General features: G+C 70.8%; 215 protein-coding genes, 5 tRNA genes, 1 other RNA gene and 4 pseudogenes. 122 read left to right on the forward strand and 103 right to left on the reverse strand.

Annotation, left to right across the window (positions count from 1 at the left end):
- Positions 1-197 precede the first annotated feature (197 nt).
- The 9 genes from ahcY to OHA72_RS14625 all read left to right on the forward strand — a co-directional run bounded on the left by ahcY (position 198) and on the right by OHA72_RS14625 (position 11,463).
- Positions 198-1,688, forward strand: coding sequence for an adenosylhomocysteinase (gene ahcY, locus OHA72_RS14585; RefSeq protein ID WP_327008356.1), 1,491 nt, complete (start codon positions 198-200; stop codon positions 1,686-1,688).
- A gap of 150 nt (positions 1,689-1,838) precedes the next feature.
- Positions 1,839-2,681: an iron uptake transporter permease EfeU gene (gene efeU / locus OHA72_RS14590; protein WP_327008357.1), complete on the forward strand. Its 843-nt coding sequence runs from the start codon at positions 1,839-1,841 to the stop codon at positions 2,679-2,681.
- A gap of 32 nt (positions 2,682-2,713) precedes the next feature.
- The gene (gene efeO, locus OHA72_RS14595; protein WP_327008358.1) at positions 2,714-3,853 is read left to right on the forward strand and encodes an iron uptake system protein EfeO; all 1,140 of its coding nucleotides are present in this window, start codon (positions 2,714-2,716) and stop codon (positions 3,851-3,853) included.
- A gap of 174 nt (positions 3,854-4,027) precedes the next feature.
- Positions 4,028-5,287: an iron uptake transporter deferrochelatase/peroxidase subunit gene (efeB, locus tag OHA72_RS14600; protein WP_327008359.1), complete on the forward strand. Its 1,260-nt coding sequence runs from the start codon at positions 4,028-4,030 to the stop codon at positions 5,285-5,287.
- A 285-nt stretch (positions 5,288-5,572) separates the two neighbouring features.
- Positions 5,573-7,330, forward strand: a complete 1,758-nt coding sequence (locus OHA72_RS14605) for an ABC transporter family substrate-binding protein (protein WP_327008360.1) — start codon at positions 5,573-5,575, stop codon at positions 7,328-7,330.
- An 81-nt stretch (positions 7,331-7,411) separates the two neighbouring features.
- On the forward strand, positions 7,412-8,398 hold the full coding sequence (locus tag OHA72_RS14610) for an ABC transporter permease (RefSeq protein WP_327008361.1): 987 nt from the start codon (positions 7,412-7,414) through the stop codon (positions 8,396-8,398).
- Entirely contained in the window at positions 8,391-9,302 is a 912-nt protein-coding gene (locus OHA72_RS14615) for an ABC transporter permease (protein ID WP_327008362.1), read from the forward strand. The genes OHA72_RS14610 and OHA72_RS14615 overlap by 8 nt, the downstream gene beginning before the upstream one ends.
- Positions 9,299-10,420: an ABC transporter ATP-binding protein gene (locus tag OHA72_RS14620; protein ID WP_327008363.1), complete on the forward strand. Its 1,122-nt coding sequence runs from the start codon at positions 9,299-9,301 to the stop codon at positions 10,418-10,420. Before OHA72_RS14615 ends, OHA72_RS14620 begins: the two co-directional genes overlap by 4 nt.
- The gene (locus OHA72_RS14625) at positions 10,417-11,463 is read left to right on the forward strand and encodes an ABC transporter ATP-binding protein (protein WP_327008364.1); all 1,047 of its coding nucleotides are present in this window, start codon (positions 10,417-10,419) and stop codon (positions 11,461-11,463) included. Before OHA72_RS14620 ends, OHA72_RS14625 begins: the two co-directional genes overlap by 4 nt.
- 154 nt (positions 11,464-11,617) lie before the next feature.
- Here OHA72_RS14625 and OHA72_RS14630 read toward each other — a convergent pair whose 3' ends face one another.
- Positions 11,618-12,556 carry an RDD family protein gene (locus OHA72_RS14630; RefSeq protein WP_327008365.1) on the reverse strand — a complete coding sequence of 313 codons (939 nt, stop codon included), beginning with the start codon at positions 12,554-12,556 and terminating at the stop codon, positions 11,618-11,620.
- Between the two features lie 60 nt (positions 12,557-12,616).
- Here OHA72_RS14630 and OHA72_RS14635 point away from each other — a divergent pair, with 60 nt between their 5' ends.
- The gene (locus OHA72_RS14635; RefSeq protein WP_327008366.1) at positions 12,617-13,612 is read left to right on the forward strand and encodes a stage II sporulation protein M; all 996 of its coding nucleotides are present in this window, start codon (positions 12,617-12,619) and stop codon (positions 13,610-13,612) included.
- A 66-nt stretch (positions 13,613-13,678) separates the two neighbouring features.
- Here OHA72_RS14635 and OHA72_RS14640 read toward each other — a convergent pair whose 3' ends face one another.
- From OHA72_RS14640 to OHA72_RS14660, 5 genes are all read right to left on the reverse strand, one after another.
- Entirely contained in the window at positions 13,679-14,878 is a 1,200-nt protein-coding gene (locus OHA72_RS14640) for a DUF58 domain-containing protein (RefSeq protein ID WP_327008367.1), read from the reverse strand.
- 186 nt (positions 14,879-15,064) lie between these two features.
- On the reverse strand, positions 15,065-16,048 hold the full coding sequence (locus tag OHA72_RS14645; protein WP_327011564.1) for an AAA family ATPase: 984 nt from the start codon (positions 16,046-16,048) through the stop codon (positions 15,065-15,067).
- A 17-nt stretch (positions 16,049-16,065) separates the two neighbouring features.
- Complete coding sequence (locus OHA72_RS14650; protein WP_327008368.1) at positions 16,066-17,436, reverse strand: DUF4350 domain-containing protein; 1,371 nt, start codon at positions 17,434-17,436, stop codon at positions 16,066-16,068.
- On the reverse strand, positions 17,433-17,987 hold the full coding sequence (locus OHA72_RS14655) for a DUF4129 domain-containing protein (RefSeq protein WP_327008369.1): 555 nt from the start codon (positions 17,985-17,987) through the stop codon (positions 17,433-17,435). The genes OHA72_RS14650 and OHA72_RS14655 overlap by 4 nt, the downstream gene beginning before the upstream one ends.
- Entirely contained in the window at positions 17,984-18,835 is an 852-nt protein-coding gene (locus OHA72_RS14660) for a hypothetical protein (protein WP_327008370.1), read from the reverse strand. The genes OHA72_RS14655 and OHA72_RS14660 overlap by 4 nt, the downstream gene beginning before the upstream one ends.
- Before the next feature lie 119 nt (positions 18,836-18,954).
- Here OHA72_RS14660 and mtrA point away from each other — a divergent pair, with 119 nt between their 5' ends.
- The 6 genes and pseudogenes from mtrA to OHA72_RS64665 form a co-directional block, all read left to right on the forward strand.
- Positions 18,955-19,644: an MtrAB system response regulator MtrA gene (gene mtrA / locus OHA72_RS14665; RefSeq protein WP_033364613.1), complete on the forward strand. Its 690-nt coding sequence runs from the start codon at positions 18,955-18,957 to the stop codon at positions 19,642-19,644.
- A gap of 20 nt (positions 19,645-19,664) precedes the next feature.
- Positions 19,665-21,344, forward strand: coding sequence for an MtrAB system histidine kinase MtrB (gene mtrB / locus OHA72_RS14670; RefSeq protein WP_442788582.1), 1,680 nt, complete (start codon positions 19,665-19,667; stop codon positions 21,342-21,344).
- A gap of 85 nt (positions 21,345-21,429) precedes the next feature.
- A complete protein-coding gene (locus OHA72_RS14675; RefSeq protein ID WP_327008371.1) occupies positions 21,430-23,319 on the forward strand; it encodes an LpqB family beta-propeller domain-containing protein in 1,890 nt (629 codons plus the stop codon).
- 8 nt (positions 23,320-23,327) lie between these two features.
- Entirely contained in the window at positions 23,328-23,999 is a 672-nt protein-coding gene (locus tag OHA72_RS14680) for a ComF family protein (RefSeq protein ID WP_327008372.1), read from the forward strand.
- Between the two features lie 322 nt (positions 24,000-24,321).
- Positions 24,322-24,676 (forward strand): annotated as a pseudogene (gene hpf / locus OHA72_RS64660) (ribosome hibernation-promoting factor, HPF/YfiA family); the annotation flags it as partial.
- A gap of 77 nt (positions 24,677-24,753) precedes the next feature.
- Positions 24,754-24,951, forward strand: a pseudogene (locus tag OHA72_RS64665) (sigma 54 modulation/S30EA ribosomal C-terminal domain-containing protein); the annotation flags it as partial.
- A 45-nt stretch (positions 24,952-24,996) separates the two neighbouring features.
- Here the strand turns inward: OHA72_RS64665 and OHA72_RS14690 are convergent.
- From OHA72_RS14690 to OHA72_RS14700, 3 genes are read right to left on the reverse strand one after another with little or no spacing between them, the layout of a single operon-like run.
- Positions 24,997-26,079, reverse strand: coding sequence for a glycerophosphodiester phosphodiesterase (locus OHA72_RS14690; protein ID WP_327008374.1), 1,083 nt, complete (start codon positions 26,077-26,079; stop codon positions 24,997-24,999).
- Between the two features lie 40 nt (positions 26,080-26,119).
- On the reverse strand, positions 26,120-27,172 hold the full coding sequence (locus OHA72_RS14695) for a GNAT family N-acetyltransferase (protein WP_327008375.1): 1,053 nt from the start codon (positions 27,170-27,172) through the stop codon (positions 26,120-26,122).
- Positions 27,169-28,317, reverse strand: coding sequence for a GNAT family N-acetyltransferase (locus tag OHA72_RS14700; RefSeq protein ID WP_327008376.1), 1,149 nt, complete (start codon positions 28,315-28,317; stop codon positions 27,169-27,171). Before OHA72_RS14700 ends, OHA72_RS14695 begins: the two co-directional genes overlap by 4 nt.
- Positions 28,318-28,489: 172 nt before the next feature.
- Here OHA72_RS14700 and secA point away from each other — a divergent pair, with 172 nt between their 5' ends.
- A complete protein-coding gene (gene secA, locus OHA72_RS14705) occupies positions 28,490-31,393 on the forward strand; it encodes a preprotein translocase subunit SecA (protein WP_327008377.1) in 2,904 nt (967 codons plus the stop codon).
- Positions 31,394-31,874: 481 nt separating this feature from the next.
- A complete protein-coding gene (locus OHA72_RS14710) occupies positions 31,875-32,048 on the forward strand; it encodes a hypothetical protein (protein ID WP_327008378.1) in 174 nt (57 codons plus the stop codon).
- A gap of 479 nt (positions 32,049-32,527) precedes the next feature.
- Here OHA72_RS14710 and OHA72_RS14715 read toward each other — a convergent pair whose 3' ends face one another.
- Together OHA72_RS14715 and OHA72_RS14720 are read right to left on the reverse strand one after the other, a co-directional pair.
- Positions 32,528-33,151 carry an Rv3235 family protein gene (locus OHA72_RS14715; RefSeq protein ID WP_327008379.1) on the reverse strand — a complete coding sequence of 208 codons (624 nt, stop codon included), beginning with the start codon at positions 33,149-33,151 and terminating at the stop codon, positions 32,528-32,530.
- Between the two features lie 146 nt (positions 33,152-33,297).
- Entirely contained in the window at positions 33,298-33,537 is a 240-nt protein-coding gene (locus OHA72_RS14720; protein ID WP_327008380.1) for a helix-turn-helix domain-containing protein, read from the reverse strand.
- A 122-nt stretch (positions 33,538-33,659) separates the two neighbouring features.
- Between OHA72_RS14720 and OHA72_RS14725 the strand changes: the two genes are divergently transcribed.
- On the forward strand, positions 33,660-34,166 hold the full coding sequence (locus OHA72_RS14725; protein ID WP_327008381.1) for a DUF6912 family protein: 507 nt from the start codon (positions 33,660-33,662) through the stop codon (positions 34,164-34,166).
- On the opposite strand, the gene OHA72_RS14730 is transcribed toward OHA72_RS14725, so the two are convergent.
- A complete protein-coding gene (locus OHA72_RS14730; RefSeq protein WP_327008382.1) occupies positions 34,163-35,014 on the reverse strand; it encodes a hypothetical protein in 852 nt (283 codons plus the stop codon). The two genes, OHA72_RS14725 and OHA72_RS14730, sit on opposite strands and share 4 nt — an antisense overlap.
- A gap of 107 nt (positions 35,015-35,121) precedes the next feature.
- On the opposite strand from OHA72_RS14730, the gene pruA reads away from it, so the two are divergent.
- A complete protein-coding gene (pruA, locus tag OHA72_RS14735) occupies positions 35,122-36,741 on the forward strand; it encodes an L-glutamate gamma-semialdehyde dehydrogenase (RefSeq protein WP_327008383.1) in 1,620 nt (539 codons plus the stop codon).
- 11 nt (positions 36,742-36,752) lie between these two features.
- Here the strand turns inward: pruA and OHA72_RS14740 are convergent, their stop codons facing one another.
- Positions 36,753-38,354: a WYL domain-containing protein gene (locus OHA72_RS14740; RefSeq protein WP_327008384.1), complete on the reverse strand. Its 1,602-nt coding sequence runs from the start codon at positions 38,352-38,354 to the stop codon at positions 36,753-36,755.
- A 26-nt stretch (positions 38,355-38,380) separates the two neighbouring features.
- Between OHA72_RS14740 and OHA72_RS14745 the strand changes: the two genes are divergently transcribed.
- The 11 genes from OHA72_RS14745 (at position 38,381) to ssrA (ending at position 49,614) form a co-directional block, all read left to right on the forward strand.
- Positions 38,381-39,202, forward strand: a complete 822-nt coding sequence (locus tag OHA72_RS14745) for a tryptophan 2,3-dioxygenase (protein WP_327008385.1) — start codon at positions 38,381-38,383, stop codon at positions 39,200-39,202.
- Between the two features lie 96 nt (positions 39,203-39,298).
- On the forward strand, positions 39,299-41,782 hold the full coding sequence (locus OHA72_RS14750) for a serine/threonine-protein kinase (RefSeq protein WP_327008386.1): 2,484 nt from the start codon (positions 39,299-39,301) through the stop codon (positions 41,780-41,782).
- Positions 41,783-42,123: 341 nt separating this feature from the next.
- The gene (locus tag OHA72_RS14755; protein WP_327008387.1) at positions 42,124-42,639 is read left to right on the forward strand and encodes a PadR family transcriptional regulator; all 516 of its coding nucleotides are present in this window, start codon (positions 42,124-42,126) and stop codon (positions 42,637-42,639) included.
- A gap of 67 nt (positions 42,640-42,706) precedes the next feature.
- Positions 42,707-43,822: a peptide chain release factor 2 gene (gene prfB, locus OHA72_RS14760; protein WP_327008388.1), complete on the forward strand. Its 1,116-nt coding sequence runs from the start codon at positions 42,707-42,709 to the stop codon at positions 43,820-43,822.
- Between the two features lie 225 nt (positions 43,823-44,047).
- Positions 44,048-44,728, forward strand: coding sequence for a cell division ATP-binding protein FtsE (ftsE, locus tag OHA72_RS14765; protein WP_033367409.1), 681 nt, complete (start codon positions 44,048-44,050; stop codon positions 44,726-44,728).
- Positions 44,729-44,799: 71 nt separating this feature from the next.
- Positions 44,800-45,675, forward strand: a complete 876-nt coding sequence (ftsX, locus tag OHA72_RS14770; RefSeq protein ID WP_327008389.1) for a permease-like cell division protein FtsX — start codon at positions 44,800-44,802, stop codon at positions 45,673-45,675.
- 149 nt (positions 45,676-45,824) lie between these two features.
- Positions 45,825-47,120, forward strand: coding sequence for a peptidoglycan DD-metalloendopeptidase family protein (locus tag OHA72_RS14775; RefSeq protein WP_327008390.1), 1,296 nt, complete (start codon positions 45,825-45,827; stop codon positions 47,118-47,120).
- Positions 47,121-47,186: 66 nt separating this feature from the next.
- On the forward strand, positions 47,187-47,666 hold the full coding sequence (gene smpB / locus OHA72_RS14780) for an SsrA-binding protein SmpB (RefSeq protein WP_327008391.1): 480 nt from the start codon (positions 47,187-47,189) through the stop codon (positions 47,664-47,666).
- Between the two features lie 69 nt (positions 47,667-47,735).
- Positions 47,736-48,920, forward strand: coding sequence for an SRPBCC family protein (locus OHA72_RS14785; RefSeq protein WP_327008392.1), 1,185 nt, complete (start codon positions 47,736-47,738; stop codon positions 48,918-48,920).
- A complete protein-coding gene (locus OHA72_RS14790) occupies positions 48,917-49,177 on the forward strand; it encodes a cellulose binding domain-containing protein (protein ID WP_327008393.1) in 261 nt (86 codons plus the stop codon). The genes OHA72_RS14785 and OHA72_RS14790 overlap by 4 nt, the downstream gene beginning before the upstream one ends.
- 66 nt (positions 49,178-49,243) lie before the next feature.
- Positions 49,244-49,614: a transfer-messenger RNA gene (ssrA, locus tag OHA72_RS14795) on the forward strand.
- A 289-nt stretch (positions 49,615-49,903) separates the two neighbouring features.
- On the opposite strand, the gene OHA72_RS14800 is transcribed toward ssrA, so the two are convergent.
- Entirely contained in the window at positions 49,904-52,027 is a 2,124-nt protein-coding gene (locus OHA72_RS14800; RefSeq protein ID WP_327008394.1) for a carboxypeptidase regulatory-like domain-containing protein, read from the reverse strand.
- 902 nt (positions 52,028-52,929) lie between these two features.
- On the opposite strand from OHA72_RS14800, the gene OHA72_RS14805 reads away from it, so the two are divergent.
- Positions 52,930-53,253, forward strand: coding sequence for a hypothetical protein (locus tag OHA72_RS14805; protein ID WP_327008395.1), 324 nt, complete (start codon positions 52,930-52,932; stop codon positions 53,251-53,253).
- An 8-nt stretch (positions 53,254-53,261) separates the two neighbouring features.
- Positions 53,262-53,837, forward strand: coding sequence for a Uma2 family endonuclease (locus OHA72_RS14810; protein ID WP_327008396.1), 576 nt, complete (start codon positions 53,262-53,264; stop codon positions 53,835-53,837).
- 155 nt (positions 53,838-53,992) lie between these two features.
- On the opposite strand, the gene OHA72_RS14815 is transcribed toward OHA72_RS14810, so the two are convergent.
- The 3 genes from OHA72_RS14815 to OHA72_RS14825 form a co-directional block, all read right to left on the reverse strand.
- A complete protein-coding gene (locus OHA72_RS14815; RefSeq protein ID WP_327008397.1) occupies positions 53,993-54,865 on the reverse strand; it encodes a hypothetical protein in 873 nt (290 codons plus the stop codon).
- A gap of 145 nt (positions 54,866-55,010) precedes the next feature.
- Positions 55,011-55,376: an SgcJ/EcaC family oxidoreductase gene (locus tag OHA72_RS14820; protein WP_327008398.1), complete on the reverse strand. Its 366-nt coding sequence runs from the start codon at positions 55,374-55,376 to the stop codon at positions 55,011-55,013.
- 28 nt (positions 55,377-55,404) lie between these two features.
- Positions 55,405-56,112 (reverse strand): SDR family NAD(P)-dependent oxidoreductase, encoded by a 708-nt coding sequence (locus tag OHA72_RS14825; protein ID WP_327008399.1) that lies wholly within the window; start codon positions 56,110-56,112, stop codon positions 55,405-55,407.
- 172 nt (positions 56,113-56,284) lie between these two features.
- Between OHA72_RS14825 and OHA72_RS14830 the strand changes: the two genes are divergently transcribed.
- The gene (locus tag OHA72_RS14830) at positions 56,285-57,271 is read left to right on the forward strand and encodes an ArsR/SmtB family transcription factor (protein ID WP_327008400.1); all 987 of its coding nucleotides are present in this window, start codon (positions 56,285-56,287) and stop codon (positions 57,269-57,271) included.
- 78 nt (positions 57,272-57,349) lie between these two features.
- Entirely contained in the window at positions 57,350-57,865 is a 516-nt protein-coding gene (locus OHA72_RS14835; RefSeq protein WP_327008401.1) for a hypothetical protein, read from the forward strand.
- Here OHA72_RS14835 and OHA72_RS14840 read toward each other — a convergent pair.
- A complete protein-coding gene (locus tag OHA72_RS14840) occupies positions 57,862-58,620 on the reverse strand; it encodes an alpha/beta fold hydrolase (RefSeq protein WP_327008402.1) in 759 nt (252 codons plus the stop codon). The genes OHA72_RS14835 and OHA72_RS14840 overlap by 4 nt on opposite strands.
- Positions 58,621-58,730: 110 nt before the next feature.
- Here OHA72_RS14840 and OHA72_RS14845 point away from each other — a divergent pair, with 110 nt between their 5' ends.
- Together OHA72_RS14845 and OHA72_RS14850 are read left to right on the forward strand one after the other, a co-directional pair.
- Entirely contained in the window at positions 58,731-59,330 is a 600-nt protein-coding gene (locus tag OHA72_RS14845) for a calcium-binding protein (protein WP_327008403.1), read from the forward strand.
- Between the two features lie 20 nt (positions 59,331-59,350).
- Positions 59,351-60,148: a DUF1963 domain-containing protein gene (locus OHA72_RS14850; protein WP_327008404.1), complete on the forward strand. Its 798-nt coding sequence runs from the start codon at positions 59,351-59,353 to the stop codon at positions 60,146-60,148.
- A gap of 14 nt (positions 60,149-60,162) precedes the next feature.
- On the opposite strand, the gene OHA72_RS14855 is transcribed toward OHA72_RS14850, so the two are convergent.
- Complete coding sequence (locus OHA72_RS14855; protein WP_327008405.1) at positions 60,163-60,816, reverse strand: TetR/AcrR family transcriptional regulator; 654 nt, start codon at positions 60,814-60,816, stop codon at positions 60,163-60,165.
- 76 nt (positions 60,817-60,892) lie between these two features.
- On the opposite strand from OHA72_RS14855, the gene OHA72_RS14860 reads away from it, so the two are divergent.
- The 10 genes from OHA72_RS14860 to OHA72_RS14905 all read left to right on the forward strand — a co-directional run bounded on the left by OHA72_RS14860 (position 60,893) and on the right by OHA72_RS14905 (position 69,798).
- On the forward strand, positions 60,893-61,429 hold the full coding sequence (locus OHA72_RS14860; RefSeq protein ID WP_327008406.1) for an anthrone oxygenase family protein: 537 nt from the start codon (positions 60,893-60,895) through the stop codon (positions 61,427-61,429).
- A complete protein-coding gene (locus OHA72_RS14865; RefSeq protein ID WP_327008407.1) occupies positions 61,426-62,172 on the forward strand; it encodes a phosphodiesterase in 747 nt (248 codons plus the stop codon). Before OHA72_RS14860 ends, OHA72_RS14865 begins: the two co-directional genes overlap by 4 nt.
- Positions 62,173-62,221: 49 nt before the next feature.
- Complete coding sequence (locus OHA72_RS14870; protein ID WP_327008408.1) at positions 62,222-62,827, forward strand: pentapeptide repeat-containing protein; 606 nt, start codon at positions 62,222-62,224, stop codon at positions 62,825-62,827.
- Between the two features lie 97 nt (positions 62,828-62,924).
- Positions 62,925-63,440, forward strand: coding sequence for a DUF4240 domain-containing protein (locus OHA72_RS14875; protein WP_327008409.1), 516 nt, complete (start codon positions 62,925-62,927; stop codon positions 63,438-63,440).
- A gap of 325 nt (positions 63,441-63,765) precedes the next feature.
- Entirely contained in the window at positions 63,766-64,284 is a 519-nt protein-coding gene (locus tag OHA72_RS14880) for a SigE family RNA polymerase sigma factor (RefSeq protein WP_327008410.1), read from the forward strand.
- 8 nt (positions 64,285-64,292) lie between these two features.
- Positions 64,293-65,501: a hypothetical protein gene (locus OHA72_RS14885; protein ID WP_327008411.1), complete on the forward strand. Its 1,209-nt coding sequence runs from the start codon at positions 64,293-64,295 to the stop codon at positions 65,499-65,501.
- Positions 65,502-65,535: 34 nt separating this feature from the next.
- A complete protein-coding gene (locus OHA72_RS14890; RefSeq protein WP_327008412.1) occupies positions 65,536-66,534 on the forward strand; it encodes an aldo/keto reductase in 999 nt (332 codons plus the stop codon).
- A gap of 50 nt (positions 66,535-66,584) precedes the next feature.
- Positions 66,585-67,070 carry an RNA polymerase sigma factor gene (locus OHA72_RS14895; RefSeq protein WP_327008413.1) on the forward strand — a complete coding sequence of 162 codons (486 nt, stop codon included), beginning with the start codon at positions 66,585-66,587 and terminating at the stop codon, positions 67,068-67,070.
- The gene (locus tag OHA72_RS14900) at positions 67,060-68,448 is read left to right on the forward strand and encodes a TolB family protein (RefSeq protein WP_327008414.1); all 1,389 of its coding nucleotides are present in this window, start codon (positions 67,060-67,062) and stop codon (positions 68,446-68,448) included. Before OHA72_RS14895 ends, OHA72_RS14900 begins: the two co-directional genes overlap by 11 nt.
- A gap of 168 nt (positions 68,449-68,616) precedes the next feature.
- A complete protein-coding gene (locus OHA72_RS14905) occupies positions 68,617-69,798 on the forward strand; it encodes a restriction endonuclease subunit S (RefSeq protein WP_327008415.1) in 1,182 nt (393 codons plus the stop codon).
- A 90-nt stretch (positions 69,799-69,888) separates the two neighbouring features.
- On the opposite strand, the gene OHA72_RS14910 is transcribed toward OHA72_RS14905, so the two are convergent.
- Both OHA72_RS14910 and OHA72_RS14915 read right to left on the reverse strand, forming a co-directional pair.
- On the reverse strand, positions 69,889-70,224 hold the full coding sequence (locus OHA72_RS14910) for a PASTA domain-containing protein (protein ID WP_327008416.1): 336 nt from the start codon (positions 70,222-70,224) through the stop codon (positions 69,889-69,891).
- A gap of 141 nt (positions 70,225-70,365) precedes the next feature.
- Entirely contained in the window at positions 70,366-71,871 is a 1,506-nt protein-coding gene (locus tag OHA72_RS14915; RefSeq protein ID WP_327008417.1) for an MFS transporter, read from the reverse strand.
- Between the two features lie 107 nt (positions 71,872-71,978).
- Between OHA72_RS14915 and OHA72_RS14920 the strand changes: the two genes are divergently transcribed.
- The 4 genes from OHA72_RS14920 to OHA72_RS14935 all read left to right on the forward strand — a co-directional run bounded on the left by OHA72_RS14920 (position 71,979) and on the right by OHA72_RS14935 (position 74,679).
- Positions 71,979-72,428, forward strand: coding sequence for a MarR family winged helix-turn-helix transcriptional regulator (locus OHA72_RS14920; RefSeq protein WP_327008418.1), 450 nt, complete (start codon positions 71,979-71,981; stop codon positions 72,426-72,428).
- Between the two features lie 70 nt (positions 72,429-72,498).
- Entirely contained in the window at positions 72,499-72,924 is a 426-nt protein-coding gene (locus tag OHA72_RS14925) for a hypothetical protein (protein WP_327008419.1), read from the forward strand.
- Between the two features lie 62 nt (positions 72,925-72,986).
- The gene (locus tag OHA72_RS14930; protein ID WP_327008420.1) at positions 72,987-73,670 is read left to right on the forward strand and encodes a response regulator transcription factor; all 684 of its coding nucleotides are present in this window, start codon (positions 72,987-72,989) and stop codon (positions 73,668-73,670) included.
- Positions 73,663-74,679: a sensor histidine kinase gene (locus OHA72_RS14935; protein ID WP_327008421.1), complete on the forward strand. Its 1,017-nt coding sequence runs from the start codon at positions 73,663-73,665 to the stop codon at positions 74,677-74,679. Before OHA72_RS14930 ends, OHA72_RS14935 begins: the two co-directional genes overlap by 8 nt.
- On the opposite strand, the gene OHA72_RS14940 is transcribed toward OHA72_RS14935, so the two are convergent.
- Positions 74,676-75,461: an S-methyl-5'-thioadenosine phosphorylase gene (locus tag OHA72_RS14940; RefSeq protein ID WP_327008422.1), complete on the reverse strand. Its 786-nt coding sequence runs from the start codon at positions 75,459-75,461 to the stop codon at positions 74,676-74,678. The genes OHA72_RS14935 and OHA72_RS14940 overlap by 4 nt on opposite strands.
- Positions 75,462-75,813: 352 nt before the next feature.
- Between OHA72_RS14940 and OHA72_RS14945 the strand changes: the two genes are divergently transcribed.
- Positions 75,814-76,368: a YqgE/AlgH family protein gene (locus tag OHA72_RS14945; protein WP_033367449.1), complete on the forward strand. Its 555-nt coding sequence runs from the start codon at positions 75,814-75,816 to the stop codon at positions 76,366-76,368.
- A gap of 72 nt (positions 76,369-76,440) precedes the next feature.
- A tRNA-Ala gene (locus OHA72_RS14950) sits at positions 76,441-76,513 on the forward strand.
- Positions 76,514-76,747: 234 nt separating this feature from the next.
- Here the strand turns inward: OHA72_RS14950 and OHA72_RS14955 are convergent.
- The 3 genes from OHA72_RS14955 to OHA72_RS14965 form a co-directional block, all read right to left on the reverse strand.
- Positions 76,748-77,038 (reverse strand): ribbon-helix-helix protein, CopG family, encoded by a 291-nt coding sequence (locus tag OHA72_RS14955; protein WP_327008423.1) that lies wholly within the window; start codon positions 77,036-77,038, stop codon positions 76,748-76,750.
- On the reverse strand, positions 77,038-77,313 hold the full coding sequence (locus tag OHA72_RS14960) for a hypothetical protein (protein ID WP_327008424.1): 276 nt from the start codon (positions 77,311-77,313) through the stop codon (positions 77,038-77,040). The genes OHA72_RS14955 and OHA72_RS14960 overlap by 1 nt, the downstream gene beginning before the upstream one ends.
- Before the next feature lie 879 nt (positions 77,314-78,192).
- The gene (locus tag OHA72_RS14965) at positions 78,193-78,669 is read right to left on the reverse strand and encodes a hypothetical protein (RefSeq protein ID WP_327008425.1); all 477 of its coding nucleotides are present in this window, start codon (positions 78,667-78,669) and stop codon (positions 78,193-78,195) included.
- A 165-nt stretch (positions 78,670-78,834) separates the two neighbouring features.
- Between OHA72_RS14965 and OHA72_RS14970 the strand changes: the two genes are divergently transcribed.
- The gene (locus OHA72_RS14970) at positions 78,835-79,260 is read left to right on the forward strand and encodes a hypothetical protein (protein WP_327008426.1); all 426 of its coding nucleotides are present in this window, start codon (positions 78,835-78,837) and stop codon (positions 79,258-79,260) included.
- Between the two features lie 122 nt (positions 79,261-79,382).
- Here the strand turns inward: OHA72_RS14970 and OHA72_RS14975 are convergent, their stop codons facing one another.
- A complete protein-coding gene (locus tag OHA72_RS14975) occupies positions 79,383-79,796 on the reverse strand; it encodes a polysaccharide biosynthesis C-terminal domain-containing protein (protein ID WP_327008427.1) in 414 nt (137 codons plus the stop codon).
- Positions 79,797-80,146: 350 nt separating this feature from the next.
- Here OHA72_RS14975 and OHA72_RS14980 point away from each other — a divergent pair, with 350 nt between their 5' ends.
- Positions 80,147-80,662: a hypothetical protein gene (locus tag OHA72_RS14980; protein ID WP_327008428.1), complete on the forward strand. Its 516-nt coding sequence runs from the start codon at positions 80,147-80,149 to the stop codon at positions 80,660-80,662.
- A 203-nt stretch (positions 80,663-80,865) separates the two neighbouring features.
- Here the strand turns inward: OHA72_RS14980 and OHA72_RS14985 are convergent, their stop codons facing one another.
- A complete protein-coding gene (locus tag OHA72_RS14985; RefSeq protein WP_327008429.1) occupies positions 80,866-81,450 on the reverse strand; it encodes a ferredoxin in 585 nt (194 codons plus the stop codon).
- Positions 81,451-81,629: 179 nt separating this feature from the next.
- On the opposite strand from OHA72_RS14985, the gene OHA72_RS14990 reads away from it, so the two are divergent.
- Entirely contained in the window at positions 81,630-82,001 is a 372-nt protein-coding gene (locus tag OHA72_RS14990; protein WP_327008430.1) for a hypothetical protein, read from the forward strand.
- Positions 82,002-82,149: 148 nt separating this feature from the next.
- Here OHA72_RS14990 and OHA72_RS14995 read toward each other — a convergent pair.
- Positions 82,150-82,503, reverse strand: a pseudogene (locus OHA72_RS14995) (IS6 family transposase); the annotation flags it as partial.
- Between the two features lie 211 nt (positions 82,504-82,714).
- Positions 82,715-83,215 (reverse strand): hypothetical protein, encoded by a 501-nt coding sequence (locus tag OHA72_RS15000; protein ID WP_327008431.1) that lies wholly within the window; start codon positions 83,213-83,215, stop codon positions 82,715-82,717.
- A 457-nt stretch (positions 83,216-83,672) separates the two neighbouring features.
- On the opposite strand from OHA72_RS15000, the gene OHA72_RS15005 reads away from it, so the two are divergent.
- Complete coding sequence (locus OHA72_RS15005; protein ID WP_327008432.1) at positions 83,673-84,440, forward strand: hypothetical protein; 768 nt, start codon at positions 83,673-83,675, stop codon at positions 84,438-84,440.
- Between the two features lie 370 nt (positions 84,441-84,810).
- Positions 84,811-85,407 (forward strand): hypothetical protein, encoded by a 597-nt coding sequence (locus tag OHA72_RS15010; RefSeq protein ID WP_327008433.1) that lies wholly within the window; start codon positions 84,811-84,813, stop codon positions 85,405-85,407.
- A 131-nt stretch (positions 85,408-85,538) separates the two neighbouring features.
- Here the strand turns inward: OHA72_RS15010 and OHA72_RS15015 are convergent, their stop codons facing one another.
- Positions 85,539-86,072, reverse strand: coding sequence for a GNAT family N-acetyltransferase (locus tag OHA72_RS15015; RefSeq protein ID WP_327008434.1), 534 nt, complete (start codon positions 86,070-86,072; stop codon positions 85,539-85,541).
- Positions 86,073-86,504: 432 nt separating this feature from the next.
- Positions 86,505-86,720 (reverse strand): hypothetical protein, encoded by a 216-nt coding sequence (locus OHA72_RS15020; RefSeq protein WP_327008435.1) that lies wholly within the window; start codon positions 86,718-86,720, stop codon positions 86,505-86,507.
- 799 nt (positions 86,721-87,519) lie between these two features.
- Here OHA72_RS15020 and OHA72_RS15025 point away from each other — a divergent pair.
- A complete protein-coding gene (locus OHA72_RS15025; RefSeq protein WP_327008436.1) occupies positions 87,520-89,352 on the forward strand; it encodes an ankyrin repeat domain-containing protein in 1,833 nt (610 codons plus the stop codon).
- A 177-nt stretch (positions 89,353-89,529) separates the two neighbouring features.
- Here OHA72_RS15025 and OHA72_RS15030 read toward each other — a convergent pair whose 3' ends face one another.
- A complete protein-coding gene (locus tag OHA72_RS15030; RefSeq protein ID WP_327008437.1) occupies positions 89,530-89,889 on the reverse strand; it encodes a hypothetical protein in 360 nt (119 codons plus the stop codon).
- Positions 89,890-90,154: 265 nt separating this feature from the next.
- The gene (locus OHA72_RS15035) at positions 90,155-90,985 is read right to left on the reverse strand and encodes a hypothetical protein (RefSeq protein WP_327008438.1); all 831 of its coding nucleotides are present in this window, start codon (positions 90,983-90,985) and stop codon (positions 90,155-90,157) included.
- A 155-nt stretch (positions 90,986-91,140) separates the two neighbouring features.
- Here OHA72_RS15035 and OHA72_RS15040 point away from each other — a divergent pair, with 155 nt between their 5' ends.
- Complete coding sequence (locus OHA72_RS15040; RefSeq protein ID WP_327008439.1) at positions 91,141-91,878, forward strand: hypothetical protein; 738 nt, start codon at positions 91,141-91,143, stop codon at positions 91,876-91,878.
- 112 nt (positions 91,879-91,990) lie between these two features.
- Here OHA72_RS15040 and OHA72_RS15045 read toward each other — a convergent pair whose 3' ends face one another.
- From OHA72_RS15045 to OHA72_RS15055, 3 genes are all read right to left on the reverse strand, one after another.
- Positions 91,991-92,293, reverse strand: coding sequence for a hypothetical protein (locus OHA72_RS15045; RefSeq protein ID WP_327008440.1), 303 nt, complete (start codon positions 92,291-92,293; stop codon positions 91,991-91,993).
- A gap of 935 nt (positions 92,294-93,228) precedes the next feature.
- The gene (locus OHA72_RS15050) at positions 93,229-94,419 is read right to left on the reverse strand and encodes an IS701 family transposase (protein WP_442788719.1); all 1,191 of its coding nucleotides are present in this window, start codon (positions 94,417-94,419) and stop codon (positions 93,229-93,231) included.
- Positions 94,420-94,685: 266 nt separating this feature from the next.
- Positions 94,686-95,855, reverse strand: a complete 1,170-nt coding sequence (locus OHA72_RS15055) for a chymotrypsin family serine protease (RefSeq protein WP_327008441.1) — start codon at positions 95,853-95,855, stop codon at positions 94,686-94,688.
- 301 nt (positions 95,856-96,156) lie between these two features.
- Here OHA72_RS15055 and OHA72_RS15060 point away from each other — a divergent pair, with 301 nt between their 5' ends.
- Positions 96,157-96,492: a hypothetical protein gene (locus tag OHA72_RS15060; protein WP_327008442.1), complete on the forward strand. Its 336-nt coding sequence runs from the start codon at positions 96,157-96,159 to the stop codon at positions 96,490-96,492.
- Between the two features lie 37 nt (positions 96,493-96,529).
- Complete coding sequence (locus tag OHA72_RS15065; RefSeq protein ID WP_327008443.1) at positions 96,530-98,797, forward strand: tetratricopeptide repeat protein; 2,268 nt, start codon at positions 96,530-96,532, stop codon at positions 98,795-98,797.
- Positions 98,798-99,744: 947 nt separating this feature from the next.
- Here OHA72_RS15065 and OHA72_RS15070 read toward each other — a convergent pair.
- Positions 99,745-100,407: a DUF998 domain-containing protein gene (locus OHA72_RS15070; protein WP_327008444.1), complete on the reverse strand. Its 663-nt coding sequence runs from the start codon at positions 100,405-100,407 to the stop codon at positions 99,745-99,747.
- 127 nt (positions 100,408-100,534) lie between these two features.
- On the opposite strand from OHA72_RS15070, the gene OHA72_RS15075 reads away from it, so the two are divergent.
- Positions 100,535-103,885 carry an AfsR/SARP family transcriptional regulator gene (locus OHA72_RS15075; protein ID WP_327008445.1) on the forward strand — a complete coding sequence of 1,117 codons (3,351 nt, stop codon included), beginning with the start codon at positions 100,535-100,537 and terminating at the stop codon, positions 103,883-103,885.
- Positions 103,886-103,933: 48 nt separating this feature from the next.
- Here OHA72_RS15075 and OHA72_RS15080 read toward each other — a convergent pair whose 3' ends face one another.
- Positions 103,934-105,184, reverse strand: coding sequence for an ATP-binding protein (locus tag OHA72_RS15080; protein ID WP_327008446.1), 1,251 nt, complete (start codon positions 105,182-105,184; stop codon positions 103,934-103,936).
- A gap of 110 nt (positions 105,185-105,294) precedes the next feature.
- Positions 105,295-105,582, reverse strand: a complete 288-nt coding sequence (locus tag OHA72_RS15085) for a hypothetical protein (protein ID WP_327008447.1) — start codon at positions 105,580-105,582, stop codon at positions 105,295-105,297.
- Between the two features lie 138 nt (positions 105,583-105,720).
- Between OHA72_RS15085 and OHA72_RS15090 the strand changes: the two genes are divergently transcribed.
- The 4 genes from OHA72_RS15090 (at position 105,721) to OHA72_RS15105 (ending at position 108,397) form a co-directional block, all read left to right on the forward strand.
- Positions 105,721-106,068 carry a hypothetical protein gene (locus tag OHA72_RS15090; RefSeq protein ID WP_327008448.1) on the forward strand — a complete coding sequence of 116 codons (348 nt, stop codon included), beginning with the start codon at positions 105,721-105,723 and terminating at the stop codon, positions 106,066-106,068.
- A gap of 48 nt (positions 106,069-106,116) precedes the next feature.
- Positions 106,117-106,875: a hypothetical protein gene (locus OHA72_RS15095; RefSeq protein ID WP_327008449.1), complete on the forward strand. Its 759-nt coding sequence runs from the start codon at positions 106,117-106,119 to the stop codon at positions 106,873-106,875.
- 72 nt (positions 106,876-106,947) lie between these two features.
- The gene (locus OHA72_RS15100; RefSeq protein WP_327008450.1) at positions 106,948-107,730 is read left to right on the forward strand and encodes a hypothetical protein; all 783 of its coding nucleotides are present in this window, start codon (positions 106,948-106,950) and stop codon (positions 107,728-107,730) included.
- A 70-nt stretch (positions 107,731-107,800) separates the two neighbouring features.
- Positions 107,801-108,397 (forward strand): thymidine kinase, encoded by a 597-nt coding sequence (locus OHA72_RS15105; protein ID WP_327008451.1) that lies wholly within the window; start codon positions 107,801-107,803, stop codon positions 108,395-108,397.
- Here OHA72_RS15105 and OHA72_RS15110 read toward each other — a convergent pair.
- On the reverse strand, positions 108,394-110,622 hold the full coding sequence (locus OHA72_RS15110) for a putative bifunctional diguanylate cyclase/phosphodiesterase (RefSeq protein WP_327008452.1): 2,229 nt from the start codon (positions 110,620-110,622) through the stop codon (positions 108,394-108,396). The genes OHA72_RS15105 and OHA72_RS15110 overlap by 4 nt on opposite strands.
- Before the next feature lie 101 nt (positions 110,623-110,723).
- Here OHA72_RS15110 and OHA72_RS15115 point away from each other — a divergent pair, with 101 nt between their 5' ends.
- On the forward strand, positions 110,724-111,686 hold the full coding sequence (locus tag OHA72_RS15115; RefSeq protein WP_327008453.1) for a glycoside hydrolase family protein: 963 nt from the start codon (positions 110,724-110,726) through the stop codon (positions 111,684-111,686).
- A gap of 13 nt (positions 111,687-111,699) precedes the next feature.
- Complete coding sequence (locus OHA72_RS15120; protein ID WP_327008454.1) at positions 111,700-112,233, forward strand: hypothetical protein; 534 nt, start codon at positions 111,700-111,702, stop codon at positions 112,231-112,233.
- 23 nt (positions 112,234-112,256) lie between these two features.
- On the opposite strand, the gene OHA72_RS15125 is transcribed toward OHA72_RS15120, so the two are convergent.
- From OHA72_RS15125 to OHA72_RS15165, 9 genes are all read right to left on the reverse strand, one after another.
- The gene (locus OHA72_RS15125; protein WP_327008455.1) at positions 112,257-112,910 is read right to left on the reverse strand and encodes an MOSC domain-containing protein; all 654 of its coding nucleotides are present in this window, start codon (positions 112,908-112,910) and stop codon (positions 112,257-112,259) included.
- Between the two features lie 3 nt (positions 112,911-112,913).
- Entirely contained in the window at positions 112,914-113,786 is an 873-nt protein-coding gene (locus OHA72_RS15130) for a dioxygenase family protein (protein ID WP_327008456.1), read from the reverse strand.
- A gap of 50 nt (positions 113,787-113,836) precedes the next feature.
- Positions 113,837-114,058 carry a hypothetical protein gene (locus OHA72_RS15135; protein WP_327008457.1) on the reverse strand — a complete coding sequence of 74 codons (222 nt, stop codon included), beginning with the start codon at positions 114,056-114,058 and terminating at the stop codon, positions 113,837-113,839.
- A gap of 55 nt (positions 114,059-114,113) precedes the next feature.
- Entirely contained in the window at positions 114,114-114,776 is a 663-nt protein-coding gene (locus OHA72_RS15140) for a phosphotransferase (RefSeq protein ID WP_327008458.1), read from the reverse strand.
- Between the two features lie 23 nt (positions 114,777-114,799).
- Complete coding sequence (locus tag OHA72_RS15145) at positions 114,800-115,411, reverse strand: response regulator transcription factor (RefSeq protein WP_327008459.1); 612 nt, start codon at positions 115,409-115,411, stop codon at positions 114,800-114,802.
- On the reverse strand, positions 115,383-116,750 hold the full coding sequence (locus OHA72_RS15150) for a cation:dicarboxylate symporter family transporter (RefSeq protein ID WP_327008460.1): 1,368 nt from the start codon (positions 116,748-116,750) through the stop codon (positions 115,383-115,385). Before OHA72_RS15150 ends, OHA72_RS15145 begins: the two co-directional genes overlap by 29 nt.
- Before the next feature lie 767 nt (positions 116,751-117,517).
- Positions 117,518-118,327 (reverse strand): M20/M25/M40 family metallo-hydrolase, encoded by an 810-nt coding sequence (locus OHA72_RS15155; protein ID WP_327008461.1) that lies wholly within the window; start codon positions 118,325-118,327, stop codon positions 117,518-117,520.
- A gap of 231 nt (positions 118,328-118,558) precedes the next feature.
- Positions 118,559-119,083 (reverse strand): hypothetical protein, encoded by a 525-nt coding sequence (locus OHA72_RS15160; RefSeq protein WP_327008462.1) that lies wholly within the window; start codon positions 119,081-119,083, stop codon positions 118,559-118,561.
- Between the two features lie 113 nt (positions 119,084-119,196).
- A complete protein-coding gene (locus tag OHA72_RS15165; protein WP_327008463.1) occupies positions 119,197-119,760 on the reverse strand; it encodes a hypothetical protein in 564 nt (187 codons plus the stop codon).
- A gap of 112 nt (positions 119,761-119,872) precedes the next feature.
- Here OHA72_RS15165 and OHA72_RS15170 point away from each other — a divergent pair, with 112 nt between their 5' ends.
- Positions 119,873-120,256, forward strand: a complete 384-nt coding sequence (locus OHA72_RS15170; RefSeq protein ID WP_442788720.1) for an ankyrin repeat domain-containing protein — start codon at positions 119,873-119,875, stop codon at positions 120,254-120,256.
- The gene (locus OHA72_RS15175; RefSeq protein ID WP_327008465.1) at positions 120,253-120,459 is read left to right on the forward strand and encodes an RNA-binding S4 domain-containing protein; all 207 of its coding nucleotides are present in this window, start codon (positions 120,253-120,255) and stop codon (positions 120,457-120,459) included. The genes OHA72_RS15170 and OHA72_RS15175 overlap by 4 nt, the downstream gene beginning before the upstream one ends.
- Before the next feature lie 2 nt (positions 120,460-120,461).
- Here the strand turns inward: OHA72_RS15175 and OHA72_RS15180 are convergent, their stop codons facing one another.
- From OHA72_RS15180 to OHA72_RS15195, 4 genes are all read right to left on the reverse strand, one after another.
- On the reverse strand, positions 120,462-121,424 hold the full coding sequence (locus OHA72_RS15180) for an acetylxylan esterase (protein WP_327008466.1): 963 nt from the start codon (positions 121,422-121,424) through the stop codon (positions 120,462-120,464).
- Positions 121,425-121,598: 174 nt separating this feature from the next.
- A complete protein-coding gene (locus OHA72_RS15185; RefSeq protein ID WP_327008467.1) occupies positions 121,599-122,339 on the reverse strand; it encodes a carbohydrate-binding protein in 741 nt (246 codons plus the stop codon).
- A 29-nt stretch (positions 122,340-122,368) separates the two neighbouring features.
- Positions 122,369-122,956, reverse strand: a complete 588-nt coding sequence (locus OHA72_RS15190; RefSeq protein WP_327008468.1) for a transcriptional regulator — start codon at positions 122,954-122,956, stop codon at positions 122,369-122,371.
- A gap of 37 nt (positions 122,957-122,993) precedes the next feature.
- The gene (locus OHA72_RS15195; RefSeq protein ID WP_327008469.1) at positions 122,994-123,998 is read right to left on the reverse strand and encodes a LacI family DNA-binding transcriptional regulator; all 1,005 of its coding nucleotides are present in this window, start codon (positions 123,996-123,998) and stop codon (positions 122,994-122,996) included.
- Positions 123,999-124,278: 280 nt separating this feature from the next.
- On the opposite strand from OHA72_RS15195, the gene OHA72_RS15200 reads away from it, so the two are divergent.
- Together OHA72_RS15200 and ctaD are read left to right on the forward strand one after the other, a co-directional pair.
- Positions 124,279-124,596, forward strand: coding sequence for a hypothetical protein (locus OHA72_RS15200; RefSeq protein WP_327008470.1), 318 nt, complete (start codon positions 124,279-124,281; stop codon positions 124,594-124,596).
- Positions 124,597-124,735: 139 nt separating this feature from the next.
- Positions 124,736-126,472: an aa3-type cytochrome oxidase subunit I gene (ctaD, locus tag OHA72_RS15205; RefSeq protein WP_327008471.1), complete on the forward strand. Its 1,737-nt coding sequence runs from the start codon at positions 124,736-124,738 to the stop codon at positions 126,470-126,472.
- Positions 126,473-128,767: 2,295 nt separating this feature from the next.
- Here ctaD and OHA72_RS15210 read toward each other — a convergent pair.
- From OHA72_RS15210 to OHA72_RS15225, 4 genes are all read right to left on the reverse strand, one after another.
- Positions 128,768-129,145, reverse strand: a complete 378-nt coding sequence (locus OHA72_RS15210) for an STAS domain-containing protein (protein ID WP_327008472.1) — start codon at positions 129,143-129,145, stop codon at positions 128,768-128,770.
- A 213-nt stretch (positions 129,146-129,358) separates the two neighbouring features.
- A complete protein-coding gene (locus OHA72_RS15215; protein WP_327008473.1) occupies positions 129,359-129,931 on the reverse strand; it encodes an isochorismatase family protein in 573 nt (190 codons plus the stop codon).
- The gene (locus OHA72_RS15220) at positions 129,928-131,172 is read right to left on the reverse strand and encodes a nicotinate phosphoribosyltransferase (protein WP_327011566.1); all 1,245 of its coding nucleotides are present in this window, start codon (positions 131,170-131,172) and stop codon (positions 129,928-129,930) included. Before OHA72_RS15220 ends, OHA72_RS15215 begins: the two co-directional genes overlap by 4 nt.
- Before the next feature lie 59 nt (positions 131,173-131,231).
- Entirely contained in the window at positions 131,232-133,856 is a 2,625-nt protein-coding gene (locus OHA72_RS15225; RefSeq protein ID WP_327008474.1) for a LuxR C-terminal-related transcriptional regulator, read from the reverse strand.
- Between the two features lie 159 nt (positions 133,857-134,015).
- Between OHA72_RS15225 and OHA72_RS15230 the strand changes: the two genes are divergently transcribed.
- The 6 genes from OHA72_RS15230 to OHA72_RS15255 all read left to right on the forward strand — a co-directional run bounded on the left by OHA72_RS15230 (position 134,016) and on the right by OHA72_RS15255 (position 138,283).
- A complete protein-coding gene (locus tag OHA72_RS15230; RefSeq protein ID WP_327008475.1) occupies positions 134,016-135,509 on the forward strand; it encodes a dynamin family protein in 1,494 nt (497 codons plus the stop codon).
- A 15-nt stretch (positions 135,510-135,524) separates the two neighbouring features.
- Positions 135,525-135,821: an ATP-dependent Clp protease adapter ClpS gene (clpS, locus tag OHA72_RS15235; protein ID WP_327008476.1), complete on the forward strand. Its 297-nt coding sequence runs from the start codon at positions 135,525-135,527 to the stop codon at positions 135,819-135,821.
- A gap of 94 nt (positions 135,822-135,915) precedes the next feature.
- The gene (locus OHA72_RS15240; protein WP_327011567.1) at positions 135,916-136,410 is read left to right on the forward strand and encodes a DUF2017 domain-containing protein; all 495 of its coding nucleotides are present in this window, start codon (positions 135,916-135,918) and stop codon (positions 136,408-136,410) included.
- A 47-nt stretch (positions 136,411-136,457) separates the two neighbouring features.
- Positions 136,458-136,949: a M67 family metallopeptidase gene (locus tag OHA72_RS15245; protein WP_327008477.1), complete on the forward strand. Its 492-nt coding sequence runs from the start codon at positions 136,458-136,460 to the stop codon at positions 136,947-136,949.
- 66 nt (positions 136,950-137,015) lie between these two features.
- Positions 137,016-137,327 (forward strand): MoaD family protein, encoded by a 312-nt coding sequence (locus OHA72_RS15250; protein WP_327008478.1) that lies wholly within the window; start codon positions 137,016-137,018, stop codon positions 137,325-137,327.
- Between the two features lie 5 nt (positions 137,328-137,332).
- On the forward strand, positions 137,333-138,283 hold the full coding sequence (locus tag OHA72_RS15255; protein ID WP_327008479.1) for a PLP-dependent cysteine synthase family protein: 951 nt from the start codon (positions 137,333-137,335) through the stop codon (positions 138,281-138,283).
- 1 nt (position 138,284) lies between these two features.
- On the opposite strand, the gene OHA72_RS15260 is transcribed toward OHA72_RS15255, so the two are convergent.
- Entirely contained in the window at positions 138,285-138,635 is a 351-nt protein-coding gene (locus OHA72_RS15260) for a hypothetical protein (protein ID WP_327008480.1), read from the reverse strand.
- Positions 138,636-138,978: 343 nt separating this feature from the next.
- On the opposite strand from OHA72_RS15260, the gene OHA72_RS15265 reads away from it, so the two are divergent.
- From OHA72_RS15265 to rdgB, 6 genes are all read left to right on the forward strand, one after another.
- The gene (locus OHA72_RS15265; protein ID WP_327008481.1) at positions 138,979-139,731 is read left to right on the forward strand and encodes an MBL fold metallo-hydrolase; all 753 of its coding nucleotides are present in this window, start codon (positions 138,979-138,981) and stop codon (positions 139,729-139,731) included.
- 66 nt (positions 139,732-139,797) lie between these two features.
- Complete coding sequence (locus OHA72_RS15270) at positions 139,798-140,946, forward strand: glycosyltransferase family 4 protein (RefSeq protein ID WP_327008482.1); 1,149 nt, start codon at positions 139,798-139,800, stop codon at positions 140,944-140,946.
- Positions 140,943-142,094 (forward strand): glycosyltransferase, encoded by a 1,152-nt coding sequence (locus OHA72_RS15275; protein ID WP_327008483.1) that lies wholly within the window; start codon positions 140,943-140,945, stop codon positions 142,092-142,094. The genes OHA72_RS15270 and OHA72_RS15275 overlap by 4 nt, the downstream gene beginning before the upstream one ends.
- Entirely contained in the window at positions 142,091-142,888 is a 798-nt protein-coding gene (locus OHA72_RS15280) for an SGNH/GDSL hydrolase family protein (RefSeq protein WP_327008484.1), read from the forward strand. The genes OHA72_RS15275 and OHA72_RS15280 overlap by 4 nt, the downstream gene beginning before the upstream one ends.
- 30 nt (positions 142,889-142,918) lie before the next feature.
- Positions 142,919-143,647, forward strand: coding sequence for a ribonuclease PH (gene rph / locus OHA72_RS15285; protein ID WP_327008485.1), 729 nt, complete (start codon positions 142,919-142,921; stop codon positions 143,645-143,647).
- Positions 143,644-144,240 carry an RdgB/HAM1 family non-canonical purine NTP pyrophosphatase gene (gene rdgB, locus OHA72_RS15290; protein ID WP_327008486.1) on the forward strand — a complete coding sequence of 199 codons (597 nt, stop codon included), beginning with the start codon at positions 143,644-143,646 and terminating at the stop codon, positions 144,238-144,240. The genes rph and rdgB overlap by 4 nt, the downstream gene beginning before the upstream one ends.
- Positions 144,241-144,346: 106 nt before the next feature.
- Here rdgB and hutH read toward each other — a convergent pair whose 3' ends face one another.
- The 6 genes and pseudogenes from hutH to OHA72_RS15320 form a co-directional block, all read right to left on the reverse strand.
- Complete coding sequence (gene hutH / locus OHA72_RS15295; RefSeq protein ID WP_327008487.1) at positions 144,347-145,867, reverse strand: histidine ammonia-lyase; 1,521 nt, start codon at positions 145,865-145,867, stop codon at positions 144,347-144,349.
- Positions 145,864-147,024, reverse strand: a complete 1,161-nt coding sequence (gene hutI / locus OHA72_RS15300) for an imidazolonepropionase (RefSeq protein WP_442788583.1) — start codon at positions 147,022-147,024, stop codon at positions 145,864-145,866. The genes hutH and hutI overlap by 4 nt, the downstream gene beginning before the upstream one ends.
- Positions 147,025-147,995: 971 nt before the next feature.
- Positions 147,996-149,309, reverse strand: a pseudogene (locus OHA72_RS15305) (formimidoylglutamate deiminase); the annotation flags it as partial.
- Entirely contained in the window at positions 149,306-150,511 is a 1,206-nt protein-coding gene (locus tag OHA72_RS15310) for an allantoate amidohydrolase (RefSeq protein ID WP_327011568.1), read from the reverse strand. The gene OHA72_RS15310 and the pseudogene OHA72_RS15305, both read right to left, overlap by 4 nt.
- 364 nt (positions 150,512-150,875) lie before the next feature.
- The gene (gene hutU / locus OHA72_RS15315; RefSeq protein ID WP_327008489.1) at positions 150,876-152,525 is read right to left on the reverse strand and encodes a urocanate hydratase; all 1,650 of its coding nucleotides are present in this window, start codon (positions 152,523-152,525) and stop codon (positions 150,876-150,878) included.
- 13 nt (positions 152,526-152,538) lie between these two features.
- Positions 152,539-153,387 (reverse strand): MurR/RpiR family transcriptional regulator, encoded by an 849-nt coding sequence (locus OHA72_RS15320; RefSeq protein WP_327011569.1) that lies wholly within the window; start codon positions 153,385-153,387, stop codon positions 152,539-152,541.
- Positions 153,388-153,495: 108 nt separating this feature from the next.
- Between OHA72_RS15320 and OHA72_RS15325 the strand changes: the two genes are divergently transcribed.
- The 3 genes from OHA72_RS15325 to OHA72_RS15335 are packed head-to-tail and all read left to right on the forward strand — an operon-like array spanning position 153,496 to position 155,568.
- Positions 153,496-154,311, forward strand: a complete 816-nt coding sequence (locus tag OHA72_RS15325) for an MOSC domain-containing protein (protein WP_327008490.1) — start codon at positions 153,496-153,498, stop codon at positions 154,309-154,311.
- A gap of 38 nt (positions 154,312-154,349) precedes the next feature.
- The gene (locus OHA72_RS15330) at positions 154,350-155,066 is read left to right on the forward strand and encodes an HAD family hydrolase (RefSeq protein WP_327008491.1); all 717 of its coding nucleotides are present in this window, start codon (positions 154,350-154,352) and stop codon (positions 155,064-155,066) included.
- 10 nt (positions 155,067-155,076) lie between these two features.
- Positions 155,077-155,568 (forward strand): hypothetical protein, encoded by a 492-nt coding sequence (locus OHA72_RS15335; protein ID WP_327008492.1) that lies wholly within the window; start codon positions 155,077-155,079, stop codon positions 155,566-155,568.
- A gap of 399 nt (positions 155,569-155,967) precedes the next feature.
- Here OHA72_RS15335 and OHA72_RS15340 read toward each other — a convergent pair whose 3' ends face one another.
- The 6 genes from OHA72_RS15340 to bcp all read right to left on the reverse strand — a co-directional run bounded on the left by OHA72_RS15340 (position 155,968) and on the right by bcp (position 160,885).
- A complete protein-coding gene (locus tag OHA72_RS15340; protein WP_327008493.1) occupies positions 155,968-156,699 on the reverse strand; it encodes a DUF7873 family protein in 732 nt (243 codons plus the stop codon).
- Between the two features lie 102 nt (positions 156,700-156,801).
- A tRNA-Leu gene (locus tag OHA72_RS15345) sits at positions 156,802-156,874 on the reverse strand.
- Between the two features lie 25 nt (positions 156,875-156,899).
- Positions 156,900-157,742, reverse strand: a complete 843-nt coding sequence (locus OHA72_RS15350) for a transglutaminase family protein (protein ID WP_327008494.1) — start codon at positions 157,740-157,742, stop codon at positions 156,900-156,902.
- A gap of 85 nt (positions 157,743-157,827) precedes the next feature.
- Positions 157,828-158,775, reverse strand: coding sequence for an alpha-E domain-containing protein (locus OHA72_RS15355; RefSeq protein WP_327008495.1), 948 nt, complete (start codon positions 158,773-158,775; stop codon positions 157,828-157,830).
- Positions 158,776-158,783: 8 nt separating this feature from the next.
- Complete coding sequence (locus OHA72_RS15360; RefSeq protein WP_327008496.1) at positions 158,784-160,346, reverse strand: circularly permuted type 2 ATP-grasp protein; 1,563 nt, start codon at positions 160,344-160,346, stop codon at positions 158,784-158,786.
- 65 nt (positions 160,347-160,411) lie between these two features.
- Positions 160,412-160,885: a thioredoxin-dependent thiol peroxidase gene (gene bcp / locus OHA72_RS15365; protein WP_327008497.1), complete on the reverse strand. Its 474-nt coding sequence runs from the start codon at positions 160,883-160,885 to the stop codon at positions 160,412-160,414.
- A 122-nt stretch (positions 160,886-161,007) separates the two neighbouring features.
- Between bcp and OHA72_RS15370 the strand changes: the two genes are divergently transcribed.
- The gene (locus OHA72_RS15370; RefSeq protein ID WP_442788584.1) at positions 161,008-162,741 is read left to right on the forward strand and encodes a copper resistance CopC/CopD family protein; all 1,734 of its coding nucleotides are present in this window, start codon (positions 161,008-161,010) and stop codon (positions 162,739-162,741) included.
- Positions 162,742-163,498: 757 nt separating this feature from the next.
- A complete protein-coding gene (locus OHA72_RS15375; protein WP_327008499.1) occupies positions 163,499-165,253 on the forward strand; it encodes a hypothetical protein in 1,755 nt (584 codons plus the stop codon).
- Here OHA72_RS15375 and OHA72_RS15380 read toward each other — a convergent pair.
- On the reverse strand, positions 165,245-165,862 hold the full coding sequence (locus OHA72_RS15380; RefSeq protein ID WP_327008500.1) for a copper resistance CopC family protein: 618 nt from the start codon (positions 165,860-165,862) through the stop codon (positions 165,245-165,247). The genes OHA72_RS15375 and OHA72_RS15380 overlap by 9 nt on opposite strands.
- A 51-nt stretch (positions 165,863-165,913) precedes the next feature.
- On the opposite strand from OHA72_RS15380, the gene orn reads away from it, so the two are divergent.
- On the forward strand, positions 165,914-166,552 hold the full coding sequence (gene orn, locus OHA72_RS15385; RefSeq protein WP_327008501.1) for an oligoribonuclease: 639 nt from the start codon (positions 165,914-165,916) through the stop codon (positions 166,550-166,552).
- Between the two features lie 53 nt (positions 166,553-166,605).
- A tRNA-His gene (locus tag OHA72_RS15390) sits at positions 166,606-166,681 on the forward strand.
- A 62-nt stretch (positions 166,682-166,743) separates the two neighbouring features.
- Here the strand turns inward: OHA72_RS15390 and OHA72_RS15395 are convergent.
- The 5 genes from OHA72_RS15395 to OHA72_RS15415 form a co-directional block, all read right to left on the reverse strand.
- Positions 166,744-167,691: a hypothetical protein gene (locus OHA72_RS15395; RefSeq protein WP_327008502.1), complete on the reverse strand. Its 948-nt coding sequence runs from the start codon at positions 167,689-167,691 to the stop codon at positions 166,744-166,746.
- A gap of 168 nt (positions 167,692-167,859) precedes the next feature.
- Positions 167,860-169,113, reverse strand: a complete 1,254-nt coding sequence (locus tag OHA72_RS15400) for a delta-60 repeat domain-containing protein (protein ID WP_327008503.1) — start codon at positions 169,111-169,113, stop codon at positions 167,860-167,862.
- Positions 169,114-169,189: 76 nt separating this feature from the next.
- Positions 169,190-169,609, reverse strand: coding sequence for a globin (locus OHA72_RS15405; RefSeq protein ID WP_327008504.1), 420 nt, complete (start codon positions 169,607-169,609; stop codon positions 169,190-169,192).
- Positions 169,606-171,108 (reverse strand): MFS transporter, encoded by a 1,503-nt coding sequence (locus tag OHA72_RS15410; protein WP_327008505.1) that lies wholly within the window; start codon positions 171,106-171,108, stop codon positions 169,606-169,608. Before OHA72_RS15410 ends, OHA72_RS15405 begins: the two co-directional genes overlap by 4 nt.
- A gap of 245 nt (positions 171,109-171,353) precedes the next feature.
- On the reverse strand, positions 171,354-172,379 hold the full coding sequence (locus OHA72_RS15415; protein WP_442788721.1) for a mechanosensitive ion channel family protein: 1,026 nt from the start codon (positions 172,377-172,379) through the stop codon (positions 171,354-171,356).
- A gap of 213 nt (positions 172,380-172,592) precedes the next feature.
- Between OHA72_RS15415 and OHA72_RS15420 the strand changes: the two genes are divergently transcribed.
- Positions 172,593-173,132 (forward strand): HNH endonuclease, encoded by a 540-nt coding sequence (locus OHA72_RS15420; RefSeq protein ID WP_327008507.1) that lies wholly within the window; start codon positions 172,593-172,595, stop codon positions 173,130-173,132.
- 23 nt (positions 173,133-173,155) lie between these two features.
- Here OHA72_RS15420 and kynU read toward each other — a convergent pair whose 3' ends face one another.
- Positions 173,156-174,406 carry a kynureninase gene (gene kynU / locus OHA72_RS15425; RefSeq protein ID WP_327008508.1) on the reverse strand — a complete coding sequence of 417 codons (1,251 nt, stop codon included), beginning with the start codon at positions 174,404-174,406 and terminating at the stop codon, positions 173,156-173,158.
- 116 nt (positions 174,407-174,522) lie between these two features.
- Between kynU and ctaJ the strand changes: the two genes are divergently transcribed.
- A complete protein-coding gene (ctaJ, locus tag OHA72_RS15430; RefSeq protein ID WP_327008509.1) occupies positions 174,523-174,825 on the forward strand; it encodes an aa3-type cytochrome oxidase subunit CtaJ in 303 nt (100 codons plus the stop codon).
- Entirely contained in the window at positions 174,812-175,216 is a 405-nt protein-coding gene (locus OHA72_RS15435) for a DUF5130 family protein (protein ID WP_327008510.1), read from the forward strand. The genes ctaJ and OHA72_RS15435 overlap by 14 nt, the downstream gene beginning before the upstream one ends.
- A 175-nt stretch (positions 175,217-175,391) precedes the next feature.
- Here the strand turns inward: OHA72_RS15435 and pepN are convergent, their stop codons facing one another.
- Positions 175,392-177,983, reverse strand: coding sequence for an aminopeptidase N (gene pepN, locus OHA72_RS15440; RefSeq protein WP_327008511.1), 2,592 nt, complete (start codon positions 177,981-177,983; stop codon positions 175,392-175,394).
- A 160-nt stretch (positions 177,984-178,143) separates the two neighbouring features.
- Here pepN and OHA72_RS15445 point away from each other — a divergent pair, with 160 nt between their 5' ends.
- From OHA72_RS15445 to OHA72_RS15455, 3 genes are read left to right on the forward strand one after another with little or no spacing between them, the layout of a single operon-like run.
- The gene (locus tag OHA72_RS15445) at positions 178,144-178,773 is read left to right on the forward strand and encodes a mycothiol-dependent nitroreductase Rv2466c family protein (RefSeq protein ID WP_327008512.1); all 630 of its coding nucleotides are present in this window, start codon (positions 178,144-178,146) and stop codon (positions 178,771-178,773) included.
- 25 nt (positions 178,774-178,798) lie between these two features.
- On the forward strand, positions 178,799-179,155 hold the full coding sequence (locus OHA72_RS15450) for a hypothetical protein (protein ID WP_327008513.1): 357 nt from the start codon (positions 178,799-178,801) through the stop codon (positions 179,153-179,155).
- A gap of 13 nt (positions 179,156-179,168) precedes the next feature.
- Positions 179,169-179,486 (forward strand): DUF3817 domain-containing protein, encoded by a 318-nt coding sequence (locus OHA72_RS15455; protein ID WP_327011570.1) that lies wholly within the window; start codon positions 179,169-179,171, stop codon positions 179,484-179,486.
- On the opposite strand, the gene OHA72_RS15460 is transcribed toward OHA72_RS15455, so the two are convergent.
- Positions 179,454-180,386, reverse strand: coding sequence for a cation diffusion facilitator family transporter (locus OHA72_RS15460; protein WP_327008514.1), 933 nt, complete (start codon positions 180,384-180,386; stop codon positions 179,454-179,456). The two genes, OHA72_RS15455 and OHA72_RS15460, sit on opposite strands and share 33 nt — an antisense overlap.
- 120 nt (positions 180,387-180,506) lie before the next feature.
- Here OHA72_RS15460 and OHA72_RS15465 point away from each other — a divergent pair, with 120 nt between their 5' ends.
- The 5 genes from OHA72_RS15465 (at position 180,507) to OHA72_RS15485 (ending at position 183,191) form a co-directional block, all read left to right on the forward strand.
- The gene (locus tag OHA72_RS15465; RefSeq protein ID WP_327008515.1) at positions 180,507-180,932 is read left to right on the forward strand and encodes an ATP-binding protein; all 426 of its coding nucleotides are present in this window, start codon (positions 180,507-180,509) and stop codon (positions 180,930-180,932) included.
- Positions 180,933-181,077: 145 nt separating this feature from the next.
- Positions 181,078-181,275 carry a hypothetical protein gene (locus OHA72_RS15470; protein WP_327008516.1) on the forward strand — a complete coding sequence of 66 codons (198 nt, stop codon included), beginning with the start codon at positions 181,078-181,080 and terminating at the stop codon, positions 181,273-181,275.
- 17 nt (positions 181,276-181,292) lie between these two features.
- The gene (locus tag OHA72_RS15475; RefSeq protein WP_327008517.1) at positions 181,293-182,459 is read left to right on the forward strand and encodes a DUF1015 family protein; all 1,167 of its coding nucleotides are present in this window, start codon (positions 181,293-181,295) and stop codon (positions 182,457-182,459) included.
- A gap of 56 nt (positions 182,460-182,515) precedes the next feature.
- Entirely contained in the window at positions 182,516-182,704 is a 189-nt protein-coding gene (locus tag OHA72_RS15480; protein WP_327008518.1) for a hypothetical protein, read from the forward strand.
- Positions 182,705-182,717: 13 nt separating this feature from the next.
- Complete coding sequence (locus OHA72_RS15485) at positions 182,718-183,191, forward strand: ribose-5-phosphate isomerase (RefSeq protein WP_327008519.1); 474 nt, start codon at positions 182,718-182,720, stop codon at positions 183,189-183,191.
- Positions 183,192-183,199: 8 nt separating this feature from the next.
- Here the strand turns inward: OHA72_RS15485 and OHA72_RS64670 are convergent, their stop codons facing one another.
- Both OHA72_RS64670 and OHA72_RS15495 read right to left on the reverse strand, forming a co-directional pair.
- Positions 183,200-183,547: a hypothetical protein gene (locus OHA72_RS64670; RefSeq protein ID WP_442788722.1), complete on the reverse strand. Its 348-nt coding sequence runs from the start codon at positions 183,545-183,547 to the stop codon at positions 183,200-183,202.
- Between the two features lie 1,101 nt (positions 183,548-184,648).
- A complete protein-coding gene (locus tag OHA72_RS15495; protein ID WP_327008520.1) occupies positions 184,649-185,875 on the reverse strand; it encodes a GNAT family N-acetyltransferase in 1,227 nt (408 codons plus the stop codon).
- A 105-nt stretch (positions 185,876-185,980) separates the two neighbouring features.
- Between OHA72_RS15495 and OHA72_RS15500 the strand changes: the two genes are divergently transcribed.
- Both OHA72_RS15500 and OHA72_RS15505 read left to right on the forward strand, forming a co-directional pair.
- On the forward strand, positions 185,981-187,660 hold the full coding sequence (locus OHA72_RS15500) for a serine/threonine protein kinase (RefSeq protein WP_327008521.1): 1,680 nt from the start codon (positions 185,981-185,983) through the stop codon (positions 187,658-187,660).
- Positions 187,657-188,373: a tyrosine-protein phosphatase gene (locus OHA72_RS15505; RefSeq protein WP_327008522.1), complete on the forward strand. Its 717-nt coding sequence runs from the start codon at positions 187,657-187,659 to the stop codon at positions 188,371-188,373. Before OHA72_RS15500 ends, OHA72_RS15505 begins: the two co-directional genes overlap by 4 nt.
- A 290-nt stretch (positions 188,374-188,663) precedes the next feature.
- Here OHA72_RS15505 and OHA72_RS15510 read toward each other — a convergent pair whose 3' ends face one another.
- The 6 genes from OHA72_RS15510 to OHA72_RS15535 form a co-directional block, all read right to left on the reverse strand.
- On the reverse strand, positions 188,664-188,825 hold the full coding sequence (locus OHA72_RS15510) for an excalibur calcium-binding domain-containing protein (RefSeq protein WP_327008523.1): 162 nt from the start codon (positions 188,823-188,825) through the stop codon (positions 188,664-188,666).
- A 306-nt stretch (positions 188,826-189,131) separates the two neighbouring features.
- Positions 189,132-189,290 (reverse strand): hypothetical protein, encoded by a 159-nt coding sequence (locus tag OHA72_RS15515; protein ID WP_327008524.1) that lies wholly within the window; start codon positions 189,288-189,290, stop codon positions 189,132-189,134.
- Positions 189,291-189,360: 70 nt separating this feature from the next.
- The gene (locus tag OHA72_RS15520; protein ID WP_327008525.1) at positions 189,361-190,563 is read right to left on the reverse strand and encodes an RNA polymerase sigma factor; all 1,203 of its coding nucleotides are present in this window, start codon (positions 190,561-190,563) and stop codon (positions 189,361-189,363) included.
- Positions 190,547-190,948 carry a YciI family protein gene (locus OHA72_RS15525; protein WP_327011571.1) on the reverse strand — a complete coding sequence of 134 codons (402 nt, stop codon included), beginning with the start codon at positions 190,946-190,948 and terminating at the stop codon, positions 190,547-190,549. The genes OHA72_RS15520 and OHA72_RS15525 overlap by 17 nt, the downstream gene beginning before the upstream one ends.
- A 5-nt stretch (positions 190,949-190,953) precedes the next feature.
- Entirely contained in the window at positions 190,954-191,727 is a 774-nt protein-coding gene (locus tag OHA72_RS15530; protein ID WP_327008526.1) for an alpha/beta fold hydrolase, read from the reverse strand.
- On the reverse strand, positions 191,728-192,375 hold the full coding sequence (locus OHA72_RS15535; RefSeq protein WP_327008527.1) for a DUF2625 family protein: 648 nt from the start codon (positions 192,373-192,375) through the stop codon (positions 191,728-191,730).
- Between the two features lie 118 nt (positions 192,376-192,493).
- On the opposite strand from OHA72_RS15535, the gene OHA72_RS15540 reads away from it, so the two are divergent.
- Positions 192,494-193,306: an SDR family oxidoreductase gene (locus OHA72_RS15540; RefSeq protein ID WP_327008528.1), complete on the forward strand. Its 813-nt coding sequence runs from the start codon at positions 192,494-192,496 to the stop codon at positions 193,304-193,306.
- 74 nt (positions 193,307-193,380) lie between these two features.
- On the opposite strand, the gene OHA72_RS15545 is transcribed toward OHA72_RS15540, so the two are convergent.
- Both OHA72_RS15545 and OHA72_RS15550 read right to left on the reverse strand, forming a co-directional pair.
- The gene (locus tag OHA72_RS15545) at positions 193,381-194,145 is read right to left on the reverse strand and encodes an SDR family NAD(P)-dependent oxidoreductase (RefSeq protein WP_327008529.1); all 765 of its coding nucleotides are present in this window, start codon (positions 194,143-194,145) and stop codon (positions 193,381-193,383) included.
- A gap of 21 nt (positions 194,146-194,166) precedes the next feature.
- Positions 194,167-194,727 (reverse strand): NADPH-dependent FMN reductase, encoded by a 561-nt coding sequence (locus OHA72_RS15550; RefSeq protein WP_327008530.1) that lies wholly within the window; start codon positions 194,725-194,727, stop codon positions 194,167-194,169.
- Positions 194,728-194,824: 97 nt separating this feature from the next.
- Here OHA72_RS15550 and OHA72_RS15555 point away from each other — a divergent pair, with 97 nt between their 5' ends.
- Positions 194,825-195,283, forward strand: a complete 459-nt coding sequence (locus OHA72_RS15555; RefSeq protein WP_327008531.1) for a MarR family winged helix-turn-helix transcriptional regulator — start codon at positions 194,825-194,827, stop codon at positions 195,281-195,283.
- A gap of 256 nt (positions 195,284-195,539) precedes the next feature.
- Here OHA72_RS15555 and OHA72_RS15560 read toward each other — a convergent pair whose 3' ends face one another.
- Positions 195,540-196,289: an SDR family NAD(P)-dependent oxidoreductase gene (locus tag OHA72_RS15560; RefSeq protein WP_327008532.1), complete on the reverse strand. Its 750-nt coding sequence runs from the start codon at positions 196,287-196,289 to the stop codon at positions 195,540-195,542.
- Between the two features lie 91 nt (positions 196,290-196,380).
- On the opposite strand from OHA72_RS15560, the gene OHA72_RS15565 reads away from it, so the two are divergent.
- The 5 genes from OHA72_RS15565 (at position 196,381) to OHA72_RS15585 (ending at position 201,134) form a co-directional block, all read left to right on the forward strand.
- Positions 196,381-196,977, forward strand: a complete 597-nt coding sequence (locus OHA72_RS15565) for a TetR/AcrR family transcriptional regulator (RefSeq protein WP_327008533.1) — start codon at positions 196,381-196,383, stop codon at positions 196,975-196,977.
- Positions 196,978-197,369: 392 nt separating this feature from the next.
- Positions 197,370-197,711, forward strand: a complete 342-nt coding sequence (locus OHA72_RS15570) for a hypothetical protein (RefSeq protein WP_327008534.1) — start codon at positions 197,370-197,372, stop codon at positions 197,709-197,711.
- Positions 197,708-198,058: a hypothetical protein gene (locus OHA72_RS15575; RefSeq protein WP_327008535.1), complete on the forward strand. Its 351-nt coding sequence runs from the start codon at positions 197,708-197,710 to the stop codon at positions 198,056-198,058. The genes OHA72_RS15570 and OHA72_RS15575 overlap by 4 nt, the downstream gene beginning before the upstream one ends.
- On the forward strand, positions 198,055-199,164 hold the full coding sequence (locus OHA72_RS15580; RefSeq protein WP_327008536.1) for a hypothetical protein: 1,110 nt from the start codon (positions 198,055-198,057) through the stop codon (positions 199,162-199,164). The genes OHA72_RS15575 and OHA72_RS15580 overlap by 4 nt, the downstream gene beginning before the upstream one ends.
- Positions 199,161-201,134, forward strand: coding sequence for a cell division protein FtsK (locus OHA72_RS15585; RefSeq protein WP_327008537.1), 1,974 nt, complete (start codon positions 199,161-199,163; stop codon positions 201,132-201,134). Before OHA72_RS15580 ends, OHA72_RS15585 begins: the two co-directional genes overlap by 4 nt.
- 745 nt (positions 201,135-201,879) lie before the next feature.
- Here the strand turns inward: OHA72_RS15585 and OHA72_RS15590 are convergent.
- Both OHA72_RS15590 and OHA72_RS15595 read right to left on the reverse strand, forming a co-directional pair.
- Positions 201,880-202,461 carry a hypothetical protein gene (locus OHA72_RS15590; protein WP_327008538.1) on the reverse strand — a complete coding sequence of 194 codons (582 nt, stop codon included), beginning with the start codon at positions 202,459-202,461 and terminating at the stop codon, positions 201,880-201,882.
- The gene (locus OHA72_RS15595) at positions 202,458-202,781 is read right to left on the reverse strand and encodes a PadR family transcriptional regulator (protein WP_327008539.1); all 324 of its coding nucleotides are present in this window, start codon (positions 202,779-202,781) and stop codon (positions 202,458-202,460) included. Before OHA72_RS15595 ends, OHA72_RS15590 begins: the two co-directional genes overlap by 4 nt.
- 129 nt (positions 202,782-202,910) lie before the next feature.
- Between OHA72_RS15595 and OHA72_RS15600 the strand changes: the two genes are divergently transcribed.
- Positions 202,911-203,087: a hypothetical protein gene (locus OHA72_RS15600; RefSeq protein ID WP_327008540.1), complete on the forward strand. Its 177-nt coding sequence runs from the start codon at positions 202,911-202,913 to the stop codon at positions 203,085-203,087.
- 29 nt (positions 203,088-203,116) lie between these two features.
- On the opposite strand, the gene OHA72_RS15605 is transcribed toward OHA72_RS15600, so the two are convergent.
- From OHA72_RS15605 to OHA72_RS15645, 9 genes are all read right to left on the reverse strand, one after another.
- Positions 203,117-203,341, reverse strand: a complete 225-nt coding sequence (locus tag OHA72_RS15605; protein WP_327008541.1) for a hypothetical protein — start codon at positions 203,339-203,341, stop codon at positions 203,117-203,119.
- Positions 203,342-203,439: 98 nt separating this feature from the next.
- Entirely contained in the window at positions 203,440-203,688 is a 249-nt protein-coding gene (locus OHA72_RS15610; protein WP_327008542.1) for a hypothetical protein, read from the reverse strand.
- A 142-nt stretch (positions 203,689-203,830) separates the two neighbouring features.
- Entirely contained in the window at positions 203,831-205,747 is a 1,917-nt protein-coding gene (locus OHA72_RS15615; RefSeq protein ID WP_327008543.1) for a phage tail tape measure protein, read from the reverse strand.
- Positions 205,748-205,757: 10 nt separating this feature from the next.
- Positions 205,758-206,060, reverse strand: a complete 303-nt coding sequence (locus OHA72_RS15620; RefSeq protein WP_327008544.1) for a hypothetical protein — start codon at positions 206,058-206,060, stop codon at positions 205,758-205,760.
- A 9-nt stretch (positions 206,061-206,069) separates the two neighbouring features.
- Positions 206,070-206,741, reverse strand: coding sequence for a hypothetical protein (locus tag OHA72_RS15625; protein ID WP_327008545.1), 672 nt, complete (start codon positions 206,739-206,741; stop codon positions 206,070-206,072).
- A complete protein-coding gene (locus tag OHA72_RS15630; RefSeq protein WP_327008546.1) occupies positions 206,738-207,196 on the reverse strand; it encodes a hypothetical protein in 459 nt (152 codons plus the stop codon). The genes OHA72_RS15625 and OHA72_RS15630 overlap by 4 nt, the downstream gene beginning before the upstream one ends.
- A gap of 197 nt (positions 207,197-207,393) precedes the next feature.
- Complete coding sequence (locus OHA72_RS15635) at positions 207,394-207,690, reverse strand: hypothetical protein (RefSeq protein WP_327008547.1); 297 nt, start codon at positions 207,688-207,690, stop codon at positions 207,394-207,396.
- A 123-nt stretch (positions 207,691-207,813) separates the two neighbouring features.
- Positions 207,814-208,662 (reverse strand): hypothetical protein, encoded by an 849-nt coding sequence (locus OHA72_RS15640; RefSeq protein ID WP_327008548.1) that lies wholly within the window; start codon positions 208,660-208,662, stop codon positions 207,814-207,816.
- A gap of 52 nt (positions 208,663-208,714) precedes the next feature.
- Positions 208,715-208,939: a helix-turn-helix domain-containing protein gene (locus tag OHA72_RS15645; RefSeq protein ID WP_327008549.1), complete on the reverse strand. Its 225-nt coding sequence runs from the start codon at positions 208,937-208,939 to the stop codon at positions 208,715-208,717.
- A 141-nt stretch (positions 208,940-209,080) separates the two neighbouring features.
- Between OHA72_RS15645 and OHA72_RS15650 the strand changes: the two genes are divergently transcribed.
- Together OHA72_RS15650 and OHA72_RS15655 are read left to right on the forward strand one after the other, a co-directional pair.
- The gene (locus OHA72_RS15650) at positions 209,081-209,782 is read left to right on the forward strand and encodes a helix-turn-helix domain-containing protein (protein ID WP_327008550.1); all 702 of its coding nucleotides are present in this window, start codon (positions 209,081-209,083) and stop codon (positions 209,780-209,782) included.
- Positions 209,783-209,795: 13 nt separating this feature from the next.
- Positions 209,796-210,989 carry a tyrosine-type recombinase/integrase gene (locus tag OHA72_RS15655; protein ID WP_327008551.1) on the forward strand — a complete coding sequence of 398 codons (1,194 nt, stop codon included), beginning with the start codon at positions 209,796-209,798 and terminating at the stop codon, positions 210,987-210,989.
- A 90-nt stretch (positions 210,990-211,079) separates the two neighbouring features.
- Here the strand turns inward: OHA72_RS15655 and OHA72_RS15660 are convergent.
- Positions 211,080-211,150, reverse strand: a tRNA-Gly gene (locus OHA72_RS15660).
- Positions 211,151-211,292: 142 nt separating this feature from the next.
- Here OHA72_RS15660 and OHA72_RS15665 point away from each other — a divergent pair.
- The 7 genes from OHA72_RS15665 to OHA72_RS15695 all read left to right on the forward strand — a co-directional run bounded on the left by OHA72_RS15665 (position 211,293) and on the right by OHA72_RS15695 (position 217,634).
- Positions 211,293-211,366 (forward strand) — tRNA-Pro (locus OHA72_RS15665).
- A 74-nt stretch (positions 211,367-211,440) separates the two neighbouring features.
- On the forward strand, positions 211,441-212,811 hold the full coding sequence (gene tig / locus OHA72_RS15670) for a trigger factor (RefSeq protein ID WP_327008552.1): 1,371 nt from the start codon (positions 211,441-211,443) through the stop codon (positions 212,809-212,811).
- A 139-nt stretch (positions 212,812-212,950) separates the two neighbouring features.
- Positions 212,951-213,601, forward strand: a complete 651-nt coding sequence (locus tag OHA72_RS15675; protein WP_327008553.1) for an ATP-dependent Clp protease proteolytic subunit — start codon at positions 212,951-212,953, stop codon at positions 213,599-213,601.
- 11 nt (positions 213,602-213,612) lie between these two features.
- Positions 213,613-214,272, forward strand: a complete 660-nt coding sequence (locus tag OHA72_RS15680; protein WP_327008554.1) for an ATP-dependent Clp protease proteolytic subunit — start codon at positions 213,613-213,615, stop codon at positions 214,270-214,272.
- Between the two features lie 225 nt (positions 214,273-214,497).
- Positions 214,498-215,796 carry an ATP-dependent Clp protease ATP-binding subunit ClpX gene (gene clpX / locus OHA72_RS15685; protein WP_327008555.1) on the forward strand — a complete coding sequence of 433 codons (1,299 nt, stop codon included), beginning with the start codon at positions 214,498-214,500 and terminating at the stop codon, positions 215,794-215,796.
- Positions 215,797-215,989: 193 nt separating this feature from the next.
- Entirely contained in the window at positions 215,990-216,823 is an 834-nt protein-coding gene (locus tag OHA72_RS15690; protein ID WP_327008556.1) for an EamA family transporter, read from the forward strand.
- Positions 216,824-216,839: 16 nt separating this feature from the next.
- Positions 216,840-217,634, forward strand: coding sequence for a carbon-nitrogen hydrolase family protein (locus OHA72_RS15695; RefSeq protein ID WP_327008557.1), 795 nt, complete (start codon positions 216,840-216,842; stop codon positions 217,632-217,634).
- Positions 217,635-217,676: 42 nt separating this feature from the next.
- Here the strand turns inward: OHA72_RS15695 and OHA72_RS15700 are convergent, their stop codons facing one another.
- Positions 217,677-217,889 carry a hypothetical protein gene (locus OHA72_RS15700; RefSeq protein WP_327008558.1) on the reverse strand — a complete coding sequence of 71 codons (213 nt, stop codon included), beginning with the start codon at positions 217,887-217,889 and terminating at the stop codon, positions 217,677-217,679.
- Between the last annotated feature and the right edge of the window lie 579 nt (positions 217,890-218,468).

Here is a 218,468-nt window from a genome sequence, read left to right on the forward strand (position 1 = left end):
CAAACCGGGGGGAAGTGCGGGGCGGTGAGAGCAATCTCACCGCCCCGTGCGCTGTCCAAAGGGCGGTGAGCGTCCCTTGAGCGCTGCCGCGTACCGTGAGAGGTCGCGCCGCTTTGGGCCCCAGGCCGCGTCTGGTTGATCAGCGCGGCCCCGTGGGAGGCCCAGATCCAGATCCGGCCCACAGACCAGGAGACTGCATGACCAGCACGCTGCCGCCGCGGACCGACCAGGCAAACCGCCCGAAGACCGTCGCCGAGGGCGACTTCAAGGTGGCCGATCTTTCCCTGGCGGCCTTCGGGCGCAAAGAGATCCAGCTCGCCGAGCACGAGATGCCCGGTCTGATGGCGATCCGCCGTGAGTTCGCCGCGTCGCAGCCCCTGCGGGGCGCGCGGATCACCGGCTCCTTGCACATGACGATCCAGACCGCGGTGCTGATCGAGACCCTGGCCGCGCTCGGCGCGCAGGTGCGCTGGGCCAGCTGCAACATCTTCTCCACCCAGGACCACGCCGCCGCCGCCATCGCGGTCGGCCCGGAGGGCACCCCGGAGCAGCCGTCCGGCATCCCGGTCTACGCCTGGAAGGGCGAGACCCTGGAGGAGTACTGGTGGTGCACCGAGCAGGTCCTGCTGTGGCCGGACGGCGAGGCGCCCAACATGATCCTCGACGACGGCGGCGACGCCACGCTGCTCGTGCACAAGGGTGCCGAGTTCGAGGGCATCGGCGCGGTCCCCGCGGTGGACACCGCCGACTCGGAGGAGTATGCGGTCATCCTCCAGCTGCTGCACACCTCGCTCGCCGAGGACAAGGGCCGCTGGAGCAAGGTCGCCGCCGGCATCAAGGGCGTCACCGAGGAGACCACCACCGGCGTGCACCGCCTGTACGAGATGCACCAGCAGGGCAAGCTGCTCTTCCCGGCGATCAACGTCAACGACTCGGTCACCAAGTCGAAGTTCGACAACAAGTACGGCTGCCGCCACTCGCTCATCGACGGCATCAACCGGGCGACGGACGTGCTGATCGGCGGCAAGGTCGCGGTCGTGTTCGGCTACGGCGACGTGGGCAAGGGCTGCGCGGAGTCGCTGCGCGGCCAGGGCGCCCGGGTCATCGTGACCGAGGTCGACCCGATCTGCGCGCTGCAGGCCGCGATGGACGGCTACCAGGTCGCCACCATCGAGGACGTCGTGGCCACCGCCGACATCTTCATCACCGCGACCGGCTGCCTCGACGTCCTCACCGCCGACCACATGGCGCAGATGAAGCACCAGGCGATCGTCGGAAACATCGGCCACTTCGACAACGAGATCGACATGGCCGGCCTGGCCAAGCGCACCGACGTCAAGCGGATCAACATCAAGCCGCAGGTCGACGAGTGGAAGTTCGACGACGGCCACTCGATCATCGTGCTGTCGGAGGGCCGCCTGCTCAACCTGGGCAACGCGACCGGTCACCCGAGCTTCGTGATGTCCAACAGCTTCACCAACCAGGTCATCGCGCAGATCGAGCTGTTCACCAAGCTCGAGCAGTACCCGGTCGGCGTCTACACCCTGCCGAAGCACCTCGACGAGAAGGTCGCCCGGCTGCACCTGGACGCGCTCGGCGTCAAGCTCACCGAGCTGACCAAGAAGCAGGCCGAATACCTCGGCATCCCGGTTGAGGGTCCCTACAAGTCGGACCACTACCGCTACTGATCCCGCATCACACATAGGGCCCGGCCGCCTCGGCGACCGGGCCCTATGTCGTGTGGGGGACGTGCCCCTTCTACAACTTGTAGAACACCTGCACCGGCCGGTAAGGTAACGCTGACCTAAGTAAGGTTCGGCTAACCTGCGGAGCGACCGATGACCGCCATCTACCTGATCGGCCTCCGCGAGGGGCTCGAGATCACGCTGGTGGTCTCGATCCTGGTCGCGTTCCTGGTCAAGAGCGACCGATCGCACCTGCTGAAGTACGTCTGGGCCGGTGTCGCCCTCGCCGTCCTGCTGTCCGTCGGCTTCGCCGCGCTGCTGGAGGCGGGCGCCGCGTCGCTGACCTTCGAGCAGCAGGAGCTGTTCGAGGCCTGCGCCTCCTTCGCCGCCGTCGCCTTCGTCACCTGGATGATCTTCTGGATGCGCCGGATGGCCCGCCGGATGGCCGCCGAGCTGCGTGGCCGGCTCGAAGAGGCGATCCAGGTCGGTGCCTGGGCGATCGCCGGCATGGCGTTCCTCGCGGTGATCCGCGAGGGCCTGGAGACGTCGATCCTGTTCTACGCCGCGGCGCAGGGCACGAAGGACTCCGCCGAGCCACTGATCGGCATCAGCCTCGGGCTGCTCACCGCGGTCGTGCTCGGCTGGCTGCTCTACGCCAGCGCGGTCCGCATCAACCTGACCCGCTTCTTCACCTGGACCGGCGCGCTGCTCGTGCTCGTCGCCGCCGGGATCTTCAAGTACGGGGTGCACGACCTGCAGGAGAGCGGTGTCCTGCCGGGCATCAACACGCATGCGTACGACATCACCGGGGCGCTGCCGCCGGACGCGTGGTACGCCGAGCTGCTCCGCGGCATGTTCAACATCACGCCGCAGCCGACGGTGCTGGAGACGGTCGCCTGGCTCGGCTACGGCATCCCGGTCCTGGTCCTGTTCCTGCTGCCCCTGCTGAAGAAGACCCCGGCGCCGGCGTCCGAGCCGGTCAGCACCTCCGTATAAGCCTGAGCACCTCCCCCTTCCGTAGGAGAACCATGCGTAAATCAGCCTTGATCGCGGTGAGCGCGGGCACCGCAGCCGCGCTGACCCTCGCCGGCTGCGGCGGCGACAGCAAGGACGACGCCAAGCCCGCGGCCGGCAACGGCAAGATCGCCGTCACCGCGACCGACACCGAGTGCAAGGTCGAGAAGACCGAGGTCACCTCGGGCCCGGTGACGTTCGCGATCAGCAACAAGGGCGCCAAGGTCACCGAGTTCTACGTCTACGCGAGCGGCGACCGGATCATGGGCGAGGTCGAGAACGTGGCGCCGGGGCTGAGCCGCGAGCTCATCGTCGAGCTGCCCGCCGGCACGTACGAGACGGCCTGCAAGCCGGGCATGATCGGCAAGGGCATCCGGGGCGGGTTCAAGGCCACCGGCGACGCCAAGCCGCTCACCGACGACGCGAAGCTGGCCCAGGCGACGCAGGACTACCAGCGCTACGTGAAGAGCCAGACCGGCGCGCTGATCGACAAGACCACGGAGTTCGTCAACGCGGTCAAGGCCGGCGACATCGAGAAGGCCAAGACGCTCTTCCCGATCGCCCGCACCTACTGGGAGCGCATCGAGCCGGTCGCGGAGAGCTTCGGCGACCTCGACCCGGCCATCGACGCCCGCGAGGCGGACCTGGAGGCGGGCCAGGAATGGACCGGCTTCCACAAGATCGAGAAGGACCTCTGGGTCACCAAGGACGTCAGCAAGTCCGGCCCGACCGCCGACAAGCTGCTCGCCGACGTCAAGACGATCGTCGACAAGTCCAACAGCGTCCAGCTGTCGCCGCTGAACCTGGCCAACGGCGCCAAGGAGCTGCTCGACGAGGTCGCCACCGGCAAGATCACCGGTGAGGAGGACACCTTCTCGCACACCGACCTGTGGGACTTCGCGGCCAACCTCGAAGGCTCCCGCGCCGCGATCGCCGCGCTCCGCCCGGTGATCGAGGAGAAGGACGCCGCGCTGGCCAAGACGCTCGAGGACAAGTTCGCCGCGGCGCAGGCCGAGCTCGACAAGCACCGCAACGGCGACGGCTGGAAGTTCCACAACGAGCTGTCCGAGGCCGACCTCAAGGCGCTCGCCGACTCGATCAACGCGCTCGCCGAGCCGATCAGCAAGGTCGCCCCGCTGGTCGCGTCCAAGTAGCCCGGCACCGGTCCCCGCCTCCCGGCCGGGACCGGCTCGCCCCCAGGCACGGCTGACCACCCGGCACAGCTCGACCCGGCAGAGCTCGACACCCGGCACGGCTCGCCGCACGGACCGGCACCCGGCACGGACCGGGCCTCGCGGTCCGGCTCGCACGAACGGAGAGGACGAACGATGGATCGACGCAGGATGCTCGGGCTCGCCGGTGCCGGCGCCATCGGTGCCGCCGCCGCGGGCGTGGCCGGCGCGACACTGATCGACGGCGCCACGCACCCGGCGCAGGCCGCCGACGCGGGCGCGGCGATCCCGTTCTACGGCGAGCACCAGGCCGGCATCGTCACCCCCGCCCAGGACCGCCTGCACTTCGTCGCCTTCGACGTCATCACCGACAAGAAGGCGGAGCTCGTCGAGCTGCTGGAGAAGTGGACCATGGCGGCGGCGCGGATGACGGCCGGCCGCGACGCGGGCAGCATCGGCGCGGTCAACGGCGCCCAGGAGGCCGCCCCCGACGACACGGGTGAGGCGATCGGCCTGCCACCGTCGGGCCTGACGCTCACGATCGGGTTCGGCCCGACGCTGTTCCGTACCGCGGAGGGCAAGGACCGCTTCGGCATCGCGGACCGGCGCCCGGCCGCCCTGGCGGACCTGCCGCGCTTCGCGAAGGACACGCTCAAGCCGGAGATCTCCGGCGGCGACATCTGCATCCAGGCGTGCGCGCACGACCCGCAGGTGGCCGTGCACGCGGTGCGCAACCTGGCCCGCATCGGTTTCGGTGTGGTCAGCGTGCGCTGGACACAGCTGGGCTTCGGGCGTACCTCGTCGACCTCCCGCGGGCAGGTGACAGCCCGGAACCTGTTCGGTTTCAAGGACGGCACCGCGAACCTCAAGGCCGAGGACACCCAGCTGCTCGAGGAGCAGCTGTGGGTGCAGCCGGGTGACGGCGCGGAGTGGATGACGGGTGGCTCCTACGTCGTCACCCGCAAGATCCGGATGCTCATCGAGACGTGGGACCGCACCTCGCTCGGCGAGCAGGAGGCCATCATCGGCCGGGACAAGGGTGAGGGCGCGCCGCACGGCGGCAAGGGCGAGTTCGACCTGCCGAAGTTCGCCGCGACGGGCGCCGACGGCGAGCCGCTCATCGCGGCGGACGCGCACGTGCGACTCTCACATCCGGACGCGAACGACGGCGCCCGGCTGCTGCGCCGCGGCTACAACTTCGTCGACGGCTCCGACGGGCTCGGCCGCCTCGACGCGGGACTGTTCTTCATCGCGTACCAGCGTGATCCGCGGCGCCAGTTCGTGCCGATGCAGACCAGGCTCGCGCGGCAGGACTCGCTCAACGAGTACATCCGCCATGTGTCAAGTGGTTTGTTCGCCTGCCCTCCGGGCATCCGTGCCGCCGACGACTACTGGGGTCGGGCGCTCTTCGCGTAGATTCGACACATTTGAAGGCGTGTTTCTCGGGTATTTCGGGCGCAAGTCAGCAAGATCTAATTTCACCATCTGTAACTTGAAGACTTCGGAACGTCCGTTTCGTTGCGCAAATGGTCAGGCAACAGTCCGCATAACGGGACAGTTACGAATCTCTACATCCTCTATGCAGGTAGCCCCTCGCGTCGTTTCCTTTAGGCACCACAACGCAGCCCGGTTGGCCCACGGTCGTGCCCGCGACCGCGGACTCCATCGTGGCCAGGGCTGTCGTTCCTGACTGGAGGAGACATGCGCACGAGATCGAAGGGGCTCACCGGCCTCATCGCGGTCGCGGCGGCTTCGCTGCTCACGTTGACCGCCTGCGGTGGCGGGAGTGACAGCAACAAGGAGACGCCGACGTCGAACGCCGGTTTCGCCGACTGTGAGAAGAGCCCGAACACCTGCAACAGCGGCAACACCAAGCCGGGCGGTGAATACATCTTCGGCCTCGAGCAGAGCTTCACCAGCTGGAACATCAACACCGAAGAGGGCAACACGCTCGTCGCCTCGCAGGCGCTGTCTGGTGTCCTCCCGCAGGTCTTCAGGTCGGATCCGAGCGGCACGCTCCAGCTCAACACCGACCTCATGGTCTCGGCCGAGCTCACCAACCAGAACCCGCAGACCGTGGTCTACAAGATCAAGTCTGACGCGGTCTGGAGCGACGGCACGGCCATCAGCGCCGACGACTTCATCCTCGGCTGGAAGTGGAACTCGGGCAAGAAGGAGCACTGCTCGGAGTGCACGCCGGCCAGCACGTCCGGCTGGGACATCATCAAGAGCGTCGTCGGCTCCGACAACGGCAAGACCGTGACGGTCACCTTCGAGGACGGCAAGACCTACGCCGACTGGAAGGGCAACTACTCCACCGACGGTCTGTACCCGTCGCACCTCGCGACCAAGCAGGGCTTCGACCTGAACAAGCCGGAGGGCGTCAACAGCGCCTCCAACTGGTTCAGCGAGACCGTGCCGACCTGGTCCGGTGGCCCGCTGCTGATCGACACGTTCAACAAGGACCAGTCGCTGGTGCTGAAGAAGAACGACAAGTGGTACGGCAAGGTCAAGCCGTCGCTGGACAAGGTCGTCTTCAAGTTCATCATCGACCAGGGCAGCGTCATCCCGGCCCTGAAGAACAAGGAAATCACCGGCATGTCGCCGCAGCCGAACGCGGCGCTGGTGAACGGCGCGGCTGAGACCCCCGGCGTGATCTACCGCATCGGCCACGGGTACCAGTGGGAGCACATCGACCTGAACCTGAAGAACAAGTACCTGGCCGACGTCGCGCTGCGCCAGGCGATCTTCACCGCCATCAACGTCAAGTCGGTCATCGACAAGACCTACGGCGTGTTCGACAAGGCCGCGAAGCCGCTCGGCAGCCACAACTTCTTCCCCGGCGACCCGAACTACAAGGACGTCGTGAGCCCGACGGGCCAGGGCTCCGGTGACGTCGAGAAGGCCAAGAAGATCCTGACCGACGCCGGCTACAAGATCGAGGGCGGCAAGCTCATCACGAAGACCGGCGAGGCCGTGCCGTCGCTGCGCTTCCGTCACACCAAGGGCAACCAGCTGCGGGCCACCACCGCCGAGCTGGTCCAGTCGGCGCTGAAGAACATCGGTCTGGACATCAAGATCGAGGTCACCGAGACGCTGGGCAAGACGCTCTCGACCGCCGACTACGACATGATCATCTTCGCGTGGGTCGGCAGCCCGCTCTACCAGGGTGCGGCCGAGCAGAACTGGGTCACCGGCAACGGCGGCAACTACGGCAGCTACTCCAACCCCGAGGTCGACAAGCTGACCAACGACGGCGCCCGTTCGCTGGACGTCAAGAAGGCCGCCGACCTGATCAACCAGGGTGACGAGATCCTGTCGAAGGAGGCCTACGTCCTCCCCATCGCGCAGAAGCCCACGTTGACGTTCACGTACTCGGACTACGTCAACATCCGGGACAACGCGACGCAGTGGAGCCCGACGTACAACATCCAGGAGTGGGGCCAGAAAGCGGCCTGACGCACCGGATCAACGGGGGACCCCGGACGCCACCTGGGCGTCCGGGGTCTTCCCGCACCTGCCAATAAGCGGAGGAAACTCATGATCGCCTATGCGGTGCGCCGGCTCCTGATCGGAATCCCGGTGCTCATCGCCGCCTCGATATTCGTGTTCGTCATCGCCTCGCTGTCGGGCAACCCCATCGACGACATGGAAGCGCGGAACCCACCGGTCCCGCTCGAGACCAGACAGCTCGAGGCCCACCGGCTCGGGCTCGACCAGCCTCTCGCCCAGCGGTACGTCACCTGGCTGGGCAACCTCGTCCTGCACGGCGACTTCGGGCAGTCCACCGAGAAGTCGCTCAACATCGGCGATCAGATCGGCGACCGTCTGTGGGTCACGCTGCGGCTGGTCTTCGTGGCCATGCTGCTGGCCGTCATTCTCGCGGTGATATCCGGCGTGCTGAGCGCCGTCAAGCAGTACAGCAAAGTCGACTACAGCTTTACCTTCATCGGGTTCCTCGCCCTGTCGATCCCGTCGTTCTGGCTCGCGCTGCTGCTCAAGGAGGCGGGCGTCGCATACAACCAGAGCACCGGATCGCAGGTCTTCTATACGCTCGGTGACCAGGACTACAACCACGACACCTTCGACACGTGGGGCAAGATCACCGACATCGCGGGGCACATGGTGCTGCCCACCATCTCGCTGACGCTGATCACCTACGCGGCCTGGAGCCGGTACCAGCGCAGCGCGATGCTGGAGGTCCTCAACAGTGACTACGTGCGGCTGGCCCGGTCCAAGGGGCTGCGCAGCCGCCAGGTCATGATCCGCCACGCCCTGCGGACCGCCCTCATCCCGCTGGCCACGATCACGGCCGTCGACATCGGCGGGATCTTCGGCGGCGCGGTGATCACCGAGACCGTCTTCAACTGGTCCGGCATGGGCGTCTACCTGCTGGAGTCCGTCAACCGGCGGGACGTCAACTCGCTGCTGGCCTGGCTGCTCGTCTCCGGCATCGTCGTGATCGTCTTCAACATCGTCGCCGACCTCCTCTATGCAGTGCTGGACCCGAGGATCCGTTATGAGTAGCTCGCTGGTCACCAAGGCTCCCGAGGCCACCCCCGTACTCACCACGCGCCAGCGCAGCCAGCTCGAACTGGTGCTCCGCCGCTTCCTGCGGCACCGGCTCGCCGTCGGCAGCCTCGTGCTGTTCCTGCTCATCATCCTGTTCGCGTTCGTCGGCCCGATGCTGTGGAAGTACGACTACGCCTACATCGACGGCCCCAGCTTCTCCCCGCCGTCGGCGCAGTACCCGCTCGGCACCGACCAGGCCGGCCACGACCTGCTCGGCCAGAGCATGCGCGGCACCCAGCAGTCGCTGAAGATCTCGCTGATGGTCGCGCTGATCGCCACCACCTTCGGCGCGCTGTGGGGCGCCGTCGCCGGCTTCTACCGCGGCTGGGCCGACGGCCTGCTCATGCGCATCGCCGACGTGGTGCTCACGCTGCCGAGCATCGCCATCGCGGTGACCCTGTCGGTGAACCTCCAGGGCGGCGCCAGCTGGTGGGGCCTCGCCCTCGTGCTGTCGTTCCTGGCCTGGGCCGGCATCTCCCGGGTGGTCCGCGGTGTCGTGCTGTCCCTGCGCGAGCAGGAGTTCGTCGAGGCGGCCAAGGCGATGGGCGCGAGCGACCTGCGCATCATCGTGCGGCACCTGCTGCCCAACGCGCTCGGCACGATCATCGTCGCGGCCACCGTGACGATCGCGACCACGATCCTCGCCGAGACCGCGCTGTCCTTCATCGGCTTCGGCGTGCAGCGCCCCGACACCTCCCTGGGCCTGCTCATCAACGACGCCAAGCTCTCCGTGCAGGACCAGCCGTGGCTGTTCTACTTCCCGGGCCTGTTCATCATCCTCATCGCGCTGACGGTCAACTTCATCGGTGACGGCCTTCGCGACGCGTTCGACCCCCGACAGACACTGGTGCGCCGATGACCTCCATCGAACTCAACACCCGCCCGACCGCGACGGACACCGTCCTGGAGGTCGACAACCTCAGCGTCTCGTTCCCCACCGAGGACGGCCTGGTCAAGGCCGTCCGGGGCGTGTCCTACAGCCTGCGGCGCGGCGAGACGCTCGGCATCGTCGGCGAGTCGGGCTCCGGCAAGTCGGTCACCTCGCTCGCGCTCATGGGCCTGCTGCCCCGCTCGGCGAAGATCACCGGCTCGGCCCGCTTCCGCGGCGAGGAGCTGCTGGGCAAGAACGACCGCGAGATGAGCAAGATCCGCGGCAAGAACCTGGCGATGATCTTCCAGGACCCGCTGACCTCGCTGAACCCGGTGTACTCCATCGGCAAGCAGATCGCCGAGGCCGTCCTGGTCCACCACGACGTCAGCAAGCGCGCCGCGTGGGAGCGGGCGGTCGACCTGCTCAAGGTCGTCGGCATCCCGTTCCCGGAGCAGCGGGTCAACAACTACCCGCACGAGATGTCCGGCGGCATGCGCCAGCGGGTCGTCATCGCCATCGCGATGGCCAACAACCCCGAGGTCATGATCGCCGACGAGCCGACCACCGCGCTCGACGTCACCGTCCAGGCGCAGGTCCTGGAGGCCCTCGAGGCGGCCCGCACGGAGATCGGCGCGGCGCTGGTGCTCATCACCCACGACCTCGGCGTCATCGCCGGTCACGCCGACCGGGTCTGCGTCATGTACGCCGGCAAACTGGTCGAGTCGGGCACCGTCGATGACATCTTCTACCGGCCGCGGATGCCCTACGCCCTCGGCCTGCTCGGCAGCCTGCCCCGCGTCGACGAGGGCCGCGACGCCCGGCTCACCCCGATCGTCGGGACCCCGCCGTCGCTGCTCAACCTGCCGCCCGGCTGCCCGTTCCGCCCCCGCTGCCCGCTCGCCCAGGACGTCTGCGACGAGGTCGAGCCCGACCTGGTCCCGGTCGAGGCCGGCGGCCAGCACACCGCGGCCTGCCACTTCAGCAACCAGCTCGTCGACACCCAGGCCACCGACGTCTTCGCGGTGACCTCCATCGACGTGGACACCGAAGAGGTCGCGGTGGCCGACACGGAACTGGCCGCCGACACGCCCGAGGACGCCTCATGACGATCGACATCTCGAAACCCGCCGCGACCGGGACGGTCATCTCCGCCCGCAACCTGGTCAAGCACTTCCCGGTCCGCTCCCGCGGCGTCCTGCGCCGCCGGATCGGCGAGGTCCACGCTGTCTGCGACGTCTCCTTCGACATCGGCGCCCACGAAACCCTCGGCCTCGTCGGCGAATCGGGCTGCGGCAAGTCCACCACGGCCCGCCTGCTGCTCAACCTGATCCGCCCGACCAGCGGTGAGATCCACTACGCGGACAAGGACCTCACCAAACTGTCCCGCTCGCAGATGCGGCCGCTGCGCCGCGACCTGCAGATCGTGTTCCAGGACCCGTTCGCGTCGCTCGACCCGCGCATGACGGTCTTCGAGATCATCGCCGAGCCCCTGCGGATCCACGGCCTGTTCGCCGGCCGCGGCGGCGGCGCGTCGAAGGTCCGTGACCTGATGTCCACGGTCGGCCTCAACGCCGAGCACGGCAACCGTTACCCGCACGAGTTCTCCGGCGGCCAGCGCCAGCGCATCGGCATCGCCCGGGCGCTCGCGCTGCGCCCGAAGGTCCTCGTCCTCGACGAGCCGGTCTCCGCGCTCGACGTCTCCATCCAGGCCGGCGTCATCAACCTCCTGGAGGACCTGCAGCGAGAGCTCGGCCTGTCCTACCTGTTCGTCTCGCACGACCTGTCCGTGGTACGCCACATCGCACACCGCGTCGCGGTCATGTACCTGGGCCGCATCGTCGAGACGGCAACCGTCGAGGACCTGTTCACCAAGGCCTCGCACCCGTACACGCAGGCGCTGATCTCGGCGATCCCACTGCCCGACCCCCGCAAGGAACGCGTCCGGCAACGCGTCCTGCTCACCGGCGACGTGCCGAGCCCGGTCGACCCACCGAGCGGCTGCCGCTTCCGTACCCGCTGCCCGAAGTTCGCGAACCAGCTCAGCGACCCCGAACGCGAGCTGTGCAAGAACGAGCTGCCCGCCCTGACCGACCGCGGCCAGGGCCACCGCAGCGCCTGCCACTACGCCGAGGCCGTCAAGCTCGTCTAGACGTGCCTGACCCGGCCCCGGTCCTGCGCGAACAGGCCGGGGCCGCGGCACGTCCACACCCGGACGCTGCCCCTGCCGTCTGCGCCTGCCCGCCCGCGCCCGACTCCCTGCTCAGCGCCCCGGGTGGGCAGGTCGCGGTGGGGCGGGGTGGTGGTTAGAACGGGACCGCGGGGCGGAGAGGGTTGGTGGGGTCGTGGCGTGGGGGTTGTTGTTCGAACGGGCCGACGAGGTGGGGGCCGGCGGCGGCGTGGAGGCCGGGCCAGACGCTGGCGGAGGCGGCGCGGGCCTTGACGAGTTGGACGGTTGCGCGGCGGTTGCGTTCGGCGATGACGGCGGCGAGGTACGCCCAGCCCGGTGCCTCCGGTGGTGGGGGCGGGGTGGTGCACAGTGCGACCTCTCGGGCCAGGGCGCGGCCCAGGGCGGTGCGCGACGGCTCGGTGATCTCGCGGTTGCGGGCCAGGAAGTGGCGGACGGCCAGGGCCAGGCTGTCGTCGAGGCCGGTCAGGTCCAGGCGTCTGGCCCAGGATCGCAGCGGGGGTGGCATCGCCGGCACCCAGCCCCAGCTGGCCGGGGTGCGCTCGTGGATGACGATGGTGCCGGCGGCCCAGTCGCCGAGGCGTTTGCCGCTGCGGCCGATCAGCATGGTGCCGAGGCTGGCGACCCAGGTGACCACAGGTAGCAGCAGGCCGGGCCACTCCAGGGTCATGCCGACCAGGGCGCGGGTGAACGCGTGCCGGAAGCGCACGGGGCCGCCGTCGTCGCGGACCACGCGCAGGCCCATGGCGGCCTTGCCGGGGGTGCGGCCGCGCAGGACGGTCTCGAAGAAGGCCGGATAGCCGAGCACGGTGATCACCAGGATGACGGTGAAGACCGCCTGGCCGAGGCCGTCGTCGAAGAGGCCGGCGGAGTCGGCGACGAGGCGGAACATCGTGGCCAGCATGACCAGGACGATGAAGAGCACGACCTGCCCGAACGCGTCGATGATGAGGGCCAGGGCCCGGGAGCCGAGCCTGGCGACGCGCACGTCGAGCTCGACGGCCTCGCCGCTGACCAGGCGGTCTCCTGGGCTCTCCGGGGCCGTGGCGATGCTCATGGGCAACAGTGTCCTACAAGGGTGCACCCGGCGGGTGCCGGCGCCGTCTACGCTGCCGTCGTGGACCTGGACGCATACGTGGCGGAGCACGCCGCCGAGTGGCGGCGGCTCGATCAGCTTTCCCGGCGCCGGCGGGTGACGGCCGCCGAGGCCGACGAGCTGGTCGCGCTCTACCAGCGGGCCGCCACGCACCTGTCCGTCGTGCGCAGCCGCTCGCCCGACCCGGCGCTGGTCGCCCGCCTGTCCCGGCTGGTCCTCGCGGCCCGTAACGCGATCACGGGCGCGCCGGCGTTCTCGTGGCGGCGGGTGGGGCACTTCTTCACTGCCGGGTTCCCGCTCGCCGTCTACCGGGCCTGGCCGTGGTGGTCGGCGGTGTCGACGTCGTTCAGCCTGATCGCGTTCGGCATCATGGGGTACGTGGCGGCGCACCCCGAGGTGGCCGACATGTTCATGGACGACGCGACGATCACCAGGATGATCCAGAGCGACTTCGTCGGCTACTACAGCCAGTACGCGTCGCAGAACCAGACGCTGCGGGTGTGGACCAACAACGCGGTGCTGACCGCGGAGTGCCTCGCCGGTGGCGTGCTCATCCTGCCGGTCGTGATCGTGTTGTTCTACAACGCGTTCAACGTCGGGCTGACCGGCGGCGTGATGATCGCCTATGGGCGCGGTGATGTCTTCTTCGGCATGATCATCCCGCATGGCCTGCTGGAGCTCACCGCGGTCTTCGTCGGCGCCGGTGTCGGGCTGCGCATCGGCTGGGCGTGGATCGCACCGGGCCCGCTGCGCACCCGCGGCCGGGCGCTCGTGGAGGCGGCCCGGGAGGGCATGCTGGTCGCGCTCGGCCTCGTCGTGGTGCTGCTGATCAGTGGCGTCCTGGAGGGCTTCCTGACGCCGTCGTCGCTGCCGATGCTGGTCAAGGACGTGATCGGCGCCGTGGTGTGGCTGGCGTTCCTGGCGTACGTGGTGATCCTCGGCCGCGCCGCAGAGGTGGAAGGCGTGTCGACGGAGCTGCCGGAGGAGCTGACCGAGGCGCCGGTGCCGACGGCCTGACCGAAACGGCGGCCGGAGCGAAACCGGCGGCCGGAGCGGAAGCCGGCGGCCGGACCGAAGAATCCGCTACAGCCGGCCGGTGGCCTTCAGGGCGAGGTAGTGGTCGGTGACCCGGGACGCGAAGACGTCGGCCGGGGCGTCGACCACCTCCACGCCGTGACGGCGCAGGGCGGCGCTGACCCGTTCCCGCTCGGCGAGCGTGCGTTGCGCCGCGGCGGCCGCGTACACCTCGTCCGGGCCCGCGTCCGGCTGGACCTGCGCCATGCGGCTCAGGGCAGGGTCGTGCACCGCCGCGACAATGACCTTGTGCTTGGCGGCCAGCTGCGGCAGGACCGGCAGGAGCCCGTCGCCGAGCGCGCCCGGCTCCAGCGCGGTGAACAGCACCACCAGGGCGCGTTTGCGCTCGCGGCGCAGGATCTCGCCGGCGACCAGGCCGAAGTCCGTCTCGACCAGGGCCGGCTGCAGCGGGGCCATCGCGGTGACCAGCCGCCACAGCACGGTGCTCTTGTCGACGTTGGTCACCGACGCGCGGACCGTGGTGTCGACGGCGAGCAGGTCGACCCGGTCGTCCGCCCGGGCGGCGACGGAGGCGAGCAGCAGCGCGGCGTCCATGGCCGCGTCCAGCCGCGGCTCGTCGCCGATCCGCGCCGCCGACGTGCGACCCGTGTCCAGGACGCAGACGAGCCGCCGGTCACGCTCCGGCCGCCAGGTGCGCACGACCACGTCGGAGCGGCGGGCGCTGCCGCGCCAGTCGATGGAGCGGACGTCGTCGCCGATCACGTATTCGCGCAGCGTGTCAAACTCGGTGCCCTGACCGCGCCCCCGGGTCACCACCGAACCGTCCAGGATGCGCAGCCGGGCGACCTTCTCCGGCAGGATCCGCCGGGACGCGAACGCCGGGAAGACCCGCAGGCGCCACGGCGGTGTCATGGCGTCCGCGGCGCGGCGGGTGGTCTGCCGGTACGCGAGGCGGAACGGTCCGTAGGAGCGCAGCGTGACCCGGATCGCCGGGCGGTCGCCGCGGCGGGTCGGGGTCAGCGTCGTGGTCAGCCGGACCGCCTGGCCGGGCTCGATGCGTACCTCCTGCTCCGCCGGGAACGCACCGGCCGAGGGCACCCACGCGTCGCGGACCCGCCCGGCGAACACCCGGTCCGAGCCGTTGCGCACGACCAGCTCGACGCTGCCGGTGTCGCCGAGCCACAGGGACTGGTGGCCGGAGCGGGTCAGGGTCAGCGACCGCGGCGAGGCGGCGGCGAGGGCGTCCACGGCGCACCCGATCCCGACGGCGACGAGCAGGATCGCCGCGCCGAGCCACAGCCAGGCGCCGGGGACGCCGTCGCCCGCGGCGACGCCGACCAGCGCGAGCAGGACCGCGCCGGCGGCGACGCCGCCGCGGGCCGCCAGGTGATCACGCGGGCGCTCCGGTGTCCCGGGAGCCCGCCGGGCGGCGGGTCATCGCGGGGTCGGGACGGTGGCCAGGACGGAGTCGAGCACCGCGTCGGCGGTGACGCCCTCCAGCTCCGCCTCGGCCCGCAGCCGCACCCGGTGCCGCAGCGTCGGCCGGGCGAGGGCCTTCACGTCGTCCGGGGTGACGTAGTCGCGGCCGGTCAGCCACGCCCAGGCCTTCGCGGCGGCGAGCAGCGCCGTCGCGCCACGCGGTGAGGCGCCGAGCTCCAGCGACGGCGACACCCGGGTCGCGCGGCAGAGGTCGACGACGTACGCGAGGACGCCGTCGGCGACCGCGACCCGCTGCACCGCGGCCCGGCCGGCGGCGAGGTCGGCGGCGGTCGCGACCGGGCGCACCCCGGCGTGGTCCAGCCGGCGCGGGTCGAAGCCCCTGTGGTGGGCGCGGAGCACGCCGAGCTCCTCGTCGCGGGTCGGCAGCGGCACGGTCAGCTTCAGCAGGAACCGGTCCAGCTGCGCCTCGGGCAGCGGGTAGGTGCCCTCGTACTCGATCGGGTTCTGCGTCGCGGCGACCAGGAACGGATCGGGCAGCGGCCGGGCCCGGCCCTCGACGGAGACCTGGCGCTCCTCCATGACCTCCAGCAGCGACGCCTGGGTCTTCGGCGGGGTCCGGTTGATCTCGTCGGCGAGCAGCAGGTTGGTGAAGACCGGCCCCTCGCGGAACTGGAACTCGGCCGTGCGGGCGTCGAAGATCAGCGAGCCGGTGACGTCGCCGGGCATCAGGTCCGGGGTGAACTGGACCCGCTTCGTGTCCAGGTCCAGCGCCGCGGCGATGGTGCGCACGAGCAGCGTCTTCGCCACGCCGGGCACGCCCTCCAGCAGGACGTGCCCGCGGGCGAGCAGGGCGATCACCATGCCGGACACCACGGCGTCCTGGCCGACGACGACCTTGCCGACCTCGGCGCGCAGCCGGCCGAGGGCCGCGCGGGCGTGCTGCGGGTCCCCGACCGGCTCGGGCGCCGGCTGGGCCAGCGGGATAGCGGTGTCGGTCACCGTCGGGCTCCTTCTGCTGCGTCGGGTTGTTCGGTGGTGACGGCCTCGGACAGAGCCTGCGACAGGGCTTCCAGCTGGACGGCCGCGATGACCAGCGAGTCGTCGTCCTCGGGCGGCGCGCCGAAGAGCGTGTCCCTGACCGTGTACGGGGGCCAGCCGCTCGACCCGGCGACCGTGGCCACGATCGTCTCCCGGTCGGTGCCCGGCTCCAGCCGCAGCAGCCGCGCCATCCGGCTCAGCGCGGCGGAGCGCAGCGTCGCCAGGGACTCCTCCCGGGCTCTGGCCCGCCGGTAGAGCCGGCCGCGGCCGGTGACCGTCTCGCCGGCGCGGACCACGACGGGCAGCGGCTCCACCACCGGCCCGCCCATCCGGCGCGCCCTGGCCAGCGCGTACAGCAGGAAGGCGACGACGAGCAGGACGGCGACGACATAGGTCCAGACGGGGAACGCGTGCCACAGCGGGTTCGGCGGGTCGGCGTCCCCGGCCTCGGCGCTCCCGCCGCTCTGCGGCTGCGGCGAGGACTGGCCGCGGCCGCTGCCCGTGGCGGGCGTGGTGGGGCGGGCCGTCTCGCGGGTGGGTGTCCCGGTCGGCGTGCCGGCGGTGGCCGACGCCTGGACCGTCGGACCGCCGTAGGGATCCTCCTCGGGCTTCGGCGGCGCCTCGCGGTGGTGCAGGTCGACCCAGACGAGCCGCGGCCTGGCGGTCAGCAGGCCCACGGCGAGCGCCGCGTTGCCGAACTCGCCGATCCGGTCGTTGCGGAACGGATCCGCCGAGCCGACGACCGCCATCGTGGTCCAGCCCCGGCTGAACACGACCAGCGAGTCGTCGTAGCAGCGGGCGAGCTGCTGCTCGACGCGCGTGTCGATCACGCCGTACCGGGTGCGGCGCACCCCTGCCCGGCCGGCGTCGGCCGCGGCGCGGTAGTCGCAGCCCGGCGCGCTCACCCTGCTGACGAGGGCCCGGTCGGTGCCGGCGATCGGCAGCTGGCCGCGCAGCAGGGTCTCCCGGCTCGGCTCAACGGCCACGACGTGGGTCGAGCCGGGCAGCAGCGCCAGGCGCCGCAGGTATTCGGGGTGCACGAACTGCGGGGTGGTGAGCAGGATCGTGACGTCGCCGCGGTGCTCGGCGCGGAAGGCGTCGGCGGTGCTGCCGACCCGGGTGATCGTGACGCCCGCGGCCCGGACGCGGTCGGCGAGGGTGCCCGCGCCGATGGCCGCGCTGCTCACCGGCGACAGGTAGGCGGGGTCGTCCTCGTCGGGCTGCTCCCACTGGTACAGCACCAGGCCCGTCAGCAGGACCAGCAGGACCGCGACGGGTGGGACCGCCAGCCGCAGCCAGCGCCGTGAACGGGGGGTCTTCGTCTTCATGCGTCGACCTCCGCCGCGTACTGCCGCATCAGGGTGTCGTGCTCGGCGGTGGCGGGAAGCTGGCCGTACCAGATGTCGGAGAAGATCCCGGTCGCGCCGCGCAACGGCGGCTCGACCCCCGGCGCCACGCCGGCCGCGGCGTGCGCCACCTCGGTGACGGTCATGCCGGGCAGGACCTCGACGGCGCGCCGCTCGACCAGGCCCCGCACGATCGCGCGGAGCCGCTCGCGGACGGCCTCGGCGTAGCGGCCCTCCGCGGCGAGCCGGTCGGCCAGGGTCAGGAACACCTCGGCCGGCAGGTCGGGCAGCTCGTCGCCGGTGAGCGCCGCGAGCTCCTCGTCGGTGAGCTCGACCGGCTCCACCTTGCCCGGCTTCTCCTTCTTCGCGGTTTTGCGGCGGCGCAGCCGGGGGAAGCGGGTCGGGACCCAGCGCGGATAGAAGTAGTGCAGCACGCCGCCGAGGATCGACAGCAGCAGCAGGCTGAACACCAGCAGCGGCAGCCCGATCACGTCGGACAGCACCTGCAGGAATCCTGCCCAGCCGCGGGTCATCGCCGCACCCCGCCGAGGACCGCGGCCTGGGCCAGGTCGACGGGCCGGCCGAGCCGGCGGGACCGGCCGACGGCGACGTCCAGGCCCTCCACGCGCATCCGGCTCTCCAGGTAGAGCACCGCGTCGAGGCAGGCGAGCGCGGCGTAGACGACCGTGTTGGCGAGGATCCACACCGCCACGGTCGTGACCTGGCTCACCAGGGCGTCGCGCGGCAGCACGGTCTCCAGCAGCGCGCCGGTGCCCCAGCCGATGGCCACCCGGATCGCCGCCCAGCCGCCGTAGCTGCCGAGCCGGATCGCCACCCCGCGCAGCCCGACCGGGGCCAGGTTGAACGAGCGGGCGAGGGCCGCGCCGGGGCCGACCCGGTCGACCACGAGGGCGGGGGCGGCCAGGCCGATCGCGCCGAAGAAGTAGAACCAGGGCAATGCCACGATGGCGCTCGGCAGCAGGATCAGGCCGACGAACAGCGCCAGGAAGATCAGCGCCGGCGCCCGGCGCCCCCACTGGCGCAGCAGGTCACGGGCCGGCACGGGCGTGCCGAGCAGCGCCGGCCCGGCGGCCGCGCCGGTCAGCCCGCCCAGCAGCGCCAGGACGACGCCCTCCGCGGTCAGCCCGCAGCAGAAGACCAGCCACCACACGCCGCCGTCGTCGGTCGTGAACAGGTCCATCGTGCCGTCGACGCCGGCAGCGGAGCGCAACGGGTACAGGGCCGCCTGCTCGCACACGGCCAGCACGAACGCGACGATCAGGAGCAATCGGGCATTGGTGCGCAGCAGTTGCACCGCCGCGTCGAGCAGCTCACCGAATGTGAGCGGACGCAGAGGGATCACGGGGCTGGACTGCTCCACGCGGACACCGTAGTCGGCAGGCGCGAACAGGGCTGCCCGCCCTACCGGAAAGCCGGAAACTCACCAAGATCGGGCATCGGGTTCCCAACTTCGGGCGCCGAGGTGAAATATTGGACCGCATGAGAGCCCGAGTCCTGGTGGTCGACGACGATCCCGCCCTTGCCGAGATGCTCGGCATCGTCCTGCGCAGCGAAGGCTTCCTCCCCTCCTTCGTCGCGGACGGCGAGCGTGCACTCGGCGCGTTCCGGGACAGCCGGCCCGACATCGTCCTGCTCGACCTGATGCTGCCGGGCATGAGCGGCATCGACGTGTGCCGGTCCATCCGCGCCGAGTCCGGCGTGCCGATCGTGATGCTCACCGCCAAGAGCGACACGGTCGACGTGGTGCTCGGACTCGAGTCCGGTGCCGACGACTACGTGATGAAGCCGTTCAAGCCCAAGGAGCTGGTCGCGCGCATGCGGGCCCGGCTGCGCCGCGGTGAGGACGTCGCGCCCGAGCTGCTGACCATCGGCCCGCCCGGCAATCAGATCACCATCGACGTGCCGGCGCACACCGTCATGCGCGACGGCGAGGAGGTCAAGCTGACCCCGCTCGAGTTCGACCTGCTGGTGGCCCTGGCCCGCAAGCCGCGTCAGGTGTTCACCCGTGAGGTGCTGCTCGAGCAGGTCTGGGGCTACCGGCACGCCGCCGACACCCGCCTGGTCAACGTGCACGTCCAGCGGCTGCGCGCCAAGATAGAGCCGGACCCGGAGAAGCCGGAGATCATCCTCACCGTTCGCGGCGTCGGCTACAAGGCCGGCACCGGCTGAGTCCCGGACAGATCCCGCCCGTGGTGCGCATCGACCCGATCATCGTGCAGGTCCGCCGCTTCAGCCGCCTCCGGCCGCAGCGGCTGATCCCGCACACCGCCGGCCGGCGGCTGCGGCGCTTCTACGCCTACGCCCGCAGGCAGTGGCGCCGGTCGCTGCAGTTCCGCGTCGTGGGCATCACACTGCTGCTCTCGGCGATCCTGGTGTCCGCGTTCGGCTACACGGTCGCGTCGCTGATCAGCCAGGGCGTGCTGACCACCCAGGTCAACACGTCCAGGGAGCGGATCCAGCGCGGCGCCGGAGAGGCCGCGCGCCAGCTGGAGGGCTACACCCAGGCCGACGACCCGGGGCTGCCCGGCAAGATGCGGGTCGTGGCGACGGACCTGTCCAGCTCGATGGACGTGCCCGACTCCGAGGTGATCCTGCTGCGGCACAACTCGTCGCTCGCGGCGGCCTCGCCGGACACCGGCGCGGCGGCGGTGATGCAGCAGCCGTCGATGCGCAAGCTCCGCGAGTCGATCGTCGGCAGCAGCCGCCCCGGCATCTACCAGCAGATCGAGACCCTCGACGTCGGTCAGGGGCCGACCCGCTTCCTGGTCCTGGGCACCCCGATCCTCACCGGCGGCGAGCCGCTGGAGCTGTATTACCTGCTGCCCTTGAAGGCCGAGAACGACCTGGTCGAGTTCGTCGCCCTGGTGGTGACCGCGACCGGCGTCGCGCTGGTGGCGCTGCTCGCGCTGATCGCGGCGACCATGACCCGGCTGGTGGTCAAGCCGGTGCGGGTCGCGGCCCGCACCGCGCAGCGCCTCTCCGCCGGCCTGCTGGACCAGCGCATGCAGGTCAAGGGCGAGGACGACCTGGCCCGGCTGGCCGCGGCGTTCAACCAGATGGCGGCCAACCTCCAGCGGCAGATCGTCCGGCTGGAGGAGATGTCGCGCCTGCAACGCCGCTTCACCTCCGACGTGTCGCACGAGCTGCGCACCCCGCTGACGACCGTGCGGATGGCGGCGGACCTGCTGTTCGCCTCCCGTGAGGACTTCGACCCGGCCGCCGCGCGCAGCGCCGAGCTGCTGCAGGCCGAGCTGGACCGGTTCGAGGACCTGCTCACCGACCTGCTGGAGATCAGCCGCTTCGACGCCGGGTTCGCGGCCCTGGACGCCGAGCCGACCGACCTCGCTCCGGTCGTGCGCCGGGTCGCCGAGCGGCTCGAGTCGCTCTCCGAGCGCTGCGGCGTGCCGCTGAGCGTGCAGACTCCGCCGGACGGGGCGATCGCCGAGGTCGACCCGCGGCGCGTCGAGCGGGTGCTGCGCAACCTGCTCGGCAACGCCATCGAGCACGGCGAGGGCAAGCCGGTGGTGATGACCCTCGCCATCGACGAGGCCGCCGTGGCGGTGACGGTGCGCGACCACGGGGTCGGGCTGAAGACCGGCGAGGAGAAGCTCGTGTTCAACCGTTTCTGGCGGGCCGACCCGTCCAGGGCCCGCCAGACCGGCGGCACCGGCCTGGGCCTGTCGATCAGCCTGGAGGACGCCCGGCTGCACGGCGGCTGGCTGGAGGCGTGGGGCGCGCCCGGCAAGGGCGCCCAGTTCCGCCTGACCCTGCCGGTGCGCTCCGGCGACCGCCTGGTGTCCTCGCCGCTGCGCCTGGTGCCCGACGACGCCCGCGCCGACGAGGCCGCGCTGATCGGGGAGACGCCGTGACCGGCCCGCAGCGGAGCGAGGAGCCGGTCATCATCAGCACAGCCTTCAAGTCAGGCCGACGCCGGAGCGCAGCGGAGGTGGCGGCATGACCCGGCTCCGCCGCCTCACCGCGGCGCTGGTCGTGTCCGCACTGCTGCTCGCGGGCTGCGGGCTGCCCGATCGCACCGATCCGAAGTACGTCGGCCCGGCGGCGGACCCCAAGCCGGCCCAGGACCGCGCCCAGGACCCGCCGCGCCCCGACGGCGCCAGCAGCCTGCTCGACCTGGTGTCGCGCTACCTGATGACGTCCGTCGGCGGCAACGTCACCAGCACCGATGACCCCAACGCGGTCTCCGAGACCCAGACCCGCATGAAGACGTTCATGACCGAGCAGGCCGCCGCGCAGTGGTCGCCCCGGCCGCAGATGCCGCTGATCGTGGTCCGGGTGGCGCTCGCGAAGGCCGACGACGTGGGCACCGACAAGAGCCGGGTCACGGCGAACTTCGTCGCGATCGGCCAGCTCGACCGGGTCGGCCACCTCGGGCCGGCGCTGCTGGACAAGCCGGCCTGGTCGGAGGACTTCGAGGGCGAGGAGATCGGCGGGCAGCTCCGGCTGACCAAGGTGCCCTCCTACATGCTGCTGAGCGTGGCCGGGCTCAAGGAGTGGTATCAGCCGCAGCCCATCTACTTCTGGGAGTCGGGCGTCGACGCGCCGAAGCTGGTGCCCGACCTGCGCTACATGCCACGGGTGCTGCCGGCCTCGAAACGGGTCAGCGAGGTCATGCTGTGGCTCACGACCGGCCCGTCGTCGTGGCTGGGCCAGGTCGTGGACCGGGTGTCGCCGGACATCGAGACGAAGGACGACCCGACCGTGGGGCCCGACAAGAGGGTCACGGTCAACCTCAGCTCGAAGGCGGCCGGCAAGAGCCCGGAGGACCTGCGCAAGCTGTCCAGACAGATCCGCTGGTCGCTCGACGGGCATCCGGCCGTCGAGCTGTCGTTCGAGAACGCCAAGGACACCACGAATGCCTCCGACGGCTACGAGGACGACAACGCCGCCGTCGGCGAGGTCGACCAGGAGAAGTTCGTGGTTGACGGCAACGTGGCGGAGGTCCGGCCGGTGGACATGCCCGCCGGTGGCCCGCCCGAGCTGTTCGCCCCCGGCCCGTTCAACACCGGGGTCGTCTCGGCCACGATCAACCGCGCGCACACGAAGGCGGCGCTGGTCCGCAAGGTCGCCAACAGCACCGGCAGGCAGCTGTACGTCAGCGTCCCCGGCTCCGCGGCCGACCCGAAGTACGTCGTCGTGAGCGACATCCCCGCCTCCGCCACGCTGAGCCGGCCGGCGTGGATCAACCGTCCGGCGCAGCGCTTCCTGATCGCCGACGGCACCCGGCTCTGGGCGGTCACCCCACCGGCGAGAGCGGGCGAGGCGGCCAAGGCCGAGGTCGTGCCCGGGATCAACGAGCTGGCGATCACCAACGTCTCGGCGTTCTCGGTGGCGCCCGACGGCCGGCGGATCGCGCTCATCGTCGGCAACAAGGCCTGGATCGCGGTGCTGCGGATCGAGAACGGCAGGCTGAGCCTCGGCGAGCAGCACCTGGTGGCCACCTCCCTCGGCGACAACCAGGCGATCGGGTGGATCACCGAGACCACGCTCGCGATCGGCGGCCGGGCCAACCCGGCCAACGGCCTGTTCTCCGAGGGGAGCTACTCGCTGATCTCGACGAGCATCGACGGCACCGGCGAGATGCCGCTGCCGCTGCTCAAGCCGACCGCCACCGGCGCCTACACCGTCAGCCAGCTCTCGGTGCGGACCAACGACCCGACCGACTCGCTGCAGCAGGTGCTGGTCCTGTTCGAGGCGAACCAGGTGGCTCGGGTCGTGTTCGCCGACGACACGCCCGACATCAAGCTGACCAACGACAACCCGAAACCCGGTGCGTCGGCCACCCAGGCGCCGAAGCCGCCGCTGTCACCGTTCTACGCGGACTGAGCGGCGCCGTGCTCCTCACCGACCTGCTCGACCTGGTGCTGCCCGCCACCTGCGCGGGCTGCGACGAGCCGGCGACCGGGCCGCTGTGCGGGCCGTGCCGGGCGGCGCTCGCCGCCGTCCGCCCGGGCCGGACGCGGCCGGTGCCTGCGCCGCCGGGGCTCCCGCCGGTCTTCGCCCTGGCCGCCTACGCCGGTTCGCTGCGTCGGATGCTCATCCAGTACAAGGAGCGCAACCGGCACGAACTGACCCCTGTCCTCGGCGGGTTGCTCGCGAAGGTCGTCGCCGCCGCCACGCCGGACCTCCGCGGGTCGCTGACCCTGGTCCCGGTGCCGGCGACGACCGCGGCGGCCCGGCGGCGCTACGGCGACCACATCGACCGGATCGCGCAGCACGCGGCCGGGGCGCTGCGGCGGCGCGGCGTGCAGGCCGGCGTGGCGGGGCTGCTGCGGGCGCTGCCGAAGCGGGAGGACTCGGCGGAGCTGTCCGCGGCCGAGCGGGCGCGTGCGGCCGGGCAGGCGTTCGCGGTACGGGGGCGACGCGTCCCCGTGGGCACCGTGGTCCTCGTCGACGACATCATCACCACCGGCTCGACCCTCGCGGCGTCCACCGCCCGCCTCGCCGCCGCCGGCGTCCGCGTCGACCGCGTCGCCGTTCTGGCCGCTACGCAGCGTCAAGCGTAGAACACGGCCTTCGTGCTGGTTTGAGCGGAACGTTACTTCGTGCGCCACTCGGGGTAATCCGCGAGGAGGGTTTCGGAAGTTGTGGGGAGAGTTCTTGTGAACCGGGGGTGACTAGTGGCTGTCCTCGGTTTAACGTCGAGAGACGACCTGCACCGGCGTTCGCGAAGCGCCGGTTCGGAAGGGAGGACTCTGCCTCATCCGTTTCGGTCGCGTGCCGCGTGGGCTCAGCCTCTGGGGAGGCGCGATCCGGCCGAGCAGTCCGGACAACAACCCGAACCCAAACCCGTTGTTTCTTGTGATAGACCCGTGGGGGAGGCCAGGAGTGGACATCGTCGTCAAGGGCCGCAACGTCGAGGTGCCCGACCATTACCGGCAGCACGTCGCAGACAAGTTGCAGAAGGTCGAGCGATACGACCACAAGCTCATCCGCGTCGACGTCGAGTTGTTTCACGAGCGCAATCCGCGCCAATCCGACCACTGTCAGCGTGTGGAGATCACGTGTGTCTCCCGGGGACCGGTGATCCGGGCCGAGGCCTGCGCAGCCGACTTCTACAGCGCGCTGGACGCCGCGATCGCCAAGCTGGACAGCAGGTTGAGCCGTGCCGCCGACCGGCGGCGCGTCCACCGGGGGCGGCACGCGCCGGTCTCCGTCGCCGCTGCGACCGCGTCGCTGGCGTTCACGCAGCCCGAGCGGTCCAGCGTCGCCACGCTCGCCGATGACCGCGTCGAGGCCGAGGGCTTCGACCTCATCGACGAGCAGGATGACCAGCCGTGGCACATCGTCAGGGAGAAGGAACATCCCGGCGAGCCGATGACCGTGGACGACGCCCTGTTCCACATGGAGCTGCTCGGCCATGACTTCTACCTGTTCAACGACAAGGAGTCGGGCCGGCCCAGCGTCGTCTACCGCCGTAAGGCGTATGACTACGGGGTCATGAGTCTCGGCGCGTGAGCCGGATCGGCGGGCCGGTGCCGAGACCGGCCCGCCGGACATCCGTTACAGGTCGCGGGCCAGGACGGCCGTGTCCGGGTAGTCGGCGAAGACGCCGTCGAGCCCGGCCGCGAGGAAGGTCCTGACCTCCCCGATCACGTCGCCCCATGCCGCGGGGTCGGTGCCCTTGCGCAGGTTGAGCGGCAGGAACTGGTTCTCGTTGCGGAACGTCCAGGCGTGCACCTTCAGGCCGCGGGCGTGCGCGTCGCCGATCAGCGCCGTCGGCTGGAGCAGGTTGCCGGCCGCGTCGCGGGCGATGACCAGGTTCTTGGTCGCGCCGACACCGTTGGTGAAGGTCTTGAGCCAGTCCAGACCGGCCGGCGTGGCCAGGTCCGCCCACGTGCGCGGGTCGCCGGAGCTGCGGAGGTCGTAGGGTGCGCCGACCGCGTCGAGCAGCACCACCGACGGGGTGTCGACCAGGCCGCGCAGCTTCCTGATGCTGGTCGGCTCGAAGGACTGCAGGAAGACGTGCGCGTTGCGACCGGCCAGCCCGTTGCGCTTGAGGACCCGGGCGAGCAGCGGCTCGAGGGCCAGCCCGATGGACGTGAAGTACGTGGGGTGCTTCGTCTCCGGGTACACCCCGACGCCGGCGGAGCGGGCGAGGTCGATGACCTCCTGCAGGGTCGGGATCTGGAAGAGCCCGTCGTAGATCGTGTTGTGCGGGCGGACCGCGGGCAGCCGCTCGACCGCGCGCAGCGTCTTGAGCTCCGCCAGCGTGAAGTCCTCGGTGAACCAGCCGGTGACCGCGACCCCGTCGATGGTCTTCGTGGTCCGGCGCGCCGCGAACTGCGGCTTCGACGCCACGTCGGTGGTCCCCGAGATCTCGTTCTCGTGGCGGGCGACCAGCTGGCCGTCCTTCGTGGGGACCAGGTCGGGCTCGATGAAGTCCGCGCCCATGGCGATCGCCAGGCGGTAGGCGGCCAGGGTGTGCTCGGGCCGGTGGCCGCTCGCGCCGCGGTGGCCGATGACGAGCGGCCGGGCCGGGCGCGGCTTGGTGGAGTGGGCGGACGCGGGGCTGACAAGGGTCTGTGGGAGGACCGCGGCCCCGGCGGCCACTCCCATGCCGGAGATCACTGCACGTCGACGCATGCCCTGACTGTCGCGGGCGCACGGCAACGCCGTATGACGGCTAGGTGGCCGCCGGGCGCAACTTGGCGAACTGGACGTTGTCGATCCGGGTGCCGTCGGGCCCCGGCAGCCTGCTGCGTTGCAGGCCTTCGCGGTGGTACCCGGCTGCCTCCAGGACCCGCTGGGACGCGATATTGTCCGGTGCCGTGCCGGCGATCATCCGCGCCATGCCGATCTCGAAACCCCAGTCCGTGATCAGCCGCGCGGCGCGGGCCGCGTAGCCCTTGCCGCGGGCCTCCGGAGTGAGGCTGTAGCCGATCATCGCCTCGCGCAGGGCCGGCTCCGAGTAGAACAGCGCGATCTCGCCGAGGTAGGTGCTGTCGGTCGCGTCGCGGATGGTCGTCTCGGCGCGCTGCCCGGCGAGCCACTTCGACGCCGACTCGGCGCACTGGCGCGTCACGACGGCGGGGTCCATCGGCGTGCTGACGACCGATCTGCCGCTGACGTCCGGAAGGCTGCGCATCTGGTACGTGCTGGGCCCGTCCTCCTCGACGATCGGCCGCAGCGTGACGACACCGTCGGTGAGCGCGCCGCCGGGCAGGTCCGGCAGCACCCGGGCGCTCGGTCCCGCCGGGTCGCCCGCGAGCCGGGCCCAGACGACCATGTCCTGCCAGCCGCCGTCCCGGGTCCGCGACGAGCCGCGCGCGACGCCCTCACGGACGAAGCCACCGGCGACGGCGACCCGCTGACTGGCGCCGTTGGTCAGCGCCGTCACCAGGTACAACCGCTGCAGCCCGGACTCGAACAACCTGGTGGCGAAGCCCTCCAGCGCGGCCGAGGCGACCCCCTTGCGGCGGGCGGCCGGCATGACCCAGTAGCCGACCTCGGCGATGCCCTCGCCGCGGGGCGTCGAGCCGACCGCGCCGAGCACCCCGTCGGTGGCCGGGTCGACGACGGCGAGGTCGCCGGGCTTGTGCCGGAAGAACGCCATGGCGTCCTCGCGGGTGTACGGCTGGGGCAGGAACGGCATGAAGCGGGCGGTGACCGGGTCGCTGCACGCCTCGACGACCGCGTCGGTGTCGTCCTCGCGCCACGGCCTCAGCGCGATGTTCACTTCAGGTCCTGCTTCAGCAGCGTCGCCACCCAGCCGTCCAGGCGCATGCCGCGCTGCTCGCAGCTGTCACGCTGCACCCCTTCGACCACGAATCCCACCTTCTCCGCCACCCTTCTCGATCCGATGTTGCCCACGTGCGCCCGCCAGACGATCCGGCCGAGCCCGAGCCGGTCGAACCCGAAGCCGCAGATCGCCCGCGCGGCCTCGGTCATGTATCCCTTGCCCCGGATCCACGGCGCCGAGGAGAAGCCCAGCTCGGCGGTCACCGGGTCGGACGGGCTGATCCTCAGGTCGATGGTGCCGGCGAACCGGTCGTCGGGGTCCGCGAGCACGAAGCCGACGCCGGTGCCGCGCAGCCAGCCGTTCGGGTACCTGTTGTGGATGAAGTCCAGGGCGTGCTCCGGGCCGTAGTCCAACGGGACCGACGTCCACTCGACGGTGTCCGGGTCGCGGAACGTCTCCACCAGGTCGTCCAGGTCGCTCTCGCGGGCCATCCGCAGCGTGCCCGGCCCGGCGGGCAGGCGGACCGGTGGATGGCCGAAGGTGTGGGCGCGCAGCGCGCCGGGCCCGCCCGGGCCGACCCACGGCGGGGGAGTGTCGCAGACCTCGCCGGGTAGCAGGACACCGTGCCAGCCGTCGACGAACCCGCCCTCCTTGGCCGGCAGCAGCGCCCGCACCACGCCGTCGAAGGTGAAGCCGATCCGCTCGGCGCTGAGCTTCGAGGCGTGGTTGCCGACCTCGGCGCGCCAGACCAGCCGGCTGAGCCCGAGCACCTCGAACGCCCAGTGCGCGACGGCCCGCCCGGCCCGCTCGGCGACCCGCCGCCCGCGCGCCCACGGCGCCACCCAGGTGCCCAGCTCGGCGTGCCGGTTGCGCAGGTCGAGGGTGACCAGGCCGGCGGAGGCGAGCAGTTCACCCGTGCGGGCGTCGAACACCCCCAGCGGGGCGGACGTCTGGGTGGCCCACGCGGCCCGTGACATCTCCCGCACGTAGGCGACCGCCTGTTCGCGCAGGTAGGGCACCGGGACCATGGTCCAGCGCTGGATCAGGGGATCCTGGCAGGCGCGGAAGACGTCTTCGGCGTCGTCCTCCTGCCAGGCGCGCAGGACGAGCCCGTCGCCGGTGGTCAGTTCGATCGGCTCCATGTTCGCCGATCCTGCCCCATTTGTGTCTGCTGTCGGCGGATATTTCTTCGGTACCCTCGTGCATTTTGTACTACTCTGTCCACTCGTGTCCGTAGAGCGGGAGGGCGGGGGCGGCAGTTCCGGCGGGAAGCCGCCTACGATGGGTCGCAGACGTTTGAGGGAGCGCTGACCCGTGTCGATTTTCGAGAAGATCCTCCGCGCCGGCGAAGGTCGCCAGGTGCGCAGGTTGAAGGCTGTCGCTGAAGCCGTCAACTCGCTGGAGGAGGAGTACGCCGACCTGTCCGACGAAGAGCTGGCCGACATGACGAACCAGTTCAAGGAGCGGCTCGCCGACGGTCAGACGCTGGACGACATCCTGCCCGAGGCGTTCGCGGTCGCCCGCGAGGCCGCCTCGCGGGTGCTCGGGCAGCGCCACTACGACGTGCAGGTCATGGGCGGCGCCGCCCTGCACTACGGCAACATCGCCGAGATGAAGACCGGTGAGGGCAAGACGCTCACCTGCGTGCTCCCCGCCTATCTCAACGCGCTCTCGGGCAAGGGCGTGCACGTCATCACCACCAACGACTACCTCGCCCAGCGCGACGCCGAGTGGATGGGCCGCGTGCACCGGTTCCTCGGCCTCACCGTCGGCACCGTGCTGCCCAACCAGCCGTCCTCGGCGCACCGCACCGCGTATGACTGCGACATCACGTACGGGACCAACAACGAGTTCGGCTTCGACTACCTGCGCGACAACATGGCGTGGTCGCGCGACGAGCTCGTGCAGCGGGGCCACAACTTCGCGATCGTCGACGAGGTCGACTCGATCCTCATCGACGAGGCCCGCACCCCGCTGATCATCGCCGGCCCCGCCGAGCAGTCCGCGCGGTGGTATCAGGAGTTCTCCCGCGTGGTCGGCCGCATGAAGCGCGGCAAGGACGGCGAGGGCGACTACGAGGTCGACGAGTCCAAGCGCACCATCTCCGTCACCGAGCGCGGCGTCGGCAAGGTCGAGGACCAGCTCGGCATCGACAATCTCTACGAGTCGGTCAACACCCCGCTCGTCGGTTACCTGAACAACGCCATCAAGGCCAAGGAGCTCTACAAGCGCGACAAGGACTACGTCGTCAACGACGGCGAGGTCCTCATCGTCGACGAGTTCACCGGCCGCATCCTGCACGGCCGCCGCTACAACGAGGGCATGCACCAGGCCATCGAGGCCAAAGAGGGCGTCGAGATCAAGCAGGAGAACCAGACCCTCGCCTCGATCACCCTGCAGAACTTCTTCCGCCTGTATTCGAAGCTGTCGGGCATGACGGGCACCGCGCAGACCGAGGCCGCCGAGTTCAACAAGGTCTACGGCGTCGGCGTCATCAGCATCCCGACGCACCGCTCCATGGTCCGGGTCGACCACCCCGACGTGATCTACAAGTCGGAGAAGGCGAAGTACAACGCCGTCGTCGACGACATCGTCGAGCGGCACGCCCTCGGCCAGCCGATCCTCGTCGGCACCGTCTCGGTGGAGAAGTCCGAGCTGCTCTCGCAGCTGCTGCGCAAGCGCGGCGTCGCCCACGCGGTCCTCAACGCGAAGTTCCACGCCAAAGAGGCCGAGATCATCGCGCAGGCCGGCCGCCGCGGCGCCGTCACCGTCGCCACCAACATGGCCGGCCGTGGCACCGACATCCTCCTCGGCGGCAACGCCGAATACCTCGCCGCCGCCGAGCTGCGCCAGCGGGGCATCACCGAGGACGAGAGCCCGGACGAGTATGCGGCCGCCTTCGAGGACGCGCTGCCCCGCTGGGAGAAGCTCGTCGAGGACGAGTCAGACGAGGTCACCGACGCCGGCGGTCTCTACGTCCTGGGCACCGAGCGGCACGAGTCCCGACGCATCGACAACCAGCTCCGCGGCCGCTCCGGCCGTCAGGGCGACCCGGGCGAGTCCCGCTTCTACCTGTCGCTGCAGGACGAGCTGATGCGCCGCTTCCGGGCCAGCGCCGTCGAGGCGGTCATGGACCGCTTCAACATCCCGGAGGACGTGCCCATCGAGTCCAAGATGGTCACCCGCCAGATCAAGAGCGCCCAGACCCAGATCGAGGCCCAGAACGCCGAGATCCGCAAGAACGTCCTCAAGTACGACGAGGTCCTCAACAAGCAGCGCAAGGTCATCTACGCCGAGCGCAAGCGCGTCCTGGACGGCGAGGACCTCAGCGAGCAGGTCCGCAACATGATCGACGGCACCGTCGGCGACTACGTCATGGCGGCCACCTCCCTCGGCGAGACCGCCGAGGACTGGGACCTCGAGCAGCTGTGGACCAACCTCAAGCAGCTCTACCCGGTCGGCGTCACCATCGAGGACCTGGAGGAGGAGGCCGGCGGTTCCCTGGACCCCGAGTTCCTCAAGAACCAGCTCATCGACGACGCCCACGCCGCCTACGACCGCCGCGAGGAGGAGCTCGGCGCCGAGGCCGTCCGCGAGCTGGAGCGCCAGGTCCTGCTCAACGTGATCGACCGCAAGTGGCGCGAGCACCTCTACGAGATGGACTACCTGCAGGAAGGCATCACGCTGCGGGCCTACGCGCAACGCGACCCGGTGGTCGAGTATCAGCGCGAAGGCTTCGACATGTTCCAGCAGATGCAGGAAGGCATCAAGGAAGAGGCCGTCGGCTTCCTCTTCAACCTGGAGGTCCAGGTCGAGGAGGCCCCCGCGCCGCAGCTGGACGTCGCCTCCGCCGCCGAGACGGGCGCCAGCGTCCCGCTGCCCGAGCCGCACGTCGAGATCCGCGCCAAGGGCCTCGGCGGCAACCGGATGCCCCGCGCCCTGCAGTACTCCGCCCCGACGATCGACGGCGAGGCAGGTGTCGTCATCGAGCAGCAGGACGAGGCCCCCGCCCTCGGCCTCGGCGGCGGCACCCGCGGCGCGACCCCGCCGTCCCCGGGCGCCGGCGTGCGCCGCTCGGGCCCGGCCGCCCCGTCGGCCGCCCGCAAGCCGTCCCCGGGCCAGGCGGTCGCGAGCAACGGCCCGTCCCGCAACGCCCCCTGCCCCTGCGGCTCCGGCAAGAAGTACAAGCGCTGCCACGGCGCCCCCGGCGGCGCATGACCCGATCCACCCCGGACGCCCACCCTCAGGTCGCTCTGAGCGTGGGCGTCCGGCGTTTCACCCCTGCCCGCCGCGGTTCCTGGCGCGTGCTCCCGGCATACACCGCCACCCATCGCCCCACGCCCGCCGCAGCCGTAATCGAAGTCGTGTGAGGGTTGCTTGGGGACGACCGCGGGACGCCTTCGATCAGCCCGGCCACGGGTTGGCCGGGTCGTAGCGGGTTTCCACTGCGTGTCGTCGTCCGGGGTCTGTGCGCGGAGTTGCCGTGATCGAAGTCGTGTGATGGTTGTCTGGACGACCGCGGGACGCCTTGGATCGACGCGGCATGATCAAAGACGTGGTCCGGGATTCGGGACGTTGCGGAGTGCGTGAGCTGTCACGCCTGTGGTCGTTCGGACAGCCGCATCTTCCTGGCGGTTACGAGCCGGGGGCAGTGGCGGCATTCGCCTTGCGTTCGTGATCGCGCCTTGAAGTGCACACCGTGGCTGGGCTCGTGCGCTGCGATGGTGCGCGCCCGTCTGCCGATATCGGTTTGGGCTCTTTGTGGGCTTCCCTGCTCCAGGAGCGGATCTTGCGGCTGATCGAAGTCGCGGACTGGCTGCAGGGATGGCCACCGGGCGACTTCGATCATGGCGGCAAGATCGAAAAGGGTTGAGCGCCCAAACGGCGCATACCCGTTCCGTGATCATGGAATTCGAGTGGCAGACAACAGGCTTCACGGGGCTGGGCGCCGGCGAAGTTCCCCGATCACCGGAGTGTGATGGAGGCCGGGTGTTGCGGTGCGGTGGGCCGATCGAAGTGCGGCCCGGGGGCGTCGCTCCTGGTTGGCCTCGGAGCTGGCGGGTGCCGAGGCCGAGCCAGGATCGGGGTGGAAGCCCGGTACGCCCGCCGCCCCTCCAGAGGGCGCACCGGGGGTCTCGAACAACCGTGTCGCCGGGGCCGCTGAGCAGCGGGGACCCGTCGGCCCCGCGAGGTTGGCCGGTGGGGGTCCCCGCTGTCAGTTGGCCAGCCGGGAACGACAGGGCTGGATGGTGGCGAGCCGTCGTCCTGCCCCGTGTCGGGACGGTGGCTCGGGGGATGGGGAGGTGTGGACCGGTGCGCCCGCCGCCCTCCCTCGGTGAGCGCACCGGAGCTTCAGACCACCTGGACCAGCGTGCACAGCCAGGTGGACAGGCCTGGGGTCGGTCGGGCGGGGCGCTCCAGGCGGACGGCCATCGCCCAGACGGCGGGGCCCTGCTCGAGGACGGCGACGAGCTCGGCGACGCCGGGCAGCGGCTCGCTGATGAGCATGCGGCGGACGCGGACCAGGTGGCCCTGGCGGGCGGCGTGGGACGGGGGCATGCGGACGCGGACCGTGCGGCGGGTCAGCTGGTCGGTGACGGCGGTGCAGTGCTTCGGGTGGGTGATTTGGCGCAGGTGGGCGGCCGGGCGGTAGCCGTTGAGGATCTCGACGCACATGCCGACGAAGCGCTGGGCGGCGGCGTGCGGGGGCGGCAGGGCAGGGTCGCCGGCCAGGGGGATCGGGCGGGCGGGGCGGGAGGACGCGGGCCGTGCCGGTGCGGGGAACGCCAGCCAGTCGCCGGGCAGGAAGTCCATGCCGCCGGCCGGCTGGGCCGGTCGCCGCACCAGGGTCTCCTCGCACGGCGGGTCGAGCGCCGGCGCGGGGCGCACCATCACGGCGGCGCCGGGAAGACCCGGGGTGGCCGGTCCCCGGGTGCGGGCGCGGCGTGGGCGAGCCGGAGTCGTGGTGGGCGCCATGACTGCCTCCCGATCCTTGCGTTTGCTTGCGTTTGCCTCCTCTGTTCTAAGACCCTCCCACACGCAGGTCAAGGCAAACATAAGCAAACGCAAGATCAACTAGATCGCAAAGGCATGAAAAATACAGAAAAAAGGGACTTGGAGCTTTACGCGAACGAGTCGTCGTCGGTGCGCTCGACGAGCGGGTTGGTGCGGACCCACTCGGCGGTCTCGGCGTACTTGCGCTCGATGTACTCCTCGAGCTTGGACCGCTCGATGCGCCACTGACCCCGGCCGCCGACCTTGATCGCGGGCAGCTCGCCGCTGCGGACCATGTGGTAGACCTGCGAGGTCGACACGTTCAACTGCTCGGCGACGTCGGCCATGAGCAGGAATCGCGGCTCCATGAGGCTCAGTTTGCCACCGTTCGCCCCCGACAGGTTGCGACGGCCCCCGCGAAGGAAACGCAGATCGTGACACACCCCGAAAGCGGAGCCAAAAACACGGCGGAGGGTGTAGGACAGGTGTCGTGACGAGTGACCTCATTCGTGTGTACCTGCCCGCGACCCTGGCCCAGCTGGCCGTCCTGCGGGAGAGCGGCGAGCTGCCCCCGCCGGGCGAGGCGCACGCCGTCACGCCCGCGCTGCGGGAGTGGTATGCGGAAGGCGACGAGGAGGAGCTCGAATACGTCGCGTTCACGCGGGCGGCGCAGAGCGCGCTGCGGCTGCTTCGCCATGACCCGAAGGCGCCCCGCCGACGGGTGGTGCTGTGCGTGGACCTGCCGGAGAAGTCGCTGAAGATGGCCGGGCTGGACCTCGGCTCGAGCCAGGTCGAGGTGGCGGGAAAGGTGCCGTTGCGGGCGGTCGCCGCGATCCACGTCGACGGCAGCGACGCCGAGGCGGAGGTGTCGGCCGCCGCGGACGTGGTGGAGGAGGCCGCCGCCGGCGACCCGGACGCGCAGTTCACCGTCGACGGCGCCGAGGATCACGAGCTGGAGTGGTACGACCCGTCCGAGCTGGACCACCTGATCCCCTAGGAGCGGCGCATGGTCCGCCCGACGAGGATCATGGCGACGAACGCACCGGCGAAGAGCACGATCATGCCGTGGTTGATCTGCTCCGGCAGGCGGCTGTAGATGATCTGGGCGTCGAACTCGCTGTAGTCCTCGACGATCTCGGTCAGCGGGAGCCGGCCCAGCCAGCCCAGGAGCGTCGCCACGAGGGTCAGGGCACCCGCGGCCGCGCCGGCTGCGGGGTACACGGGCCACGGCAGTGCGAGACCCGTGCGGCGCAGATAGGCGAAGGCGACGACACCGGCCAGGACGCCGCTGACGACCGACGTGGTCAGCTGCAGGCGGGACGCCGCCTCGGCCATCGTGCCGACGGTCTCCTGGTTGCCGAAGAGGTCGACGAGGTCGTTCTGGAAGTACGCGACGACCAGGCCGAGCGCGGTCGCGGCGACCCCGCCCGCGATCCCGGCCGTGACCGCGGCCAAGGGGCGCAACGCTGCGGCCGCCCCGCCGAGCGCGCCGGTGACGGCGACGACGGCGGCGACATAGGGCACCGCGGGGCCCTTGTGGTAGGCCACCAGCATCCCCGCCATGGCCAGCAGTCCGACGGCCAGGCCGCCGGCGGAGCCCGCGAGCAGCCGGCGCCACGGCAGCAGGCCGACGGCGAGGACCCCGGCGGCGCCGCCGGCCAGGATTGTCGCGAGCAGCACGCTGGGCAGCACCAGGGCGGCGAGGGTGGTGATGAGGAACTCACTCGCCGCGTTGGCGATGACGCTGTAGGTCGACCAGAGCGTCAGCGCGAGCAGCGTGAGCGCGACGACGACCACCGTGATCGGCCGACGAGAAGTGGACACCTCGGACGTAGCGGTACTCACGAGCAAGGAGCGTACGCGGGAGCGACCCGAAGGACCGTTCAGGGGAGCGTGGGAAGATGAGAGGAAGCCTCGTCAACGTTGCCGAGTAGAGATCTGGGAGTTCTGTGATGGATGGCCTGTTCGCCGTGCCCGACCCGATCAACGAGCCGGTCCGCGGCTACGCGCCCGGGTCGGCGGAGCGGGAGAGCCTGCAGCGCAGATTGGCCGAGCTGGCCGGTGAGCGCTTCGAGCTGACGATGACGATCGACGGCAAGGAGCGGATGGCGTCCGGCGAGCCGATCGACGTCGTGCAGCCGCACAGGCACCGGCATGTGCTCGGCGTCACGCACAACGCCACGACCGGTGACGCCGCGAAGGCGGTCGAGGCGGCGAAGCGGGCCGCGCCGGGCTGGCGGGACCTGCCGTTCAGCGAGCGGGCCGCGGTGTTCCTGCGCGCCGCAGACCTCCTCGCGGGGCCGTGGCGGGACACGCTCAACGCCGCGACGATGCTGGGGCAGAGCAAGACCGCGATCCAGGCGGAGATCGACGCGGCCTGCGAGCTGATCGACTTCCTGCGGTTCAACGTGCACTTCGCCCAGCAGATCCTGGCCGAGCAGCCGAAGTCGTCGGCGGGGGTGTGGAACCGGTTCGACCACCGGCCCCTGGAGGGGTTCGTCTACGCGATCACCCCGTTCAACTTCACCGCGATCGCGGGCAACCTGCCGTCGGCGCCGGCGCTGATGGGCAACACCGTGGTGTGGAAGCCGTCGCCGACGCAGCAGCTGTCGGCGCACTTCACCATGCGGCTGTTCGAGGCCGCGGGCCTGCCGGCCGGCGTGATCAACCTGGTCACCGGCGACGGCCTCGCTACCTCCGAGGTCGCCCTGGCCGACCGCGACCTGGCCGGCATCCACTTCACCGGCTCGACCGCGGTGTTCCGCACCCTGAACCGGATCGTCGCGGAGCGGGAGTTCCGCTCCTACCCGCGCATCGTCGGTGAGACCGGCGGCAAGGACTTCGTGATCGCCCACCCGTCGGCGGACCCGGCGGCGCTGACCACGGCGCTGATCCGCGGCGCGTTCGAATACCAGGGCCAGAAGTGCTCCGCGGCCTCCCGCGCCTACGTCCCCGCCAGCATCTGGGCGAAGATCAAGGACAACCTCGTCGAGACGGCCGAAGGGCTCACCTACGGCGACGTCACCGACTTCAGCAACTTCGGCGGCGCGGTGATCGACCGGCGGGCGTTCGACCGGCACGCCCAGGCGCTCGACCGGATCAAGAACGCTCCCTCGTGCACCGTCGTCGCCGGCGGCACCACGGACGACAGCGAGGGCTTCTTCGTGCGCCCGACCGTCGTGGAGTCCACCGACCCCGCGCACGAGGTGTTCACCACCGAATACTTCGGCCCGATCCTCGGCGTGCACGTCTACGCCGACGCCGACTACGACGCCGTGGTGACGCAGGCGGAGTCGGTCGCGCCGTACGCGCTCACCGGGTCGATCTTCGCCACCGACCGGCAGGCGATCGAGCGGGCGTCGCACGCGCTGCGCTTCGCCGCCGGCAACTTCTACGTCAACGACAAGCCGACCGGCGCGGTCGTCGGGCAGCAGCCGTTCGGCGGCGGGCGCGCCTCCGGCACCAACGACAAGGCCGGCTCCTGGCACAACCTGCTGCGCTGGACGTCGCCGCGCACGATCAAGGAGACGTTCGTGCCGCCGACCGACCACCGCTACCCGCACATGGGCTGACCGCAGGGCCGCTAGACGCGCACCGGTGCGACCGCGACGATCTTGTCCAGGGTGAAGGCCCGGTCGTCGCGGCGCAGCCGGCACCACGCGTCGATGTTGCCGCCGGACAGCTGTGCGTTGTCGATCACCCGTTCCGAGGCACGGCCGTTGGCATCGACGTACCGGATCCACACCGGTGAGCCGTCCTCGACCGCGGTGGCCAGGAGCTGGGCCTGTTCCGGGCGCAGCTGCGGGGCCTTCTGCCGGATCACGTCCAGGGGGTCCGCCCGGCGCTGCTGCGGTACGAGCAGCCGCTGCGCCAGCTCGCCCGGGTCCACTGTGGAGCGGGCCGGCGGCCGCCGCACGTGATCGACCCTGGCACGGTGCAACCGGACGGGCCCCGGGCCGGCGTCGCGGGCGGGCCGGTACCCCGCGGACCGCAACGCGGCCAGGGTGTCCACAGGGGACAGCGCGGACCCGGCGACGGTCGGCGCGATCCGGCGCAGCTTCAGCGGCGCGAGGGCGTCGGCGGCGACGAGCTCATCCAGCAGGGCGGTGTCGTCGCTGACGATGACGCTGCCGACCCCGCGCACGTGCAGCGCATCGGCCGCGGGTGCCGCCGGTAGCAGCCGCTGGGCGACGTCGGACACGCCCCGCCCGTCGGCGAGGGCCCGCCCGATGGGGCTGAGGGCGCCCGCCGCGCACACGCCGAGCAACGTCGCCTCGGCCACGACCCCGGCCACCGCCGCCGCCAGGTCCTCCGGCTCGCGCGTCTGCAGCGGCGCGGTCCACCGTACGAGCGGCGCCAACGACGACACGTCCGCCACCGCGGTGTCCGGTGGCAGCTCGTGCATCGCCCGGACCACGACCTGCCGCAGCGGCGCGCCCGCCCACCACTCCTTCAGCAGCCTGGCGAGCCGGTCCGCGGGTGCCCGCTCGGCCCAGTCGTCATAGGCGAGGGTCGGCACGAAGCGCACCCCGTCCGGCCCCAGCAGCCGCGCCGCGACCGCCAGGTCGGCCAGTAGCGCCACCGTGGGCTCGTCCAGCCCCGACGCGAGCGCGAGCCGGCGCTGCTCGCGCACCGCGACCCCGCCGGAGCGCTGCCGGCCCAGCGGGCGTGCGGCCGCCGCGTCGAGCAGCACCGGGAGCCGCTCGAGCAGCAGCGTCGCCGCGCGGACCGCCGCGTCGCGCACCGCGGACCGGTCGGCGGGGCGCAGCGCCGGCGCGGGCGGCGCCGGCTGGAAGGGCTCCTCCGGGGATGCCGGAGCGGCAGGCAGGTACGCCGCTGAGAACAGCGCGCCCTCGTCCTGCGACGGCCAGACGAGGGCCCGCTGGAGCAGCACCTGCAGGGTCGCGTCCAGCGCCGGGTCGTCCACGGCGACCCCGAGCCGGTCCGCGAGGTCGGGCAGCGGCACCGGGCCGGGCCCGGACAGCGCCTCGAGGACCTGCACGGCCGGCAGCGGCAGCCGCGCGACCACCTCGTCGATCCCGGTCCTGGCGGTCAGCCTCGCGGCCAGCTGCACCAGGTCCTCCGGCGGCGGCGCGCCGAGCGCGTCGGGACGGCGGCGCAGCACGGCGCCCAACTCGTCCGGTGCCAAACGACCCAGCCAGCCGACCAGTGCAACTCTCGTCACGACTCGTGACCTTATAGGTTTGGGTGGTGACCAACCCATCGCCCGGCAACGCCGCCGGCAACTGGCAGGACGCGCACTTCGGGGAGCAGGGCGGGCGGCTCACCTACGGTGACTACCTGCAACTGTCCGGTCTGCTCGACGCGCAGGTCCCCGAGTCCGACCCGGCCGCGCACGACGAACTCCTCTTCATCACCATCCACCAGGTGTACGAGCTGTGGTTCAAGCTCATCCTCCACGAGCTCACCGACGCCAGGGACCGGCTCCTCACGGGGGAGACCTACCTGCCCCGCGTGCGCCTGGAGCGCTGCCTGGCCATCCAGCGCGTGCTGGTCGGGCAGGTCGACGTGATCGACACGATGACCCCGCAGGACTTCCTGCGCTTCCGCAACAAGCTGTCCCCGGCGTCGGGGTTCCAGTCGGCGCAGTTCCGCGAGATCGAGTTCCTCTCCGGGCTGAAGGATCCGACGTACCTGCAGCGCTTCCGCGGCCTGTCCGACGCCGAGCAGGCGCGGCTGACGCGCCGCCTCGACGAGCCCAGCGTGTGGGAGGCGTTCCTCATGTCGCTGGAGAAGGCCGGGTTCGCCGTGGCGACCCATGAGGACCGCATCGCGTCGCTGCTCACGATCTCCCGCGACCGGGAGCACCACGGCCGGTTCTGGGACCTCGCCGAGACGCTCGTCGCCCACGACCAGGCCTGGTCGCTGTGGCGCGCCCGGCACGTCCTCATGGCCGAACGCCAGATCGGCACCAAGGCCGGCACCGGCGGCAGCGCCGGCGGCGCCTACCTGCGCTCGCGGGTCGAGCTGCGCTTCTATCCGGAGCTGTGGGAGCTGCGCTCGCATATGTAGCCGCGCTACTCCCTTCTTTGTGCCAACCGATCCACCCGGTCCGTCACCGGGCATCGACGCGGGCCTACCGTCTCAGGTGATGGGGAGGGGTCCGCGATGAAGACGACGACCGGCGCGAAGACTGTGCTCGGCAACCGGTACCGGCTGGAGACCGAGGTCGCCCGTGGCGCCATCGGCGCGGTCTGGCGGTCATACGACGAGCAGACCGGTCAGTGGGTCGCGGTCAAGGTCATGCGGCCCGAGGCGGCCGAGGTGCCCGAGCTGGTCGACGGGTTCCTCGGCGAGGCCGAGCTGCTCGCCGGCCTGGACCACCCGTCGGTGATCAGGGTCCACAACCTGATCACCGGCAAGGGCCTGCTCGCCATCGCCATGGAGCTGATCGCCGGCCCCGACCTGCGCCGCCGGCTGCGCTCCGAGGGGCCGCTGCCGCCCGCCGTCGCCGCCGAGGTGGTCGCGCAGGTCGCCGACGCCCTCGCATACGTGCACGCCGCCGGCATCGTGCACGGCGACGTCAAGCCCGGCAACCTGCTCGTCCCGCTGGACGGCGGCCCGGTGCGCCTCGCCGACTTCGGCGTCGCCCGCCGCCTCGACCAGCCGGCCGGCCCGACGCATGCCACCCCCGAATACGTGGCGCCCGAGGTCGTCGCCGGTGGGCTGCCCAGCCCCGCCTCCGACGTGTACGCACTCGGCGTCGTGCTCTTCGAACTGATCTGTGGCCGCAGCCCGTACCGCGGCGGCTCCCCGAACGACGTCCTGCGCCGGCACGCCGACTGCGTGCCCGTCCCGCCGCCCGGGATGCCGGCCGCGCTCTGGCCGATCATCGAGGCGTGCATGGAGCTCGACCCCCGCATGCGCCCGGCGGCCGCCTCGATCATGGGCCGGCTGCGGGTCGCGGAGGGCGCCCTGGACGGCTTCGAGCCGCTGCCCCGCCTCCCCGCCGAGGCGGTCACCTTCTGGGTCCGCTCGGCCGAGCAGACCGCCCCCGTGTCGGCCCCGGTCCGCCGGGTCGACTGGGTGCCGCTGCCGACCGCCCCGACCTCGCCGGCCGCGGCGTCGGCGGCCCTGATGATGGCCGTGCCGATCAAGGACCTGCCGACCGAGCCCAACGGCCTGCCGCTTGCCGAGCTGCCCACCCAGGCGCAGGGGCTGGGCGCGTTCGCGGCGTCGGTCCGCCGGGACGTCGCGGACCTGCCGACCGCGCCGAACGGCTTCGACGCCGTGGACGTGGAGCCGCCGACGGAGATCATCGTGCCGTTGACCGCCGCCGCGGGACCGCCGGCGGAGATCATCGTGCCGCCGGTCGTTCCTGCGGAGGAGGCGACGGAGGTCGTCGCGGCGGCGGGTACGGAGCCGCCGACGGACGTCATCGCGCCCGCCGCCGCGGAGCCGCCGACGCAGGTCATCGGGCCGGCTTCGGCCGCGGAGCCGGCGGAGGCCGCCGAGGAGCCGAGCGTCGCGGAGCTGCCGACGGAGGTCATCGGATCGACCGCTGCGCAGGAGCCGGCGGAGGCCGCCGAGGAGCCGAGCGTCGCGGAGCTGCCGACGGAGGTCATCGGATCGACCGCTGCGCAGGAGCCGGCTGGGGTCGACGAGCCGGTCGCTGAGGAGCCGCCGACGGAGGCCGTCGCGGCGGTCGCTGCCGTCCCGCTCGCCAAGACGGGGGACAGCGCGTCCGGGGGTGCGCTGGCGGCACTGAACCAGGCGCTCGCGGCGTCGGCGTCCAGCGACGCCGTCGCCGGCGCCCAGGAAGCTGCCGTCGTTCCGGACGGTGCCGTCGTTCCGGATCATGTCGTCGCGGACGCTGCCGCTCGGGAGGCTGCCACGTCGGAGGTCGGCGGTCACGAGGCCGGCGGTCCGGAGGCGGTCGACGAGGAGGCCGGTCCGGTCGACGAGGTCGACGGGCCCGCGCTGGTGACCGACGTGCCGCTGTGGGGTGGCGACACGCCGGAGCAGGCCGAGGCCGGCGCCACGGTCGCGGAGGCGAACGGCGCACCCGCGGCGGATGCGTTCACCGCGGTGCTCACGCCCGGCGTGCCCCTCCAGCGGACCGAGCCCCCGCCGTGCCCGGCACCGTGCCGGCCGGCGCCGGCCCGGGCGGCGACGCGCACCCTGCGGCCGGTGCCGTTCCCGGTGCCGTGGAGGAGCGGTCCACCGACGTCGTCGTACACGCGGCCTGGCCCGTGGTGCCCGACCCGGCGAACGCCCCCGCCCGTCCCCTCGACACCCCGTTCAACGCCCCACTCGATGCCCGGGCCGACGGGCCGGAGGACCCGTGGGACGCGCAGGCCGCCGCCGAGCCGCCGACCGAGATCATGTCGTCCTCCGCGGAGGCTCCTGCCGAGCCCGCCGCGCCGGACGTGCTGCCCTGGCTGCGGAACGCCTCCGACGGGCCCGCCGAGCGTCCCGGTGACGGTGTGGCCGGCCTGTCCGCGGGCGCTCCGGCCGCGGGTGAGCGCCGGTCGGACCGCCGGGTCCTCGCCGGTATCGGCGGGGCGGTGCTGCTGCTCATCCTGCTCGGCATCGGCGGGGTCCTGCTCTCCGGCGCGTTCGACGGCGACGGCCGGCGGCCCTCGCAGGTGAGTTCGACCACGCCCGCGGGTGAGTCCGGCGCGTCGAACGCGCCGTCCGGCGGCGCGTCGCCTTCCGTTCAGCCTTCCGCGGAGCCTTCCGGGGAGCCTTCAGTGGACAGTTCCACCGCGCCGGGAGACAGCGGGAAAACGCCCACGAAGCGTCCGTCGACGGTGCCGTCGCCGACCCGGACGCTGCCGGGGATCGGTGATCCCCTGCCGCCGTTCCCGACCATGCCCTCCTTTCCGTCGCCGCCGAAGTTTCCGTCCTAACTCGACAGTCGCGTCGCGACAGTCGACAGTGGATTTGTCGAAATCCTGGACTGAGCCGGAGAAAGATGACAGCGTAGGTTCATGGCGGAATCTGGAGTCAACGCGACGGCGGCGGCCCTGCTCGGTCTGCTGCACGAGGGGCCGATGACCGGTGGGCAGCTCATGGCCGCCGCGCAGCGACGCCTCGGGGCCTACTGGTCGATGACGCGCAGCCAGGTCTATCGCGAGCTTCCCGCGCTCGCGGCCGCCGGTTACGTCAAGCTCGGCAAGCCCGGCGCGCGTTCGAGCCAGCCGTATGCGATCACGCCGGCCGGGAAGCGGGCATTCACGCGCTGGCTGTCGGAGCCCGCCGGTCGTGAGGCGCTGCGCAATCCCGTCGCATTGCGTGTCGCCTTCGGCGTGCAGCAGTCCGGCGCGCAACTGCAGCAGGTCTATGCGCAGGCGTCCGAATACCACAATGCGGCGCTGACCGAGGCCAGGGAAATGGCCAAAGAGGCGAAGAAGTCCGGTGACGAGTTCTACGCCGCGTCGCTGGAGTTCGCGGTCGGCTATCACAAGGCGGCGCTCGCCTGGCTCAAGGGCGCGCCGAGCAAATAGTCGCGTCCGGTGGCCTGTCGGACATCCACCGCCGGATGCGTCTGCCGGTTCGGCGTAGTCTTTGAGGGTGACCGCTCTCGACCACGCCGAATCGCTCAAGCACCTTGATGGCATCCTGCGCAACATCGAGGCCGTCATCGACCTCGGCCGCCTCCGGAAGGAGAAGGCCGAGCTCGAAGAGGCGGCGGCCGTGCCCAACCTGTGGGACGACCAGGTGGCCGCGCAGAAGGTGACCTCGCGACTGTCCTGGGTGCAGGGCGAGATCGGCAAGCTGGAGCGGCTGCGGGCGAAGCTCGACGACGCCGTGGTGCTCCTGGAGCTCTCCCAGGCCGAGGACGACGCCGGCTCGCTCAACGAGGTCACCGACGAGATCGCCGCGCTGACCAAGTCGATCGAGGAGCTCGAGGTCCGCACTCTGCTCTCGGGCGAGTATGACGCCCGTGAGGCGCTCGTCACGATCCGCGCGGGCGCCGGCGGCGTCGACGCGGCGGACTTCGCCGACATGCTCCTGCGGATGTATCTGCGGTGGGCTGAGCGCCACGGCTACGACACCGACGTCTACGACACCTCCTACGCGGAGGAGGCCGGGATCAAGTCGGCCACGTTCGCGGTGAAGGCCCCGTATGCGTACGGGACGCTGTCGGTCGAGTCGGGCACGCACCGCCTCGTGCGGATCAGCCCGTTCGACAACCAGGGGCGCCGGCAGACGTCGTTCGCCGCCCTGGAGGTCGTGCCGGTGGTCGAGCAGACCGACGAGGTCGAGATCCCCGACGACGAGCTGCGCGTCGACGTGTACCGATCGAGCGGCCCCGGCGGCCAGGGCGTCAACACGACCGACTCCGCGGTGCGCCTGACCCACCTGCCGACCGGCATCGTCGTCTCCTGTCAGAACGAGCGTTCGCAGATCCAGAACAAGGCGACCGCCATGAGCGTGCTGAAGGCCAAGCTCCTCGCCGTGAAGCGGGCCGAGGAGAAGGCGACCATGAACGAGCTCCGCGGCGACGTGCAGGGCTCCTGGGGCGATCAGATGCGCTCCTACGTGCTGCACCCGTACCAGATGGTGAAGGACCTCCGCACGGAGCACGAGACGGGCAACCCGTCCGCGGTCTTCGACGGCGACCTCGACGGCTTCATCGATGCCGGCATCCGGTGGCGGAAGCAGCGCGAACTCAACCCCGCGTAGCCCGTCCGGCCACTCCCGAGGCATGATCATCGCATTGGAATGCGCCGATCACCTTGGGTGACGGAGCGATCAAGCGCACAAGTGAGGCGTACGTCACACTGAAGGCTGAAATCGAGCGCTGCCCTGCGGTTGAGGTCAGCTCTTCGGGTTCGCATTTAGGGCAAACGGCACTCGACGCACTTCGTGTACTTGGCGTGGATGTCACACCGCGTAGACTCACGTCCCGTGATTCGGCTTGACCACGTGACGAAGACGTATCCGAAGGCGTCCCGCCCCTCACTCGACGATGTTTCCGTCAACATCGAGAAGGGCGAGTTCGTCTTCTTCATCGGACCTTCCGGCTCAGGCAAGTCCACGATCATCAAGCTGCTGCTGCATGAGGTCACGCCCAACAAGGGCAAGGTCGTCGTCAACGAGCGCGACGTGACCTCGATGCGCTCGTGGCGCATCCCGGCGTTCCGCCGGCAGATCGGCTGCGTGTTCCAGGACTTCCGCCTCCTGCCCAACCGCACCGCCTATGAGAACGTCGCCTTCGCCCTCGAAGTGATCGGCAAGTCGAAGGGCGTCGCCCGCCGCGTCGTCCCCGAGGTGCTCGAGCTCGTCGGTCTGGGCGGCAAGGAGCACCGCTACCCCCACGAGCTGTCGGGTGGTGAGCAGCAGCGTGTCGCCGTGGCCCGCGCGTTCGTCAACCGGCCGCTGATCCTCCTCGCCGACGAGCCGACCGGAAACCTGGACCCGGACACGTCGATCGAGATCATGCGTCTGCTCGACCGGATCAACCGGACCGGGACCACGGTCGTCATGGTCACGCACGACTCCAACATCGTGAACCAGATGCGCCGGCGGGTCGTCGAGATCGAGAGCGGCCGGATCGTTCGGGACCAGCCGCGTGGTGTCTACGGCTGACGATCCCACGAGGATCGCAGTAGCAGCCCACATCTGACTTTGCCGGGTCCGCTGGGAAGGAACCCCACCCGATGCGCTTGAAGTATGTCCTGTCCGAAGTCCTGACCGGGCTGTGGCGAAACGTCACCATGACCATCGCGATGATCATCACGATGACCGTGTCGCTGACCATGCTGGGCGCGAGCCTGCTGTTGTTCTTCCAGGTCAACAAGATGGAGGATTTCTTCTACCAGCGTGTAGAGGTCTCCATCTTCCTGAAGTCCGACGTCACCGAGGAGCAGCGCAGCGCACTCAAGAGCGGTCTTGAGGGCAGCCCGCTGGTCAAGGAGGTGACGTACGAGAGCCAGGACCAGGCCTGGGAACGGTTCCAGACGCAGTTCCGCGACGCGCCCGACCTGGTGAAGGCGACGAAGAAGGAGTCGCTGCCGGAGTCGTACCGGGTGAAGTTGAAGGACCCGACCAAGGTCAAGGACCTCACCGCGGAGTTCGGCACCCAGCCGGGCGTCAGCGACGTCGTCGACCAGCAGGAGCTGCTGAAGAAGGTGTTCGAGCTCCTGGGCGCGTTGCAGACCCTCGCGTTGACCGTCGCCATCATCCAGGGCGCCGCGGCGTTGCTTCTGGTGGCCAACACCATCCAGGTGGCGGCCTACAGCAAGCGCCGTGAGGTCGCGGTCATGAAGCTCGTCGGCGCATCGAACTGGTTCATCCAGCTGCCCTTCGTCCTGGAGGCGGTCTTTGCCGGTCTGCTCGGCGCGCTGCTGGCCTTCGGGGGGTTGGTCGCGGCGAAGTTCTTCTTCATCGACGGCTCGCTGAAAGCCCTGGCCAACGTGCTGCTGCCGATCGACTGGGGCAGCATCTGGCTGATGCTGCCGGTCCTCTGCGGCGCCGGGGGCCTGGTCAGCGCGATCACCGCCTGGGTCACGCTGAGGTTCTACGTGCGCGTCTGACCTGTACGGACGTGAGAAGGGGTGGACCGGAAACGGTCCACCCCTTCCGTATATCCGAAGTGCACCACGATAGGTGCATTTCGCCAAAATTCCGGACTTATGGGTCTTTCGCTGCGTACGGTAACCCTCAAGTGGTACTGGAGGGTTATGTGAACCGGATCGGGATCGTCTGCGCCATCGGCGCCGTCGTCGTGCTGCTCGGCAGCGGCACAGCAGGGCACGCCGACGCCCGCGACGACAAGGCACGTGTCGACCGCCAGCTCCAGGAGACCCAGGCGACCCTGGAGGCCGCCACCGACCGGGCCCAGCAGGCCGCCGCCGACCACGCCGCGGCGACCGCCGCGCTGCCCGGCGCGCAGGTCGCCCTCGAGGACGCCAAGGGGCGCGTCATCGCCGCGGAGGTGGCCGCCCGGCAGGCCCAGCGCGAGCGGGACGCCGCCGACGCCGTGGTCGGCGCCGCCGACGCCGAGTACGACGGCGCCAAGGCCCAGGTCGAGCAGGGCCGCGCGGACGTGTCCGTGTTCGTCGCCGCCACGTACAAGGGCAGCGGCTTCGCGATGTTCAACTCGATCCTCGAGTCCCGCTCGCCCAACGACCTCGCCCTGCGCATCTCGTACCTCGACCGGGTCGCCGCCGAGAGCCGGCGGGCCCTCGACGAGCTGACGGTCGCCAGGATGTCGGCCAAGCAGCGATCCGACGTCGCCGAGCTGGCCCGCGACAAGGCCCGCCGGGCCGCCGAGCAGACCCGCCAGGCGCTGCAGGACAGCATGGCCGCGCAGGCCGGCGCCGAACAGGCCGCCGCCGACGTGAAGACCCTGATCGACAAGAGCGCCCAGGCCGAGGCGGTGGCGAGCTCGGAACGCACCGCCGTCCTCGCCCGCTACCGGCAGCTCAAGGTCGACAGCGACCGGATCGGCGCGGAGCTACGGGCCGAGGCGGCGGCGGAGGCCGCGAGGGCGGCGAAGGCGGCCAAGGCGGCCGGCCGGCCCGCCGCCAGCGGCACGCAGCTCACCACCGCCGTCCCGCCTTCCAGTGGCGCGTTCTTCCTGATGCCGGTGCACGGCTGGAAGTCCAGCAACTACGGCATGCGCTTCGACCCGGTGTACAAGGTGTACCAGCTGCACGCCGGCATCGACGTCGCCGCGGGTGGCGGGCAGCCGATCGTCGCCGCCGCCGACGGCAAGGTGGTCCGGGCCGGCTGGGCGGGCGGCAACGGCAACTACACCTGCATCTCCCACGGCATCTACCAGGGCAAGGGCCTGGCCACCTGCTACGGGCACCAGTCCCAGATCCTGGTCCATGTCGGCCAGACCGTCCGCCGCGGCGAGCTCATCGGCCGGGTCGGCACCACCGGCGCCTCGACCGGCAACCACCTGCATTTCGAGGTCAGGCTCAACGGCAGCCCCATCCAGCCCCTGACCTGGCTGCCCGGCTGCCTGTGCTGACGCTGTACAAAACAGCCTTGTCCAGCGCGATACGCTGATACTCCTGTCAAGATTTCTGGAGGGTCGATGCCGCGCGAAAAGGGACGCAAGGTCGTCGCGTCCAACCGTAAGGCGCGCCACGACTACGAGATTCTCGAGTCGCTCGAGGCCGGCATCGCGCTGACGGGCACCGAGGTCAAGTCGCTGCGGGCCGGCCGGTGCTCGCTCGTCGACGCCTTCGGCCAGATCTCCGACCGGGAGGTGTATCTCCATGCGATGCACATTCCCGAGTACACGATGGGCACCTGGACCAACCACCCTCCGCGTCGCGTCCGGAAGTTGCTGCTGAAGCGCCAGGAGATCGACCGCATCGGCACCAAGGTCCGCGAGAGCGGCCTCACCCTGGTGCCGCTTTCGGTCTATTTCTCCGACGGTTGGGCCAAGGTCGAGATCGGCCTCGCCCGAGGCAAGAAGTCCTACGACAAGCGCCAGTCACTGGCGAAACGTGACGCCGAGCGGGAGATCTCTCGCGTCATGGGCAGCAGGAACAAGGGCAGAACCGAGTAAATCGTCCCGGTCGGCTGAGCAATGCTCGACAGGCAAGCGAGCAATGCGTAGAAGCCCTATAGTCCGTGCGTGACCGAGATTCGGGTCGATGTCGACCTCGAGCACCCACCCCCCTCGGTGTGGCGTGCGCTCACCGAGGCGCACCTCGTCACCGACTGGCTGCCCACCACCCGGTTCATGGTCCGCGACGACGGCACGTTCACGTTCCAGGCGGGCACCCTGGCCGGGCTCGAGGACCCGATCGAGGGCGAGATCGTCACCACCGAGGCGCCGCACCGCATGGTGATGCGCTGGTCCGGGGAGAACCTGCACACCGTCGTCGCCCTCACCCTCGACGAGCGCCCCGGCGGCACCCGGCTCACGCTCACCCAGAGCGGGTTTCTGGGCCCGCAGGGCACGATGCGGCGAAGGGTGCTGCGCAGCACGTACCAGCAGCTGTTCGAGGGCCCGATGGCCGCGACGCTCGCCCGCCAGGCCGCCGCGGACCCGCCGCCCGTCGCGCCGACGATCACCGACCCGCCGGCGACCGTGCGGCGCAACGACGGCGGCCCGTTCAACCGGCTGCCGCGCCAGCTCAACTCGCCGAGCCGCTCCGCGCCGGGCCTCAGCTCCCAGGTGCGCTCCACCGCCGGGCCGCGCCCGACGACCACCATGCCGGGCTTCGCCGCCGCGGTCCTCGGCGCCAGGGCGACCGGCGTCGCCGCGGTGCCGGCCGCCCGCACCGCCCCCTCCTCGAGCACCTTCTCGAGCACCTCCTTGACCGCCGACGCTCCCGTCCACCGGCCCACGCACCGCCGCGGACCCGGAGCCACCCTGCGACGGCTGGGCGCCGCGGTCCGAGCCGCCGCGATCGCATGTTCCGCGTCGGTACGCCGAAGCTGGCGGCACATCGCCACGGCCCGGGACTGGTCCGCGGACCGCCGCAGCCAGGCCGTCGCGGCGGCGGCCGCCATCCTGCTGCTCCTGGCCATGATCGCGCTGCTCGTCGGCAAGGCCACCGCACCGCACCCGGCCAAGCCCCCGCGCACCGGCGGCGGCGTCGAAGGCCCCGCCCAGGCCACCGTCCCGGCCGCACCCGCGGAGCGCCCCCGCGCGCCGCCGTGGTCTCGGCGACCTCCGCAACCGCCAGCGCGGCCCCCGCGGCACCGGCCACGTCCGCGCCCAGCGCCGCCGCGACCGGCCCGCAGCTCACCGCCCGCACCCGCACCGAGGACCTCACCCTCACGTCCTACCGGGTCACCGTCACCATCGTGAACCCCGCCACCACCCCGAGCGCCGACTGGACCGTGGTCGTCGTCCTGCCCCTGCTCGACCTCACCGTCCGCAACGTCGACGGCGCCGTCATGTCCCGCACCGGCGTCAAGGTGATCTTCACCCCCGTGGACAACACCCGCACCATCCGCACCGGCGGCTCCGCAACCCTCCGCTTCGAGGTCGAAGGCCTCGGCGTGCGCAACACCCCGCTCGACTGCACCATCGACGGGCGCCCCTGCGCCCAGGTATCGGGATGAAAAGCTGGTGGGAACGGGGTACGCTAGATCAGTCGCTACGGAGCGGCAAGCCAACACCACCCGCGCGGGGGTGACTGGTTTCGACTTTGTGCGCCGCGCTAGGGGAAGCGAGTCGAGGAAGCCGACGTTGTCTCGTGAATCAGTCGTCGGAAAAGTATAAGCGCCAATTACAAGCGCTCCGATCTCGCTCTCGCTGCCTAAGCAAGGGTAGAGATCTGTCGGTCCGGGTTCGCCTTCGACCCGATCACCGGCATCAGCTAGAAGGCTGGCCAATCAGGCCCCGTCGCGGGGCCCGTGCGGCGAGATCAATCGCGACTGGACCCGTCATACCGACTTGCTCGCGTGATCGGTAGGGCCGAGTAGAGACACAGCGAGCTGCGCTCGGAGAAGCCCTAGCAAAGCAACGAAGGACCCGGGTTCGATTCCCGGCACCACCGGACGGCCCCTGCTGACGCAGGGGCCGTCCGCCGTTGGCGGTTCCGTGTTCCCCGCGCACCGGCTCCGCCGGTGCTCCCCAGTGGGGGAGCTTCGCTCCACCCACACCCCCTCAAAACCGTTCCGGGGCTCACCGATCGCGAAACGTCGGCCGGGACGGTCTCGGCATTTCGCTGGCACTGCTCGAACGCGTTGTCGAGGTGCTGGCGGGCTCGGCCAGTCGTCATCGCCCGTCGAGCTGAGTGCGCGTTTGTGGCCGGGGTCCGCCGTGGCGGGCCCCGGCCGTCGTCGCTACGGGACGATGACGTCGACGGTCAGGGTCCTGTTGTTTCGGATCTGGTACGTCTGGGCGTGTGCGAGGTCGGCACCGCCGAGCCAGCCGCTGCGACCGTCGGGCAACTGGTAGAAGATCTTGATCTGTTGTGGCGCGATGTTCGGGATCGTGAATGTCATGGGCGGGTTGCTGTACTGATTGTTGCTGTCTCCGGAGTGGAGCGCCTCGCCGGACAGCGCGTCGTACGCGACCACGAACGCGTTGCGTGGGTTGCCGGTCGCGTCGTGGACCGTGCCGGTGAGCGTGCCGCCGCCGGTCCGTAATTTGATGTTCGCGGCGGCCTTCTTGCCGGCCGGCACCGTCACCATCGTCGCCTCGTAGCGGTTCACCGCGTTGCCGGACCAGCGCCACTGGTATCCGCGGCCGATGAACTGCACCGGCCACGCGTACGGGCCGACGCCCGGGATGCTGTACGTGCCGTCGGCGCCAGTCGAGAACCCGCAGCCGCCCTGGGGAGCGAAGCCGTTTGACAGCGCGACGGCCGAGACGCAGACGCTTGCGAGCGGGGCGCCGGTGTTGACGTCGGTCACCTTGCCACGGATCGTGCCGGCCCGGTCGAACTGGATGGTCGGCGTGGCGATCCGGTCGCCGGACGCGACCGTGAACCGCTGGGCGGCATCGCGGTCGCCGGTGCCGCCGGCCACACCGACCCACTGCAGGCCGAGCGCGTCGCCGCGCGGGTCGGCGAGCAGCTGGTACGTGCCCGGCTCCAGCGGACCGATCACCACTGAGCCCGGCGTCGGGCCCGGCCTCTCGTCCGAGCAGAAGCCGTACGGGTCGTAGCCGTAGGGCTGGCCGATGTTCGCCACGCCGATGCAGCCATCGACCGCGACGCCGCCGGCGCGGCTGACCATCGTGGCGGTGATCAACGCGCCCTGGCGCATGGCCACGTCAATCGTCGCGGTCTGCCCGGCGGCGACCGTGACCGGCGTGTAGGGCGCCGTCAGGTGGAGGTGGTCGTCGATGTTTACGTTGAGCGTGTACGTGCCGACGAAGAGGTCGGTGATCAGCAACTCGGTACCGGCGGCGCAGCCTCTGACGTTGTCGGTGTTCGTCGCCCATACGCAGAAGTTCTCCAGCGGTTCGCCGGTCGTGGCGTCGTGCGCGACGATCCGGATCGCGCCTGTCGGCAGGAACGTCTCGTCAACCGTGGTCAGCTGGCCGTCGGCCACCGTGAACCGGTCGGCCGCGGCGCTGTCGAGCTTGCCGTGCGCGTACTGCGCGACCCCCGCAGGCCCGGCGAACACCACGACGTACTCGCCGAGCAGTAGGTCATCGATGCGATACCGCCCGTCGGCGCCGGTGGTCGTCCAGCCCCGGCTGCCGTTGCCGTCCGGCTGGTCGGCGGTGACTCCCACGTTCGCCGCCGGGCTACCGTCGGCATTGGTCAGCTGCCCGCCGACCGAACCCGTCGGCAGCACCGTCTCCACGACCTGCACCGCCTGGCCGGCGATCACCTCGACGGGCACCGCGGTCTTGTAGGAGGTCTTCCCGCCCGACCACTGGTCGAACACGTTGCGGACCCGGTAGTTGAACTTGTACGAGCCCACCGGCAGTTCGAGCGTGAACGCGCCACTGGACGGCACGCTGACGCTGGTGATGGAGTTCTGCGCGGCGCTGTCGAAGACCGTGAGGTATGCCCAGGCCGGCGTGCCGTCCCGGTTCAGCAGGCTGCCGGAGATCGTCCCGGTCGGCAGCAGTTGGTCGTCCACCACCACCGTGGCTCCCGCGCCCACGATGATGACGTCGCCATCCGCATAGGTGAGCTTCTGATGAGCCCACTGGGTAAAGCTGCCGCCACTGGCGCGATAGCTGACCTGGTACTCCCCGGCGGGGAGGTTCGGCAGCGTGTACGCCCCGTTCGCGTCGGTCGTCGTCGCCGCCGGGGTACTCATGCTCCACGTCTGCGCCCAGACGTCGGCTCCAGCGGCCGGGTTGCCGTTCGCGTCGGCCAGGTGCCCGGTGATGACACTCGTGCCGTTCTCGGCGTGCGCCGGCGTGGTGGAGACCGCCGCGCCGGCGATCGTGGTTGCCGTCACCGCTGCGTAGAGCAGGGCACGGCGCAGTGCATGCTTTCGCATGTACGCTCCTGAATGGATGGGTGGTTCGGACAGCTCCGCGTCGGGCAGAGTGGCACCCTCGGCCGAGTATCACGCCCGTCGATCATGCCTTACTGTGGCCCGGCGGGTGGGGACGGACCATCGTCGGCGGCATGCTCGTCTTCCGCGTCTTGATCGATGGCTTCGGCCGTCCGCTGACGTCACTCCGGCGGGTTCAAGTAGGCCATCGTCAGCTCCACCACCGGACGGCCCTGCTGACGCAGGGGCCGTCCTCCGTTGGAGGTTCCGGATTCCCCGCGCAGCCTTCGGCTGCTCCAGGCGGGGGGCTGCGCCACCCCGCACCCCCCATGCTTCGGCTTCGCCTCGCACTGCCGGCGTGCCGCCTGGCAGGGATTCGCTGCGCGTGCATCCGGGGGCCGGGGGCGGGCGCCAGGGCCGGGCGCCGGTGGCTGGGGGCCGAGGGCTCGCCACTGGCCTGTTGCTGCGTGGGCGGTCGACGTTGCTGCTTCTGATGTCACGTGGACGGCGCTGGTCTCGCCCTTGTGCGCAGGCTTCGTGTGCTCCCGGGCGTTGAACCTGTTCACTTTCACCCCCATGGATCGCTCGGCCGATACGTCGTCGGCTTCTGCGATGGTGCTGAGGTCAGCCTATCGATGGGGTCTGACAGTTTCGGGGGCGTCGGGGTGCAGGGGGCGTGCGCCGTTGGCGGTTCGGCGACGGCGACCCGATCAGCCGCCAGGTTGGATCGCTGACCGTGTACCAGCCCGGAGCCTTCCGCACCGACCGATCCGTAAGCGGTACGCCGCTCAAGGTGAACGGGCGTGCGGCGTGGCAGGCGGACATCACGTACACCGTCAGCGAGATCGGTGCCGCGCACCGACGTCGCCATCGCGTGGCAGTACGCCGACAATGCCTGAGCGGTCGTGCGTGGCGGTAAGGCCCAGGGCTTCGACGCCCCGGCCGGTACGCTGCAGCAACTGGCGCAGCGGTTCGTGCCGGTCGGGCCGGTGCCGGTCAAGGTGCCGTACACGGCCGGCTACCTGCCGTCCGGGTGGGAGCTTGCCTCCGCCGGTCCCCGCACCACGACCGACGACGAGGACGGCACGACGATCTCCTGCCGCCGCATCGAACAAGCAAGTTGTCATATGGTCATGAGATGTCTACCGTGTCGGATGAGTCTTGAGGGCGTGCGATCGCCACTGGCCGGTTGGCATGGCAGGCTTGTCGCAGCAGTCGTCGGGAGGTGAGTGAGCAGATGAGCATTGCTGTGCTCGAGCATGAAGGACCCTGGAGTGAGGACGAGTACCTTGCGCTCGGCGCAACGCCGAACCGGATCGAGCTGCTGGACGGAAGCCTTCTGGTGAGCCCGGCACCGAGCAAGCGGCACCAGCGCCTTTCTTCGCTGCTGTTTGTGGAGTTTGACCGTGCGGCATTCGAAGCAGGACTGCTTGCGTTGGAGGCGGTGAACGTCCGGCTGCAAAGTGGTCGGATCATGATCCCCGATCTCGTCGTGGCGGACACCGACGAGGACGGCGTGGTGATCGATGCTCCAGACGTGATCCTGGTCGCCGAGGTCGTTTCCCCAAGCAATGCCGGGACCGATCGCTTGGTGAAGATGGAACTGTACGCCAAGGCGGGCATCAGCCTGTACCTGCTCATTGAGCAGGACCCGCCGGATTCTGTGACGTTGCAGTTGTTCCGGCTCGACGGTGCGCACTACGTCGAGCACGCGGCGGCGAAGGCTGGTGAGGTGCTTGCCGTCGCTGAGCCGTTCGCATTCGAAATCGATACAGTGGACCTGTTGCGCCGCGTGCCCCGGCGGCTTACCTGAGTGGGTTCAAGAAGCTCAGCGTCAGCTCCAACGGCGGTTTCGGATTCTCCGCGCGGCCTTCGGCCGCTCCAGGCGGGGTGGCAGGATCCGCTGCGCGTGCGATCGAGGGCTGGGCCTGTCATCGGGTGGGGCGGTCGGCGCTGGTCGTGGTTGTGTCAGGGCCGGTCGCGGCTGGCGACCTGCTCCTGCGGCTGGTCCGGTGAGGACTCCGGGCCGCCCTCGTCGATCATGCTTATGACGGTGAGTGCAATGGCTCGCACGCCGAGTGCCACGGCGGTGAAGACGCCCAGCTGGATGGGATCGATTCCGACGTCGCTGTCGACCAGGATGGACGGATCGGTCGTCACTCCGCCGGCGATCCGGTACTGCGCGATCGTCAAACAGATCGCCAGGAGCGTGACGGCGGTCGCGATGGCGGACCGGCGGGTGGCACCGGTTCCCAGCAGCACGGAGATGCCGGTCGCGACGCCGAGGACGGCGGCGATCACCAGGGAGTCGGCGATGTCGATCGACAAGGCCGATCCGGTGCGCCCGGCGAGTGCCGCCTGCAGGCTCATCACGCCCAGCAGCAGGCCGACCGCCGTGCCGGCTCCGGCCGTCCACACCGGGTGTGGGTATCTGGCGACCAGCCACAAGAGAGTTGCCGTGGCCAGCACGGTGAACACGGTCAGGATCATGCTCGGGGCCAGGAAGAAATGGACCTGGTAGTCGCTCATGTGAATGGCGGTGGCGGCGACGAAGAGCATGTCGTCACGCGCGGTCTCGACCAGCGCCCACGACGCCACCAGCACCAGAAAGACGCGGTTACGGACCGTCCGCCGCTGGTCGACCATCCTGACCAGGCAGAACACGGCCAGCAGACATCCGACGCCATTCCCGAGGAGAACTCCGAGGACGAACCAGATCTGATAGTCCACAGTGTGCTCGGCTCCCTGGCGGATACGGCTCGTGGTCCGGATGAGGACGCCGCAGGCAATGAAATGTTCCGATCTGCCAACGGCGCGCATACCGTACACTGCCGCCGCCACCTGGCCCGCGATCAGGCGGCTCCGTCCGCGGATGTTCGACGTTGCCGCCGCGTTTCTCGAGCATCAGGACCTCGTCGTGAGAAGCGGGGCCATTGCCGCTGCGTCGGTGCTTGTGCGGGTCCCGGAGCCGGCATGCCATCGGAGGTCATGCAAGTCGTGAGACCTGGTAGTGCTCGATGAGCCAGGCGTCGCCGATCCGGCGCGCGATCACGCAGAGATGGGCCTTCACGACCGGCCGGTCGGTGAAGGTGAAGGCGACGCTGAGGTAGCCGAGGACCAGGTCGTCGGCGAGGCGGCGGCTCTCCTGGATGTCGTACGCGGCCGTCATGCCGATCGGCTGCGCATCGTAGTAGGCGGCCACGCCTTCCGGGCCGATGCTGTACGGGTGCAGGCCTTGGAAGATCGCTTCCTGGGTGAAGAGCGAGGCGACGCGCTTCGGGTCGTGGGCGTCGACGGCGGACTTCCACTGATCGAGGACGGTGCGAAGGATCGCGACCTCGGTGCTGGTCATCGCGGTGCTCCTTGCTTGCGGAGGGATTTCAGTGTCCGGCGCTCTGGCCGCCGTCGACGTGCAGGATCTCGCCCGTGACGAACGTGGCGGTCTCCAGGTAGATGATCGCGTCGACGATGTCGCTGATCTCGCCGATCCGGCCGATCGGGTGCAGGCCGGCGAGGAATTCGGGGGGATCGGCCTCGTGCATCGGTGTCTGGATGACGCCGGGTGAGACGGCGTTGACGCGGATGCCGCGGGTGGCGTACTCGATCGCCAGCGACCTGGTGACCGCGTTGAGGCCGCCCTTGGTCAGGGACGCCAGCGCCGACGGCACCTTTGAGTCGGCGCGGTCGGCCAGGCTGGTCGAGATGTTGACGATGTGCCCGCCGCCTCCGGCGAGCATCGCGCCGACGGCCCGCTTCGAGACCTCGAAGAATCCGCGGAGGTTCACGCCGGTCATCAGCGTGTAGTCCTCGTCGGTGTAGTCGGTGAACGGCTTGGCCACGAAGACGCCGGCGTTGTTGACCAGCGTGTCGATGCGACCGAACGAGGCCAGCCCCTGCTCGATGACACCGGCGCCGACGGCAGGGTCGGCGACGTCACCCGCGACGTTGAGGATCATGGAGTCGTCGGACGGCGTGATGGAGCGGGAGTTCGCGACGACCGCGTAGCCGAGCTTGCGGTACGCGACCACGAGCGCCGCGCCGATGCCCTTTGACGCGCCGGTGATGACGGCGACCTTCTGTGTACCCATGTGCTGTCTCTTCCGCGTATCGATGAGGGCATGCGCCACCCGCGGTGCGGCCCGGCGCGATCCTGTCCGTTGCGCGGCCGCGCAAACATCCGGGGCCCAGGGACTTCGAGGGACGGGTTTCCGCCAGTCGCGGCGGCCCACCCTCCAGGGATTCGTCGGTATCGTGATCTGGGTGATCGAGCTGTTGTTCGAGCCCGGGGACCTGGCTCGGATCCGCTTCGCGCGTTCGCCCATGCATGAGGTCATGAGCAGCATGCGGGTGGCCGGTCACGCCGATCGGGCTCGGATGCACGGGCCGTGGGTCCGGTCGGTGCGAGGGCCTGTGTCGGCGTTGCGGCTCGAGTTGCTGCGGCCGTTGCTCGCCGATCCGCGGTACGTGCCGGAGTTTCTGATGCCGTCCCCGGATCGGATGGACACGAGGTTCGCCGACGAGCTGGCGCGGGTGCGCACGACGCCGGAGGGTTCGGTGCGGGCGCAGCTGGAGCTGCTCGGTGGCGGCGCGCCGCTGCCGGAGACGCTGCGTCCCCTGTACGACGACCCGGAGCGCCACCTCGGCCGGTTGGCCGCCGAGGTGCAGGCCTACTGGCAGGTCGCGATCGAGCCGATCTGGTCGCGGCTGGCCGGGCTGCTCGACGCCGAGGTCGGTTACCGTGCGGAGCAGCTGACCTCCGGCGGGATCGTGCGGCTGCTGGGCAATCTGCATCCGGAGCTGGAATACGCGGAGGACGCGCTGCGGATCCTCTGGCCGACCTGGCGGTCGCAGAGCCGGCTCGACGGCGCCGGGGTGCTGCTGGTGCCGTGCGTGTTCGCGTGGCCTTCACTGCTGGTCGACACCGACCCGCAGTGCCCGACGCTCATCTACGGCCCGCGCGGTGTCGGCAAGGTCTGGGACGGCCCGGCCCGGTCGCCGGCCCCGCCGGTCGCGGACCTGCTCGGGCGCAGCCGCGCGGCGCTGCTGGCGAGGCTCGACCTGCCGCTGTCGACCACGCAGGTCGCGCGGGATCTCCACCTGAGCGCGGCGTCGGTCAGTGAGCACCTGTCGGTGCTGCGCCGATCGGGGCTGGTCACGTCCCGCCGGTCGGGGCGGCAGGTGCTGTACCAGCGCACCGCGCTCGGCACCGACCTGCTGGGCGCCGCTTCGCGGGCGAGCATTCGGTGAGAACCGAATCGTGGAGCCGCCGTACCGGCTGAATCCACCATGTCCGTGACAGTGCAAACGGACATGAGGGGAGGCCACATGCGCGTGGTGAAGGCGCTTGCTCTGGCGGCGGCGATCGTGGCGGTGACGGCGGTGCCGGCGGCCGCGTCCGGCCCGGGCGGCGGCGGTGGATGGGAGCCGACGAGCACGGATCCGTTCGTCATCCCGGCGGGGGACGTGTGTCCCTTCGAGGTCAAGGGCGACATCGTCAAGGACCGCGAGCGGATGCGGACACCCGCCACCTACCCGGACGGGTCGCCGAAGGTCCAGGACTTCGAAGGCGTCCTGGTGATCCGCTACACCAACACGAGCAACCACAGGTCGGTCGTCCGCGACGCGACCGGGACCATCCGCGTGTACTACCTGCCGGACGGCACCAGGGTCCTGCAGTTGCACGGCCACAACGCCCTGCCGATCAAGGCCGCCAACGTGGGCTTCCCCGGCGGCGACTACATCACCCGCGGCGACTTCGTCGTGATCAGGCATCCCGACGGCAACCGGGAGGTGCCGGTCCGCCTCGGCACCATGGAGAACCTCTGCGAGACGCTCGCCTAGACCACCGCGCGGGCGACCTCTTCGGCGAACGCCAGGGGATTGTCGAGCATGACGTTGTGACCGGCGTGCGGGATGGTGACCACCCGCACGCCGGCGGCCTGCAGGTCCGATCGTCCGGACAGCGGCTGTGAGAGGGCGCCGACCAGGAAGGTACGCGGGATCGGCAGCGCCGTCAGGTGCTCCCGGGCCGTGGGGCTGGTCCCGGCGCGCAGGCCGAATGCGCTGCGGTGCAGTGCGACGGGATCGGCGAGGCGCATGGTCGCCGCCCACAGCGGGCCGACCTGGTCCAGGATCCGGGTCATGCCACCGGCGGCGAACTCGGCCTCGGTGAACGTGGTGATGCCGACGCTGCCGGCCGCCGGCGGCGGTACCGGATCGAGCGTGGCCTCCACGAGCACCAGCCGGGACACCAGGTCCGGTCGCCGGGCGGCCAGGGCGACGGTCACGGCGCCGCCCATGCTGTGGCCGATGACCTCGGCGCCGGTGATGCCGGCGGCGTCCAGCGCCCGGGCGAGCGCGTCGGCGTGATCGTCGAGCCGGTAGCTGAACCCCGCCGGGCGGTCGCTGAGGCCGAAGCCCAGCAGGTCCACCATCAACGTGCGCCGGCCCGCCAGCGGCGGCAGCGTCATCGCGTGGGTGAAGTACGCCGCGGCCTGCGCACCCGCGCCGTGGACGCAGACCCGCGCCGGTTCGGTGCCGGCGATCTCCACCCAGCGGATCCGCGCACCATCGGGACCGACCACCGCATCTCGCACGTCCGCAGCTTAGTTGCCGTGGTCGGATCGACGACTGTGGTGAACCGTTCCGCGACGGGTGGCGTTCGGCCGGGGGACAGGTACAACTTCGGCCGAGGGAGCAGTCCGGGATGGCCAGTACCAGAAATGCGGTTCGCTCCGCGGCGGTTGTCGCCGCGTTGGTGTTGTCGGCGGTTGCCGGGGCCAGACCGGCCGCGGCGGACCTCGTCGTGCTGGCGGATTGTTTCGGCAATCCGATCCAGCGGTGGTCGGTGCTGTCCGTGCCGGCGGGTGGCAACAGCTTCTACGGCACGTCCGGCGACGACGTGATCATGGGTACGGACGGTCCGGACATCATCCACGGCATGGAGGGCCGCGACGTCATCTGCGGCGGCGGCGGTGACGACATCATCTGGGGTGAAGAGGGCAACGATCACATCGACGGCGAGGCCGGCGGCGACTACGTCAACGGCGACGAGGGCAACGATCACCTGTACGGCGGTGCCAACGCCGCGAGCGTCCTGCCGGACCTGCTCATCGGCGGTGACGGGGTCGACGAGCTGTTCGGCGGGGGCGGCCCCGACCGGCTCGTCTGCGGTTCGGGCACCGGGCCGTCGGACATCCCGTGGGACGTCGGTGACCTCGCCGACGGTGGCACGGGCATGCCGGCCGGGCAGCCGGAGAGCGACGAACTCTGGGGCGCCTGCGACACCTCGGTCAACATTCCCTGAGTCGCTGGCAGACTCGAGGCATGGATCTTGGGTCGTTGCGGGCGGCGATCGATGAGCGGGCGTTGCCGGATGAGGTCGTCGAGGCGGTGCTGGCGCTGGTACGGCCGGCGGTCGAGCTGATCGTGGTCGACGTGGACGGCGAGGACGAAGCAGACGACGAACACGAGGACGACGAAGACGAGGACGACGAAGCAGACGGCGAAGCAGACGACGACGAGGACGAGGACGGGTTGCTGGCCGGGGACTACGGCGGGCTGCCGGTCGGGAGCGAGTGGCCGGGGTTCGAGGGCGAGCCACTCGTCCTCGTCGCACGACTGCGGTGCGACGTCCTCGCCGAGCTCCTCGCCGAGGAGTGGACGCTCCCCGTGCACGGCAGTCTGCTCTTCTTCAACGATGCCCTGCACCGGTTCGGGGACGGGGCGTGCAGGGTGCTGCACGTACCGGATGGAGCGCCGGAGACCGCGGTGCCGGAAGGGGCACAGGTCATTCCGGCACTGCCGCTGGGTGCGTGGCGGTGCCTGTCGGTGCCCGACCTGATGGTGCCCGCGCTCGAAGCGTGGCGCAACGAGGACCTGCCAGGGGTGGCGGACGTGCTCGACGCGGTGCGGCCGGCGGTGCCGTACGCCCGGCACCAGGTGCTCGGCTGGCTCGATGAGGGCTACCACCCGCGAGGAGACGGGTTCCGGCCGCTGCTCCAACTGGAGGGGGAGCAGGGCACGGCGTGGGGTGAGTGTGTGCGGATCGCGTTCGTGGTGCCGGAGGAGGACCTGCCGGTCGGGCGGCTCGACCGGGCCGCCGTCGTGTACGAGACGGCCTGACGGGCGTTCCTGGTTCAGCCGAGGAGCGTGACGGCGAGTGTCCGGGTCAGCCATTCCCGGTAGTCGTCGTCGGTCCAGGCGCACACCTCGGTGAGGCGCTCGAACGTCTCGAACGAGGTCAGCACGTAGATCTCGTCGGCGGCCCGGTCGGCGGTGAGGCCGGGCCGCAGCAGTCCCGCCGCGGCGAGGTGCTCCGCCGGGCCCCGGGCGCCGGTGCGGCGCTGCCGCTCGGTCTCCGCGAGCAGGTCGTGCAGGCCGCCGTCGGCGGGTGTGGCGGCGGCCGCGGCGCGCAGGACCCGGTGCACGGGGCCGACCCGCCGGGCGATGGCGAGCACCATCTCGGCGTACCGCGCCAGCTTCCGGGCCGGGTCCGGCTCGGCGATGATCGCCTGCACCGCGGGCCGGGCGTGCTGCGGCAGAGGCTGCGCGTCGCCGGCGAGGGTCACGTCATACACGACCTTCGCGAGGCCGGGTTTGCCGCCGGGGCAGGCGGTGTACAGCGTCTGCACGGCCACCCCCGCGGCCGCGGCCACCTCGCCCATCGTGGTGGCGGCGTAGCCACGCTCCAGCATCAGGGCTCTCGCGGCCTCGGCGATGCGCAGCCGGGTCGCCTCGGCGTTGTCATGCCGGAGCCGGCTGACGTATCCGCGTTTCGGTCTGTCCTCCATCGGACATCATCGTGCCAGAACTTTCGATAGATTGCTCTCTAATCAAAAGAGCCACATCTACTGGAAGGTGATCGCCATGCGGTTGCTGGAGCTCGTCCGGGGCGCGTCGACCCTGCTGCTCGGCCTGTACGCGGGTGGCGTGTTCTTCGTCGTCGTCGCGCCGTCGCTGGGGCGGCTGCCCGGGCCCGCGTACGTGCGGTACTGGCAGGCGCTGAACACCGACTACGGCCGGGCGATGCCGCCCTTACTGCTGACCTGTGCGGTGCTGCTGCTGGCGACGAGCGCGCTTTCGTACGGGCGCGGCCGGCTCGTTTTCGGGATCACCGTGGGCGTGCTGCTGCTCGTGGTGGCCACCGTCGTGCTGACGGTGACGCAGCTGGAGCCGCTCAACCGGCTCGCCGACACCTGGGACGCCGACCGGTTGCCGGACGACTGGGCGGCGGCCCGCGACCGCTGGCTCACCCTGCACGCCGTGCGCACGGTGATCGCGGTCGTCGCCTTCGCCGCGCTGCTCACCGCGCAGGCGGTCGACCGGGGCCAGGCCGGGGTGGGCCGGGCTGCCGCGATTGGATCTCGTGTTCGCGCCGGCGCCGGTCGTACCGTCGGACAATGACCCTCATCGCGCATGTCAGCGACACCCATCTGGCCGACGACGGCGGGCGCAGCGCCGAGCGGGCCGAGCGGGTCGTGCGATACCTGGAACGCCTACGCCGCCCCGTCGACGCGGTGCTCGTGACCGGTGACGTCGCCGACCATGGGCTGCCGGCGGAGTACGCGGCCGCGCGGGTGCTGGGGCGGCTGGGGGTACCGCTGCTGCAGTTGCCGGGGAACCACGACGAGCGGTCGGCGTTCCGGCAGTCCCTCCTCGGCGCGCCCCCGGAGCCCGGGCCGGTCGACCAGGTGGCACGCGTCGGCGACCTGGTCTTCGCGCTGTGCGACTCGTCGATCCCGGGCCGCGACGACGGGTGGCTCGCGGACGAGACCCTCGCGTGGCTCGACACGGTCCTGGCCGAGGGCGCCCCGACGTTCGTGTGCTTCCACCATCCACCGGTGGCGATCGGGCATCCGCAGGCGGATCTGGTACGCCAGTTCGGCGAGGACCGGCTCGCCGCGGTGCTCGCCCGTCACCCGAACGTCGTGGCGCTGCTGTGCGGCCACATCCACAGCGCGACCGTCGGCACGTTCGCCGGGGTGCCGCTGCTGGCCGCGCCGGGGGTCGCATCGACGCTGATCCTGCCGTGGGAGCAGGGCGACGGGGGCCTGGACCGGGACGCGCCGCCGGCGCTGGCCTTCCACCTGTACGAGGACGGCCGGCTCATCACCCACTACCGGTCGGTTTTTGTCGTACCCGGGTGAGAGGCTGTGCGTGTTCCGGGCGGGCCGAGCTGTTGAGGAGGGCCGAGCGTTGGTCGAGCGGGCGCCCCTGACCCACACCACGATCTACGACGACGACTGGACCGATCATCACGCGGTCGGTCTCGAGCACTCCAGGGTGGCGTTCGTCGACGTCGACATGTGCGAGGCGACCAACGAGCGGTCCGTCTTCAGCGAGTGCACGTTCACCAACGTGCGGTTCAACTGCTCCACCCAGACCGACGTCGCGTTCCTCAACTGCTCGTTCGTCGGCTGCAACTTCTTCGACGCGACGTTCACCCGCTGCAAGCTGGTCGGCAGCGCGTTCGACCGGTGCACGTTCGAGCTGCTGAAGGTCGAGGAGGGCGACTGGTCCTTCGTCGCCCTGCGCGGCGCCAAGCTCAGCGGCGCCGAGTTCACCGGCGTGCGCATGCGCGAGGCCGACCTGACCGGCGCCCGCTGCGAGGGTGGTGTTCTGCGCGGCGTCGACCTGTCCGGCGCGGCGCTGCAGAAGGCGGATCTCACCCGGTGCGACCTGCGCGGCAGCGACCTGTCCGGCCTCGACCCGCTGACCACCGAGCTCCGCCAGGCAATCATCACTGCCGACCAGGCGACGACGATCGCGATCGCCCTCGGCCTCGACGTCCGCCCCGCGTGACCCGGCGGGTGTGACCGCCCGGCGTGACTCGCCCGGGCTCGGGGCGGCCCCGTGTCCCGTGGTTGTCCGTCTGCCCGCATGCCGATCGGAGAGATGCATGACCACGACCGGGGAACGTTGGTGGGAGCTTGTCGACCGTGCCCGCCGGGAGGCCGGGGCGGGGGACCCGGAAGCGCGGGCCGCGCTGCTGACCGACTGGTTGTCGCGGCTCGATGTGGACGAGATCGTCGCGTTCGACAGGTTCTTCCTGGAGCGGGTCAACGAGGCGTACCGCATCGAGCTGTGGGAGGTCGCCTACATCATGTGCGATGGCTGCTCCGACGACGGGTTCGACTACTTCCTGGGCTGGCTCGTCAGCGAGGGCCGGCAGCGGTATGCCGCCGCGCTGGCCGACCCGCGGGCCGCCGCGGAAGGCGTCGACCCTGACGGGCCGGTCTGGTGTGAGGGGATGTGGGGGGTCGCGTCCCGGGCGTTCGCGGCGAAGACCGGTGAGAGCGGCGACGTGTATTACCAGCAGCATGCTCCGGTGGTGCCGCGCAGCGACATCGGTGAACCGTTCGACGAGGACACCCTTGAGGAGCGCTACCCCGAGGTGGCGGCGCGCTTCTGCTGAGCTTCATCCGTGGAAGGTGCACGGTGGGCGTCCGCCGGGCGCCTGGTCCGGTCGGGCGGCGGGCACGAGCGTGCCTCCGGTGTTCCCGGCCCTCCGGCGCTTCCCGCGGCGCCGAGGAGGCGAGCCGGGCGGCTTCGAGCGGCTTCGAGCGGCCGGCATTCGGTCAGATCTCGTGCGCGCCGGGCCGTCGACGTCCGGATTGAGGGGCTTTGCGCGCTTGTCCCGTGGTGCGTGAGGGTCCGGGGAAGTAGGTCGGCGGGGCGTGCAACCCGGGTGACCGTGGGATGCGTTGAAGTCGCGACATGCAGGGCGAGGGAGGAGATCGATGCGGCCCGAGGCGCAGCGTGAGTACGTCGAGTACGTGACCGGCGCCATGCCGGCGTTGCGCAGGCTGGGCTACATCCTGTGCGGGGACGAGCATCGCGCCGATGATCTGGTGCAGCAGGCGATCACCAAGTTGTACGTGAGCTGGCAGCGGATCCGCGACGTCGAGCATCTGGACCAGTACGTGCGCACGATGGTGGTCCGCGGGTTCATCGACGAGCGGCGGCGGTCGTGGTTCCAGACGAAGCTCATGGCGGCGCCGCCGGACACGCCGGGGCCTCGGGAGGCCACCAGCGAGGTCGAGGAGGCCATCGTCCTGCGGGCCGCGCTGGCGAAGGTGCCGCGGCGGCAGCAGGCCGTGCTGGTGCTGCGGTTCCTGTGCGATCTGCCGGTGGACGAGGTCGCCGCGATGCTCGAGTGCTCGACCGGGACGGTGAAGAGCCAGACCGCCCGTGGGCTGGCGACCCTGCGCCGGTACGTCGAGGAGACCGACCTGGCCTACACGCGAAAGGGAAGATGACGGTGGACATGAACGAGCAGGACGGTGCGACGCTGCTGCGGCCCCTCGCCGGTGGGCAGCCTCGCGGGGCGTCCACCGTGGACATCGCGAAGGCGATCGCCGACGGCGACCGGCATCACCGCAGGGTGCGGCTGGTCGGGTCGGCGGGGGCCGGTGCCACGGTCGTCCTCGTGGCGGTCGCCGGCTGGACGGTCGTCGCGGACGGCCCGCAGAAGCCGGCGCCCGTCAGCACCGCGGCGGAGAAGAGCCCGAGCCCGGGTCCGAGCCCTTCGGCAAAGAAGGGCTGTGAGGCGCAGCAGCTCGCCACGCCCGCGGGGGAGACCGTGAGGGCGATCGTCGGCGGTTCGGACCCGACCGGGAAGTACCTGGTCGGGCGGACGTACCCGGGCGGGAAGCCGTCGACCGTGGTGTGGGAGCACCTGCAGCCGCGCAAGCTGCCGATGCCGGGCGAGGACCCGTCGCTCAGCGGCGCCACGTCGACGGGGGTGTTCATCGGGTCCAGTTTCACCGGGGACCAGACGACCACGGCCTGGGTGTACAAGGGCGGGAAGTTCTCCAAGCTGGCCGGGACGAACGCGATGGCGTCGGCGATCAACGAGCGGGAGGTCATCGTCGGGTCGGTGCAGGGCAAGCCCGCGATGTGGGCGTCGCCGGAGGCGCAGCCGACGATGCTGGCGATGCCCGCCGGGAAGGGCTGGGCCGGTGGCGCGTCCGGCGTCGACGACGACGGCACGATCGTCGGGACGCTGACGAGCAGCGAGTTCAAGGAAGGGCAGGCGTACGTGTGGCGGCCCGGCGGCGGCGCGCCGCAGAAGCTGGCGCGGCCGACGGTCAAGGGCAAGCCCGCCATGGCGTACCGGACCGGCAAGGTCCGGGGTGGCTGGGTGGTCGGCTGGGCCTCGTACGACGAGCCCAACCGGGGGCCGAGGTGGATCGCCGCGCCGCGGTGGAACCTGCGCACCGGCGCGGTCGACACGACCGATGGGTTCTACACCGTCATCAACGCCCAGGGCAAGATCGTCGGGCAGGCCGGCGTCGTCGCGCCCGACGGCACGACGACGACGTTGCCGCTGCCCGGCGGCCAGGACTCGAAGAGCGCGATGGTGAACATCGAGGCGCTCAGCGACGACGGGACGATCATCGGCGGCTACTACAACACCCGCGACGGGTCGCTGGACGAGCAGCCGGTCGCGGTGGTGTGGACGTGCGGGAGTTGACCTGGAGCGCGCTCCAGCTGGCAGCCTGGGGCGCATGACGCAAACGAGGAAACTGGGCCGCAGCGGCATCGAGGTCAGCGCACTGGGGATCGGCTGCTGGGCGATCGGCGGGCCGTTCTGGGGCAGCACGCCCGATGGGCCGCCGCAGCCGTTCGGCTGGGGCGAGGTCGACGACGACGAGTCCGTCCGGGCGATCCGCCGGGCGCTCGACCTCGGCGTCACGTTCTTCGACACCGCCAACGTGTACGGCGCCGGGCACAGCGAGAAGGTCCTCGCCCGGGCCCTGGAGGGCCGGCGCGACGAGGCGGTCATCGCGACCAAGTTCGGCAACACGTTCGACGAGCAGACCCGGTACACCGGCCCCGAGGACGGCTCGCCCGAAGAGGTCGGGCGGGCCGTCCGCGAGTCGCTGCGGCGGCTCGGCACGGATCACATCGACCTGTACCAGCTGCACATCAACGGCCTGCCGATCCCGCAGGCCCTGGACCTGATCCCGGCGCTGGAGGAGCTCGTCGCGCAGGGGCTGATCCGGGCGTACGGGTGGAGCACCGACTCCCCGGAGCGGGCGGCCGCGTTCGCGGAGGCCGGTGTGCACTGCGCCACCATTCAGGCGGACCTGTCGGTGCTGCGGGGCTCGTTCGGGGTCATCCCCGTCGCCGACGAGCACGACCTCGGCGTCATCATCCGGGGGCCGCTCGCCATGGGGCTGCTCAGCGGCAAGTACACCGCCGAGTCGAAGCTGCCGGAGGACGACATCCGCGGGCTCAGCCCCGAGTGGATGACCTACTTCACCGACGGGCGGCCGACGGCGGAGTTCCTGAACCGGATCGACGCGATCCGCGACGTGCTGACCTCCGGCGGGCGCACCCTCGCCCAGGGCGCGCTTGCGTGGCTGTGGGCGTACAGCGGCCGGACCGTGCCGATCCCCGGCTGCCGCACCGTCGCGCAGGTCGAGGAGAACGCGGGCGCGCTCGCCCACGGCCCGCTGAGCGCGGCCGAGCTCGCCGACGTGGAGAAACTGCTGGGACGGTGACGGAACCAACCCGGTCGCCCGTGCGCCTGCACCGTGTGACCGTGGTGACCGTGACTGACGAACCCGCGCCGGAAGGCCTCGACCAGGAGGCCTTCCGGGCGGTCTACGCGGCGCACTACCCGGCGCTGGTCCGGCTGGCGTATCTCACGACGGGCAGCCTCGCCGCCGCGGAGGACGTCGCGCAGGAGGCGTTCATCGAGTGGCTGCGCCGCGGCGACCAGGTCCGGGAGCCGGTGCCGTTCCTGCGCCGGGCGGTGGTGTCGCGGTGCACGTCCTGGGTGCGGCGCCGACGCCTTGAGCGCCGCCACGCCAGCGTGACCCCGGAGCCCGTCTGGCGGCCGGACGGCGACACGGAGGTCGTGCGGGCCGCGCTGCACAAGCTGACCGCCCGCCAGCGCGCGGCGGTCTTCATGCGGTTCTACCTGGACCTGCCGGAGGCGCAGATCGCCGCGGCGCTGCACTGCCGGCCCGGCACGGTCAAGTCGCTGCTGCACCGGGCGCTGACCGCGATCAAGGAGGACCTCGATGTCGCCTGACCCGCAGTCCCGCATCGGCGTCGCCGTCAGGAACATCGCCGACGGCGTCCACGTCGACACCCCCGACGCCGCGATCCTGCTGGCGCGGGCGGCCGGACGGAGACGGGCGTCGCGGTGGCGTCCGCTGCTCAGCGCGGCCGGTGTTCTGGGTGTACTGGCGGCAGCGGCCGTCGCTCCAGGACTGCTGGCGCAGCCGGCCGCGCCCGCCGACGGGACGGTCCTGCCCGCCCGCCTCGCGGACCTGTCGCTGCTGACCGCCCCGGTGTCCGAGGCACCCGCCGGCCCGGCCCTCCTGATGTACGGGCAGGGCAGCGCCGGCCCGCGCCTGCTGCACACCACGCAGACGGTCGTCGTCGGCGTCGACGGGCGCACCTACCGGCGGCTCGACGAGGCCGAGCGGCGCGGCGGCCCGGCCGAGCCCGGCACCTGGCAGGACGCCCCGGCGCTGCTCGCCCCCGACGGCACGCGGGTCGCGGTCGGCAGCGTCGGATCCGCCGGGGACCTCGCCGTCGTGGACCTGCGCACCGGCCGGACCCGGACCCACCGGACCGAATGGACCGGCGTGGTGGAGCCCCTCGCCTGGTCGCCGGACGGGACCCGCCTCGCGTACACGGTCGGCGACTCCGGCAGCGCGGTGCTCGACCTCGGCAGCGGCGCCTCGACCAGGCTCGCGGCGCCGGCGACGGCCGCCGCGTTCTCACCCGACGGCCGGCGGCTCGCCGTGCAGGGCATCCCGGAGACGGAGGTGGAGCCGCGGCGGGACGTCCGTGTCGTCGACCTTGTCGGCGGGGGGTCCGTCGAGCTCGGCCCGGTCGGGTTCGGGGTCGTCATCGCCGGGCCGAACGCCTGGTCGCCGGACGGCAGGTGGTTCGCCGTGGCCGACAACGCCGGCGCCGGCAAGCTGGAGTGCCTGCTGACGTTCCTGCCGGCCGACCCGGCGGACCGCACCCCGCCGCCGGCGCGGGTCGCCACCGCGCAGGAGATCGCGCTGGTCGGCTGGGCGGGCCCGGACCGGCCGCTGATCACGCAGGGCGGCGCGACCGCGCACCGCACGATCGTCGAGGCCTTCGACCTGCGCCGGCTGGCCGGCTTCGACGGCGCCGGCGTCGTGGCACCTGCAGGCCGCCCGTGCGCTCCTGCCGGCGGCGCAGGTCCGCGAGACCGGCGGCGCCGAACGCGGCCCGTGGCCGGTCTGGCTGCGCCTCGCCACCGCCGCGGGCGGGCTCGCCCTGGCCGGCCTGGCGTGGCTGCTGTGGTCCCGGCGCCGTCGCCCGCGCCGGCATTGACCCGGCGCCGTTACCGTCGTGGGTCCAGCGCCCGCGCCGGCATTGACCCGGCGCCGTTACCGTCGTGGGTCCAGCGCCCGCGCCGGCATTGACCCGGCGCCGTTACCGTCGTGGGTCCAGCGCCCGCGCCGGCATTGACCCGGCGCCGTTACCGTCGTGGGTCCAGCGCCGTCGCCGGCATGGCCCAGCGCCGAGCCGGGCGTCGGAACCGGGGCCTGAACGGGCGTCGGCGCCGGCGCCGGCGGCGTTAGGCTCTGCGGATGACCGCCGCGGTGCCGGTCCCGGCCGGGTGGACGCCGACGACCCTCGGCGCGCTGGGCCGGTACGTCAACGGCCGCGGCTTCCGGCGCGGTGAGTGGTGCGACGCCGGCCGGCCGATCATCCGCATCCAGAACCTCACCGGGTCCGGCGAGCGGTTCCACCACTTCCAGGGCGACGTCGACGAGCGGCACGTCGTGCGCGCCGGCGACCTGCTCGTCTCCTGGTCCGCCACGCTCGGCGCCTACCTGTGGGACGGCCCGGAGGCGGTCGTCAACCAGCACATCTTCAAGGTGGAGTCGCGCATCGACCGGCGCTTCCACAAGTACCTGCTGGACTTCAAGCTCGGCGAGCTGATGCGGCACGCGCACGGCTCCGGCATGGTGCACGTGACGCGGTCCCGCTTCCACGCGCTGCCGGTCGCCGTCCCCGGCCCCGACGAGCAGCGCCGCATCGCCGGCCGCCTCGACGGGCTCCTGCGCCGCCTCGCCACCGCCGACGCGCACCTGGCCGCGGCGGCGGGCAACGCGGCCGCGCTGGTCCACGCGGCGCTGCTGACCGGCGGCGCGGTGGCGGCCGCACCCCGGCACGCCCTGGCCGACGTGCTCGCGGCACCCCTGGCGAACGGCCGGTCCGTGCCGACCCGGGACGGCGGGTTCCCGGTGCTGCGGCTCACCGCCCTGCGGTCCGGGCGGGTGGACCTCGGCGCGCGCAAGGGCGGCGCGTGGACCGAGCGGGAGGCCCGGCCGTACCTGGTCCGCCGCGGCGACTTCCTCGTCTCCCGGGGCAGCGGCAGCCTGCGACTGGTCGGCCGCGGGGCACTGGTCGACACCGAACCCGACCCGGTCGCCTATCCCGACACCGCCGTGCGGATCCGGGCCCGCCCCGAGTTGCTCGAGCCACGGTTCCTGGCCCTGGTCTGGGATTCGCCGCTGGTACGGCGGCAGATCGAGGCCCTCGCCCGCACGACGGCGGGCATCTGGAAGGTGAACCAGAAGGACCTCGTCCGGGTCGCGGTGCCGGTGCCTGCGCTGGACCGGCAGCGCGAGGCGTGCGCCCGCGCCGACCGCCTCGAAGCGGCCCGCCGCAGGCTCGACGCGGACCTGGCGACGGCGCGCGGGCGCTCGGCCGAGCTGCGCCGCGCCCTGCTGGAGGCGGCGTTCACCGCCAGGCTGCGCACCTGAGGAACCGGCCCGTCTGCGCACCTGAGGAACCGGCCCGTCTGCGGATCTGGGGAACCGGCCCGGGGTCGCACCCCCGGGCCGGCGCAACCGTTACTGGATGACCTCGCAGCCCTTGGCGGGTGCCTTGCCCACGGTCAGGTTGACCGCAGAGCCACGCCGCACCAGCGTGCTCGCGGCGGGGTCCTGGTCGACGACCCGGCCCAGGTTGACGCAGTCCTCGACGCCGGTGACGCCGCCGACCTTCAGGCCCGCGAGGTCGATGAGCTTCCCGGCGTCGCCGAGGGTCTCACCCTGGACGGCGGGGACACGCACGAAGAGCACCGGCGGCGCCGGGTCGGTGGAGCCGGCATGCGCGGCCGGCGCGACGGCGAGGGACGCCGCAGCGACGACCAGCGCGAACAGCCCGGCGCGGAAGGGATGACGCATCGTGTTTGCCTCCTCATGGTTGTGTGGATGCCACGAGTGTGGGCAGCGCCACTGACGTGGCCCTGATGCGCGGCTGACCACCGCGACCGACGTCGTCGCCGACCCGGAGCGGCCGGCCGCCGTGCCCGCCGCGGGGGTGGGTCAGCCCGTCGGTGACAGGACCCGCTCGGGCTCCACAGTGGACCTGCGGACCCGGAAGGCGAGCAGCAGCAGTACACCACCGGCAAACGCGACGACGGCACCTGTGGCCGCCGTGATGTGCAGTGCGGTCATGAACGCGTCGTCGGCGGCGGCGGCCAGGTCGGGGCGGTGCAGCTGCTCGGCGACGGCGCGGGTGTGCTCGGCGGACGGGGCGGCGGTGTCGCGGGCCGAGGGCGGCAGCCCGGCCAGGGCCGGCGCGATCCGGTCGCGGTACGTGCTCGCCAGGATCGTGCCGAGCAGCGCGATGCCCAGGACGCTGCCGACCTGCCGGACCGTGTTGTTCACCGCGGACCCGGCGCCCATCCGGTCCAGTGGCAGCACCGCGATGACCGCGGCGACGGTCGGGGCGATCGCCATGCCCATCGCGATCCCGCTGACCAGGCCGACGGTGCAGAACCACAGCAGTGGCGTGTCGAGGCCGAACGTGAGGTTGGCCAGGAACCCGGCGGCGACCACCAGCAGCGCCCCGCCGCTGACCGGGCCGACGCCGAAGCGTTTCGCCAGCCGCGCGCCGATGCCGGAGCCGAGCGCGACCCCGACCGCGCCCGGCAGGAACGCCAGGCCGGTCTCGAGGGCCGACATGCCGCGGGCGCCCTGCAGGTAGAAGTTGCCGTAGAACATCTGCCCGGTGATGCCGAAGAACAGCGCGGCGAGGGCGAGGTTGCCGGCGCTGAAGCGGCTGTTGCGGAACAGCCGCGGGTCGAACGACGGCTGCTTCGACTGCCATTCGACCACGGTGAACAGTGCCAGGACCACCAGGCCGCCGAGCACAGGCGCCCACACCTGCCAGCGGGTCCAGTCGGTGTCCTGTCCGGCCTCGATCAGGCCGTACGCCAGCAGCGCCAGACCGCCGGTGGACAGCAGCAGGCCCAGCGGGTCGGGGCGGCGGCGCTGCACGAGCTTCGGGTTCGGCACGACCATGAGCACGCCGACCAGCGCGACCGCGACCACGGGGAGGTTGACGAGGAACACCGAGCCCCACCAGAAGTGATCGACGAGCACCCCGCCGAGCAGCGGGCCGAGCGCGACGCCGACGCCGCTGGAGGCGGACCACACCGCGATCGCGCCGGCGCGCCGCTCGCCCGGGAACGTGGCGCCGATGATCGCCATCGAGGTCGGCATCATCATCGCCCCGCCCAGCCCCATCAGGCCGCGGGCCAGGATCAGGCCGGTCGCGTCGCCGGCCCAGGCGGCCCAGACCGACGCGGCGCCGAAGACCGTGAGCCCGGCGACGAGGATCGTGCGGTGCCCGTAGCGGTCGCCGAGCGCGCCGGCGGCGAACAGCGCGGTGGCGAACAGCAATGCGTAGGACCCGACGGCCCACTGCAGCTGGCCGGGGGTCGCGCCGAGACCGGTCCGAGGGTCGGCGATGCGCTCCAGGGCGATGCCGAGGATGGTCGTGTCGATCCAGATCAGCACCGCGGCGAAGACGAGCACCGACAGCACGCGACGTTGCTGGGGGAGATTTATTGACAGGTCCCTGACGGTCATGACCTCACTCTGGCAAGTATGTCAGGTCCCTGTCAATAGAGTTCGCAGCGCACAATGGTCCGGTGAGTACCGAAGAAGCCTGCTCCACGTTTCTCGTCCGGCACGCGTGGCTGAGCCTGCGCGGCGTGGTCGCCGAGGCGCTCGTCGAGCACGACCTCTCCGTGGCGCAGTTCGCCTCGCTGCTCCTGCTGCGGGAGTCGCCGGGCATGTCGGTCGCCGACGTCGCCCGCAAGGTCTCCACCGCCCGCCAGTCGGCCAACGAGATGCTCGGCGGCCTGGAGCGGGCCGGCCTGGTCGAGCGCCGCCAGCACCCCACCGACCGGCGCTCCCAGCAGATCTTCCTGACCCCGTTCGGGTCGCAGCGCCTGGAGGCCGCCCTGCCGACCGTCCAGGCCGTCGAGGAGCGCCTCTCCGCCGGGTTCAGCGAGTCGGACCTGGCGGTCGTCTCCGCCTGGCTGCACCGCATGGCGGGCGCCTCATCCGGGATCAATGAGGAGATTTCAACCCTCTGATCTGGACATTTTGTGCTCCAGGTCACACCATGGAGGGACTGACGACGTAACCGCGGCGGAGGTGCGTCCCATGGAACTGCTCGGTGGCATCCAACGGATTGAGCACGCGATACAGACGCCGGCCGGGGATCCGGCATGGCGACCGGCGGTCAGTCAGGCCGTCGCCCAACTCAAGGCGGCGTTCGCCGCCCACGTCCGGGAGACCGAAGGCCCGTCCGGGCTCTACGCGGGCGTCCTCGGTGACGCGCCCCGGCTCGCGCAGGGACTCTACGGGCTCGTCGGCGACCACGAGACCGTCTGGGAGGCCCTCGACGAGCTCGAAGGCCACCTCGACGAGATCGACGGTTTCGACGGGAAGCCGGGCTCGTTCGGCTACCGCCACGAGGTGGTCCGCCAGGACGCGGCCCGCCTGATCCGTGAGGTGTGGCAGCACCGGCAGCGCGGCGCCGACCTCCTCTACGAGGCCTACGACACCGACCTCGGCGGCGAAACCTGACGGTCCCCTTACAGGGGCTCCTGGTTCGTGCCGGGCGCAGCGGCGCGCTCTAGGCTCGAACGATGGGACAGCGGGTGCTGGTCGTCGACGACGACCCGACGGTCAGCGACGTCGTGCGGCGATACCTGGAGCGGGAAGGCTTCGTCGTCGAGCTCGCCGGCGACGGGCAGCAGGCGCTGGACGCGTACCACGCCGAACGCCCGGATCTCGTCGTGCTCGACCTGATGCTGCCCGGCATCGACGGCCTGGAGGTGTGCCGCAGGCTGCGCGAGCAGGACCGCGCCCTGCCCGTCATCATGCTCACCGCCCTCGGCGAGGAGTCCGACCGGGTCCTCGGCCTGGAGATCGGCGCCGACGACTACGTCACCAAGCCGTTCTCACCCCGCGAGCTGGTCCTTCGGGTGCAGTCCGTGCTGCGCCGCGCCGTGCCCGCGATGGTCCAGGCGGAGGAGCTGATCGACGGTTCGTTGCGCGTCGACGCCGCGCGGCGGACCGCCACCCTGCGCGGCCGGGAGCTGGCGCTCACCGTGCGCGAGTTCGACCTGCTGGTCTTCCTGATGCGCAACCCCGGCCGGGTGCTGCGCCGCACCGAGCTGCTCCAGCAGGTCTGGGGCTGGACCTTCGGCGACCAGTCGACCGTCACCGTCCACATGCGACGCCTCCGGGAGAAGGTCGAGGACGACCCGGCGCAGCCGCGTCGCATCCTGACCGTGTGGGGCGTCGGGTACCGGTACGAATATGCGTGACGTCCTCTACACCTTCCTGATGGCGCTCGGCGGCTCGCTGACCGTCGCCGTCGCCGGGCTGCTGATCCTCCGCGGGCCGCTGCGGGGCCGCTCCGTCATCGCGCACATCGTGGTCCTGCTGCTCGTCACCGTCCTCAGCGTGCTCGCCGGCATCCTCGGCGCCTCGATGGCGATGTTCATCTCCGACCACGACCTGCACGTGCTGCTCATCGTCGTCGGCACCGCCGCGACCGTCAGCCTCGCCGCCGGGCTCTGGGCCGGCCAGCGCCTCGCCCGTGCCAGCATGTGGGCCGCCGAGGCCCGGATGCGCGAGCGGGAGGCAGAGGCGCGCCGCCGCGAGCTGGTCGCCTGGGTCTCCCACGACCTGCGGACCCCCCTCGCCGGGCTGCGCGCCATGACCGAGGCCCTGGAGGACGGCGTCGTCTCCGACCCCTCGACGGTCGCCGACTACCACCACCGCATCAGCGCCGAGACCGAGCGGATGGCCTCCCTCGTCGACGACCTGTTCGAACTGTCCCGGATCAACGCCGGCGCGCTGCGGCTGACCCTGTCCGAGGTCCCCCTCGGCGACGTCGTCTCCGACGCGATCGCCTCCGCGACGCCCCTGGCGGCGGCGGCCGGCATCACGCTGGTCGCCTCACCCTCCAGCGGCTGGCCGACCGTGCGGGGATCCGTCCCGGAGCTGTCCCGCGTGGTCAACAACCTCATCCGCAACGCCATCCGGTACACGCCGCCGGACGGGACCGTGGAGGTCACCGGCGGGCAGGACGCCGCCGGCGGGTGGCTGGCCGTCAGCGACACCTGCGGCGGCATCCCCGAGGCGGACCTGCCGCGCGTGTTCGACGTGGCCTTCCGCGGCGCCCCCGCGCGCACACCCACCCGCGACGCCGGCGGCGGACTGGGCCTCGCCATCGTCCGCGGGCTGGTCGAGGCTCACGACGGCGCCGTGGACGTCGCGAACGTCGACGACGGCTGCCGCTTCGTCGTGCGCCTGCCCGCCGCCGTCTAGACCGGCATTGCGTCCAGTGCGTGCTGGCACGGGTCGTCCGGGTGCTCCGGCAGCGCCGGGATCACGTCGAGCAGCATCGCCCGCAGGCGCGCCGTGTTGGCCGCGAACACCGCGAACACCTCGTCCATCGTCACCCCGTGATCACCCTCGACCCCCGCGTCGAGGTCCGTGACCAACGCGATCGACGTGTAACACAGCGCCAGCTCCCTGGCCAGGACCGCCTCGGGGTGCCCGGTCATGTTCACGACAGCACCACCCATCGCGGTGAACCACCGCGACTCCGCCCTGGTCGAGAACCGCGGGCCCTCCACGACCACCATCGTGCCGCCGGTGGTGTCGATCCCGTGCTCCGCTGCAACTTTCGTGACCGTGGCACGCCCGGTCGCGCAGTACGGGTCGGCGAAGTTCACGTGCACCGCGCCCGTGTCGTAGAACGTCTGGACCCGCCCCGACGTCCTGTCGATCAGCTGATCCGGCACCACGAACGTGCCCGGCCCCAGCTCAGGCCGCAATCCGCCGACCGCGCACGGCGCCAGGACCTGCCGCACCCCGATCTCCCGCAGCGCCCACAGATTCGCCCGGTAGGGAATCCGGTGCGGCGGAAACCGGTGGTCCTTGCCGTGCCGCGGCAGGAACGCCACCCGCCGCCCGCCGACCGTCGCCACCGTGACCGGGTCCGACGGCGCGCCGAAGGGCGTGTCGAGCAGATGTTCCTCGGCGTCTTCCAGCAGCGCATACAGCCCTGAACCACCGATGACGGCAACGTCGGCGAGTGAGGTCACGCAACAGACCCTAACCGCGAGGGGCGGGTCAGGCTAATGTGCGAGACATGACGCTCGCACCCCGCCTCGCGACGATCGCGGTTCTCAACCGCGCGGCCGGTCATGTCTGCTGGTGGGGCTGATGTCTTCATACGGGGATCTCGGTGGGATGGAACAGTTCCGCCCGTCCGGCGGCGACTCCGGCTCGTCCGGCGGCTCGTCGTCCGGAGGTTCCTCATCCGGGGGTTCCTCATCGGGGGGTTCATCTGAGCCCACCGGTGGGATATTCGGCGCGCCCACCGGGCGGGGATCGCCACGGCCGGGGAGCTCCAGCACCGGACGGGGCACGTCGAAACAGCGTCGAGGGAGGGCGATGGAGTCGTTGACCGGCCGGCTGCTGGTGGCGACGCCCGCGCTCCGCGACCCCAACTTCGAACGCACCGTCGTCCTCGTCGTCGCCCACGAAGAAGGCGGAGCCCTCGGCGTCGTGCTCAACCGCGCCACCGAGGTGCAGGTCGCCGACGTCCTCGGCGGCTGGGGCGCCCTCGCCGGCGAGCCACCCGTCGTCTTCGAAGGCGGCCCGGTCCAGCCCGAGGCCGCGATCTGCCTCGCCCGCACCCGCCCCGGCGTCGAGGACCTCGCCGGCTTCAACCGCGTCTCCGGCGCCGTCGGCACCGTGGACCTCTCCGGCGACCCCGACCTCCTGGTCGCCGGCGTCGTCGGCGTCCGAGTCTTCGCCGGCTACGCGGGCTGGTCCCCGGGCCAGCTCGAGCGCGAGATCGAAAGCGGCTCCTGGTTCGTCTTCGACGCCCTCCCCAGCGACGCCTTCGCCCCCCGCCCCGACGACCTCTGGCAGATGGTCCTCCGCCGCCAGGGCGGCCTCATGGCAGCGGTCGCCCACTACCCGGCGGACCCGACGCAGAACTAGATACCCGCTGTGAGACTCCCCGCGAGGTTGTGTACTATTCCGTGAGTGCCCGCGAGACCGGGGCACGCAGATGGGGACGTGGCGCAGCTGGTAGCGCACCACACTGGCAGTGTGGGGGTCAGGGGTTCGAGTCCCCTCGTCTCCACTCCATCAATCGGCGGGCCCTGCTCACGGCGGGTCCGCCGTTTCGCGTCTGGTGATGTCGTCGTTCCCCGCGCACGGCTTCGCCGCGCTCCCCAGTGGGGGAGCTTCGCTCCACCCACACCCCCTCAAACCATTGCGGGGGTGCTGCCTCGCCGGTTGGGCGCTGTTGTCTCGTCTTGGCGGTGGTACTTGGGGTGCCTTCGCTTCGCTCGGCGTTTTGTGGTTGGCCGGGTTTCTACGCGGCTTCGGTGGTGTTGGGGTGACGGGCCAGCCATTCTGCGACGGCGGTTCTGATGATGCCGGAGCGGCCCTCGCGGTCGCGTCCGGCGGCGGCGTCGAGGGCGTCGACCATGGCGGCCGGCATCTTGAGCGACACCATCCTGCCCACCGGGGCGCCCGTCTCGTCGACCTGGACGAACTGGCCTTCAACCGGGCGACCGGTGCCGACGAGGCCGCTTGTGTCGTTGCTGGCGAACCATTCGGCGACCTGGTCGTCCGTCATGCTGTTCAGGTCAGGCTGTTCCATCACGCTGCTCCCGTCTGCTTGGCCCATTGTTCGATCTCTTCCAGCGTCGCCAATCGTGCGAAGCGGATCCGCCACACGAACGAGTCGTCGTCGCGGATCAACAGGATACGAATGTGCCGCGACATTCCTCGGCTCGGCGCAGTCACGGCCAGGCGCAACTCGCTGAGTTCGACCCGATGCTGCTCGCCGTCGGCCCGCACCAGCGCCTCGGCCAGGTCGGCAGCGGTCAGACCGTCCCGCAGGTCGGCGTCGGGCCGCTCGCTCGCCTTCGGCATGCGTCAGAGGATCTCGCTTACGTATGAAGTGTAATACGCTTATGACCGGTGGACTGCTCAGCAACGTCGTGGCCCGGATCGACGCGGCGGCCGGCCGTGACCGGGCCGTTGAGGGAGCATCCGACAGGCCGTCTCCGAATGGCTGGGGCATCACGGGGGAGCCGACCAGGAAGCCGAATAGGGTCGACGAACTTGGCACATCGGGTGGACCGCGCCGTCGCGCTTCGGAGGCGCCAGCCTGGCGTGCCAAATCCGTGCCAGATCGGCTGGTCGTTCACGGGGAACGGCGGGGATTCGCGGTCGGACGAACCTGTGCGAGCAGTTCAACGTCGTTGCAGGTCAAGTGCTGTCCTGAGCCCCGTCCTGGCAGTGTGGGGGTCAGGGGTTCGAGTCCCCTCGTCTCCACCCACGGCATGTGACCTGGGAAAACGTGAATCCGTTTGGGCGGTGCCCGAACCGTATTCGCGATATGTCCCGTGGCCTGGGAAAACGTGCGCGTTCACGGTAGAGCGGCCGTGCTTGTGCGGTGATGGCGGAGTGTTCCGACGGCACGTTGATTTGGCCGGACGAGCCACGTTGGCGGGTTGGGTCTGGTTCGAGCACGCGGTCCCGGCGCGGCGCTCGCTCGCACCAAGGACAAAACGTGTTGCCAGCTCAGTCAGAGCCTCAGCAGCTCACCGACGTAGCCGGCCACCGACGTCGGTACAGCGCCGGACAGGATCCCGAAGTGCTGGCTGATGCGGTAAGCGGTATCGACAGATTGGTGGAGCCGGCCAGGTGCTTCGATTGGGAAGTCCGGTCCGCCATGCTGTCGCGCGAACCCTCAATCTGACGTCTCCGCGGGGGCAGCACGCGGCCACCGCTACCCAAGCAGCACAATTATGCGGACCCGAATTCGTTCAGAATATGTTTCAATCTTGCGACCTGTCTGGGACGGGCCTGCGCTCTGTATGCATACAAGAATGGCCACTGCGGTCCGTTGTATGAAGCGGGTGTGATGCCGAACTGTTTGGCAGCAGCTCCGGTGACCTGCACGACAGATGCGGCCATTCCGGTAACCGCAAACGCGTTCGATGGCTCTTGGACGAGTTCGGCCGCGGTCAGGACGAGTCCCACTAAACCCGCAGAGGTTGTCAGCGGATGAGTAAGAGCATCCCGGATGGGTTGAGTGAACGTCCCTTGACCAAGTTGAGCACGAAGCTCGGTGATAATCACGCTATCAATATCTCGCGGGTTAACCTCGCGGTAGCGTTGGCAAATATCTTTCAACCAAGCCACCAATAGCCGGCGACCGTTGCCCTGGAGAAAGCGATCAAGATTTTGCGGCCCTCGGTGGATGTCGAGGTATCGCAACACGTCTACAAGCTGGCCGCCAAGTTCCCCCGACAATGTCAGGGGTGGCGCGCCGGCAGGTCGCTGTGCACTGGGCGCCCATGTCTCCTCGAGGAGCTTTAGGAACTGCTTGTCAGCAGAACTGAGGAGCAGAGGTGCGTCGGCGCCGGAGCCACGGATAGCCAATCCGTGATTGAAAGCATCACGAAGGATCGCCTTCGCGACCGCGAGCGGTCCGTCGTCATGGTACCGGAGTGCCGACTCCCTGGTACCGGATGGCAGTTTGGAACGAGCAGTCGGGCCACGAAGGATCCTATTCCACCGATCAATCTGATCTGGAAAGCGATCCAAGTACTCGGCTGCGAGGCGGAAGCCTTCCTCCGGTTGCGCGACTACGACGCGTCGTCTATCTTCGGGTTCGACCTCATCTTCGCGCCGAATGGAATCCAAGGCGTCATCGATTTCAGCGTCCCATGCTGCTTCGGGCCAACGGTGACTGTCGCGAAACCGCCTGTCTGTCAGCCAGTTTGCACGCCCATGAACACGGATCAGGCCGGTCTCGACATACCGAACGAACGCTTTCGGCCCGATCTGGCTAGCGTTACGTATCAGTAGACTGGAAGGTGCCCAAAGATTGAGGGGGGCACTAAAAGCGAGCATTCTGTGTAGGCTTCGATAGCCATGCACGCCATACTCGCTGATATGACAAAATGTTGGGAAAGTCGGCCGGAGGGAAGTCACTGGGATGTTACTTTTCGCGTGAAAGCGTCAGGTGCGGTCGGATCATAAGGTCCGTCTGTCAGGCCAATGATGTGCAGAGCGCCGTCGCCGTCGTTTCGAATCGCATGCGACACCAAAGGTGGCACTGACATAACTACGGCCGTCGACCCATCGAATTCAAGTTTTTCGGGAACCGTGTCTGGACCGGCATCAAAAAACAATGTCCATCTCACCCCTGGAGAGACGATAAGGATCTCGTTGCGCTTTACGTGGTAGTGGTCGCCACGGATATGGCCAGGAAGGAGAGTTGAGATGTGCATGTCGTGGATCGGAAACGGAGATCCAAACCTCGACGGATCGACCGGGAAGCTGCCGCCACGCGCATCTCCCGAGTTGGCAATCTGCTCTATTTCGATCTTCACGAGATCCATAGCTCGCATCCTGCCAGTCGGGAATGTCTAGGACCGCGATTGGTCGCATCTACGTCAGGTCGAAGTCCTTGGGCGCCGGTCGGGTATCCGAGTGGCATCCAGTCAGGCAGGCACGACGCGGGCCCCAGATCTTGAGGACGAGATTGGTCGATGTTGCCGGACGGTGCTACACAGCGTGACGATCTTCGTGTCGGCCGCCGCGCGAGACCCGCGGCATGTGCGCGCATCCGATCATGGTGTTGATGCTCGGGGTATGCTCAGCGGCCCCACTGACGCCTCGCCGTCGATGTCCCGCCTCGGCGAGAATGGACACCGCGGAGCCCAGCCAGCCTCGAGGAGCTCGCACGATCATGATCGCGCTTCTTGCTGAGGACACAGACTTCGAGCCGTCGTCTGCGTATCTGTTTGAGCCATCGCAGCGCGGGTCAGGCGATGTGCTGAGCGAAACGGACCTGCACTACACGGTCTTCCGCTCGTACGTGACGCTGGCCTTGTCCAGCACGGCCGTCATCGGTCCTCGCCGCCGCGTCCCGCTGTTCGACTTCCTCGTCTCCGTCGTACGGCTGATCGCTGCGCTGCGCGCGGATAGGGCGTACACACTGACCTTCACCGAGGCGGCCGACGTCGTCGAGTTCCGCCCCGTGGCCGGCGATCGCGTCGAGGTTGCCGCCGTCGATCCGTACCGCTGCGATGACCATGGCGTCCGGCTCGCGGACCCTGAACCGGATTGGTCGGCCCAGGTGGACCGGCCCGAGCTCTTGGAAGCTCTGACAGGATTTCTTTCGTACGGCCGGCAGCAATTGCTTGACAACGTTCCCGGGCTTGATCGCAGCCCGTACGTCGGAGAACTGTTCGTCCACGAATAGTGTGCTCCAGCCCGGCGTTGGCGGCCGGGCGGGCCATCGAGCGACACCAGTCGATGCCGGTGCGGTTACCGCAAAGAGCCATGTGCGCCCACCGGCAGTTCAGTGGGCGCTAGGTCGTTCCTCAGTCCTGCGCGGAGAGTCACACCGACGGGGCCGTCGGCGCACTCGCTCGGCGGCATGTGCGGAAGCTGGCCTGGTGGTTCCTACGGCCGGTTCAGGCGAGGAAGCGTCTCATGCGGCTGGGGTGGCCGTCGGTTGTCCAGCCAGTATCCATACTCGCGGAGGTCCGCTTCGAGCCCGTTGTCCAGGTACCGGGCGAAATCGCGGAGCCCCACCGCGTTGTCCCGCTCGTCGGCCCGTTCGCTGGAAGACCACCGGCGCTGCACGCCGTCAATCCAGGCGGTCAGCCGGCCGCGGTCAGCCCACCACACTCGAACGGATTCGAGCGTCCAATGCTCGTCGCCGTCAGCGGCGTAGGCGCCGAACGGATCGTTCCATGCAGCCGTCAGCACGAGACGAACCTCACCTGCGTTCTTTGGCTGCCGGTACACGATCTCGCTGCCGAACTCGTCTTCGTAGACCACATGACGGGGCGCAATCTCGCGGCCCATCCAGCACGAATCGGTCTGCGCACCGTAGAACGGACCGGGCACGTTGCGCCAATCGCGGTCCCCCCATTGGCCACCGAGATACGCCTCCGGCGGCCCTAGCCGCCGCCCTCCCTCAGGATCGTTCGCGAGCTGCAGGACGGCGGATGCAGCGACCGTCGGCATCGGATCCCAGTACACGACCCACACGCTAACCGAATAGCCCGCGTTCGCGGGCAGCCGCTCATCGGCTATGCGCGGAAGCTGGACGGGGACGACCCAACTCACTGTGATGTTCCGTAGCGATCCGATCGCGGGAGATCCGGATGTAGGGAACAGGCCGACTGCTCGGAGATCCACCGCCAGCTAGGGTGCGCGTCATGGACGAGAGCCCTGCCCAGCGTCGATATCGCCGAGACGCCCATGTGCTGGCCGAGATCGGTGGATGTTTGTCGGGCCAACTGGAGCCGGTGACCTTGCGGCTGCCGCGACGACTGGCTATGGAGGCGCTCCACGCTTGGGAGCGGATAGAAGAGGAGTCACCCGGTCCAGAGTCGACGGGGCAAGTGATTGTGCGTTCCTTCGCCGCGACACTGGCGTGGATCGGCCTTGCCGTCGAACGGGCCGAGGTTACCGATGAAGACGATGTCAGTGTCTCGCTTACCCCGCAGCAGATCGCCGAATCCCTGTTCGCCCTCGAGCACGTAGCGGATCGCTGTATCGCCGGGGATGACGGTCCGCGGGCGACTTGACGCAATGCCGGGCCGAACGACCGGCGTCCTCAATTCGGCATGTCAGGCCACCGGTGGCGGAAGCGCCGGTCACCCACTGCGACGAACTCCAGCTGACCTTCGCGCACCAGACGCGGCAGATCCGGAAACGTGATCAAGCAGGTTCCGCGTCGGTGATCACCTCTGCGGGGCTCACCTGCAACGTCGTCATCGCCCGGCGGAAGAACCAGCGTGCCGCCACGGCATCGCGGCGGGCGGAGACGAGTACGCCGATGACCTGACCGCGCTGGTCGACGGCTCGGTACACGTACCGCCAGACGCCGTTGACGTAGGTCCCATCAGTGAACCATCTGTCGCCAGGCGCATGCCGGCAGAACCTGGCTGCGTCGGCCACTAGCGGGGTGAAGCGTTGCAACCAGCGGAAGACAGTGACGTGGTCCGCCTCGACATCACGATCGAAGAGGAGCTCCTCGACGTCACGGTACGACACGTTGTACGGCAGGTAGAGCTGGACGGCGACCATGATGGTGCCAGGCGGGAACCGGAGCCCTGCGAACGCCGACCGCAATGGCAGGGCCGGACGTCGGCGATTCGAGACCTTCACGGCTCAAGCGCGCCCGACCAGGGCAACGCTCAACGCACCAGACGCGATCAGGTCGGGTCGATGACTCCACCGCTCAAGTCTGTCTCGATCCTGCCAACACTCAACGCAGCGGTGCCGTCTCAGCTACTCATCAATCCGTCGCCTGTTCGTCGTTGACATCATCAAGGATATACGCATCGTGATCCGCGTAGTAGATGATCGCAACGCAGGCCTCATCGACCGATGGCTGCCGATTGTTGTGCCAATATCTCCATTGCGCGAGAACGTCACGCGCCGTCGGGACCTCAAGGAAGTATCGCCAGCCCGCCGGCCGAGGATAATCGTAGCCAAAAAGCATCGTGGGAGTCGATGCGTTAACCTCGACAACGTCTTCTGGAACGAAGATATATGTGCGGGTTGGGAAGCCGTCCAGACCGAGGACTACATCCTTGAGATCCATGATCATCCCTGTACACCAACCCGCCGCGTCCACCCGGTTGAACAGGCGGTATAGCGGAGCACGCGCCCAGTGCTGGCCTACGCCAACGAGCTGCATACGACCCCGGAGCCCTGGAATCAGTTGGTTCATCAGGGCGTCGAGCTCTGGGTCGGCGTCCATGGCATCGAGCAGGTTCTGGTTGGCTTCGCGCAAATCAGCACCGTGCTGCCCACCCCGGCGGGACCCACCTCGGCCAGCACCTGCCAGGCCGTCACCACGACACCAGGGGCAACCTGGAAACACGTCCCAACCGGCGCCCGGTCAGCAGGCAGCACCCGACCTAGAAACGCGTCCAACGCCGCACCCACACCTGATGGACAGCCACCAACCACCACCACGCCAAGACCGACCCATCAACCAACAAACTCGCCCAACACCGGCAAAGACCCAAGCCAGAGCAGGATCGGCGCCAGCAGGGGGCAAGCACAAGTGAGTACCGGCCGAAGATGGGCTGCCGAAGCGATCTACAGAGCGTGATGGGCGTCGGCGAGCCGCCGCGCACCACCGGCGGCAGATGTGCGCGTCCGATCTGGCGGCATCGGCGGCACGCGCTATGTTGTGGCCACGGCTGTAGGCACCTGCCTGCCGAGCTGTTCATTGCGGAGACTGGTTGCAGATGTTGACAGGCGCGGTCGAGGTGTACGCGAACCATGCTGTCCTCATCGTGGGGTCGACCGGCTGGCCAGAGTTGGACTGGGGCGACGGCCCTGCCGACACCGACGGGCGGCACGTGGTGGTCAAGACACGTGGCCAGGTTGGTCATACCCGGGTGTCGTTCTGGTCAGGTTCGATGCCGATGCTCGGGGCGCTCGTCTTCGACGGGGACCTGACACTTGAGGATCACCGGATCTGCGTCGGTGACATCGAAGGGCTCCGACGATGGACGCAGCGGATCTCGCACACAGGTCCACAGCGGGTGATCGTTCGGGTCGATGACCCTGGATACGCGTCTCACGTCTACGTCGGGCTGGACATCGCCGCTGACGCTCAGGTGAGGCCACTGCCCAATACCGGGCCGGTACTCTTCGACGTCCTCACGTCGGACCGAAATGGGATGCACCTGGCCGACCAGCGGGGCCTGGCGTTGGACGGCCACGACTCACCACATCAGCGGCTTGCGGCCGCGATCATCCTGCTGTCCGACCGCAGTTTGATCGAGACACGGCAGAACGGATATGAGGCAGACCTCATCGCGGAATGGCTCCGATGGCTCAGCACAGACCTCGGCAACGCCGGCGCGATGGCGCTCGGGGAACAGTTGCGGCAGCTGGTCATCGCCGCGCGGACCGCCAACCCTGCTGGCGACAGAACTGTCCCGCTTGCCGATGCCGCGCGCATCGCCGACACGATACTGAAGGCCGTGGTCAGGGAGGCCTGATCGTTCATGTGACGAGCCGACGGACGACCCGTACAGCCGACGCGCTTGTGCCACGGATCGCATGCTGGACATAAGCACGTGGCAAGCCGTCGCGGAGCGCCCGATCGGCGGCAGATGAGTACATTGCCCACCAAGGCGAATATCACCGACGACGTGGATGACCTGCAGCAGTAGATGCGCTTAGCTGATCTTGACAGCGTAAGGTCGAAGCCGCCTAACTCCATGACTACGTATGAAGCCCCCACACTACTGCCGCATCGGACAAAAGTGGTCAAACGATGTGAGTCAGTGTTACGACATTGGTGATTGACCATCGTCGGAGAGGCCTCGGTATAGTCGAAGCCATCTTACGACGGAGGTATGGGCGGCAATGGCGGTAGGCGAGATCATTTCGTTCATTGGTGCGGCTGCGGCATCCGGGGTGATTGGCAGCCGGGCCGACACACTCGTCACAAGCCTCGCGCCCGTTCAGCGACTGCACGCCTGGCTTCGGGATCGACGGGTTGATCCGGCCTCCGTGGAACCGTCGCCACACCTGACGAACTGGGTGAATTCGCTTGCTGCGGTGGAGCAGCTGCAGCTTCGGGATCTTCTAGAGGGGGCAGTAAACACGGTGAACCTCAACAATGTGCATGGTTCTGACGGCTCTGCCGTTGGCAACACAGTCTATGGCGGCACGGTTATTGGTACCCAAAACCTTTACGGGCATTCCGACCAGAATGCTGGCTGGGAGTATGCAAAGATTGACCACTGCCAGGAGGGTGACTTTGACAATCCAGGCCGTATGCAATGGAACGCCTACATCTCCTGGCCCGGCCGAGAGCGTCTTGACGTCCGCGATCGCGTTCGTATCGAACAATTGCTGAATGAACTCGGAAAAGACGGTTGGGAGCTAATGAGTCAACAGTCCAACAGCGGCATCAATGGAACCGACTACTTTCTTCGGCGTCGGGTACGCGCCCGCTGACGTGATCCGACAAGTAGCGGTGCGGTAATGCGCGAATAGCGGCAGATGAGCGCGTCGACGGAGTCTGGTCGCGAGCCTATTCTGCGCATTCATGAGTTCCTGTGCTCAACATCTCCGCCGGACGTCGGGACTCATGACGGTGCTATGACGCGCCCGCTGGTGCCGTCGGCGAGATCGATCCAAAATCGGTCATCGCCCCGCTTGTGTCCGTCCGGTACGCCCCCATTGGCCAGGATCACACGGCGTGATGGTTCGTTGTCCTCGGGGCAGGTCACGAGCACGCGGTCGATGCCCAGTCGTGCGCATTCCGCAAGACCTGCGGTGAGCATTCGCGTGGCGTGGCCTTGGCGCCGCCAGGGTGCCACCACGTGGTAGCCGATATGGCCGCCTACTTCGGCCAGGTCAGGGGTGAGGTGGTGCCGGACGACGAGCGTTCCCAGGTAGTACTCGCCCGAGACGTACCAGAAGATCGTGGAGGGCACATCCCAGCGTGTCCGGACTCCGAGACGGTCGGCCACAAACCGTGTGAAGTCCTCGCTCGCTGGTCCCAGCCAGTCGGTGGGGCTGCCGCTGAGCAGGCACGTGGCTTGTTCGCCCACGAGGTACGAGACCCGCACGTCGACGGTCGGCAACACCAACCGAGGTGGCTCATCAAGAGAAATCATTGCAGCAGTGTCATTACTGGCAGCATTGGTGTCGCCCGATTATTGACGAACTGCCGGATCACCTCTTCATCAGAAGCAGCGCGGTTTCGTCGCCGCCCTCATTCGGCAGATGTGGGAGCTCGGCGACGGGCAGGGGCGTGATGTTCCGAAGCGAGCCTCATCGCGGTATGTGCGAACGTTCGATCAAGCTCGGCAGGGATCGGGCGCAACTCGATGCGGGTGGATGCACCACCAGCCGGTCCCGGCGACGACTGAAGCCTACCTCCGCCGCCGCGACCGTGGTGGCATCGCCCAGCTGCTTGCCAGCCTGTTCCGGTCGCCGTGGTCCATCCGGACCACGACAGTGGACCTGGGCTCGTCGCGAGAAGCTAGTCGAATGGTCGTCTCGTCGAAGTCGCCGCGCGTTCCGCCGCAGACCCGCATGAGCCGTTGTTATCCGAACAGCGCAATGATTGCGGCAACGGTGGCCACGACCGCAACAATGAGGTTGACCCAGGTCAGGACGTAAGCCCGGTGGGCAAGACGATTCGTCGCTTCGGCGGAGCGTTCAGCCGCGCGACGGTTCAGTTCATCCAGGTAGTACTGAGTGCCGACAACCGTGTGCTTCGCATGGCCGTCATGTTCTGCGATCAGCTCGTCATCGGGCACCGCGGAGGTCGGCGATATTTCTAGCCATAGGTCGAGTGTAGGGAAGGGTCGCCAGGCACCCTCTCGGGATCGGTACTGCACGCGGTCGGTTGACACCTCCTTCCGCATAGGTCCTCAGGGCTGTTGATGCAGATCGAGTGCGCGCTCATCGGCATGATCGGATGCCCAGGCTCGGCGAGCCACTCACCGTCGGTAACGACCCCTGACCGCCCACCGAGCGCCCGCAGCGGCATGAGCGCGCACGTGATCAAACGGTTCAGACCAGGTCTGGTACGGGAGTATGCCGATGTCGCGGGGTGTCGAGGGTTGAGCTGTCCGCTGCGATCCTCCGGGATTCCGGCGACGGTCTATCCGGTCGGGTGATCGCGGCGAAGTACCACGTCAGCTGGCATACGGTGCAGGCCGCGTTGACGTCGGCGTTGCCCCCGCCCGGTAGGCCGTTACCGCCACGGGGCGTCGAAGCCGTCGCCGTGCACGTAGGCGGGCAGCGTGGCGCCCCTCGGTGGCGTCCGAACGCAGCGGCGTGTACGCATCCGCGACGAGGTTGACGTGGAGGTAGCCGGTCGGCCGGGTTTTCGACGGCGGCAACGCCGGCGTCCGCCAGCCAGGCCGCCTCGGGCCTGCCCATCAACCGCGATGCCCACCGGTACATCCCTTCCATGCCGTGCGTCTGCCCGTGCGTCTGCCCGTGCGGCATGTCAATACCAGGATTCTGAGATTGTCCCAAGCTGCCGCCGCGGCCTGCGAAAAGTGTCAGGGGGTCGCCGTAGCATGCGCGCGACGAGGCGGGGTGGTTGAGATGGCAGGTGGGCTGTTCGCGGCGCTGGACGAGTGGCGGCTGATCCGGCGTTACGCGGTGCCGAATTGGATGATTGCGGAGTGCGCCGAGGCACGGGAACGCGACGACTGGCGGGCCGCCTGTGCGGCGGCGCGAGTCACCGTGACCTTCGACGACCCGGACCCGGTCGCCGGCCTCCTCGCCGGATTCGCACCCGACTTGCTCCGCTGGCATCTGCCACGGTCGCTGGACGGCACCGCGGCGCTGGTGCCTCGGGCACGGTATGTTCTCGCCCCCGACGGGCCGGTCACGGCCGACACTCTGGTGCTCGGCGTCCGCTCTCCGGGCTGGAAGACCGCGGCGCAGCGGCTCACCCTGCACGTGGTGCGCGCCGGCGACATCGCACCGGGTCCGGTCTTCCTCGTGCCACCGCACATGTGGGACACCCGCCGGGCGCACGAGTTGCGGGCGGCGCCGCCCGCCGAGGCGGTGGGCAGCCCCGGTGCCTGGGCCGCGGCCGGCTGGCTGCTCGCCGACGGACCGTCGAGCACGGGACCGCAGCACGGCCGGCCGGGTCACCGGTGCGACCGGCGCGGGTGTCGGCAGCACGGTCGCGCGCGACACCAGTGTTCACGGTACGGGTGCGTGTGGGACGACGTCTCATCGCAGAACGCCTTGTGGCGCGAGGACAGGAACCTCGACCGCGTCAGCCCAACACTTGCGGCGATCGAGGTGTGCCGTGTCTCGGCGCAGTTCGGCCGCCGGTCGTGGGAGCTGCGCAAGGCATGGTGCAGGGAACCGTCCTGGCAGCGCTGGCAGCTCACGTCGGATGGTGTCCGTCACCGGCTCATCATCGGCAAGACGACCGCCGCCGCTTCCAGTACGCCGTTCAAGGCGGACTTCTGCCTGCACCCGGAGCTGCTGCGCGCTCCCGCCGACTTGGACCTGGTCCGCTACGGCCGCGTTGACGTCGCCGACGTGCACCCGCTGGTCCGCGCCGCGCTGTTCCCTTCGGTGTCGCCTGGTCGCGCCTCCACGAACGTCACGGTTTCGGTTCCGTCGTCGTCCGCGGGTTCGGCTGGGCGCGCCGCCTCGCAGCCGTCCGTAGTCCCGGCCAGTTTCACCGAGGGCGAGCGGGTCAGGATCCGGTGCGGTGGCGGGTGGCACCAGCTGCTGCTACGGCGCGGCCGACTGGAACTGCCCGACCACCACGACGACGAGCGGCAACGGGAGATGGCGCTCCGCACGCTCGGCGGTGTGATGTCCGGATGCTTCGCGGCAGAACTCGCCTGGCACCGTGGCGAGGGCTTCCTGCCAAGACGCCTCCGCGAACAACGGCACGACCTGTGGCGGCGGATGCACCACGGCGGCGGTAGGGTCGTCGCCGCCCTGCTGGACGCCGGCATGGACCCGCACATCCGTGACCGCCACGGCCGGACCCTGCTGCACCGCATCCACCAGTTCGACGACGTCGACCTGCTGCACCGTCTGCTCGCCGCGGGCGTCGACGTCAACGCCGTCGATCGGTTCGGCTCCACCGCGATGTGCGAGGCGCTGGTCCACGCCGCGCCAGCCGAGCTGTACTCGGCCCTGAACGCCGCGGGGGCGGCCCCCGGCCTGTCGCTGCTGGATCCCGCCTCCTGGCCCGAACCCGTGGGCGCCGTCACGGCTCACAGGCTGTCGGGTGCCGCACCGCGCCCCGATCCCGCACCCGATGTGGGGGCTGTCGGCGGCTTGCCGGTGCCGGGTGCAGTGTCATGGTCCGCACCTGCCGACGACGTCGTCGTGGCCCGCGCGCCGTCTGGTGCCGTGTCTCGCCCCGAACCCGCAGTGTCCGTCCACGACGGGGGATGATCATCCCCACCGACGAGCCCGGCGACGGGCAGACAGGCAGGGCTATGCCAGTTACCACCGGCAATGGCCTACCGTCACTGGCGCCGAGCGCCGGCAGCGGCATGTCCGGACGTCGAACCTTTGCCGTCAGCGGGGCCGGCTGAGGCAGCAAGCGGTGGAAGCGCGCCGGTGCGTGACTCAGCTGCCCGTGTCGAGCGCGATGCCGAAGTTCTGCCCCTTCTTGCGCACGATCCAGGTGCCGGACACTACGCCGCGGCGCACGGTGACCAGGGGCAGCATCGTCGTGAGGTCCGAGATGAACATCGGATAGTGATGGCCGTCGGCGTCGCGCCAGACCAGGTACTTCGCGGATCGCCCGGTTCGCATGGAGTCCAGGGTCAGTGTCGCGGTGAACGCGACGTTGGGTCGCATGCTGTACGCCACCACGTATGAATCGTCATCGAGGTAGGAGTAGCCGCGCGAGCCTTCGACATAGAAGAGCAGGTTCCCGCGTTCGTCATAGGGCACCTCGGTGATGGAGGTCTTCCGGGTTGCCATGACCGTCTCCCTGACCTGGCGTCTTCCTCTACTGCGCGAAGATCATGCCCGGCCATCGAGGGCCGCGCCAACTCGGCTCGATCCATGCCCGGGCGAGCGCTCATCGGCTTCGAGCGAGCGAGCACAGTTGCTGTACGTCGTCGCACCCGGCTCGCGGCCACGAAGCGTGACGATCTCCGAGTCGCCCGCCGCGCGAGACCTGCGGCAGATCCGTGCATCCGCCTTGGGGTGGCGAACACGCAGGACTTCGTGGCGCAGGTGCGGCTCAGTCGCGTGTGCGGTATGCGTCGGATGTGGCCGGGATCGTGTCGGTGCAGCCGCTGCGCCCGCACTGGCATGCGTATGGAAACGCTGGCAGCGTTGCGCCGATGTGCCGCTCGTGCGCCACGATCTGACGATGGACGACGTGGTTTTCGTGGCGGCGTCGTGCCGACAGTTCCCGTCCCGGCCGAAGCCGCTCGAACGCTGCCGCGGCGGTGTTGACAGCTTCACGCACCGCTGCCATGACAAGATCCCAGTCGACGTTGGTCGGGACCTCGACGACAGTCCGGCCCGCATCGGCTGCCGCCGACCGTAGTCGCGCGCCGATCACCGTGTCCCGTTCGACCAGAGCCTCCATCCGGACGTGGTCGGCGTGCGTTGCGTCCACGAGCCGTTGCTGTCGAGCCGCGCGCGTGCGCTCGGCAGTGGTGATCAGCCAGATCGCGCCGATGGGCGACCATGCGGGTGCCGCTCGCGGGTGCAGTTGCGGTCCCTCGACGAGGGTCGGCACCCCACCAACCTGAGCTGCTCGCACGTCGTCCATCACGGCGGGCAGCCTGAGCGCCGACGTTCGTTCGAAGTCATCGGCCGCGGCCGACGCCCCCAACGCGAGCACGTCATCGAGTGAGGGGCCGAGAGTGCCGAGGCGTGCCACGTGGTCGTAGGTGTAGGCGTCGATCGGGTGGAGCGCGAGGTCGAGCTCACGAGCGAGCTGCCGGGCTATTGTCGACTTTCCCGATCCCGGTGTGCCACCGATCCAGAAGATCGGCATAGTCGTCCCCATCCGCACCATGCTGGCAGACGAGCACCAGCCGCTGCCGTACACCTCGATCAATGTGCGCTCATCGGCTACGGGCGCGCACCGGCCCGGCCGTTGAGGTCTGGGGAACTGGCGTACGGAGCGTCACGACCTCTGGCGGGCCGCAGTGCACGATCGGCACGACGCGCAGCGACGCACGCCGCGGACGCCGCCGGAACGGCGTACGCAGTGTGACGACCTCCGACGAACCGTGGTGCCCGACCGGCGGCATGAGCGTGCACCGGGCAGTGATCGATGCCGATTTGACGAGCCGGTACGGCAGCGGCGGCGAAATCCGTATGATCCGCGCTGTGGAGAGCAAGCCTGGGACGACTCGCTGGGACAAGTCGATGTCTGGATGGAACGCCGACTATGCGCCCGCGCCGGAGCAGTTGCGTCGCCAGCGGTCTCGCCTGCTCGCGCTGGTGGGTCAACGGCTGCGGGCCGGCTGGGTCGGCTGGGAGCTGGCAAGAGACAAGTGGCAACCGGTCATCCCGGTGGTGCTGGTGTTCGATGGCGGTGTGCAGCTGGAGCTCGCCTGGGACGCAGCCGACCGCTTGTCGATCAGCTGGAACACCATCGATCTGGGGACGGCGTTCACCTTTGTCGGCCGGCCGCACGAGTGGCGATCGTCGCACCCTCACCCGCTCGCTGCGGCTGCCGGTCGCGTGCTGACCGGATGGGCGGTGACCGAGAACCCGTACTTCACCGTCGACGTGGATTTTACCGGCGAGTTGCCGATGGATCTGGTTGCCGGCTGGAGCATGGCAGGCTTGTGGATCGAGTTCGGGGATGTCGGCTTGCACGTTTTCAGTGGTGCCGATACGACGTACGTCTCGGACGCACCCGAGGAGCATTACCGTGTGACGCACCGGCAGCTTCAGGAGGAGGACGCGCAGGCCTCCGGAGACCCGACCATCTCCAGTTGAGTACTCGCTCATCGGCAGTTCAGGAAGCCATCAGTGTCGCCGGGGCGATCACCGATCGTGACGAGCAGCGACCGGCCGCCACGCACCAACGGCGGCATGGGCGGGCAGTCGTTCAGGGTTTTGGTTCTCCGTATGACACGTCCATGAGGCCGAGGATGCCACCGATCACCGTCGCCATCATGAGGATGCCTACCAGAGCGAAGACACCACCTATGATCCGGACAAAGATGACGTGGTCGTGCTGATCCATCGGGTGCGGCAGGCGCTGCTGTCCTATCCCTACCGAGCGGGCCGACTGCTCGGCGCGCCGAGCGAACGTTACTGCGAATCCTCGGTAGTTCACGGCGAGCGCGCCGGCGCTTCCGAAGACGAGAAGTCCGAGACAGAGCGCGGCTATCGGCCCCACGATGTCCATGCTGACATGATGCACCGCCACCGGTCAGGCCACGAGGAGGAGCGCCGGGCAGCGCGCTCACCGATCGCCACCTCTGCCGCTCCCTTCGTCTTCTGATCATGACGGGCAGCCCTCACCCAGCCAAGAGCACGTGCTCGCTCATCGGCAGGACGGCAAGCCATGGCGTCACCGCTGCCTTCACCGATGGTGACCGGCACAGTCCCCACGGACGCGCGGCAGTCGCGGCATGAGCGGACGCGAGCCAAGATCACTTTGGTTGCAGTTGTGAGAGGGTCGCCAGCGATCGAATGGTCGGTCGGTCCGTCCGTCCGTCCGCCAACGTCCCAGCCACCTTGGCCGACGCCTGTGCCTGCGTGTCGCTTGTTCCTGGCAAACTTGCTCGAGGAATGCGGTGTCTGCGGCGAGGTCGGGGTGGTCGACTTGCCGGTCGAGTTCGCTGACGTGTTCGAGTTCGTTGATGGCTTGTCGAGGTTGCCGTGCGCTCGGTGGATCGTAGCGATGTCGGAGGGTGGCGGCGGCCCACACGCCAGTCCATGTCCAAAGCCGGGTCCCGGCTGGCTCGAGCGGCCATGATCTGTGCCGCGGACTGGGCCTGCAAACAGGACCCACATCTGGCCAGGGTTTACCACCAGCAGATGACAGCACGCGGTGCTGAACACCTCAAAGCCCTCTGCGTCGCGGCTGGGCGGCTCGCCGAACGACTCTGGACCGTCATGCACCGCGGCATGCCCTACGCCATCTGCGACACCGACGGCAACCCCGTCACCCCCCGACCAGGCCAAGAACATCAACGCGGAGCGGGGGACCGCGACCGAGGATGTCCGCCGCTTGCGCAGCAACAAGAACTCGGCCTAGTACTGCAACGGCGGGTCGTGTCTTACGGCGGTTCGAGTCGTTTGCGGTAGTGAGCGGCTCTGGCCTGCGCTTGTCGGCGTCTACGCCACTGTGACCAGTGCAGGATGTGACTGGCGTGGTGCTGGACGGTCCAGACCAGTCGGGTGAACAGGCGACGGATTTCGTTGCTGCTCAACGGGATCAGCATGTCTGGTCCGGGCTCGGTCCCCCCGCGCCTGCTCGGCGGCGCGGGTGATGACCAGGAACGCCGCTGCGGCCATGGCCAGGGTGATGTGGGCGTACCAGGCGTCGTAGCGGCGGACCTGGTACTGGTCCAGACCGGTCTCATTCTTCGCGGTCTGGAACGATTCCTCCACTGCCCACCTGGCGCCGGCAGTGGCGACCAGGACGCGGAGCCGGGTGCCGCGCGGCCCGAAACATCGGTAGTAGGCCACCTCCCCGGTGCTGATGTTGCGCCGAGCGAGGACCCAGCCGCGGCGGCCGTGCGGGAACTGCTGCCGGATCGGCGTAGCCACCCAGTCATAGACCCGGGGCCCGTGCGCGCCGTCGCCGCAGGACATCCGCTTCCACGCGCCGGGCCGTATCTTGGCGACGAGCTCGTCCACACGCGTGGTGGTGCGCAACCCGGAGGACACCTCATCATCGCAGCGGGTGGCCATCACATAGGCGATGTCCTGCTGTTCACACCAGGTACGCAGGCCCGGGTTCTGCCCGTAGGCCTCATCAGCGGTGAACCAGGCGAACGGCACTCCCGCTGCCACAGCCCGCTCCAGCATCGTCTGTGCCTGCTGCGGTTTGGTCGCGAACTCGACCTCATCGGGGACCCTCGCCCGACGGCAGCGGTCCCGATCGGTGGTCCAAGACCCCGGCAGGTACAACTCCCGGTCGATCAACGCCCGCCCCACCGGACTGGCATACGCCAGGAACACCCCGATCTGACAGTTGTCGACCTTGCCGCTGGTACCGGTGTACTGCCGCTGCACTCCCGCCGAGGCTTTGCCCTTCTTGACGAATCCGGTCTCGTCGGCGATCAGCACCCCGCGCGGGTCGCCGATCGCCGCGAGCACACCCGAGCGGACCTCGTCACGGACCGCCTCACGGTCGAAACACGGACTGCACAACAACCCCTGCATCGCATCCGGGGACCGGTCACCAACCAGCTCAGCAAGCGTCCAACCGTTCCGCCGCTCGATCGGCGCCAGCAACCCACGCAGATACTTCAACGCCCGCCACCGGATATCCGCCCGACTGAACCAGTGCGAAAACCCCAGGAAGTACTCCCGAAAGTCATCGTCCCAGCCCTCGACCTGCTCAACCGTCACCACACCCGGCAAACGACCCAGAACCACACGAGGTAGCGACCCGCCGTTGCAGTACTAGGACGAAGGCGGGGAAGGCGCCTCAGCGCACCCACACAGGGCATACAGGTCACACGCGCACAGCGCGAACAAACGAGGCGACCTTCCCCACCAACGATCTTCCGACCGGAAGCCAGCACGGCCGAGCCGGGCCTTGCAACCAGATCCCCGATAGGGAATCAGCCGGTGGTTATGGTGCTCTGCCAGGAACTCAGGATGCGGGGCATGTCGGTGTAAACACAGAAGGTCCCGTCCTCGGACCCGCCGGTGAGGATGCCGACGGCGACGACGCCTCCCCTGCCGTCGTAGGCGAAGACGGGTCCGCCGCTGTCACCGTGCCTGCAGATCGGCTGCCCGTCCGTGCTGGTCGCCGACCAGAGACCGCACGAATAGGCGCCACCGACCGTCATGCAGTCCTCGAAGCCGTTGACTTTGGCCAGCCGCTTGCCGGAGACGGAGCCGTTGACGTAGACGTAGCAGCCACTGCAGGAGGCGCGGGCCTCGTGTACAGGCAGCGCGATGTTGCCGTCGCTCCACAGGATGTCACTCACCCAGATCAAGCCGCCGTAATCGCGCCCGCCGATGAGTTCGTTGTCCAACGCTCCGCCGCCGTTGCGGCGGAACTGGACGGTGCCGAACACGTCGTATCCTTCGCCGCGATCGCCCGTGCCGCCGTCCGCGCGTGTCACTGAGACCGGCGTGCCTTCTGGCCAGCAGTGGCCTGCGGTGATGCCGTAGCGGATCCCATACAGGTTGGTCAGGCTGAATCCGTAGCTGCAAATTTTCGTGGGGTTGCCAATCCGGTCGCCGCCGTAAAACGGACTGGTGTCGTTGAACCGGCCGAGGGTTTCGAACAGTTCCGGTGTCGGCTGGATCCGGACGGTGTCACCGTAGATCTGCTGCATCTTGAGGGTCAGTGCCGCGGCTTTGCCGGTAACCCGGACCACCACGCTGTTGGTCTCCGGGTCGACGCGAGCTCCGATGACACGCGCCGAGCCGACCGCGGCGAGCCGCTGGTCGGACACCACCGCGCGCTGGATGCGGGTCAGCTCGTCAAGGCTGTGTCGCTGGTCGACCACGGTCAGGGTGATCCCGGCGGCTCCGGCCGTCTGCCGGATCTCCCGCAGATCCGGCCGTGCTGTCGCAGCTGCGCCCAGTACATGAACCGTCACATGCCCGGCGCCGTTGGTGGAAAGCCCGGCAAATCGGACCGGATCGCTGTCGACAACCTGCCGCAGCCGTTCGATGGCCACCAGCTGATCGCGTTCTCGGGCGTGCTCGTCGCCGGGCGACGCCCGAGCCGCCTCGACGGCGGTCATCGTGGAGGCGAGCAGTCCGAGCGCAGCCATGGCCGTTAGACGACGTCTCACGTATTCCCCCATGTCAATAAATGGATGCGTCAACGGAAGATTGTTGTCAGGGATTCGGAGGGGTGTAACTGGCCAGACCTCCATAGAGGAATGACTGTTCGGCCAGCCGGTCCATCGGCGAACCCGGTATCGTCGCCGTCATGCGACACCGCGTCGGGCGCGGTCCTGAAGACGCGCAGATGTCGGCTGTTCGGCCGCCTCCCGGCTGACCGTCACGGCCGGCCGCGGCGGGCGGCCTCGGCTTGATCGTCGCGGCGGCCCCCGAGCTGCTGATGCTCGGGTGACACCGGTCGGGCTGGACCAGCGGTCGATATGTACCGCTCAGACGCCTGCGCGGATCTGCTGGACGATGGTGGAGTCGGTGATCATGTCGTCCTTCGCCAGCAGCTCTGCGCCTGCCACTCGCCACGATCGGCACTGGCATTGGATGACGCTGTGCGCCAAGGCCAGCCTGGCCACTGACCGTGCCCTCGCTGGCGACGTCGGACTCGCGCACGACCTCGGGGTTTATCACCGCGCCATCGGCATCTGGGGTCCGGATCATCCGCACACCCTGCCCTTCGCCGCCAACCTGTCGCCGGCTCGTGGACGGGCCGGACACCGCCACCGGAACTGAACCCCGGCAGCTGGCATAGGGCAGCGACAATGTCCGCATGCGTTTGCCACGGTGGCGGATCGGCCTGATCGCTGGTGCCGCGGGGATCGTCGTCCTCGTGACAGGGTTCCTAGTCCGTGAAGGGCTCGACCGAGCCGACAAGTGGGCGAGCATTGTCGGCGGCTGCGTGGCCGTGGCCGGGCTCTTGGCGGCCGTGCTGCGCCGGCCCGCGACCGGCAGTGGCGGCGGGAGCGCCACGTTCACGGGTGCTCCGCTCGCGGCGCCGGCGGGCATCGGCACCGCCCTGATCCGCGGCCGGGACCGGGAGCTGCGGCGGTTGCAGCGTGCGGCGCGCCGGCCGGACGGCGCGGTGCATGTGTTGACCGGGCTCGGCGGGGTGGGCAAGTCGTTCCTGGCCGTATGGATGTGCCGGTGGTTCGAGGAGCACGAGGGCCGGCCGGCCTGGTGGATCGCCGCGCAGGACCAGGCGAGCCTGATCGACGGCCTCGTCAGTCTGGCCGAGGCACACGGTATGGGCGAGGTGCAGGTGACGGCGATCCGCAATGGCGCGCCGCGGGCGGTGGAGCGGCTTTGGGAGCTGTTGCGGCAGGCGCCGCAGCGATGGCTGCTCGTGTTCGACAACCTCGACGACCCGCGCCTGGTCGCCGGGCTGATCGGGTCGGGGGTGGCCCGCTGCGGCGACCGTGGACTCGTGCTGGCCACGAGCCGGACCAGCCGGGGGCGGCTCTGGGGCAGCGACGCCGATGTGGTCGAGCTCAGGCCCCTAACCGCGGCCGACGCGGCGCAGGTGCTTCTCGACCTGGCGCGCGACGCCGGTAGCAGGTTCGCTGCCGAGCGGCTCGCCCGTGACCTTGGTTGCCTGCCACTCGCGCTGCAGCTCGCCGGGGCCAACCTCAACTCGCCGTTTCCGATCTGGCATACGTTCGACGGCTACCGCGCGGCGCTGCATGAGCTCGGTGTCGATCGAGTCCTCGCTGCACCCCGGCCGGCTGGCGAGCCCGTCGAGCATCGCAGCAACGTGATGCTGACCTGGGAGATGTCGGTGAGCGCGCTCGACGGCCACGGGCTGCCACACAGCCGGACGCTGCTGCAGGTGCTGTCGCACTACGCTCCAGCCGTGCCGGTGCCGGAGACGCTGCTGCACGCGGCCCCGGTCCGGACGCTGCTCGGCGGCGACGGCACGGCCGAACGGGACACACTGCACGTACGCCGAGTCGTGCAGCAGAACCTCGAAGGGCTCGCCGACCAAAGCCTGATCACCCCCATGGAGGCCGTCGCGCCCGACGGCAGCCGACTGTTCATGCTGCACCCGGTCGTGGCCGAGACCAACCGGATCGACTCGCCCGACCGGACCGTGGCCGTCGGCGTCGCGGTCGCGCTCCTTGCCGTGGCCGTCGCGGCCCGACGGTTCGACGACAACGCCGACTGGCGCTGGTTCGGGCTGTTCGCGCCGCACGTCGAGGAGCTGATGCAGTTTACCGGCACGCTCGCTGCAGAAGACCTGGCGACGCTAATCACGACGGTCGCCCGGGTGGTCGCCGCCGATACCTGGCGCGGCCACGAGGCGGCCGCCGAAGCCCTCGCGGTGCAGGCACTGCAGCACGCAGGCCACCTCGGCGCGACGCACGAGGCACTCCTGGCACTGCGGCACGAGCGGGCGTGGGCGGTCGGGCGGCTCGGCCGGTGGGCGGAGGCCCACGCCGAGCTCGCGCAGGTGTGCGAGGCGCAGACCCGAAACCTCGGTGCCCGGCATCTTGACACGCTCGACACCCGGCACAAGCTCGCCTGGGCCACCGGGCGGCTCGGCGACTGGGAGGCCGCGGAAGTGCAGCTGGGGTCGGTGCTGCGTGCGCGGGTCGCCGCGCTCGGCGACGAGCATCCTGACACCCTGCACACCCGGTGCTGCCTCGCGTGGGCGGTCGGGCGGTGCGGGCGGCCGGAGGAGGCCCAGCAACGGTACGCCGAGGTCATCGCCGCCCGGGAGCGCATGCTCGGCGCCGACCACGCCGAGACGCTGGACGCACGGCATTCGCTCGCCGAGCTGTTCGTGTTATGTGACCGCTTCGGTGACGCCGAGCGGGTCCTGCGACCGCTCATCGCGGACCGGCTGCGGGTGCTCGGCGCCGGTCATCCCGAAACGCTCGACACGCGCCCCCGCTACTGGCTGGGCCGGGCAATGCTCGGCCAGGGCCGCCGGCGCGAGGCGGAGCGGGTGCTCCGACAGCTGGCGGACGACCAGACCAGGTACCTCGGACCGGATCACGCCGCGACTGCGGCCACCTTGACACTGCTGCGGTTGCCATGAGCCCTGACCACGTCGCCTGGCAGACCACCATCGTCGCCGTGGCGCCCCCGGGAACGCCGCCAAACTGGACGCTACCCGGCTGGACGCTCACAGTCGCATGGCGAGAAACAGCAGCACATCACTGCCACGACCGGATGCACTGACATCGGCAAATGAGTAAATTGATCAAGGCCTCTAGCGTCCAGTTCAACAACGCTACGTAGTCGCCGGTGTCGGGGGTCGGGCTCTGCGTCGATGCGAAGCCCCGGTGGCGAGTCGGCGTGGGCTGCTCTGGCGGAACGGGTCGCGTTCCTGTGCGGCCGTGTGGTCGTTGTTCTGGTTAGGTCGGGAGCGAAGCGCCGCGTACCGGTCGTGGTGGTGCGAAAGCCGAGGACGGCATCTCTTCGGCGGAGGATTGCCGGCAGTCGGTGACCGCCTTGGCTGTCATGATCCACCGGTGGTGGTCGGGCGGCCGGGGCCGCAGCGCCAGAACTGTTCGCGGATCGGATCCGTCCGGCGGCGCTGCGGCTGATGGCCATCAGTGAGCTGATCAGGGTAGGCGTCGGCGTACGGCCGTCAGGGGGACGACTGGACCCTGAACAGGGTGAATGCGGTTCGGGTTCTGCCACATCGGGTCCACTCCATCAATCGGCGGACCCTGCTCACGGCGGGTCCGCCGTTCGCGTTGGTGATTCCGTCATCCCCCGCGCACGGGCTTCGCCCGCGTTCCCCGGTGGGGGAGCTTCGCTCCACCCACGCCCCCTCAAGACCGTGGCCGGGCCGACTCGTTGCGTTTCGTGCTCTTGTCTCGTTGCGGCGTTGGTACGTGGTGAGCCTGGGGTCGACTACGAGCCGGGAAGCCGGTCCTGGGCTGTGCGGTCCTCGGTGGTGTTGGGATGACTGCCAGCCATTGCGGCGGCGAGGGCGTCGACCATAGCGTCGGGCTGTCGTGGCGGTCTGTTCGTGCATCAAGCAGATCGCTGAGGGGCTTTCAGCGTGGCTCCCAGGATGATGAAACCGATCAGGAACGGGTAGATGACGCCGCGTTCGAAGAAGCCGATCAGGACGCCGGTTCCTGTTGCGACGGTCAGGTAGACCACCAGCGAGACGAAGCCGAGAATGCCGAGCGCCATCAGGGTCCGGCCCAGCCGGCGGGAGAACCCGAGGAGCCGGTGCGCGCGGCCGAGAAGGATCGCGAGGACGTTGCCTCCGCCGAATGCCGCCAGGGCGCCCAGGCCGTGCAGGGCGGACGCCTCGCTGGATCCGGGGAACAGTGCCACCAGTGTGCTGCCGGTCGCCAGCAGCGTGGCCGTTGCGATCAGCGTCCAGCGACGCCGGGCCGGCAGGCCCCGCAGCATGAGGACGCCGGTCAGCACGGCGAGGCCGAACAGGATGAAGCCGGTGTTCATCACCCACGCCAGGGGCGAGTACATGAACTGCCCGAACGCGGTTGAGGGGCCGCGCACGCCGAGGTTGCTGATGAAGTGGTACGTGTAGCTGTAGGGCGGGTCGGTCCACGCCGCCGCGGCGATGAACTCGGCGACGAAGTAGATGCCGCCGCCGGCGATGAGCGCCGCTTTCGCTCCAAGGCTCTGTGGGACCGCGGATACGTCGGGGCTGAGGTCGTTCATGGTGTCCTCCTGGGTTCGAGTCGTGCGAAGACTGCGGTGGGTCTCTGACACGGGACAAACACCGGACAAACACGGTGGTGCGGCCGCGGTGAGTTGACGTCGTGCGGGTGCGCGCAAAGATTGGGCGATGGACGGGAGTGCACGGCTTCGCGTCACGCTGCTCGGCGCGTTCGAGGCGTCTCGCGGCGGTGCCGTCCTGCCCGTCCCGGGCGTGCGCTTGCGGGGCCTGCTGGTCCGGCTGGCACTCGCCGGCGGCCGCGCGGTGCAGCCCGGCGTGCTGGTCGACGCGATCTGGGGCGAGGAGCCGCCGTCCGGTCCGGCTCCCGCCCTGCAGACCCTCGTCACACGGCTGCGCCGCGCCCTCACGCCGGCCGGCGCGGGTCCTGGCGTGCTCGTGCAGGTGGTCGGCGGCTACCGGCTCGCGGTGGATGCGGCCGACGTGGATGCGCTTCGCTTCGAGCAGCTCGCCACAGCCGGCCGGGAAAGGCTGCGGGCGGGTGACCCGGCGGCCGCGGGTGCTGCGCTCGCCGAGGCCGTCGCGTTGTGGGGCGAGAGCCCCGGCGCAGAGCCGGCGGTCGTCGCCGCGGTCGCGCCGGCGGTCGCGACACAGCTGGCGCAGGTGTCGATCGAGGCGGTCGTGGACCTCGCCGAGGCCGAGTTGTCGCTGGGGCTGGTCGAGGTCGCCGCCGCGCGGCTGACCAGGTTGCTGGCCGGGCAGGCGGTCCACGAGCGGGCGGCCGCACTGTTGATGGATGCGCTCGCCGCCGCGGGGCGCCAGGCCGAGGCGCTGGCCGTCTACGAGCGGATCCGTGGGTCACTGGCCGACGTCCTCGGCGCCGATCCGGGTTCCGCCCTGCGGGAGCGCCACCTGCGCCTGCTGCACCCCGCCCCGGCGCCGGGCGCCCAGACCGGCGGCGGGATGGCTTCCAGGGCCGGCAACCCGGTGGCTTCCAGACCCGGCGGCGCGTTGGCTTCCAGAGCCGGCAACCCGGTGGCTTCCAGAACGGGCAGCGCGGTGGCTTCCAGGGCCCCGGCCGGGCACGGGCGCAATGCCGGCCTGCCGGCGCCGTTGACCAGCTTCATCGGCCGCGACGACGATCTCGCCCGCATCGGCACGCTGCTCGCCACCGGACGCCTGGTCACCGTCCTCGGCCCCGGCGGTGCCGGCAAGACCAGGCTCGCGCTGGAGGCCGCCCGCCGCCACCGCGATGCGTACCGCGACGGCGCATGGCTCGTCGACCTCGCGTCCGTGACCGAATCGGCGAAGGTCGCCGCGGCCGTGCTCGCAGGGATCGGGCTGCGGGGCGGCGCGATGCTCGACGCCCGCAAGCGGGCCGAGAGTGACGGGCTGGATGCCATCGCCGCCGAGCTCGGCGGCCGGGAGAGCCTGCTGGTGGTCGACAACTGTGAACACCTGATCGACGCCGTGGCCCAGCTGGTGACCGCGCTGCTGTCCCGCTGCCCGGGGTTGCGGGTGCTCGCCACCAGCCGCGAACCGCTCGCGGTCGACGGTGAGGCGCTCGTGCCCCTCGGACCGCTTACGCTGCCCGAGCCCGGCGACGGCGTCGGCGAAGCCCGGCGGGCGGCGGCGGTGCGCTTGTTCGTCGAGCGGGCCGCCGCCGTACGGCCGGGATTTGATGTCGATCATTCGACGTTGCCGCAGGTCATTTACGTCGTCCGCAGCCTGGACGGGATGCCGTTGGCCCTTGAACTGGCCGCCGCCCGGTTGCGGACAATGGCGTTGCCCGACCTGGCCGGTGGGCTCTCCGACCGCTTCCGGATGCTCACCACCGGCAGCCGCACCGCACCGCCCCGGCACCGCACCCTGCGCGCGGTCATCGCCTGGAGCTGGGAGCTGCTCGACGAGCGCGAGCGCACCGTCGCGGAACGGATCTCGATCCTGCCCGGCGGCGTCACCTCTGCCTCGGCAGCCGCCGTCTGCGCCGGCACCACCGTGCCCGTTGCCGACATCCCGGAGCTGCTCGCCGCTCTCGTCGACCGGTCACTGCTGCAGCTCGCGCCCGGTGCCGGCCGCTACCGCACGCTCGAAACCATCCGCGAGTACGGTGCCGGCCGCCTCGCCGACACCGGCGACCTCGGCACGGCCCGCGACCTGGCCGCCGCCCACTTCACCGGGCTGATGGCCCGCCAGGATCCCCGGCTGCGCGGGCCCGGCCAGCTGGACGCCATGAACGCCATCGGCGCCGAGTACGACAACACGCTCGCCGCCCTGCGCCATCTGTGCGCTGTCCATGACGCCTCCGGGGCGATCACCCTCGCGCTGAGCCTGACCTGGTACTGGCAGATGTCCGGCCGCCAGGGCGACGGCGCCTCCTGGCTGGATCGGGCCCTGGCGGTGCCCGGCGGCGGGCCGGCGCCCGAACGCGACTGCGCCCGAGCGGTCTACCTGCTCAACCGGGCCGACACCCTGTCGGGGATCACCGCCGGTCAGGCCGTGGACGACCAGGCGGAGATGCGCGAGCTGGCCGTTCGGATACTTGATCATGATCGACTGCCGGGCCACTACCGCGTGTTCGGCCCGGTGCTGCTCTTCCTGCTGGGCCAGGAGGCCGCGTCTGCCGTCTTCCAGCGCCTGGCCGACGGTGACGATGCGTGGCTGTCCGGGCTGGCCCACATGTTCCTCGCCGAGATCGCCGAGAACGCAGGCGCGTCGGCGCGGATGCGCGCCCACGTGGAGGCGGCCCTGGTCCGCTTCCGGCAGGCCGGCGACCACTGGGGGCTGGCCGCCGTCCTGCCGATGCGGGCCAGGCTACGGCGCTACGACGACCTCGACGGCGCGCTGGCCGACCTGGACGAGGCCCGCGCGCTGGCCGGCGGGTTCGGCGCGCTGGGCCTCGGCGACCAGCTCTACAGCGACCTGCGCTGGATCGACCTGCACCTGCGGCGCGGCGACGCCGGCAGGGCGATGGCGACGATCGACGAAGCCCGGGAGCGGGCGCTGCGGGCGTCCTCGGCGGAGATGCTGGTCCTGGTCGACGCGTGGGAGGCCGGCGTACGGGTGCGCCTCGGCGACCTGGACAGGGCGGCCGCCCTGCTCGACGGCGCCGAACGGCGGATGCTCAGCGACACCGCGTTTCCCGCGGACCCGGCCCGGACGCTGCTCGGAAACGCACGGACCGCGCTCTGCCTGGCGCAGGGCGACCTGCCCGGCGCGGACAAGGCACTCCGGGAGGCCTATGCGGCCGCGCTGGCAACCCGGGAGCTGCCCGTCCTGGCACCGGTGACGGTGACGGCGGCCGCGCTCGCCGCGACCCGCGGACGGCAGCACGAGTCGGCCATGCTGCTCGGGACCGCCGCCCGGCTGCGGGGCGCGCACGACCACACCGATCCGCAGGTCCGAAAGCTCACCCGCCGGGGCCGGGCCGCGCTGGGCCCTGAGGAGTTCGCGGCGGCGTACGCGAGAGGCTGGGAACTGGACCCGTCCGCGGCCGTGGCCGCGGCCGACCCGGCTGCGTGACCAGCGGACAGCCTGGATCGGCCGGGTCGGTGCGTCCCTGCCAGGGCGTCAGGGGGCGAGTTGCCACAGGGCGCTGACGGGGACCGCGCGGAGCTTCGGGCCGAAGGGCAGGGTCGCGGTGCCGGTGTACAGGACGATGCCGACGATGAAGTCGTCGCCGAGTTTGTCGGCGAGGCGGCGCAGGCCGGTGAAGTCGTCGGTCTTGACCGTGGACGCGGCCTTCACCTCGATGCCGACGACCTGGCCGCGGCGGTTCTCGAGGACGGCGTCGACCTCGGCTCTGCTCTGGTCGCGGTAGTGGTAGAGGTCGGCGAGCGTGTCGGACCAGGTGAGCTGCCGGGCCAGTTCGGACAGGACGAAACCCTCCAGCAGCGGGCCGAAGGGCATGCCGGGGCGGCGCAGTGCGTGGGCGTCGAGGGCGAGGAGGCGGGCGGCGATCCCGGAGTCGACGAAGACGAGCTTGCTCGACTGCGTCGCCCTGGTGCCGAGGTTGCGCGACCAGCCCGGGATCCGCTTGATGAGGAACACCTCCTCCAGCAGGCCCATGTAGCGGGCGATGGTCGGCCGGGACAGTTGCAGCTCCGACTCGAGGCTGCCCGGAGGCACGAGGGTGCCCGAGCGCGCGGCGAGCAGCCGGATGAGGGTGCTGAGCTGAGGTGCCTGCTCGATCTGGACGAGCTGGCGCACCTCCCGGTCGATGAGGTTCTGCACGTACGAATCGAAGAAGCGGCCTCGCCGGCGGGGATCGGTGCGCGACACCGCCTCTGGCAGGCCGCCGCGGACGATCCGGTCGGCGTATTCGGCCCGGGTCAGCCCTGACTCGTGGCGCAGTGCCGCGCCGAGCCGGAAAGCAGCGTCGATGAAGCCGTCCGGTGCGCTGTCGATCTCGCCCTGTGAGAACGGCCAGAGCTCGATGGTTTCCATCCGGCCGGGCAGGGTGTCCGGCAGGTCGCGCAGCGCGAGCAGGCGGGACGAGCCGGTCAGCAGGAATCTGCCTGGACTTGGATCGGCGTCGACGGTGGCTTTGATGGCGAGCAGCAGGTCCGGGGCGCGCTGGATCTCGTCGATGACGGTGAGGCCGTCGAACGCGACGAACCCGACCGGGTCTGCGAGCGCGGACTGCCGATCCTGCGGAAGGTCGAGGTCCCGCCACTCCGCGGCCCGGGCTCCGGCCACCGCCCGGACCAGGGTGCTCTTGCCGGCCTGCCGGGCACCGTTGACAAGCACCACTCTGGTGTCGTCAAGGGCATCGGTAACGGCCGCGGTGGCGCGTCGCGGCGTGAACGACGAGGCCGGCATCCGCCGAGGCTAGCATCTGGCTTTCGATCTGCGCGGAGGTTTGCTTTCGGTTTGCGCAGCGGGCGGGTTTCGATTTGCAGCGAGTGCGGCGGTGGCCGTCTCGTTGCGGATCAGGCGACTGACCGGGGCGGCGTCGACGGAGTCGCGGTGACCTGAGCCTGGCCGTCGCCGGTCGTGGCGCATGGGCGCAGCTGGTCGTCCACGCACGGCTGGCCCGGCGGCGCGGGCGTGGCCGCCGGCGTCCGGACCACCGCCGGTGCCGGGCCCTGCCGCAGGTGGAGGGTGTACATCACCACGTAGGTCAGGATGCTGCCCACCGCGAGCACGCTGATCAGCGCCACGAACACCAGCAACGGCCAGGAGCCCCGCAGTGCCGGCCGTGCAGCGTCGTCGTCCACCGCGCCTCCAGTCGGAGCCATCGATCGCAAGCTTGACGGGTCCGGTGCGGGAGGGGCAACTTCCGGCGGGTGGTGTGACGGGTCACGCTGTGCCGCCCCCGTGTTGCGACCTTCACCCGGAAGGGGCATGTTTGAGTCATGTACGTCGTTGCGCCAGCCAGCCGTCTGCGGCGTGGCGTGCGACGGCTGGCGCTGACGCTCTGCGCACTGATTCTCGGTGCCGGGTTCAGCCCGGCACTGCCGCAGTCCACTGTGGACCGTCCGGTGCCGCCGGTGGCCGCGGCGTCCGTTGCGGCACTGGCCGGCGCGCCGTCGGGCGTTCGGCGCTCGTCTGCGGGCGTCCCGGCATCGATGCAGTCCGACCCGGTATTTCCGCAGGCCGTCGGGCATGCCGCTCGTACCGTGGCCGCTGTTGTGGTTGTTGTTCTTGACGGTGTCACCGCGGGGGTGGTCGCCGGGCGCGCTCCGCCCAGCACCTCGGCCTGAGACGCATTTCCCCCTCTCGCCGCTCGATTCCCCCCTCGAGGTGCATGTATGGACGCCGCTCTGCAGGATCTTGCTCACGGGATGCGCGAGGCCCTCGCGATCTGGGCCGCGCTGCTCGCCGCAGTGGTCATCACGTTCGCCATCCTCACCTTCCTGTCCAGGCGCCAGGGCGCCGCGGCCGGGCCGTCGTGGTGGGCCAGGCTGCGCAAGGCCGTCCGCGATCCGGAGGCGGCCCGGGAGCGCCGGGCCGCGATCGAGCAGCGCACCGCCGAGATGGCGGAGCTGCAGCGGTACAGCGACGAGGTGGCCGTCGCCGCGTCCCGCACCTCCGTGATGGCGGCCCGCCGCCGCGAGGAGTGGGAGGCCGCGCAGCGCACGCAGGAGGCGGCGTGGCGGGCCTTCGAGGAGGCCGAGCAGGCGGTCCGGCGGCTGGAGCGGGCCAGCGCGTTCCCGCTGACCGAGGACGACCCGGCCACGCGCCGCCAGCACATGGTGCGGATGGTCAACGCCGCGCACCAGCGGGGCGAGATCTCCGCGGCGCACCTCGCCGACGCCCTCATGCACCGCAACGGCTGGGACCCGTCGGAGCACCCGTTCGCCCAGCAGCTGCGGTTGCGCCGGATCATCCGGGACCGGCTGTTCCGCGCGTACCAGCAGGCGTCCACCCTCGAACGGGAGACCGCCGCCGCGGCGGACCTGGCCGCGTCCTCGAAGCGCAGCCTCGACGACGAGGCCTTCAGCGCCACGCTGCAGGTTCGCTCCACGCCTCGGCTGACCTCGCTGACCCCCTCTTCGGTGCGGTTTTAGCGTTCCAGACCGGCCCCGGCGAAACGGGTGGGACGCTTCGTAACGGTGGCGTTACAACCCAGGGGGCCGGTCATGGGCATTGAGCTGTCGATCATCGCGGGGCTCTGCTACGCCTCGTCGAGCGTCAACGCGACCGGCGCCGACCACCATCCGGTCACCGATGAGGAGACCGAGCTGTTCGGGCTGTCCGGCGAGGCCCTCACCGAGGCCGTCACGGCGTGCCTGGGCGAGCCGCCGGACCTGGCGCAGCTCGACGGGTTCCTGCACCGCTCCCACGACTGGTCCCCGGTCACCACGACCCTGGTCGTGCAGAGCGCCTCCGTCACCGGCGTCGGCTCCATGCCGGTCAGCCTCCCGCTGACCGGCGCCGGCGCGCGCCTCACGTGCACCGCCACACACCTGTGGTCCCCGGCGGCGGGGGTCAGCCCCACCGCGCCGGTCCGGTACTCGATCACGTTCCCGGCCGGCGGTGCCGCGCTGGACTACACCCACGACTGGGGCGCCGGCTCCGGCGTGGAGTCCGCGAGCGTCGACCTGCCGCCGGGCGACAACGGCGACGAGCTGGTCGGGCTGAGCATGAACCTCGGCGTCCGCGTGGTCTACGACGCCTACCTGTCCGGCGAGATCGCCGTGCACTACCGCGACGGCCACCAGGGCCACCGGTACTGGGCGCTGGACGTCGGCACCGTGATGGCCGCCGGTGGCCTGCTCAACGGCCGCCACTTCGCGGAGAACCTCAACATCCGTTACCACGCCAGCACCCGCGTCGTGCACGCCGACGCCAACGGCAACCTGACCACGCTGGCCGGCCCCGGCATCCGCACCGGCAACGACCTCGCCCTCACCGGCGCGTAGCACCTTCCCGCCGGCCGTCGCCGCCGCGCTCGCCCGCAGCGACGCCGGTCGACGCGGTAACGTGGCCGCCGTGGATCTGACCGTCATCCTCGGGCCGATGAAGAGTGGCAAGTCCCTTGAGCTGGTGAGCCTGCTGTCGCCGTTGCAGTACACCGACGTGCGGCACCGGGTGTTCCAGAGTGCCCGCCACGTGCGCGACACGGGGGTCGTCTCGCGCAGCGGCGCGGAGCTCGCGACGGTGAAGGCGAGCTCCCTGGCCGCGGCGCTGGACGACGACGTGGACGTGGTCGGCATCGACGAGGTGCACATGTTCGCGATGGCCGACATGGCGGTCGTGCGCACGCTGCTGGAGCGCGGCACCAGGGTCGTGGCCGCCGGCATCGACCTGGATCACCGCGGTGAGCTGTTCGCGCCGGTCAGGGCGCTGCTGGAGCTGGGGCCGGCGCAGGTGACCTACCGGCGGGCGGTGTGCGACGTGTGCCGCGGGTTCAGCGCCGTCTACACGCAGGTGCTCGAGCACGGCGAGCCGATGCTGCGCGAGCTGGCGCCGTCCACCGCGCTGCCCGACGACGGCACGTACACCTATGAGGCCCGCTGCCGCACCTGTGTGGTGCTGCCGTCGACGGTCGCGCGGACCCTGCCGCACCAGCAGGAGGCCGTGGTCTAAGCCGCGGCGGAGGCCAGGGCGAAGGACGGCTGGGCGACGGGGCGGCCGAAGTGGTAGCCCTGCGCGAAGCGGTAGCCGAGCCGGTAGAGCTCCTGGGCCTGCTCCGCGGTCTCGACGCCCTCGGCGATCGCGTCCAGGTTGAGCCCGTCGCTGACGTTGATGAGCGCGGTCGCGATCACCGAGTGCCGGCCGGCCATGGTGATGTCGTCGACGAAGGACTTGTCGACCTTGAGGATGTCGACGGGGCAGGTCTGCAGCAGGCCCAGCGACGAGTGCCCGGTGCCGAAGTCGTCCAGGGCGATGCGCACGCCGAGCTCGTGCACGGCGTCGAGGGCCTCGATGGCCCGCCCGCCGCCGAAGACGGCGGTCTCCGTGACCTCGATGGCCAGGCGGCTCGCCGGGAACCCCGTCGCCGCCAGGACCGCGGCGACCACCTCCGGGAAGTCGGGCTCGGCGAGCTGCCGGGCCGAGACGTTCACGGAGACCTTGCCGGGTGCGGCGTCGCCGAGGGTGGCCAGCCACGTCGCGCCCTGGGAGCACGCCTCGAGCAGGATCCAGGCGCCGAGCTCGACGATCTGGCCGTTCTGCTCGGCGACGGGGATGAAGTCGGCGGGGCTCATGAACCCCAGCGTCGGATGGTGCCAGCGGATGAGGGCCTCCACGCCCACGATCTGGCCGTGCGGCAGGGCCACGATCGGCTGGTACACCAGCTGGAACTGGCCCTGGTCGAGGGCCTCGCGCAGCTGGGCGCCGAGCTGGGCGTGCGCGGACGCGCGCTGGTCGAGCTCGGGTCTGAAGCGCTGCTGGCGGGTCTTGTCCTCCTTCGCCGCGTACATCGCGACGTCGGCGCGGCGCAGCAGCTCGAACGGGTCGCAGGTGCCGGTGGCGTCGGCCACACCGATGCTCGCCTGGACGAGCAGGTGCTGGTCGCCGGCGAAGACCGGCTCCTGCAGCGCGGTGGCGAGCTCGCTGACCATCGCGTCGGCGGCGACGCCGCCGGTGTCGGGCATGAGGACGGCGAACTCGTCGCCACCGAGGCGGGCCACGACGTCGCCGGGGCGCAGGACCCCGCCGAGCCGCTTGCCGACGGCGGTGAGCAGCTGGTCGCCGATGGCGTGGCCGAGCCCGTCGTTGATCCGTTTGAAGTCGTCGAGGTCGATGAACGCGACCTGCGGCACGGTGCCGGAGTCGAGCTCGTCGCGGATCAGCTCCTCCAGGAACCGCCGGTTGGGCAGGCCGGTCAGGTCGTCGCGCATGACCAGGTCGCTGAGCTGGTCGGCCTGGTCCTGCACCTTGCCGACGAGCCCGGCGATGCGGACCAGGACCAGCAGGAACACCACGACCGCGACGGCGCCGATGGCGAGCCAGTCGATGCCGCCGCCGCCGACCGCGCCCTGCAGCAGCAGCAGCGCGGGCGCGATGAGCGAGCTGATCGCCAGCACCGCCAGCCGGCGTCTGGACAGCGCGGTCTCCAGGGCGTCGGTCGGCTCGTCCATGCCCCGCATCGACGGGTGCATGGCGGCGGCGCCGAGGCACACGTACGACAGGAGCCAGCCGATCACCAGGAACCCGCCGGCGAGGATGTCGTACGTCGACACCAGCGAGTACGACACGTCGGTGGCGAACATCAGCATCATGGCGACCGCGAGCAGCCAGAAGCTGGTCGTCTTCGCGGCCCGGCCGGCGAGCATCCGGGCCAGCAGCACCAGCAGCAGCACGTCGGCGGACGGGTAGGCCAGCGAGATCAGCCGCTGCGGGAGGGACACGTCGGCGGCCTCGGCGACCGGTCGCATCACGAACACCCAGAACAGCAGGCCGGCGCCGGCGGCCGCGATGCACGCGTCGATCAGCCCGGCGACGTCGCGGCCGTGCCGGTGCAGCAGCAGCCACAGCCCGGCGGCCAGGGGCGGGTAGGCGCCGAGGTAGAACGCGTCGGCGAGGGACGGGAACGGGTTGCGGTGCAGCACGTGCTGGTAGATGGCCCAGGTGACGTCGCCGAGGGCCCAGGTGGCGAGGCCGCCCGCGAACCAGTACCACATCGCGCGCCGGGGCGGCCGGTTGCGGCGCACCCCGATCAGCACCATCGTGACCGAGGTGAGGCCCACGACCTCGAAGCCGAAGTTGGCGACGTAGGTGTTTTCGGGCAGCAGCGGATAGGTGACCGCGGCAAGGCCACCGATCAGCAACCAGACGAGCCACAGCCGCCTGGCGACCCAAGTCTCCACGCGTTGGTTATCGGCAGACCTTCAGCCGGGGTTGAGGGCTCTGCTAGATAATACGTATTACCCTCTTGTGTTCCGCGTTGCGCTTTCCGAGACTCGGTCACATGCCACCTGTAACCCGCCGCCAGGTGCTGGCCGGTGCCGCCGGATTCGCCGGAGCGCTCGCCATCCCCAGCATCGCGTCCGCCGCCCCCGCCGGATTCCCCACGTACCAGTACCTCGGCCAGCCGCTGCCCGCGAACCTGGCCTACAACCCGACCGGGGAGCTGATCTTCCCCTGCATCCGCGGGATGTACGACAAGATCAGCGGCGCCCGCGCCCGCTACTACCTCTACTACGCCCCGCACGACGCGCCCGGCGGGATCTGCCTCGCCTACGGCAACTCCCTCGCCGGTCCGTTCACCGAGTACCCGGCGAACCCGATCATCAGCCGCACCTGGTCGCCGCACTACTCGGTCAGCCACGTCTCGTCGCCGCACGTGCTGTGGAACGCCTCGACCAGGCAGTTCTTCATGTACTACCACGGCGAGAACACCACCACCCGCCTGGCGATCTCCAGCGACGGCATCAACTTCACCTACTACGGCACCGTGCTGACCACCGCCATGGTCCCCGGTACTAGCGAGGCCACCTACGCGCGCGTGTTCGAGCACCGCATCGCCGCGCTGGGCAACAAGTACGTGATGGTCTTCATGGGTCTCAAGAGCGGCCGGCGCATCTTCTGGGGCTGGTCCAACGACGGCAAGTCCTGGCAGTTCGACCCCAACCCGCTCGTCTCGCCCGCCGCCGACGGGCAGAGCGACCTGAGCGGGCCGCACCTGCTGTACCGCAACAACACCACCTACGTCGTGTACCACGGCAGCTCCGGGGACATGTTCCTCACCGAGGTCGGCAACAACTTCGACAAGGAGGTCCACCTCGGCGTGTTCCACGCCGCGCTGAGCGGGGCACCGGACAACAACCGCTCCGCGGCGCCGTCGTTCGGCACCGACGGCGGCGTGCAGTACATGTTCTACGAGGCGGGCCAGCGCTCCGGCACGAAGATAGCCGTGGCGCGGGCGGTCTGATACAAAGCTGGGCATGCTTGCCTGGGGTGTCGACTTCACCACCGCTGAGTTACGGACCGGGGTCCGGCAGACCGACGGGTTCACCTGTGGACCCACCGTCGCCATGGTGGCGTCGGCGCTGCTGGACCCCATGTACGCCGACGCCGTCGCCGACTACGGTGCCGAGCAGCACCGCATCCACACCGCCGCCAACAGGATCTGGCCGAAGAAGCTCGGCACCACCCCGTGGGGCGTCGCCGCGACGATCACGGCGCACACCGCGGAGCTCGGCACCCGGTACGGCTGGCGGCTCTTCCGCGGCCGCCGGGACCGCCTCGCCGACGTGACCGCCGCGGTCGACTCCGGCTGGCCGGTCGCCATGCTCGTCGGCAAGGGCGTCCCCCGGCACTGGGTGCTCATCACCGCACACCCGCAGGAGACCGTCCTGCGCTGCTTCGAGCCGGGATCCGGTCAGGTCCGCGAGGCCACGATCGAGGAGATCCAGCAGCACCGGATCCCCCGGCTCGGGTTCCCGCGGGCGTACGCGCTGGTCCTGCCCACTGCGTGAGCTGGCCTACTGCTTGAGCCGGCCTACTGCTTGAGCCGGGCGCGGACCTTCTCCTTGGTGCGCTCCGGCAGCTCGTCCGCGGCCAGGAGCAGGGGCAGCAGCGCCGGCTCCGCCGTCAGCGCCCGGAACGCCACGCCGATCGTCACGTCGTGCGCGGGGGAGTGCACGACCTCGATCGGGTCCCCGGCCCGGATCTCGCCCGGCTGCAGGACGCGCAGGTAGGCGCCGGGCTCGGCGCGTTCGGTGAAGCGCCGGATCCAGCCCGACTCGTGCAGCCACGCCTCGAACGTCCGGCACGGGATCCGCGGCGAGGCCACTTCGAGGAGCACGCCGCCGCCGATCCGCCAGCGCTCGCCGATCCGGGCGCCGGTGACGTCCAGGCCGGACGTGGTCAGGTTCTCCCCGAAGACCCCGCCGGTCAGCATGCGGCCGAGCTCGGCGGACCACCGGTCGAGGTCCTCCCGCGCGTACGCGTAGACCGCCTTGTCCGGGCCGCCGTGCACGCGGACGTCGCAGATCACGTCCCCCGCGATCCCGGTTGCGGCGGTGCCCTGCGGCCCGGGCACGGTGACCCGGACCGGGCCGTCCACCGGACGCTTGTCGATGCCCGTGGTGGGGGTGCTCGAATGGTCGGTCGGGATCGGGGTGCCGGCGTTGACGGAGATCAAGTAGGCCACGCGCTAGACGCTAGCGTCCGCCTGGATGGACCGTTTCGACAGCCCCATGAAGTAGCCGTCGATCACTGAGGTGGTGGGGGCGTCCGGGCGGTCGGCGGCGCCGAGCGTGACGAACAGCGGGGTGTAGTGCTCGACCGTCGGGTGGGCGAACGGCATGCCGGGCGCGAGGCTCGCAAACCGCGCCAGGGTGTCCACGTCGCCCTTGGCCAGTGCCTCGGCCGCCCAGGTGTCGAAGTCGGTGGACCAGGACGGCGGGCCGCCGGCGCCGAGCCAGTGCTCGCGGCGCAGGAACGGCAGGCCGTGCGTCATGAAGCCGGAGCCGATGATGAGCACGCCCTCCTCGCGCAGCGGGCGCAGCCGCCGGCCGAGCTCCAGCAGCCGGTCCGGGTCGTGCGTCGGCAGGCTCAGCTGCAGCACGGGGACGTCGCCGAGGGGGTACATCACCATCAGCGGGACCCAGGCACCGTGGTCGAGGCCGCGGTTGCGGTGCTCGTGCACGGGCTCGGAGTCGGGCATCGCGGCGGCGACCCGCTGGGCGAGGGCGGACGCGTCGGGGGTGGCGTACTGCAACTGGTAGAAGTGCGGCGCGAAGCCGCCGAAGTCGTAGACCAGCGGCGTGCCGGCCGCGGTGCCGGAGACGCTCAGCGGCGCGGACTCCCAGTGCGCGCTGACGATGAGGACGGCCTTCGGCTTGGGCATGCCGGCGGCCCAGTCGAACAGCTCCCGCATCCACGGGCCGTCCTCCAGCAGCGGCGGGGCTCCGTGGCTGAGGTAGATGCTGGGCAGCGCGCCGTCGTCGGGCGTCCAGGTGCGCTGGTCCCGGCTGGCCGGGATCGCGGTGGCGAGGTGTCGGGCCAGCTCGGGCAGCGTCGTCATGGATTGACTGTAGCAATTAGTTGAGCGCTCAACAATATGCGGGAAAAGGCCTAGGGTGTGGTGGCCGTCTCCGCGGCGCGGAGCAGGGCCTCGGCGACCGCGGGGGTCTCCTCGGCGCCGTACACGAGCAGCAACTGCCGGTCCGGGCCGCCGCGGCCGTCGGTGGCGGTGGCGTGCTCCACCACGACCCGGGTGGTGCTCAACTGGTCGCCGACCGCGACGTCCATCTCGGCCACGCCGATGTCGACCTGCCGGACGAAGAGTTCCTCCATGGCAGAAAGCGTGCCGCCCGTGCGGAGCGCAGACGTCGCCTGAGAGGAGTGAGTCTCAGTGGTGCGCGCGGGAGATGGTCGTGACCAGCATCGCGGCCTCGTGCAGGTGTGACTGCTCGGCCGCGGTCAGCGCCGGGTCGGCGGCCCGCCGGCGCACCGCGGCCTCCAGCTGCGACAACGGGTTGTCCCGGGTGCAGGACAGCAGGACGTCGAGGAACACCTCGGCCCGCTCCGCGAACGCGTGCCCGGGCTCGATCGCGACCTGGGCGACGATCAGGGCGCTCATCGCCACGTCCAGCTCCGGCGGGCCCTCGGTGCTGTTACGCCAGTCGATGACGACCGGGCCGCCCTCGGTCATCACCACGTTCTCCGGGTGGAGGTCCAGGTGCAGGATCCTGGTGCCGGGGTCCTTCGCCGCGCGCACGCGGACCTTGTGCAGCCGCTCCAGGAGATCCGCCAGGACGGTCCCGCCGTCGCGCAGGTCGAGCGAGCCGTCGGCGAGGGCCTGCAGCATGGTCGGCCCTTCGAGCCGCTCCAGGATCAGGTCGGCGCCGGTCGCCTCGTAGACCCGGGGGACCGGATAGCCGTGATCGGCGACATACCGCATGACGGCGGCCTCGGCGGTCACGTCGCCGCCGAGCCGGTAGCGCCGCAGCACCCGCCGCTCGTCGATGGCGTAGACGTCCGCGTCGCGACCGCTCGCCAGAAGTGCCGTCATGCATACACCCTACTGGTTGCTCCTTACAACCAACCGTTCTCGTCGGCGAGCCGCACCGCTTCCGCGCGGGTCCGGGCGCCGGTCTTGCCGATCGCCGAGGACAGGTGGTTGCGCACCGTGCCTTCCGACAGGCCGAGCTGCCCGGCGACGTCGGCGGCCGTGCCGCCCTCCCGTGCCGCCCGCAGCGCGTCGGCCTCCCGCGGGGTCAGCGGGCTGTCGCCGCTGGCGAGGGTCTCGGCGGCCAGGGCCGGGTCGACCACCCGCAGCCCGGCGGCGATGCGCCGCACGGCGTCGGCGAGCTGCCGGGCCGGGGTGTCCTTGACCACGAACCCGGACGCGCCGGCCGCCATCGCCCGGCGCAGGTAGCCGGGCCGGCCGAACGTGGTCACCATCAGCACCTTGCAGCCGGGCAGCGCCCTGCGCAGTGCGGCGGCCGCGGCGATGCCGTCGATCCCGGGCATCTCCACGTCGAGCAGGGCCACGTCGGGGCGGTGCTCGCGGGCCGCCGCGACGACCTCGTCGCCGCGCCCGACCTCGGCCACGACCGTGAGGTCCGGCTCGAGGTCGAGCAGCGCGGCGAGGGCGCCGCGGACGAGCGCCTGGTCGTCAGCGATCAGCAGCCGTATCGGACTCACGGTGGGATGCTGCCACACGAGGCTTCGGGACCTCGGCCTCGTCCGCGTCGTCGGCGTCGTCGCGGTCAGGCAGCATGCTGCGTTCGTCGAACGGGTCGCCGCCGTCGAGCACCAGCGCCGCGCGGTCCCGGTCCAGCTCGCTCGACCACGCCCCGACCAGCAGCGTCGCGACCGCGTTGCCGGCGAAGTTGGTCAGCGCCCGCGCCTCGGACATGAACCGGTCGATACCCACGATCAGCCCGACGCCGTCGGCGAGCGCCGGCTTGTGCGCCTGCAGGCCACCGGCCAGGGTCGCCAGTCCCGCGCCGGTCACGCCGGCCGCGCCCTTCGACGCCACGATCATGAACACCAGCAGCGACACCTGCTCGGCGACCGACAGCGGCTGGTTCAGCGCGTCGGCGATGAACAGCGACGCCATCGTCAGGTAGATCGCCGTGCCGTCCAGGTTGAACGAGTACCCGGTCGGCACCGTGATCCCGACGACGGCCCGGGACACGCCGGCGTGCTCCATCTTCGCGATCAGCCGGGGCAGCGCCGACTCCGACGAGGACGTCGAGAGGATCAGCAGGAACTCCCGGCCGAGGTACCGCAGCAGCTTCAGCAGGTTCAACCCCGTGACGAGCCGCAGCAGCGGGCCCAGGATCAGCAGGACGAAGATCAGGCAGGTCGCGTAGAACCCGAGCATGATCTGCGCCAGCCCGGCGAGGGCCTTCCAGCCGGTCGCGCCGACCACCGCCGCGATCGCGCCGAACGCGCCGATCGGCGCCACCCACATGATCATCGCGAGGACCCGGAACACCAGGCGCTGCAGCAGCGAGACGCCCCGCAGGACGCGGTCGCCGTAGGGCATGGTCTGCACCGCGAACCCGACCAGCAGCGCGACGAGGAGCGTCTGCAGCACCGAGCCGCTGGTCAGTGACGAGAACAGGGTGGTGGGGATGACGCTGAGCAGGAACTCGACGGTGCCCTTCGGTGCCGTGCCCGCGGCCTTGTCCCCGGCCTCCCGGGCGGCGTCGGTGAGGTCGAGGCCGGCGCCCGGGTGGATCAGGTTGCCGACCAGCAGGCCGATCGCGAGCGCGACCGTCGACATCGCCAGGAAGTAGCCCAGCGCCAGCCCGCCGACCCTGCCGACCTTCGCCGCCTGGCGGATCGAGCCGATGCCCAACACGATCGTGCAGAAGATGATCGGGCTGATCATCATCTTGATCAGGTTGACGAAGCCGTCGCCGAGCGGCTTGAGCTCCTTGCCGACCTCCGGCCAGAGCAGCCCCACGGCGATGCCGGCCGCGACGGCGACGATCACCGCGAGATACAGGAATCGAGTCTTGTCGCGCTCCATGCCTGGGTCATTGCCCAGAAGGCAGTGATCTGAATCACTGTTTCACGGCAACTTCACCGCGTACCGGCATCGCGACGGGCTCGGCCCGGCCTGCGGACCCGCACTGCCGTGATCGAAGTCGCGGGCTGGTCAGCCACACGACCGGTCCCGTCCTTGGATCACGTCCACATGATCGTTTGTCCCCGCGCCGCCCGGCACCGCGGTCTGGGCGCTCGGCGTCTGGGGCCGCGGTCTGGGCCGCGGTCTGGGCCGCGGTCTGGGGCCGGCGGTCCGGGGCCGGCGGTCCGGGGTTGCGGTCCGGGGTTGCGGTCCGGGGTTGCGGTCCGGGAACGCGGCCTGGGGCTGCGCGCTGTGCGTCCGTGATCGAAGTCGTCCCGTGGCCATCCGGGCGACCATTGCGCGGCATTGATCGCGGCGGGCGGACAGTGGGGTCGCGCCGGAGCGTTCCTGCCGGTGGTTGCGGGCTCGGGACGGACGGACGATCTTGCTGACATGATCGAAGGACAGCAGTGGTCATCCCAGCGACCACTGGCATCCTTGGATCAAGCGGGTGGAGCGAGATCGCCGCCCGGAGCGTGGTACTCCCTGGTCTAGTTATCGATGGTCACGACTTCCCGTGATGCGGAGACGCCGTCCGGCGTCCTGGTTCGGCGGCCCTTGGTTGCGCGCCGCGTTGCCGTGATCGAAGTCGCGGGGCGGTCGTCCGGCCGGGTGGCCGTGGGGCGACTCCGATCTCCTGGCGTGATCGGACAGCAGGGGGACCCGCCTCAGCCGGCCAGGCGGGTCACGGTCCTGACCGTGGCCGCCGTCACCTTGGCCGCGAAGTCCAGGTCGAGCCGGTCGAGGGTGTCGGTGGCCGCGTGATAGTCCGGGTTGCGGTACTCCGCGGTGTCGGTGACCAGCAGCGAGCGGCGCCCGGTCGCCCAGTAGGGCACGTGGTCGCTGCGCAGCACGACCTCCATCGCCTCGGTCGGCATGACGAGGGGGAACGTCGGCAGGTGCGGCGCCGCCGCGGACGCGAACACGTCGGCGAGCCCGGCGGAGGCGGGGTTGGCGATCAGTGCGATGAAGTCGCCGACGGTCGGCGGGTCGAGCAGGAACGACGGCGCCGACTGCGTCGCGGACGTCCGCCCGATCATCTCGAACACGATCGACTCGGTGTCGGGGGTGATCTGCCGCACATGGGCGGTGCTGCCCCGGAACCCGTCCTCCTCGCCGCCGAACAGGCAGAAGCGGATCGTGCGCGCCGGCAGGTCCAGGTCGCGCAGCGCGCGGGCCGCCTCCAAGACGCCGGCGACCCCGCTGGCGTTGTCGTCGGCGCCGGGCGTGCCGTCGACGGTGTCCCAGTGCGCGACCAGCTCGACGGCGTCGTCGGACGTGCCGCCCTCGATCTCGGCGACCAGGTTCACGTCGTGCAGCTCGCTGCCGTACCGCTCGACCCGCACCACGAGCCCGAGCCCGCTGAGCTCATCGGTGATGTACCGCAGGGCGGCGGGCACGCCGGGCAGGTCGCCGCAGCGCGGCCCGTGAGCGACGAGCGCGGCGACGTGGCGGCGCAGACGGTCGGCGGAGATCATGCGCATCAGGATATGGAACAGCCCCCGAGGTTCCCGCGCTGACTGCGCGCAGGCCGGCTGGACTGACACCGGAGAGCCTCGGGGGCTGGGAAACTGTCTCGTATTCGCCGTGCCGCCATCCGGGCGGTCGCACGAAATGCGAGTCCAGAGGACGGCGGCTAGCGGACAGTCACCTCACGAGTCCCATTGCTACACAACGTTGGACCACCTCCTTTCCCGTGTACGACCAACCTAGCCACGGGCGTTGAGGCTCTGCAACGGTTTTTCGGGAGCAAGCTGGTTGTCTTCGCGCTCCAGCCGTTTGACCAGCCGGCGGACGATCAGCAGCGGCACGATGCCGAACACGCCGAAGGAGATGTCCAGCACGGTCCACCAGCCCGGGATGCCGCGGACGGGCCCGGCGAACAGGGCCAGGGGCACCACGCCGACGCACGCGATCATCCCGAACTCGATCACCCAGATGTTGCGCACCGGGTCCCGCAGCGGCCCCCAGAACGCGACCGCGATCACCAGGTGCGCGAAGGCCAGCCAGTCGGTGCCGTACATGATGAACGGATAGCGGTCGTTGGTCTCGGTGATGCCCTGATCGACCCGCTGGATCCAGGCGACGAGCGCGTCGGGCGCGGTGCCGGTCCGGTCGAGCACCGACCGCAGCCAGTGCACCTCGTGCTCCAGGGGGAACGCGGTGACCCCGCTGGCGACCAGTCCGACCAGGAACAGCACCAGCCAGATGCGGATCTTCCGCCGGGTCGTCATGCCCGCAGCGTAGGCCCGGTGCTGCGACTGCCAATGCCCTCGTCACGAGATCTGCACAACACGACGGCGCCGGCTCCCAAGGGGGTAGGAGCCGGCGCCGCCGTTCGAGAGGTTCAGTACCCGCCGTTGCCGCTGTCCCCGGTGACGGCCTGGGCCTTCTTCCCCTCGGGCGTGAAGGCGAACCACGTGCCGCCCACGCCCTGTCCCTTGGTCTCGCCGACCTTCGTGTCACCGGCGAACCGGTACGCGGGCCAGCTGTTGATGGTCAGCTGCAGCGAGCCGTCGCTGCGGGTGACCTTGCCGATCAGCTTCTGGTCGACGCCCTCGATCTTCATGTTCTCCACGTACGGGACGTAGGGCCACTTCGCCAGGCAGTCGCCCTCGCAGTTGGACTTCGGCGGCTTCGGGGTGTCCTTCTCGAAGCGGTACAGGGTCCAGCCCTTCCAGTCGGTCACCACCTTGCCCAGCGTGACGTCGTCGCGGACCTTCACGCCGGCGACGTTCGCGGCGGCCGACGGCACGGCGCTGGTCGCGGCGGCGGCGGGCGCCTCGGTGCCGGCCGCGGCGGCGGGCGCCTCGGTGGCCTGGCCCTGCTTGGTCAGGTCGATCGAGTCGCACGCGCTCAGCGAGAGGGCGGCCGCGGCGGCCACCGCAAGGGTCAGGACGATCTTGCGCATGTTCGTGTCTCCTTATTCGCAGCGTTGCCCGGTGACACGGCGGCCGGCTCACCCCGGTTCGGCGGCCTGCGGTCGGCTGGCCGACAGCTAGGCTTCGGACGTGAGTGAACCGATGGACGCCGACGTGCTCGACTTCGCGCACCGCATGTTCGACCTGGCCCGCTCCGGCGCCGCCGACGAGCTCGCCGCGAACGTCGACGCCGGCCTGCCGGTGAACCTGACCAACGACAAGGGCGACACGCTGCTGATGCTGGCCGCGTATCACGACCACCCGCCGGCGGTCGCCGCGCTGCTGGCCCGCGGCGCCGACGCCGACCGCGCCAACGACCGCGGTCAGACGGCCCTCGGCGCGGCCGTCTTCCGCCGGTCCGAGGACTCCGTGCGGGCGCTGCTGGACGCCGGCGCGGACCCGGCCGCCGGCGGCCCGTCGGCCCTGGAGATGGCCCGCTTCTTCGACCTGCCCGAGATGCTGACGCTGCTGGAGCGTGCCCGATGAGAGACGTGCAGATCCGTGACGACATGATCCGGCTCGGCCAGTTCCTGAAGCTGGCCAACGTCCTGGAGACCGGCGGCGAGGGCAAGGACCTGATCGCCTACGGCGAGGTCACCGTCAACGGCGAGGTCGACACCAGGCGCGGCCGGCAGCTCTTCCGTGGCGACGTCGTGGAGACCCTCGGCCAGTCACTGCGCGTGGCCTGACCTCACCGCCCGAGCAGGGTGTTGGCGAACGTGACGCAGCGTGCCGAGAAGTGGCCCTGGCCGCCGTCGTGACCGTCCCATTCGTACAGCTCGAGCTCCTTGGGGCCGCCGAGCGCGTTGTACGCCGCGAACACCGTCGACGGCGGGCAGGTCAGGTCCATGAGCGCCGCGGACACCAGCGCCGGCGCCGTGATCCTGGGTGCGAAGTGCACCCCGTCCACGTAGTCCACAGTGGACAGCGCCCGGGCGGCCCGCGCCGGGTCCAGCCGGCAGAAGGCGACGAACTCCGCGTACGGCGCGCGGTCGGTGATCGTCACCGCGCGGCGGATGTCGCACAGGAACGGCACCCCGGCGATCACCCCGGCCACCTGGTCGCTGAGGGCCGCCGCGGCCAGGGCGAGGCCGCCGCCCTGGCTGATGCCGCTGACCAGGACGTCGGAGGCGAACGGCAGCGCCCTGGCGGTCTCGACGGCCCGCACGGCGTCGGTGATCAGGCGGCGGTAGTAGAACGTGTGCGGGTCGAGGACCCCGCGGGTGAGGAACCCCGGCGACTGCGGGCCCGAGCCGTCCGGGTCGGGGGTCTCGCCGGCCCGCCAGCCGCCACCCTGCCCGCGGGTGTCCATGACGAGGTGGGCGTACCCGGCCGCCGACCACAGCAGCCAGTCGTGCGGGTAGCCGCGGCCGCCGCCGTACCCGATGAACTCCACGACGACGGGAAGGGGTCCCTCGGCTCCTGCGGGCCGGTTCAGCCACGCCTTGACCGGTTGGCCGCCGTAGCCGGTGAATGTCACGTCGGTCGTGTCGACGGCGCGCAGGCCGGTGTCGGCGGCGGTGAGCACCGCGGGCGCGGCGAGCTCCCGGGCCTGCTCGAGGGTCGCGGACCAGAACGCGTCGAAGTCGGCGGGCTCGGGCGTCGCGCTGCGGTGCTGCCGCAGCTCGGTGAGGGGCAGGTCGAAGAGCGCCATGCCCGGAAACCCTATTACCAGGAACTTCCCAGCGCGATTACGGGTGCGACTCAGGTCCGGCCCGCATATTTGGTGTGTGACCGGCGCCGGAAAAAACCGGAAGCCTCCCTGGATGGTCCACCCGGCGCACGGTCACGCCAAACGTTCCACATCATGTTGCCGCGGCTGGGGTGGTCAGCGGGGGGCAACGGTGATGCGATCGAGGTCGGGACACCATCTGCCGGTGGTGTTTCCGGCCTCGATCGTGTTCTGGCCCGCCTCGAGGCGCAGCGTCAGCGTGACCGTCGCGACCCGGTCCCAGGCGCCGCTGGCGGGGAACCTGACCTGCTGCCAGCTGCCGCGGCCGGCGCGCAGCAGGCAGGAGCGGTCCTCGGTGGACAGGTAGGCGACCGTGACCGTCACCTCGCCGGGGCGTTGCGCGGTGACGCCGGTGAACTCCAGGACGCGGTTGTTGCCGACACCGGTGACGGCCCGGCCACCCGACGCGGCGGAGACCTCGCGGACCGTCATCTGACCGGGTCGCCGGTTCGCCGCCGCCTCTGCTTCGATCGTTTTCGCCGGTGTACCGGTCGCGCTCGCGCTCGGGCTCGTGCCCGGGCTCTGCGGCGGCGCTGACGCGGACGGTGCGGGACTCGTCGCCGACGGGCCGGCGGAGGTGCGGCTGGGCCTGACGCCGGGGAAGTGCGTGACGGCCGGCGTCATCGCCGCGGTGCTCTCCCCGGCGGGCACGAGCGGCGCCGGTGGCTCGAACGTCGGCTGGGCCTCGGGGTGCGGGCTGCCGCCGCCGGTCATGATCCGCAGCAGCAGGACCACCAGCGCGACGACGATGAGCACCGCGGCGAACACGTAGCGTGGCTGACCGTCGATGCCTGCCCTGCGCTTCCCGGTGTACGCGGGCGGGCCCACCTCGATCATGCCCGGCACACTAGCGGGTTCCGGGTGATCTATTCGTCGGGTGCACGACCGGCGGCCACCGGTACACACGCGGAGACGGCGACCTCGATCGACGTCAGGTGCGGCAGCCCGGCCGGCGCGGGGTCCCAGCCGGGCCCGGCCGCCGCGAACCGGGTGCCGGGGAACCGGTCCGCGAGGGCGCGCAGCGTGGCCGGGTCGGCGGTGCCCGGCTGCTGCGACCAGACGATCGCGGTGCCGGGCACGGTCCGGCGCACCGCCGCCCTCAGCGCGCTCCACGGCACCTCGGCGCCGAGCAGGAACGTGCCGATCCGCCGCTCGAACAGTGCCGCGGCCAGGGCGCGCAGCGGCAGCGAGTGCGCTTCCCGGGGAGCGCACGCCAGCAGGACGTGGTTGGTCCTGATGTCGTCGTGGCGTGGCGCGCTGACGAGATCCAGACCGTGCGCCACGCCCTGGCTGAGGGCGTGTTCGACGGCGACGTCACCGGTCACCTGATGCAGGGCCGGGACGCACACCGCCGTCCAGATCTCCGTCACGCCGTGCTCGGCCATCAGCTCCCGGACGGTGCGCGCGACCGTGCCGGTGTCGAGCGACCGGGCCGCCTCCAGTAGCCGTTGCATACCCTTCTGTTCGTCGGAGGGGCCCCGTTTGGATGCATCACGCCGACTGCCTCCGTACCAGGGTCGTCGGCAGGACCGGGGACGCCTCCGCGTGGTCGCCGTTCATGAGCGCCAGCAGCTGGCGGGCCGCGGCGGCGCCGATCTCCTCGACCGGTTGCTTGATCGTGGTGAGCGGCGGCTGGGTGAACGCGGCCAGGGGCAGGTCGTCGAAGCCGATGACGGCGACGTCCTCCGGCACCCGCCGGCCCGCCTGCCGCAGCGCGTGCAGCGCCCCGACGGCCATCAGGTCCGACGCGGCGAACACCGCGTCGAGGGTCGGCCGGTGGTCGAGCAGCCTGGTCATGGCGTGCACGCCCGCGGGCCGGGTGAAGTCGCCGTAGGCGATCGGACCGGGCTCCAGGCCGGCCCGTTCCAGTCCTTCGCGGAACCCCGCGAGCCGGTCCACGCCGGCGGACACGTCCGGCGGGCCGGCGATCGTGACGATCCGTTTCCGCCCGGTGCGGGCGAGGTGCTCGACGGCCTGCCGGGCGCCGCCCCGGTTGTCGGCGTCCACGTACGGCAGCGTGCTGGTCTGCAGCGGCCGTCCGATGAGCGTCACCGGCACGCCGAGCGCGGGCAGGGTCACGACCAGGGGGTGGCTGCTGCGGCAGTAGATCAGCAGCACGCCGTCGATGTGGCCGCTGCTGAGGTAGCGCTGCAGTGACGCCGGTCGTTCCCCGGCGGCGAGCAGCATGGGCATGTCGCGTTCGGCGAACGCGGCACTGGCGCCCGCGAGGACGCGGGAGTAGAACGGATCGGCGAACAGTCGTGCGTTGGGCTCGCAGACCACGGCGGCGACCGAGCGGGGGCGACGGTCGACGGCGCGGGCGGCGCGCTGCCGGACGTAGCCGAGCCGGTCGACGGCGTCACGGACCTGCTGACGTGCGGTTGGGCTGACTCGGGCGGAGCCGTTGAGCACGCGGGAGGCGGTGGCGGAAGAAACACCGGCAAGCGCGGCGACATGGGCGAGGGTGGGGTGTTCGGCAGCGGCGGTAATCGACATCGCGACCTCCTCGGATAGCAAGGCGTCGATTTTGGGAGCGCTTCCATACGGGAGCGTCGTACACGGTTTCCGCACTGTCAACACGAGATTGCCGCCAGGTTTCGCTACCGGGGTTTCCACTGTAAATTTCACCGCTCGTCACGCGGGTGGCCGTGAGCGCTCCCGGGCGGTGACGGCTCTGGTGTGAGCTGCGTGGATCTCCTAGCCTGTCGGTGCTGCCGGTCGTCGCCTGCCGCTGCTCGGTCGCCTCTGCCTGGTCGCTTCTATCTTGGAGATCGCGATGCGTGACTGGATCGCCGTCATCATCACCGTGCTCGGGGTCCTGCTGGTGCTCGCCGGCGCGACCCTGATCCTGCTCCGCGCGCTGCCCGCCCGGACCCCGGCGCCGGCTGCCGCCGCCGATCCTTCGGCCGACACCTCGGTGGCCCCTGAGCCCGTCCCGGTCACGACCCGGATCGCGGGGGCGTGGAAGGAGCCGACCGCGGCGGACCGGTTGATCTTCTGGGGGATCATCCTTCTGGTGCTTGCCGCGATCGCCGCCGGTGCCATCACCTTCAACCTCGGCGCGGCGGGAGGCTCTGTGCCTGCTACCCGGTAGGTCTTGTGCCCCCAGCGTTTTTGTGTCGGAGCGGGAGACTATCCTGCCTCCGAGGTGACGTGTTGATCGCGCTGGTGATCGGGCGGCCACCTCGCGGAGCTGGCTCGCCAGCGGGTTCAACAGCCTCAGGAGGCCTTTCGTGACCACCGTTGCACCAAAGCCGATCGTCACCAGGCCTTGGCCGGTGCATCAGCCGGTCAAGGGCTCGGCGTTCGCTCGGCTGTTGCGCACCACGGACGCGAAGCAGATCGGCCTGATGTATCTCATCACGTCGTTCGTGTTCTTCATGGTGGGCGGCTTCATGGCGCTGCTCATGCGCGCCGAGCTGGCCCGGCCGGGTCTGCAGTTCCTCTCCCCGGAGCAGTACAACCAGCTGTTCACGATGCACGGCACGATCATGCTGCTGTTCTTCGCGACGCCGATCGTGTTCGCCTTCGCGAACTACATCACGCCGCTGCAGATCGGCGCGCCGGACGTGTCGTTCCCCCGGCTCAACGCGTTCGCCTACTGGCTCTACGCGTTCGGTGGCTCGATCACGCTGGTCGGCTTCATCACGCCGGGCGGCGCCGCCGACTTCGGCTGGTTCGCCTATGCCCCGCTCAACAGCATCATCCACTCGCCCGGCGTCGGCGCCGACCTGTGGATCGTCGGCCTGGTCCTCTCTGGCCTCGGCACCATCCTCGGCGCCGTCAACATGATCACCACGGTGCTGACCCTCCGGGCGCCCGGCATGACCATGTTCCGCATGCCGATGTTCACGTGGAACATCCTGGTCACCAGCGTCCTGGTCATCATGGTCTTCCCGATCCTGGCCGCCGCCCTGCTCGCCCTGGAGGCCGACCGCCGCCTCGGCGCCCACGTCTATGACGCGGAGACCGGCGGCGCGATGCTCTGGCAGCACCTGTTCTGGTTCTTCGGCCACCCCGAGGTGTACATCGTGGCGCTGCCGTTCTTCGGCATCATCACGGAGGTCATCCCGGTCTTCAGCCGCAAGCCCGTCTTCGGCTACAAGGGCCTCGTCGGCGCGACCATCGCGATCGGTGCCCTGTCGATGAGCGTGTGGGCCCACCACATGTTCGCGACCGGCCAGGTGCTCATGCCGTTCTTCTCGTTCCTGAGCTTCGTCATCGCCGTCCCGACCGGCATGAAGTTCTTCAACTGGATCGGCACCATGTGGCGGGGCCAGATCACCTTCGAGACCCCGATGCTCTTCGCCATCGGCTTCCTGGTGACCTTCCTCTTCGGCGGCCTCTCCGGCGTCCTGCTCGCCAGCCCCCCGATCGACTTCCACGTCTCCGACACGTATTTCGTGGTCGCCCACTTCCACTACGTGCTCTTCGGCACGATCGTGTTCGCGGTCTACGCCGGCATCTACTTCTGGTTCCCGAAGATGACCGGCCGCATGCTCGACGACCGCCTGGGCAAGGTCCACTTCTGGCTCACCACGATCGGCTTCCACACCACCTTCCTGGTCCAGCACTGGCTCGGCACCCAGGGCATGCCCCGCCGCTACGCCGACTACCTCGAGTCGGACGGCTTCACCACCCTCAACACGGTCTCGACCATCGGCTCGTTCATCACCGGCCTCTCCACGCTGCCCTTCCTCTGGAACGTCTGGAAGTCCTACAAGACCGGCCGCGTCGTCGAGGTCAACGACCCCTGGGGCCACGGCATGTCCCTCGAGTGGGCCACCTCCTGCCCACCACCCCTGCGCAACTTCGACAGCATGCCCCGCATCCGCTCGGAGCGCCCGGCCTTCGACGCCCGCTTCCCGGCTCACGCCCCAGGCCACTCCCTGGACGCCCCACCAACCGGCGGCGCCCGCCCCTTGAGCCACGAAGCCGACGGCGGCGCCACCTACGAGGAACAGCGCTAGCTCCCTCAACTCCCAGCAAGACCCCGAGCAGCCCCGACCACCACCCCGGCCTCCCAGCCGGCCCGGTGATCGGGGCTGCCGCCTTCCCCGCCCGCGGTGCCTGCCGTGTCCGCCGTGTCCGCCGTGTCCGCTCCGCCCGCAGCCCCTGCTCGGTCTGCGGTGCCTGCTCGGTCTGCGGCCCTGCTCCGCCCGCGGCCCTGCTCCGCCCGCGGCCCTGCTCCGCCCGCGGCCCTGCTCCGCCCGCGGTGCCTGCTTCGCCCGCGGTGCCTGCTTCGCCCGCGGTGCCTGCTTCGCCCGCGGTGCCTGCTTCGCCCGCAGCCCCTGCTCGGTCTGCGGTGCCTGCTCGGTCTGCGGCCCTGCTTCGCCCGCGGTGCCTGCTTCGCCCGCGGTGCCTGCTTCGCCCGCGGTGCCTGCGGTGCGTGCCGTGTCCGCTCCGCCCGCCGTGTCCGCCGCTTTGCCCGCCTTCCTCGCCAGGTCGGGGCCGCCGCCTTTCCCGCTACCCGCCCCGCCGTGCCGCCAGCCCTCGTCTGGCCGTCACGCCAGGGCGTCGCGCGGGAGACCAGCCCCGGCCGCTGGACCCACGTGGTCGACAGCCGTGGCACGGGCGAGGAGCAGGCGCTGACCCGCCCGACCCTGAGCGGCCCAGGCCACCACAGCCCGCCTCCCCGCCACGTTGGTGATCGGGGCTGCCACATTCCCGCGACCCCCCCGTGCGCCCGCCCTGCTCGCCAGATTGGATGCCGACTTCCCCACCGCGGCGCCCAGCGGCGCCGCTGGCCCTCGCCTGGCCTCCTCGCGGGAGGCTGGTCTCGCGGTCGCTGGGCTTACGCGGCCGACAGCGGCGGCGCGTGCGAGGACAAGCGCCAGCCCGTCCGACCCTGAGCGGCCCAGGCCGCCACAGCCCGCCTCCCCGCCGTGCTGGTGATCGGGGCTGCCGCCTTCCTGCGACCCCGCCCCGCCGTCCGCCCTCCTTGCCTGGGAGGCCGGTCTCGCAGCCCGCTGGGCCCACGTGGCCGACAGTGGTGGCGCGTGCGAGGAGCAGGCGCCAGCCCGTCCGACCCTGAGCGGTCCCCGACCACCACAGCCCGCCTCCCCGCCGTGCTGGTGACTGGGCTGTCGCCTTCCCACGACCCCGCCCCGCCGTGCGCCCTCCTAGCCGGGTTGAGGCTGCCGCCTTTTCCGTTTGCTCCACCCGGCCGTGCCGCCGGCCCTCGCCTAGGAGGCCGGTCTCGCCGCCCGCTCGCCGACGAGACCGCTAGCGGCGCCACTACGAGGAACAGCGCGAAGCTCAGCCCGTCCTAGGCGCCTCCGACCATCACAGCTGGCCTCCGGGTGCCCCCGGATTGGGGCAGTTGCCTTCCCCGGCGTCCCGCCCCGCCGTGCTCCCGCCTTGCCTGGCGTCCTCGCCAAGAGTCCCGTCGGGAGTTCAGCGCCGCCCGCCCACTGGAGTCACGAGTTCGACGCCGACGCCGCGGATCAGAAAACAGCGCCGACCATTCGACCCAGAGCTCGACCTGGACGGCACCAGAAGGAACTGGGAGCCCGGCTTCGCCCGCCCGCCTGGGCCTACAAGACCGCTGGCGGCGCTGTCTACGAGGAGAGCAGCGTTAGCCACCCGACCACCACAGTCGGCCTTCCAGCGATGCCGATGGCCGCTGCCGTCCTTCTCGCCGCTTCCGCCGTGCCTTGTCCGCCCCTTCGCCCGCGCTCGTGCCGGGTGCCTCGTCGTGGTCCCGGCGCACCGGCGGCACCGGCAAGGCCGACCACGACAAAAACTCCCGGCCATGCCATAGGGCGCGATGGCGCCGAGCGCGTCTGAACCGGCAGACCCAGCGGCGTGCAACTGGCCGTCATCACCACCGGCGGCCTGGGTGCAGATCACGGAGCATCAGTGGTGGTGTGTGCCCGGGGAATCTCCGTGGTCATGGATGGCCGACAGCCTTGGGGCGTGGGCTGGGGCCGCTCCGCGTTTTGGAGGCCGCGGGGCAAGGTGTGCGAACCGCACCGGAGGGAGGAGGGATTCACGCCTGAGGGTGAATTGTCGTGAGCGCGGATGAGGCGGGCGCTGGCAGGCGCGGAGTGGTGACCCGGAGTAGTGGCGCGGCACGGAGCGTGACCGGGGGTTGTGGTCGCTCCGGGTGGCGGTGGTCGGCGGGTTCAGGAAGGGGGCTGCGAAGCGTTCAGTCGATCGCTACGGGGCGCAACCGGCCGTCCGGTACCCCAAGGAGCCAGTGAAGAGGCAACGCGGACCTTGGACGTGCGGGGTCCAAGGTCCGGATCGTGGCCTTCGGGGTGTCAGGCGGGCTGGGTGACGCCGCGCTCGCGGGGCTGTGGGAGCCGGCCGGAGACGGTGCCCGGCGGGATCGGGACGCCGAGGATGTCGCTGACGCCGACCACCGCGAAGAGGCGCGCGATGAACGGGTTTGGGCGGCGAATGTGCAGCTTGACGCCCATGCTGTGGCAGATGCGCTTGGCAACCACGAGGGTGCCGATGCCGGTGGAGTCGAGGAACGTGACGCCGGCGAGGTCGATGACGAGCGTGTCGATGTTGCCGTCGAGCACTGAACTCACCGCTGTGCGAAGCTCCTGAGCGGTCTCATAGTCGATTTCGCCGCTCAGGCTCAGCACTGATTCTCGCTGATCTGAAGGGCGGGTTTCGATCGACAACTTCACGTGACCCTCCTGGTGCTGAGTCGCCCACCATGGACGACCCTTCGAGGTCCCGCAAGCGTAGCGAAGACTTGCCTTTTTCGCCACGCTCCGTGTAGGTGGTCCTTACGTTGTGACGTGAGAAGTCCTCACATCGGGTGCGGAACCGCTTGCCGGGATGACGGTACACGTCGGTTGTTACACGGCAAGTCCAGTTGCGTGCCATCCACCGGATGGTCAGCTTGACAATACGACCGGTTCACCCACGAGCGTCACCCCAGCGGCGTGCAGTTCAGCGAGGGCGGCGTCCACGGTTGGCCGGGCGACGCCCGCGGTGAGGTCCAGCAGCACCGATGTAACAAATCCCGCGCTTTTGGCATCGATTGCGGTCGCTCGGACGCAGTGGTCGGTGGCGATGCCGACGACGTCGACGGCGGAGACCGATCTGGCGCGGAGCCAGGACGCGAGGTCGACGCCGGACGAGGCGCCCTGGAAGCCGGAGTACGCCGCCGAGTACTCACCTTTGGTGAACACGGCCTCGACGCGGGACACGTCCAGTGACGGGTGGAAGTCGACGCCGCCGGTGCCGACCACGCAGTGCACGGGCCAGGTCGTCACGTAGTCGGGCGGGTTGCCGAAGTGGCCGCCGGGGTTGACGTGGTGGTCCTGGGTGGCCACGACGTGGTCCCACGAGCCGGCCGCCACGGCGGCGGAGATCGCGGCGGCGACGCCGGCACCGCCGCCGACGGCCAGGGAGCCGCCCTCGCAGAAGTCGTTCTGGACGTCGACAATGATCAAGGCGCGGGTCATGCTGAGCCCCCAAGCATCTGGACGGGAACCGCCGGGTCACCGGCGGACAGCTTGAGCCCCTCCCAGGGGATCGAGATGAGGCACTGGCGCAGGTGCTCGCGGGAGGCGGCCAGGTCGGGCAGGTCGGGCACGATCGCGCCACCGCGGACGAAGGCCCGCTGCAGCGCGCGGTCGTTCGGCTCCGCGGCAGGGGCGCCCATGGACACGACGACCTCCTCGGTCGCGGTGCCGGTCGGCTTGTGCCTGCGCACGGCGGTCTTGCGGCCGCCGACGGTGCCCTTGTTCTCCGAACGCTTGACCACCGGGCGGCCGTCGACCTCGACCAGCTTGTAGACCAGGCCGGCGGTCGGGGCGCCGGAGCCGACCACGACGGCGGTGCCGGCGCCGTACGCGTCGACGGGCTCGGCGGCCAGGGCGGCGATCGCGTACTCGTCGAGGTCGCCGGAGACGATGATCTGGGTCTCGGTCGCGCCGAGGGAGTCGAGCAGGGCCCGGGAGTGCGCGGCGAGGACGGACAGGTCGCCGGAGTCGATGCGCACGGCGCGCAGGTCGGGGCCGGCGACCGCGATGGCGTTGCGGATGCCCTGGGCGATGTCGTACGTGTCGACCAGCAGCGTGGTCTGCTTGCCCAGCGTGGCGACCTGCGAGGCGAACGCGGCCTGCTCCGTGTCGTGCAGCAGCGTGAAGGCGTGCGCGGCGGTGCCGGTGGTGGGGATGTCGTAGCGCCTGCCGGCCTCCAGGTTGGAGGTGTACGCGAAGCCGGCCAGGTAGGCGGCGCGTGCCGCGGCGACTGCGGCCTCCTCGTGGGTACGGCGGGAGCCCATCTCAATCACGGAGCGGCCGCGGGCGGCGGTGACCATCCGGGCGGCGCCGGCGGCGATCGCGCTGTCGTGGTTGAGGACCGACAGGATCAGCGTCTCCAGGACCACGCACTCGGCGAAGGTGCCGCTGACGGTGAGGATCGGCGAGCCGGGGAAGAACAGCTCGCCCTCGGCGTAGCCGTCGATGTCGCCGGTGAAGCGGTAGCCCGCCAGCCACTGCGCGGTCTGGGCGTCGACGACCCCGCGGCCGAGCAGGAACTCGACGTCGTCGGCGGAGAAGCGGAACGACGCCAGATGATCCAGCAGCCGCCCGGTGCCGGCCACGACGCCGTAGCGCCGGCCGGTCGGCAGGCGGCGGGCGAACACCTCGAAGACGCAGCTGCGCGACGCGGTCCCGTCACGCAGCGCCGCCGACAGCATCGTCAGCTCGTAGTGGTCGGTCAGCAGCGCGCTTCCAAAGGTCACGCTGCCAAGACTATTCACTCCTCCGGCGGCAGCGAGCGCAGGGCCGCGGCCAGTTCTGCGCGTCCGGTCACACCCAGCTTGGCGTAGACCCGCATGAGATGGTTGTCGACGGTGCGCGAGGACAGGTACAGCTGGTCCGCGATCTCCTTCGAGGGGACGCCGGCGGCGGCGAGCCGGGCGATCTGCCGCTCCCGGCCGGTGAGCATCGGCTGCGGCACGACCAGCGCCGGCGTGACCGCGGTCGGGCAGAGGACGCGCAGCTCGGCGAGGCGCTGCGCGGCCCGGGGCGTCTGCGGCGAGCGGATGCCCCGCAGCAGCGTGACCGCACCGGCGGCGGCCTCCGCGGCGTACAGGTTGAGCTCCTGATCGGCGAGCTCCTCCGCGACGGCCAGCAGGCTGCCGCCGTCCTCGCCCGCGATCGCCCGCACGTGCCAGGCCATCGCGGGGGCGGTGCGGCCCTCGACGGAGTGCGACAGGGCGTCGAGGCGGTCACAGACCTCGCCTGCGAAGCCCAGCCGGCCCAGGTGGTACAGCGCGAACATCTCGTGCGCGGCGAACCCGTCGCTGCGGGTGCGGGCCGCGAGCAGCCGCAGCACCTCCGCGGCGGTCGTCACGTCACCGGAGGCGACCGCGACCCAGGCCCGGGCCTCCTCCAGCCACGGGTACAGCACCTCCATGGAGCGGTAGTGGGACGCCTCGGCGATCGCGAAGGCCTCGGCGGCCGCGGCGGCGTCCCCGGTGAGGGCGGCGACGTGGGCGCGCTCGGCGTGGGCGAGCGCCACGAAGACCTTGCCGGTGGCCCGGGCCGCGCAGGCCTGCGCCGCGGCCCGGGCCGCCTCGGTCAGCCGGCCGCGGAGCCTCGCGGCCTGCGCGCGGACGATCTGCAGGTAGCCGGAGCCCATGTTGAAGTTGCCGGCGTCGGCCATGCCGGCGAACTCGGCGGCGACGATCGCGTCGACGGCCTCCAGGTCGGCGGCGAGGATCATCGCGGTGCCGCGGGAGAGTTCGATGCCGAGCTGGATGTACGGCACCTCGGCGCGCCACTGGGACGCCTCGGCGTCGACCGCGGCCATCGCCTTGACGGTCTGCACCGGGGTGCCGCGCATGGCCTGCAGCTGCGCCATGTTGCTGCGGGCGAGGGCCCGGGGCCCGGGCGCGCTGGCGGCGCTGTCGAGGACCTGGCGGGCCAGCGTGAGCGCCTGTGCGTTGTCGCCGCGGTGCAGCCGCATCGTCGACTCGACCGCCAGGACCAGGGAGCGCTCCCGCAGGTCGTTGAGCTTGTATGCCTGCCGGTCGATGTCGTCGACGGTGGTCGGGTCGCCGAGGCCCCACTGCGCGGTGATGTGCCGGATCGCCAGCCACCGGCTGCGCTGGGACTCATCGACGGTGTGGTCCTCGTTGGCGTCGAGGATCGCCACGGCCTCCTGGGGCATGTTGACGAACATCAGGATCGTGGCGAGGGTCTCGGCGGCGTCGAACCCGCCGCCGGCGGCGAGGGCGGCCTTGCCCAGCCGCATGGCGAGGGCCATGTCATAGGTGGCGAACGCGAGCCGGCACGCCATCAGCAGCTGCTGCGGGTCGCGGGCGGTGTCGCTGTCCAGGCGCCACACTGCGACGCGGAGCAGGTCGTCGCGGCGCCGGGCGCCACTGCTCTCCACGAGCGTGGCCAGGTCGGCGAGCAGGCGGCGGACCCGGGTCACCGGGCAGCGGCGGCGCACGACCTCGCCGTACAGCGGATGCGCGAGGCGGACCGTGGTGCGCCGGTCCTCCACGACGACCCGGATCAGCTGCCGCTCCTCGGCGGTCTCCACGGTGTTCAGGTCGGCGGCGCTGACCAGCAGCGGCAGGCCGATCGGCTCGCCGAACGCGACCAGCTCCAGCACGGCCCGCTCCTGCGGGGTGAGCTTGCCGATGCGGGCGTCGACGACCTCGGTCAGCGTCGGGGCGAGGTCGACCTTGCCCGTCCAGCGCTGCATCCCGTAGCTCTCGATGATCTCGCCGCTGGCGTGCGCGGCGATGACCAGCTCGCGCAGCAGCAGCGCGTTGCCCTGCGACAGCTGCTGGAGGCGGTCGACGGAGGCCGAGTCGACCGGGCCGCCGAGCACCTGCTGCAGCAGGTCGGAGGTCTCCTGCAGGGTCAGCGGGGTGAGCTCGATCCGCTCGACCAGGTCGTCCTTCCACAGGGCGCTGATCGGGTCGTGCACCGGCTCGCCGGTGCGCACGGTGCCGATCACCGTCGCGTTCTCGGACCGGGCGACGTAGTAGACGAGGGCGGCGGACAGCGGGTCGAGCAGGTGGGCGTCGTCGATCGCCACGACGATCGGCCGACCGGCGGCCTGGCGGTGCAGGGCGTCGACGGCCCAGCGCAGCAGGCCGGCCGGCGAGCCGCCCGCCGGCTGGTCCGGGGGCAGCACCTGGGCCAGCCCGCCGAGCGGGAGACCCGCCGTGGCGGCGTTCGCCGTCGCGGTCCAGACTGCGAGCCGGTCCTGGTCAAGGGCATTGACACCCTCGCGCAGCAATCGGCTCTTGCCGATGCCTGGCGGGCCGCCGAGAATTAAGCCGCGACCGGTTGAGCCGGTGGCTGCCTCGGAGAGACGGACCAGTTCAGCGTTTCGACCGACAAAGCTCCAGGGGGGCACCGTCGCAGCATATCGATAGGTCGATTACTGCGCGTACCCGCCGAAGCACGAACTTGAGTAGTGCGTTCGGACCCAGTTGAGTAGCCGGAGTACTGCCTCCGTAAGTGGCTGTTCACGTAGCGTTCCGATGCTTACCGGCCGTGCACAAGGAGGTCGCACATGGGGTCTGGGATCATGCAGGCGCCGCTGATCGATCTGACAGTCACGACGCCCGGGGGTTCAGTGTCCGCCATGCCGGTCCGCGGCAGCAGGAGCCATCGGCAACCCGAGCCCAGTTCCGCGTCGGGTGCCCGCAGCTACGCGGTGATCGCCGGCTCGCCCCGCAGCGGCAAGACCGCACTGCTCAACGCGCTGATCCGGCGCGCCGACCCGGTCCCGGCCGGTGACGCCTGGCTGGTCTACCGGCACGGCGACAAGCCCGAGACCCACGCGTTCGTCCCCGGTCACCGGGAGCCGCGCACCGTCGTCGGCGCGTTCGTCCCGACCCAGCGCGACCCGCGCCCCGGACCGACCCGCCCGGCCCGCCGCATCGAGATCACCCACCCCGCGAGCCTGCTCAAGCGCGTCGCGTTGGTCGACACGCCCGGCAGCGGGGGTCTGGACGCCGCCAACGCCGAGATCATCCTCGACGCCGCCGAGCGGGGCCTCGGCCTGCTGTTCGTCGTCGATGCCGCCGCGCCCCTGCCGCGCGCCGACCTCGACCTGCTCGCCGCCGCCGTCGACCGGGTCGAGCGGGTCGCGTTCGTGCTGACCCGAATCGACCAGCACGATGCCTGGCCCGAGATGCTGGTCGCCAACCGGGCGCTGCTCGCCTCCCGCGGTCAGGTCCTGGCCTGCGCGCCCTGGTTCCCGGTGTCGCTGGATCCCGAAGCGGTCTTCGGCGTCGCAGAGCTGCGCCACGAGCTGGAGACCTGGGCCGAGGCGCGGCCCGCGCCGGCCGGGGTCGCCGCCGCGACCGTCTCCGACGCCGGTGACGAGTGGCAGGACCTGCTCGAGCGCGAGATCGCCAACCGGCGGGTCGCCGCCGTCCAGCGGGTCTCGATCGACCTGGCGACGATCCACGTGCGGTGCGTGCAGGAGCTCGGCTCCGGCAAGGGCTGCCCCGAGCTGCCGCACGTGCTCGACCGGGAGCTGCACGCGCTGTCCGTGCGCACCACCCGCCAGCTGCACACCGACACCTGTGAGGTGATCGGCGCGGTCTTCGCCGAGCTGCTGGACACCGCGCCCGACGAGGTCGTCCTGGCCAGGGTCGCCGCGGCGGCCCGCCGCACGGTCGACTCGCTGCGTGACGACGACCGCGACCGCAACCACGCGCTGCTGCTCACCGCCACCTCCGCGGTGGCCTCGGTGGCCGGCGCGACGGCCGTGGACAACCTCTCCGCCGTCGGCGGCGCCGAACCCGCCGACCAGGTGCTTCCCTCGCTGGGCATCGCGCTGAACGCCAGCTGCTACGCGCTGTGGCAGCCGAAGACCGCCCCTGGTGGCCCGCCCAAGCACGCCGACAAGAAGGACTGCCGCCGCTGGCTGCAGCACGCGCTGCGGGAGATCGAGGTCGAGGTGGGTCACGAGCTGGGCGAGCGCTACGCCGGACTGCGTCAGGCGCTGCTCATCATCGGTGGGGACGCGGTCGACCATGGCGTGCTGCTCGCTTGATGGCACCATGTTGGTATGGCGGCGCCGCAGGTCGTACCGATCGAAGAGACCCGTCTCGAGGCTGACGAGGTGCCCGAGGCCGACCGTCCGTGGGTGACCGTGGTCTGGAACGATCCGGTCAACCTCATGAGCTACGTGACGTGGGTCCTGCAGAAACTGTTCGGATTCAGCAAGGAGAAGGCTGAGCGCCTCATGCTCGACGTGCATCACAAGGGCAAGGCGATCGTCTCCAGCGGTCCTCGCGAGAGGATGGAATACGACGCCTCGAGGCTGCAGGCCTACGGGCTCTGGGCAACGGTGGACAAGTCGTGACCGGTCCGGAGCGCAGCGGAGGAGCCGGGCGCGACCAGGGGCACAGGGTGACGTCACGTCGGCGCCGGAGCGCAGCGGAGGTGACGTCGTGACAATGTTCGTCCGTAACGGCACGGTATGTATCGCCCGGTTCGGTCCGGCCGAGGCCGCCGTGCTCAACGAGGTCATGCTCGAGGTCATCACGCTGCTGTCGGAGGGCTTCGACCGCAGCGACCCGGTGATCGAGCGGCTCTTCCCGGACGTGTACCGCGACGACGCCGAGACCTCCGCGGAGTTGCGCCGGTACATGGAGGACGACCTGCGCTCGGCGAAACTGGAGCAGGCCGCGCTGCTGCTGGACGTCCTGCCCGTGGAGGGCGGCGAGGTGGCCCTCGACGAGGAGCAGGCCGAGGCATGGCTGCGGGCGCTCACCGACGTGCGCCTGACCCTGGGCTCCCGCCTCGGCATCGACGACGACGACGTCGACATCGAGGAGGAGCTGGACGAGGCGATCCTGAAGGACCCCACGTCGGCGCGGGTGGGGCAGCTCTCGGTGTACCAATATCTGACGTATCTGCAGGAGAGCCTCGTCGGCGCCCTCATGGGGTGAGTCGGGTCACCAGCGAGTTGCGCGCAGATTTCGGTAGGCTGTCGGGCGTGCTGACCATCGACGCCGTGATCCTCGACGCGATCGTTGCGCACGCCCGCCGGGACCACCCCGACGAGGCGTGCGGGATCGTCGCGGGGCCGGCCGGCTCGGACAGCCCGACCCGGCACGTGCCGATGGCCAACGCGGCCCGCTCGATGACGTTCTACGAGTTCGACTCGGTGGAGCAGCTGCGGCTGTGGCGCGAGATGGACGACGCGGACGAGGAGCCGGTGATCGTCTACCACTCGCACACCGCCACCGAGGCGTATCCGTCGCGCACCGACGTGTCCTTCGCCGGTGAGCCGAATGCGCACTATCTGCTGGTTTCGACCCGCGATCCGGAGCAGACCGAGATCAGGTCGTTCCGCATCGTGGACGGAGCCGTCACCGAAGAGCCGGTTCAGGTAGTTAATGCAGTCGTGGACTCACACGCCGTCCAGTCATATCTCTTCGGGCAGAGCCCGACGACCGTCGACTACGAGTGTCGCGCAGGCAGCTGACAGCCGCTTGCCGCAGCACCATGTCCAGTCGTCCTGTTCGCCGCTCGTACACAAGAGGAAATGATCATGGCTATCGAGGTTCGCATCCCGACCATCCTGCGCAGCTACACCGGCGGTGCCAAGACCGTCGAGGGCGCCGGTGACACCATCGCCGACCTGCTCACCGACCTGGACAGCCGGCACTCGGGCATCAAGGCCCGCCTGCTGACCCCTGAGGGCGGCCTGCACCGCTTCGTCAACGTCTACGTCAACGACGAGGACGTCCGCTTCCTGGGCGCGCTCGACGCGAAGCTCAACGACGGCGACTCGGTGACGATCCTGCCCGCCGTGGCGGGTGGCGCGTTCGCGTTCGCGGCCGCCCACGCACTGCGGGGCTGATCTTCGTGGCGCGCTACGAGTCCGTGCTCGAGGCGTGCGGAAACACGCCGCTCGTCGGGTTGCCCAGACTCTCCCCGAGCCCCGAGGTCCGCCTGTGGGCCAAGCTCGAGGACCGCAACCCGACGGGCAGCGTGAAGGACCGGGTCGCACTGTGGATGGTGAAGGCGGCCGAGGAAGCGGGCCGCCTCCGCCCCGGTGACACGATCATCGAGCCGACCAGCGGCAACACCGGCATCGCCCTGGCGATGGTGGCTAAGCTGCGCGGTTACCGGCTGGTCTGCGTCATGCCCGAGAACGTCTCGGCGGAGCGCACCACGCTGCTGCGGATGTACGGCGCTGAGATCATCTTCTCGGAGGCCGCCGGCGGGTCCAACCGGGCCGTCGTGGTCGCGAAGGAGATCGCCGCGGAGCACCCGGACTGGGTGATGCTGTACCAGTACGGCAACGAGGCCAACGCCAGGGCGCACTACGAGTCGACCGGCCCGGAGATCCTCCGGGACATGCCGACCATCACGCACTTCGTGGCCGGTCTCGGCACCACGGGCACGCTGATGGGCATCGGGCGTTACCTGCGCGAGAAGGTCGAGGACATCGAGATCATCGCCGCCGAGCCGCGGTACGGCGAGCTGGTCTACGGCCTGCGCAACCTCGACGAGGGGTATGTGCCGGAGCTGTACGACGCGAAGGTCCTCACCCGGCGGTTCTCGGTCGGCACCCGCGACTCGGTGCTGCGCACCCGCCAGCTCGTCGAGGTCGAGGGCATGTTCGTGGGCTTCTCCGCCGGCGCGGTCCTGCACGCGGCGCTCGCCGTCGCCCATCAGGCGCTCAAGGCGGGCAAGCGGGCCGACGTGGTGTTCCTGGTCGCCGACGGCGGCTGGAAGTACCTGTCGACCGGGGCCTACGGCGGCACCCTCGCCGAGGCGGAGAGCGCCCTCGACGGGCAGCTGTGGGCCTGATCTAGAGCCCTGTCACGATCCAGCCCAGCACCAGACTGATCGACGCGGCACCCAGCAGGGCGAAGGGTAGCCGCCGTTTGTGCACGCTGGCGAAGGCGGTGATCGTGCACACCAGCCCGATCAGCCCGATGACGGTGACGGTCGGCGCGTACCAGGCCCGGGACGCGCCGACCAACCCGACGAACGCCCGCAGCGCCACCGCCATCCCGCCCAGCCCGAGCAGCGCCGCCCAGCCGCACACGGCGGCCAGGTGACGCGGCTCCGGCGCGGGGTCCCGCTCGGTCGGCAACCGGAAGGCGTCGGGCAGGTGCCGGCGCAGCCGCCTGGTCGTCCTGGACACGTCGACGGGCACGTCCACTCCTGGGGGGTCGTTTGGTGGCTTACGAATCTCAACGAGCCCGGGCATCAGCCGTCACGCAACCCTGTCACGTTGGCGACATCTGCCGTCCGATCGTTCAGCCTTGCCTGCCAGTCCGGCGTAGGCTGCGCCACGTGACGGACTTGCCCATCGGCAGCAACCGGCCGGGCAACCCCCGCCGGTGCCGTCCGTCCGCGCCCGGTAACTGTGCAGGTGCCGTCATCCGGCACCCCGGGACCACGAACTATCCTCACCTGACCGGCGTGATCCACACTGGCGCGCCAGCCGTGGCCAGAGCGATGGGAGACGGCGTCTTGGCGTTGTTGGTAGGGGAAGCATGAGGCTCACCGTTCTCGGCTGCGCCGGCAGCTTCCCGGGTCCCGAGGCGCCCTGCTCGGCGTATCTCGTGGAGGCGGACGGGTTCCGGCTGCTCGTGGACTTCGGCCCCGGGTCGATGTCGACACTGCAGCGGTTCTCAGGCCTGTACAACGTCGACGCCATCCTGCTGACGCACCTGCACTGCGATCACATGCTCGACGCGTGCTCCTACATCGTGGCCCGGCGCTACGCGCCGTCCGGCCCGCTGCCGCCGCTGCCGGTCTACGCACCGGTCGCCGCGCCCGAGCGCATCTCCGCCGCGTACGGCGGTGAGAACGAGCCGATGGCGATCAGCGACGTCTACACGTTCTACTCGCTGCAGCCGGGCAGCTTCCCGATCGGGCCGTTCCACGTCACCGTCGACCGGGTCAACCACCCGATAGAGACCTACGGGGTGCGCATCGAGCACGAGGGCCGGGTCCTCACGTACTCCGCCGACACCGCCGCCTGCGACCAGCTCATCCGCCTCGCCCAGGGCGCGGACCTGTTCCTGTGCGAGGCGAGCTACCTCGACGGCGCCGACAACCCGCCGGACCTGCACCTCACCGGGCGCGAGGCGGCCGAGCACGCCACGAAGGCGGAGGTCGGGCGGCTGCTGCTGACCCACCTCGTGCCGGCGTGGGGCAGTGAGGCGCTCACCCTGGAGGCCGCGAAGGCCGCCTTCGAGGGGCCGATCGACATCGTTCGACCAGGCGCGAGGTACGACATTTAGGCAGCGTTTGCCGATTCGTCAGTCGATGGTGGCCGCCCGCATGGACTCCGCCCCCATGGTGACGGCATGCGGATCGCGATCGTCACCGAATCGTTCCCGCCCGATGTGAACGGCGTCGCCCACTCCGTCGTCCGGGTCGCCGAACACCTCGTCGCGCGTGGCCACGAGCCGCTCGTGATCGCACCTCAGCCCTCCTCAGGGGCGCGGTCGGTCACCGGCTCCTTCCCGTACGAGATCATCCGGGTCCCCTCCGTCGCCACCCCCGGCTACGGGACCTTCCGGCTTGGGCTGCCCAGCCGGCGCCTGGCCGCCGCGTTGCGCGCCCACCGCACCGACCTGGTCCACCTGGCCAGCCCGTTCGTGCTCGGCGCGCGCGGCATGACGGTCGCCGCGTCGCTCGGGCTGCCGACCGTCGCGGTGTACCAGACCGACGTGCCCGCCTACGCCCGCCTCTACTACCACTCCGGCCTCGGCGAGCAGGCCGCGTGGCGCTGGCTGCGCCGCATCCACAACGCCGCCGACCGGACCCTCGCACCCTCGACGGCGGCCGCCACCGCCCTGCACACGCACGGCATCGAACGGGTCTGGCTGTGGCGCCGCGGCGTCGACGCGGCCCGCTTCGACCCGGGCCGGCGCAGCACCGCCCTCCGCCAGGCGCTGCTGGGCTCCGACAGGTCCGTGCTCGTCGGGTACGTCGGCCGCCTCGCCGTGGAGAAGCGCGTCGACCTCCTGGCGCCGGTCAGCCGCATCCCCGGCGTCCGGGTCGTGGTCGTCGGCGACGGCCCCGCCCGCGCGTCGCTGGAACGCGCCATGCCCGGCGCGGTCTTCCTGGGCGAGCGGCGCGGTGACCAGCTGGCCAGGCTCTTCGCCAGCCTCGACGTGTTCGCGCACACCGGACCGTTCGAGACGTTCGGCCAGACCATCCAGGAGGCCCTCGCTTCGGGGGTACCGGTGGTCGCCCCCGCGCAGGGCGGCCCCCTCGACCTGGTCGACGACGGGCGCACCGGGCTGCTCGTGCCGCCCTGCGACGCCACCGCGCTCACCGATGCCGTCGCCTCGCTCGCCGCGGACCCGGAACGCCGCCAGTCGATGGGCCTCGCCGCCCGGGTCGCGGTCGCCTCCCGGACCTGGTCGGCGGTCGGCGACGAACTGATCCGGCACTACGCCGACATCCTGCCCCTGGCCGTGTCGGCCCCACCGGCGGTGTCGGCGTGAGGATCGTGCGCCTGGCGAACTTCGTCATGCCCCGCTCCGGCGGCCTCCGGACCGCCCTGCGTGCCCTCGGCGAGGGCTACGTCGCCGCCGGTCACGAGTCGATCCTGATCGTGCCCGGCGAGGAGCACTCCGACATCTCCGACGCGCAGGGGCGGGTGATCACGTTGCCCGGCCCGGTCGTCCCGGGCACCGGCGGCTACCGGGTGCTCATCCACCGTCGCCGCCTCGCCCGGCTCCTCGACCGGCTCCAGCCGGACCGGCTCGAGGTCTCCGACCGGTTCACGCTGCGCTGGACCGGCCGGTGGGCCCGCGACCGGGGCATCCCCGCCGTCATGGTGTCCCACGAGAGCCTCGCCGGCCTGCTGAGCTTCGCCGGTGCGGCCGGTGCCGCCTGCGCCGACCTGCTCAACGCCCGCAGCCACCGCGCCTACGACCAGGTCCTGTGCACCACCGCCTGGGCCGCCGCCGAGTTCGACCGGATCGGGGCGGGCAACCTGGTACGCGTACCCCTCGGCGTGGATCTTGAGCTCTTCAACCCCTCGCGGGCGTCGGCCGCGCTGCGGGAGCGCTATGCGACCCCGGACCAGGTGCTGCTGGTGCACTGCGGGCGGCTCTCGGCCGAGAAACGCCCCGAACGCTCCGTCGAGGCGCTCGTCGCGCTGCGCGCCCGTGGCGTCGACGCGGTCCTCGTCGTGGCCGGCGACGGGCCGCTGCGGTCCAGGCTGCAGGAACAGGCCCGCGGGCACGCGGTGCACTTCACGCAGTTCGTCGCCGACCGCACCGACGTCGCCACCCTCCTCGCGACCGCCGACGTGGTCCTCGCGCCCGGCCCGATCGAGACGTTCGGCCTGGCCGCCCTGGAAGCCCTCGCGTGCGGGACGCCGGTCGTGGTGTCCGCCGAGTCGGCCCTGCCCGAGGTGGTCGGAGAGGCCGGTGCGGCCGTTCACTCCGATTTCGCGGATGGGGTACAGCGGGTGCTCGCGCTGCCGTCCGACGAACGCCGGCGGGCCGCCCGCGACCGCGCCACGCGGTTCTCCTGGCCCGCCGCGGTCGCCGGATTCCTCACCGTCCACGGGGCTCCCGCTCCGGCTCCTGCCGTCTTCGCTCCCGCGCCCGCCACTGCTGCGCTCGCGGCGGGTGTGCCGTGACCGTCTTCGCGGCGCTCGGCGACTCGACCACGGTGGGCTTCGGCGACCGGATGCCCGACGGCTCCTGGCGCGGCTGGGCCCAGATCCTCGCCGCCGCGCTCGGCGCCCGCCTGCACAACCTCGCCGACAGCGGCGCGCAGACCCTCGACGTCGTCGCGGGGCAGCTGCCGCGCGCCCTCGACCTGCGCCCCGACGTCGCCGCCGTCCTCGTCGGCACCAACGACACGCTGCGCAGTCCCTTCGACCCGGCGCGGGTCGCGGCGAACCTGGAACGCACCGTGTCCGCCCTGCGTGCCGGGGGCGCCGAGGTCCTCACCATCCGGCTGCCCGACCCCGGGCGCATGTTCGGGCTGCCCGGCCCCCTGGCCCGGCCCCTTGCCCGGCGCATGCGCGACCTCAACGCCGCCGCCGACCTCGTCGCCGCCCGGCACCGCACCGTGCACTTCGACGCGGCCGGCCACCCGGACTCGTACGACCGCCGCATGTGGAGCGTCGACCGGCTCCACCCGAGCGAACGCGGGCACCGCTTCCTCGCCTGCTCGTTCTTCGACCTGCTCACCGCCCGGCTCGGCGCCGGCATCGGTGCCCGTCCCGACCCGTCGCCGAGCAGCCCGCCCCCGACCCGCGCCGCCCAGGCATGGTGGATGGCGACCCAGGGCACCCGCTGGATGATCCGCCGCTCGACGGATCTGCTGCCCGGTCTGCTCGGCCTCGCATACGCGGAGCTGCGCGCCCCGTCCGACCTCGCGCCGGACCTGGCCCCGGGCCTGCCGCTGCCGGACCGGGTCGCTTGAGCAGGCTGTCGCTTGACTAGGCTGGAGCGCATGGCTCGACCGGATGCTCGCGCAGCAGATCAACTTCGACCCGTCTCGATCACCCGCCATTGGAGCATGCACCCGGAGGGGTCCGTGCTCGTCGAGTTCGGCAACACCCGGGTGCTGTGCACGGCCAGCGTCACCGAAGGGGTGCCCCGCTGGCGGAAGGGCTCCGGCCTGGGCTGGCTCACCGCCGAGTACGCGATGCTGCCCCGCGCCACCACCACCCGCAACGACCGCGAGAGCGTCAAGGGCAAGATCGGCGGCCGGACCCACGAGATCTCCCGCCTCATCGGCCGCAGCCTCCGCGCCTGCATCGACCTCAAGGCCCTCGGTGAGAACTCGATCGTGCTGGACTGCGACGTCCTGCAGGCCGACGGCGGCACCCGCACCGCCGCCATCACCGGCGCCTACGTCGCCCTTGCCGACGCCGTCGCATACCTGGCCTCCAACAAGAAGCTCGCCGGCAAGCCCGCGCAGGTCCTGCACCGCTCCGTCGCCGCGGTCAGCGTCGGCATCATCGCCGGCGAGCCCCGCCTCGACCTGTGCTACGAGGAAGACGTCATCGCCGACGTCGACATGAACGTCGTCTGCACCGGCACCGGCGACTTCGTCGAGGTCCAGGGCACCGGCGAGCAGGCCGTCTTCTCCCGCGCCGAGCTCGACCTCCTCGTCGACCTGGGCGCCCTGGGCTGCGCGGAGCTGACCGCCCTGCAGCAGAAGGCGATCGCCGGATGAAGCTGCTGCTCGCGACCCGCAACACGAAGAAGCTCGTCGAGCTGCGCCGGGTCCTGTCCGAGTCGGCCCCGCACGTGGAGCTGCTCGGCCTGGACGACGTCCCCACCTACCCCGAGTCGCCGGAGACCGGCCTCACCTTCGAGGACAACGCCCTGCTCAAGGCCCGCGAGGCGGCGTCCATCACCGGCCTGCCGAGCGTCGGGGACGACTCCGGGCTGGCCGTCGACGCCCTCAACGGCATGCCGGGCGTCTTCAGCGCCCGCTGGTCCGGGCTGCCCAGCGGCACCCCCGACCGCGACGGCGCCAACCTGCGGCTGGTCCTCGCCCAGATCGCCGACGTCCCCGACGAGCACCTCGGCGGCGCCTTCGTCTGCGCCGCGGCGCTCGTCTGGCCCGACGGCCGCGAGCAGGTGTTCCGCGGCGAGATGCGCGGCCGGCTGATCAGGTCCCCGCGGGGCGACGGCGGGTTCGGCTACGACCCGATCTTCGTCGCCGACGGCTACGAGCTGACGACCGCCGAGCTCCCGCCCGCGGAGAAGGACGCCATCAGCCACCGCGGCAAGGCCTTCCGCGCGCTGGCCGCCACCCTCTGACCCACCTGCTTCTCTGGCCTTGGGCGGGCTGCTTCTCTGGCTGGTTCTGATCACGGAACTTCGGTGGCGTCTCACCGGAGTTCCGTGATCACGGTCATCCGGGCGATCAGGCCAGGGGGCCGACCTCGTGCTCGATGGCCGTCAGCAGGTCACGGCCCGACACGGTCGCGCGCATCGCCTCCAGCACCGGGGCGAGGAACACGTCGGGCCCCGGCCGGCCCGCGTGCTGCTCGACGGCCGCGACCGCGATCCTTCCCGCCACGGACGGCGTGAGCGGGGCGCGGAGCTGGATGCCCCGGACCGCGGAGAGCAGCTCGACCGCGAGGATGCTGCACAGGTTGTCCAGCACGGTGCGCAGCTTGCGGGTCGCGGCCCAGCCCATCGAGACGTGGTCCTCCTGCATGCCCGACGTCGGCAGCGAGTCGACGCTGGCCGGCGACGCGAGGCGCCGGTTCTCCGCGACGATGCCCGCGGCGGTGTACTGCGCGATCATCAGACCCGAGTTCACCCCCGCGTCGGGCGTGAGGAACGGCGGCAGGTCCCGCGACCGGCACACGTCGAGCATCCGGTCGACGCGGCGTTCGGCGATCGCACCGACCTCCGAGGCCGCGATCGCGAGGAAGTCCGCGGCGAACCCCAGCGGCGCACCGTGGAAGTTGCCGGTCGACTCGACCCGCCCGTCGGGCAGCACGACCGGGTTGTCGACGATCGAGCGCAGCTCCCGCGCGGCGACGGTGGTCGCGAACTCGAGCGTGTCCCGGGCGGCGCCGGCGACCTGCGGGGCGCAGCGCATCGAGTACGCGTCCTGCACGGCATGTTCGAGGTCGTCGCGGTGCGAGTCCATGATCGGGGAGCCCTGCAGCAGCCGGTGCAGGTTCGCCGCGGAGGCGGCCTGACCGGGGTGCGGCCGGATCGTGTGCAGCTCCGGCATGAACGGCCGGTCGGATCCGAGCATCGCCTCGATCGACAGCGCGGCGGTGACGTCAGCCATCGTGAACAGGTGCGCCGCGTCGGCGATCGCCAGCAGCAGCATGCCGAGCATGCCGTCCGTGCCGTTGATCAGCGCGAGCCCCTCCTTCGACGACAGCGCCAACGGGCTGACCCCGGCGTCGGCGGCGCTGACACGGGTGCCGTCCTTGGCCAGCACCCAGCCCTCGCCGATGAGGACCAGCGCGACGTGGGCCAGGGGCGCAAGGTCCCCGGACGCGCCGAGCGAGCCGTGCTCCGGCACCCACGGCGTGACGTCCGCGTTCAACAGGTCCACGAGACCGGTGGCGATCTCCGGCCGTACACCGGAACGCCCCATCGCCAACGATCTGATGCGCAGCAGCATCATCGCCCGCACCACCTCCCGCGGCATGGGCGCGCCGATGCCGGCCGCGTGCGAGCGGATCAGCGCGTGCTGCAGCTCGGCGCGCCGCTCCGGGGCGATGAACGTGTTGGCCAGCGCGCCGAACCCGGTGGACACGCCATAGACCGGGCGGCCGTCGCGCTCGATCGCGTCGACGATCGACCGGCTGGTGCGCATCGCGTCGAGCGCGTCCTGCGCGAGGGTCACCCGCGCGTTGCCCCGCGCGACCGCGATGAGATCGGCGGGGGTGATGCCTGAGGCGGTGACGGTGATCAAACCAGCTCCCCATTGAGCATGACGGTGGATATCAGGGGCACACCCGGCCGGTACGCCAGATGCAGATACGAAGGCGCGTCGAGAATCGCAAGATTGCCCCGCGAGCCGACCCGCAACCGCCCGACGTCGTCACGGCGCAGCGCCGCGGCGCCGCCGGCCGTGGCCGCGAGCACCGCCTCCGCCGGCGTCAGCGCCATCTCGCGCACCGCGAGGGCCACGCAGAACGGCATCGACGTCGTGTACGACGAGCCCGGGTTGCAGTCCGTCGCCAGCGCGACCGTCGCGCCGGCGTCGAGCAGCGCCCGCGCCGGCGGATACGGCGACCGGGTCGAGAACTCGGCGCCTGGCAGCAGCGTCGCCACGGTCGCGGACCCGGCCAGCGCGTCGATGTCGGCGGGCGTCAGGTGCGTGCAGTGATCCGCAGACGCTGCCCCGAGCTCGACGGCCAGCCGCACCCCGGCCCCGGCCGTCAGCTGGTTGGCGTGGATCCGCGTGCCGAGCCCCGCCGCCGCGCCGACGGTCAGGATGGCGCGGGAGTGATCGGCGTCGAACGCGCCCCGCTCGCAGAACACGTCGATCCACCGCGCCCCGGCCGACCGCGCCGCGGTCAGCATCGGACCGCAGACGAGGCTGACATAGTCGTCGGTGCGCCCCGCATACTCGGCGGGCACCACGTGCGCCCCGAGAAACGTCGTCTCGGCACTGAACTCCCGCGCGATCCGCAACGACCGTGCCTCATCCGCGACCGTCAGCCCGTACCCCGACTTGATCTCCATCGTCGTGGTCCCCTGCCGCAACGCCTCCCGCCGCAACCGCGCCACGTTGTCCCGCAGCTGCTCGTCGCCGGCCGCCCTGGTCGCGCCGACCGTCGTGCGGATCCCCCCACCTGTGTACGCCTCACCCGCCATCCGCGCCGCGAACTCCGCAGCCCGATCCCCGGCAAACACCAGATGCGCGTGACTGTCGACAAACCCGGGCATCACTGCCGCCCCGTCCACGTCGACCCGCGCATCCGCCGCCGGCGCATCCACGGCCCGCCCGATCCACGCGACCTGACGGTCATCGACCACCAGCGCCGCCTGCCGCCGGATACCGAGCGGCCCTTCCCCCTGCCCCGGCACACACGTGACCAGCTCACCAATGTTGGTGACCAGCATCGACCTCACCGCAACCCCCCGATCAACGGCCCGCCACCCCGCCCCGCAAAGGACCGCGGCGCGCCGGACCACCCACCGAACGGCACCCCCGCAACGAACCGCGGCGGCACGACGGAGGAAGACGTTGCCGTGGTCGCCCCGACCGGCAGCCGCGCGGCGGTGGACAGCGGTGGCGCGGCACGTCCGGGCGCCGCGACGGTCAGCGCCGTCGGTGGCGGTGGTGCGGTCGGGGACAGCGGTGGCGTGGCGGGTGCGGGCGTCGCAGCGGTTGCCGCGGTGATCGGCGCGGCCGTCAGCGGCGCTGTGAGGGAACGCGGCGGCGTGGCCGAAGACGGCGTTGTCGTGGTCGGCGCTGCCGATGGTCGTGCCGTGGGGGACAGCGGTGGTGTGGCGGGTGCGTGCGTCGCAGCGGTTGCCGCGGTGGCCGGCGCGGCCGGCGACGGCGCTGCAAGGCAACGCGGCGGCGTGGCGGAGGACGGCCGTGGTGGGGCGGGTGCGGGCGTTGCGATGGCCAGCGCCGCCGGCGGCGGTGCAGTGGGGGACAGCGGTGGTGTGGCGGGTGCGTGCGTCGCAGCGGTTGCCGCGGTGGTCGGCGACGGCGCTGCAAGGGAACGCGGCGCCGTGACGAAGGACGGCGTTGCCGTGGTCGGCGCTACCGATGGTCGTGCGGTAGGGGACAGCGGTGGTGTGGCGGATGGGGGCGTCGCAGTCGGCGTTGCGGTGGTCGGTGCGGCTGACGGCGGCGCTGCGAGGAAACGCGGTGCTGGGGCGGGTGCGGGCGTTGCAGTGGTCCGCGTGTTCGGCGGCGGCGCTGTGAGGGAACGCGGCGGTGTGGCGGACGACGGCGTTGCGGTGGTCGGCGCGGCTGGCGGCGGCGCTGTGAGGGAACGTGGTGGTGTGGCCGGGGAGGACGTCGCAGCGGGCGGTGCGGCGGTCGGCGCGGCCAGCGGCGGGGGTGTGGCGGACGGGTTGACGGCATGGATGGCGGCGGTCAGGGCGGCGCCGACGTCGGGCAGCGTGAGGTGGACGCCGTCGCGGACGATGACGCGACCATCGATGACAACGTGCCGGACGTCGGCGGCGGTGGCGGCGAACATGATCGCCTCGGGGGCGCAGGCGGCGGTGCGGGGCGAGGTGAGGGTGATCGTGACGAGGTCGGCGCGGGCGCCAGGGGTGATGGTGCCGGCGTCGGTCCAGCCGAGGGTGGCGTGGCCGGTGGAGGTCGCGGCGGTGAGCAGTTCGGTGGCGGTGAAGTGGCCGCGGTGCTCGGTGTGCAGCCGCTCGTGCATCTCGACGCCGCGGGCCTCCTCGAACAGGTCGATCACGGCGTGGCTGTCGCTGCCGAGGGACAGCGGGGTGCCGGCGTCGACCAGGGCCCGTGCGTGGCCGATACCGTCGGCGAGGTCGCGCTCGGTGGTGGGGCAGAAGCACACGCCGGTGCCGGAGTCGCCGAGTTCGGCGCGGTCGGTGTCGGTGAGGTGGGTCGCGTGCACGGCGGTCACGGTGGGACCGGTCAGCCCGCGGTCGGCGAGCAGCTCCGTCGGGGTGCGGCCGTGCACCGCGAGGCAGGCGTCGTTCTCGGCGCGCTGCTCCGACAGGTGCACGTGCGTCGGCACGCCGTCGGTGTGCCGCGCGAACTCGCCGAGCGCGGCGGCGGGGACGGCCCGGACACTGTGCGCAGCGGCGCCGATCTTCGCGTGGGGCCGCGCGCCGAGCCGTGCGACGCGGTCCGCCCAGCGGTCGACGCCGGCGTCGCCGAAGCGGCGCTGGACCCCTTCGAGCGGCCTGCCGTCCACCGTCGAGGTCAGGTACAGCGTGTCGAGCAGCGTGATCCGGAGACCGGCGTCGGCCGCCGCGGCGATCAGGGCCTCGCCCATCGCGTTGGGGTCGGTGTACGGCGTGCCGCCCGGACCGTGGTGCAGATAATGGAACTCGCCGACGCACGTGATGCCGGCGAGGGCCATCTCGGCATACACGGCCCGGGCGAGACGGTGGTAGGAGTCCGGGTCGAGGGCACCGGCGACCGAGTACATCTGCTCGCGCCAGGTCCAGAACGTGCCCCGCCCGCCCTGGGTCCGCCCGCGCAGCGCCCGGTGGAACGCGTGCGAGTGCGCGTTGGCCAGCCCCGGCAGCGTCACCCCGGGCAGCCGCACCGCGTCGAGCCCCGCGGCGGGCGTGCCGGCCGTGACGGCGGCGAACCTGCCGTCCGCCACCTCGATCAGCACGTCGGCCGCGACCCCGCCGGGCAGCCACGCCCATTCGCAGTGGAACCGGGTGGGCGTCATCGGCACAGCCGGGCCAGCAGGTCGGTGAGCTTCTCGACGCCGACGGCGCAGTCCGCGTCGGAGGCCGACTCCTGCGGTGCGTGCGAGATGCCGGTGGGATTGCGTACGAACAGCATGCCTGTGTCGACGTGCTTGGACAGGACCCCGGCGTCGTGGCCGGCTCCGGTCGGCAGGACCGGGGCGCCGAGCTCCAGCGCCGCGAGGCGGCTGACGTCACCGGCGAACGCGACCTCCCCGGTCACCGACTCCGCTTCGAGGGTGACCCGGGTGCCGTCGTGCCGGGCCCGCTCCTCGGCCCGCTGCCGGATCGCGCCGACGAGCCGGTCGAGGGTGTCGCCGTCGGCGGCCCGCGCGTCCAGCCACGCCGAGGCGCGGGCGGCGATCGCGTTGGTGGCGTTGGGTGCGACGTCGACCCGGCCGACGGTGGCGTGTGCTCCGTGCGCCCGCGCGGTCTCGTCGGCGGCGAGGACGGTGTGTGCGAGCGTCAGCATCGGGTCGTGCCGGTCGAGCATCCTGGTCGTGCCGGCGTGGTTGCCCTCGCCGGAGAAGTCCAGCCGATACCGCCCGTGCGGCCAGATCCCGCTCGCCACCCCGACGGGCGCGTCGAGCACGTCGAGGGCGCGGCCCTGCTCGACGTGCAGCTCGACGAAGGCGCCGATGCGGGCCAGCCGCTCGGGGTCGGGGCCGAGCGCGTCGACGTCGAGGCCGGCCTTGCCCATGGCCTCGGCCAGGTGGATGCCGTCGCGGTCCTGCAACCGCAGCGCCCGCGCCGGGTCGAACGCGCCGGTGAGCAGGCGGGAGCCGAGGCACGGCACGCCGAACCGGGCGCCTTCCTCCTCGGTGAAGACCACGACGGCGATCGGCCGGGACGGTGTCACGCCGCGCTCGCGGAGCCGGTCGACGGCCAGCAGCCCGGACACGACGCCGAGCGGCCCGTCGTAGCCACCGCCGTGCGGCACGGAGTCCAGGTGGCTGCCGGTGACGATCGCGCCCTCGCCCTCGGGGGAGCCCCACCACGCCCACAGGTTGCCGTTGCGGTCGACCTCCACCTCGAGGTCGCGGTCGAGGGCCTCCTCGACGAACCACTCCCGGCAGACCATGTCGGCGTCGGTCCAGGAGTGCCGCAGGTAGCCGCCGTCGCCGCCGGCCCGGCCGATGGGGCTGAGTGAACCCCACAACGCCGCGAACCGCTCGCCCGTCATCGTCATGCCGTCGCCTCCGCTGCGCCCCGGCGCCGGCCCGAACGGCCGCGCCTCCTCATGGCCGACCTTCCGCCCTGCTCCGAACCGGTCATGCCGTCGGCGCCGCGGCGCCCACCCGACAGGCCGCGCCTCGTGCCCGTCGTGTCGCCACCCGCGTGCCCGCCCGCCGGACCGCGCCTCGCGGCCGACGCTCCGCCGTGCTCCGTGCCTGTCGTGTCGCCACCCGCGCGGTCGCCCGCCGGACCACGCCACGCGACCGGTGCCCCGCCGCGCTCCGGGCCGGTCATGCCACCGCCGGTGCGCTGCGGCGCCGGCAGGGCGGACCGCGCCCCGTGACCGCTCCGGAACGCGGCGGACGGGGCGGTCATGACCCCTCGCGCATCGGCACGCGGATGCCGGTCTGCTCGGCGACGTCGGCGGCTTCGTCATAGCCGGCGTCGACGTGGCGGAGCACGCCCATCGCCGGGTCGTTGGACAGCACCCGGGCCAGCTTCTGCGCCGCGAGCTCGGTGCCGTCGGCGACCGAGACCTGGCCGGCGTGGATCGACCGGCCGATGCCGACGCCGCCGCCGTGGTGGATCGACACCCACGACGCGCCGGAGGCGGTGTTGACCAGCGCGTTGAGCAGCGGCCAGTCGGCGATCGCGTCGGAGCCGTCGCGCATCGCCTCGGTCTCCCGGTAGGGCGAGGCGACGGAGCCCGTGTCCAGGTGGTCGCGGCCGATCACGAGCGGCGCCTCGACGGTGCCGTCGGCGACCATCTCGTTGAACCTGAGGCCCGCCTTGTCCCGCTCGCCCTGCCCGAGCCAGCAGATCCTGGCCGGCAGCCCCTGGAACGCGACCCGCTCGCCCGCCATGCGGATCCAGCGGTGCAGCGAGTCGTTGTCGGGGAACAGGTCGAGCACGGCGCGGTCGGTGGCGGCGATGTCGGCCGGGTTGCCGGACAGGGCGGCCCAGCGGAACGGCCCCTTGCCCTCGCAGAACAGCGGCCGGATGTAGGCGGGGACGAACCCGGGGAACGCGAACGCCCGGTCGAACCCGCCCAGCTGCGCCTCGCCGCGGATCGAGTTGCCGTAGTCGAAGACCTCGGCGCCGCGGTCGAGGAACCCGACCATGGCCTCCACGTGCCGGGCCATCGAGTGGCGGGCCCGGTCGGTGAACTCCTCGGGCTTCGCCGCGGCATATTCGGCGGCGTCGCCGGGCTCGACCCCGCTCGGAACATACGACAAGGGGTCGTGCGCGGAGGTCTGGTCGGTGACGATGTCGACCGGCACGCCCATGCGCAGCAGCTCGGGCAGCAGCAGGGCGGCGTTGCCGACGACGCCGACCGACAGGGCGCGGCGGGCGATCTGGGCCTCGACCGCGAGCCGCACGCCCTCTTCGAGGGAGTCGGCGACGACGTCGAGATAGCGGGTCGCGACCCGGCGCTCCAGGCGTGCCCGGTCGACGTCGATGATCAGGCAGGCCCCACCGTTCATGGTGACGGCGAGCGGCTGGGCGCCGCCCATGCCGCCGCAGCCTGCGGTGAGTGTCAGCGTGCCGGCGAGGGTGCCGCCGAACCGCTTCTCCGCGACCGCGGCGAACGTCTCATAGGTGCCCTGCAGGATGCCCTGGGTGCCGATGTAGATCCACGAGCCGGCGGTCATCTGCCCATACATGGTCAGGCCGAGCGCTTCGAGGCGCCGGAACTCGGGCCAGGTCGCCCAGTCGCCGACGAGGTTGGAGTTGGCGATCAGCACCCGCGGCGCCCACTCGTGGGTCTGCAGCACGCCGACCGGGCGGCCTGACTGCACCAGCATCGTCTCGTCGGGGCCCAGCGTGGTCAGGGTGCGCACCAGCGCGCGGAAGGACGGCCAGTCGCGCGCCGCCTTGCCGGTGCCTCCGTAGACGACCAGGTCCTGCGGTCGCTCGGCGACGTCGGGATCGAGGTTGTTCATCAGCATGCGCAGCGCGGCTTCCTGCTGCCAGCCACGGGCCGTCAGCGTGGTGCCGCGAGGGGCACGGACCGTCTCCATGGAACTCCTCGGGTTAGGGCAGGAAGACCTGGCGGGTGGCGGCGGACCGCTCGAACGACTCGAGGCGGGCCTGGGTCTCGGTCGGCGCGGCGTCGCACATGGCCTGCAGCAGCATCGTCACCATCGCCGTGGGGGCGCTGTGCGAGTCGAACACCAGCCGGGACCCCACCGGCGCGGGCAGGACGAGGTCGGACTCGGCGGCGGCCGGGCTGACCGGTGAGTCGGTGACGGTCACGACGGTGAGACCGGCGGCGCGTGCCTCCCGCAGCGCGTCGACCGCCTCACGCGGATACCGGGGCAGCACAAACGCCAGCATTGCAACTGCGCCCGCCGCGCGTGCCTGATCCAGCCGATCCGCCAGCAGGCTGCCGTGCTCGTGCACGAGCCGCACGTCGGGGTGGATCTTCGCGGCGAAATAGGTGAACGCGGTGGCGAGCGCGCGGGCCGCCCGCATGCCGAACACCGGCAGCGGCCGGCTGCCGATCAGCAACCGGCCCGCCTCGGCGAGGGGCCTCGGGTCGGCGAGGGCGTCGGCGAGGCGCTGCAGGTTGGCGAGCTCGGCGCCCAGCGCCTGCTGGAACTGGTTGGTCTCGGACTCGACGGGCTCGTCGTCGCGCGGCGGGCGGTGCGCATAGCCGTCGAAGGTGACCCGGATCTGGTCACGAAGCGAGTGATAGCCGTCGAAGCCCAGCGCGGTCGCGAAACGGGTGACCGACGGCTGGCTCACCCCGGCGAGGGTCGCCAGGTCACCGCTGGAGAGGTAACCGGCCTGGCCGGCGTTGTCGACCAGGCAGCGGGCGATGCGCCGCTGGGCGGGCGTGAGCCGCTGCCCGTCGAACAGCTCCAGCAGGCGCCGCTCCATCTCCGTCGTCACGCCACCGAATGTATGTCTCCATTCAAAGTCGAGTCAAGTGCATCAGGTCATTCATAGTGTTGCCTAACGTGGGGGTCCGCGTGCGACGCTCGCGAGGTGCGGTTGACCTATCTGGCTACGTATCCCATCAAGAGCTGCTACCGCGTGGAGGCCGACTCCGCCGAGGTGGAGCCCTGGGGGCTGGCCGGAGACCGGCGCTGGCTGGTCGTCGACGGCGACGCGAAGCTGGTCACCCAGCGCGACACGCCGGCGCTGGGACGCATCCGGCCGGAGCCCCGCGACGGCGGGCTCCTGCTGCGGGCGCCCGGCGCATCGGAGCTGTGGGTGCCGTACCCCACCGGCGCCACGACCGACGTGCACCATTTCTTCCTGTGGGTCGCCGCGACACCGGCCGGGCACGACGCCGACCGGTGGGTGTCCGAGGTGATCGGCCGCCCCGTCACGCTGGTCTACCTGGACGACCCGACCCGGCGCCCGGTCGACCCCGACTACAGCGAGCCCGGCGACCGGGTCAGCTTCGCCGACGGGTTCCCGCTGCTGCTGGTGAACTCGGCATCGCTGGACGCCGTCAACGACTGGCTGGTCGAGGCCGGTGACGAGCCGGTGGAGATGACCCGTTTCCGGCCCAACGTCGTCGTCACCGGCGCACCGGCCTGGGCGGAGGACGGCTGGATCGGCGGTCACCTCGTCATCGGCGACGTGACGTTCCGGGTGCCGAAGGCGTGCAGCCGCTGCGTCCTGACCACCATCGACCCGGAGACGGGGGAGAAGGGCCGCCAGCCGCTGCGCATCCTCGGCCGGCACCGCCGGTTCCCCGGTGGTCTGCTGTTCGGCGTCAACCTCATCCCCGACCTGGAGGGGTTCGACGGGCGCGGCAAGATCGCCGTGGGTGACGAGGTGATCGTGGCATAACGGACCCGGCGGGGCGGGTGGCACGTCATGATCAAGGGGTGACGCCCCTGCGGGTCCGGCCCCACCTCGCCGAGATCCTCGACCAGACCGCGCACGTGGTGCTGACGTTCAGCGTGCTCGGCAACCTGCTGCCCGAGCCCCAGGCGGTCGCCCGCCAGGTCCGCGAGATGCTGCTGGACACCGGCCACGAGATGTCGATCATGGTCGGCACGAGCGGCAACCCGTTCGACATGCTGGCCGAGGCGTACGCGGCGGGCGAGGACCTGGGCCGGCGGGCCGAGCAGCTGGTCCACGACGCGGAGCTCGACGCGGCCGGCCGGGCACCGGTGACGGCGGGCTCCCCCGCCCTCCTCGAGGCGTGCCGGGCGACCGGCCGGGCCATCACGGTCTGCGCGCCGCACAGCGAGTCGGCGGTGGGACGGTTCCTGCAGCACCACGGACTGCGCGCCCTCGTCGGACCCGCGCTGGGCCGCGGCTTCGCGATGCGGCACCCCGCGGTGCGCACGATGGGTCCCGTTCTTGAGGTCATCGGCGCGCAGCCGGGCGAGACGGCCGTGGTCTGCGCGACGTTCTCCGCCATGTCCGCGACCCAGCGCGCCGGCGCCCACGCCATCGGCGTCGAACGCCTCCGCGAGCCGCGCAAGATGCTGCACGGCGGCGAGGGCAGCAACGCCGTCGTCCAATCCCTGACACACCTCGCGGAGGCGGTCAGAGCGTGTGCGCCGTCACAGCATCGGGGCGCGTCACTCTGGTAGAAAAGCCCGCGTGTCATTTCTGCTGTGGTCGGGACAGGCGATCGGGCACCGCCGTGCCGGTGTCGGGTTCGTCGTCGGCGTGGCCTGCGCCGCCGCCGCGGTGACGCTGTTCCCTGAGCATCCGCTCGACCGGCCGAACGCGCTGGCCGCCGCCGCGCTGCTGGCCGCGGCCGGACTCGCCGCCCTGGTCTGGGCAGCGGCGATGGCGCACGTCGGCGTGCAGATCAGCATGTACAACGTCCGCATCCGCCACGGGCTGCTGCCGATGCCGCCGATCACCGTGCCGCTGCGGATGGTCACGAGCATGCGCGCCGTCGACGTGCAGTCCAACCTCGCCCAGCGCTGGGGATGGACCTGGGTCCCCGGTCGTGGCCGGGCGGTCATCGTGCGCTCCGGGCCGGCCCTGCTGTTCGACTTCGCCGGCCGCCAGTTCACGGTCAGCGTCGATGACCCCGACGAGGCCGAGGCCGCCCTCAACCGGATGCGCAGCCCCGCGCGGTGACCGGCACCGGGAATTGGTGAAGCCCGGGGAGTGTCCATCCCCGGGCCTCGGTTTGCCGCCCACTTGCACACACCGGCACATTTAAGATCACAGATCAGATTGAAGGCGTCGCGCTCTGCGATTGAGCTATCGGACCAGGTTGGAGGTCCGAACGGGAGTTGAACCCGTAGCCTCGACGACAATGCCTGTGATCGGTCGATCCGGTGTTGAGCGGCGAATGCTCAGACTGGAGCGAGAAGTTGAGTTTGTGTTTCGGCTCCCGCGGCCGCCTCTGCCATTGGGCTACGCCGTCACGAATGACGGCGGAAGGAATCGAACCTCCACATTGACACCGCGCGCACCTGTCAAACTGAGCCTCAGGTTCAGTCTGCGCTCCTTGCGCACCGCCGATCCTAGCCGTCAGGCGAAGAGGAAGCGAAACACTTTCTCGCCGGCCTCCTGCTGCACGACCTCGGCGGAGTTGGCCTCCTCACGGGCGAACTTCACCGCCGCCTGCAGCTTCTCGACCCGCTCGACCAACTCGTTGATCCGCTGCGCAGGCAGGGCACCGGAGAACTTCACCGTCTTCCAGTAGCCGATGACGACGTCCTCGTAATACACCTCGACCTGCGCGGGGTGCTTCTCCGTCGCCTCGGCCTTCACGTGGTTGCGGGGGATCCGCTTGGTCCGGGTGGTCTGCGTCGGCTCCGTCGCGAAGCAGTCGGCGGACGCGTCATACACCCACGACTCGGCGGCGTCGAGCACCGGCAGCTTCCGCACGAACGTCAGCAGGTCGACCAGCTGCTTCTCCAGGAACAGCAGGTAGGACACCGGCACGTCACGCAGCAGCGGCGTGCCGTCCACGACGACGTCGGCGCGCGCGACGCAGTTGGTCCAGTCCTTGGTCGCGGTCACGTCGAAGAGCCGGGTGAGGATGGTCGCGGTCTGCCGCATGACCTCGTCGGCCTTGACCTGCACCCGGGTCGACTCGGGCGGCAGCTGCTCGCCCTCCTCGTCCTTCGGGCGATAGGTGCGCGCGATGCCGGCCAGCAGGGCGGGCTTCTGCAGCACGTGGTGCGCGTCGGTCAGTTCCTGGAAGGAGCGCGACTTTACGCCCTTCTCCACCGCGATGATCTGGTTGAGCTTCGTCATAATGCGCCCGAGTGTACGAGCAGGGTGCGACAGAAATCATCCGAGAAAAACAGAGCGGCCGATGTGCGACGCGCAGCGATGACCAGGATGAGCCAAAGTCTGTGGGGCCGGTGAGAGTCGAACTCACACTGGCACGGACCTAAACCGTGTGCCTCTGCCATTGGGCTACGGCCCCACGTCGCGACCGGCCATCACTTTACTCACGCGAGGCGGGTGATCTCCACCGTGACCCCGAGGTGCTTGCTCGGCGCGCCGTGATAGACCCCGCGCAGCGGCGGGACGTCGTCGTAATCGCGGCCCCGGGCCACCACGACGTGCCGCGGACCGACCGGAACTCCATTCGTGGGATCGAATCCGGTCCATTCGCCGGCCCACCATTCGACCCAGGCGTGGCTCTGCCCGGCGACGGTCTCGCCGACCTCGGCCTCGACCTTGGGGTGCAGGTAACCGGACACGTACCGGGCCGGGATGCCCCGGGCCCGCAGCAGCCCGACGGTCAGGTGGGCGATGTCCTGGCAGACGCCCTTGCGCAGCTTCCATGCCTCCCGCGCGCTCGTCTGTACACCGGTGGATCCCGGGACGTAGGCGACGTTTTCCCGTACCCAATGCGACAACGCCTCCGCGGAGGCCTGTGGGGACCGGCCGGCGATCGCGTCCCATGCCTCCTCGACCAGCGGGGCGTCGACGGCCGTCAGGGGGCTCTCGGTCAGCAGCTCCGCGTGCGTGTCGAGCACCGCGCCGCCACCCAGCTCGGACCAGGTGAGGGTGACGACGGGCAGCGGCGGCGGTGACACCTCGACCAGGCTGCTGGACACGACCCGCAGTTGCTGGTGCGGCCGGTGCAGGTCGAACGCGGTCACCTGGGTCGCCCAGTAGTCGTGGTACCGGTAGGTCGTGGCGCCCGGCGTGACCTCGACCTGGCTGAACAGCGTGGTCTGCCACGGCAGCGTGAGCGGTGTCAGCCGGGCCTCGTTGTAGGACGCGGAGACGCTGCCCGCGTACTTGTAGCCGGTGACGTGCCTGATCTTGAGACGCCAGCTCATGCCGTCACCTCCGCTGCGCTCCGGCGCCGGCCTGAGCCAGAACTGCGCCCATGATGAGCGGTCACTTCGCTTCGCTCCGGACCACTCATGATCCACCCCATGCGACGGTGCCCCAGGTGACGGGCGTGGACTGCGGGAAGTAGCGGGCCGTGATCGCCGCGCTGGCCGTGGCGCAGGTCTGCTGCAGCGCCCGCAGGTGCTGCGGCAGCTCCGCGAGGAGGGTCGTGGTGTCGGCGTACTCCAGGCGCGTCCGGATCTGCCCGATCGGCCGGCGGGCGGCGTCGGTCACGCCGGCCCGCTCCATCGTCGGGGCCAGCTCGCGCAGGCACTGCTCGGCGGTGCCCAGCGCGTGCAGCGCGGACCGGGGGAACAGCCGGTCCAGCAGCAGGAACTCGGTGACCCGTTGCGGCTCGAACGTCCCGCCATGGGTGCGCAGGAACGCCTCGTCGGCGCCGCAGGAGCGCAGGACGGTGCGCCAGCCGGTGATCTCGTCGGTGGTGTTCGTCTGGATCGACAGCAGCCGGGCGGTCATGTCGACGCGCTCCAGGCTGCGGCCCAGCACCAGGAACCGCCACCCGTCGTCGCGGCTCATCGTGGATTCCGCCAGCCCGGCCAGTACGGCGGCGCGCTCCCGCACGTAGCTCAGGAAGACGGTCGGGCCGAGGCGTTCCGCGGCGACCCTGCGCGACGCGAGGGTGTGCCACGTGACGTTGAGGCATTCCCACATCTCGCTGGAGATCGTCTCGCGTACGCCACGCGCATTGTCGCGGGCGGCGACGATCGCGCCGGAGATCGCGCTGGGGTCCTCGGCGTCGAACGCCAGCAGCTCCAGCACGTCACCGGTGGTGATCCGCCGGTCCTGCGGCGCGGGCGCGCCGAGCACCGACATCAGCGTCCGGCACGCGGCGTCCTCGTCGGCCCACGGGTCCTCCAGGAGCCGGCCGAGGAACGCGTCGAGGATGCGGGCGGTGTCGTCGGCGCGCTCGATGTAGCGTCCGATCCAGAACAGGGACTCTGCGATGCGACTGAGCACGGCCCCTCCTACTGCTGTCCGGCGAGCTGCGCGGCGGCCGGTCCGCTGTCGCGGGGGCTGCCGCCCGCCTCACGCGGCTCCGGCACGATCTTCGACCGCGGGGCCGACGGCGCCGGGTCGGTGTGGTGCGCGAGCACCCAGGTGTCCTTCGACCCGCCGCCCTGACTGGAGTTGACGACGAGCGCGCCCTCCGGCAGCGCCACGCGGGTCAGCCCGCCGGGCACCAGCCAGATCTCGTTGCCGTCGTTGACCGCGAACGGGCGCAGGTCGATGTGGCGCGGCGCGACCCGGTCACCGAGCAGCGTCGGCGACGTCGACAGGGCCACGGGCCGCTGCGCGATCCAGCCCCGCGGGTCCATCTCGACCTGCTTCCGGAGCTCGATCAGCGTCTCCTCGGACGCCTGCGGGCCGATCACGATGCCCTTGCCGCCGGCGCCGTCGACCGGCTTGAGGACCAGCTGGTCGAGCCGGCCGAGCACGTCGTGCAGGACCTCCGGGTCGCGGTCGTCGAGCCGGTACGTCTCCACGTTGTCGATGAGCGGCTCCTCCGACAGGTAGTACCGGATCAGGTCCGGCACGTACGTGTAGACGAGCTTGTCGTCGGCGACGCCGTTGCCGACCGCGTTGGCCAGGGTGACCTGCCCGGCGCGGGCCGCGTTGACGATGCCGGGGCAGCCGATCACCGAGTCGGGCCGGAAGTGCAGCGGGTCGATGAACTCGTCGTCGACCCGCCGGTAGACCACGTGGACCGGGCGTTCGCCCTGCGTGGTGCGCATCCGCACCCGGTTGCCGCTGCAGACCAGGTCGCGGCCCTCGACCAGCTCCACGCCCATGAGCCGGGCGAGCAGCGCGTGCTCGAAATACGCCGCGTTGTAGACGCCTGGGGTCAGCACGACGACCGTGGGATCCTCGACGCCTTCCGGCGCGGCGGCCCGCAGCGCGGCGAGGAGCCGGGCCGGGTAGTCGTCGACCGGCCTGACGCGCGCCTCGGCGAACAGCGCCGGCATGGTGTGGGTCAGGGCGCGCCGGTTCTCGATCACGTAGGACACCCCGGACGGGATGCGCAGGTTGTCCTCCAGGACGCGGAACCTGCCCTCCTCGTCCCGGATCAGGTCGACGCCGCTGATGTGCACCCGCACGCCGTTGGGGGGCTCGATGCCGTGCGCCTGCCGGTGGAAGTGCGCGCTGGTGGTGATGAGCTTGCGGGGCACGACGCCGTCGGCGAACACGCGGCCGGCGCCGTAGATGTCGGCGAGGAACGCCTCGAGCGCCTTGACCCGCTGCTGGACGGCGGCCGTCAGCAGGTCCCACTCGTTGGCGTCGAGGATGCGGGGGATCAGATCCAGCGGGAAGGGTCGCTCCTCGCCCGCATAGGCGAACGTGACCCCCCGGTCCGTGAAGACCCGCGCCAGCTGGTCGGCGCGGAACCGCAGATCGGCCGGGGCGAGCGGCTGCAGCGCGGCGAACAGCGAACGATACGGCGAGCGCGGCTGGCCGGGGCGCTCGAACATCTCGTCCCACGCTTCGAACATGGCCCCGGACATCGAGTAGTCGTCGAAGATGTCCGCCATGACGAGAGCCTAGGCACGAACCGTTTCAGCCGCATTACCAGTGTGTTTTTAGGCCGATCTTGCCGTTAGTCCAGGCCAAGGTCACGCCTGAGCTTCGCCACGTGCCCCGTCGCCTTGACGTTATAGAGGGCGCGCTCGATGTGTCCCTTCTCGTCGATGACGAAGGTCGAGCGGATCACGCCCAGCACGGTGCGCCCGTAGTTCTGCTTCTCGCCGAACGCGCCATAGGCCTTCAGGACCGCCCGGTCGGGGTCCGACACGAGCGGGAACGTGATCGCGTCGCGCTCGCGGAACTGCGCCAGCTTCGCCGGGGAGTCCGGGGAGATGCCGATCACCTCATAGCCGGCGGCCTGCAGCGAGGCAAGATTGTCACGGAAGTCGCACGCCTGCTTGGTGCAGCCGGGCGTCATCGCGGCCGGATAGGCATAGAGGACGACCTTGCGCCCCCGGAGGTCGGCGAGCGAGAGAGGCTCATCGCGATCCGTCTGCAGCGTGAACTCGGGAGCCGCGTCACCCGGCTCCAGGCGTGTCGTCGTCATGGTCCGGGACTCTATCGCGCGCCGGTGATATCCATGGCGGCGTATAGCGTTACGTCCAGGTGTCGTGACGCATCGTATAAACCCGACCCCCGCGGCGGCATCTGCGGGAAAAGCGCGAAATCATGGTCCGCATGACCCGCCGCTCATGGTCCATCCCCCTGGCCGTGCTCTTCGGAGCGCTGCTGATCCTGGTGCTGCCTGCCGCGCCCGCCAGCGCGCACGCACTCCTGGAGCGCACCGCCCCGGTCGCCGGCAGTGTCGTGGATCAGATGCCCGGTGAGATCACGCTCACCTTCACCGAGCCGGTGCGCATCGTCGCCGACAAGATCCGCGTCACGGCGCCCGACGGCAGCCGCGCCGACACCGGCAAGCCCGTCGCCCGCGACGCCGAGCTGGTCATCCCGATCAAGCCCGGCGGCCCCAAGGGCACCTATCTGGTCAGCTACCGGGTCATCTCCGCCGACAGCCACCCCGTGAGCGGCGGCTACAGCTTCTCCTACGGTCAGGTCTCCGCCGTGCCCAGCACCGGCGACGCCGGTGCCGACGTCAAGACCGACGCCCTGGTGAAGAACGCTATGTCCGTCGCGCGCTTCATCGGCTTCGCCGGCCTGGTCCTGCTGGTCGGCCCCGCCCTCGTCCTGTTCGCCCTCTGGCCGCGCCGGCTCTCCGCCCGCGACCCGGGCAGGGTGGCGCTGACGGGCGCCGGCCTGCTGGCGTTCAGCGCGGTGCTGGAGTTGTACCTGCAGATTCCGTACACGTCCGGCACGACGCTGTTCGACGTGTCCTCGACGGCCACGCGTGAGGTGCTCGGCACCCCGTTCGGCGCCGCGCACCTGATCCGGCTCGCCGTCGCGATCGCCGCCGCGGTGCTGCTCCGGCCCCTGATCGCCGGTCGCGCCGGCAAGATCGACCAGACGCTGCTGATCATCCTCGGCGTGGTCGGGCTCGCCACCTGGCCGATCTCCGGCCACCCGAGCGCCTCGCCGGTGCCGACCCTCACCGTTGTCGCCGATGTCGCGCACCTCGCGTCGATGGCGGTGTGGCTCGGCGGCCTGGTGATGCTGTTCGCGTTCCTGCTGCGACGCGCCGACACCCGGGAGCTGACGGCGATCGTGCCGGTCTGGTCCGGCTGGGCGCTGCTGGCGATCACCGTGCTGGTCCTCGCCGGCACCGCCCAGGCGCTCGTCGAGATCGGCACGATCGACGCGCTGACCGGCACCACGTATGGGCGGCTCGTCATGGTCAAGGTCGCGCTCCTGGCGGTCGTGCTCGGCGTGGCGGCGTATTCCCGCAGCATCACCAACCGGCGCTTCACGCCCGCGCCCGATGAGTCGTCCGACGAGCCGGCGGATTCGTCCGACGAGCCGGCCGATTCGTGGGACGCGCCGGCCGAGCCCGCCGACCGGGTCCGGCTGCGCCGGGCGGTGATGATCGAGGTGCTGATCGCGGTCGTCGTGCTGGGCTTCACGTCGGTGCTGGTCCAGACGAGCCCGGCCCGTAGCGCGCAGGCGGGCGACAACGCGGCGACGGGACCGTTCAGCACGACGGTCACGACCAACCTGGTGAAGCTCGAGGTGGACGTGTCGCCGGGGAGGGTCGGGCCCAACACCGTCCACCTGTATGCCCTCAAGCCCGACGGCTCGGGGCCGCAGTCGGTCGCGGAGTGGAAGGCGACCGCGGCGTTGCCGGCGAAGGGCATCGAGCCGATCGTGCTGCCGACGCTGACCATCACGCCGGACCATGCGACCGGCTCGGTGACGCTGACGCCGGCTGGGACGTGGGAGTTGAAGTTCACGGTGCGTGTCGATGATCTGAACCAGACGACGATTGCGGTGCAGGTGCCGATTCGGGGCTGACCGCTTTGGGTTGCTCTGGCTCTGCTCAGCCGATGCGCTGGCTGCCTTGTGTTGCTGGTCGCGTGCGGTGTTGTCATGCCCGTAATAGAAGATCCAGCACGGTTGCGGCCTTGGTGGTTCCGCGCGGCCTGCGGCGGCGCGAACGGGTAGCGCGGTCGCCGTCCGTGCCGTAGTTGCGGTGATGCCAAGTCAGGTCCGAACTCACATGATCCAGCGCCGTCGGGCGCGTCATTCGGTGCTGCAACGCCGTCGCTGCCAGAAGAGCGAAAACCATCGATTGCTGGACTGGGGAGTACCAGCGCTCGGACGGCGATCTTCGACGCCCGCCCTTGATCGATGGACGGCCGTGGTCGTCATCGCGGCCGGATCCGTCATTCGATCAAGGCTGCAAGATCACCCGCTGGCTGTGACTGTGCCGGGTCGAGGTGTGTCGATTTCGCGGCGGATGTGTCGTTGCCGCTCGGACTTTCCGGCGCGCGGGCCGCCGCCGTCGGCGGGTGGTACTCCTCGGTCTAGTCATCGACTCCGATCGCTTCTCTGTGATCGCGGAACTTCGCGGGGGCTGGGGTGCCACCGAGGTTCCGTGATCACGGCGACGAGCGCGCCGTCGCAGTGGTGGGCGGGGCTTGGTTGGGGGGAAGTGGCACCTGGGCGGGTAATTCGGGGCTGATTAGGGGGTTTGGAGGAAAGAGGGTAATTCGCGGGATTTTTGGCGGTATTGTCGGCTTCGGATCGCTGGGGGGAAGGGGCCGCTGCCATGGTCGTGCGTCTGGTTCGGGCGGGTGTCGGCGCGCTGCTGCTGCTCATTGCGGTGCCGCTGGCGCTTGCCGGTGGCGGACTCTGGGTGGCCATGGAGCATCGCGCCGCCGATGACACCTTTACGGCGCGGCTGGAGCGGCTGCGCTCCGGTGGCCGCGCGGTGGTCGTGCCGGACATCGACGCGTTGCTGCGAGCTGACGCGCCGTTCGCGCGGGGTGGGCAGACGACGCTCAGCCTGTCGGCGGTCGGCTCCAGCGGCCCCCTGTTCATCGGGCTGGCGCCCGAGGCCTCGGTGCAGCGGTACCTCGACGGGCTCGTCCAGGCTCGCGTGTCGCGGGTCCGGCTCGCCCGGGGGCCGTTGCCGGTCGAGCTGACCGAGGTCGAGACCCGCGCCGCCGCCGCGAGTGCCGGTGCCACGGCCGGGCGGCAGGCCGACCCCGGCGCCGGGGCGCAGACCGCGGGCCCGGTGCAGGGCGGCCCGGCCGTTGCGGGGCCCGGCACCGACCTGGGGTCCGGCGACGGGACCGGCGGCACCGCAGACCCGAACGCCGGGGACCCGAACGCCGGCAACCCCGGTGGTGCGGCGGACCCGAACGCGACGACCGGCGGTGACCAGGGCGCCACCACGATCGGCCCGAACGCCACAACGGGCGACCCGAACACCAACCCCGGCGACCCGAACGCGAGCCCGGCCGACCCGAACGCCACCCCGGGGCCGAACGCCACCAACGACCCGAACGCCACGACGGGGCCGAGCGCCACCGGGGCGGGTAGTGGTGACGCCGCAGGCGGGGGGACCGCCGTGCCGCTGGGAGCGCCGGCGGGGCAGGAGTTCTGGCTGGCGGAGAGTGTCACGGCCGGTGGCGTGGCGCGGCTGACGTGGTCGCCGTCGGCGTTGCGGGGGCGGCACCTGGCGCTGGTGGTCATGAACGCGGACGGCACCGCCGGGATCAACGCGACGGTGACGGCCCGGCTCGCGCCGGCGTGGATCGGGCCGACGGCCGGTGGGCTGCTCATGCTCGGCACGGCGCTGTTCCTGCTGGCGTTGCTGATCCTCGCGTGGCCGCCGCGGCGCGCCGAGGAGCGGCTCGTGCTGCCGACGCTGCCGTCCCAGCCGGCGAAGGGCCGGGGGCGGGCAAGCCTGCGGCGCAACCTGTCCACGCTGTCGGACCCGATCGCAGCGCTGCTCAACCCGGTCGTGCCGAAGAACCGGGACACAGGACCGCCGAAGAACCTGGACGTGGCAACGGCAGAGAGCCTGGACGTGGCAACGGCAGAGAGCTTGGACGTGGCAACGGCAGAGAGCTTGGACGTGGCAACGGCAGAGAGCTTGGACGTGGCAACGGCAGAGAGCTTGGACGTGGCAACGGCAGAGAACCTGGGCGCGGCAATGGCGGGGAACCTGGACGTGGCGACGGCGGAGAACCGGGACGCAGCGCCAGTCGCCGTCACGATCGAGGTGACGAGGCAGACCGAGGTCGAGGACGACCGTCAGACCACGACGGTCGGTGTCGTGGTGACGGAGGAGCGCCCGGCGGAAGCAGCGGCAGAGCCCGCGGACGAGGCCGGTCCGCAGGTCGAGGCGCTCGCTGAGTCGGAGCTGGACCGGCCCGCCCTGGCGGCCGGGATCGACGACGACGAGCCGGGGCCGGTGGTCCTGCCGCCGCTGCCGAAGCTGCCGGCGATCGAGCTGCAGTTCACCTGGGCGCCGGTCGCGGTCGACGAGCAGGAAGAGGCGACCACCTCAAGCTGAGGCCGCCCGCCGGCGCCTCAGCAGGACGATCGTGCCGGCGGCGCCGAGCAGGACGACCGTGACGGCCGTCCACAGCGGCCAGTTGGCGCCGCCGCCGGAGTTGCCGGAGGTCGGCGCGGCGAGGGCCGTGGACGAGACGGACGAGGGCGGTGGCGCCGCGGACGACGACTGGGGAGCCTCGGGCGTCGGGGTGGCGGTGACCACGACGGGTGCCGTCGGCGAGGGCGCGTCGGACGGCGCAGCGACCACCGTGAACGCGAACGACCCCGACGTCTTGTGCCCGTCGGCTGACGTCAGCTCCCACGTGACCGTGAACTTGCCGGTCTTCGTGCTCTTCACCGGTTGCAGGACGGTGTTGCCGCGCGGCGAGATCGGGCTGCTGTTGACCACGGTGCCTGCCTCGTCGCGGACCGTGACCGTCGGGGTGAGGGGGAGCGTGTCGCTGAACGTGAGCCGCACCACTTCCGGCAGCGCCTGGACCGTCGAGCCGGCCGCCGGGTCGCTCTGCTTCAAGCTCGTGTGCGCCGCGGCCGGAGCGGCGCCCAGCAGGGCGCCGGCGAGCACACCGGCGGCGAGGAGCAGCAGGCGCGCAGACGTGCGATGGGTCACGAGCGAAGGATAAAGGTAACGAGGAGTCATTGAGTGTGAGAAGTCGGCCAGATGAACACTAGGCTGTGGGACGTGGGTGATCTTTTGGTCTGGATCGACTGTGAGATGACAGGGCTTGATCTGGGTAAGGACGCGCTGATCGAGGTGGCAGCGCTGGTCACGGACCCGGATCTCAACGTCCTGGGCGAGGGCGTCGACGTGGTGATCCACGCCGAGGACGCGCTGCTGGACGGCATGCTCGACGTGGTGCGCGACATGCATGCCAAGTCCGGGCTCACCGCCGCGGTGCGGGAGTCGGCGGTCACGGTGGCGGAGGCGGAGGACCTCGTCATGGGGTACATCACCACCCACGTGCCCGATCCGCGCACGGCACCGCTGTGCGGCAACTCGATCGCCACGGACCGGGGGTTCCTGGCGCGGGACATGCCCCGGCTGGACAACCACCTGCACTACCGGATGATCGACGTCTCCTCGATCAAGGAGCTGTGCCGCCGGTGGTATCCGCGGGTCTACTTCGGCCAGCCGCCGAAGGGCCTCGCGCACCGGGCTCTCGCGGACATCCGGGAGAGCATCCGTGAGCTGGAGTATTACCGCCGGACGCTGTTCGTGCCGCTGCCGGGACCGGACGTGGAGGCGGCGAAGGCCATCGGTGCGGAGCTGAGCCGGGAAACCGACACCCATACGCGCTAACCCAGTCGACGGATCCCCGTGCTCATGCCCTATTATTGGCGAGCACGTTCATGGTGGCTGTAGCTCAGTTGGCAGAGCACCGGGTTGTGGTCCCGGGTGTCGTGGGTTCAAATCCCATCAGTCACCCCATGCAGTTGCAACAGTTCAGCCCCGGTCCTCGGACCGGGGCTGAACTGTTCGTGGGGTAGTGCTCACTCCGCCGTCTGGCTGTCCGGCTGCTGTCCCGCGGTGGCTTCCTTCAGCGCCGCGGTGAGCGCCTGGTTCTCCGCCTGTGCCGCCGCGAGCTGCTGCTGCAGCCGGACGACCTCGGCGTGGGTCTGCGCCCGCACCGCCTCGATCGCGGCGATGATCGGCTCCGCCGCGAGCGGCGTGCCGCCGCCCTGGACCGCGGCGACGAGGCTGTTGATGGCGGCGGTCGCCGCCAGGTCCCGGGTCTCGTCGGCGGCCGCCGCGGCGATGAGCTGGTCGAGCTTCGCGGTCATCTGGTTCAGCGGGTTCGGGAATCCCTGCTCGGCCTGGTCGTTCCACGGGAAAATGAACTGGATCGGGTCGGTGCCGGCGACGAGTGCGGTGACGCCGCGCTCCGCGTTGGCGATGAGTTGAGAGTCGGTCACGCTGTAGTCCCTTCCTTGCAGGCGTCCGAGGGGGTCGTAGTCATCGGCCCGGTCGTCGTCGTCGACGTCGGACCGGCCGGAGATGTGGACGTGCCCCCGGTCCGACGACGACCTGGTGGTCCGCCGCAGCGGGTTGGCGCTGTCGGTCCACCGCTCCTGGCTGCAGTTGCCCTTTTCGTCGGTCCAGTTGAGGTACTTGATCCACATGGCGCCGGGGTGCCCGGCGTCACGGTCCTTGATCAGCTGACGGGCGATGTCGGCGTTCTCCTTGCGGTGCGCGCTGGAGCCGGACCGCGGCATGACGTCCAGTGCGCGGGCCTTCCACCGTTTGTTCTGCCCGGGCCAGCCGGTCACGGAGAACGGCGTGTGGTCCTCCGGTGTGTTGGCCTGCAGGTGCGCGTCGTTCGGATAGTCGTAGACGGTGAGGCCGTATCCGCGCAACGTGGCCTGCACCGCCTTGGCCGGGCGGATCAGGGTGTACGGACGGCCCGCTTTGAGCCAGTCGCGATATCCCTGAGATGCCATCTGGTTCCCTCCCTCCATCAGCGTTCGTGCATCCCAAACTTATTCGTCGCGATCGAGGTGTGCATCGACACCGGCCACCATTGGGCCGGATGTCGCCGCGAGTTGTCCGCGCAGTCAACGAAAAAAGGCCCCCGTCAGGGTGACGGGGGCCTTTCCTGCCATCGGGTCCTACAGGGGCAGCATCGCCAGGCGGGCGCGCCACTCGCCGCCGATCTTCTCGGTGTCCGAGCCGACGAGCAGCCCGTACGGCGTCGCGAGCAGCGCCCTGGCGCCGATGCCGCGCGGCTCCCGCTTCGGGTTGAACGCGGTGGCCTTGCCGGTCGCCGGGCTGATCGCGGCGATGCCGGGGCGGCTGACCGCGCCCTTGCCGGCGGTCTCCTTGCCGAACGGGTTGTCCATCCAGCGCTGGTGGCCACCGACGTAGACGGCCGGGCCGGTGTCCGCGACCGAGTACAGCGAGTCCCCGCCGGTCCAGTTGGTCCAGAGCGGCTTGTGCAGGCCGGTGCCGCGCAGGTCGAAGCGGGCCGCCGTGTCGCACATCAGGTGGTCGCCCCACTTGCGGCCGGTGGAGACGATCGTCGCGTACGTGCCGGTCGGGTCGAAGTCGATGCCGCGCAGGTACGTCTCGAACCCGGCACGGCAGGGCTTGGTGTAGACATCGGTGTACCAGTCGGCCAGGCGCGCCGAATCGGCCGCGTTCTCGATCACGACGACCTGGGCGCGGTACTGGCCGAACGCCTGCTCGACCGCGCCGACGGCGGCGAGACGGTTGCCGTCGGGGCTGATCGCCAGGTCCTCGAGCTTGACCCTGGTGAGGTTCGGCGCGGCGAGCTTCGCGTCGAACGTGGTGTCCGCCCAGCCGCTGGTGGCGTTGAGGCGGGCCAGGCCGGCGCGCTTCTGGCCGCCGATGCTGGTGAACGAGCCGGCGGCGTACAGCCACGGGCCGAACGTCACGAGGCTGCGCGTGTCGCCCCAGTTGATCTCGCCGGTGAAGGCCGGGACGCGCTTGCCGTCGGCGAGGCTGAGCTGGGCGATCCCGCGCTGTGCGCCGCCGCCGATCTTCTGGAACGCGCCGCCCGCGTACACGGTGTTGTTGGGACCCGTGGCGAGCGTGAGGACCACGTCGTCGGCCTCCGGGGCGAACGGCAGGATCTCGCCGGTCGTCGCCCGGTACGCGAAGATGTTCTTGCGTTTGAGCTTGGCCTTCTTGCCTGCCGGCACGACGGTGGTGAAGTCGCCGCCGACCACGACCACGTCGCCGACCAGCGCGAACGCACGCACCTCGCCGTCCAGGACGTTCGGGGTGTAGTCGACGGGGTTCGTCGACACGGTCGATGCGTGGTTCAGCGCGGCGGAGGCCGGGATGGCGACCGCGATCGCGGCCAGTGCGGTTGCGGCGGCGGCGAGCAATCGTCGGCGCATACGTGCGGCTCCTTCGTTAGTGCAGGGGGGAAGCGCCCAACATGGGGCGCATACACCACTAACGAAGGAAAGTTACTTAAGACACGATCTGTCCGATTCCGTGGGCCGGCTCGTCCCCGGGGGCGTTGACCATGAAGTGGGCGGCGCGCTCCAGGTATTCCCACAGCACGGCCTCGGCCTCGGGGGCGAGGGCGATCGCGTCGACCGCCCGGCGCATCTGCCGCAGCCACGCGTCGCGCTCCGCCGGACCGACCGTGAACGGCGCGTGCCGCATCCGCAGCCGCGGGTGGCCACGGGTCTCGGAGTAGGTGGAGGGGCCGCCCCAGTACTGGATCAGGAAGAGGCGGAACCGCTCGTTGGCCGGCCCGAGGTCCTCCTCCGGATACAGGGGCCGCAGGATCGGGTCGTCGGCCACGCCGGCGTAGAACTCGTCGACCAGCTTGCGGAACGTCGGCTCGCCGCCGACGAGCTCGTAGAAGTTCGGGGAGGACGTCACCCGTCAACTATGCCGCGACCGCGGCTCAGTGACCGAGGCGGGAGCCCACCGAGCTCCGCGGTGCGCTCGCTGAGGTCGACCGTGCGCTCCGCCGGGTCGGCGACCGGCACGCGGCGCTGCGCCGGCCCGGGCGACGGCCGCGGGCGGCGGGTGGGCAGCGGCGCGCGACCGAGGTCGATGGTGACCTCGCCGAATTCCTCGTTGGCGCCGTGGGTGGGGGAGTGCTCGTCGGCGGCGACCCGCACCTTGTTGGCGGTGATCGCGTCGGCGATGGTGGCGTGCGCGGGCCAGGTGGCGACGATGACCGCCATGACGACCACGCCGGCGATCGCGAAGTAGCCGACGACCTGCGGCAGCGGGTAGTGGCTGGCGAGCCAGCCGGTGAACAGGATCGAGCCGCCCTGCACGAGGTGGACGCCGCTCTGCATCACGCCGAACGCCCGTGCCCGGTACGCCGGCGGCAGCACCTGCACGAACAGCCCGTTGGTGGCGGGCAGCGTGCCGGACAGCGCCGCGCCGGAGATCAGGGTCATCGCCACGACGCCGTAGATGTTGAGGTCGAACAGAGCGGGCACCAGCGCCAGGGGCGTGACGAGCGCGAACGGGCGGATGAACGCGTTGCGCCGCTGCGGCTTGACCAGCCAGGTCATCACGATGCTGCCGGCGACGAACCCGACGGCGGCGGCGACCATGATCGTGCCGAGGTAGACGGCGTTGGAGCCGCCGGCCAGGTCGGCGGACCAGGCGGCCGCGAGCCCCTCCGGGACCACGCCGAAGCAGACCCCGCAGAACACGACGAGCGCGATCGAGCGCATCACCGGGGAGCGGAACACCACCGTGTAGCCCTCGGCGGCCTCCCGCATCAGGTTGCTGCGCTTGTCGGCGGTAAGGCTCGGCGTGCGCTCCTTGACCCGCACCGCCACCAGCAGCGCCGAGATGCCGAAGCTGGCGGCGTTGAGCAGCAGCGCGTACCGGGCGTCGACGGCCGTCAGCGCGGCGCCCACCGCATACCCCACGATCAGGGCGAACTGGCCGGCCGTGCGCTGCAGGGTCAGCGCGGTGACGTAGCGCTCACCCTGCAGGATCCGTGGCAGCAGGGCCGAGCGGGCGCTGTCGAACGGCGGGCTCAGCAGCGCGCTGACGAACAGCAGCCCGATCAGGCCGCCGACCGGCAGGCCGCCGAAGACCGCGAGCGCGGTCATGATCGCCATCCGGACCAGGTCCGACAGGATCATGATCTTGCGGTACGAGTGGCGCTCGCTGATCGCCGACAGCAGCGCGCCGATGCCGAGCCACGGCAGGTAGCTGATCGCGAACGCCGCCGCCGACGCGATCGGCGAGCCGGTGCGCATGTAGACCAGTGCGATGACGGCGGCCCGCGCGGCGCTGTCGCCGAACCACGACAGCGCGCTGGCGCTGAACACGGCGAGGTATTCGCGGTCGGTCAGGACCTCCCGCGCGCTGGCCGGGCGGTCAGCGGACTCGTCGGGATCGGACACCGGTGGAGCCCCCTTTCCATCGGTCACGACAGCGGCGTCAAACGTTCGCGGGCGCGGCCGAACCGGTGTGCCCCGGCGCCGAGAGGGGTCGAACGGCGCCGGACCGGGACATTGTGCAGCGATGCACCTGAACGAACGGACGATAACCGACTAGCCACCCGATGCGCGACCCTACCCGATGCGCTGGCCCCAACTGACCGCAAGATCGGACAAAAGAGTCGTGTCGGGGGTCACTCGAAGGAACCTCAGGTCGGGCCGGCCTGACCTGACTCCGGACCGCCGTTGGTGTCGGCGGGCGGGCGGATGAACATCCGCGACGCGGTGATCTGTGCGGCGATCCCGGCCTTCTCCAAGGCGTCCGTCAGCCGCCGCCGCAACTCGCGGCCGACCCGCCACTGCGCCTCGGTCGACGTCTTGACCGTCGTGCGCAGGACCGCACCCTCGGCGGTGATCTGCTCGACGCCCAGCACCTTCGGCGGGTCGATGAAGTCGTCGACGAACTCGGGGTCCTCGGCGACCGCCTCGGCCGCCTCGCGCAGCACCGCGGTGGCCTGGTCGACCGCGACGAACCCGACCGGCACGTCGATGTTGACGACGGCCCAGCCCTGGCTCTTGTTGCCGACCCGGACGATCTCGCCGTTGCGCACGTACCAGACGACGCCGGAGGCGTCGCGGATGGTGGTGATCCGCAGGCCGACCGCCTCGACGGTGCCGACGGTCTCGCCGATGTCGACCACGTCGCCGATGCCGTACTGGTCCTCCAGCAGCATGAACAGCCCGGCGATGAAGTCCTTGACCAGGTTCTGCGCGCCGAAGCCGATCGCCAGGCCGGCGATACCCGCGCTGGCCAGCAGCGGCCCAAGGTTGAGGCCGATCTCACCGAGCACCAGCATGGCCGAGATGCTGAACACGACCGCCGAGGCGATGCTGCGCAGCACCGAGCCGAGCGCCCGGGCCCGCTGGTTGCGCCGCTCCCAGGGCGCCGTGAGCGAGTTGGGCAGCCGCCGGCGCAGGGGCCGCAGCAGCGAGCCGCCGGTCTCGCTCTCCGAAACGGTGTGCTTGATCAGGCGATCGATCGCCCGGTGGATGATCGCCCGGATCAGGAACGCCAGGACGATGATCATCACAATGGTCAGCGGCTTGACGAGGATCCAGTAGCTGCTCTCGGCCAGCCAGGGGATCTTCGTCTGCTGGTACACGAACTCGCAGAACCCGTTGTCGGAGCAACTCGGGGTGGGTTCGGGCGCCGGCGTCGGCGACAGGGCGAGCACGCTGCTCAACAAGCACTCCTTGACAAACCGGTGCGAACGGGGGGAAGTCCGCACAAACACTCGGGCGACCCCGCGAAGGTTCACCCGCCGGCCGCAAATAGTACGTGCAATCCGAGGATCTATCAGGGACGATTAGCGCACGGACCGCCGCCTCGGTGGCCCGCTACACAGACCTTCTCCAGGGAGTTTCCTTCACGCACTAGGGGGACGGCGATGCCTGACATACGACCCGCACGAGTATCGGGTGCGCTGGTTCTGAATGCCACCTACGAGCCGCTGTGTGTCGTGTCTGTCAGACGTGCCACCATTCTGGTCCTCACTGCGAAGGCGGTCTGCGTCGCGGACGGTGAGGGCATCCTGCACAGTGCGATGAATGAGCTTCCGGTCCCTTCTGTGGTCAGGCTCACGCGCTACGTCCGCGTGCCGTACCGCACACACATAGGCCTGTCCCGCCGGGGCATCTTCGCCCGCGACGGCTGGCGGTGCGCCTACTGCCGGGGCCCGGCGGAGACCATCGACCACGTGATGCCACGCAGCCGCGGCGGGCGGCACGCATGGGAGAACGTCGTAGCCGCCTGCGCTCGCTGCAACCACACCAAAGGTGACAAAACGCCAGCCGAACTCGGCTGGCGTTTGCTTGCCATCCCACACGCGCCCAAGGGCGTCGCCTGGCGGGTCCTCGGCCACCGCACCCCCGACCCGCGCTGGGCGGACTGGCTCGACGTGCCGATGGACGGCCAGCTCGCCGCCTGATGCCGTGGCGCCGGGCGGGTGGCTCAGGTCACCCGCCCGGGCGCCGCCTCGAACTCGCGGTAGGACCCGCTGGTCACGATGTCGCGCAGCCGGGCCATGCCCTCCCACACGTCCACGAACCGGGTGTACAGCGGCGCGAGCCCGATCCGCAGCCGCTGCGGGGTCCGGAAGTCCGGGATGACCCCGGCCGCCTTCAGCGCCTGGCAGATCTGCCAGGCCTGCGGGTGCTGGAACGTCAGGTGCGACCCCCGCTGCGCGGGGTCCTTGGGTGTGGCGAGGGCCAGGCGGTCGCCGAGCCAGGCCTCGTTGAGCTCCGAGGTGTACCGCAGCAGCTCGGCGCTCTTGGCGTACAGGTTCGCCACGCCTGCCTCGGCGGTGATCCTCGCCCCTTCGAGCACCGCGTAGCCGCCCAGCACCGGCGGCGTGCCGACTTGGAAACGCTCGATCGACTCGACCGGGTCGTACCCGGCGTCCATCGCGAACTGGTCCCGCTGGCCGAACCAGCCCCAGATCGGCTGCCGCAGCCGCGCCTGCAGGTCACGCCGGACGAACAGGAACGCCGGCGCGCCCGGCCCGGCATTGAGGTACTTGTACGTGCACCCGACCGCCAGGTCCGCGCCCGACTCGCGCAGCGGCACCGGCACCGAGCCCGCGGAGTGGCACAGATCCCACAGTGTGAGGGCCCCCACCCGGTGCGCGGCAGTGGTGATCGCCACCATGTCGGCGAGCGCGCCGGACCGGTACGCCACGTGCGACAGGCACACCAGCGCGACGTCGTCGTCGAGTGCGGCCGCGATCCCCGCCGGGTCGACGCCCGCGTCGATGTCGGTCGCTACCACCCGCAGTTCGAGACCTCTGGCCTTCGCCAGGCCCTCCAGGACGTAACGGTCGGTAGGAAAGTTGTCGTCGTCGGTGACGATGACCCGCCGCTGCGGGCTCGCGTCGAGCGCCGCGGACGCCAGCTTGAACAGGTTGACGCTGGACGAATCCGACAGGATGACCTCGCCGCGCCCGACGTCCAGCACCCCCTCGGCGATCACGTCACCGGCGCGTCCGGCCAGGTCGATCCACGTGTCCCAGCCCCGGATCAGCTCGCCGCCCCACTCCCGGTCGATCGCGTCGTGCAGCCGGTCACGCGTGGTGAGCGGCAGCCGGCCGAGCGAGTTGCCGTCGAAGTACACGAGGCGCTCGTCCGGGATGTGGAAACGCGTGCGGAAGTGACCGATCGGGTCCTGTGCGTCACGCGTTTCGGCATACTGGCGGCTGAGGTCCATGGAACTGACGGTATCTCTGCGAAGATCGGCAATACCCCCCGGCAACGCGCTGGTCATCATGGCCCGCTAACGTGAAGCCGGTCTTTTAGTCCCTTCGACGCCTGGGGGCGTTGAGCTTGTCCATCATCGAGACGACGCTGATCTTCGCCGGCATTCCGGCACTGGTCATCGTGCTCATCGCGGGCGCCAGCTACGCCGGGAGTGCCCGGCGCGGCAAGCGTTACCGGCCCGGCCGGCCGTTCGACTTCACGCCGGTCTGGTTCCTGTCCGTGCCTGAGCAGGTGACCCAGGCGGCGAGAGCCCGCGAGCTCACCGGCGCGCGGCGGGCCGAACTGACCGCCGGCGCGCCCGCCGTGACCGAGTGGTCCGGCGACAAGGCGCAGCCGCACGTCATGGGAGGCGCAAGTGACCGGTGGTAACGGAGCTGGCCTGAAGGGCCAGCCCGACGTCCTCAACGGGCCGTTCACCACGCGCCAGCTGCTGCGCCTCGACGAGGCGCTGCGCCTGGCCGACTCGTCGACCGGCCTCACCTTCAGCATCTATGTCGGCGACCTCGAGGAGCCGATGCGCGGTTACGCCGAGCAGCTGCACGGGCAGCTCGCCGACCCGCCGCACTCGGTGCTCATCGCGGTCTCGCCCAACCAGCGGACCCTTGAGATCATCACCGGTGGCGAAGCCCGTCGCCGCCTGCCCGACCGTGCGGCGAAGCTGGCCGCGCTGTCGATGGCGGCGGCCTTCGGCGGCGGCGACCTCGCCGGCGGCATCGTCGCCGGGCTGTCCCAGCTCGCCGACCACGCAGGGCGGCACTGACCGCACACCTCGCACGCGTTTGCCGACGGCGCGCCGTCTCCGCCCTGGGAGCCGGCGCGCCGCCGCTTTCCGCGATGCGGTAGAGGTGTCGTGCACCCCGGGGTCCAGGTGAGGCGTGGACGGCGAAGGGCGGAGCCGGTCAGTGCGACCAGCCCCGCCCTCCGGTGCGAACGTGTCAGGTCGCCGCGGCGTCCTTGGCCCGGGCCTTCAGGGCGCGGACGATGCCGTCGCGGCCCTCGCCGACCAGGCGGCGCAGCGGTGCGGGGCGGCCGGGCTCGGCGAGCCAGGCCTCGGTGCGGGCCACCGTGTCCTCGCTGACCTGGAACGACGGGTAGCCGAGCTCGACGAACTCGGCGGCCGGCTCGGAGTCGCGGTTCTCCCACACGGGCATGAGGGCGTCGAAGAACGCGGGCAGGAACGCCGCGGTCAGCGAGACCTGCGCCGAGTGCTGGAAGCCCTGCAGCAGCGAACGCTGCAGCCAGTTCGGCAGGTGGTGGTCCTCGACGAGGCGCCGCCACGTCTCGGCCTTCGACTCGGCCGTCGGGATCAGGGCCCGGGCGAGGGCGGCCTGGCGTTCGCCGCTGGCGGTGCGGTCGCGGTCGAGCTCGGCCTCGATCTCGGCCGGGTCGGCGGCGCCGTTGGCGATGAGGGCGTGCAGGATGCCCCAGCGCAGGTCGGCCTGGATGGTCAGGCCCGACGGGACGTCGACGCCGTTGATCCAGCCCGTGAGGATCGCGAGGTCGTCCGGGGTGCGGGCGGCCGCTGCGAACGAGCGGGCCCACGCGAGCTGGAAGCCGCTGCCGGGGACGGCGTCGCGGAGGGCGGCGCGGGCGGTGGCTGCCAGGACGTGCCAGCCCTGCGGGGCCCAGGCCGGGTCGGCGTAGAAGACCAGGGCCGACTGGGCCTGCCGGATGGTGGCGGTGACCAGGTTGATGTCGCGCTCGGCGGGCAGGCCGGACGCGATCAGCTTGATGTAGTCGCGGACCGCGAGCTCGGCGTCGCGGACCATGTCCCACGCGGCGGTCCAGACCAGCGCCCGGGCCAGGGAGTTGTCCATGCCAAGGATGTGCTCGGAGACCGTGTCCATCGAACGGGCGTCGAGGCGCAGTTTCGCGTAGGTGAGGTCGTCGTCGTTGAGCAGCAGGACGTCCGCGGCGCGGCGGCCGGTGAGGGTGGTGATCTCGGTGCGCTCGCCGTCGACGTCGGCCTCGATGAGCTCGCGGCGGATCAGGGCACCGTCGACCACGTCATACAGGCCGATGCCGATGCGGTGGGTGCGCAGCGTCGGATACGCGGCGGGGGCCTCCTGCAGGACGACGACCTGCTCATAGGTGCCGTCCGCGGCGATGGTCAGCTCCGGGCGCAGGGTGTTGACCTGCGCGGTCTCCAGCCACTGCGCGGCGAACTTGCGCAGCTCCTTGCCGGAGGCGGACTCCAGGGCCGACAGGAGGTCGTCGAACGTGGCGTTGCCCCACTGGTGCTGCTGGAAGTAGGCGCGAAGGCCGGTCAGGAAGGGGTCGATCCCCACGTACGCCACGAGCTGCTTGACGACGCTGGCGCCCTTGGCATACGTGATGCCGTCGAAGTTGACCTCGACCGCCTCGACGTCGGGCATCTCGCAGTAGACGGGGTGGGTGGAGGACAGCTGGTCCTGCCGGTAGCCCCAGTTCTTGCGGATCGACAGGAACGTCGTCCAGGCGTCGGTGAAGCGGGTCGCGCGGGTGTTGCACCAGTGGCTCGCCCACTCCGCGAACGACTCGTTGAGCCACAGGTCGTCCCACCAGCGCATCGTGACGAGGTCGCCGAACCACATGTGGGCGAGCTCGTGCAGGATCGTGTTGGCGCGCTGCTCGTATTCGAAGTCGGTGACCGGTGAGCGGAACACGTAGTGCTGCTCGGCGTGCACGACGCAGCCGAAGTTCTCCATCGCGCCGGCGTTGAACTCCGGCGAGTACACCTGGTCGTACTTCGGCAGCGGGTAGCGGATGCCGAACTCCTGGTGGAAGAAGTCGAAGCCCTGCTTCGTGATGAGCAGGATGTCGTCGGCGTCCAGGTACTGCTTCATCGACTGGCGGCAGAAGACGCCCAGGTCGATGCCGTCGTGGCTGTCGCGGACCTCGTGATACGGCCCGGCGCAGACCGCCGTGACGTAGGTGCTCATCCGCGGCGTGGGCGGGAAGTGCACGGTGAGGCCGTCACGCCGCTCCGGCGGCATGTTGGAGATGACCCGCCAGTGGGCCGGCGCGGTCACGTGGAACGTGAAGCTGGCCTTCAGGTCGGGCTGGTCGAAGCAGGCGTAGACCCGCTGCGCGTCGGTCGTCTCGAACTGGCTGTAGAGATACACCTCCTTGTCGACGGGGTCGACGCTGCGGTGCAGCCCCTGCCCGGTCGTGGAGTAGGTGCCCTCTGCCTCGACCACCAGGACGTTGTCCGCGGCGAGGCCGGGCAGGCGCAGCCCGGTCTGCGGGGTCCAGTCCGACGTGTCGAGGGCGGCGCCGTTGAGCGTCGCGCTGAGCACCGTCGTGACCGCCAGCTCGATGAAGGTGTCGGCGCCCGGCTCGGCGCAGGTGAACCGCACCTCGGTGGTCGTCCGGAACGTGCCTTCACCTGGGTAGCCGGCGCCGTCCGTCAGGTCGAGACTGATGTCGTACGCCGCAACGTCGAGCAGGCGGGCCCGGTCGACCGCCTCAACCTGGCGTAGGTTGCGTACACCGGCCACGTGTCGTCTCCTGTCGTTCGCTGTGGCCGTCCCCGTCGACGGCGCCATCTTGAGTCTTCCACGTCCATGGCGGACTACGGAGGAGTGGCTCAGGTCACCCGGAGCCCGGCTGGCACGGGAAGCCGACGCTGAGTAAGGATCGAATCGGGTTCCCGACGCTTTCATCAGCGTTTCCGGAGTGCTTCTCCTTCAGTGAGGTGTCGCCGCCATGGCAGAAGAGCGCATCATCGCAGACATGTGGTTCGACCCGCGGTGCCCGTGGGCCTGGATCACCTCCCGCTGGTTGCTTCAGGTGGAGCAGGTCCGCCCAGTTGACGTGCGGTTCCACGTCATGAGTCTGTCGATCCTCAACGAGGGTCGCGACGATCTTCCGGCCCGATACAAAGAGGGTCTGGCCAAGGGTTGGGGGCCGGTGCGCGTCGCGATCGCGGCCGAGCAGAAGTTCGGCAACGACGTGCTGCGCCCCCTGTACACCGCGCTCGGCACCCGGATCCACCACGAGAAGCAGGAGCTGAGCCGGGAGCTGTACGAGGGTGCGCTCGTCGACGCGGGCCTGCCGGCGGAGCTCGCTGCGTACGCCGACTCGACCGAGTTCGACGAGCAGCTGCGGGAGAGCCACTTCGCCGGGATGAACCCGGTGGGCATGGACGTCGGCACGCCCGTCATCCACGTGCCGGGGTCGGACGGCAATCTCATCGCGTTCTTCGGCCCGGTCGTCACCCCCAGCCCGAAGGGTGAGGCCGCGGGCCGGCTGTGGGACGGCACGCTGCTGGTGGCCGGCACCCCCGGCTTCTTCGAGATCAAGCGCACGCGGGACGTGGGGCCGGTCTTCGACTGACGGGCTAGGGGTAGGCTGCCTACCTGTGCGGCGGTTCCTGACTCCCCGGTGGGTGCTCTGGCACGTCCTGGCACTCGCCGGGGTGGCCGTATGCCTGCTCGCCGGCCGCTGGCAGTATCAGCGGGCCGCCGCCGGCAACATGTTGAGCTGGGCATACACCGTACAATGGCCGCTTTTTGCGCTCTTCGTGGTGTTTTTGTGGGTGCGGGCCGTCCGGGACGTCCTCGGGCCGCGGCCGGTGAAGACGCAGGAGCCGCTGCGCCCGCGGGTCGCGCCCCCGGCCGCCGCCGCCGATGACGACCCGCAGCTGGCCGAGTACAACCGCATGCTGGCCTGGCTCGCCGACAACCCCGACCGCCGTCCCCGCGACTTCCCCGGATGAGGTACCCGTGCCCCTGAAGAACGCGCTCACCCGCTTCCGGATCATCGCCTGGATCGTCGGCGTGCTGCTGGTCGTGCTCACCGTCGGCACCGTGCTGAAGTACACGGCCGACGACGAGACGATCGTGGCCCTGGTCGGCCCGGCGCACGGCTTCCTCTACATGGCCTACCTGGTCCTGGCCGCCGACCTCGCCCGCCGCGCGAAGTGGAAGCTCGGCTTCACGGTGCTGGTGCTGCTGGCGGGCACGGTGCCGTTCCTGTCGTTCGTGGCAGAACGGGTCGTCACCCGCCGGGTCCAGTCAGCCCGACCCCTTGTAGGAAGCGCCGTGTGAGTCCACGCAGTGCTCGGCGTCGAGCGTGTGGTCGACCTGCAGCGTGGTGTGCTCGATCGCGTAGCGCTGCCGCAGGTGCTTCTCGATCGACTGGCGCACCGCGTGACAGTCCTGCGACGGCGCCACCAGCACGTGCGCGGACAGCGCCGGATAGCCCGAGGTGACCTGCCAGACGTGCAGGTCGTGCAGCTCGACCACGCCCGGCACGCCACCCAGCTCGCGGCCGAGCGCCGCCGGGTCCATCCCCGCCGGCGCCGCCTCCAGGAAGATCCGGCCCGAGTCGCGGACCAGCCCGAGCCCCGAGCGCACCATGAGCGCCGCCACGACCAGTGACGCGATCGCGTCGGCGCGGTGGAAGCCGGTGAGCAGCACGACCAGGCCGGAGACCGCGGCCGCGACGAACGCGAACAGATCCGTCAGCACGTGCTGGAAGGCGCCCTCCACGTTGAGGCTGGACCGGTCCGCCCGGCCGAGGACCCACACCACGAGCAGGTTGACGGCGATGCCCGCCAGGGCCGTGACGAGGACCGCGCCCCCACCGACCGGTGGCGGATGGATCAGCCGGACCACCGACTCGTAGGCGATCCAGACCGCGAGCAGCAGCAGCGTCAGCCCGTTGGCCTGCGCGGAGAGGATCTCGGCGCGCTTCAACCCGAACGTGAACCCGCCCGACGGCGGACGCGCCGCGAGCCGGGTCGCGAACAGTGCCAGGGCGATCGCGGCGGCGTCGGACAGCATGTGCGCGGCGTCGGAGAGCAGCGCCAGGGAGTCGACCAGCACGCCGACGGTCACCTCGACGGCCATGAAGCCGGTGATCAGCACCAGCGCAACGCCCAGCAGCCGCCGGTCGGCGTCGGGCGACGGGGCGTGGTGGTGGTCGTGATCGTGGTCGTGACCCATGTCTTGCATCTTATGCGGACTTCGCTATATGACGGCAGTCGTTTCTGCCACCGTATGCCGGGGCACTAGGTCGGTACGAGGTTGCAGCAACGATCTGAAGGGGGGGCAGGGCTCGTGGGCATGGAAATCCGGCTGACGCTCTCGTTGCCGCGCGATCGGTCCACCGTCCCGCTCACCCGCCGGGTCCTCGACGCCGCCCTCGGCGTGTTCTCCGTCACCCGCGACTGCCGCGACGACATCGGTCTGGCCGTCGGCGAGGCCTGCGCCAACGCCGTCCAGCACGCCGACCTCGGCGCCGACTACCAGGTCACGGTCACCATCCACGAGGACCGCTGCGTGATCGACGTCGTCGACGAGGGCATCGGCATGGACGCCGCGACCGGCGGCGACGCCGACGCGCACGCCGCCATCGACGCCGAGAGCGGCCGCGGGCTGCGCATCATCCACGCCCTCGCCGACATGGTCGAGTTCCGCCGGCACCAACCCCACGGGGTGGCGCTGCGGATCGTGAAGATGCTGACCAGGGTGACGCCGGCGCCCGCCTGAGCACGTCCTGGTGATTTCTCGACAGAACCGTGCCGTCGATTCCTCCGTGGTCTGCAATGGATCCGCACAGCCGGTGCGACTCCGGCACACCTGGGCGCCGTTGCGCAGTGTGCAACGTCACCCGCGAAGCCGGAGGCCCCGCACCATGACCACCGCTGTTGAAGACCCGACCGTGCTCGAAAGCCCGGCCGTCACCCGCTGGACCGTGCAGGAGCGGGCCTGGAAGCAGGACCTGCCCGACCTGCCCGACGACGTGATCGCGCTGCTCGCCCCGCCGGTCGTCGTCAGCGCGTCCACCATCGCGGGACGCGCGGTCCCCGATGCCGTGGCAACGGTCGCCTGAGCTATACCGTTTCGTCCATGACGGTTGCGTACCCGATCGCCCACGCCTGGCTCTCCACCGGAGGCACCGGCGCGCAGAACTACGACGAGTTCGCCGACGACGCGGAGATCACCGCGATCATCGCGGCGAACCCGTCCAGCGCCCTCGCCATCGAGATGCCCCACCGGGCGCCGGACAACGTCGGCCGCTCCTTCCGCGACAGCCTCCCCGACGCTGTGACCCGCCTCCAGACGGCCAAGGACGACGGGCACTACGCCGCCGCCGACGACGTGGTGGTGCTCTACCGGATCACCGCACCCGACGGCGCCCGCGCCTACGGGCTGTGGTGCATGGTCGCCACCGACGAGATCTCCACCAGCGCCGACGAGCCCGGCGCCGTCATCCGCAACGAGGACGTCTTCATCGAGAAGGTCCGCGAGCGGGTCGCCCTCGCCGAGGCCACCCAGCACCTGCTGTCGCCTGTGCTCCTGCTGCAGACCGCCCACGGCGACGCCCTGCACTCCGCCCTCGCCCAGGCGGTCGCCGACGCCGGCCGGCCCGTGGTCGCCGACACCGACCCGGCCGGGCGCAGCCACGAGATCTGGCCCGTCGGCGCCGGCACCACCCGCGACCGGCTGCTCGCCCTCGCCGGCGGGGGTGAGCTCGTCGTCGCCGACGGCAACCACCGCAGCCTCGCCGCCCAGACCGCCGGCTACCCGCGTTTCCTCGCCGTCGTCACCACGCCTGAGTCCGTGGCGATCCAGCCCTACAACCGCCTGGTCTCCGAGCTCCCTGACGGCGTCTCCTTCAGCGGTACGTCGCTCGCCGACGCCGAGGTGCCCGCCTCCGGCGGCCGTGTCCACCTCTACACGCGCGACGGCGCCTGGTCCGTCGAGCTGCCCCGCGACACCGACGGCGGCGTCATCGACAACCTCGACCACGCCCTCGTCGAGCGCCGGCTCTTCGCCGAGACCCTCGGACTGGACCCCGGCGACAAGCGCATCACGTACGTCGGGGGCGACTACCCCGCGTCGTGGCTGCGTGACGAGGTCGACGCGGGCCATGCCGAGCTGGCGGTGCTCATCGCCCCGGTCACCGTCGAGGACTTCGTCGCGGTCAACCTCGCCCGGCAGAAGATGCCCCGCAAGAGCACCTGGTTCACCCCGAAGGCCCGCGCCGGGCTGGTCGTCGCCCAACTGTCGTAGCGTCACCCGATCGTGGTAGACACTAGGCCGTTTCGTCTTCGGCCTGGGGTGTGCACATGCGGATCTTCATCGCGGCCATGGTCGCGGCCTTCGGTATCGGCGCCTTCGCTGCCGCCGCCCTCGTCTGGGACCGGCGGCGGCACTGGCGTCTCACCGGCGGCGCCACCGCCGGATGGGTCTCCGGGCTGCTGTTCGTGGGCCTCGCGTTGGTGGTGGGTTCCTGCCTGGGCCTGATCCAGTTCTGACAGACTTTCCGGTATGCGCGTCTATCTTGGTTCGGACCACGCCGGCTATGAGCTGAAGGTGCACCTGGCCGGCGCCCTGGGACTGCAGGGCTATGAGGTCGTCGACGTCGGCCCGGCGAAGTTCGACCCGGACGACGACTACCCGGTCTTCTGCTTCCACACCGGTGCCCGCGTCGTCGCCGACCCCGGCAGCCTCGGGGTCGTCATCGGCGGCTCCGGCAACGGCGAGCAGATCGCGGCCAACAAGGTCCCCGGCGTCCGGGCCGCCCTCGCGTGGAACCTGGACACGGCCCGCCTCGGCCGCGAGCACAACGACGCGAACATCGTCGCCGTCGGCGCCCGCCAGCACACCCTCGACGAGGCCACGGCCCTGGTGTCGGCGTTCCTGTCGACGTCCTTCTCCGGCAACGAGCGGCACGCCCGCCGCATCGCGCAGGTCCTCGAGTACGACACGACCCGCGTCCTGCCGCCCCTGCCCGACGCCTGACCGCCCGCTCAGGCGCGGGGGCGGTGACCCGGCCTGGTCAGCTCCTCGCGGGGCACCCAGCCGCGGCGGATGATCTGCAGGTCACGGTCGGCGGCCGCCAGGTCGTCGTCGGTGGGCCGGGCCGCGTCGCGGGCACGCATCGCGGCCGAGACGCTCACCTGCGACGCGCCGCCGCCGACCAGGCCACGCAGGCCACGCTCGGACACCACCTCGTCATGGTGATGATGGTGGTGATGGGCGTCGTGGTGGTGATGATCGTGGTCATGGTCGTGCTCGTCCTTGGCGTGGCCGGCGGCCCGCTCGCCGGGTGCGGCCTCGGACTCCGCCGCCTCGGGATCGTGGACGTTGGCGGTCATCGCGAAGGCACCCGACAGCTCCGCCAGCTGCGCAGGACTCGGCGGCGCCGGACTCGTCGGCGCGACGCTCGGCTGGGCGGCCGTGCTCGGCCTCGTGGCTGCGCCCGGCTGAGCGGCCGCGCCCGGCTGAGTGGCCGCGCCCGGCGGGGACACGGCGGCGGCCGACGGGACGGTGGCACCCGGCAGGGTCGCGGGGCTCGGCGCGGCGGCGGAGCCCGGCTGGGTGGTGGCGCCCGGCTGGGTCGCAGCGCCTGGCTGGGTCGCAGCGCCCGACAGGGTTGCGGGGCTCGGTGGGGCGGCGGCGGTCGACGGGCTTGGCCCCACGGCGGCCGGTCCGGGCTGGACTGCCGGGTCCGGGGGATCGCAGCCCCGGCGGCTGCGGCCGTCACCGTCGCGGGACCGGGCGGAGATCCGGGCGTCGGCTGGGTGCTGACCGGCGGATGGATCGGTGGCCGTGGCACCGGCGGATGCGGCTTCGCCACGGCCGACTCGGCCTCGGCCGCTGCCCCGCCGGGTGTCGCACCGGCGGTCGGTCCTGCCGCCGTCGCACCGGTCGTCGCCTCGCCGGCTGTGGCGCCGGCCGCAGCTCCGCCGGCTGTGGCGCCGGTCGCAGCTCCGCCGTGCGTGGCGCCGGTCGCAGCTCCGCCGGCTGTGGCGCCGGTCGCAGCTCCGCCGTGCGTGGCGCCGGTCGCAGCTCCGCCGTGCGTGGCGCCGGTGGCTGCCTCGTCGGCCGTCGCACCGGTGGCCGGTCCGGCAAGTGCCGTTGTCTCGTCGGATGCCGTGCCGGTCGTCGTCTCGCCGGGTGCCGCCCCGGCAGGTGGCGCGCTGCTGGTCGGGCCGGTCGGCGCACCGATCGTCGCGTCGGCCGTCGCCACGTCGCCCGGCAGGTCACCGTCCGTGGCGGCGTCACTGCCCGCAGCGGGCGCACCGCTCGGAGCCGAGCCGGGTGCTCCAGAAGCGTCAGGGGCCCCGGCGGCAGCGGCGGAGTCAGGGGACTGGGCGTCGGTGGTCACCGGCTGGTGATGCCGCATGCGGCGCCGCCGGCGCTGGATCCCACCCACATCACAGACCCTACCCGTTCGGTGCCCGTCAGCCGAGGTATCAGAAGATCTCGATCGACGCCGGGGTGACGTGCCAGCCGAAGGCGGTGCTGGCGGCGGCCACGGCGCCGGGGCGGTGCTCCTGGACGCGGCCGGCCGCGGCGAGCGCGCCGAGCTTCGTGCCGCCGAGATATGCCGCGCCCAGCTCCAGGACGTCGCAGCTGAGGTCGGCCGGCGCGTCGGTCGGCGTGCAGTTGACCAGGGCGCCGCCGGCACCGACGCGCAGGCGCCAGCGGCCCGCGTTGGCGGGCAGGAGGGCGTCGGTGACGTCCAGGACGACGTCGACGGGTGCGGCATACCGCCGGGAGGTCAGCGCCCTCGGCAGGTCCACGATGCGGACCCAGAGACCGTCGCCGACCTTGCCGCCGAGGCGGCGGGGCTCCTCGACGAGGTGGAAGACCGGGTCGTCGACGCTCGAGAGGCCCTTGACGACCGTGCGGGTCAGGTCGACGCCGAGCAGGAAGCGCCACAGCGCCGCGTGCGCGTCGGGGGTGGCGGCGACCAGCTCGACGACGTTGACCTCGCCCTTCGGGCCGTTGTCGTCCCACTCGTTGCGGACGCGGTACCGCGTGAAGCCCTCGACGGCACCGGCCGCGTTCTCGTACAGCACCGCGCGGGTCGCCGTGAACCCCTCGCGGTGCTTCTCCGGGTCGCTGGTGAGGTGCGCCCACCACGTGTCGTCGCGGCTGGACCAGCCCGGCTGGCCGGCGAGGACCCGGCTGTACACCTCGGAAAGCTCTTTGAGCACGTCGGACGGCACGGCCGCGCGCAACGTGCCGGTGCCGGCGCCGGCGGTGCCACGGATCGACAGCTCGCGGCGGTCGGCGCGGATGGTCACGTTCTGCGAGGCGAGACCGTAGCCGAACCGCTGGTAGATGCGGCCCTCCGAGGCCCACAGCACGGCGATCGCCTCGGGGGCGTTGCTCAGCTGCTCGGTCATCATGCGGCGCAGCAGCCCCTTGCGGGTGTGCGTGGCGGACACCGCCACGGCGGTGACGTGCGCGGCGGGGATGACAGCACCCGGCACGGCGAGATCGCGGGTGAGGATGCCGGCGGTGCCGACGATCTGCCCGTCGAACTCGGCCAGGGTGTAGCGGGCGGGGTCGATCACGGTGCGGATCGTGTCGGTCGGGTCGGGATCGCCCGTCACGTTGAACGCGGCTCGGATCACCCGGGCGAACGCGTCGATGTCGGCGGTCGTGGCGGCACGCAGCGAGTATCCGGTCACGCAGTCGTGTCTACCTCGTGACCTCCACTGAGCGCGACCGATTTCGTCGGCTGGTTACTCTCGGAAGTGTCCGGGGGCGGAAGTTTATCTGGGGGGAGTCGCACGATGACGCAGGGTGCGTTGCTGGACCTCGTGTGTGGTCCGGCGAGCCCTTTGCCGGAGACGTTCCAGCGCTACCGGCTCGTGGCCCACCTGGGCTCGGGCGGGCAGGCCGACGTCTACCGCGCGGTGCGTATCTGCGGTGGGGTGACGTCGGCACCGATGACCGTGAAGGTGTTCCGGATCGACCCGCAGCGCCCGATCGCCGACGAGCTGCGATCCTGGGACAAGGGCGACGCGGCGCTGATGGACCTCAACAACCGCGGTGTCGGCGGCATCTGCCGGCGCGCCGACGGCTTCTACGGCCCGCCGCCGCACCGGCCGGGGGAGCGCACAGCGCCGGGTGACGCCGTGCCGTACCAGGTCTACGACTACCTGCACGGGGTCAACCTGCGCGAGTACATCGCCCAGCGTGCCGGCATGGCACCCGGCGGGCGCAGGCTCAACGCGGTCGCCGCGCTGAAGACTCTGGGGTCGGTCCTGCAGGCGCTGCACCACCCGCAGCAGTCCGGCGCGACGGCCGTGTTGCACATGGACGTCAAGCCGTCGAACCTCATGGTCCTCGCCACCGGCGAGGTGCGGCTGATCGACTTCACCGGCGCGCGCTACTTCCGCGAGGAGGAGATCACCCAGATCGCCTACACCCCGGAGTCCGGCGGCCCCGAGGCGTTCGGCGGGGTGAAGTACGTCGGACCCGCGTATGACGTGCACGGCTACGGCGCCGTCGCGTACTTCATGGTCACCGGCGCGTATCCGCGCGTCGACGGCCGCACCGACCAGCGCAACCCGCAGGAGGCGTCCCCGCCGCAGTGGAACGTCCTGCGCCGCCACCCCCTGCTGGAGCGCATCCCGGCGCTGCGCGACCACCTGCACGCGCCGCTGGCCGACCGTCCGTCGGAGCGGCCCGACACCAGGGAGCTGCCGGCGTGGCTGGCGCACCTGTCGGAGCTGGTCCGCCGCTCCGGCCTGCCCGACGTCGGCTGCGACTGGGTCGAGCCGGAGAGCTCCGAGACCTCGCGCGCCATCGGCCGGGCCCGGCCGTCGGTCACGGGGACCGAGACGGACGCGTACCAGCGGATCGAACGCCTCGAACGGGAACTCGTCGCCCTGCGGGCGGGCAGCTCCGCCCCGACCGCCTTCCACATCGCGCCGCCCGTCTCCGCCCCGCCGGTCTCGGCGCCGCCGGTCAGTGGCGCCCCGGTCTCGCCGGCGGTCGCCGTCTCCGACACCGGCGTGCCGCAGATGCGCGGCCGGGCGAAGGTCATCCACCGGCCCGCTCCCGACCCGACCGGCATGATGCCGTCCGAGCCGGAGTTCGAGCGCCCCGTGTACCGCCCGGAGCCCGGCGAACGCGCCCGCACGCTCAAGATCGGCTGGGAGCTCACCGGCACCGGCGCGTTCATCGCCTTCATCTGCTGGGGCCTGTGGGCCCTGGACAGCGACGGCAGCCTCAGCGGCCCGTTCTTCGCGTTCCTGGTCGTGCTCGCGGTCGCCGTCGGCGTCTTCGCGCTGACCCGCCTCGTCGGCCGGCTCGTCCTGGAGCAGCGCTTCGGCCGGGTCCGCCGCAGCGCCAAGGGCGCCCATGCGCTCACCGGCCTGTTCCTCGCCGCGGCGGGCGTCGCCTACCTGCGCGAGGTCGGATGGTTCATGCAGTTCTGGAACTGGCTGACGGGCCTGTCCGGGTGAGGCGCTGGCGCCGCCGCCGCCGTCTTGAGGGGCTCGTCAACTTCCGCGACCTCGGCGGCCTTCCCGCGGCGGGCGGCGCGATCCGCCCGGGGCGCCTGTTCCGCAGCGACTCCCTCGCGTACGCCACGAAGTCCGACGTCGCGCACCTCCTCGAGGACCTGCGCGTGGCGACCGTCATCGACCTGCGCGGCGAGTACGAGGTCACCCACCTCGGCCGGGGCCCCCTCGCCGCGACCCGGGTCGGCTACGTCTCCGCCCCGATCACCGACGTCAGCGGCGCCGACGACCTGGTCGGCCACTACGTCGCCATGCTCGCGGAGAAGGGCGACGTCCTCGCCGGCGCCGTCCGTCTCCTGACCCACTCGTCGACCCTGCCGGCCGTCTTCCACTGCGAGGCCGGCTGCGACCGCACCGGCGTCCTCGCCGCGGTCGTGCTGAGCCTGCTCGGCGTCCCGGACGAGGTCATCGCCGCCGACTACGCCGCGACCGCCCCGGCGATGCCGCGCATCCACGAGCGGGTCGCCGTGGTCGTCGACCGCCTCGGCCTGCCCCCACGCCCGGCGTCGGTCCTGGACTGGACCCCTCAGGCGGCGATGATGCTGCAGACGCTGGAGCTGGCGAAGGACAGGTGGGGCTCGATGCAGGACTGGGCGCACACGTACGGGCTGAAGGACGACGAGCTCTCGGCGCTGCGCGCCGCCCTGGTCGCCTGACCCGCCGGCCGGCCGATGTTCAACGGCTGGATCTGGCCGCCTCGCGCTTGCCCGCGTCCAGCGGGGGGTGCCGATCTGCGATTTCCACCGGTTCGATCTTGGCAGCGTGATCAAAGGACGGCCCTGGTCGCTCGCCCGGCCAGGATGCGCCTTCGATCACCAGCGGGATCGCCCGAGCCTGGGTCGGGAACGCGCTGACCGGAACGCCGCTCGCGGCTCAGAGCCGACCTGGACCTCCGGCCGCCGCGCACATCATCCGGACGGGCGGGACGGGCGGGACGGGCGGCACCTCAGGTCTCGCAGGCGACGCCGTCGCCGTCGCGGTCCAGGGCCTTGCGGTAGCCGGGCTCGCCGCGGTGCAACGGCGCCGCGCCGGCGCGCTTCGCCTCTGCGCAGTTCGCGTAATACACGGCTGGCTTCTCGTCCGCCGGCTCGGTCGTTGCCCCGCCCATCGTGGGCACCGGCGGGACCACTACGGACGGCACCGACACGGCCGGAGGTGACGGGGACGGCGACAGCGACGGCGAGGGGGATGGCGACGAAGACGGCGAAGGTGACGCGGTCGAGGCGCCCACCAGTGGCTCCCCGGTCGCCTTTCCGGCTGACCCGCATCCGGCCAGCGCGAGCAGGACCACCACGGCGGCAACGAGATGACGACGGCTCATGACCGTGATCCTCCGCCGGAAGCCTTCGCCGGGGATCCGCCGATCGCCCCGCGAAAGATCACGCGAGGTCAGGACTACGCTACGTTCGGTCAGTCATTCGGCGTTTGTCCACCGGACCGGGAAGACGCCTACTCGCGCCTCATGGACGGGGTCGCCGGCGGTGACGTGGTCCGGGCGCTTCGTGCAGCGGACCGCGATGTCCCCGGTGGCGGTCGGGGTCAGCTTCACAGCGGCGCAGGTGGTGGTCTCCATGACCCGGGACCCTACTCGAACACCCGTTCGAAATCAGGCGGATCATGGAATTGACCTGCCGAAACGTCCGCTACGTGCCGGGGAGTCCCGTTCGGAGGCGGGCGGCGCGGCCGTGGAGGTACCGCTGCAGCGGCACGCTGCCGGTCAGCCCCGCCGCGGTCGTGTACGCCTCGCCGGCCGCGGTCGCGTCGCCCGACATCTCCAGCAGGTGACCGCGCACGGCGTGGAAGCGGTGGTCGCCGGCGAGGGAGGACAGCGACGGCAGCAGCGCGAGGCCCGCGGCCGGGCCGGCGGCCATGGTGACCGCGACCGCGTGGTTGAGCGCGACCATCGGGTTGTCGGTGAGGGTCATGAGCAGCTCGTACAGGGCGACGATCTGCGGCCAGTCGGTCGCGCCGGCGGACGGGGCCTCGTCGTGCAGGGCCGCGATGGCCGCCTGCACCTGGTACGGGCCGACGGGGCCGCGGGGCAGCGCCGCCGTGACGAGGGCGACCCCCTCGGCGATGAGGTCCGCGTTCCACAGGGTGCGGTCCTGGGCGTCCATGGGGACCGGGGTGCCGTCCGGCGCGGTACGGGCGGGCCGGCGCGCGTCGGTGAGCAGCATCAGCGCGAGCAGCCCGGTGACCTCGCTGTCCCCGGGCAGCAGCCGGTGCACGAGCCGGGTCAGCCGGATCGCCTCGACCGCGAGGTCGGGGCGGTGCAGGTCGGGGCCGGCGGTGGCGGCGTACCCCTCGTTGAACATCAGGTAGAGCACGTGCAGCACGGCGGCGGAGAACGCGGCGGGCAGCGCGAACGGCACCCCGCTGGTCTTGATCCGCTGCTTCGCGCGGCTGATGCGGCGGGCCATCGTCGCCTCCGGTACCAGGAACGCCCTGGCGACCTCGGCGGTGCTGAGCCCTCCGACGGCCCGCAGCGTCAACGCGATCTGGTCGGGTGCGCTCAGCGACGGGTGGCAGCACATCGCCAGCAGGACGAGGCTGTCGTCGTGGTGACCGGTGGACGGCGGAGGAGGTACCCACTCCGCCTCGCGCCGCAGCCGGGCCGACTCGCTGCGCAGCAGGTCCGTCAGGCGCCGCGACGCGACGGTGATGAGCCAGGCGCGGGGCGAGTCGGGGATCGCGCCGCGCCACTGCGAGGCGGCCGCGATCAGGGCCTCCTGGACGGCGTCCTCGGCGTGGTCGAAGTGCCCGTAGCGACGCACGAGCGCACCGAGGACCTGCGGCGCCAGCGAGCGCAGCAGGTCCTCGAGCCGAGGGTCAGAGCCCGAGCTCACCGGCGTGCTCGATGATCGGCCGCACGTCGGCGTAGGCGGTCGCGGCGACCTGCGGCGGTCCGGGGCAGTCGCCGAGGCGGGCGGCGATCTCGGTGGCCCGGTCGAAGCTGTCGACGTCGACGATCCAGTAGCCGGCGAGGACCTCCTGCGTCTCCGCGTACGGGCCGTCGGTGACCAGGGCCGGCACGCCGCTGATGCGCCGGGTGTGCACCGGCGCGCCCAGCGCCCGGGTCTCGACCAGCTCGCCGGACGCCTCGAGCTCCTGGTTGAACTTCGTCATGAACTCGCCCATGGCGGCGAAGTCCTCGCCCGTCCACACCGGCGCGTCCCCCGGCCGGCCGGCCATCTCGTCGTAGTCCTGCTGCGACGCGTACGTCAGGATCATGTACTTCACGGTTGCTCCTCTCCAGCGGCACCGTCCATCGGTGACGCCGGAGACGTCGGAGCGGATGTGCCGTCCCGGACAGCATCGCCGAGAAAGTGCATGACCGTCCTGCGGAACTCCTCCGGGGCGGTGCTGTGCACGCGGTGGCCGACGGGGACGGTGACCAGCTCGCACCGCGGGATGAGCGCCGCCATTTCGGCCAGCCGCACCGGTGCGATGTGGCTGGACGGCCCGCCGGACAGCAGCAGCGTCGGCGCGGTGATCGCCGGCAGCGCGTCCCACCAGCCCGGGTGCGCCTGCCGCAGCTGCGTGATCGCGGACGTCAGGGCCAGCCGGTCGTACCGGCGGCGCGGGTCGGCCGTGCCGATCGACAGCAGCAGCAGGCGGCCCAGCGACACCTTCCCCGCGCCCGTGTGGCGTGGCGGCACCGGCGGGTCCTCCAGCACGAGCCGCGTGACGCGGTCCGGCTGTGCCTGCGCGACCAGCGTCGCGGCGAACCCGCCGAGCGAGTGCCCGATGAGCGTCAGCCGGTCCAGACGGAGCCGGTCGAGCAGCGCGATGACATCGTCACGGTGGTGTTCCAAGGTGTACGGGCGGGAGCGCGGGCTGCCGGCGTGCCCACGCAGGTCGGGCACCACGACCCGGTGCCCGGCCGCGAGCAGCGCGGGCGTGAACAGGTCCCAGGTCGCCCCGCGGCTGCCACCGCCGTGCAACAGGACCACGGCGGGCGCGTCGGGCGGGCCGTCCTCGCGGTGGTGCAGCTCGACGGCGGCGTCCACTCAGGCTCCGAGCTGGTCGGCGAAGTCGTGCAGGACGCTGACGAGCTCCGTCATCGGCACCGGCCGGCGGCTCACCTCGGCGACGTCCTTGCCCTCGGCGGCGAACAGCGGCGGCCACGTGTGCAGGCCGGCGTCGAACGGTACGCCGGCGACCTCGTCCTGCCAGCCGGCCCAGCGCCAGCTCAGGTAGAACTGGTCGACCGCGCCGCCGAGCATGCCGTAGAGCCAGTCGGTGTACCCGAGGCCGAGGTCCTCCCAGCGCAGGGTGTCGGGCGCGAAGTAGTGGATCGTCGGGGTCGGGCCGTCGCCCTGCCGCCACACGAACTCGCCGCCCAGCACGTCCTGCGCGACGACCAGCCCGACGCCGGTGAAGCCGGCGTTGACCGTGTGGATGTCCGGCAGCCGGCGCTGCGGGTCCCCCGAGCCGAGGATCCGCAGCCAGCCGTCGTCGACGACCAGCCCGCCGGACAGATACACCAGGGATCCGAGCCACGACCTGGTGGTGACCTGGAGCCGTTGCAGGCAGGCCGCCGCCCTGTCGGGGTCGGTCGGCAGGATCTCCACCGCGAACGGTGACCCGCTGACCGCCGCCTCGACCTCGGCCCACGCCGACCGGTCGTCGGAGATCAGCTCGGCGAGCGAGCGCATGCCGCAACTGTACGGCCGCCCGCCGCGCAGACACGAACGGCGGATTTCCCCGGTGAATGACGGTCACTCACGTTCTCGCTCTGTCTTCGTGCGGATACTGAGAGTCACTATGTCGAACATGACTCGTCGCTGGTTGATCACCGGATGCTCCACCGGCCTCGGCCGTGCGCTCGCCGAGGCGGTCGCCGCGTCCGGACAGCAGGTCCTCGCCACCGCCCGCCGCCCCGAGACGCTCGAGGACCTCCGCGACGCGTACCCGAAAGCCCTCGCCACCTGCGCGCTCGACGTGCGCGACCCGGACGACTGTCACAACGCCGTCCACGCCGCCATGGCCCGCTTCGGCGGCGTCGACGTCCTGGTCAACAACGCCGGCTACGGCCACTTCGGCGCGGTCGAGGAGGTCACCGACGCCGAGCTGGAGGCCCAGTTCGCCACGAACCTGTTCGCGCCATGGCGCCTGACCCGCATGGTGCTGCCCCACATGCGGGCCCAGGGCCACGGCGACGTCATCATGGTCTCCTCGACGGCCGGCCGCCTCGCGTACCCGGGCCTCGGCGCCTACACGGCCGCCAAGTACGCCCTGGAGGGCATGGTCGACGCGTTGTCGCAGGAGCTCATCGGCACCGGCGTGCACGTCGTCTCCGTCGAGCCCGGCTGCTTCGCCACCGAGTGGGGCACCACGCTCACCGAGTCGAGCCACCTCGACACGTACCGTGACGTCACCGGGCCCATGCTCGCCGGCTCCCGCGCGATGAAGCAGCTGCCGATGGCCAACCCGCCGTCGCTGTTCGCCACCGAGGTGCTGCGCCTCATCGCCTCCGAGGAACGCCCCACCCGCCTGCCGATCGGCGCCGACGCCTGGCAGGCCCTGCTGGACGCCGCGCAGCGGGAACACGCCGCACTGCTCAACGCCCGCCCCGTCACGGTCTGACGTCTTTCAACGGCGGTCTTCCGCTGTATGCCTGCGCGCCGGGCCGGGCGGCCCGGCGCGCAGGTCCTGTGGCGTTACCAGGCGGTCGCGCCGCCCTCGACCGGGTAGTTGGCGCCCGTGATGTAGGACGCCCGGTCGGAGGCGAGGAAGGCCGCGAGTTCGACGATCTCCTCGGGTTGCGCGAAGCGCTTGAGGAGCGTCTTGCCGGTGATCGCGTCCCGGGCCGCCTGGTTGTCACCGAGATCGCGGTCGCTGGCCGGAGTCAGGACCGGCCCGGGGCTGATCGCGACCGCACGGATCCCGTGGCGTGCGCCTTCGAGCGCGAGCTGGCGGGTCATGCCGATGACGCCGGCGTTCGCGGCGCTGTGCCCGACCATCGCAGGGACCTCACCGCCGATCATGCCGGCCATGGAGGCGACGTTGATGATGACGCCACCACCGCGCCGGACCAGGTGCGGCCACGCGAACTTCGACACGAAGAAGGGGATGTCGAGCTCGCCCGCGATGGTCGTCCGCCAGTCCTCGACGGAGAAGTCCGGCATCGGGCCGAAGCGTTGGATGGCCGCATTGTTGTACACCACGTCGAGCTGGCCGTAGGTGGCCACGGTGTCCTCGACGACCCGCCGCGCCTGCTCCGGATCGGTGAGGTCGACCGGCGCGATGCCGGTCATCTCCCCGCCGGCGTGACGCACGAGTTCGACCGTTTCGTCGTTGGCGGCGGCCTGGATGTCACATCCGACGACCGTTGCGCCCTCCCGCGTGAAGATCAGCGACGCGACACGACCCTGGCCGCCCGCGGTACCGGTGATCAGCACGACTTTCCCGTCAAGCGTTCCCATGGAAGTACCTCCTGATGCGATTCAGTGGGCGCGCATCGGCGCGAGTGCGGTGCTCCACGCCACGACCTGCCCCAACATCGCGGTGAGCGACTCGACCTGGAAAGCAGAGGGCACGAACACCGTGAAGTCCTTGAAGTCGGTGAAGAGCGACAGCGCCACCTGGCCGCGCACGTCGGCCATCTGCAGCTCGCCGGCGATCAGCCGCAGATGCTCCACGGCCCGGGTGCCGCCGGCCGCGCCGTAGCTGACGAATCCGACGGCCTTGTTGTTCCATTCGCCGTACAGGAAGTCGATGGCGTTCTTCAGTGCACCCGACGTGGAGTGGTTGTACTCCGGGGTGACCATGACGAACCCGTCGAAGGAGGCGATCGTGTTCGCCCACTGCAGGGTGTGCGGCTGGGCGTACCGGCCCATGGAGGGCGGCAGCACCTCGTCGAGGTGGGGGAGCTTGTAGTCGAGCAGGTCGACGAGCTCGAACTCCGCGTCGGTTCGCTGCGCCGCGACCTGGTGCACCCAGCGGGCGACGGCCTCTCCGTTGCGGCCCGGACGGGTGCTGCCGAGGATGATGCCAATCCTGGTCATCGGTGGGACTCCCGTTCTAGAAGTAAGTGCTTGCTTCGCCAAGCAAGTACCAACCTAACCGGGATAACTTGCTTCGCGAAGCAAGTAGAGTGTGGTCATGACAACAGCGCGTCCGACGCCGCCGATGACCCCCGACGAGGACGCCCTGGTCCGCGCGCTCCCTCGCCTGATCTACGCGCTCCCCCGCGCCATCGACGCGGACCTGATGCGCGAGCAGCACTTGTCGCTCAGCGAGTGGACCGCCCTGATGCGGCTGTCCGAAGCGCAGTCGCTGCGCATGCGGATGGGCGCGCTCGCTGCGGCATGCGAACTCTCACTGAGTGGCATGACCCGCGTCGTCGCCCGCCTGGAGACCCAGGGGCTGATCGAACGGGTCAGGAGCGACGACGACGCCCGCGGGTGGACCGCCGTCCTCACCGGCGCCGGCGGCGACCGGCTGCGACAGGCGTGGCCGAGCAACCTGGCCAGCGTCCGCCGGCACTTCCTCGACCACCTCGAGGGGGTCGACCTCACCCGGCTCGCCCGCGCGATCCAGCGGGTGGCGGTCGACCACTGACCACACCGCCGGCGCGGCATCCACGCGGCGCCTCCAAGGGGACTGTCCCCCTGGGGGCGCCATGCTCCGCCCGGTATGCCACATACTTCCGGGTCCACACCTCGGAGATGCCATGATCAAAGGCCGGAGTGATTACCCGGGCGACCAGTCCTGGCCTTCGATTTGAGCCCGGAGCGAAGATCGCCGGCCGAACCGTGGTGCGTCCGGCGACTCCGGCAGTGGGTCGGCGCCCCACTTCGGGGAACTCGGCGGTCGATCAAACCTGGTTCTGGCCGCCGTCGACCATCAACTCCGAGCCGGTCACGAAGCTGCTCTGCGGCGAGGCCAGGAACAGGACCGCGTCGGCGATCTCGTCCGGGCGACCCATCCGGCCCAGCGGCACCGTGCTGGTCAGGAAGTCCTTCAGGGCATCGGCCTGGTCGGCGGCCGGGGCCAGGCCGGTCAGGCCGGGGGTGTCCACCGGGCCCGGCGAGACCGCGTTGACCCGAACGCCGCGATCCTTCAGTTCGTTGGCCCAGGTGCGGGCGAAGGAGCGGATGGCCGCCTTCGAGGCCGCGTAGACGCCGAACGCGGCGCTGCCGGTCGAGGCGGCCGTGGACGACGTCAGGATGACCGACGCACCCTCATTGAGCAGGGGGACGGACTTCTGCACGGTGAAGAGCGTGCCGCGGACATTGATGCCGAAGGTCTGGTCGAAGTGCTGCTCGGTGACCTGCTCCAGGGTGGCGAACTCACCGCCGCCGGCGTTGGCGAACAGGACGTCGATGCCCTTGCCGTGCTGGCGGACCGCGGTGTACAGGCGGTCCAGGTCGTCAAGATCGGAGACGTCGGTCTGGACCGGGATCGCGTTCGGTCCGACGTGGACCGCGGCGGCGTCCAGTTCCGGCTTGCGCCGGCCGGCGATGAAGACGGTGGCGCCCTCATCCGCGAGGCGCCGCGCCGCGGCCAGGCCGATGCCGGTCGTGGCGCCGGTGACGACGGCGGTCTTGCCTGCCAGTTGTGCCATTGGGGCCTCCTCCAGTTGTGTACCGATCGGTACCGAATCAGAAGCTAGCACGCCGTCCCCCGCTTGTGTACCGATCGGTACTATTGAGGTCGTGAACACATCTGCGGTCGGCCGGCCGCGCGGCTTCGACGTGGATCAGGCCCTCGAACGGGCCCTCGTCGTGTTCTGGCGACAGGGATACGAGGGCGCCTCGCTCAGTGATCTCACCGCCGCCATGGGAATCAACAAGACCAGCATGTATGCGGCCTTCGGCAACAAGCGTGAGCTGTTCGACAAGGCACTCGCCCGCTATGCCCGGGTGGAGATGGCCTATGCCGGCGCGGCGCTGGCCGAGCCGACCGCCCGGCGGGTCGCGGAGACCTTCCTGCGGGAGAACGTCAATGCGGTCACCACCCCCGGCAGGCCGCCCGGATGCTTCTCGATCCAGGGTGGCCTGTCCTGCGGGCCGGACAACATCGATGTCTGCGAGACCCTCGCCGCCTCCCGCAAGGGCGGCGAGCTGGCGATGACGGAGCGGTTCCGGCGTGCGGTGCGAGAGGGTGATCTAGCCGCCGATGAGGACCCCGACCGGCTCGCACGGTATGTGATGACAGTGTCGGAAGGGCTCGCCGTGCATGCGTCGGCCGGCGCCACCCGGGAGGAACTGGCCGAGGTCGCCGAGCTGGCGCTGCGTGCCTTCCCGCGCTGAGGCCGAGAAGGATCTGCGCAGAACGAACCTGGAGCGGGCGATGAGAATCGAACTCACACCGTCAGTTTGGAAGGCGCACCGGTCTCGTACACCCGTGCGCATGGGCTGCCATTAGCCCAGGTCAGAGGCAGTTTCGGACCTCGATCGACTACCGTCCCGCGCGGTGAATGTTGCCCGCGCGCTCCGTGATGTGACATCCGTGTGAGACGCGCCAACCGGTCACGATCGGTCGGGCGGACTGTATGCACGTGATGCACTCAGGGCACATGATGACTTGTGTGCACATCAAGATGATGCGAGAATGATCCCAGCCAAACAGACGGCCCCCGGCGGTGCTCGAACACCAACCGAGGGCCTTGATCGCCCCGTGGAGGCGACCCGTGAACCATCGTATGCAGCACCCCCGACACAACCCGCTCAACATGGCGGGATTGGTGCTCGGCGACTTCGACCCGGCGCGCGCCGGGCACCCCGCCTACTGCTCGCCCGCCCTGTGCACCGCTCGCCAGACGGGCGGCGCGCACCGCAGCACGCCGACCGAGCTCGGCAGCGGTGCCCGCCTGTCGCTCGTAGGCGCCGACGGCAGCCCCGCCGGCCTCGAGCTGGTCCAGCTGGGCACGGTGCGCACCTGGTGGCCGCAGACCGAGCGGCAGAGTGTCCGCGCGTGGCGTGAGCTGATGCGGCACCTCACCGGCAGCACGGCGCGCGGCGCTGCGGCGGGTGGTGCCCGATGACCGCCCCGGTGTGGCACCCCGGGTGGTGCGACCGGCGCCACGCCGCCGACTGGCCCGTGCACGGCGCGCAGATCGGCGCCGACCTGGAGCTGAGCCACGACCTGGCGTACGCGGTGCTGCTGCAGCAGGTCGACGGCTCCCCGGCGGAGGTCAACCTGATGCGGCACACCACCGACGAGACGTCCCTGACCCGCTTCTCGATCGTCGAGGCGGCGATCCTGCGTGACCTGCTCGGCGAGGGCCTCGGCCTGCTCGCCTTGGAGGTCGGTCGCTGCCCGATCCATCCCGGCCAGTCGGCTACCGACTGCGGCCCCTGCCGCGCCGAACGCCCCGGAGGCACCCAGTGAAGCTCACCCTGAACCAGGCGTTCTATGCCGTGGTCGTGACCGGCGCCCTGGCCGGTGCGTCCGACGTCGCTGCCGACCGGCTCGGCTGGCGCCTGCCCGCGGCGGTCGCTGTCGTCGGCGCGGTCGAGTTCGGCGGCGTGGTCGTCTCCGCGCACGCCGACCGGCGCCGGCGCATCGGGGAGCGGGCGATCTCCGCCCGGGTCGTGTCGGCGCTGATCGCGCTCGGCGCGGTCACCGTCAACGTGTGGGGCCACATCAGCAACCCGTTCCAGGCTGCGTTCTTCGGCGGCCTCTCGGCCCTGGGGTATGCCGTGTGGCTGCTCGACTCGGGCGCCCGGTACCGGGACGCACAGCGGGCCGCCGGGCGCCTGGAGGCCATTCCGCCGGTCTACGGCGTGTGGCTGTGGCTGCGGCATCCCGGGCTGGCTCGCCGGGCGCGGCACCTGGCGCTGACCACCGGCGCCGACAAGCTCGGCTCGCTCGACGCGGCCCGCCAGCAGGTGCGCACGGAGCGGCGACAGGCGGCGATTGCGGCGACGCTGCGCCAGCGGATCGCCGAGCGGGTCGGGCCGGTCATGGCCGACGTCGCCGTCAACACCTTCGACCTCGATGAGGTCGCGATCCGGCTGACCCGCGGTGCCGATTATGACGGCCTGGCGGCGCTGCTGGCGGCCGAGCTTGTTCCGGCCCGACTGGCACCGGTGACCGTCACCGGGTCGACCGTTGTCGAGCGGGAGCCGGAGCGGGTTCCGGCGGAGATCACGGCGGGCGAAGTTCCGGTGCCGATGGTGGCATTCGCCGAGGTCAGCGGCCAGGCGACGGCGGCGCCGGTTCCGGAGATCGCCGCCGTGCCGGACGTGCAGACCCCGGCGCCGCGCAAGCCCCGCAAGACGGCCGCCGCCTCCGCGCCGAAACGGTCGGCGGTCGCCACCCGGCAGGCCGCGCAGGCGATGGCCAGCGGCGGCATGAACGTGCCGGAGATCGCCACCCTGCTCAGTCTCAGCGAGCGGTACGTGCGGCAGGTGCTTGCGCCCGTCCGCGACGACCAGCCGGACACGGAGCGCATCAACGGTGCCGAGGTCGAGATGGTCGGGGTGACGGCATGACGGCGCTCGAGCATGACCAGCAGCGGTTCGACACGTCGTTTGAGATCGACCTCGGCGACGAGCCGGACCCGGGCCGCGCGCCCGTATACGTCGACGTCGTCACCCGGGACCACGAACGGCGTCCGATCATCCCCGCCACCCTCCGCGGTGTCGACAACGTCAAGGCAGCCGGGCGGCGGGCCGCGGGCCGGGCCGGTCACACCCTGGCGTATCACGCGGTCCGCAGCCCGCTCTACATCGTGCTGGCCGCGTTCTGGGCGCTGGTCGGCGTGGGCCGGCTCGTCGGGCGTCAGCTGCGCTGGTGGTGGGTGCTGGAACAGCACGCACTCCGGCAGGACGCTGCCACCCGCAACGACGATGCGGCGTGGCTCGCCCTGCACCGGGAGGCGCGGTCGGCGCGGCTGTGGCGCGGGAGCGTGCTCGGCGCCGAGCTCGTCGCGGTCGTTGCTGCCGGCCTGGCCCTGTACCTGGTCGCGCCGTGGTGGGTGCAGGCGGTCGCGGTGGCGGTCGTGGTGCCGGTCCTCGCCCGTGTCGGGCGGCCGGTCGGGAAGCCGATCGTGTCGGCGGCGGTGGTCACGCCACGGTTCAACACCGGGTCTGAGGTCGTCGTGGACCTGCCGTACGGGGCGCGGTTCGCCGACGTCGTCAAGGCCAAGACGTCGATCGCGTCCGGGCTCGACGTCACCGACTTTCAGGTGTTCCTGACCGCGGACAAGACGTCTGAGCGGCGGCACCGGCTGTTTGTCGCCGACGTCAACCCCCTGGGTGTCCCGGCCGGCCGGTCGCCGCTGCTGGACTGCAGGCCGCGGTCCGTGTGGCGGTCGTTCCCGCTCGGCTTGGACGAGCGTGGCCGGCGGGTCCTCGTCGACCTGCTGTGGCACTCGTACCTGGTCGGTGCGCAGCCGCGGAAGGGGAAGACGTTCACGGCCCGTGCTATCGCCCTGTTCGCCGCCCTGGACCCGTTTACGAAACTGTTCATCGTCGACGGGAAGAACAGCCCCGACTGGCGGAAGTTCGCGCTGGTCGCTGAGCGGATGATCTACGGTGTCGCGGCGAACCGTGACGGCGACCCGGTCGATGACCTGCTGGGGGTGCTGCGGCTGTTCGTCAAGCACATCGAGGCAGTCAACGACCAGCTGTCGACCCTGCCGATCAGCGAATGCCCGGAGGGGAAGCTGACGGAGCAGTTGGCCCGCGACCCGCGGTACCCGGACCTGCGGGTGTGGGTCCTGGTCATGGAAGAGTTCCAGGTCTATTTCGAGACGGTCGACCAGGAAGCCAACAAGGAAGTTGCGCAGCTGCTCGCCCGGATCCTGGCGCAGGGCCCGTCCGCGGGCGTGATCCTGCTGTCGAGTTCGCAGAAGCCGTCCGGGGTCGGCGCCGGGGATGTGGGCCGGCTGTTCAACCGGTACCGCGACAACCACGATGTGCGGTTCGCGCTCAGGTGCGGTAACCGGATCGTGTCGGAGGCGGTGTTGGGCGGCGACGCGTACGCCGAGGGGTACGACGCGTCTTCGCTGCCGGTCGGGCCGGAGTTCCGCGGGATCGGCTACCTGTACGGGCTGACCGATGACACGCCGTTGGTCCGGACGTACCTGGCTGACGCTGAGGACGCGGAGCGGATCCTGCTCGCCGCCCGCAGGCATCGTGAGGCGGCGGGGACGCTGTCGGGGATGGCGGCCGGTGAGGACGTCGCCCGCGTGGTCCGTGACCCGCTCGCCGATGCGCGGGGTGTGTTCTACGCCGGTGAGGCGCGCATCTCGTGGCCTGAGCTCGCGGCGCGGCTCGGCGATCGGCTGCCCGAGCACTACGCCGAGGTGACCCCCGACGCGGTGTCGGCGCTGCTGCGTGGCCTCGGCGTGCCCGGCAAGTCGGTCCGTGACCCGAAGTGGTTCGAGAAGGGTGTCGGGCAGGGTTGCACGCTCGACGCGATCGACGCCGCGGCGGCCAAACGGGCTGTTTCGGCGTGATGGTCGGCAACCACGCTACGCGCTACACGTCCACGTCTGTGCAGGTCACAGGCGTGGGCGGTGTAGCGGACCCCTGTAGCAGCCGCGCTACGCGTAGCGCGGGGCGTGCTACGGCAGGCATCGACATCCGGGAGTGCGCATGGACCTGAAAACCTTCGCCGTCGCCTTCGCCACCGTCACCGTGTGGGCGGTCGGCTATGCCGCTGCGTGCGCGTTTTGGCCGTTCGCCGCGTGCGGCCGGTGCAAGGGTGCCGGGAAGCTGCGGAGCCCTTCGGGTCGGGCGTTCCGGCTGTGCCCACGGTGCAAGGCCAGCGGTCGTCGGCTGCGGTTCGGGCGCCGGGTCTACACCCACGTGACCCGAGTCCGAGGCAGCCAGTGAGGTTGCCGCACCGCAGACCGCCGGCGGCCCGTGACGCCGCGCGCCCCGCCCGGTTCGACGAGGGCGGACATCCCGAGTGGTGCGCCGGCGGGCATCGGTGCGGCCTCGGCGAGCACCGAAGTGACCCGCATGCCGTCGACGTGCCCGGCGTCGGGCGCATGATCGTCGTGCGGGTCCTCGCCGTGGACGGCTCCGAGCACGCCGAGGTGCGCGGGTCTGTGCGCCTGCCTGAGCAGGAGGGACAGGCGAGGGGACGGCTACTTCGCCTGCTCGCAGATCTTGCGGTCGCGCTGAGAGGTAGCTCGGCATCAGGGCGTGGTGGCGCAGGCTCCCGCGGGTCGACGGCGCACGTTTGACCGACCTGTTTTACGTAGGGCGTGCACCCAGCAGCACCTCAGCGGCGGCCCTCGCGCCCCTGCGTGAGAAGGCGATGCGAGCTATTGAACGCAGGAGGACGAGGTCCTTCCTCACGAGGCGACGGACGCTGCCCTGGTCGCGGACCGCGAGGCATTCGAAGGCACAGCGCAAGATCACCACGACAGGCAGCAAGGCACTTCTTGAGAAGTAGCGGCCGCAGAAGCGGAGCGCCCGAGTGGCCGGATGCGCCGCGCGGCTGGACGGATGGTAGGCATTGACAAGACCGATGAAGAGGTTTCTCAAAAGCTCCGCCTCGACGCTCCCGAGCGTGGCGACCGACTGTCGCCCGAGCCTCCTACTTAGCCCGGCCAACACGAAGCCAGCAGCGGTCATGAGCTTGAGAATTCCGCCCGGCCGCTCAGCCACGAGAGCAGCCCACTCTTCGGAGTAGATCTCGCGACGATCGGGATCAGTCGTCCATAGCCTGGCCGCCACCGGGACAATGCGGAGCGCGGCCCACTCGAAGACGCTGAGCAGGTCGCCGAGCGCCCAGCCGATCAGCCCACCGATGACGATCTCGGTCCAGTTCACGCGTGGGCCTCCCCGCCGAGCAGGTGACCCCAGCGCGAGGCGGTCTGCGGGCGGCGCTCGGCGAGCAGCTGGCGCGCGTGCGCGCGGCCGTTCGGGGTGAGCTTGTAGAAGCGGCGGCGCGGCCGGTTGTCGGTCGGGCCGAGCTCCTCCCACCGCTCGGTGAGCAGCTCGGCGCCGGCGAGGCGCTCCAGGATCTTGTACACGGTCGGGCCGGCACGCTTGGTGCCCTTGATGATCGCCCAGCCGTGCAGCTCGAAGTCCTCGGCGGCGAGCAGCGCCTCCAGGACATCGAGCGTCGGTTGGGTCACTCGCTCGGTCATGCGGCTAACTGTACTACATGAATTAGACCTAGGTGAAATAAGGCGTGCCTGGGACTGTCGCTAGGTTTCCGCAGGCCAGATCACGAGAATCCGTGCCATCGAACGCGTGTTCTAGTAGCGTCCGCTGGCATGGAACCCACCTCGGGCGCGACCTGCGGCGCCACGAAAACGACCCCCACGGCGAACGGCGACATCGAGGTGCCGTGCGCAAAGTCGGCGGGACACGTCGAGCGCGGCGACCCGGTGCACGAGGGCAGGGTCGGGGTCTTCCCCGTCCGCTGGACCGATCAGCCGTCCGACCAGTAGCCCGCACGGTCCACACGTTGCATCGTCTGCTACCCAGTTGCCAAGGGCGGCGGGTCAAGTTGGTCAGGGTCCAGGCCGGCGAGCACTAGCACCGCCTCGATCTCATCGGTGGTTACGCCTGCGGCGGTGGCCTCGGCAACTTCGGCGTCGAGGTCCGCTCGGCGAGCATCAGCCTTCTCCAGCGCTGCTCTGTAGCGTCGAGCTTGGATGTCGAGCCTCTTTTTCGGGTCGTCGTCTCCGGACGCTGTCTGCACGCCCATACCTTTACAGATTCGCCCCGCGTGCCGCACGCGGGTTACATGTCGCCGAGTGATGCATCCATAACAACAGTTAGGATGGCATTCCTCGGCGACTATGTTGCGTCGTCCATGCTGATGCGGGCCGCGCGACGGTGGGCGTTGGCGCGCATCACCTCGACCGCCTCGGCGCCCTCGGCGCTGTGCAGTAGCTCGCCGGCGGCCTGGGCGCCGTCGCGGCGCAGCCGGTCTTTCGCGGCCTGGGCCATCCACGTAGCGAGGGTCTCGCCGCGCCGCTCGGCGTCCTCACGGGCCAGTTCCAGGGTGTCGCGGTCGAGCGTTACGTTGACGTCTTCAGTCGTCATACCGCCACCGTAGGCGCCGCAGAAGCCCGAACACGTAGCGGCCCGCCGGGTACCTTCCCAGCGGGCCGCTGGGCACGTTCGTTTCGATGCGGGCCGCAGCTGCTCGGCGACCTGGCCGAGGAGCTCCGCGGGCGCCGGCGCGTCAGTCGGCGAAGGCCAGGCTCTTGTCGCCGGCGCGGACCGCCAGGGCTACGCGCTCGCTGTTGCCGTCGATGGCCCTCAGGGTCCGGCGCTCGATGACCTCGCCATCGACCATCAGGATGACGTCGCGAACGCGCTCGCCGGTACCACCTGCAGCGGCAGCGCCGCCGGCTGTTCTGGCGCCGGCGGCAACCGCTCGGTCAAGCAGGGCAGCCAGCTTGCTTTCAGGCGCGACGATCTCGCCCTGGCCGCCCTCGCCGACGTTGACGAGCCGCCCGCCCGGCGTGGCCGGGACGTAGCCGCCCCGTGCCAACTGGGGAAGCTTCGGCGCGCTGATCGAGTTGCCGCCGATGAACGGCACCCAGCCGGGCACCGACCAGTGCAGTGCGCCGATGGTGCCGTTCCACAGGCGGGCGACCGCGTTGAACGCCGCCCGGAACGGTGCCGTGATGTACCCCGCGATCTTGGAGAAGGCGCTGCCGAGCTGCTCAGGCAGTGACAGGAAGCTCGACCAGACGTTCTGCAGGTACGCCCAGCCTGCCGCCGCAGCGGCCTTGATCTTGCCCCAGGCCCACAGTGCCGCGTCGGTGATGCCGCCCCACACAACGTCCCAGAGTTCGCCGATCTCCTTCGTGTGGGTGGCGAGCAGGACGATGCCGGCGACCAGGGCGATGACCGCAACCACGATCCAGGTGATCGGCGACGTCCACAGCGCCAGGTTCAAGATCGTCTGTACCACGGCCCAGACCTTCATCGCGCCGGACGCGACAACGATCGCGCCAGCGAGGATGCCGAGGCCGGTGGCGAGCGGGGTCACCCACTCCGAGTTGCGGGACAGCCACCCGAACGTGGCCTCGATGTACGGGACCACCTCCGCGAGCTTCTCGACCAGGACCGCCTGTACCTGCCGCTTGAACATCGTCAGCTTGGTGTTCGCGTTGTCGGAGAGGGTGTCGCCCAGCTGCTTGTTCGCGCCGTCGATCTTGCCGAGGGCCTCCACAGCCGACGACGGGTCGAGGGCGAACGCTGCGGACTGCAGGTCAACCCACTTCTCGCCGAGCAGCTCGGCAGCGACCTTCGCCCGCTCCGCGGGGTCCTTGATCGTGCGGAGCCGGTCAAAGATGGTGTCGAGGGCCTTGTTGGCTCGCGGTCCGCCGGCGGCGAAGTCCGCGGCCATCTGCTTGGCGTTGAGACCGATGGCCTTCAACCCGGCCGCGGCGTCGCCGTTGAGGACCCGGTCGTTGATCTCCTTGATAGTGTCGGCCACCACGTCACCGTCCCTGGCGCCGCCGGCAAGGCCCTGCTCGATCAGGCCGAGGGCCTGCTTGCCGGAGACACCCAACGCCCGGAACTGGGTCGAGTACTCGGAGAACGTGTCGAGCAGGTCGTCAGCCTCGTTGGCGGTGCCCTGGAAGCCGCGGGTGAGGATGTCGAACGCCTCCTCAGCGTTCGTGGCGAGGCCGGTCTTGATCAGCTTGCTGACCGCGCGGGTGGACTCGGCAACGTCGACGTCGAACGCCGAGGCCAGGTTGAGCGCAGCGGCGGAGATCTCCTTGAGTTCGTCGTCGCCAAGCTGGCCGAGGTTGCGGGTGATTGCGGCGATGGCGTCGTTGACCTGTCCGAGGCTCTCGCCGTAGGCGTCGGCGTACAGGTCACCGGCAATCTTGCCCATCCGCTCAGACTCCGCAGCGGAGAGGCCGAGCTGGGCGGCGAGCTTGTCGTTGGCCGCTTCCATCTCCAGCGCGCCGGCAATGCCGACAGCGAGGGCAGCACCAATAGCGGCGCCAGCGAGCGCGCCGGCGGCCTGCAACTTGTCGCCGAACTTCTGGAACTTGGTCCGGGCCTGATCGAGACCCTCCTCGAAGGGCCGGTCGTCGGCGCTGATGATCGCCGCCAGGTCGCCGAGTACCAGCGCCATGAGGTGCTCCCTACTTCCGGTTCTGCCAGGCGGCCAGGGCGGCGCCGAGCGGGTCATCGTGGGCGGGGCAGTCGGCGGTGTGCGGGAACGGCCGCCACACCGTGCCGCCCTGCTCTGCGCTGGCGTGCTGGATGGCGGTCATGGCCGGCCGTGTCGCGCCGCACGGGCAGCGGCCGAGGGTGGCGGCTACCCGGCGACGGCGCAGGCCCTCGTGGAGGGCCGGGGAGGCGTCGGCGGGGATGACGGGCACCTGGGAGACGTGTGGCTCGTCGAGGTGCCGCATCGGCTCCATGGCGAGGGTGCGCACGGTCATGCTCCTTGGTCAGTAGACGTGGACGTTGCGGCGGGCGGTCTGCGCGGCATCCTGGGCGGCCTGCTCGGCGGCCCGGCGAAGGTGCGGCAGGTTGGCCAGTTCGCGGGGCTTGGACGGCTGCCGGAATGCCTGCTCTGCGAACGCAACCGCCGTCCGGTCGCTGCCCGTGAGCTGGCCGCGGAGCGCAATGTGCTCGGCGATCAGGGCGTCGTTACCGGTGGCCGCGGCCCAGGCGTTGATCACGGGCATGTCGGTCGTGTCGAACGCGACCGACATCACGGCCCGCACCGCAGCGTCGTCGCCGTAGCGGAGTCCATCCGCGAGTTGGGCGAGCCTGCCGGCCTGGTCGGCGTCGCGGGCCTGGGCGAGCTCGCCGCGGAACGCCGTCACCAGCACAGCGCGGTCCGCTGCGGACACGTTGGCCGGGATGTCCGGGCCGTTGGGGAGTTGGGCCTGCAGGTGGCTCAAGCGGGCGCGCCGGCGGTCGTCGAGGTCGGACTGGAGGCGTGCCAGCTCTTCCACGTGGTTGCGACGGGCTGCCTCGATCTGCTCGGCGCGTGCGAGGTCGGACAGGCGCGAATCGGCGCGGATGGCGTCGAGGCCTTCGGCGTAGGCGGTCTGCGCGGCGCGGCCGTTCACGATGGACGGGTCCGCGTTGACGGGCCCGAGCGGTTCGGTCATTGGGTCGGTCCTTCGTGTCGGGCGGCCAGGGCCGCGACGTCAGCGGGGTGCCAGGCGTTGCGGGTGGCCGGTTGGATGCCGGCGGCGGCGGCGAGACGGCGTGCGTGTCGTTCGCTGATGCCGAGGCGGGCGGCCAGGTGGCCGGTGGTCAGTAGCGCGCGCTGTGGTGAGGATGCGTCAAGGTCCACGGATGTCCGCGGCTCGTGTCCGTGCGCGGACATGGCGGCGAGGTGGTCGGCGGCGGCCTGGCGTAGGGCGTCGACGACGGCGGCGGTCTCGGGCCGGACGCGGGCGCCGGTGGCGCGGTGGCGGGCCAGCTCCGCGCAGAGAGCGCGCCAGACGGGCTCGCAGAGGTGTCCGGGTATGAAGACGCCACCAGCGCCGATGACGGCGGGGCGGGGGCGTTCGGGGGTCGACCCTGGGGGGTGGGCCGACCAGCTACCGGCCGCCGTCATCGGCGCTAAACCGTCTGATTAGGAAACTGACGGGTAGCCGCTGACCTGCGGCGATAGGGGCCAATCTCACGGGTTTCTCACGTCCTCGGCGTCGCGCTGCCGGCGGGTCCAGGCGCGTTTCTCGATGGGGTTGAGGGCCTGCCAGTGCTGCGGGCACCATGTGGTGCTGGTGCAGCCGCAGGGGCCGGGTCGCGGTGTCATGCCTGCCTCTCGGCGTGCAGCCGCTCGACCTTGGCCAGTAGCCGCGCGTCGCGGCGCTGTCGGCGCCGCATGGTCGGCGAGGCAGCCTCGCCGCGGGCGGCGAGCTCAGCGAGAAAGGAGGTAGCCGCCGCGGCCAACTGCGCGCCGACCACGCGGGCGCCCGGGTCGACTTCGCGGGCCAGCTGCGCCAGCGCGCGCCGTAGCCGCTTGTCCGCCGCGTCGTACTCGTCCTTACCGGTGTAGCCGGCCCGCGGGCCGCTACGGAGCAGCGGCACCTCTTGAGGAACGGTCATGCCTGCCTCTCTCGTATGCGTCCGCGCCTAGCGCGTTAGGGCGGTGTCCGAGCGACGGGCCGGACACCGGGCGGGCATCAGGCGTTCGGTTGGCACGTCTTGTGGGTTGGCACTGCGGGCTGCTCATGCCGCGCCCAGTTGCTCGGAGCGGCACGGGCCGCAGTTGCTGGCCGGTGAGCCACGATGCCGCGGGCAGCGGTCGTCAGTGACCGGCAGAGCTGCACCGGCCGTCCGGTGCCTGGGCGTGCGTATCGCCGTGACCTTGTCGGCGAGGTCGCCGGACTCGGCCAGCTTGGCGACGTAGGCGCCGAGGGACCGCGGCTGGTGCTCGGTCTGGATGTTCTCGATGACTCGCTGAATCTCGTCATCTCTGGCGCCAGCATCGGAGATCAGCGACTCGACGCGAGAGCGAGCACCTGCTGATTGATGTTGAGTGGTTGATGAAAGGTGATTGATGGGGTCCGGCTGGCCGGACGTTCGTGGCTCAAAACCGGACCTTCGTGAGCCAAAACCGGACCTTCGTGAGGTACCAAGGTCCGGCTGGCCGGACGTTGATGGTTCCGCCAAGGTCCGGCTGGCCGGACGTTCGTCCCCGTTCCGGTCCCCACCAAGGTTCGGCTGGCCGGACGTTGGTGAATCCACGCGGCGCCACGGTGGGCCCGCGAGGATCTCCTCCCGGCGGGTGTAGACGTCCACGGGCACGGTCGCGGCGTACTCGGTGGCGCGGGCTGTTCCCCGGCGGTAGCCGCCCCGCTCGATCACGGCGAGGTAGCACGCGTCCACGGCGGCCTGTAGGTGCTCGATGACGACGGACCGACTGCGGGTGAGCAGTACGAGCGCCGGCAGGCCGGGCCGGGCGGAGCCGCCGTCGTCGTCCATGTAGATCGCCAGCACGTGCAGGATCGAGCGCGTTGGCCAAGGCAACGGCGAGACCATCATGAGGCGTTCCCAGTCGAACTTGCCGACTCGCACCCGGTCGACCGCGGGGTCAGATGCCCCAGAGCCGGGACCGGTCTGGGCCATCTCAGGCGACCGCCTGAGTCGTGGCCGGTGCCAAGTCGTACTTGGCGAGGAACCGCGCGGTCGGGATGACGATGCTCCGTCCGACGCGGATCGAGGGGATCTCGCCACGCTCGATGGCCGCGTAGGCGTGGCGCAGCGAGATGCCGAGGATGTCCGCGCCGCGCTTCACCTTGATTGTGGGTTCAGCGGCGGGGTTGGGGATGGCGCGCAGGGTCGCGTCTTGCATGATCAGCTCCTCAGGTAGCCATCGTCATGATGGATAGCCACATCATGACCATGGAGCACACCAGCATCATGCAACACCAAGCGCGCACTGCGCAATACATCACGCCTTGCGCACACAACATCATGATGGGAGACTCGCCGCGTGGCAGAGAAACGAATCGAGCCCGGACCGCTCGCGACCCAGGTCGCACGGTCGATACAGCGCATCCGTGAAAAGCAGCGGGTTACGTACGCCGAGCTGGCCGAACGACTCGCGGCGGCAGGGCGACCCATCCCGGTCCTCGGACTCTCGCGGATGGAGAAGGGTGACCGCCGCGTCGACCTTGACGACCTGGTGGCCATCGCCCGCGCTCTCCGCGTCCCGCCGATCTGGCTGCTCTTCCCCCTCGGCCAGGCCGGCGAGCCCGACATCGACCTACTGCCTGGCGTGCGGATACCCGTTGATGCTGCGCTGGCCTGGTTCACCGGTGATGGCGAAGAGTTCCACGACTACTTCGGCCACGGCGGCCGGGACCCGGACTCCGGGCTGTATGAGTGGTACGAGATCCCCGAGGGCATCGACACGAAGTGGACCGAGGACGTTCGGCCGCTGTGGCTGTACCGCCAGCACCGGCGTTATGTCCTGGACTGGTTCGAGACCTTCAGCCGCCCCCGCATGGCCGCGGCTGAAGGAAAGCCAGTCGGAGAGTTCGTGTTCACCCTCGCGGCTCTGGCTGAGGAGAACCTCCGCACGGTCCGGAACGAGATGCGCCGGCTCGGGCTGCCACTGCCACGGCTGCCGGAGGGCGGCCTACGCGATCGGTTCGAGCCCAAGGGAGGTGACGGTGGCGGCCAGGAAGACTGACCCGATTCACCGGGTGGAACTGGCAGACGGCCAGGTTCGCTACCGGTTCGTGATCGACGTCGGCCAGAAGCCCGACGGCCGGCGCGACCAGCGGACGTTCACCTACGACACGCTCAAGGAGGCCAGGGCGGAGCGGTCGAAGATCATCGCCGACCGGGCCCAGGGGACCTACGTCCGGCCCGGCAAGACCACAGTGTCCGAGATGATCGACGCCTGGCTGGCGGGCAAGCGCAACATCGGCGACGGCACCCGCCGGACCTACACCGACGCGCTGAAGCACGCCAAGGCCCATGTCGGGCACCTGGAGAGCCAGAAGGTCACCAAGGCCAACCTCGACACGATGGTGACCAAACTGCTCGCCACCGGCCGGCGCGTAGGCAACGTCAAAACCACGAAGCTTTCCCCGCGCAGCGTCAACCTCATGCTGATCCTGCTTAGCGCGGTGTTCGAGAGCGCGGTCAAGCAGGGCAACCTCGGCCGGAACGTGGTCAAGCTGGTCGAGCGGCCGACGCACACGCCGACGGAGATGGGCACCTGGACGGCCGACAGCGCCGCGGCGTTCCTCGAGTACGTCACCGACGAGCGGCTGCACGCGGCGTGGCAGTTCAGCCTGTACGGGCTGCGCCGCGGCGAGGTCCTCGGGCTGCGCTGGTCCGACGTCGACCTGGTCGCCAAGACGATCACAATCCGGTGGGCGCGTACCTCCGTCGCCGGCGAGATCGTCGAGAAAGAGCCGAAGACCGAGCGGAGCAAGCGCACCCTGCCGCTCGATGACGACCTGGTCGACGCGCTCACGGTGCTGCAGCTGCGCCAGCGCGACGAGCGGGAAGCGGCCGGCGAGGCGTACGCGGCACCCTGCCGCCTGGTCGACCCGAGGACGGGTGAGCGGTGTGTCGGCGATCACGTCGTCGTTGACGAGCTCGGCCGGCCGTACCGCCCTGAGTGGTACGGCGACCGGTTCGAGGCCCTGGGCAAGAAGGCCAGCCTGCCCGCGATCCGGCTGCACGATGCACGGCACACCTGCGGCACCCTGATGCACCTCCGGGGGGTGCCGACGGCGGTGATCTCGGCGTGGCTCGGGCACGCCAGTGCGTCGTTCACGCTCGCGACGTACGTGCACAGCCAGGAGGCCGAGCTGGCCGGTGCGGGGGAGACGCTGCGGCAGGCGTTCAAGCGCGCTTCGGTGGCCCCGAAATCAGGGGTGTGAGAAAACCGTGAGAGATGATCTCTGTTTCGGATCTTCGGGGCTAGTGGCCGTGATACCCGTCAGTGCCTCTGACCTGCGATCGGGTGAAAGAGCGGGCGATGAGAATCGAACTCACACCGTCAGTTTGGAAGACTGAAGCTCTGCCATTGAGCTACGCCCGCGTGCCCCCGGTCGTCCCGGGTGCGCCTCCAAGCGTACCGAATCCTGTCGCGGAAGGCAGACGGCGGGTCCATGCAGTGCGACACCGCCATACCGAGCGGCGGGCTGTCGGACCCAACGCATACACTTGCCGACGCACAGCACCGGGGTGTAGCGCAGTTTGGTAGCGCACTCGCTTTGGGAGCGAGGGGCCGTGGGTTCAAATCCCGCCACCCCGACCGGGACATACCAGGCAGCCGCCAGTCCACCCAGCCGTTGGAGCGGCTGACCGCGACCCATGAGGAGAAGTTCTGTGAAGAGCACCGTCGAGACCCTGAGCCCGACGCGCGTGCGGCTCGAAATCGAGGTGCCGTTCGCCGAGCTGGAGCCCAGCTTGAAGAAGGCCTACCGGGAGATCGGCTCGCAGGTCGTGATTCCCGGGTTCCGCCGAGGCAAGGTGCCGACCGCCGTGATCGACCAGCGGGTCGGTCGGGGCGCGGTGCTGAATGAGGCGGTGCAGGAGGTCATTCCGACGCAGATCCTCGCCGCGGTCCGTGAGCACGAGGTGAAGACGCTCGGCCGGCCCGAGGTGGAGATCACCGAGTTCGCGGATGGGCAGCCGTTGAAGTTCACCGCCGAGGTGGACGTGCGGCCGGAGATCACGCTGCCGGATCTGGCGGAGATCCAGGTGACGGTCGACGCGCTCGTGATCAACGAGGACGACGTCGACGAGCAGCTCAAGGGGCTGCGGGACCGGTTCGCGACGCTGAAGACGGTGGAGCGCTCGGCGCTGGTCGGCGACTTCGTGCAGATCGACCTGGTCGCGACCGTGGACGGCGAGGAGGTGCCCGGCGGCAGCGCCAACAACATCTCCCACGAGGTGGGCAGCGGCCAGCTGGTGCCGGGTCTGGACGACGTGCTGGTCGGGATGTCGGCAGGCGACTCGACGACGTTCACCACGCAGCTGGTCGGCGGGGACTTCGAGGGTCGTGACGCCGAGGTGTCGGTGGCCGTCAAGTCGGTCAAGGACAAGCAGCTGCCGCCGGTCGACGACGAGTTCGCGCAGCTGGCGAGCGAGTTCGACACCCTCGACGAGCTCAAGGACGACCTGCGGACCCGGCTCGGCCGGGTGAAGCGCATGGAGCAGCTCTACTCGGCCCGTGACCTGGCCCTGAAGGCCGTCATCGAGGCCACCGAGGTCCCCGCGCCGGAGGGCGTGGTGAAGGACGAGGTGGAGTCGCGCAAGGAGTCGATGAACGATCAGCTGCAGCGCATCGGCGCGTCGTTCGAGGACTACCTGTCCACGGAGGGCAAGACCGAGGAGGAGATGGACGCCGAGCTCAACGAGGCGGCCGTCGAGGGCGTGAAGGTGCAGCTGGTGCTCGACACCCTGGCCGACGCCGAGGACATCCAGGTCAGCGACGACGAGTTCGGGCACGAGATCGTGCACCGGGCGCAGCGTGCCGGGGTCGGCCCGCAGCAGTACTACGACCAGCTGGTCCAGGCCGGGGTCGCCGGCGCGGTGTTCGGCGACGTGCGGCGGGGCAAGGCGCTGGGTCTGGTGCTCGAGCGGGTGAAGATCGTCGACTCGGAGGGCACCGCGCTGTCGCTGGACGACCTGCGCGGCCCGGTGGACGAGCACGAGGGTCACGACCACGGTGACCACGAGGGTCACAACCACTGATCTGAGCGACCGGGCCCGCGAAACGCTGCGGGCCCGGTCGACCACGGTGCGCTCATAGCGAAATGCGGTGAGCATGGGAAGCTCCCGCTCCCAACACCGGTTAGGGTCGGCAAGTACAAGACTCTTGCGAAGGGCTGCCATGACCGACCTGCATATTCCAGCGTCGCCAGTCAGTCCCGCGCCCTCCGGGCGCGGTCGTGGCGCGGACTCGAGCCTGACGCTCGACGACTCGGTGTTCAACCGGCTGCTCAAGGAACGCATCATCTTCCTTGGTAGCGAGGTCAATGACCAGGTCGCCAACCGGATCTGTGCCCAGATGCTCCTCCTCGCCGCCGAGGACGAGGAGCGCGACATCTGGCTCTACATCAACTCGCCCGGTGGCTCCGTCTACTCGGGCATGGCGATCTACGACATCATGCAGTTCGTCACCAACGACGTGGCGACGGTCGCGATGGGCATGGCGGCGTCGATGGGCCAGCTGCTGCTGTGCGCCGGCGCGCCGGGCAAGCGCATGGCGCTGCCGCACGCGCGGATCATGATGCACCAGCCCTCGGGCGGCATCGGCGGCACGGCCTCGGACATCGCGATCCAGGCCGAGCAGATGCTCTACACCAAGCGGATGTTCCAGGAGCGGGTCTCGTTCCACACGGGCCAGAGCCTGGAGCAGATCGAGTCCGACTCCGACCGCGACCGTTGGTTCACCGCTGAAGAGGCGCGCGACTACGGCTTCATCGACAAGGTGATCACCGGGGCCCAGCAGGCTCCGGAAGGCGCCGGAACCCTGGCTTGAGGAGCGAAGCGATGACCGATTTGAGCCTGCCCCCGGCGATGCGCGAGGTGCACAACCGCTACATCCTCCCGTCCTACGTGGAGCGCACGTCGTACGGGATCAAGGAGACCAACCCGTACAACAAGCTGTTCGAGGACCGGATCATCTTCCTCGGCGTGCAGATCGACGACGCGTCGGCCAACGACGTGATGGCGCAGCTGCTGACGCTGGAGAGCAACGAGCCGGACCGCGACATCATCATGTACATCAACTCGCCCGGTGGCTCGTTCACGGCCATGACGGCGATCTACGACACGATGCTGTACGTGCGGCCCGACATCCAGACGGTCTGCCTCGGCCAGGCCGCGAGCGCCGCGGCGGTGCTGCTCGCCGCCGGCACGCCGGGCAAGCGGCTCGCGCTGCCCAACTCGCGGATCATCATCCACCAGCCGGCCACCGAGGGCGGCTACGGACAGGGATCCGACATCGAGATCCAGGCCCGCGAGATCATGCGGATGCGCACGAATCTCGAGGAGATGGTGTCCCGGCACACCGGGCAGCCGATCGAGAAGGTCCGCAAGGACATCGACCGCGACAAGATCCTGACGGCCGATGAGGCCAAGGAGTACGGGCTGGTGGACAACATCCTCGTCAGCCGCAAGAAGTCGGCGCTGGTCGCTTCCGGGGCGTAGCTCACAAGGTCCACGGTCGGCCCGCCTCACCTCACGGTCTGGCGGGCCGATGTGGCCCTCCGGAAAGACACCACCGCTCAGGGGGTCGGAATACTGCCGACCACCAGGTAACGTCGAGGCAGCACCAAGCAACACGCACGAAGCAAGACGCAAGCGGCAGTTGACGTTCACAGCAGCACGATGCGATCCGGGCAGTCAGTCCGGCTGAAGGCAGGGAGATCGTAGGTGGCACGGATCGGCGACGGCGGCGACCTACTGAAATGCTCCTTCTGCGGCAAGTCGCAGAAGCAGGTGAAGAAGCTGATCGCGGGACCTGGCGTCTACATCTGCGACGAGTGCATCGACCTATGCAACGAGATCATCGAGGAAGAGCTCGCCGAGTCCGGTGACGTCAAGTTCGATGAGCTGCCCAAGCCGATGGAGATCTGCGCTTTCCTCGACCAGTACGTGGTGGGTCAGGACCAGGCGAAGAAGGCCCTCGCGGTGGCGGTCTACAACCACTACAAGCGTGTCCAGGCGGAGTCCGGCGGCAACTCGGGCAGCGACGGCGTGGAGCTGGCGAAGTCCAACATCCTGCTGATCGGCCCGACCGGCTGCGGCAAGACCCACCTGGCGCAGACCCTGGCCCGGATGCTCAACGTGCCGTTCGCGATCGCGGACGCCACGGCGCTGACCGAGGCCGGCTATGTCGGCGAGGACGTCGAGAACATCCTGCTGAAGCTGATCCAGGCCGCGGACTACGACATCCGCCGCGCCGAGACCGGCATCGTCTACATCGACGAGGTCGACAAGATCGCGCGCAAGTCGGAGAACCCGAGCATCACCCGGGACGTCTCCGGCGAGGGCGTGCAGCAGGCGCTGCTGAAGATCATCGAGGGCACGGTCGCCAACGTGCCGCCGCAGGGCGGCCGCAAGCACCCGCACCAGGAGTTCATCCAGATCGACACGTCCAACGTGTTGTTCATCTGCGGTGGCGCCTTCGCGGGGCTCGACCGGATCGTCCAGGCCCGGGTGGGCAAGGGCGGCACCGGCTTCGGCGCCAACCTGCGCTCGATCACCGACCGCACCATGGACGACAGCTTCGGCGACGTGATGCCGGAGGACATGCTGAAGTTCGGGCTCATCCCCGAGTTCATCGGCCGCCTCCCCGTCATCACCAGCGTGAAGAGCCTCGACCGCGACGCGCTGGTCAAGATCCTCACCGAGCCGCGCAACGCGCTCGTCCGGCAGTATCAGCGCCTGTTCGAGCTCGACGGCGTCGAGCTGGAGTTCAATGCCGAGGCCCTTGAGTCGATCGCCGACCAGGCGATCCTCCGTGGCACCGGCGCCCGCGGGCTCCGTGCGATCATGGAGGAAGTCCTCCTGAGCGTGATGTACGAGGTGCCCAGCAACCCCAACATCGCCCGCGTCCTGATCACCCGCGAGGTCGTCCTCGAGAAGGTCATCCCGACCATCGTCCCGCGCGACCTCGCCGCTCACCGGGCCGGCCGCCGCCGCGCGGACCGCGAGGAGAAGTCGGCCTGAGCCGAAGCGATCGTCCACACGCCGTCCACCCTCAAGGTGGGCGGCGTGTTGCGTGCCACATCGAGCTCGCTTCTTCGCGGTCGCCGGTGTACGACCAAAGCGCAGGTCAGACAACCGAAACGTGGTTCGTGGCGGGACTGGACAACGGAAAACGTGGTGGCGAGCTTTGTAGGCGACGCATATCGTTGCCTGCGTGTTGTCACTCGTCTTCGCTGCCACGTCCGCGCTCATCTGGGGTGCAGGTGACTTCGCCGGCGGCAAGGCGAGCCAGCGCACCAACTCGTTCGGCATCGCACTGGTCGCCGAGCTGGCCGGCATCCCCCTGGTCATCGGCTGGCTGCTCGTCACCCGGCCCGGCATGCCGACCGTCGCCGACCTCGCCTGGGGTGCGGCCGCGGGCGTGCTCGGCGTTGCCGGGCTCGTCGTCTTCTATCGCGGACTCGCCGGCGGCGCCATGTCGGTCGTCGCGCCGCTCACTGCGACGACGACGGCCGCGGTACCGCTGCTGCTCGGTCTCGTGCTCGATCGTCGCCCGTCCGCGCTGGCGCTCGGCGGCGCGGTGCTCGCCGTCGCCGCCATCACGCTCGTCAGCGCCGGGCCGACCGGCGGCGTGAAGGTCTCCAAGGGCCTGGTCGCCGCGGCGCTCGCGGCCGGGGTGCTGTTCGGCGGGTACTTCACGCTGATCGCCCAGACGTCGCACGCGTCCGGGATGTGGCCGTTGCTGTCGGGGCGGGTCGCCGGGGTGATCGGCCTCCTGGTGGCGATGCGCGTCATGCGCGTGCCGCTGAAGATGGACCGCACGTCGCTGGCCCTGGCCGGCACCGCCGGCGCGTTCGACGTGACCGCGAACGCGTTCTATCTGGTGGCCGTGCGGGGAGGGATGTTGAGCATCACCGCGCCGATCGCTTCGCTGTACCCGGTGAGCACCGTCTTCCTCGCGATGATGGTCGACCGCGAGCGGATGCGACCGTTGCAGATCACCGGGCTCGGTCTGGCCGCCGCGGCTCTCGTGCTGACCGCCGCCTGATCGATAGGCTGGGAGCATGCGCGTAGCGGTGTGTCAGCTCAACGCCCGTGACGACCGGGCCGAGAACCTGAGGGTGGCCAGGAGCCTGCTGGAGCGTGCCGCCGCAGGCGGTGCTGATCTGGCGGTGCTTCCGGAGTACGTGGACTACCTCGGCCGCGCCGGCGGTGCGCCGAAGCCGGAGCCGATCGACGGCGAGTTCGCCACCTTCTTCGCCGACGCCGCGAGGGACCTGGGGATCTGGGTGCACGCCGGCTCGTTCCATGAGATCGGCCCGGACGCCGAGCACACGTTCAACACCACACTCGTCTTCGACCGTCAGGGCGCGCTCGCCGGCACGTATCGGAAGATCCACCTGTATGACGTCGAGATCCCCGGCCGTGTCTCCTATCACGAGTCCGCGACCGTGGCGCCCGGCACGCAGACCACGCTGCTCCCCGTCGACGGGGCAGTGCTGGGACTGTCGATCTGCTACGACCTTCGCTTCCCGGAGCTGTACCGGCAGCTCGCGATCGATGGTGCGACCGTGCTCGCGGTGCCGGCGGCGTTCATGTTGCACACGGGCCGCGACCACTGGGAGCCGCTGCTGCGCGCCCGGGCGATCGAGAACCAGTGCTATGTGCTGGCCGCAGGTCAGGTCGGCAACCACGACCCGGACCGCACGTGCTTCGGTCGCAGCATGGTGATCGACCCGTGGGGCACCGTCGTGGCCCTGGCGCCGGACGTCGTGGGCGTCACCTTCGCGGATCTGGACTTCGCGCGGCTCGCGGAGATCCGTGCCACGCTGCCGAGCCTGGCCAACCGCCGGCTCTGAGCGCTTCCGTTCGTTTCCGGTTCGTGCCGCTGCTCGCGCTCGTCAGGCGGAGCGGGCGCTCAGGATGCCGAAGACGGTGAGGCCCACGATGGCCGCGCCGGTGACGAGCAGCACGGTGCGCATCCGCGAAGGCCCGCGCAGCGCCAGCCGATACGTGGCGATGACCAGCACCAGCGCCACCACCACGCCGATGATGAGCTGCCACAGCGGGAAGAGCAGCTCCAGCAGGGCGTCCGCGCGGGGGCTTGGCATCATGCCGCCATCCTCCCCGTTCCGCGGGGGCTGTGCACGGCCGATTTGACGCAGGTTCGCCGTTCCCCGTACGGTTCTCCAGGTCCGAGGGGCTGGTCGGAAACGACCGGTTCGCGGAAGTTGTCCCCGGGTGGTGCGATATCAGACGGTGTAAGCCTGATTTGCGATCGCGAAGCCGGCCGGGTAGGTTGATCCAGCCGGCAGGGAGCCGGGCGGGCGAGTGCCGAGAGGCGCGAGCCGGCCGGTCCAGCCGGAATCCCGAGTAGGTCTCCACACCGGAAACGGTGCGGTCGGCATGCGCGGGAAACGTTCCAGAAGGTCGACAAGCGGATAACGCGAACTTGACAGGACGGATCAGACTGGTAAAGTAACAAAGCCGGCAGGGAGCCGGGCGGGCAAGCGAGCGACACGCTCCAGTGCCGGCCGGTCCTACCGGATCTCCCGAAACAAGATCACCGGAAACGGTGTCCTTGTTATGCTCGGGAAACCGCTTGAAGTTGAATAGCCCGAAAATACGGACTTGACAACGGCGAGCAACCTGGTAAAGTGGAGAAGTTGCCCCGGATGAAGTGAGCTTCGCTA

It is taken from the genome of Dactylosporangium sp. NBC_01737 (assembly GCF_035963215.1).
Classification (GTDB): Bacteria; Actinomycetota; Actinomycetes; order Mycobacteriales; family Micromonosporaceae; genus Dactylosporangium.

Bases quoted from the DNA above. Each gene is read 5' to 3' on its own strand.
- kynU (WP_327008508.1), bottom strand. From the start codon at position 174,406: ATGGACCTCAGCCGCCAGTATGCCGAAACGCGTGACGCACAGGACCCG.
- OHA72_RS15525 (WP_327011571.1), bottom strand. From the start codon at position 190,948: ATGATCCTGACGTACGCGTCGCAGCAGGACTACGACGAGATGGCCGGC.
- ahcY (WP_327008356.1), top strand. From the start codon at position 198: ATGACCAGCACGCTGCCGCCGCGGACCGACCAGGCAAACCGCCCGAAG.
- OHA72_RS15055 (WP_327008441.1), bottom strand. From the start codon at position 95,855: ATGGCTGCGCTCGGACTGCTCGCCTCCACGATGACCGCCGTCGAGGCG.
- OHA72_RS15065 (WP_327008443.1), top strand. From the start codon at position 96,530: ATGCGTTTGCCACGGTGGCGGATCGGCCTGATCGCTGGTGCCGCGGGG.
- OHA72_RS15630 (WP_327008546.1), bottom strand. From the start codon at position 207,196: ATGACGGCGGCCGGTAGCTGGTCGGCCCACCCCCCAGGGTCGACCCCC.
- efeU (WP_327008357.1), top strand. From the start codon at position 1,839: ATGACCGCCATCTACCTGATCGGCCTCCGCGAGGGGCTCGAGATCACG.
- OHA72_RS14900 (WP_327008414.1), top strand. From the start codon at position 67,060: ATGTCGCCTGACCCGCAGTCCCGCATCGGCGTCGCCGTCAGGAACATC.
- rph (WP_327008485.1), top strand. From the start codon at position 142,919: ATGGCTCGACCGGATGCTCGCGCAGCAGATCAACTTCGACCCGTCTCG.
- OHA72_RS15360 (WP_327008496.1), bottom strand. From the start codon at position 160,346: ATGGCGGACATCTTCGACGACTACTCGATGTCCGGGGCCATGTTCGAA.
- OHA72_RS15150 (WP_327008460.1), bottom strand. From the start codon at position 116,750: ATGGAGCGCGACAAGACTCGATTCCTGTATCTCGCGGTGATCGTCGCC.
- OHA72_RS15175 (WP_327008465.1), top strand. From the start codon at position 120,253: ATGAGAGACGTGCAGATCCGTGACGACATGATCCGGCTCGGCCAGTTC.
- OHA72_RS14910 (WP_327008416.1), bottom strand. From the start codon at position 70,224: ATGCGTCATCCCTTCCGCGCCGGGCTGTTCGCGCTGGTCGTCGCTGCG.
- OHA72_RS15250 (WP_327008478.1), top strand. From the start codon at position 137,016: ATGGCTATCGAGGTTCGCATCCCGACCATCCTGCGCAGCTACACCGGC.
- OHA72_RS15585 (WP_327008537.1), top strand. From the start codon at position 199,161: ATGACGGCGCTCGAGCATGACCAGCAGCGGTTCGACACGTCGTTTGAG.
- OHA72_RS14845 (WP_327008403.1), top strand. From the start codon at position 58,731: ATGGCCAGTACCAGAAATGCGGTTCGCTCCGCGGCGGTTGTCGCCGCG.
- OHA72_RS14630 (WP_327008365.1), bottom strand. From the start codon at position 12,556: ATGAGCATCGCCACGGCCCCGGAGAGCCCAGGAGACCGCCTGGTCAGC.
- OHA72_RS14930 (WP_327008420.1), top strand. From the start codon at position 72,987: ATGGGACAGCGGGTGCTGGTCGTCGACGACGACCCGACGGTCAGCGAC.
- OHA72_RS15100 (WP_327008450.1), top strand. From the start codon at position 106,948: ATGGGCATTGAGCTGTCGATCATCGCGGGGCTCTGCTACGCCTCGTCG.
- OHA72_RS15220 (WP_327011566.1), bottom strand. From the start codon at position 131,172: ATGCTGTCGGCGGCGCTGCGTGACGGGACCGCGTCGCGCAGCTGCGTC.
- bcp (WP_327008497.1), bottom strand. From the start codon at position 160,885: ATGACGACGACACGCCTGGAGCCGGGTGACGCGGCTCCCGAGTTCACG.
- OHA72_RS15015 (WP_327008434.1), bottom strand. From the start codon at position 86,072: ATGATTTCTCTTGATGAGCCACCTCGGTTGGTGTTGCCGACCGTCGAC.
- OHA72_RS15485 (WP_327008519.1), top strand. From the start codon at position 182,718: ATGCGCGTCTATCTTGGTTCGGACCACGCCGGCTATGAGCTGAAGGTG.
- OHA72_RS15165 (WP_327008463.1), bottom strand. From the start codon at position 119,760: ATGCGCAAGATCGTCCTGACCCTTGCGGTGGCCGCCGCGGCCGCCCTC.
- OHA72_RS15375 (WP_327008499.1), top strand. From the start codon at position 163,499: ATGGTCGTGCGTCTGGTTCGGGCGGGTGTCGGCGCGCTGCTGCTGCTC.
- OHA72_RS14655 (WP_327008369.1), bottom strand. From the start codon at position 17,987: ATGACCCGCGGCTGGGCAGGATTCCTGCAGGTGCTGTCCGACGTGATC.
- OHA72_RS14715 (WP_327008379.1), bottom strand. From the start codon at position 33,151: ATGGCGCCCACCACGACTCCGGCTCGCCCACGCCGCGCCCGCACCCGG.
- OHA72_RS14960 (WP_327008424.1), bottom strand. From the start codon at position 77,313: ATGCCGAAGGCGAGCGAGCGGCCCGACGCCGACCTGCGGGACGGTCTG.
- OHA72_RS15480 (WP_327008518.1), top strand. From the start codon at position 182,516: ATGCGGATCTTCATCGCGGCCATGGTCGCGGCCTTCGGTATCGGCGCC.
- OHA72_RS14860 (WP_327008406.1), top strand. From the start codon at position 60,893: ATGCGGTTGCTGGAGCTCGTCCGGGGCGCGTCGACCCTGCTGCTCGGC.
- OHA72_RS15310 (WP_327011568.1), bottom strand. From the start codon at position 150,511: ATGACGGGCGAGCGGTTCGCGGCGTTGTGGGGTTCACTCAGCCCCATC.
- OHA72_RS15070 (WP_327008444.1), bottom strand. From the start codon at position 100,407: ATGAACGACCTCAGCCCCGACGTATCCGCGGTCCCACAGAGCCTTGGA.
- efeB (WP_327008359.1), top strand. From the start codon at position 4,028: ATGGATCGACGCAGGATGCTCGGGCTCGCCGGTGCCGGCGCCATCGGT.
- OHA72_RS14955 (WP_327008423.1), bottom strand. From the start codon at position 77,038: ATGGAACAGCCTGACCTGAACAGCATGACGGACGACCAGGTCGCCGAA.
- smpB (WP_327008391.1), top strand. From the start codon at position 47,187: ATGCCGCGCGAAAAGGGACGCAAGGTCGTCGCGTCCAACCGTAAGGCG.
- OHA72_RS15215 (WP_327008473.1), bottom strand. From the start codon at position 129,931: ATGACCCGCGCCTTGATCATTGTCGACGTCCAGAACGACTTCTGCGAG.
- orn (WP_327008501.1), top strand. From the start codon at position 165,914: ATGAACACTAGGCTGTGGGACGTGGGTGATCTTTTGGTCTGGATCGAC.
- OHA72_RS14650 (WP_327008368.1), bottom strand. From the start codon at position 17,436: ATGAAGACGAAGACCCCCCGTTCACGGCGCTGGCTGCGGCTGGCGGTC.
- hutU (WP_327008489.1), bottom strand. From the start codon at position 152,525: ATGGAGACGGTCCGTGCCCCTCGCGGCACCACGCTGACGGCCCGTGGC.
- OHA72_RS15535 (WP_327008527.1), bottom strand. From the start codon at position 192,375: ATGCGCTCGCTCGCCGAGCTGATCTCCGACGACCGGTCGGCGTGGGCC.
- pruA (WP_327008383.1), top strand. From the start codon at position 35,122: ATGGATGGCCTGTTCGCCGTGCCCGACCCGATCAACGAGCCGGTCCGC.
- OHA72_RS15240 (WP_327011567.1), top strand. From the start codon at position 135,916: ATGTTCGTCCGTAACGGCACGGTATGTATCGCCCGGTTCGGTCCGGCC.
- ftsX (WP_327008389.1), top strand. From the start codon at position 44,800: ATGCGCTTGAAGTATGTCCTGTCCGAAGTCCTGACCGGGCTGTGGCGA.
- OHA72_RS15675 (WP_327008553.1), top strand. From the start codon at position 212,951: ATGACCGACCTGCATATTCCAGCGTCGCCAGTCAGTCCCGCGCCCTCC.
- OHA72_RS15160 (WP_327008462.1), bottom strand. From the start codon at position 119,083: ATGACGACCCGGCGGAAGATCCGCATCTGGCTGGTGCTGTTCCTGGTC.
- OHA72_RS15195 (WP_327008469.1), bottom strand. From the start codon at position 123,998: ATGTCGATTACCGCCGCTGCCGAACACCCCACCCTCGCCCATGTCGCC.
- OHA72_RS15555 (WP_327008531.1), top strand. From the start codon at position 194,825: ATGACAACAGCGCGTCCGACGCCGCCGATGACCCCCGACGAGGACGCC.
- OHA72_RS15185 (WP_327008467.1), bottom strand. From the start codon at position 122,339: ATGATCGAGGTGGGCCCGCCCGCGTACACCGGGAAGCGCAGGGCAGGC.
- OHA72_RS64670 (WP_442788722.1), bottom strand. From the start codon at position 183,547: ATGACCGCCAACGTCCACGATCCCGAGGCGGCGGAGTCCGAGGCCGCA.
- OHA72_RS15230 (WP_327008475.1), top strand. From the start codon at position 134,016: ATGGGGTCTGGGATCATGCAGGCGCCGCTGATCGATCTGACAGTCACG.
- OHA72_RS15445 (WP_327008512.1), top strand. From the start codon at position 178,144: ATGGCAGAAGAGCGCATCATCGCAGACATGTGGTTCGACCCGCGGTGC.
- OHA72_RS14990 (WP_327008430.1), top strand. From the start codon at position 81,630: ATGGACGAGAGCCCTGCCCAGCGTCGATATCGCCGAGACGCCCATGTG.
- hutI (WP_442788583.1), bottom strand. From the start codon at position 147,024: ATGCTGGTCACCAACATTGGTGAGCTGGTCACGTGTGTGCCGGGGCAG.
- OHA72_RS15115 (WP_327008453.1), top strand. From the start codon at position 110,724: ATGCCACCTGTAACCCGCCGCCAGGTGCTGGCCGGTGCCGCCGGATTC.
- OHA72_RS14675 (WP_327008371.1), top strand. From the start codon at position 21,430: ATGACCCGGCTCCGCCGCCTCACCGCGGCGCTGGTCGTGTCCGCACTG.
- OHA72_RS15095 (WP_327008449.1), top strand. From the start codon at position 106,117: ATGGACGCCGCTCTGCAGGATCTTGCTCACGGGATGCGCGAGGCCCTC.
- OHA72_RS15010 (WP_327008433.1), top strand. From the start codon at position 84,811: ATGGCGGTAGGCGAGATCATTTCGTTCATTGGTGCGGCTGCGGCATCC.
- OHA72_RS15120 (WP_327008454.1), top strand. From the start codon at position 111,700: ATGCTTGCCTGGGGTGTCGACTTCACCACCGCTGAGTTACGGACCGGG.
- OHA72_RS14945 (WP_033367449.1), top strand. From the start codon at position 75,814: ATGGAGTCGTTGACCGGCCGGCTGCTGGTGGCGACGCCCGCGCTCCGC.
- OHA72_RS14875 (WP_327008409.1), top strand. From the start codon at position 62,925: ATGACCACGACCGGGGAACGTTGGTGGGAGCTTGTCGACCGTGCCCGC.
- clpS (WP_327008476.1), top strand. From the start codon at position 135,525: ATGGCGGCGCCGCAGGTCGTACCGATCGAAGAGACCCGTCTCGAGGCT.
- OHA72_RS14925 (WP_327008419.1), top strand. From the start codon at position 72,499: ATGGAACTGCTCGGTGGCATCCAACGGATTGAGCACGCGATACAGACG.
- OHA72_RS15465 (WP_327008515.1), top strand. From the start codon at position 180,507: ATGGAAATCCGGCTGACGCTCTCGTTGCCGCGCGATCGGTCCACCGTC.
- OHA72_RS15635 (WP_327008547.1), bottom strand. From the start codon at position 207,690: ATGACCGTTCCTCAAGAGGTGCCGCTGCTCCGTAGCGGCCCGCGGGCC.
- OHA72_RS15515 (WP_327008524.1), bottom strand. From the start codon at position 189,290: ATGGAGACCACCACCTGCGCCGCTGTGAAGCTGACCCCGACCGCCACC.
- OHA72_RS14835 (WP_327008401.1), top strand. From the start codon at position 57,350: ATGCGCGTGGTGAAGGCGCTTGCTCTGGCGGCGGCGATCGTGGCGGTG.
- OHA72_RS14885 (WP_327008411.1), top strand. From the start codon at position 64,293: ATGAACGAGCAGGACGGTGCGACGCTGCTGCGGCCCCTCGCCGGTGGG.
- OHA72_RS15575 (WP_327008535.1), top strand. From the start codon at position 197,708: ATGACCGCCCCGGTGTGGCACCCCGGGTGGTGCGACCGGCGCCACGCC.
- OHA72_RS15420 (WP_327008507.1), top strand. From the start codon at position 172,593: ATGCCTGACATACGACCCGCACGAGTATCGGGTGCGCTGGTTCTGAAT.
- OHA72_RS15025 (WP_327008436.1), top strand. From the start codon at position 87,520: ATGGCAGGTGGGCTGTTCGCGGCGCTGGACGAGTGGCGGCTGATCCGG.
- OHA72_RS14810 (WP_327008396.1), top strand. From the start codon at position 53,262: ATGAGCATTGCTGTGCTCGAGCATGAAGGACCCTGGAGTGAGGACGAG.
- OHA72_RS14850 (WP_327008404.1), top strand. From the start codon at position 59,351: ATGGATCTTGGGTCGTTGCGGGCGGCGATCGATGAGCGGGCGTTGCCG.
- OHA72_RS15130 (WP_327008456.1), bottom strand. From the start codon at position 113,786: ATGACGACGCTGCCCGAGCTGGCCCGACACCTCGCCACCGCGATCCCG.
- OHA72_RS15625 (WP_327008545.1), bottom strand. From the start codon at position 206,741: ATGACCGAACCGCTCGGGCCCGTCAACGCGGACCCGTCCATCGTGAAC.
- OHA72_RS15500 (WP_327008521.1), top strand. From the start codon at position 185,981: ATGACGCAGGGTGCGTTGCTGGACCTCGTGTGTGGTCCGGCGAGCCCT.
- OHA72_RS15510 (WP_327008523.1), bottom strand. From the start codon at position 188,825: ATGGGCGGGGCAACGACCGAGCCGGCGGACGAGAAGCCAGCCGTGTAT.
- OHA72_RS15200 (WP_327008470.1), top strand. From the start codon at position 124,279: ATGCGTGACTGGATCGCCGTCATCATCACCGTGCTCGGGGTCCTGCTG.
- OHA72_RS14700 (WP_327008376.1), bottom strand. From the start codon at position 28,317: ATGGAGCCGATCGAACTGACCACCGGCGACGGGCTCGTCCTGCGCGCC.
- OHA72_RS14800 (WP_327008394.1), bottom strand. From the start codon at position 52,027: ATGCGAAAGCATGCACTGCGCCGTGCCCTGCTCTACGCAGCGGTGACG.
- OHA72_RS14905 (WP_327008415.1), top strand. From the start codon at position 68,617: ATGACCGCCGCGGTGCCGGTCCCGGCCGGGTGGACGCCGACGACCCTC.
- OHA72_RS15560 (WP_327008532.1), bottom strand. From the start codon at position 196,289: ATGGCACAACTGGCAGGCAAGACCGCCGTCGTCACCGGCGCCACGACC.
- OHA72_RS14620 (WP_327008363.1), top strand. From the start codon at position 9,299: ATGACCTCCATCGAACTCAACACCCGCCCGACCGCGACGGACACCGTC.
- OHA72_RS15030 (WP_327008437.1), bottom strand. From the start codon at position 89,889: ATGGCAACCCGGAAGACCTCCATCACCGAGGTGCCCTATGACGAACGC.
- OHA72_RS14720 (WP_327008380.1), bottom strand. From the start codon at position 33,537: ATGGAGCCGCGATTCCTGCTCATGGCCGACGTCGCCGAGCAGTTGAAC.
- OHA72_RS14750 (WP_327008386.1), top strand. From the start codon at position 39,299: ATGAAGACGACGACCGGCGCGAAGACTGTGCTCGGCAACCGGTACCGG.
- OHA72_RS15270 (WP_327008482.1), top strand. From the start codon at position 139,798: ATGCGGATCGCGATCGTCACCGAATCGTTCCCGCCCGATGTGAACGGC.
- OHA72_RS15350 (WP_327008494.1), bottom strand. From the start codon at position 157,742: ATGAGCTGGCGTCTCAAGATCAGGCACGTCACCGGCTACAAGTACGCG.
- OHA72_RS15135 (WP_327008457.1), bottom strand. From the start codon at position 114,058: ATGGAGGAACTCTTCGTCCGGCAGGTCGACATCGGCGTGGCCGAGATG.
- OHA72_RS14820 (WP_327008398.1), bottom strand. From the start codon at position 55,376: ATGACCAGCACCGAGGTCGCGATCCTTCGCACCGTCCTCGATCAGTGG.
- rdgB (WP_327008486.1), top strand. From the start codon at position 143,644: ATGAAGCTGCTGCTCGCGACCCGCAACACGAAGAAGCTCGTCGAGCTG.
- OHA72_RS14690 (WP_327008374.1), bottom strand. From the start codon at position 26,079: ATGCGTCGACGTGCAGTGATCTCCGGCATGGGAGTGGCCGCCGGGGCC.
- OHA72_RS14605 (WP_327008360.1), top strand. From the start codon at position 5,573: ATGCGCACGAGATCGAAGGGGCTCACCGGCCTCATCGCGGTCGCGGCG.
- OHA72_RS14855 (WP_327008405.1), bottom strand. From the start codon at position 60,816: ATGGAGGACAGACCGAAACGCGGATACGTCAGCCGGCTCCGGCATGAC.
- OHA72_RS15140 (WP_327008458.1), bottom strand. From the start codon at position 114,776: ATGACGGCACTTCTGGCGAGCGGTCGCGACGCGGACGTCTACGCCATC.
- OHA72_RS15700 (WP_327008558.1), bottom strand. From the start codon at position 217,889: ATGATGCCAAGCCCCCGCGCGGACGCCCTGCTGGAGCTGCTCTTCCCG.
- OHA72_RS14880 (WP_327008410.1), top strand. From the start codon at position 63,766: ATGCGGCCCGAGGCGCAGCGTGAGTACGTCGAGTACGTGACCGGCGCC.
- OHA72_RS14865 (WP_327008407.1), top strand. From the start codon at position 61,426: ATGACCCTCATCGCGCATGTCAGCGACACCCATCTGGCCGACGACGGC.
- OHA72_RS15320 (WP_327011569.1), bottom strand. From the start codon at position 153,387: ATGGAGCGGCGCCTGCTGGAGCTGTTCGACGGGCAGCGGCTCACGCCC.
- OHA72_RS15470 (WP_327008516.1), top strand. From the start codon at position 181,078: ATGACCACCGCTGTTGAAGACCCGACCGTGCTCGAAAGCCCGGCCGTC.
- OHA72_RS15370 (WP_442788584.1), top strand. From the start codon at position 161,008: ATGGTCCGCATGACCCGCCGCTCATGGTCCATCCCCCTGGCCGTGCTC.
- OHA72_RS15265 (WP_327008481.1), top strand. From the start codon at position 138,979: ATGAGGCTCACCGTTCTCGGCTGCGCCGGCAGCTTCCCGGGTCCCGAG.
- OHA72_RS15475 (WP_327008517.1), top strand. From the start codon at position 181,293: ATGACGGTTGCGTACCCGATCGCCCACGCCTGGCTCTCCACCGGAGGC.
- OHA72_RS15155 (WP_327008461.1), bottom strand. From the start codon at position 118,327: ATGATCTCCGCCGACCGTCTGCGCCGCCACGTCGCCGCGCTCGTCGCT.
- OHA72_RS15615 (WP_327008543.1), bottom strand. From the start codon at position 205,747: ATGGCGCTGGTACTCGGCGACCTGGCGGCGATCATCAGCGCCGACGAC.
- OHA72_RS15080 (WP_327008446.1), bottom strand. From the start codon at position 105,184: ATGCCGGCCTCGTCGTTCACGCCGCGACGCGCCACCGCGGCCGTTACC.
- OHA72_RS14975 (WP_327008427.1), bottom strand. From the start codon at position 79,796: ATGGATCTCGTGAAGATCGAAATAGAGCAGATTGCCAACTCGGGAGAT.
- OHA72_RS15620 (WP_327008544.1), bottom strand. From the start codon at position 206,060: ATGACCGTGCGCACCCTCGCCATGGAGCCGATGCGGCACCTCGACGAG.
- OHA72_RS14890 (WP_327008412.1), top strand. From the start codon at position 65,536: ATGACGCAAACGAGGAAACTGGGCCGCAGCGGCATCGAGGTCAGCGCA.
- OHA72_RS15395 (WP_327008502.1), bottom strand. From the start codon at position 167,691: ATGGCATCTCAGGGATATCGCGACTGGCTCAAAGCGGGCCGTCCGTAC.
- OHA72_RS14625 (WP_327008364.1), top strand. From the start codon at position 10,417: ATGACGATCGACATCTCGAAACCCGCCGCGACCGGGACGGTCATCTCC.
- OHA72_RS15595 (WP_327008539.1), bottom strand. From the start codon at position 202,781: ATGACCGAGCGAGTGACCCAACCGACGCTCGATGTCCTGGAGGCGCTG.
- OHA72_RS14615 (WP_327008362.1), top strand. From the start codon at position 8,391: ATGAGTAGCTCGCTGGTCACCAAGGCTCCCGAGGCCACCCCCGTACTC.
- OHA72_RS15190 (WP_327008468.1), bottom strand. From the start codon at position 122,956: ATGCAACGGCTACTGGAGGCGGCCCGGTCGCTCGACACCGGCACGGTC.
- OHA72_RS15075 (WP_327008445.1), top strand. From the start codon at position 100,535: ATGGACGGGAGTGCACGGCTTCGCGTCACGCTGCTCGGCGCGTTCGAG.
- OHA72_RS15570 (WP_327008534.1), top strand. From the start codon at position 197,370: ATGCAGCACCCCCGACACAACCCGCTCAACATGGCGGGATTGGTGCTC.
- OHA72_RS15550 (WP_327008530.1), bottom strand. From the start codon at position 194,727: ATGACCAGGATTGGCATCATCCTCGGCAGCACCCGTCCGGGCCGCAAC.
- OHA72_RS15170 (WP_442788720.1), top strand. From the start codon at position 119,873: ATGGACGCCGACGTGCTCGACTTCGCGCACCGCATGTTCGACCTGGCC.
- OHA72_RS15545 (WP_327008529.1), bottom strand. From the start codon at position 194,145: ATGGGAACGCTTGACGGGAAAGTCGTGCTGATCACCGGTACCGCGGGC.
- OHA72_RS15695 (WP_327008557.1), top strand. From the start codon at position 216,840: ATGCGCGTAGCGGTGTGTCAGCTCAACGCCCGTGACGACCGGGCCGAG.
- OHA72_RS15610 (WP_327008542.1), bottom strand. From the start codon at position 203,688: ATGACGACTGAAGACGTCAACGTAACGCTCGACCGCGACACCCTGGAA.
- mtrA (WP_033364613.1), top strand. From the start codon at position 18,955: ATGAGAGCCCGAGTCCTGGTGGTCGACGACGATCCCGCCCTTGCCGAG.
- OHA72_RS14755 (WP_327008387.1), top strand. From the start codon at position 42,124: ATGGCGGAATCTGGAGTCAACGCGACGGCGGCGGCCCTGCTCGGTCTG.
- efeO (WP_327008358.1), top strand. From the start codon at position 2,714: ATGCGTAAATCAGCCTTGATCGCGGTGAGCGCGGGCACCGCAGCCGCG.
- OHA72_RS15600 (WP_327008540.1), top strand. From the start codon at position 202,911: ATGGAACCCACCTCGGGCGCGACCTGCGGCGCCACGAAAACGACCCCC.
- OHA72_RS15645 (WP_327008549.1), bottom strand. From the start codon at position 208,939: ATGCAAGACGCGACCCTGCGCGCCATCCCCAACCCCGCCGCTGAACCC.
- OHA72_RS15180 (WP_327008466.1), bottom strand. From the start codon at position 121,424: ATGGCGCTCTTCGACCTGCCCCTCACCGAGCTGCGGCAGCACCGCAGC.
- OHA72_RS14935 (WP_327008421.1), top strand. From the start codon at position 73,663: ATGCGTGACGTCCTCTACACCTTCCTGATGGCGCTCGGCGGCTCGCTG.
- OHA72_RS14980 (WP_327008428.1), top strand. From the start codon at position 80,147: ATGATCGCGCTTCTTGCTGAGGACACAGACTTCGAGCCGTCGTCTGCG.
- OHA72_RS15090 (WP_327008448.1), top strand. From the start codon at position 105,721: ATGTACGTCGTTGCGCCAGCCAGCCGTCTGCGGCGTGGCGTGCGACGG.
- OHA72_RS15045 (WP_327008440.1), bottom strand. From the start codon at position 92,293: ATGGACATCGTGGGGCCGATAGCCGCGCTCTGTCTCGGACTTCTCGTC.
- OHA72_RS15340 (WP_327008493.1), bottom strand. From the start codon at position 156,699: ATGACGAAGCTCAACCAGATCATCGCGGTGGAGAAGGGCGTAAAGTCG.
- OHA72_RS15460 (WP_327008514.1), bottom strand. From the start codon at position 180,386: ATGGGTCACGACCACGATCACGACCACCACCACGCCCCGTCGCCCGAC.
- OHA72_RS15400 (WP_327008503.1), bottom strand. From the start codon at position 169,113: ATGCGCCGACGATTGCTCGCCGCCGCCGCAACCGCACTGGCCGCGATC.
- OHA72_RS14610 (WP_327008361.1), top strand. From the start codon at position 7,412: ATGATCGCCTATGCGGTGCGCCGGCTCCTGATCGGAATCCCGGTGCTC.
- OHA72_RS15540 (WP_327008528.1), top strand. From the start codon at position 192,494: ATGACTCGTCGCTGGTTGATCACCGGATGCTCCACCGGCCTCGGCCGT.
- OHA72_RS15680 (WP_327008554.1), top strand. From the start codon at position 213,613: ATGACCGATTTGAGCCTGCCCCCGGCGATGCGCGAGGTGCACAACCGC.
- pepN (WP_327008511.1), bottom strand. From the start codon at position 177,983: ATGGCGCCGTCGACGGGGACGGCCACAGCGAACGACAGGAGACGACAC.
- OHA72_RS14825 (WP_327008399.1), bottom strand. From the start codon at position 56,112: ATGGGTACACAGAAGGTCGCCGTCATCACCGGCGCGTCAAAGGGCATC.